Here is a 227,021-nt window from a genome sequence, read left to right as displayed (position 1 = left end):
GCACCGGCATGAAGAACAGCGCCACGCCCAGGCCCTGCCACAGCTGCACCATCGCCACGTGGTAGAAGTCGATGCCGATGAAGAAATCCGAGCGCATGAAGCAGGTCAGGCCCATCACCACGAACGCCGCCGCCGCCAGCAGCCGCAGATCCATGCGCGGCCCGTACTTGCCGACGACGAAGGTCAGCAGCACCGGGATGATGCCCAGCGGTGCGCTGGCGTAGCCGGCCCAGATCGAGGTGTAGCCGAGGTTGCGCTGCAGCCACAGCGGCACCATCAGTGCGATCGCGAAGAACGCCGCGTAACCGAGGATCAGCGCGATCGTGCCGACGGTGAAGTTGCGGTGGCGGAACAGTTTCAGGTCGACGATCGGGTCCTTGTCGGTCAGCTCCCAGATCAGGAACACCGCGATGCCGATTGCCGCGACGATGCTGGTGACGATGATGAAGGTGGAGTTGAACCAGTCCTCGTCGTTGCCCTTGTCCAACACGATCTGCAGCGCGCCCACGCCGATGATCAGGCTGATCAGGCCGACGTAGTCGATCTTCGGCCGCTCGGTCTTCTCCACCTTCCCGCGCAGCTGGTCGGCCACCACCATGCTGGCGAAGATGCCGATCGGCACGTTGATGAAGAAGATCCACGGCCATGAATAGTTGTCGGTGATCCAGCCGCCGAGGATCGGGCCGGCGATCGGCGCCACCACCGTCACCATCGCCAGCAGCGCCAGCGCCATGCCGCGCTTGGCCGGCGGATAGATGCCGATCAGCAGGCTCTGCGTGATCGGGTACATCGGCCCGGCCACCGCGCCCTGCAGCGCGCGGAACAGGATCAGCATGCCCATGCTCTGCGACACGCCGCACAGGAACGAGGCCAGCGCGAACAGCAGCGTGCAGGCGGTGAACAGCCGCACCTCGCCGAAGCGGCGGCTGAGGAAGCCGGTCAGCGGCAGCGCGATCGCCATGCTCACCGCGAACGAGGTGATCACCCAGGTGCTCTGGTTGCTGCTCACGCCGAGGTTGCCGGCGATGGTCGGCAGCGACACGTTGGCGATGGTGGTGTCCAGCACCTGCATGAAGGTGGCCAGCGACAGGCCGATCGTGCTGAGCGCCAGGTTGGGTGGGCGGAATTCGGTGGTCATCGGGATCGGCCGGAGGTGGAAGATCTGCTCCTCCCCCTGCAACGCAGGGGGAGGTCGGGAGGGGGTTGCTCTTCGCCTGAAAGATCAAGAGCACCCCACCCCAACCCTCCCCTGCGCAGCAGGGGAGGGAGCTGCTGGAATTACTTGGTGCGGGCCATGTTGGCGTGGACGATCTGCGTGATCGCCGCGTCGGCTTTGGCCAGTTGCTGCCGATAGACGTCGGTGCTGAAGGCGGGCTTGCTCGGCGAGCGCTGCGACAGCATCGGGCCGCTGCGGTCGTGCAGGCTCACGTCCACGTCCAGCGACATGCCGATGCGCAGCGGGTGCTGGTCGAGCTGGGCCGGATCGTCGAACACGATGCGCACCGGGATGCGCTGCACGATCTTGATCCAGTTGCCGGTGGCGTTCTGCGCCGGCAGCAGCGAGAACGCGCTGCCGGTGCCGACGCCCAGGCTCTGTACCTTGCCCTTGTATTCCACCGCGCCGCCGTAGACGTCGGACCTGATCGTCACCGGCTGGCCGATGCGCATGTCGGTGAGCTGGGTCTCCTTGAAGTTCGCATCCACCCACACGCCATGCAGCGGCACCACCGCCATCAGCGCGGCGCCCGGCTGCACGCGCTGGCCGACCTGCACCGAGCGTTTGGCCACATAGCCATCCACCGGCGCGATCAGGGTGGCGCGCACGTCGTCGAGGAAGGCGGCGCGCAGGCGGGCCGAGGCGGCCTGCACGTCCGGGTGCGAGGCGACCACGGTGTCGTCGACCAGCACCTTGCTGGTCTGGTACTGCTGCTGCGCCGCGGTCAGCGCGCTCTCGGCGCTGGTCAGCGCGTCGCTGGCATGCGCCAGCTCCTCGGCCGAGATCGCGCCGGACTTGGCCAGCGCCACGCGCCGGTGGTAGTCCGCGCGCGCCTTGTCCACCGCAGTCTGGCGCGCGGCCACGTCGGCGCGGGCACCGCTGACGCTGGAGTACAGCCCGCGCACCTTGCGCACGGTGTTGGCCAGGTTGGCCTTCGCCTCGGCCAGCGCCACGTCGGCATCGCTGGGGTCGAGCCGCACCAGCACGTCGCCGGCGTGCACCCGGTCGCCGTCATCGGCGCCGATGCTGACCACGGTGCCGGGCACCTGCGGGGTGATCTGCACCACGTTGCCGTTGACGTAGGCGTCGTCGGTGCCTTCGTACCAGCGCCCGTCGAGGAAATACCACAGCGCCCAGCCGATCACGGCGAGCAGCACCACGACGGCGAGTAGGCGCAGCAGCGGGCCGCGCGGGTTCTTCCGTGCGGGCGGGGCGAGCGGAGCGGGCCCGGGCGCGGTTGGATTCTGGCTGGACATGGGGCTGCCTCAGGAATGTGACGGGGTGGGAGACGGGGTGTCGGCCTGCGGTTGGAAACCGCCGCCGAGGGCCTGGATCAGCTGCACCGACAGATCGATCTGCTGCGCCGCGAGCGCGGCGCTGCCGCGTTCGGCGGCGAGCAGCTGCTGGCGCACGCTGAGCGCTTCCAGGTAGCTGCCGATGCCGGCCCGGTAGCGTTGTTCGGCAAGCTCCCAGGCCTGTTGCGCGGCATCCTGCGCGCGTTGCTGCGCGGCAATCTGCGTCTGCAGCGAGTCGCGCGCGGACAGCTCGTCGGCGACCTGGTTGAGCGCGCCGACCAGGGTCTGGTTGTACTGCGCCACGGCGAGGTCGTATTGCGCATCCTTGCCGGACAGGTTCGCGCGCCGGCGGCCGCCGTCGAAGATCGGCAGGCTGAGCGATGGCCCGACCTGGTAGAACCGTCCGGCCAGGCTGAACGGGTTGGCGCCGCCCATGCTGACCACGCCGGCCATCGCGCCGATGCTGATGTTCGGCAGGAAAGTGGTCTTCGCCGCCTTGATGTCCTTGCCCGCCGCCTCGACGCGCCAGCGCGCGGCGACCAGGTCGGCGCGGTGGCCGAGCAGGTCCAGCGGCAGATTGGACGGCACTGCCAGCACGCCCGGCTGCAGCAATCGCGGCCGGGCGATCTGCAGCCCGCGGTCGGGGCCCTTGCCCAGCAGCACCGACAACGACGAGCGCGCGGCGTCGACCGCGCGGCTGGCCAGCGCCACCTGCTGCTCGGCGCTGGCCACCTCGGCGTCGCCCTGCTTCAGCGCGATCTGGTTGTCGATGCCGGCGGCGACGCGCTGGCGGGTCAGCTCGCGCGACTGCTGCGCGCGCTGCAGCTCGCCGGCGGTCAGGTCCTGCTGGGTGAACGCGTAGCCGAGCTGCGCATAGGCGCGGGCCAGGTTGCCGGAAAGTTCGATGCGTGCGGCGCGGGCGTCGACCTCGGCGGCGCGCGCCTGGCCCACGGCCGCTTCCCACGCGGCGCGCTTGCCGCCCCACAGGTCCAGGTCCCACTGAAAGCTGGCGTAGCCGTACTTGGCCAGCGCGAAGTGCGCCTTGTCGCCGAGCAGCGCGGCCGGCGGCCGGGCGCCGGCGATCGCGGCGCCGCCATTCACGCTGGGCCCGCGTGCGGCACCGGCGATGCCCGCCGCGGCCTGCGCCGCGCGGGCGCGGGCGTCGGCGACGCCGAGGCCGGGGTTGTCCTGCAGCGCCTCGGCGATCAGCGCGTCGAGCTGCGGGTCGCCCAGCCCGCGCCACCAGTCGGTGGTCGGCCACGCGGCCGCGGACAGGTGGGCCAGGCTGCGTCCGGCCTTCAGCGCAGCCGGATCGATCGGCGTGCCGTCGGGGTGCAGGCCGCCGCTGCTGGCGCAGGCGGCCAGCGCAAGGGTCAGGGCGGCCGCAGCCGCAAGTCGATGCAGACGCATGGGAAGGTCCAGGGTGGAAAGGGTCAGTGCTTGTCGCGCAGCGCGTGCAGCACGCGCTCCAGGTAATCGTGCAGCCGCGCCTGCTCGGCTTCGTCCAGCGAGCGCTGGGCTGCCCTGAGCACGCGATCGTTGCAGTCGGTCAGCTCCTGCCACAGCGTGGTGCCGGCCGCGGTCAGCTCGATCCGCAGGGCGCGGCGATCCTGCTCATGCCGGCAGCGGCGCAGGTAGCCCTTGCCCTCGAGATGGTCGAGCTGGCGGGTCATCGCGCCGCCGTCCAGTTCGACCGAACGGGCCAACTCGCTGGCCGACATCGGGCCGAGCCGGGCCAGCCGCTTGAGGATCAGGAACTGGGTGAAGCTCAGGTTCAGGCCCTTCGCCGCCAGTTCGGCTTCCATCGCGCGCACGATCTCGGCGCGGACGAGCCCGAGCAGGATGCCGAGACTTTCCCGGGGGGTGGCGAAAGCTAGCGATTCGGAGTTCATGGCCGCGCATTCTATTGCCTCAAGTATATTTGTCAAGGCAAATATATGCTGAATTGCATTTGCTTCGGCAAGAGGTCAGGCGGCGCGCATCCGCTGGGCCTGCAGCTCGTCGTGCACCAGCGCGCGCAGCGCCGGATCGCGGAGGGTGAACAGCTCGAACACGCCCAGCGCCTGCAGGGTCGGCAGTTGCGCCAGCAGGCGGGGTTCGGCGTCGCGGCGCACCGATTCGGGGGTGGCCGGATCCAGCATCAACTGCGCGTGCACCACGAAGTCGGTGAGCGCGTCGCTGCGTGGGGCGTGCAGCGGGGCGGGGACGGGGACGGGGAGTAACGACATGTCATCTCCTGCATGGATGGACACAAGGACGTCTGCGCGTGGCGCGCCGTGACAGGCTGTTGCCGCACGGGCTGGCGTGGCGAGCGGGGCGGCAGGCCGCAGACCGGGTGGGGCCGCACCGCCGGCGTCACGGTCACGTGCGGGCACATGACTTGGGGGACAGGCGACGGTAGGTCGCTGCCGCTAGCATGGGAAGGCAGTCCCCACTGCTGGTACTCCCACTACCACCCGGGCATGCCCATGCGCACCTCCCTGCAACGCACCGAGCTGAAGGCTTTCCTGCGCGCGCGCCGCGCCGCGCTCGTCCCCGAGGCGGTCGGCCTGCCGCGCGGGCCGCGCCGGCTGACGCCGGGGCTGCGTCGCGAGGAGGTGGCGGCGTTGGCCCAGGTCGGCGTCAGCTGGTACACGTGGCTGGAGCAGGGCCGCGCGATCAACGTGTCGGCCGCGGCGCTGACGCGGATCGCGCGTGCGCTGGCGCTGTCGCCGACCGACGAAGCCTACCTGTTCGCGCTGATGGGGCTGACCCGCACCGACGTGCCGGAGCACCACTTCAGCCTGCCGCCGGTCATGCGCGAGGTGCTGGACCTGTACCAGGCGCCGGCCTTCGTGCTGGACACGGTGTTCAACCTGCTGGCGTGGAACCGCATGGCCGAATGCCTGTACGACTTCGGCGAATTCGGCGGGCCGTTCGCCGACAACCACCTGTGGAACGCGTTCATGAACCCGGCGCGGCGGCGGCTGTACCCGGATTTCGAGAACGGCGCACTGAACCTGCTCGGCATGTTCCGCATGAACCAGGCGGCGCATCCGGAAGACCTGCGCTTCCACCAGCTGATCGAGGCGCTGAATGTGGCCAGCGCGGAGTTCGTCGCGCTGTGGCAGCGCTGCCACACCGCGCCGCTGAGCGCGATCACGGTGCCGTTCTTCCATCCCGAGTTCGGCGACCTCAGCATCCACTCGATGCGCCTGCCGATCCGCGACGGCGACCACGTCGACCGCGCCACCGCGTTTTTCTTCGCGCCGGCGAATGCCGAAACCGCCGCGAGTTTCGCCCGCGTCGCCCGCCGCCTTGCCGCGCAGCAGGCCGCACCGGCACAGGCCTGAGCGTCGCGCCGCCGGCGTGGCGGCGTGACGCTCAGCCCGCGTCGTGGCCGGGCAGGTGGCGGCCGCCGCCGCGGGACAACCAGGCGTAGTACAGCAGCGGAATCACCAGCAGGGTCAGCACGGTCGATACCAGCACGCCGAACACCAGCGACACCGCCAGGCCCTGGAAGATCGGGTCGCCGAGGATGAAGAACGCGCCGAGCATCGCCGCCAGCGCGGTGAGGATGATCGGCTTGGCGCGCACCGCGCCGGCTTCGACCACCGCCTCTTCCAGGCTCAGCCCCGCCGCCAGCGAGTGGTTGATGAAGTCCACCAGCAGGATCGAGTTGCGCACGATGATGCCGGCCAGCGCGATCATGCCGATCATCGAGGTGGCGGTGAACTGCGCGCCGAACAGCCAGTGGCCCGGCATCACGCCGATCACGGTCAGCGGGATCGGCGCCATGATGATCAGCGGCACCAGGTAGCTGCGGAACTGCCCGACCACCAGCAGGTAGATCAGCAGCAGGCCCATCGAGTAGGCGATGCCCATGTCGCGGAACGTCTCCAGGGTGATCTCCCACTCGCCGCTCCAGCGCACCGAGAAGCCGCTGTCGCCGGTCGGCGGCCCGGTGAACTCCTGCGCCAGCTGATGGCCGTGCAGGCGCGTCTGGCCGATCTTGCCGACCAGCCGGAACATGCCGTAGACCGGGCTGTCCTCGCTGCCGGCGTCGTCGCCGGTGACGAAGGCGTAGGGCAGCAAGTCCTTGTGGTAGACCGCGTCGGCCCACGGCCGGGTGACCACCTTCACCACCTCGGAGATCGGCACCAACTGGCCCGCGGCGGAGCGCACGCGCAGCGTGAGCACGCTGTCCAGCGAGCCCAGCGCGGCCGACGGCAGCCGCAGCACGATCGGCACCGCGTACTTGGCGTTCTCGTCCGCCACGTAGCTGGCCGGCATGCCGCCCAGGCTGGCGCGCAGCGCGTCGACGATGTCGGCCTGGCTGATGCCCAGCGCGGCCGCGCGCGCGCGGTCGATCTCGACCAGCCGACGCGTCGCCTGCGGGTTCTCCGTGCTCAGGTTGACGTCGACGATGCCCGGCGTGCGCTCGAACAATTGCGCCAGCGCCAGCGCCACCCCGCGCTGGTCGCGGTAGTCCGGCCCGTAGACCTCGGCCACGATCGGCGCCATCACCGGCGGCCCGGGCGGCACCTCGGCCACCACCAGTCGGGCGTGGAAGCGCTGCGCCACCGCCGCCAGCGCCGGGCGCGCCGCCAGCGCGATCTGGTGGCTCTGCCGCTGGCGCTCGCCCTTATCGACCAGGTTGACCTGGATGTCGCCCTGGTACGGCTGGTTGCGCAGGTAGTACTGGCGCACCAGGCCGTTGAAGTTCATCGGCGCCGAGGTGCCGGCGTAGAGCTGGTAATCCTTCACCTCCGGCACGCCGTCCAGCACGCGGCCGAGCTCGACCAGCACGCGCTGGGTCTGCTCCAGGGTCGAGCCCTCGGGCATGTTCAGCACCACCTGGAACTCGGACTTGTTGTCGAATGGCAGCATCTTCAGCACCACCAGCTTGACCCCGGCCAGGCCGGCGGCCAGCAGCACCAGCACGGTCATGCCGAGGAACAGCCGGCGCCGGTTGCGCGCCGCCTTCGGGTGGCCGAGGAACGGGCGCATCACGCGGGTGAACAGGTTCTGCAGGAAGCCGTCGATGCGCGAGTGCTCCGCCGCGCCGGCCGCTGGCGCGTGGCGGCGCAGCAGCTGGTAGGCCAGCCACGGCGTGACCACGAAGGCCACCGCCAGCGAGATCAGCATGCCGACCGAGGCGTTGATCGGGATCGGCCGCATGTACGGCCCCATCAGCCCGCCGACGAAGGCCATCGGCAGCAGCGCGGCGATCACCGTGAAGGTGGCCAGGATGGTCGGCCCGCCCACTTCGTCCACCGCGGCGGGAATCGCCTGCAGCAGGCTCTTGTCGCCGCGCGCCATGTGCCGGTGGATGTTCTCCACCACCACGATCGCGTCGTCGACCAGGATGCCGATCGAGAAGATCAGCGCGAACAGCGACACCCGGTTGATGGTGAAGCCGATCGCCCACGAGGCGAACAGGGTCGCCGCCAGCGTCACCACCACGGCGGTGCCGACCACCACCGCCTCGCGCCAGCCCAGTGCCAGCAGCACCAGCAGCACCACCGCCAGCGCGGCCAGGCCCAGGTGCAGCAGCAGCTCGTCGGCCTTGTCGTTGGCGGTCTGCCCGTAGTCGCGGGTCACCGTGGCGTGCACGCCGTCGGGGATGTCCACCCCGCGCAAGGCGTCCAGCCGTTCGCGGATGGTGCCGGCGATGGTGTGGGCGTTGCTGCCGGCCTTCTTGGCGATCGCCAGGGTCACCGCGGGGGCCAACCCGGCGAGCGGCCCAGTGCGGCCCGGCGGCGTGCCGAACGAGGCCAGCCGCGTCACGTGGTCGCTGCCCGCCACCACGCGGGCCACGTCCGACAGGTAGAGCGGACGGCCGTCGGCCAGGCCGATCACCAGCTGCGCGACCTCGTCCGCGTTCATCAGCAAGCTGCCGGCCTTGACCGGCAGGTCGCGGTTGCCGCCGATCTCGCTGCCGGCGTCGACCGCCACGTTGGCCGCCTTCAGCGTGCGCACCAGGTCGGCGACACTGAGCTGGTGGGTGGCCAGCTTCGCCGGGTCGAGCTCGACCATCACCGCCCGCTCCGGCGCGCCGATGGTGTAGACGTCGCGCGTGCCGGGCACCCGCTTGAGCTCGGTCTCCAGCGTGTGCGCCACCTTGGCCAGCTGCTCGGGCGTGGCCTCCGGGCGGTCGGACCACAGGGTCACCGCCATCATCGGCACGTCGTCGATCCCGTACGGCTTCACCAGCGGCTGGCCGACGCCGAGCCCGGCCGGCACCCAGTCGGCGTTGGAGTACAGCTTGTTGTACAGGTCGACCAGCGCCTGCTGGCGCGGCACGCCGACGTCGAACTCCACCGTCACCACCGCCATGCCGGCGCGGCTCATCGAGTAGACGTGCTTGACGCCCTTGATCTCGGCGACCTTCTGCTCCAGCGGAAAACTCACCAGATTCTCGACGCTCTGCACGCTGGCGCCCGGATACGGCACCAGCACGTTGGCCATGGTCACCTCGATCTGCGGGTCTTCCTCCTTGGGCGTGATGACCGCCGCGGCGATGCCCAGCAGCAGCCCGGCCAGCGCCAGCAGGGGCGTGATCTGCGAGGCCTGGAACGCGCGCGCGATGCGCCCGGAGATACCCAGTCGGACCGGCTCAGTCATGGGTGGACGCGCCGCTGGAGGACTGGCCGGCGGCGTGCCGCGCGACCAGCCAGGCTCGGGCCGCCTGCGGGTCGCGGGCCACGCGCTCGCCATCGTCGAGCCCGGCCAGGATCTCGACCTGCTCGCCGTCGTGCTCGCCGATGCGCAGCTGGCGCAGGCTCACCCCGCGCGCGTCGATCACGTAGGCGCCGACCAGTTCGCCGCGGCGGACCAGCGCCGAGGCGGGCAGCAGCAGGCGCTTCGCCGCGCCGGTGGCGAACGCCACCTTCACCGTCATGCCCGGATACAGGCCGCCGCTGTCCGCCGGCAGCGGCAGGCGCACGTTGAACGTGTGGGTCTGCGGGTCGGCGTAGGGAAACACCTCGACCGCGCCGGCCGGAATGCGCCGCTCGCCGCTCAGCACCTGCGCCGAGTGGAACTGGCGGATCGCCTCGACCGCGCTCTGCGGCACCTGCACGTTGACCCGCAGCTGGTCCAGCGCCTGCAGCTGGATCAGCGGCTGCGGCGACGGCGGCCCGGCCTGTACCGCCTCGCCCACGTGCACGAAGCGGCGCGTGATGATGCCGGCGAACGGCGCGCGCAGCACGGTGTAGTCCAGCTGCTGGCCGACATTCGCCAGCTGCGCGCGCGCGGCATCGCGCGCCGCCCGGGCCGCATCGCGCGCGGCGCGCTGCTGGTCCATCTGCGCGGCGGACACGTAGCCTTTCGCGTAGACCGCCGCGATGCGCTCGAACGACGCCTGCGCATCCTTGTAGGTCGCCTCGGCCGAAGCCAACTGCGCCTGCGCGGCCTGGCGCGCGGACTGCTGCTCCACGTCGCTGAAGCGCACCAGCACCTCGCCCTTGGCCACCACGTCGTTGACGTCGTGCGGCAGTTCGCGCACGCGCGCATTGGTCTGCGCGGTGATCGTCACCTGCTGCACGGCCTCGACCACGCCGTCCCAGAGCTGCTGCCGCCGCGCGTCCTCCGCGCGCACGACGATCGCCGCCAGGGCCGGCGGTTTCGCCGCGCCGGCGCCGGCGGATGGCTTGCCGCCGCAGCCGGCGAGCAGGCCAAGTGCGAGCAGCGCAACGGGCAGCAGGCGGTGTCGGTGCATGCTCATGCGGCCTCGTCGATCATCCGCATCGTCGCGCCTTCGACCTCCTGCGCGATCGCGGCCAGCGAGGCATCCTGCGAGAGCATGCCGAGCATCGGCACCGGCTTGATCATGCCGATGCGCGTGCGGCCGTGTTCGGTGTACACCGAGATGCGGCAGGGCAGCGCCATGTTCATGCGCAGGTCGGTAGCCAGCACGCTGGCGGCGTGGCGCGGGCTGCACACCTCGAACACCTTGCACTGCTCGGCGAACGCGAAGCCCTTGCTGCGCAAGGTGGCGCCCAGGTCATGCACGTGCAGCACGCCGAACTGGTGGCGTTTGACCGCGGCGTCGAGATCGCCGACCGCGTCCTCGAACGATTTTGCCGATTCCACAATGTAGTACATGGTGCCTGCCTCACTCGCGCGCGGCGCGTTCACGACTTGACCGCGCAGGCCGGCTTCAGGCCGAGCTTGCGCAGGACGGTGGCCAGCGGGCAGAAGCCGCTGAAGGCGGACTGGAACAGGTTCAGTCCGACAAAGGCGGTCAGCCACAACCAGCCGGGCGACACGAAGTGGGCGAGGCCCAGGCTGATCAGGATCACCGCGCCGGCGAAGGCCCGTACCGCGTTTTCGATGGTCATGTTGTTCTCCTGCAGTGGATGGAGGGTGGCGCGGCGCGTCGGCCCTTCATGGGGGCAGCCTCGCTGCGGGCGGTCATGGAGCCGGCGTCTCGTCGGCCTTGACGTCCGGTTTCAGGCGGTCGATGCCGAACGCCTCCATGATGGTTTTCTCGTAGATCGGGTCGGCCTGGCCCTTGCGCATCTTGCGCAGGAAGTACTTCTCGTAGGCGACCTTGGCCAGGTGCACCCATTTGCCGGTCATCGCCTTGGTCACGTTGCGCGGCGGAATCTGCGGCAGGGCGATGAAGGCGAAGCCGCGGTCGCCCATGTCGGCCAGGCACATCGCGTTCCAGGTGGCGCGCGCGTGCGGCGGCCGGCCGGCGATGGCGTCGCGCAGGTTGTGCGCGATGGCGGTGACCATCGACTCGATCATCAGCCCGGTCTTGGGCGCGCCGGTGGGTACCGGCGTGACTTCCACCGGCGGAATCGCCACGCACACGCCGGCGGCGTAGACGTTGGGGTAGCTCGGGTTGCGCTGGAATTCGTCGATCAGCACGAAGCCGCCCGGGTTGACCAGGCCTTCGACCTCCTTCACCGCGTCGACGCCGGCGAACGAGGGCAGCAGCATCGAGAAGGCAAACGGCAGCTCGTGCTGCTGCTGCAGCTGGCCGCGTTCGTCCAGCTGCTCGACATGCATCTTGCCGGATTCGACCGAGGTCACCCGCGCATTGGTGATCCACTTGATGTGGCGCTGGCGCAGTTCCGATTCGAGCAACCCCTTGGAGTCGCCGATGCCGCCCAGGCCCATGTGGCCGATGTACGGTTCGGCGCTGACGTAGGTCATCGGCACCCGGTCGCGCAGCTTGCGCTGGCGCAGGTCGGTGTCCACGATCATGGCGAACTCGTAGGCGGGGCCGAAACAGCTGGCGCCCTGCGCCGCGCCGATCACGATCGGCCCCGGATGCTTCAGGAACTCCTGGTAGGCCAGCCAGGCGCGGTGCGCGTGCGGGCCGGTGCAGATCGACTGCGTGAACCCGTCCGGCCCGCTGCCCGGCACCCGTTCGAACGCCAGGCGCGGCCCGGTGGTGATCACCAGGTAGTCGTAGTCGAGCGTGCGCCCGTCGCCCAGCTCGATCCGGTTATCCGCCGGGCGCACCTTGCTGGCGCTGGCGTCGATGAAATGGATGTCGCGCCGGGCCAGCGGCTGGGCGACGTCCACCCGGATCTCGTCCTGCTTGCGCCAACCCACCGCCACCCAGGGGTTGGACGGCGTGAAGTTGAACTGCGGCCCTTCGCCGACCACGGTGATCGCGTGTTCGCTGCCCACGGTGTCGCGGATCTCGTAGGCCGCCGACATGCCGCCCAGGCCTGCTCCAAGGATGATGATGTTTGCCATGGCTCGACACTCCTCTGGGATGTGTGGAAACGGGACTGCTCATCTCGGCTGAAGCCAGTTGCCACGGTAGGCGCTGGTGCGGTGCGGCGGCTTGACCAGGGTCAACATCCGCTAATAGAAAAATCTACATTAGATATAGCTTATTTAGATGGCTGTGCTAAAGTCAAGCCCTGACATCCCGCGGACCGACCTGCCCGGAGGCGCAGCCATGCCGTTACCGAACCATGCGGACCTGGGCGCCATGCGTGCCTGCGCCGACGATGCGTCGCGGCTGCTCAAGGCGCTCGGCAACGCCCAGCGCCTGCGCGTGTTGTGCCTGCTGGTCGACCACGAAATGTCGGTGGGGCAGATCAATGAGCAGTTGCCCGACCTGGCCCAGTCCGCGCTCTCGCAGCACCTGGCCAGGCTGCGCGAGGAAGGCCTGGTGAGCACGCGGCGCGAGTCGCAGACCATCTGGTACGCGCTCGCGCCGGGGCCGGCCGAACGGATCATCGACGCGCTGTATGGCATCTATTGCGCGCCTGCGGAAAAATCGCGCACACGGAAGTCGCGGGCCTGAGCCGCGCGCGGCCGCGCTTCGATCACCCAACGGGGGAGCCTCCATGCCACAGCCCGACGTGACGGCGTTCTTCCACGCCGCCAGCCACACCTTCAGCTACGTGGTGGCGGACCCGGCCACGCGCCGCGCCGCGGTGATCGACGCGGTGCTCGACTACGACGCGGCGTCCGGGCGCAGCGGGCACCCGTCGGCCGACGCGCTGGTGGCGTTCGTGCAGGCGCAGGGGCTGGCGGTCGACTGGATCATCGAGACGCACGTGCACGCCGACCACCTGTCGGCGGCGCCGTACGTGCAGGCGCAGCTTGGCGGCCGGATCGGCATCGGCGAGCACGTGCGCGCGGTGCAGGCGACCTTCGGCGAGCTGTTCAACGCCGGCGCCGGCTTCGCCCGCGACGGCAGCCAGTTCGACCACCTGTTCGCCGACGGCGAGCGCTACCTGGTCGGCGGCATCGAGGCGCAGGCGCTGCACACGCCCGGCCATACGCCGGCGTGCATGACGCACGTGATCGGCGATGCGGCATTCGTCGGCGACACCCTGTTCATGCCCGACTACGGCACCGCGCGCTGCGACTTTCCCGGCGGCGACGCGGCGACGCTGTACCGCTCGATCCGGCGCCTCTTCGAGCTGCCGGACCGCATGCGGATCTTCCTCTGCCACGACTACAAGGCGCCCGGCCGCGAGACGTTCGCGCACCAGACCACGGTGGCGGCCGAGCGCACCGGCAATGTCCACGTGCACGACGGCATCGGCGAGGCCGAGTTCGTCACCCTGCGCCGCGCGCGCGACGCCACGCTGGCCGTGCCGCCGCTGCTGCTGCCGGCAGTGCAGGTGAACATGCGCGCGGGCCGGCTGCCGCCGGCCGAGGACAACGGCGTGCATTACCTGAAAATCCCGCTGGATGCGTTCTGAGCAACGGCCACGCTGCGGCACAATGGCGGTTTGCCGCGGCCGGAGTGAGGGATGATCTACGTACTGCTCAGCGTGGCGTGCAGCGTGCTGGTGTCGGTGCTGCTGAAGCTGGCGCGGCGCTTCGACGTCGACGTGGGCCAGGCGATCGCCTGGAACTACGTAGTCGCCGCTGCGCTCACCGCGTGGCTGCTGCAGCCGTCGCTGGCCACGCTGTGCGCGCCGGGCGTGCCGAGGCTGGCACTGGCCGCACTGGGCATCCTGCTGCCCACGATCTTCCTGGCGCTGGCCGCGTCCGTGCGCCATGCCGGCATCGTGCGCAGCGACGCGGCGCAGCGCCTGTCGTTGCTGCTGTCGCTGCTGGCTGCGTTCGTGCTGTTCGGCGAACGGCTCACCGCATTCAAGGCGCTGGGCATCGCGCTGGGCCTGCTCGCCCTGCTGGGCATGGTCTGGCGCAGCGGGCACGGCACGGTGACGCGCGGCACGGCGGGGTGGCTGTATCCGTTGGCGGTATTCGCCGGCTTCGGCGTGATCGACATCCTGTTCAAGCGCGTGGCCCAGGCCGGCGTGCCGCTGGGCGCCTCGCTGCAGGCGATGTTCGCGCTGGCCCTGCTGGTCGCCTTCGCGCTGCAGCTGTGGCGGCGCGCGCGGGGGCAGGCCCGCTTCACCGCGCGCAGCGCGCTGGCCGGCGCGCTGCTCGGCCTGGCCAACTTCGGCAACATCCTGTTCTACCTGCGCGGCCACCGCGCGCTGCCGCAGCACCCGGCGCTGGTCTTCGCCAGCATGAACCTCGGCGTGGTCGCGCTGGGCGCGCTGGTCGGCCTGCTGCTGTTCCGCGAGCGGCTGAGCCGGCTCAACCTCGCTGGGGTGGGGCTGGCGTTGCTGGCGATCGGGGTGATCGCGCACGGTTGAGCAGTGACTTCTGGGCTATGAAATCGCGCGGCCGCGGTGCCTATGCTGTGACGCTTCGGGGCGGTGGTGCCCCAGCTATCGGGGATTCCGGCCGTGCGCAAACTCCCTTTCGTCGTTGCGTTATCGGTGCTGTGGCTGAGTTCGGCCGCGGTCGCCGCCCCGGACAAGAAGGACGACAAGGCCCGACCGGAAAAGCCTGACGCAACCCTGGTCGAGCCGCAGTCGTCGGCCAGCGAGGGTTCGGTGTCGGTCGAGGGCCATCGCGTCGACTACAAGGCGGTGGCCGGCACGCTGGTGCTGCACGGCACGGGCGACAAGGAAGACGAGCCGCAGGTCAGCATGTTCTACGTCGCCTACTTCAAGAAAGGCGCGGCGGCGACCAAGCGGCCGATCACCTTCATCTACAACGGCGGCCCCGGTTCGGCCACGGTGTGGCTGCACATGGGCGCGTTCGGCCCGAAGCGCGTGGTCACCAGCGACGACAGCCACACGCCGGCGGCGCCGTACGGGCTGGTCAACAACGACTACAGCTTGCTCGACGCCTCCGACCTGGTGTTCATCGATGCGCCCGGCGCCGGTTTCAGCCGGCTGATCGCCGCCGACACGGACAAGTCCAAGCGCGACGAGCAGATGAAGGAGCGCAAGAAGGCGACCTACGGCGTCGACGGCGACGGGCATGCGTTCGCCCAGTTCGTCACCCGCTTCCTGTCGAAGTACGACCGCTGGAACTCGCCGAAGTACCTGTTCGGCGAAAGCTACGGCACCACCCGCTCGGCAGTGCTGGCCAACATCCTGGAGAACGAGGACAGCGTCGACCTGAACGGGGTGATCCTGCTCTCGCAGATCCTCAGCTTCGACACCAGCATCGACGGGCCGGAGTTCAACCCGGGCATCGACCTGCCGTACGAGCTGGCGCTGCCGACCTTCGCCGCCACCGCGTTCTACCACCACAAGCTGCCGCAGCAGCCGGCCGCGCTGGAGCCGTTCCTGCGCGAGGTGGAGCAGTACGCGCTGGGCGATTACGCGCAGGCGCTGATGGCCGGCTCACGCCTGGACGACGCGCGCAGGCAGGCGGTGGCGCAGAAACTGCACGAGTACACCGGCCTGCCGGTGGCCTACCTGCTGAAGGCGAACCTGCGCGTGACCGGCGGCATGTTCGAGCACGAACTGCAGACCGACGGTGACATCACCACCGGCCGGCTGGACAGCCGCTTCGCGGGGCCGTCGATCGACCCGCTGAGCAAGGATTCCGAGTACGACCCGCAGTCCTCGGCGATCAGCTCGGCCTACGTGGCCGCGTTCAACGACTACGTGCGGCGCGACCTCAAGTTCGGCCAGGGCCGGCAGTACCGGCTGTTCGCCGACATCGACCACTGGGACTTCTCGCACAAGGCGCCCGGCGTGCACGGCGAGGCGCTGCAGTCGTCGACCAACGTGATGCCGGACCTGGCCATGGCGATGAAGACCAACCCCAACCTCAAGGTCTATCTGCACGGCGGCTACTACGACCTGGCCACGCCGTACTTCGCCGCCGACTACGAGATGCACCACCTGCCGATCCCGGCCAGCCTGGAGGCCAACATCAGCTATGCGTGGTATCCGTCCGGGCACATGGTGTACGCGCACGAGACCTCGCTGAAGCTGCTGCACGACAACGTCGGGCGCTTCATCGGGCAGACCGACAACGTCAAGTAGCCGGCTTGCGCCTGGCGCCGCGCCCGGACGGCGCGCTGTGCCGCGGCGCAGTGGAGCCGCGCACCACCAGTTCCGGGCTGAAGCCTTCGTTGCGGCTGTCGATCGGCTCGCCGTTGGCCTCGCGCTGCAGGTCGCCGATCAGCCGCTGCGCGGCGTGCCGCGCGATGTCCTCGGTGGCCTGGCGCGCGGTGGTCAACGCGGGCCAGGACTGCTTGGAGAACGGGCTGTCCTCGAAGCCGGCGATCGACAGTTCGTACGGCACGTTGATGCCGTCCGAGTGCGCGGCGGCGAGCACGCCGGCGGCGATCTCGTCGTTCGAGCCGAAGATCGCGCTGGGGCGGTCCTTCAGCGCCAGCAGTTTGCGCGCGCCGCGGAAGCCGTCGTCGAAGGTGTAGTCGCCGGGCACGATCAGCTTGCGGTCGAGCGCGATGCCGTAGTCCTTCAGCGCGTCGGCGTAGCCCTGGTAGCGTTCCTGGCTGGAGCGGTGTTCGCGGCCGCCCCACAGGAAGCCGATGCGCTGGTGGCCGAGCTGGATCAGGTGCTCGGTGATCGCATAGGCCGCGTCGCGGTCGTCGACGTAGACGCAGGGCGAGCCGTCGGCGGGGTCCTCGCGTGCGGAGATGATGCGGATGAACGGCACCTTGGCCGCGCTCAGCGCGTGGATCAGCGCCGGCTGCTCGGACATCGGCGGCGCCAGCACCAGCCCGGCCAGGCGCGAGCGATGCACCAGCTCGCGCAGTTCCTCGGCCAGCTTCGGCGAGGACGAGTCGCACGGATGGATCTGCAGGCCGAAGCCGCTCGAACGGCACGCCGCCAGCACGCCGCGCTGCAGGTTGATGATGTAGTGCGCGTTCGGGTTGTCGTAGACCAGGCCGATCGCGTAGGCGCGCGTGCTGCGCAGGCTGCGCGCGGACGGGTCGGGCTGGTAGCCGAGCGCGTCGATCTCGCGCTGCACCTTCTCGCGCGTGCGCGCGTGCACCGACGGTTCGTTGTTGATCACCCGCGAGACGGTCTTCAGCGAGACGCCGGCCCGTTCCGCGACATCCTTGATGGTGGCGCTGCGCACCCGCTGAACCTCGTGTATCGAAAGGAATGGTCGCCGGTCGCGCCATCGTGCCGGCAGCGCCGCACGCGTCGGTGCGGCGGCGTGAGCATCCTAGCCTAGAGCCTGGGCCGTAGCGAATCCATGTGCTGGCCGACCCGGTGGCCGGCCAGTCCGTAGTACAGGATGTACAGGTAGCACGGCACCATCAGCAGGGCGAAGGCGAGCTGGAAATCGACGTGCTGCTTCAGGTGCACGAACAGCTGCGGCACCACCGCACCGCCGGCGATCGCCATGATCAGCAGCGCCGAGCCGCGCTCGGTCAGGCTGCCCAGGCCCTTGATCGCCAGCGGGAAGATCGCCGGCCACATCATCGCGTTGGCGAAGCCGAGCGCGGCGACGAAGCCGACCGAGACGTAGCCGCGGCTGAGGTAGGCGCCGATCGAGAACAGCACGCCGAGCACCGCCGAGATCGCCAGGTAGCGCTGCTGCGAGACGAAGCGCGGGATCAGCAGCAGGCCGACGACATAGCCGATCAACATGCCGCTGAGGGTGAACGCGGTGAAGAACTTGGTCTGGTCGAGCGGCAGATGGAAGCTGGCGCCATACGTGCCGATCGCATCGCCGGCCATCACCTCGACGCCGACATAGAGGAACAGGCACAGCACGCCCAGCCACAGGTGCGGGACCTGCAGAATGCCGGTGTGCGCCGCGCCGGCGCGGACGGGGGTGCTATTCGCCGTGGTCGCCTCGATGTCCGGCAGCGAGGAGCGCGCAATCCAGATCGCCAGCAGCGCGAGGATGCCGGCCATCACCAGGTACGGCGCGTGGATCTTCGCGGCAAATTCGTTGAGCAGCAGTTCACGTGCGGTCGGGTCGGCCGCCTTCACCTTCGCATCGAGATCGCCGATACCGTTCAGCACGAGCGTGCCGATCAGCAACGGCGCCAGGATGCCGGCGACCTTGTTGCAGATGCCCATGAACGCGATGCGTTGCGCCGCGCTGTCGATCGGCCCGAGGATGCTGATGTACGGGTTCGAGGCGGTCTGCAGCAGCGACAGCCCGGCGCCGATCACGAACAACCCGGTCAGCGCGCCGGCGAACTCGCGCCAGCTGACGAACTGGCCGAACAGCACCGCGCCGATCGCCATCACGAACAGGCCCAGCGCCATGCCTTTCTTCATGCCGGTGCGGCGCAGGATCAGCGACGCGGGCAGCGAGAACACCAGGTACGACACGTAGAACGCCGACGGCACCAGGAACGCGTAGACGTCCTCGACCTGGAACGCCAGCTTGACGAAGGTAATCAGCGGCCCGTTGAGCCAGGTGACGAAGCCGAAGATGAAGAACAGCAGGCCGATGATCAGCATCGGGCCGAGGTGGGTGCGGTCGGACGGCGCCGCCGCCAGCGTGGTTGCCATGGATGGTGCTCCCCGGAGTCGCCGTGCCGCCCGGCCGGATGGCCGGGGCAGGCAGGAATGTCTCCTTAATTGCCGAAAAGTGCAACGTTGTCAATCCGTCGTCTGGATCGGCCCCCGGCAGGTGGTCGTGGCCGCACCGTTTGGACGGCCATCGCGAGCTGCCCCTGTGGCGGTGCAGCAGGCCGCTGCCTCGTGGCGAAATTACATGCATATGCACTGCAAAAGGCCATTTGTACGATCTCATGACGAGCGGCTGCGGAGTGCCATGACAGCTATGCTGCGTCGCCACATCGAATCTCCGGAAAATTTTTGCCCGCCCGGTTGACAACGTTGTCATTTCGACAGCAGACTCCGCCCGAATCAGGCCGTACCCGGCGCGCGTCCGCGCAGTCGGGTCGGGGAGTCACCGGCCACGGGAGAACGCAGTGGGGGAAGTCGCGAACCAGCGTCATGCGGCGGCGGCGGCGGCGACGGCCGTGGCCGACGCGTCGGCAGCGAACGGGGTCGGTGCGCCAGGGCCGGGTCCGCAGCAGCCGTTCCTGGCTGCCGACGTCGGCGGCACGCATGCGCGCATCGGCCTGGTCGTCGGCAACACGAACGGCCCGTGCCCGGTCAGCGTGCTGCACTACCACCGCTACAGCTGCGCCGAGTGGCCCGGGCTCACCGCGATGCTGCGGGACTTCGTCGCGCAGCTGGCGAACACGCCGCACGCGGCGCTGCGCAGCCAGCTGCACCATGGCGCGGTGGCCTGCGCCGGCTACGTGCTGGACGACGCGATCGTCAACGGCAACCTGCCGTGGCCGGTGTCGATCCGCGAGATCCGCGACGGCCTCGGCATCCGGCGGCTGGCGGTGATCAACGATTTCGAGGCGCTCGCCTACGCCACCCAGTTCATCGCCACCGACGAGACCCGGCCGATCATCGAGACCGCGCAGCCGGCGGCCAGCGGGCCGGTGTTGGTGATGGGGCCGGGCACCGGGCTGGGTTCGGCGGTGCTGCTGCCGGGCCACCCGCGCGCGCAGGTGCTGGCCACCGAGGCGGGCCAGGTATCGCTGGCGCCGGGCAACGAACGCGAGATCGAGATCCTGCGCCTGTTCCGCCGCGAGCGTGCGCACGTGTCGTTCGAGGATGCGCTGTCCGGCCCCGGTCTGCTGAAACTCTACGGCGCGCTGTGCGAACTGCGCGGCAGCCCCTTGCGCCTGCTGACCCCGGCCGAAGTCACCATGGCCGCACTGGCCGGCAGCGATGGCGCCGCGGTGGAGGCGCTGGAGGTGTTCTGCGGCCTGCTCGGCAGCTTCGTCGGCGACCTGGTGCTGCTGTACGGCGCCCGCGGCGGGGTCTACCTGGCCGGCGGCATCCTGCCGCAGATCCAGCCGTTCCTGCTGGCCAGCCGCTTCGCCGAACGCTACTTCAACAAGGGCGTGATGCGCGCCTACCTGCAACAGGTTCCCGTACGACTGATCGAGCACGGCCAGCTTGGTGTCATTGGCGCCGCAGGCTGGTTTCTGGATGAGCGTTCAGGAGAGTGAGATGAACGCCATCCGGCGACACGGCGCCAAGCCAAACCACTACACAACGTCCGCGACCGTCGTCATGCCGGTCTTGATTCAAGCCAGCCTCTGAGGGGAGGAGATCATGAACTACCGCAAGACATTGCTAGCCGCGAGCATCGTCGCCAGCCTGTGTGCATCCGGCGTGCTGTACGCCCAGGACGCCGCGCAGGGCGGCCCCGCCAGCCAGAGTCGCGCCGACAAGGCCAAGGCGAAGGAGCTTGCCACCGTCACCGTCGTCGGCATCCGCGACAGCGAGGCCGAATCGCTGGCGCTGAAGAAGGATGCCGCCTCGCACGTCGAGGTGGTCACCGCCGAAGACATCGGCAAGCTGCCGGCCAAGAACGTGGCCGACACGCTGCAGCGCCTGCCCGGCGTCAACATCAGTTCGTCCAGCGCCAGCGAGGGCGGCTTCGACGAGAGCGACCGCGTCAGCCTGCGCGGCACCGCGCCCAGCCTCACCCAGACCCTGGTCAACGGGCACAGCGTGGGCACCGGCGACTGGTTCGTGCTGAGCCAGGTGCAGACCGTGGGGCGCAGCGTCAGCTACACCCTGCTGCCATCGGAGATCGTCAGCCAGGTGGTGGTGCACAAGACTTCCGAGGCCCGCATCGTCGAAGGCGGCAGCGCCGGCTCGGTCGACATCATCACCCGCAAGCCGCTGGAGTTCGCCAAGCCGGTCACTGCCGAGGCGTCGATCGGCGGCGTGTACTCGGACCTGCCCGGCGACACCAAGCCGCAGTTCAGCGGCCTGTTCAACTGGAAGAACGACGCCAACACCGTCGGCGTGCTGGTGCAGGCCTTCTACGAGAAGCGCAGCCTGCAGCGCAACGGCCAGGAGATCGTGGGCGGCTACAACCAGATCGGCGCCAACGACCCGATCGCCGTCGCCCATCCGGACCTGGCCGGCGTCTACTACCCCAACCTCACCGGCGCGGCGCTGTTCACCCAGCAGCGCGAGCGCAAGGGCGGCGTGATCGACTTCGAGATCAAGCCCACCGACAACCTCACGCTGGACCTGAGCGGTTTCTACTCCAAGCTCAAGGCCGACAACTACAACCGCAACTACCTGATGTGGGCCAGCCAGTTCGTGCCCTCGGGTGCGGGCCTGCAGCCGGGCTACACGGTCAGCAACAACGTGCTGACCAACGCGGTGTTCGCCCCGGTGGCCGGCAGCACCACGCCGTACGGCGTGTACGACCAGATCTCGCGTCCCGGCGCCTCGTCCGAGTCCAAGTACCTCACGCTGGGCGCCGACTGGCGCGTCACCGACCACTTCGACCTGAAGGGCCAGATCGGCACCACCCGCGGCAGCGGCGCCAGCCCGACCCAGGACGTGATCGAGCTGGGCACCGCCGTGGGCGCGGGCGCCAACTGGATGATGCGCGGCATCGGCCAGCCGACCAACTGGAACCTGGGCGGCGACAACAGCTCGCCGTCGGGCATCTACCCGCAGGCCGGCTGGATCTTCGGCGGCCAGCGCATCAAGGTGAAGGACAAGGAGGACTGGGCGCAGTTCGACGGCGAACTCAGCTTCGACGGCGGCGCGCTCACCTCGCTGCAGTTCGGCGGCCGCTACGCCAAGCACGAGCGCAGCAACCCGTTCGAGGTGGCGCAGGGGCCGAACTGGGCCTCCGACTGGCAGAACCCGGCCGCCTATCCGACCAGCCACCAGAACTACCCCGGCGACTTCGGCAGCTCGCTCGGCGGCAGCTTCCCGTCCGGCATCTGGTACTACACGCCGGGCCAGCTGGCGCAGATCGATGCGCAGTTCGCCAACCGCGACCCGGTCAGCCGCTTCTACTTCAACGACATCTACAAGGTGCAGGAGAAGGATTCGGCCGCCTACGTGCAGCTGAACTGGGAGTCGGGCATCGCCAGCGGCAACGTCGGCGTGCGCTACGTGAAGACCGACGAGACCATCGGCTACACCAGTACCGCACCGGACGCGGAAGCCAGCAGCGTCACCGGCCCGATCACCGGCTCGGCGTTCGGCGACTACTACTGGAACGTCTACAAGCACAGCTACGGCAAGCTGCTGCCCAGCGCCAACCTGAAGTTCGACATCAACGACCAGTGGGTGGCACGCTTCGCCGCCTCGCAGACGATGACCCGTCCGGACTACTCCGCGCTGGCCGGCTCGGTGTCGGCCGACGACCTGACCCACACCGGCAGCGGCGGCAACCCCAAGCTGAAGCCGCTGATCTCGACCAACTTCGATGCGGCGGTGGAGTGGTACTTCGCACCGCGCGGCCTGCTGTCGGCCGGCGTGTACGCGATGAACCTGAAGGACTACGTCAGCTTCGGCAACCAGGTGCGCAGCTTCAAGGACCTGCAGGCCACCCAGAACGCCGGCCACGACGTCTACTCGGACTACCTGATCAGCGTGCCGACCAACGTCAACGGCAAGGTGCGCGGCGTGGAGCTGAACTACATCCAGCCGATCGGCGACAACTTCGGCGTGCAGGCCAACTACACCTACGCCGACGGTCATGCCACCGGCGACAAGCCGCTGCAGGGCACCTCGAAGAACACCTACAACGTGTCGGGCTACTTCGAGAACCAGCGCTTCAACGCCCGCATCAGCTACACCTACCGCTCGCAGTTCTACGCCGGCGTGAGCCGCACCGACACCTACTTCCAGCAGGGCATCGGCAACCTCGCCGCCTCGTTCGGCGTGAACATCACCGACTGGATGGCGCTGTCGCTGGACGCGATGAACCTCAACAAGCCGAAGCTGAAGTACTACACGCAGAACGCGGCCTACGGCAAACAGCCGTACGCGTTCTACGACAACGGCCGGCAGTACTACCTCAACCTGCGCTTCAAGCTCTGACGCCGAAGTTCGACCCCGGGCCACGGACGGCCCGCTCCTCCCCAACCGGGCCCGGACCGTGCGTTGCCGGGCCCGCTTTTTTGCTAGCGTGTTCCACTTGCCGCGACGGAGACCGCCGATGACCCGCCGTTTGATCCTGTTCGGCTGCGCGATTCTGGCGCTGGGCGGCGCCGGCTTCGTCCGTGCTGCCGCGCCGCCGGTGCCTGCGCTGTTGCCGCTGCCGGCGCAGCTGCACGTCGACGCCGGCCGCTTCACCGTCGATGCGCGCACGCCGATCGTGCTGGCCGACGATGCCGCCTCGACCCGGCGCACCGGCGCGTGGCTGGCCGGCCTGCTCGCGCACACCCGCGGCCTGCCGCTGCCGCTGCAACGCGGCGCGGCGACCACTGCACGCGCGATCGTGCTGCAACGCGATCCTGCTGCGCCGGTGGCGGACCGCGAGGGCTATGCGCTGGATATCACGCCGCAAGGCATCCGGGTCAGCGCGCGCGACGACGCCGGCCTGTTCTACGGCGCGGTAACCCTGTGGCAACTGCTCACGCCCGATGCGCAGCAGGGCGCGGTCGAGCTGCCGGCGCTGTCGATCCGCGACCAGCCGCGCTTCGCCTGGCGCGGGCTGATGCTGGATTCGGTGCGGCACTTCCAGAGCGTCGCCGAGATCGAGCGGTTGCTGGAGCAGATGGCCCAGCACAAGCTCAACACCTTCCACTGGCACCTCACCGACGACCAGGGCTGGCGCATCCAGATCAAGCGCTACCCCGAGCTCACCCGCATCGGCGCGTGGCGCACCTCGCCTGATGCCGGGCACGACGGCCAGCCGAGCCGCTACGGCGGCTACTACACCCAGGCGCAGATTCGCCGCATCGTCGCCTACGCCGCCGCGCGCCACATCACCGTGGTGCCGGAGATCGACATGCCGGGCCACGCGCAGGCTGCGGTGGCCGCGTATCCGCGGTTCGGCGTCACCGGCGCCCGTCCGCCGGTATCGGTCGACTGGGGTATCAACCCGTACCTGTACAACGTCGACGACGCCACCTTCACCTTCATCGAGAACGTGCTCGACGAAGTGATGGCGCTGTTCCCCTCGACCTACATCCACGTCGGTGGCGACGAGGCGATCAAGGACCAGTGGCAGGCCGCGCCGGCGGTGCAGGCGAAGATGCGCGCGCTCGGTATCGCCAGCGAAGACGCGCTGCAAGGCTGGTTCATCGGCCGCATCGGCCAGTACCTCGACAAGCATGGCCGCAAGCTGGTCGGCTGGGACGAGATCCTCGATGGCGACAACCTGCCGGCTGATGCCACCGTGATGTCCTGGCGCGGTACCGACGGCGCGATCAAGGCGGCGATGATGGGCCACGACGTGGTGCTGTCGCCCGCCCCGCAGCTGTATTTCGATCACGTGCAGGGCGACCTCGCTGACGAGTACGCCGGCCGCCTCGGCGTGGAATCGCTGCAGAGCGTGTACGCCTTCCCGACCGTGCCGGCCGTGCTGGGCGCGGCGCAGGCGAAGCACGTGCTGGGCGTGCAGGCCAACGTGTGGACCGAGCACATGCCCGCGTTCGCCCACGTGGAGCACGCCGTGTTCCCGCGGCTGGATGCGCTCAGCGAGGTGGCCTGGTCGCCAGCGACCGCGCTGAACTGGCCGGGCTTCCTCGCCCGTCTGCCGGTGCAGCTCGGGCGCTACCGCGCGCAGCACGTCAACGTGGCCGACAGCGCCTTCGCCGTGGAGATCGTCACCGAGCGCAACGTGGCGCTGGCCACCGGCCGCGCCACGGTGGCGCTGGCCAACCAGGCCGGCTTCGGCGTGATCCGCTACACCCTGGACGGCAGCGCGCCCACGGCCGACTCGCCGCGCTACGACGCGCCGCTGGTGCTGCAGCTGCCGGTCACCGTGCGGGCCGCCAGCTTCGCCGCCGACGGCAGCGCGCTGGCCGCCCCGCGCGAGCGCGTGCTCGATCGCGCCGGCCTGCTCGGCCTGCCCGGCGGCCTGCTGGCGAACTGCCCCGGCAGCGACTTCCGCCTGCGCCTGCAGCCCATGCCCGACGCGCCGAGCACCCAGCCGGTGTACGCGGTGAACGTGTTCGACGGCTGCCAGCTGTTCCCCGCCACGCGGATGGACGAGGTCGCCGCGATCCGCGTCGACGCGGTGCGGCTGCCGCGCAACTTCGCCCTGGCGCACGAGGCGAAGCTGGTGGTGTCGCGCCCGCGCGCCACGCCGTTCGGCGAGCTGGTGGTGCATGCCGACAGCTGCGCTGGCGTGGTGCTGGCCAGCATGCCGCTGCCCGATCCCGCCCGCGGCGCGCGCCGCTTCACGCTGCAGGCCGAGCTGCCGGCGCAGCAGGGTGAACGCGCGCTGTGCCTGATCTACACCGCGCCCACCGACGGGCCGCTGTACGCGATCGACCGCGTGGCGCTGGAGCCGTGAGTCGCGCCGTGCAGGCGGGCTCGGCTTGCTCCCTCCCCTGCTTGCAGGGGAGGGCCGGGGAGGGGTTCGCTTTTGATCTTTCCGGCGACCCCGAGCAACCCCCTCCCTGCCTCCCCCTTGCAGGGGGAGGTGTTCCCGCTCTTTTGTGCCTACTCGCTGCATGAAACGCCTCGCCTCGCTCGACGCCCTGCGCGGCTGCACCGTGGCGGCGATGCTGCTGGTCAACGATCCCGGCGACTGGGGGCACGTCTACTGGCCGCTGGAGCACGCCGCGTGGCACGGCTGCACGCCGACCGATCTGGTGTTTCCGTTCTTCCTGTTCGTGGTCGGTGTATCGGTGGCGCTGGCGATCCTGCCGCGGCTGGAGCAGGGCGCGGCGCCGTCCGCGCTGACCCGTGCCGCCACGTGGCGCGCACTGCGCATCCTCGCGCTCGGCGTGGCGATCAACCTGCTGGCGGCGTGGCTGTTGCCACAGGCGCACCTGCGCTTCCCCGGCGTGCTGCAGCGGATCGCGCTGTGCTTCGCCGGCGTGGCGCTGTTCGCCATCCATACCAAACCACGTGCGCAGTGGTGGGCGATCGCGGTGTTGCTGCTCGGCTACTGGGGACTGCTGCTGCTCGGCGGTTCGCTGGAGCCGTGGACCAACCTCGTCAGCCGCGTCGACAGCGCGGTGTTCGGCGGCTTCGTCTACCTGATCGACCCGGCGAGCGGCCGCGGCCACGACCCGGAAGGCCTGCTCGGCACCTTGCCGTCACTGGCCAGCACTCTGCTCGGCCTACACGCGGGTTGCTGGCTGCGCCGCGAAAAGCTCCGCGCGCTGCTGCTGGCCGGCATCGCCTGCCTGCTGCTCGGCGCGTTGTGGTCGCCGTGGCTGCCGTTCAACAAGAACCTGTGGACGCCCTCGTTCGTGCTGTGGACCACCGGCTGGGCCACACTGGCGCTGCTTGCCTTCCACGTACTGATCGACCGGCACGGCTGGCCCGCGCTGGGCCGCCGCTTCGGCGTCAACGCGATCGCCGCCTACGCCGGCTCCGAACTGATGCAGATCGCGCTGCCTGCGCTGGGCTGGCAGCAATCGCTCTACCAGCACGGGTTCGCCGGCTGGATGACGCCGCGCTTCGGCCCGTACCTGCCATCGCTGGCGTTCGCGCTGGCCTTCGTGGCGCTGTGGTGGCTGATCGTGTGGGCGATGGACCGGCGCGGCGTCTACCTCAAGCTTTAGGTGCATTGCGCTGACAGCGCGACAAGCTCGTGCTTCGTATAAAACGCGCGCGTGTCAGGTGCCGCCATACGTTACAAGCACGAAATCTTCCTATGGACGGCCATCGCCAGCGCGAGAACAATCGCCGTCGCCCGTCGCCGGCGGCAGTGCGAAGACGCAGCCCCGAGCGACCGATCGTATCGCCAGGGAGCGGATGGGTTTGTCACAGGGACTGTTTCGCCAGGAAGTCATCGACGCCCAACGCGGCGACTGGCTGGGATCGATCATCGTCGCCGCGCCATTGTCGCGCTGGTGGCTAAACCAATCGGGAGTTCCCCCGGCTCTGCCGGGGAGGCAGTAGAAGTTTGACGTTTACTGGAGTCCATCGGTGAAACTCCAATTCGTGAGCCGCCAAGCACACGAGAGGATAATCACCGATGGACGAGTACGAGAGCTTAAACCACACGCAATGGGAGTGCCTGCACCACGTGGTGTTCATACCGAAGTGTCGTCGTCGTACGTTATACGTCGAGCTTCGGAAGTAGCTGGGATAAGTGTTTCGCCGATTGGCCGAGCAGAAGGAGAGCCGGGTCGAAGAAGGCTATTTGATGTCGGATTACGTGCATATGATGCTGCGCATTCCGCCGAAGCATGCGGTGTCGCAGGTGGTGGGTTTCATCAAGGGAAAGAGCAATCCATCTGGCGCGAGTGTATGGGGAGCGCAAGCGCAACTTCGTGGGGCAGAGCTTTTGGGCGCGAGGATATCTCGTCTCGACTGTGGGTCGAGACGAGCAGGTGATCCGGGCGTACATCCGCAATCAAGAGGCAGAGGATCGACGGTTGGAGCAGCTTCAACTACTGAGATAGGCCAGCCGCCGTAAGGTGGCCATACCAGAGGGGCCGCGTCAGCGACCCCGCCCAAGCCGCTTTGAGCGGCTCACATAACTAAAGCCCCCGGCTTTGCCGGGGGATACTTACTTGGTTCTAATAGGCTAGCGGGGCCCGAGGGTACTCCTCGGGCTCTTTGTTGGAGTGCGCCGAGATGAGATTACGTCCCAACGAACTGGATAGGTACGCCTTCGTCATTGGCTTGATATTGACGATGGCAGTAGGTATGGCGTCCGGATGGGTGCGGAGTAGTGGTCATGAGTTGCTGGAGGCATTCGTGTATGTGGGGGCAACCATAGGCGCCTTCATGCTTTATCCGGAGCGAGTCAGGATCACCTCGACGGGTGGCATGTTGGGTGCAGCCGGAGTTGTGCTCGGCGGTTTTTTCTTTTTTTTGATCTACAGGCATGTGCGGCTTGAATACGCTTCTTCCGAGGCTTTGTTTGGTTTCCTGGCGCTAAGCGCGCTGGCGATTCCGGTTTTTGAAGAGAAGGTCGTCAGGCAAATCATGCTCGATGGTGCGCGGAAGCGGATTGGGCCTTACGCAGGATCTTTGCTTTGCTCGTTACTTTTTGCGTGGTCGCACCATGGTGCGAGGCTGGTCTTTCTTGTAGCCTTTTTTATATCTTTGGTACTTTGCGCAATGGCCCTGAAAGGGGTGGATACGATCCAGCGATCCATGTTTCATGGCGCCTATAATTTATCGCTGTTGGCTTTCGAGGCTTTCTATAAATGAGGGATGCATCGAACACCTGGTGCGGGCAGGTCAGTGGTGAGCATCATGGCCAGGCTGAAGTAGGGCGTTGCGCTTCGGAGCTGATCTCGCCGCTTAACTAAACGAGGGTTGCTATGAATCGCATGGTTGCTGGGTTGTCACTTGTGCCGGTGGGGCTGCTGTTAACGGTGCTTGGCCTGCTTTTCTCCAACGACTTGGGACGATACAAATATGTGCTGCTGTCAGGTGCGGTGTTCGTGTTGCTCTGCTCGATATTGCTGATACTCCTGAGTCTGATCAGGAAATCGTGATGGGATACAGAGGGCGCAGCAGGCTTTGCAAGGAGTGGCTCGGGCCATGTGCTGTCCAAGGCTTCCGGGATAGGTGAAGTGGATATGTTGCGGTCATCCAGCGGACCGTCAGGGGGGGGTTATGAATGTTCGAAGGGCCGATGCCATTGCCATGGCGCTCGTGGCAATGAGCCTCATCCTCGTCATGTTTTGCCCGGACGAATCCGGCACCTTGAAGCAGGTGTGCCTGGTAGGCGCGATCGCGCTTCCATTCCTGGCCGTGGCCGTGAGTGTCATTGCTCGAACGAAGTAGATGGCCCGGCGCCGTGCCTCAGCGCGCCGCCGCTCGAACCGGTGGCGGTGCCGGCGGATGTCGCAGCAGGGCGTGTTTCGCCAGCTGCAGGTCGGCGGCGGGGAGTTCGGTCAGGGGCACGAGTCTGCCGGCGACCAGTGCGGCGATCGGCGCGCCGTCGCGGTACAGCATGCGGGCGCCGGGCAGTGCCGGCACCTTGTCGCCAGCCAGCACGGTGCCGACCAGGTTGAGCGGGTCGCTGCCGCTGAGGCAGACCAGTTCGCCGTCGTCCGCGCGCGCGCGTGCCGCGCGCAGCGGCGCGATGGCCTCGGGCAGGGCGAACTGCTCGCCGACCAGGCCTTCGACGAAGCGTCCGCCGCGGATCTCGCCGCGCGCTTCCAGCCGGTGGTACACGCGCAGCAGTTCGCGCCACGGCGGCAGCCACGGCGCCTCGCGTTCCAGCAGTCTCCAGAACACCACGCCGTAGCGGCGCAGCAAGGTGCGGGCGATGTGTTCGATGGCCTCGGGTGCGGCGACCTTGCCGTCGCCCGCCGTGGTGACGCGCGCCAGTGCCCAGCGCCCTGCATCCTCGATGCCGCTGAGCTGGTGCCGGCGCAACCGCCGATGCCGCCCGCCGTCGCGCTTCGCCGCCGGCAGCAGCAGGGCGCGCAGGCCGGCGAAGCTGTCGGCGCTGACGCGGCCGGTGGCGACCAGTTCGCCCAGAGCGTCCTCCAGTTCGGTGCGCAACAGCCGGGTGGTGTCCAGCAGCTCGTCGAAGAACAGCGCGCCGCGTTCTTGCAGCGCGTCGGCGACGGCTTGCGCGCGCGACGACAGCAGGATCTGCTGCGGGTCGTCGGCAGCGACGGACGTCCAGGCGGCCATGTCGCGCCGTGGCAGCAGCACGATCGGCGTGCCGCGCACCGGGCCGCCGCCACCGCCGCTGCCGGTGCGCAGGCGGCTCCAGACGATGCGTCCGGCGCGGCACAGCTCGTCCAGCCAGTTGATCGAGTAATCCGCGATGCGCGCCGGCAGGATCTCCGCTTCCCAGGCGCCGGCGGCCGCCTCGTAGCCTTCCAGCTGCGCCAGCGTGGCGGCCAACGCGTCAGGCCCGCTCAGCTTCGTGGCCGAAGATACGTGTTGCCAGTCGAACAGAAAGCGCATCAGCGCGCGCCGACTCACCGGCTCGATCTCGCGGCGCAGCCGGCCGATGGTGTAGCGGTGGATGCGCGCCAGCAGATGTCGCTCGCACCATTCGGTGTCGACGGCGTCGGCGCTGAAGCGGCCCTGCATCACGTAGCCTTCGGACTGCAGGCGCAGCAGCGCCGGTTCGACCTCGCCTGCCTCGACGGCCAGCGAGGCGGCCAGGGTCTTCGTGGTGACCGGGCCAAGTCCGCCGAGGCGATGGCGCACCAGCTCCTGCAGCGCGCCATCGCGCGTCCATGGCTGCGCGGCGTACTCGGCCGGTGCGGCGATCGGCGGCTGCATCGCGGCGGCGGGATGCAGCGCCTGCCACAGCGGCAACTGCTCGGCCGTGGTCCAGACGTCGCCGAGCCGGGTCGCGCGCTTCGCCTTCGCCAGCGCCTGCAGCCGTTCCTGCCAGCCGCTGTTGGCGGCGGTTTCCTCGGCGGTGACGAAGCCCAGCAGGGTCAGCGCCTCGTGCATCTCGTCGGCGTCGCGCACCTGCGGCCACGCCTCTTCGCGCACCGCGGCGATCGCGTCGGGATCGAGCCGGCCGAGGTCGTCGGCGCTGTCGGCGTTCCAGCGGCGCGTCTGCACGGCCTGGGTGCGGCGTTCCTCCAGCGGCGCGTCGTCGAGGAAGGCGTACGGCGCGGCGTTCAGCACCTCGGCGGCGAGCGGGCTGGGCGCGCTGAGGTCGCGCGCCACGATGGCGATCTCGCCGGCTTCGAGCCGGCGCAGGATGGCCAGCAGGCCGTCCACGTCCATCGCCTCGCGCAGGCAGTCGTGCAGGGTCTGGTTGACCAGAGGGTGGTCGGGCACCTCGCGTTCGCCCACGATGTTTTCCAGGCAGGCGACCTGGTCGGGGAACACCGCGGCGAGCAGGTCCTCGCTCTTCATCCGCTGCAGCGGCGGCGGAGTCTTCTTGCCGCCGGTGAAGCGCGGCAGCGCCAGCGCGGTCACCGCGTTCCAGCGCCAGCGCGCGGGGAACAGCGGCGCGTCGAGCAGGGCCTGCACCAGCACGTGCTCGGCGGTATTGGAGTGCAGGTAGTGCGCCACTTCCTCCAGCGGGAAGCTGTGGCTGGTGGACAGCGACAGCACGATCGCGTCCTCGGTGGCCGCCGCCTGCAGCTCGAAGTTGAACTGACGGCAGAAGCGCTTGCGCAGCGCCAGCCCCCAGGCGCGGTTGATGCGGCTGCCCCACGGCGTGTGGACCACCAGCTGGGTGCCGCCGGACTCGTCGAAGAAGCGCTCCAGCACCAGCGTGTGCTGGCTCGGCAGCACGCCGAGCGCGGCCTTCGCGCGGGCGAGGTAGTCGACGAGTTGCTGCGCGGCGGCTTCGCTGAGACCGAGTTGATCATGCAGCCAGGCGAGCGCACCCGATACGCCGCCGGCGTCGAGCTGTGCGGACAGTTCCTCGCGCAGACGCGACACCCCGAACGACAATTCGTCGCTGCGCCCCGGCGCCTCGCCCAGCCAGAACGGGATGCTCGGCGGCGCGCCGTGCGCGTCCTCCACGCGCAGCCGGTCGCGTTCGACGCGCTGGATGCGGTAGCTGGCGTTGCCGAGCTGGAAGATGTCGCCGGCCATACTCTCGACCGCGAAATCCTCGTTCACGGTGCCCACGATGATCGCCTGCGGTTCCAGCACCACCTTGTAGTCGGCGGTGTCGGGAATGGTGCCGCCGGAGGTCAGCGCGGTGAGCCGCGCGCTGCGCCGCGGGCGCAGCTGGCGGTTCACCGCGTCGCGGTGGATGTAGGCCGCGCGCAGCCCCTGCCGTGTGGTGAAGCCTTCGGCCAGCATGCGCACCACCGCGTCGAAATCGGCGCGCGCGAGCTCGCGGTACGGATACGCGCGGCGTACCAGTGCGTACAGCGCGTCCTCGTCCCATTCGGTGCAGGCCACTTCGGCGACGATCTGCTGCGCCAGCACGTCGAGCGGCTGCGGCGGCATCACCAGCGCGTCCAGCTCGCCGCGGCGCACGCAGTCGAGCAGGGCGGTGCATTCGATCAGGTCGTCGCGGGTGGCCGGGAACAGCCGCGCCTTCGGCGTGCCGTCGATGCTGTGGCCGGAGCGGCCGGCGCGCTGCAGGAACGCGGCGATCGAGCGCGGCGAGCCGAGCTGGCAGACCAGGTCGACCTCGCCGATGTCGATGCCCAGCTCCAGCGACGCGGTGGCCACCAGCACCTTGAGCTCGCCGCGCTTCAGCCGCTGCTCGGCGTCCAGCCGCAGCTCCTTGGCCAGGCTGCCGTGGTGCGCCGCCACGTGCTCCTTGCCCAGCCGCTCGGACAGGTGCCGCGCGGCGCGTTCGGCCATCCGCCGCGTGTTGACGAAGACCAGGGTGGTGCGATGCGCGCGCACCAGCTGGGCGAGGCGGTCGTAGACCGCCTCCCAGGCGTCGTTAGACATCACCGCTTCGAGCGGGACGGGCGGCACTTCGATGGCGAGGTCGCGGGGGCGGGTATGGCCCACGTCGATGATGGTGACCGGGTTCCCTCCCCTGCTTGCCCCAAAGGGACTTCCTTCGGTCGCAGGGGAGGGTTGGGGTGGGGTGCTCTTGCTCTTGAGCTTGAGATCAAGGTCAAGATCAAGAGCCTCACCCCCTCCCAGCCTCCCCCTGCCAGCAGGGAGAGGGGCAAGAGCGGCGAGCGTGGCGTATTCACCGGCCCCCACGAGAAAGTCGGCGACTTTCTCGATCGGCTTCTGTGTTGCCGACAGCCCGATGCGCAACAGGCGCCGCTGGCACAGCGACTGCAGCCGCTCCAGCGACAGCGCCAGGTGCGAGCCGCGCTTGCTGCCGGCGATGGCATGGATCTCGTCGACGATCACCGTGCGCACGCTCGCCAGCATGGAACGCCCCGAGGCCGAGCCCAGCAGCACGTACAGCGATTCGGGCGTGGTCACCAGGATGTGCGGCGGCTGCTTGCGCAGCAGGTTGCGCTCGACCTGCGGGGTGTCGCCGGTGCGCACCGCGGTGCGGATCGCCACGTCGGGCAGGCCGAGTTTCTCGAGTTCCGCGCGGATGCTTTCCAGCGGTGCTTCCAGGTTCACGTGGATATCGTTCGACAGCGCCTTCAGCGGCGACACGTAGAGCACCGTGGTGGCATCGGCCAGCGTGCCGCCGTGCGCCACGCCCTCGCGCACCAGTTCGTCGATCGCGGCGAGGAAGGCGGTCAGCGTCTTGCCCGAGCCGGTCGGCGCGGCGACCAGGGTGTGCCGGCCGGCGCGGATCGACGGCCACGCGGCGGCCTGCGCCGCGGTGGGCGCGGCGAACGCGCCGCGGAACCAGGCGGCGACGGCAGGATGGAAATCGGCGAGCGGGGACGACATGGTGCTCCGAAAGATGGGTACCATCGGCACTGCACGCAAGCGCGAAGCGCCGATTCGTGACGTCAGTGGCTTGCGCTGAAAACGTTACGTTAGCACTCTGCGCGGTGCCGTCAGCCGCCTTCCTTCTTCGCCCGAGGTCGCCCATGTCCCGTCGTCCGCGCCGTCTGTCCGCCTGTGCCTTCGCCCTGGCCGTGGTGGCCACTGCCACTGCGGCCGGAGAGCCGCCGGCGCGACCCTGGATGAACGCTTCGCTGTCCCCCGATGCGCGCGCGGCGCTGGTGGTGCAGGCGATGAGCCAGGACGAGAAGTTCCAGCTGATCACCACCGCCTATGGCAGCGCCTCCGACGGCAAGCCGGCGCCGGCCTGCGCGCTGGGCTCGGCGGCTTGCGCGCCGGCGCTTTCGCGGCTGGGCCTGCCGGCACTGCAGGAGACCGACGCCGGGCTGGGCGTGGCGCGCCCGCTCAACGCGCACAGCCGCGACGTCGCCACGGCCTTGCCCTCCGGCCTGGCCACGGCGGCCAGCTGGGACCCGGCGGTGGCCGAGGCCGGCGGCGCGATGATCGGCCGCGAGGCGCACCGCAAGGGCTTCAACGTGCTGCTGGCCGGCGGCGTCAACCTGCTGCGCGATCCGCGCAACGGCCGCAACTTCGAGTACGCCGGCGAGGACCCGCTGCTCGCCGGCGTCATGGCCGGCCACGCGGTGCGCGGGATCCAGTCGCAGCACGTGGTGTCCACGATCAAGCACTATGCCGTCAACGACCTGGAAACCGGCCGCAACACGATGAACGCGAAGCTCGACCGGGTCGCCGCGCGCGAATCGGACCTGCGTGCGTTCGAGATCGCGCTGGGCATCGGTGCGCCGGGCTCGGTGATGTGCGCGTACAACCGCGTCAACGGCACCTACGCCTGCGAGAACGCATGGCTGCTCGACCAGGTGCTCAAGCGCGACTGGGGCTACCAAGGTTTCGTGATGTCCGACTGGGGCGCGGTGCACAGCGCGGCGAAGTCGGCGCTGGCCGGGCTGGACCAGGAATCGGCCGGCGAGACGTTCGACCCGCAGGTGTTCTTCGCCGCGCCGCTGCGTGAGGCGATCGCCAAGGGCGAGGTGCCGCAGGCGCGGCTGGACGACATGGTGCGGCGCATCCTGCGCAGCCTATTCGCGGTCGGCGCGATCGACCACCCCGCCAAGGCGGCGCCGATCGACTACGCCGCCGACGCGAAGGTGTCGCAGCACGCCGCCGAGGCCGGCGCGGTGCTGCTGCGCAATCAGGACAATCTGCTGCCGTTGGCACGCACGCTGGCCTCGGTGGCGGTGATCGGCGCGCACGCGGACCGGGGCGTGCTGGCCGGCGGCGGCTCGTCGGCGGTGACCGCCCAAGGCGGCAATGCGGTGCCGGGGCTGGCGCCGACCGTGTGGCCGGGCCCGGTGATGTACCACCCGTCCGCGCCGCTGGCGGCGATCGCCCGCCGCGTCGGTGGCAAGGCCAGCTACGCCAGCGGCGAGGACATCGCGGCCGCGGCGAAGCTGGCCGCCTCGTCCGCGGTGGCGGTGGTGTTCGTGCAGCAGTGGGCGGCCGAGTCGTTCGACCGCCCAAGCATGGCGCTGAACGGCCACCAGGATGCGCTGGTCGCCGCCGTCGCCAAGGCCAACCCACGCACCGTGGTGGTGCTGGAGAACAACGGCCCGGTGGCGATGCCATGGCTGGCGCAGACCGCGGCGGTGCTGGAGGCCTGGTACCCCGGCAACGCCGGCGGCGAGGCGATCGCGCGGCTGCTGTTCGGCGAAGTGGCCCCGTCCGGCCGGCTGCCGCTCAGCTGGCCGCGCGACGCGTCGCAGCTGCCGCGCCCGGCCATCGCCGGCGCCGGCCTGGCCGCGATCGGCCTGCCGCCGCAGGGCAAGCCCGCCGATACGGTGGACTACGACATCGAGGGTGCCGACGTCGGCTACCGCTGGTTCCAGCGCCGCGGCAGCGAGCCGCTGTTCCCGTTCGGCTATGGGCTGGGCTACACCACCTTCGGCTACGGCCCGCTGACCGTCACCACCGATGCGGCCGGCGCGGTGACGGCCTCATTCGCGGTCACCAACACCGGATCGCGCGCCGGCGCCGACGTGCCGCAGCTCTACGTGCAGTTGCCCGGCGAGCAGGTGTCGCGGCTGGTCGGCTGGCAGAAGCTGGCGCTGCGGCCGGGCGAGACGAAGCGGGTCCGCCTGGCGCTGCCGGCCGTGCGCTTCGCGCGCTACGACGACCGGGGCCACGGCTGGCGCGTCGCCGCCGGGACGTACCGACTGCTGCTCGGCCGCTCGTCCGCGCAGATCGAACAGCGGGCGGAACTGCGGCTGCCGGCGGTCTTTCCCGCCGGTGCGCAGCGCTGACCCGATCACACTTCCCTTTCACGCGGAAGTCCGCTGTATGACAATACGGCGGCGACGCGTGCCGGCGTGGACCGGCCGCGGCGTCCTCCCTCCGCCATTCAAGGACCGACCATGCACGTCGCCACTTCGTTGCGTCTCGCCGTACTCGCCGCCAGCATCGCCGCCGCGCTGCCGCTGGGCGCCGCCATGGCGCAGCAGGCCGCGCCGGCCAAGCCGCAGCCGGCCAAGACCACCGAACTGCAGACGGTGAACGTCACCGCCTCCAAGCGGGTGGAGAACATGCAGAAGGTGCCGATGGCGCTGACCGTGCTGACGCCGGACAAGCTGGCGGCGTTCGGCCAGTCCGGCGACACCGTGCTGCAGCTCGCCTCGCGCGCGCCCAGCGTATACGCCGAGACCTCCTACGGCCGCGAGTTCCCGCGCTTCTATATCCGCGGCCTGGGCAACAGCGACTTCGACCTCAACGCCTCGCAGCCGGTGTCGATGGTGTACGACGACATCGTGCAGGAGAACCCGATCCTGAAGGGCTTCCCGCTGTTCGACCTGGCCCAGGTCGAAGTGCTGCGCGGCCCGCAGGGCACGCTGTTCGGGCGCAACTCGCCGGCCGGCGTGATCAAGTTCGAGTCGGTGCGCCCGAGCCAGGAAACCAGCGGTTACGCGCGCGTCTCCTATGGCTCGCTCGGCACCGCGAATGCCGAGGCCGCGCTGGGCGGTTCGCTGGGCGGGCACTGGTCCGGCCGCGTCTCCGCGCTGGCGCAGCACCGCGACGACTGGATCGACAACACCTACACCGGCCAGAAGGACGCGCTGGGCGGCTACGACGACCGCGCCGTGCGCTTGCAGGCGCTGTACGAGGACGGCGGCTTCAGCGCGCTGATCAACGGCCACGCGCGCTGGCTGGACGGCAGCGCGATGGTCAACCGCGCCAATGCGATCGAGCTGGGCAGCCCCAGCTTCGTGCCCGGCTTCGACCGCGACAAGGTGGCGCAGGACGGCCGCAACAAGCAGCACCTGTTCAGCTGGGGCAGCAACCTGCATCTGGCATGGAACCTGGGCGACCTGACCTTCACCTCGATCACCGGGCTGGAACGCGCCACCACCTACAGCCTCGGCGACGTCGACGGCGGCTACGGCGCAGTGTTCCACCCGCCGATGGGCCCGGGCTTCATCCCGTTCCCGGTCGAGACCGCCGACGCGCTGCCGCACGACCGCCAGATCACCCAGGAATTCCGCCTCGCCAGCAATGGCCGGGACAAGCTCAACTGGCAGGTCGGCGCCTACTGGTTCGACGAAGACATCGCGATCAGCAACTTCGACTACGCGACCTTCAACGACCACGCGCTGGACGGCTATGCCATGCAGACCCAGCGCACCAAGGCGTGGGCGCTGTTCGGCTCGGCCAACTACCAGCTCGCCGACGACTTCGAGCTGCGCGCCGGCGCGCGCTGGTCGCACGACTCGCGCGACTTCAAGGTGGACCGCGTGCTCTCGCCGATCGGCGGCGGCCCGCTGCAATTGACCGCGCAGCCGCACGACGCGCGCTGGAGCGGCGACCTCACCGGCACCTGGACGCTGAACCCGAACGTCAACGTGTACGCGCGCGTCGCCAACGGCTTCCGCGCGCCCAGCGTGCAGGGCCGCGTGCTGTTCGCCGACTTCATCTCGCAAGCCAAGCCCGAGACGATCACCAGCTACGAGCTGGGCGTGAAGACCACTGGCATGGACAACCACGTGCGCTTCAACGCTGACGTGTACGGCTACAACATGCACAACCAGCAGCTCACCGCAGTGGGCGGCGACATCAACGTCACCCGCCTGATCAACGCGAAGAAGACCGAAGGCTACGGCGCCGAGTTCGACCTGGAGGCCTACCTCACGCCGAACTTCGTGCTCACCGCCGGCGGCAGCTACAACTTCACCCAGCTGCAGGACCCGGGCCTGGCGGTGGCCGTGTGCGGCTCCGGCTGCACCGTGCTCGACCCGCTCAACGCCGCCGGCAATGCGCTGGTCGACGGCAACACCCTGCCGAACGCGCCGAAGTGGATCGGCACGCTCACCGCGCGCTACGGCATCCCCTACGGCGAGAGCGGCGAGTTCTTCGTCTACACCGACTGGAACTACCGCAGCGAAGTGAACTTCTTCCTGTACGACTCGGCCGAGTTCAGGGGCAAGCCGCTGCTCGAGGGCGGCGTGCGGCTCGGCTACAACTGGGACTACGGTCGCCGCGAGGTCGCCCTGTACGGCCGCAACATCACCGACAAGCGGGCGATCACCGGCGCGATCGACTTCAACAACCGCACCGCCTTCGTCAACGACCCGCGCATCATCGGCGTGGAGTTCCGCGCCGAGCTGTAAACCGTATCCCGCCGCGCCGGTGCCCGGCGCGGCGGCGCATCGCACCGCCCGCGCCGTGGCCCGCGCCCGCCATGCAAGCGGCGCGCGGCCATGCCAAGATGCAGGTCGGCCGCTGCCCGCGAGGATGCCGAGGGGAGTCCGCGGGGGGCGCCCGATGCAAGGGATTGAACACATGCGTACATGGTGCGAAGGGGCCATCCGCCGCTGCGGCATGCTGCTGCTGGCCGGCCTGGGGTTGGCGGGAATGTCGGCGGCACGCGCGGCCAGCCTCGATCCGGCGATGCTGCCGAAGATCCAGGCGGCCACCTTCGAGGTGGTGCAGGCCAAGCCGGCCGGCGACCCGCTGAGCTACGAGCGGCCGCTGCCGCTGGAGCAGCTGCCCTACCAGGAGCGTACCGACAAGTACTATTCGATCGGTACCGCGTTCGCGATCGGCCACAACCGCTACGTCACCGCCGGCCACGTGCTGCTGGCCGGCGCGGACAGCCTGTGGGGGCCGCCCGAACTGCGCGACGCCGCCGGCCGGGTGTACCCGATCGGCAAGATCGAGAAGTTCTCGCTGGGCAAGGATTTCGTGGTGTTCACGCTGGCGCAGCCGCCGGCAGGCGACGCGGCGCTGGCGATCGAGACCAGCCCGGCGCTCAACCAGGTGGTCTACGCGGTGGGCAACGCGCTGGGCACCGGTGTGGTGATCCGCGATGGCCTGTACACCTCCGACACGCCGGAACAGGAGAACGGTGCCTGGAAGTGGATGCGCTTCTCCGCCGCCGCCTCGCCCGGCAACAGCGGCGGCCCGCTGCTGGACAAGGACGGCAAGCTGATCGGCGTGGTGCTGATGAAGTCGGCCAACGAGAACCTCAACTACGCGCTGCCGATCCACGAGGTGCTGGACGCACCGGCCGGCCGGGCCGTCATGGAGTCGCGCCTCGCCTACCAGCTCGACCTGTTCGACACGATCCAGAACGGCCAGCTCAAGGCGCAGTTCGCGCTGCCCGCCGGCCTGGGCGATTTCTACCGCGAATTCCAGTCGCGCATGGACGCCAACAGCGACGCGCAGCTGAAGGCGCTGCTGGCCAAGGAGTCCGCCAACCTGTTCCCGAACGGCGCGGGCTCGGCACGCCTGCTGCACCAGCAGACGCAACTGAACGGCTTTCCCACCCTGATCGTGCGTGGCAGCGACGGCGAATGGCGGCGTGTCGGCGAGCAGACGCAGTATTTCGCGCTGGACGGCAACGGCTACGTGGCGACCGGCGGGGTTGCCCGCAACGGGCTGGTCCGTCTGCGCCGGCCCGACGGGATGGCCGCGGCGACGTTCTACGGCGACGCGAAGTCGCGCATGGACCTGCTGGCGCGCACCGGCATGTTCCAGCGCGCGGTCGCCGGCGAAAAGGTGAAGATCACCTCGCTGGGCAAGCCTGTCCGCGAATCGACCCACGTCGACCGCTGGCAGCGATCCTGGCGCATCGGCGTGTGGCCGCTGCCCTACGCAAACGCCTTCGTGGTGACGTATTCGCTGCCGGTGCCGGACGGCAGCGTGATGCTGGTGCGCTTCACGCCGCCCTCCCACGAGCACGACACGATGCTCGACCTGGACGAGATCAGCAGCTTTGTCCACGTCACCTACCAGGGCACCCTGGCGCAGTGGAAGGACTTCCTCGGCAACCCGGCACTGCAGCCGGCCGCGCTCAGGAACATCCGCATCGGCTTCGACTATGACCGTCGTTTCAGCTATGCCTCGCAACGGGTGGCGTTCTCTTACCCGTCCTCGCTGCAGCCGGTCAAGCCGGACAACCTGCTGTGGCTCGGTTTCCGCTTCTTCCTGGACGGCGGCAAGCCGGTGTGGGACGTCGGCGACGTGGACATCTGGAAGGACTCGGCCTCCGACGACCACAACAACGTCAATGTCCAGCGCTACGTCGCGCCGCCGCCCGGGCTGGACGACGACCTGAGCAGCCGCTGGCGCAAGCTGTCGGAGCGGCAGTATCCCTACAATGCCGTGGCGCGCTACGAGAACGACCTGATGATGATCAACGCCGTGGTCGCCCCGGCCGGGCCGCCGTCCACGGTGCTGTACACCGCCTTCTACGGCACCGCGGGCACCCAGCCCCAAGCCGACATGAAAGGCAAGCTCGACCTGCTGACGAAGGACATGCGGGTCACGGAACATTGATGCCAGTCCCGGCCCGGCGCATGCGGCGGCGCCGGGCCACCAAAACGGACGCGGAACCACCCATGCGCGCGGCACTGCAGAACCGTCCTGCGGACGGCACCGAACACACGTCCTGGCTCGCCATGGCCGACGGCCAGCCGCTGTTCCTGCGCGACTGGCCGCTGGCCCGGTCGCGCGGCGCGGTGCTGCTGGTGCACGGGCTGGGCGAGCACGGCGGCCGCTACGAGCGCCTGGCGCAGTGGTTCAACCAGCGCGGCTACGCCGTGCGCGGCTACGACCAGCGCGGCCACGGCCAGACCCCGGGCCGGCGCGGCGGCCTGCGCCACGGCGACGACCTGCTGGAAGACCTCGCCACCGTCTACCACGACTACGCCAACGGCCTGCCGTATCCGCCGCTGCTGCTCGGCCACAGCATGGGTGGGCTGGTTGCCCTGCGCGCGGTGCTGGACGGCCGCGTCGCACCGCCGGCGCTGGTGCTGTCCTCGCCGGCGCTGCGCAGTTGGGAATCGCCGCGGATGATCGCGCTGGCGCGCCTGCTCGCCCGCCTCGCGCCGAGCTTGCCGCTGCGCAGCGGGCTGGATTTCGACCAGCTCTCGCACGACCGCCAGGTGGTCGCCGACTATCGTCGCGACCCGCTGCGGCACGGCTGGATCACGCCGCGGCTGGCCGACTTCATCTTCCGCGACGGCGCCCGCTGCATCGCCGACGCCGCCACGCTTGCGCTGCCGACCCTGCTGCTGGTGGCCGACAGCGACGGCCTGGTCGATCCCGCCGGCAGCCGCGCGTTCGCGCGCAAGGCCGCCTCCAGCGGGCGGCTGACCACCCGCTTCTTCTCCACGCTGTATCACGAGCTGTTCAACGAGGCCGAGCCAGGGCGCGGCCAGGTGCTGATGCAGCTGGGCGACTGGCTGGGCCGGCAGGACGTGTCGACGCCGCGTTGAACGCCGCCCCGCCGCAAGACGCGCGCCCGATCCACGCCTTCAAGGCGCCATGAATTGCGGCGATACTCCCATGCAAACCTACAGGGGGAAGGTTTCATGTCGCGTCGATCGTACGAGTGCCTTTCGCGCCGGGTCTTGTCCCGCGTCCTGATCAGCTTGCTGCTGGGCCTGCTGCTGGCGGCCTGCCATCGCGGACCCGACCACGGCAAGCCGGTCCTGCAGGGCGCGCCGGCCGGCAGCGCTTCCGCGCCGGCGCCGGCAAGAACGGAGTTCGCGCTGGTCTCGGCCAGTTCGCAGGCCAGCGATTCGCGCACCGCGCTGACCTTGCGCTTCAACGCCACGCTGGCCTCGGCGCAGGCGTTCGACACGCTGATCGCGGTGACCGGCCCGAACGGCGAAGCGGTCAGCGGCAGCTGGAGCCTCGACAACGACGGCAAGACGCTGAGCTTCCCGTTCGTGCAGGCGAATACGCGCTATGCGGTGCAGCTGAAGGCCGGCCTGCTTGCTGCCGACGGCCGCACCCTCGGCCACGAGGTGAAGCACGACGTGTACTCCGGCAACCTGCCGGCAGCGGTCGGCTTCGCCTCGCACGGCAGCGTGCTGCCGGCGCGCGGCACCCGCGGCCTGCCGCTGGTGTCGATGAACGTGCACGACGCCGACGTGGAGTTCTTCCGCGTGCGCGACGACGCGCTGTCGGACCTGTTCTGCAGCTACCCGCGCAACGGCCATCGCGACAGCTATGAACTCGACCACGACGTGGCCTACTACAACAGCTGCGGCGAGGGCGACGAGCGGCGCAGCCGGGTGCCGATCACCCAGCTGGCCGACTCGGTCTACGCCAACCACTACACGCTGGGCGGCGAGCCGAACGAGCGCACCGTGACCTACCTGCCGGTGCAGAACATCAAGGAACTGGCTACGCCTGGCGTGTACATGGCGGTGGTCAAGGCCGGCGGCACGTTCAAGGACGGCTACGACACTGCCACCTTCTTCGTCAGCGACCTCGGCCTGCACCTGCGCGTGTACCGCGACAACGTGCTGCTGCACGTGGCCTCGCTGCGCGACGGCACGCCGGTGAATGCGGTGGACATCGAGATCCGCGATGCGGCCGGGCGCAGCAAGCTCAAGGCCACCACCGGCGCCGACGGCAACGCGTTGCTCGCGTACAAGGTCAAGGCCTCCGACGTGCTGGTGGCGCGCCACGGCAAGGACGTCTCGGTGCTGCCGTTCAACCGGCCGGCGCTGGACGTGTCCAACTTCGACATCAGCGGCCGCAGGCAGGCGCCGTTCGAGGTCTACGCCTGGTCCGGCCGCGACCTGTACCGTCCCGGCGAGACGCTGCGCGCCTCGGCGCTGCTGCGCGACGACGACGGCAAGCCGATGAAGGCGCAGTCGCTGTTCGTGCGGGTGAAGCAGCCGGACGGCCGTACCCTGGTGGAAAAGCGGCTGGAGCCGCAGCAGCTCAACTACTTCGAGCTGAGCCAGGCGATCCCGGCCGACGCGCCGACCGGTTTGTGGCAACTGGAATTTCGCCTCGATCCTTCGGCCAAGGAGACCGTGCAGGCGTTCCCGTTCCACGTCGAGGAGTTCCTGCCCGAGCGGCTCAAGGTGGATCTGTCCAGCCCGCAGCAGCGGCTGGCGCCGGGCGAGCCGCTGAAGCTGAAGGTCGCCTCCAGCTACCTGTACGGCGCGCCGGCCGACGGCAACCGTTTCACCGCGAAACTGCTGGTGGCGCCGGACGTGCATCCGGTGGCGGCGATGAAGGACACCTTCTTCGGCAACCCGCTGGTCGAGCTGCCGAAGAGCGCCGACGACGTGGTCGACGCCAAGCTCGACGCGCAAGGCGTGCTGGAGCAGGACGTGGCGCTGCCCGACGACGTGAAACCGGTCGCGCCGCTGGCGGTGACCCTGTCCGGCAGCGTGTACGAGAGCGGCGGCCGCGCGGTGACGCGGCTGCTCAAGCGCACCTACTGGCCGGCCGACGCGCTGGTCGGCGTGCGCCCGCTGTTCGATCCGAAGCAGGGCGCCGAGAGTGAAAGCCCGGTAGGCTTCGAGATCGTGCGCGCGAACGCGGATGGCCAACTGGTCGCCGGCGCGCACCTGAAGGTGCGCCTGCAGCGCGAGCTGCGCGATTTCTACTGGCTGTATGAGCGCAGCGGCGGTTGGCAGTCGAATGCGAACCAGCGCTTGCAGCTGATCGAGGAAAAGGACATCGACGTGGCCGCCGGCAAATCGGCCCACGTCGAATTCCCGGTGCAATGGGGCAGCTACCGCGTCGAGGTGTACGACCCGGCCACGAAGCTCACCACGGTGTTCCCGTTCTTCGCCGGCTACAGCTGGGACGACGAGAACCTGGGCAAGGAGGCACGCCCGGACAAGGTCAAGCTGCAGCTGGACAAGGCGCGCTACCGCGCCGGCGACCGCATGAAGGTCACGGTGACGCCGCCGCACGACGGGCCCGGCGTGCTGCTGGTGGAATCGGACCACCTGCTCTACACGAAGAACATCGACGCGAAAGCCGGTGCCACCTTCGAGATCCCGGTGACCAAGGAGTGGGAGCGCCACGACGTCTACGTGACCGCCCTGGTGTTCCGCGGCGGCGAGGCGGCCGAGCACACCACGCCGGCGCGCGCGATGGGCGTCGAGTACGTGGCGATGGACCGCAACGACCGGCGCGTCCCGCTGAAGCTCGACGCGCCCGCGCTGATGCGCCCGGGCAACCCGCTCGAGGTCGGCGTGCAGGCCACCGGCCTGGCCGGGCAGCAGGCTTTCGTCACGCTGTCCGCGGTCGACCAGGGCGTGCTCAACATCACCAATTACCCGGTGCCCGACGCGTGGGCGTGGCTGTTCGCCAAACGTGCATTGAGCGTCGACGCGTACGACCTGTATAGCCGCCTCATCGAGGCGATGGACGGCGTCGAGGCGAAGCTGCGCTACGGCGGCGACATGAGCGGCGCGGCGTTGCCGAAGGCCACCCGGCTCAACCCGAAGGTGCAGATCGTCGACCTGTTCGCCGGCCCGGTGGCGTTCGACGCGCAGGGCAAGGCCACGCTGCACGTCGACGTACCCGACTTCAACGGCAGCCTGCGCCTGGCTGCGCTGGCGTACACCGACAGCCGCTACGGCAACGCCGACGGCGCGGTCACCGTGCGTGCGCCGCTGGTGGTGGAGCCGAGCACGCCGCGGGTGATGGCGGCCGGCGACAAGGCGATGATCAGCCTCGACCTGAAGAACCTGTCCGGCAAGGACGGCACGGCCAAGGTCAGCGTCAAGGGCGGCGGCCCGATCACGGTGGACAAGGCCGTGCAGAGCGTGCCGCTGAAGGACGGCGCCGGCACCACCGTGCACATGCCGGTGACGGCGCAGGCGGGCGCCGCGGTGGCGGCGGTCGACATCCACGCCGAACTCAACGATTACCAGGTCGACCGCCACTTCGAATTCGCGGTGCGCCCGGCCTGGCCGGAAACGGTGAGCACCGCGCCCATGGCGCTGGAAGCCGGCAAGCCCGAACGCTTCGGCGCCGCCGCGGTCGCCGGCCTGCTGCCGGCCACGGTGAACGCGCGGCTCACCCTGAGCACCTTGCCGCCGCTGCCGTATGCGGCCGCGCTGCGCGACATGCTGCGCTACCCGTACGGCTGCATCGAGCAGACCACCAGCAAGGGCTACGCCGCGCTGATCCTGGACGGCCAGACGGCCAAGGCATTGGGCGCGCAAGTGATGAGCGACGCCGTGCGCAAGGCCGCGGTGGACGGCGCGCTGTCGCGGATCGCCTCGTTCCAGGCCAGCAACGGCCACTTCAGCTTCTGGGGCGGCAGCAGCCCAATCGTCACCTTCACCACGCCGTACGTGGTCGACTTCATGCTGGATGCACGCGACGCCGGCTTCGCGGTGCCGCAGGACGTGCTGCAGAAATCGCTGCAGCGGCTCAACGACGACCTGCTCGCCGGCGGCCATCCGTACTACGAGTACGAACAGCACGACCACCTGCGCATCGCCGACGAGGCGTACTCCGGCTTCGTGCTGGCGCGCGTCAACCGTGCGCCGCTGGGCACGCTGCGCGCGATCTTCGACAACGAACGGCAGAAGCTGGTCGCGCCGCTGCCGCTGGTGCATCTGGGCATCGCGCTGAAGCTGATGGGCGACACCGAGCGCGCGCAGAAGGCCGTCGACGAGGCGTTCGCGTGGAGCAAGGAGCGCCCGTGGTACGTCGGCGACTACGGCTCGGACCTGCGCGACCTGGCGCTGATGGTCGCGCTCACCCACACCTACGGCATGAGCAAGCCCGCCTACGACACCAAGCTGGTCGACTGGGCGCGCAACGCCAGCGCGAACGTTCGGGTGCGCCAGCAGCAGGACAAGGATTACCGCTGGTCGTGGTCGTACCTGAGCACGCAGGAACAGGCAGCGATCGCCCGCGTGGCGGCGGCATTCGATGCGAAAAGCAATGCCCCGCTGGCCGCCACGCTCACGGTGAACGGCAAGACCGAACCGGCACCGGACCAGCGCGTTTGGAGCCGCGCGCTCAGCGTGGCCGAGCTCAGCGCCGGCGTCAGCGTGCAGCCGACCAGCGACGCGGCGATCTTCGCCACGCTCGACGTCGCTGGCATCCCGCAGCAGGCACCGCCGGCCGACGCCAGGCAGATCGACGTGCGGCGCAGCTGGTTCACCACCGACGGCAAGCCGTGGAGCGGCAGCCAGTTGAAGGAAGGCGACACGCTGATCGTCGAACTGAGCATCGAGGCGCGCATGAACGTCCCCGACGCCCTGGTCACCGATCTGCTGCCGGGCGGGCTGGAGGTGGAGAACCTCAACCTCGGTGGCGCGCAGTCGTGGTCCGGCGTGGTGATCGACGGCATCGAGCTGGACCAGCACGCCGCCGCGCAGATCGTGCACGAGGAATACCGCGACGACCGCTACGCCGCCGCCCTCAACCTCAGCCGCGGCGACCAGGCCCGCGTGTTCTACCTGGTGCGCGCGGTGACGCCGGGCACGTACAGCGTGCCGCCGCCGCTGGTGGAGGACATGTACCGCCCGGCCGTGCGCGGCATCGGCAAGGCCGAGCCGGCGAAGCTGACGGTGGTGGAGCCGTGAGTCAGGCTCGATCCCTCGGGTTGAACCGGTGGATGGCTACGGTCATTGCCATGGTGGCTGTGTTCGCTTCGTTTTCCGCCTTGGCTGCGGATTCCAAGGCAGTGCATGTGGCGGATGGTCTCGATTACGCCATCCCACACGGCAGTCCAGTGCGGTTTGTGTCCCTAGGCGAATATGGGGTCGGGCTGTTCCAGGGTCGATTCGTGGTGTCTGGTACCTACCATTACGGATACTTGTCGAATAATCCCGAGGCTGATACCGAGTACGGACTCCTGGAGCTCTATTTCATTCCGGATGAAGAAACGGCCAACCATCTTCCCTACTGGAAGCAAAGAGGGCACGTACATGAAATCCGCTTCCGGAATGACACGGATTTTGTGAAGGCGATTATTTCACCCAAGACGCTACGCGATCTGAAGAAGAGGACCATTCTCTCCATCAGCGGCAAGGCGGTGGTCATTGCTGCGAACTACCGGATTTCTGTTGAATGCGATTACCCGACGTATTCAGCTTCGTTCGTCGCCGCTGAGCGTCCGGAAGCGCTGCTGGTCAGTCATGCACTCATCGAACCGGGTGGATGCTGATTGAAACAACATGCCGCAGCCCGGTGCGAGACGTGAAGACGGAAAAGCATAGACGCACGCGACAGTTCGTAGGCGGCTGCGGCGTCGCGATGATAGCCGTGCTGCTCGTTGCCGTGCTCCTCGACCGCCTGTTCCCGTTGCACTTGCCCGCACCCGACAGCGGCAGCACGGTGGTGCTGGCGCGTGACGGCACGCCGTTGCGCGCGTTTGCCGACAGCGACGGCGTGTGGCGCTACCCGACCACGGCGAAGCAGGTCTCGCCGCTGTACCTGCAGGCGCTGCTGACCTACGAGGACCGCAGGTTCTACCGCCACCGCGGCGTCAATCCCTACGCATTGCTGCGTGGTCTCGCCGGCGGCCTGCGCCACGGCCGCATCGTCTCGGGTGGTTCCACGCTGACCATGCAGGTGGCGCGGATCATCGAACCGATTCCGCACAGCTTCCGCGGCAAGCTGGTGCAGATCCTGCGCGCGCTGCAGCTGGAAGCGCACCTGAGCAAGGCGCAGATCCTCGACCTGTATCTCAACCACGCGCCGTTCGGCGGCCCGATCGAAGGTGTCGAGGCGGCCTCGTGGGCGTACCTGGGCAAGCCGGCCGGCCGGCTGTCGCGCGCCGAGGCGGCGCTGCTCGCGGTATTGCCGCAATCGCCCAGCCGGCTGCGGCCGGATCGCCGTCCCGAGGCGGCGCGCGCCGCGCGCGACAAGGTGCTCAAGCGCATGCGCGACCTCGGCGTGTGGAGCGCGGCGGCGGTGCGCGACGCGGCGATCGAGCCGGTGGTGGCGCGCTCGCTGCGCGCGCCGCTGTCCGCGGCCCTGCTGGCCGAACGCCTGCACCGGCAGCAGCCGCAGGCGCGACGCATCGCCAGCACCATCGACGCGAACCTGCAGCGCGCTGCCGAGGACCGGGTCAGCGCGTACCTGTCGCGCTTGCCGGCACACACGTCGGCGGCGCTGCTGGTGGTCGACAACGCGACGCTGGAGGCGCGCATCTACGTCGGCACCAGCGACTTCGCCGATCCGCAGCGGCACGGCTACATCGACATGGTGAACGCGCCGCGCTCGCCCGGCTCGACGCTGAAGCCGTTCCTGTACGGCCTGGCGCTGGACGACGGCCTGATCCACTCGCAGAGCCTGCTGGTCGACGCGCCGCAGGATTTCGGCGGCTACAAGCCAGGCAATTTCGACGAGGCGTTTTCCGGCCCGGTCAGCGCCGCCGAGGCGCTGCAGCGCTCGCTCAACGTGCCGGCGGTGGATGTGCTGGATAGGGTCGGGCCGAACCGCTTCGTGGCGCGGCTGGCCAACGGCGGCGTCGACCTGGGCCTGCCCGCGGGGGCGCAACCGAACCTGTCGATCATCCTCGGCGGCGCGTCCACCCGATTGGAGAACCTGGTCGGCGCCTACACCGCGTTCGCCAACGGCGGCCTCGCCGGCACGCCGCGCTACACCACGGAACAACCGGCGCGAGCGCGCCGGCTGCTGTCGCCCGGCGCGGCGTGGATCATCCGCGACATCCTCGCCAGCAACCCGGCCGACGTCGAGGGCGGCCCGCTCGCCGGCGCGATCAACCGGCATGCCACGGTGGCGTGGAAGACCGGCACCAGCTACGGCTACCGCGACGCCTGGTCGATCGGCGTCACCGACCGCTGGACCGTCGGCGTGTGGATCGGCCGTCCGGACGGCACGCCGTCGCCCGGCCAGTACGGCGCGGTGACCGCGTTGCCGCTGCTGTTCCAGATCGTCGACATGCTGCCCTCGCGCGGCGGCCACGCGCGGGCGCAACCGGCCAGCGTGAAGTCGGTCGACATCTGCTGGCCGCTCGGCGGCGCGGTCGCCGCCACCGATCCCGCGCTGTGTCGCCAGCGCCGCAGCGCATGGGTGCTCGACGACGCGCTGCCGCCCACGTTTGCCGAACGCGACCTCGGCGCGTGGTCGTCCGGCCTGCTCACCCTGCGCGTGAATACCAAAGGCCAGCGTCTGAGCGGTGCCTGTCACGCCAGCCACGAGCACACCATCCAGCTGGCGCGCTGGCCCGCGCTGGCCACGCCATGGCTGGGCGTGGACGACCGCGCCCGTTCCGCGCTGCCGCCGCTCGCGCCCGGCTGCGCGGCCGACTCGCTCGACCGCGCCACGCCGATCCGCATCGCCGGCCTGGGCAACGCCGTCACCCTGCGGCGGGCGCCGAACAGCGAGCACCCGCTGCGCGTGACGCTGCGCGCGCTGGGTACGCAAACCACCGTGCAGTGGCTGCTCAACGGTCGCCTGCAGGGCAGCAGCGACGCCGATGCCGCGATCGCGATCAGCCTGCCGCAGGCCGGCGATTACCGCATCACCGCGCTGGCCCGCGACGGCGCCTTCGCCACCCTCGCGCTGCGCGTGATGGGGCCGTCACCGTAAGCTGGCAGGCTCCGGTAGGCGGGCACGGCCCGCCGGTTGCTCTTGATCTGGCTCTTCTAAAAGGTACGCGCAGGATTGCGCGTTGCTCTAACCGGGGTCCCCTCTGAAGCGGCGGGCGGGTGGAGGATCAGCCCGCAGGGTGGCCGGCATGGATGCCGGCCAGTTTGGCGTCAGCACAGGATGTGCTGTCGACAAACCCCGGAACCCGGCCGCGGACCTTGCGGGCAGGATGCCCGCAAGGCGCGCAAGCGGGGTGCCCCTCTCTTTGGTTACTTTCTCTCGGGCAAGCGAGAGAAAGTAACTCGCCCTCCGCAGGAGGACGAAAGCTCTTCGCTCCAGCTCAATGTTCTTTGGTCACGCTCGGAACAAAAGCCGGCGAGGTTCGGTTAAGAAAGAACTAAGCGGCAGCTTCCAGAATGGCCGCATGCATGATGCCGGCCACCAGCGACATTCCCCCGCGACGAGATCCGGCCTGCGCCTGACCTGCGTCGTCGCCGTCACGCTGATCGTGTCCGCCTGCGCCCGCTACGCGCCGTTGCCGCTGGGCCGGGGCGCGGGCGCGGCCGGCGTGGCGCAACTCGTCGCACCCAGTGCCGACATGCCGCCGTCGCTGGCGACGCATCGCTTCGATCCCGCCGATGGGCTGGACGCGACCGAGACGGCGATGCTGGCGGTGGCGAACAGCCCGGCGCTGAAGCTCAAGCGCGACGAACTGGGCGTGGCCCGCGCGCAGGCCTTTGCGGCCGGGCTGCTGCCCGATCCGCAGCTGAGCGTCGGCGAGGATTTTCCGCAGCACTCCGGCGGCGGTCTGACCACGGCGTTCAATCTCGGCCTCAGCGAAGACATCGGCGCCTTGCTGACGCGCTCGTCGCGCCAGGCGGCGGCGCGCAGCCAGGCCGGGCAGGTGAACCTCGAGCTGCTGTGGGCGGAGTGGCAGACCGTGGCGCAGGCGCGGCTGCTGTTCGACCAGGTGCTGAACCTGCGCGCGCAACAGGCCCGCCTGGCCAGCGAGCAGGCGGCGCTGGAGCAGGTCACGCCCTACATTCATGCCGCGCTGGCCGCCGGCAACCTCACCTACGACAGCGCCAGCGCCGGTCTCAATGCCGCCGCGGACGTGCGCAAGCAGCGGGCCGACAACGCGGTCGCCCTGCACCAGGCCGACAGCGACCTGCACGTGCTGCTCGGGCTGGCGCCGACCGCACCGCTGGAGCTGGTCGGCGCGCCGTACCGGGTCGCGCCCACGGCGGCGCAGTTGCAGCAGGCGCTGGCCGACCTGCCGCGTCGTCGGCCGGACCTGCTGGCGCTGCAGGCAGGCTATCAATCGCAGGAAGCCAAGCTGCGCGGCGCGGTGCGGGCGCAGTTTCCCGCGTTGAACATCGGCTTCAACAGCGCGCGCGACACCAGCGCCGTCTACACCCACGGCTTCAGCGTCGGCATCACGCTGCCGCTGTTCGACCGCAACCGCGGCAACATCGCGATCGAGCGGGCGACCCGGCAGCAGTTGAAGGACGACTACGCGTCGCGCGTGCTGACCACGCGCAGCGACATGCAGCGGCTCGCCGCCGATCTCGCCACGCTGGATCGGCAACGCGACGCCTTGACCGCCCACGCAAGGCAGCTGGCCGACGCCCGCCGCGCGGCCGAACCGGCGTGGCGGCAAGGCCTGCTGGACTGGCCGACCTGGCTGGCGATCCGCAGCCGGTCGCTGGCCGCCGACCTCGACCTGCTCGCCGTGCAACAGCAGCAGGCCACCCAGTCGATCGCGCTGGAAGCGCTGCTCGGCAACACCGATGTCGACATCGCCACCCATCCCGTTTCCACGCAGGCGCCCACGCCATGAACCGATCGCTGCTCTTGCCGCTGTTGTGCCTGCTGCTGGCCGCGTGCAGCCACGGCGCCGCCGATGACGAGGAAGCGGCCGCGGCGAAGGGCGAGGTGGCGGTGACCACCGCCACGCCGGTGCAGCGGACCTTCCACGACACCGTCGAGGCGTGGGGCAGCGCCGCGGGCGATCCGCAGCACGCACGTGCGATCAGCCTCGCGCATGGCGGCCAGGTCGTGGCGCTGGATGTGGTGGCCGGGCAGAGCGTGCGGCGCGGACAGCCGCTGCTGACGATCGCTCCCGATCCGGCCGCGCGCAGCGCGTACCAGCAGGCGCAGAGTGCGCTGGAGCTGGCCAGCGGCGAACTCCAGCGCACCGAGCAGCTGGCGGCGCAACGGCTGGCCACGCAGTCGCAACTGGCGACCGCGCGCAAGGCGTTGGCCGACGCACAGGCCGCGCTGGCGGCGCAGCGCGCGCTCGGCGGCGGCAGCGCGCAGGAAACCGTCGGCGCGCCGGCCGATGGCGTGGTCAACGCACTCAGCGTGGGATTGGGTGAACGTTTCGCCGCGAACGCGCCGTTGCTGAGCTTCACCCCGGCGCATGCGCTGGTCGCACAGCTCGGCGTGCAGCCGGAAGACGGTGCGAGGCTGCATGCCGGCATGCCGGTGCAGTTGCGCAGCGTGTATGGCGACCAGGCCGCTTTCGTGGGCACGTTGCGCATGATCGGCCAGTCGATCGAGCCGCAGACCCATCTGCTCGGCGCGCAAGTCGAACTGCCGGCCGAAGCCGGCGCCGCGCTGGTCGCCGGTGCGGCACTGGAGGCGCAGATCCGCACCGCCGATTTCAGCGCGTGGGCGGTACCGCGTGCGGCGGTGCTGCACGACGAGCACGCTGATTATCTGTTCCAGATCGAGCACGGCCACGCCAAACGCGTCGACGTGACGCTGCGCAGCCCGGAGGGCGATCCCGTCGGCGTGCAGGGTCCGCTCGATGCGCAGGCGAAGGTGATCGTGCTCGGCGCCTACGAACTGGCGGATGGCGATGCGGTGCGGGAGTCCGCCCGGTGAGCGTCACCGCATGGATGCAGCGGCATCGGCGTTCGCTGCTGTTCCTCGCCCTGATGCTGGCGATCGGCGGCATCGCCAGTGCGCTACTGATGCCGGTGGCGCTGTTTCCCAACGTGGCGTTTCCGCGCGTGCAGGTGTCGCTGGATGCGGGCGACCGCCCGGCCGACCAGATGGCGATCGAGGTGACCACGCCGGTGGAGGAGGCGATCCGCCACGTGCGCGGCGTGCGCGACGTGCGCTCCACCACCAGCCGCGGCAGCGCCGAGGTGGCGGTGACGTTCGACTGGGGCGCGGACATGGCTGCGGCGCTGCAGGAAGTGAATGCGGCGGCCGGGCAGATCCTGCCGCAGCTGCCGGCCGGCACCCAGTTGAGCACGCGGCGGATGGACCCGACCACGTTCCCGGTACTGGCCTACAGCCTGCGCTCGCACACGCAGTCGCCAAGTGCGTTGCACGACCTGGCCGAGTACCAGCTGCGTCCGCTGCTGAGCGGCATCGGCGGCGTGGCCCAGGTCCAGGTGCAGGGCGGCGAGGTGGCCGAGTTCCACGCCGACGTCGATCCGGGCAAGCTGCGCGCGCTGCAGCTGAGCCTGGCCGACGTGGCCACGGCGGTCAGCCGTGCGGCGACGATCCAGGCGATGGGCCGCGTCGCCGATCACTACAAGTTGTACCTGCTGCTGGCCGACAACCAGCCGAAGACGCTCGCCGCGTTGCGCGGCATCGTGCTGCGCGCCGGCCCCGGCGGCGCGGTGCGGCTGGGCGACGTGGCCGCGGTCAGCCTCGATCACGTGCCGCAGTGGATCCGCGTCAACGCCGACGGCCAGGATGCGGTGCTGCTGCAGGTCTACCAGCAGCCCGACGGCAACAGCGTGCAGATCGCCAGGGAAGTGAAGCAGCGGCTGGCCGACTACGCGCCGCAGATGCCGGCCGGCGTGCGCATCGCCAACTGGTACGACCAGACCCAGCTGGTGACCGGCGCGGCGGCCAGCGTGCGCGACGCGATCCTGATCGGCATCGTGCTGGCCGGGCTGGTGCTGTTCGTGTTCCTGCGCAACACGCGGGTGATCCTGGTCGCGCTGATCGTGGTGCCGGCGGTGCTGGCGATCACCGTGCTGCTGCTGTCGGTGCTCGGCATGAGCTTCAACATGATGACGCTGGGCGGCATGGCTGCGGCGGTCGGCTTGATCATCGACGACGTAATCGTGATGCTCGAACACATCATGCGTCGGCTGCATCCCGACGAAGGCGCAGGCGAAGTGCACGAACGCATCGCCGCCGCGGCGTGGGAGTTCACCCGCCCGCTGACCGGCTCCAGCGCCGCCACCGTGGTGATCTTCCTGCCGCTGGCGTTCCTGTCCGGGGTCACCGGTGCGTTCTTCAAGGCGCTGTCGCTGACCATGGCCAGCGCGCTGGTCATTTCGTACCTGCTGACCTGGATCGCGGTGCCGCTGCTGGCCGAGCGTTTCCTCGACGAGCGTCATCGCGCCGAGCATCCGCCGGGCCGTTTCACCCGGCGCATGATGCAGGGTTACCAGGGCATCCTGCAGCGCTGGTTGCGGCGGCCGTTGCTGGTGCTGCTGCTGGTCGTGCCGTTGCTGCTGGGCGGCGGGCTTGCGTATACCCGCGTCGGCACCGGTTTCATGCCGCAGATGGACGAGGGCGGTTTCATCCTCGACTACCTGTCGAAACCCGGCACCTCGCTGCAGGAAACCGACCGGCTGCTGCGCCAGGTCGAGACCATCATCCGCGCGAACCCTTATGTGGACACCTATTCGCGGCGCACCGGGCTGCAGCTCGGCGGCGGCCTCACCGAGGCGAACCAGGGCGACTTCTTCGTGCGCCTGAAAAGCGGCTCGCGCCCGGATACCGAGGCGGTGATGGGGCAGGTACGCGGCGAGGTCGAGAAGCATGTGCCGGGGCTGGACATCGAGCTGTCGCAGCTGATGGAGGACCTGATCGGCGACCTGGTGGCGGTGCCGCAGCCGATCGAGATCCAGCTGTACAGCGACGACCCGGCGCAGCTCTCCGCCACCGCTGGCAAGGTCGCCGCGGCGGTCGGCGGGATCGGCGGGGTGGTCGGCGTGCGCAATGGCATCAACCCGGCCGGCGATGCGCTGACCGTGCAGGTCGATCCGGCCAGGGCCGCGCTGGAGGGTCTCGACCCGGCCGGCGTTACCGACCAGGTCGCCGCGGCGATCGACGGCACCGTGGCCGCGCAGCTTCCCACCGACGGCAAGCGGGTGGGTGTGCGCGTGCGCCTGCCGGCCGCGACGCATCAGCGGCTGGAACAGGTCGCCGCCTTGCCGATCCGCGCCGGCGACGGCCACCTGCTGCCGCTGTCGCGGGTAGCCACCTTGCGAGAGGTGCAGGGCCAGCCGCAGATCACCCGCGACAACCTGAAGCGGATGGTCGCGGTGACCGGGCGCATCAGCGGGCGCAGCCTCGGCGCCACCATCGCCGACGTCAAGCGCGTGCTGGCCCGGCCCGGCCTGCTGCCCAAGGGCATGTACTACCAGCTCGGCGGCCTGTACCAGCAACAGCAGCAGGCGTTCCGCGGCCTCACCATCGTGATGCTCGCGGCGATCGCGCTGGTGTTCACCCTGCTGCTGTTCCTGTACGAGAGTTTCCGCGTCGCGCTGGTGATCCTGGCGATGCCGTTGCTGGCGATCCCGGCCGTGTTCGCCGGGCTGTGGCTGACCGGCATCGAGCTCAACATCTCGGCGATGATGGGCATGACGATGATCGTCGGCATCGTTACCGAAGTGGCGATCTTCTACTTCTCCGAACTCGAACAGGCCGCCGCCGGCATGCCGCTGCACGAGGCGCTGCACGAAGCCGGCCGGCACCGCACGCGGCCGATCCTGATGTCCACGCTGGCCGCGATGCTCACCTTGCTGCCGCTGGCGCTGGCGCTCGGCAGGGGCTCGCAGATGCAGCAGCCGCTGGCGGTGGCGATCATTTCCGGCCTGTTGGTGCAGGTGCCGCTGGTGCTGCTGCTGATGCCGGTGCTGTACACGCTGCTGCGCCGCCGCGATGGGCAAAAGGCGGCTGGCTAAGGCGCGCATAAGCGATCGCGCACATGCTGGCCGCCGTCCCTCTTCATCCAAGGTGCCGACCATGCCACGACCGATCCGCAAGCTGTTGCCCGCTGCGCTGTTGGCGCTGGTGATGCTCCCGCAAGCGGCGCCGGCCGCCACGCCGGCGCCGGCCCCACGCCTGCTTTCGCGACTGGCGCTGGGTGGCCCGGGCGGTTGGGACTATCTGGCGTTCGATGCGCCCAGCCGCCACCTGTTCGTCAGCCGCGGCGACCGCGTGCTGGTGATCGACGTCGATGCCGGCAAGCAGGTCGGCACGATCGCCGGCACCGCGGGCGTGCACGGCATCGCGCTGGCCGATGACCTGCAGCGCGGTTTCGTCAGCGACGGCAAGATCGCCTCGGTGACCGTGTTCGATCTGGCTTCGCTGAAGACGGTGGCGACGATCGCCGGCACCGGCCAGAATCCCGACGCGATCCTGTACGACGGCGCCTCGCACCACGTGCTGACCTTCAACGGCGGGAGCGCCAGCGCCAGCGTGATCGACCCGGCGAAGAACGCGGTGATCGGCAGCATCGCGCTGCCCGGCAAGCCGGAGTTCGCGGTGGCCGATGGCGCCGGCCATGTCTACGTGAACATCGAGGACCAGTCCGAGCTGGTCCAGCTCGATTCGCTCCGCGACAAGGTGCTGCAGGTGTGGCCGCTGGCGCCGTGCGCATCGCCGAGCGGGCTGGCGCTCGACAACCCGCACCATCGGCTGTTCGCGGTGTGCGACAACCGCACGATGGCCGTGCTCGATACGCTCGACGGCCACCGCGTGGCCGAGGTGCCGATCGGCGATGGTCCGGATGGCGTGGTGTTCGATCCGGCCGAGGCGATGATCTACAGCGCCAATGGCGGGAGCGGCACGCTCACCGCGGTGCACGAGGACGATCCGGACCACTACCGCGTGACCGCGACCGTTCCCACCCAGGCCAGCGCGCGCACGCTCGCGCTCGATCCGAAGCTGCACCGGCTGTACCTCTCCGCAGCGCGGCTGGGCGCCACCCGGCAGGCCAACGGCCGCCGCACGATCGAGCCGGACAGCTTCGGCATCCTCATCGTCGGGCGGCCTTGAGCCGGTCTCAGGACCGCAACGGAATCGCCACGCGTACGCGCAGGCCGCTACCGTAAGGCGAGTCGAGCAGTTCGATGGTGGCGTCGTGCAGCTGCGCCGCGCGCTGCACGATCGACAGGCCCAGGCCGTAGCCGTCGCCGTGGCTGACGGCTTCGCGATGGAAGCGGGCGAACACGCTGGCGCGGCGTTCGGCCGGGATGCCCGGGCCGTCGTCGATCACGTCGATCAGCGCGGCGTGTTCGCCCTGTTCGATCGACAGTTGCACCTGGCCGCCGGCCGAGGCGTGACGCAGCGCGTTCTCGAGCAGGTTGCGCAGCAGGGCCGCGAGGGCGGCTTCGTAACCCTGCACGGACACTTGCGGCGTCAGCCGCGCAAAGCTCAGCTCCACGCCGCTGTCGGCGATCAGCGGCGACAGTTCCTCGATCACGCCCATCGCTACGGCGACCAGGTCGACGCGGCTGCGCTGGCTCGACGCCGCGCCCGCTTCCAGCCGGGCCAGCGCCAGCAACTGTTCGATCCGGCGCGCCAGCCCGGCGATGCCGTGCTGCGCGCTGCCCAGGCCGGTCTTCAGCTCGGCCGGATCGGTGGTGGCCATCGCGCTTTCGAGATTGATCATGGCGCTGGCCAGCGGCGTGCGCAGTTCGTGCGCCACGTCCGCGCTGAAGCGGCGTTCGCGTTCCAGCGCATCCTCCAGTCGCGCCAGCTGGCCGTTCAACGCGGCCAGTACCGGCTGCAATTCCAGCGGCGCAGCGGGCAGCTGCACCGGCTCATGGCTGCCCGGCTCGCGGGCCGAGAGGGCGCGGGTCAGCACTTCGAGCGGACGCAATCCGCGCCGTACCGCCCAGCCCACCAGCAGGGCCAGCAGGGGCAGGCCGATCAGCAGCGGCAGGCTGTGCTCCAGCCACACCGCGTGCATGATGTCGTGGCGACTGTCGTAACGTTCGCCGGTGCGGATCACCATGCCGTCGGCGATGTCGCGCAGGGTGAACACGCGCCAGCGGTAGCCGCCCTGCTGCAGGTCCTGGAAGTCCGCGTCGCCGGCCGTCGGCGGCGGCATGGCGGCGAGGTTCGCGGTGGCCAGCAGCGTGCGCCCGGCACCGTCGAATACCTGGAAGCCGACCTCGGACTCGTAGGTGTTCCGGTGCCGCTCCGGCGGGTGGCTGCGGCCGGCTTCGATCGGCACCAGCGTGTCCACGTCGTCGCGTCCCTGCAGTGCCTGCATGTCGGCATGCTCGATCAGCACCTGCAGCGTCCGCGCCGACTGCGCCAGCCGCCCGTCGGACAGCTCGTCCACCTCGGTGATGGTGCGATGGAAGCTGAGCACGCCCAGCGGCAGCAGCACCGCCAGCAGCACCAGGATGATCAGCAGGCGCAACCGGCCATGCAGGCTGGCCGGCTTCAGCAGGCGCGCCAACCTCATTTCGGCTCCCGCGGGATCATGTAGCCGAAGCCGCGCACGGTCTGGATGGTGTCGAAGCTCAGCTTGCGGCGCAGCGTGTGCACCAGCACCTCCAGCGCGCTGGAGCCGACCATGTTGTCGAGGCCGTACAGCGAGTTCTCCAGGTTCTCGCGGCGCACCAGCCGGCCGGCGCGTTCCATCAGGATCTGCAGCAGGGCGAATTCGCGCTTGGTCAGCTCGACCCGCTCGCCGCGGAAGCTCACCTCGGAGGTGCCCAGGTCGAGGCTCAACGCGCCCGCATCGATGCGGTTGGCGGCCAGGCCCTGCGCCCGCCGGGTCAGCGAGCGGATGCGTGCAGCCAGTTCCTCCAGGTGGAAGGGTTTGACCAGGTAATCGTCGGCACCGGCGTCGAGGCCGCGCACGCGGTCGTCCAGCGTATCGCGCGCGGTCATCACCAGCACCGGGGTCCTGACGTGCAGGCGGCGGGCCTCGACCAGCACGTCGAGCCCGTCCTTGCCGGGCAGGCCGAGGTCGAGCAGGATCAGGTCGGCGGTCTGGTCGCGCAGCGCGAGCAGCGCCTCGCGGCCGTCGCGCAGCCAGCTGACGGTATAGGCGAGGCGCTCCAGCGCGCGCTGGATCGCCGCGCCGAGCTGGGGATCGTCCTCGACCAGGATGATGTGCACGGACAACTCCTTCGATCGCGGGAACCGCGGGGCGGCGCGACTCGTGGGGAGATTATCCGTGCATCCGCTTACGAAGTGCTTAAACCCGCTGGCCGCCCTTGCGCCGTGCGTTTGCCGACCGGTCGGGCCGGCCTATAGAATCGAACGAAGCGGTGTGAGGTCATTCGGGCGATCGCAATGATTGCCCGCGCCAGGGTACGCACAGGCGTTGCATCCGCCGAGGCGTGCGAACGCTCATGAAGTGCCGGGGTGTCCGCCCCGGTTGCCGGAGACACCGACAACCTTTCGACCGAGCGCAGTGACTGATGCCTGACAACGCCCTGCCAAGCGCCATCATCTGCCTTCCGTTCGCGGCCAGCGTCGTGGTGTTCCTGCTGCGCGGCCGCGGTCGCGGCCACAACCTGGCGGCGTGGCTGATGACCGCCACGGCGCTGCTCGGTCTGCTGCTTTCCCTGTGGCTGTACCCGGCGATTGCCGCCGGCCACGTGCTGCGCCAGGTGATCCCGTGGGTGCCGGGGCTGGGGCTGGACCTGGTGTTCCGGGTGGACGGCTTCAGCTGGCTGTTCATGCTGCTGATCTGCGGCATCGGCACGCTGGTGGGCCTGTACGCCCGCTACTACATGTCGCCGGACGATCCGCTGGCGCGCTTCTTCGCGCTGCTGCTGGCGTTCATGGGTTCGATGCTGGGCATCGTGATGTCCGGCAACGTGATCCAGCTGGTGTTCTTCTGGGAGCTGACCAGCCTGTTCTCGTTCCTGCTGATCGGCTACTGGCACCACGGCGCGTCGGCGCGCGACGGCGCGCGGATGGCGTTGATCGTCACCTCCGGCGGCGGCCTGTGCCTGTTCGCCGGCGTGCTGCTGCTGGGGCACGTGGTGGGCAGCTACGACCTCGATGCGATCCTCGCCGCGGGCAACGCGGTGCGCGCGCATGCGCTGTACACGCCGACGCTGCTGCTGATCCTGCTCGGCGCGTTCACCAAGAGCGCGCAGTTCCCGTTCCATTTCTGGCTGCCGCAGGCGATGTCGGCGCCGACGCCGGTGTCCGCGTATCTGCATTCGGCGACGATGGTGAAGGCCGGCGTATTCCTGCTGGTGCGTTTCTGGCCGGTGCTGGGCGGCACCGACCAATGGTTCTGGATCGTCGGCGGGGTGGGCCTGGTGACGCTGATCCTGGGCGCGTACTCGGCGATGTTCGAGCAGGACCTGAAAGGCGTGCTGGCCTATTCGACGATCAGCCACCTGGGCCTGATCACCATGCTGGTCGGCCTGGGCAGCGCGCTCGGCGTGGTCGCCGCGATCTTCCACATCGTCAACCACGCCACCTTCAAGGCCTCGCTGTTCATGGCCGCCGGCGCGGTCGACCACGAGGCCGGCACGCGCGACCTGCGCAAGCTCGGCGGGCTGCGCCGCTTCATGCCGGTCACCGCGACGCTGGCGCTGATCGCCGGCGCGGCGATGGCCGGCGTGCCGCTGCTGAACGGTTTCCTGTCGAAGGAGATGTTCTTCGCCGAGACGCTGGCCACCCGCCAGGGCCCGTTGCTCGACCTGGTGTCGGTGGTGATCGCGGTGGCCGCCAGTGCGTTCGGCGTGACCTATTCGATCCGCTTCGTGCGCGGCGTGTTCTTCGGCCGCGTGCCCGCCGACCTGCCGCGCCAGCCGCACGAGCCGCCGCTGTGGATGCGCTTCCCGATCGGCTTCCTCGCGCTGGCCTGCCTGCTGGTGGGCATGCTGCCGGGGCGGGTGATCGGGCCGTCGTTGCGCGCGGCCGCGAGCGCGGTGCTGGGCGCCGCCCACGTGCCGGATTACAGCCTGGCGGTGTGGCACGGGCTGACCGCGCCGCTGCTGATGAGCGTGTTTGCGTTCGTGGCCGGCTGCCTGCTGTTCGTCAGCCTGCGTCGCCGTTTCGATGCCATCGAGGCGGCGCCGCTGACCAGCCGCGTCAGTGGCAAGCGCCTCTTCGAGCGCGCGCTGGCGGTGTTCGCCGCGGACATCCCGCAGCGGATCGAGCGCCGCTACCCGAGCCGTCGGCTGCAGTCGCAGTTGCTGTGGATCGTGCTGCTGGCGCTGGTCGCCGGCACGCTGGCCGCGACCAGCGCGCCGTTCGGCTTCCGGCCGCGCTGGTCCAGCGTCGACCCGGCGTTCGCGCTGCTGTGGCTGCTCGGCGCGGCCTGCGCGATCGGCGCGGCGAGCCAGGCCAAGTTCCATCGCCTCGCCGCGCTGGTGCTCACCGGCGGCGCCGGGCTGGTGTCGTGCGTGAGCTTCGTGTGGCTGTCGGCGCCGGATCTGGCGGCGACCCAGCTGCTGGTCGAGGTGGTCACCACCATCCTGATCCTGCTCGGCCTGCGCTGGCTGCCCAAGCGCATCGAGGGGCTGGCGGCGGAGAGCCGCGCGCACCGCTTCCGGCGCCGGCGCGACGTGTTCATCGCGGTCGTGGTCGGCCTCGGCGTGGCCAGCCTCGCCTATGCGGCGATGATGCATCCGGTCGCCGACTCGATCTCGCACTTCTTCCTCGAACGCGCGTACACCGAGGGCGGCGGCCGCAACGTGGTCAACGTGATCCTGGTCGACTTCCGCGGCTTCGACACGCTGGGCGAGATCAGCGTACTGGCGATCGTGGCGCTGACCGTGTTCGCCCTGCTGCGCCGCTTCCGCCCGGCCGCCGAGAGCATCCACGCGCCGCTGCAGCAACAGCGGCAGGCTGCGCCCGACGCGGACCAGCCCAGCCGGGCGGTCGACCATTCGCTGACCGATTACCTGATGATCCCGGGCCTGATCATCCAGCTGATGTTCCCGGTGATCCTGCTGTTCGGGCTGCACCTGTTCCTGCGCGGGCACGACCTGCCGGGCGGCGGCTTCGTCGCCGGCATCACTGTGGCGGTGGCGCTGATCCTGCTGTACATGGCGCGCGGCGCGCGCTGGGTGGAGGCGCAGCTGCGCGTGCTGCCGCTGCGCTGGATCGGCGCCGGCCTGCTGCTGGCGGTGGGCACCGGGCTGGGCTCGCTGGCGTTTGGCCGTCCATTCATGACCAGCCATTTCCAGTACCTGGAGCTGCCGTGGCTGGGCCGCGTGCCGCTGGCCACGGCGCTGCTGTTCGACCTGGGCGTGTTCGCCGTGGTGGTCGGCGCCACCGTGCTGCTGCTGATCGCGCTGGCGCACCAGTCCTTGCGCCGGCCACGCCAGCTGTCGGCGGCCGAGACGGGAGGGCCGCGCTGATGGAACTGGTGCTGGCCGCCGCGATCGGTATCCTCGCCGCCTCCGGCGTGTGGCTGCTGCTGCGCCCGCGCACGTTCCAGGTGATCATCGGGCTGACCCTGATCTCCTACGCGGTGAATCTGTTCATCTTCTCGATCGGCGGCCTGCGCACCGGCGCCGACCCGGTGCTGCACGGCGGCGACATCGCGCAGTACGCCGACCCGCTGCCACAGGCGCTGGTGCTCACCGCGATCGTCATTGGTTTTGCCACCACCGCGCTATTCCTGGTGGTGCTGCTGACTTCGCGCGGGTTGACCGGCAACGACCACGTCGACGGCGAGGACGGCACGCCGTGAGCAACCAGCTGATCATCGCGCCGATCGTGCTGCCGCTGCTGGTCGCCGCGCTGCAGTTGCTGGTCGGCGAGAGGCACCGGCGCACGGTGCTGGCGCTGAGCATCGGCGCGTGCGTGGCGCTGGTGCTGCTGGCCGCCGCGCTGATGCGGACGGTGTCCGCCGACGGCGCGCTGGCGGCGGTGTACCGCATCGGCGACTGGCCGGCGCGCTTCGGCATCGTGCTGGTGGCCGACCGGCTCTCCGCGCTGATGGTGCTGCTGACCACCGTGCTGGCGCTGGCCGTGCTGCCCTACGCGCTGGGCCGCTGGCAGCATCGCGGCGGCCACTTCCAGCCGCTGCTGCAGTTCCTGCTGATGGGCCTGAACGGCGCGTTCCTCACCGGCGACCTGTTCAACCTGTTCGTGTTCTTCGAGGTACTGCTGGCGGCATCCTACGGACTCGCCCTGCATGGCTCGGGCGCGCGCCGGGTCAGCGCGGGGCTGCACTACATCGCGGTCAACCTGACCGCCTCGATGCTGTTCCTGCTCGGGGTCAGCCTGATTTTCGGCGTCACCGGCACACTGAACATGGCGGCGCTGGCCGAGCTGATTCCGCACGTGCCCGCGCGCACCCGCGCGCTGCTGCACGCGGGCGCGGCGCTGCTCGGCGTGGCGTTCCTGATCAAGACCGCGATGTGGCCGCTGGGCTTCTGGCTGCCGCGTACCTACGCCGCCGCGTCGCCGGCGGTGGCGGCGATGTTCGCGCTGATGACCAAGGTCGGCGTCTACGTGCTGCTGCGGCTGGGCCTGCTGCTGTTCGGCGACGGCGCCGGGCCGGCCTCGGCCCACTTCGGCAGCGGCTGGATGCTGTGGGGCGGGGTGGCCACGGTGGTCGCCGGCACCATCGGCATGCTCGGCGCGCGCGACCTGGCCAAGCTGGCCGGCTACAACGTGCTGATCTCCTCCGGCACCCTGCTCGGCGCGATCGGCCTGCAGCAGCCGGCAGTGACCGCCGGCGCGCTGGCCTACCTGGTGATCTCCACGCTGGCGATCGCCGCATTGTTCCTGGTCGTCGGCCTGCTCGCCTCCGACGGTGATGACGAGACCGACGACACGCTGAGCCTGGAGCCGTACGAGCAGGCGGGCGAAACCGCGGCGAACGAGGGCCTGTACGTGCAGGAGGACGAGCGCCGGGTGGTGATCGCCGCGCCGATCGCGATGCTGGGCGTGAGCTTCCTTGCCTGCGCGCTGCTGCTGGCGGGGCTGCCGCCGCTGTCCGGCTTCCTGGCCAAGTTCGCGCTGCTGGCGCCGATGCTCGACGGCGGCGCGCGGTCCGGCGCGGGCGTGCTGTTCGCGCTGGTCGTCGTGGCCGGTTTCTGCACGGTGATCGCGTTGTGCCGCGCCGGCATCCAGATCTTCTGGGTCGAGCCGGAGCGGATCTTCCCCAAGGTGCGCCTGGTCGAGAGCGCCTCCATCGCGATCCTGCTCGGCCTGTGCCTGCTGCTCACCGTGCTGGCCGAGCGGCCGCTGCGCTACCTGCGCGACACCGCCGGCCAGCTGCATGCGCCGGCCGGCTACATCCACGCGGTGCTGCCGCCGGCGGAGGCCGCACCATGATCCGGCGCTGGCTGCCGTACCCGATCCTGTCCGCGCTGCTGCTGGCGGTCTGGCTGCTGCTGCAGCAGAGCGTGGCGCCGGGCACGATCCTGCTCGGCGCGCTGCTGGGCGTCGCGCTGGCGAAGGTGTTCGGCCTGCTGCGCCCGCCGAAGGCGCGGCTGCGCCACTATCCGCTGCTCGGCCGGTTGTTCCTGCGCGTGGTGCTGGACATCTTCCGCTCGAACCTCGCGGTGGCCCGGCTCATCCTGCGCCGCGACAGCCGCACGCGCTCCGGCTTCGTGGCGATCCCGCTGGCCCTCACCGACCATTACGGCCTCGCCGTGCTGGCGTGCATCATCACCTCCACGCCGGGCACGATCTGGGTCAGCTACGACTCCAGCGCGAACATCCTGCTGATCCACGTGCTGGACCTGGTCGACGAGGCGATCTGGATCGACTCGATCAAGCAGCGCTACGAGCGCCCCCTGCTGGAGATCTTCCAATGAGCCACAGCCTGCTCGGTGCCGCCATCGTCCTCGCGCAGATCCTGCTGCTGCTGGCGATGAGCTTCTCGATCATCCGCATGGTGCGCGGGCCGCGCGCGCAGGACCGCGTGCTGGCCCTGGACGCGCTGTACGTCAACGCGATGATCCTGCTGCTCACCATCGGCATCCGCAGCGGCAGCCTGCTCTACGTCGAGGCCGGCCTGATCATCGCGCTGCTCGGCTTCGCCGGCACGGTGGCGCTGTCGAAATTCCTGATGCGCGGGCAGGTGATCGAATGAGCCATCTCGACGCTCTGCCGCCGTGGGCGGCGATCCTGGTCGCGGTCCTCATGCTGCTCGGCGCGCTGCTCGCCTTCGTCGGCTCGCTCGGCCTGCTGCGCCTGAAGAATTTCTACCAGCGCGTGCACGCGCCGACCCTGGGCACCACGCTGGGCACGTTCTTCATGCTGGCCGGCTCGATCACCTGCTTCTCGGTGCTGCACGGCCGGCCGATCGTCTACGAGATCCTGATCGGCGTGTTCCTCGCCCTGACCACGCCGATCACCCTGATGCTGCTGGTGCGCGCCGCGCTGTACCGCGACCGCGAGGAAGGCTCGCAGGAGGTGCCGCAGCTGACGTCGCGGGACTGATTGGGCGAGAGCGCTTACGGAGCCGGACCGAGGCGAACGGGCCGGCCCGGCGATCCGATGCCACGGCGAACCGCCTGCCGTATCCGCTAGAACACCCTGTCGCCTGGCCTCGTCACGCGCGATCCCGCGTGTGATGAGGCCAAGCCGTGGTCATGCATGCAATCGTTTTTCGAGATCGGGCACCGGAACGAACACGAAGGCCTTCCCTTCGCGGGATTGGCGCAGGAACCCTTCGGCCACCAGGGCAAGCAGGTCGGCCCTGGCGGTCTGGTATGACGTGCCGTGGCTTCTGCGGTGCATTTCGATGGTGAAGACCTTTCCCGGGTTCTTGAGGGCGTTCAGAAGGAGCGCTCTTTGCCTGTGATTGATCTGGTGAGCCCACGGGCTGCCGGGTTTGAGCAGCGCCGCGGCGGCTGCCTGTTCATTCTGTTTTCGCGTGATGTAGCGATGAACGCCGTCGATGGCTTCGAGAATGGCGGTCAGCTGGTGAGCCACGAAATAGGTGGTGTCCCCCTCGTCAGTCTCCGTATACAGGTATGACCGCATGTATTGAGCGGGGGCTCGCTTCAGTATGCTCGATATCGATAGATACTCGGCCATCCAGAAACCCGATCTCAGCAGCGACCAGTAAAACAACGTCCTGGCGGTCCTGCCGTTTCCGTCGACGAACGGATGGTCGTAGCCGATCTGGAAGTGGATCAGGATCGCCCTGACCACCGGATGCACGAAGTGCTCGCTGTCGTCCGACTGGTTGGCGAAGTCGCAAAGGGACTGCAGGCGCTGCTCGAGTTCCCGTGCCGGTGGAGGCACGCGGAGAACGCGACCGGTCTCGTCCTCGATGACGATGTCTTCCGAGGGCAACCGGAACCTTCCCGCGCATCCCTCGTCGTCGAGCGTTCCATCGGTCAGCTCGCGGTGGATCTCGAACACCGCCGCAGGAGTCAGCGGCCGCTGACTCCATGCTTTCAGTTCGCGCATGGCCAGGTAGTTGTTGTAGATCATGCGTTCGCCGTAATCCCGCGGCTCTCGCCCGCTGCGAAGCATGTCTTTTGCGACTTGGGTGGTCGTGGCAGCTCCTTCAAGCTGCGACGAAGTCATCGCTTCTTCCATCAGGGATCGAACGAGGTAGTGTTCGCGGGTGACTTCCGATTGGGAGGCCTCCTGGCCACGAAGCGCGCCGGCGGCATCACGGCCGATCAGGAACAGGTTTCGCTGGATGCTGTCGCTCAGAACGACGGTAAACGGGTTGCCTGCCTTGTCCTTCAACGGCATTTCCTGGCGCAGCCCGCGGCGCGCCATCTTGATTCCCAGCCACCATTCTTCCGGCGTCAGGTTCTCGGGTGGCGTGAGATGGCGTAGCTGATCCCAGTGCTCGTATCGTCCCTTGACCTCGGGGCCAAGCTTGCCGAGAAGTATCTTGCGGACGTCGGAACGCTCGAACAGGTCGCCGAGCGCCGGGGGTGGCATGGGGAGTTTCATGGGGCACCTGTCAATTTGCTACTAATTAATAGCGGAATTAGTAGCAAATTGACAGTGCCACGCGCCGGCTCCGCGGCGCCCGCGCCGTCCCGCGACTGCGAACGCTAAGAAGGCTCGCAGGGTGCCGCTGCTGACGCGAAAAGACTGAACGCGGCAGGGCCGAGACGAGGCTGCCGGCCCTATGCGATCGGGCGCGGCACTTACAGCGTGCGTTCGAACTCCATCACCTGGCGCTGCGCCCCGTCGCGCGCGATGCCGTAACGCTCCTGCACCTTGCCGACCAGGTATTCGGTATTGCCCTCGGCCCGGGTCAGGTCGTCGTCGGTCAGGTCGCCCACTTGGCCTTGATCTTGCCGGTCAGCTGCTTCCAGTTGCCCTGGATACGGTCGTCGTTCATATCGTGTCACTCCGTTGCGAATAGGGATGCAAGGCGTGCCGTTGCAACCCGTCGCGGACCACTATCCGCATGGCGGCCTTAACCATTGAGCTGTAGGCCCGCGAGCGTGGGAGTTTATCGTAGGGCGCGGCGCGCCCACGAGATCGGACCTTCGCCGGAACCAAGAAGCCCTGCGTCGGCGGGGGTCCCTGGCGGGCGCGGCGGGTTGTTCGGTCATTGCCGGGCTTGCTGGGGTACCTTGCGCACCTTGTTCATCGGATAGCCCAGCGCCTGCACCCGGGCCAGCAACGCGTCGTAGTCGGCCTGCGGAATGGTGGGCGTGCGCGCCATCACCCAGGTGTAGTCGCGCGCATCGCGGGCCACGATGACCTGGCTGTAGTCGTCCTTGAGCCAGGCCACGATGTACTGCGCCTTCAGCGGCCAGAACACCTGCACGCCCCATACCGCATTGCCGCTGCCGGGCTTGACGATGCCGGTGGAGTGGATGTCCTTCTTCTCGCCGTCGAAGCTGCCTTCGCGGAAATGGAACGAAGTGGCGACGTCGCCATCGGGCTTGAGTGTGTAGACCTCCAGCGCGTCGTAGGCGTTTTTCTCGAAGCGGGTGGGGATGCTGGCGATCACGTACCAGTTGCCCATGAAGCGGGGCAGGTCGACGTGGGCCACCGGGGTGATCGGCGGCAGCTCGCTGGCGCAGGCGCCGGCGCTCAGCAGCACGGAACAGGCCATCAGCAGGCTCTTCGAAAGTTTCATGGTCACTCCGGGCGAAGGTGGTGAGGGGCGTGGAGTCACGGCCGCGCGAAGCGGTAGTGCGCCACCAGCCATTCCTGGCCGTCCGCGTAGCCGAACAGTTCGGCGCAGGACATCCAGAACATGCGCCAGCGCTGGAACCACAGCGGCGCCGCCTGGCGTCCGTAGGCTTCGGCGAGTACTTCCATCACCCGCTCGCGGTGGGCGTCCTGGTTGGCCAGCCAGTGGTTGGCGGTGCGCCGGTAGTGCGTGCCGTCGACGTGCCAGCGCTGCTCGAGGTGCAGCGCGGACTGGAACCACAGCAAGGTGTCCGATGCCGGCATCAGCCCGCCGGTGAAGAAATGCCGGCCCATCCAGTTGTCGTCGCCCGCGGTCTCGAACGGGTACATCGCGGTCTTGTGCGCGAAGAGGTGGACGAACAGCTTGCCGCCGGGCCGCAGCCAGCCGGCGATGCGCTGCAGCAGGGTCTCGTAGTTGCGCATGTGCTCGAACATCTCGATCGACACGCAGCGGTCGAACCGGGCTGCTTCCAGCTCCAGCCGGTTCACGTCGCAGGTGAGCACGCGCACGTTGAACAACCCGCGGCTGTGGCACTGCGCCTCGATGTATTCCCGTTGCTGGTTGGAATTGGAGACGGCCTTGATCCGCGCATTCGGATAGCGCTCGGCCATCCACAGGGTCAGCGAACCCCAGCCGCAGCCCAGCTCCAGGATCGTCTGCCCATCGGCCAGTTCGGCGCGTTCGCCGTACAGGGCCAGCATGGCCTCCTCGGCTTCGTCCAGCGACTCGTCGCCGCGCGGGTAGTGGCAGCCGGAGTATTTCAGTCGCTTGCCCAGGCACAGCTCGAAGAACGCCGGCGGCAGTTCGTAGTGCTGCGCGTTGGCCTTGTCGGCATGGATCGCCACCGGGCTGTGCCGCAGCATCGCGATGCGCTCGGCGTAGCGTGCGGCCTGGGCGTCGAGGCCGCCGGCCTGCTCTTCGCGCAGGCGCTGCGCGCACAGCCGGCGGATGCCCCGGCGCAGCAGGGCATCGGGAATGTGGCCACGTTCGGCCATGCCCAGCAGGCCCGGCGCCGGGCGCTCGCCCGGCAGTTCGGTGATGGCGGGGGCGGTGGTATTCATCGGTCGTTCCTCCTGGGAAACCAGGGAATGAGCATCGGGGTGGTGCGCTGGTATTCGCGGTAGTCCTCGCCGCGGCTGCGCAGGGCCTGTGCCTCGGTGTACGGCACGCCGCTGATCCAGCGCAGGAACACGTACATCACCAGCGGACCGGACCAAGCCAGCCAGGCGATCGGCGACCCGATGGCGAGGCCGACGTAGGCGAACCAGTGCAGCCACTCGAAGAAGTAGTTCGGATGGCGCGAGTAACGCCAGAAACCCTGGCGGCAGGTATGGCCCTGGTTGCCCGGGTCGCTGCGAAAACGCGCCAGCTGCGCGTCGGCGATCGCCTCGCCGACCACGCCGAGCAGCCAGATCGCGGCGGCGACGAGCAGCCACGGGCCGGAGGCTGCCGGGTTGCGCGACACTGCCACGAACGGCAGTGCGAACAACACGATCAGCACGGCCTGGAACTGGAAGAAGGCGAAGAACTTCCACTGGCTGCCGTGCCAGTGCGCGCGCAGGCTGCGGTAGCGGCCGTCCTCCGGCTCGCCGCGCACCCGTCGCCACAAATGGACGGCCAGACGGCTGCCCCACAGGCCGCCGAGCACGGCCAGCAGCAGTCGCGTCCACGGTGCGCCGCTGCCGAGGATGGCCAGCAGCACGGCGCTGCCGCCCACGCCGGCGGCCCACAGCACGTCGACGATGCCCGCATTGGCGCGGGTGCGCTGCCAGCGCCAGCCCAGACTCATCATGGCCGCCGCGAGCGTCCACACGATCAGCAGTTGCCAGCAGGCAATCATGCGGCATGTCCTCGTGCCGGGTGGGACGGAGTGGTCGTGCGCGACGACGCCGAGACGCGCCGCGCCAGCCAGGCCAGCGCGGGGGTCGCCAGCGCCCAGCCGGCGGCAAGCGCCAGCAGGCCGCGCCAGGCCGGCTCGGCGAAGCTCACCACCTGCCAGCCGCGCGCTGCGCCCAGATAGGCCAGCGGGCCGCCGACCAGCCCCAGCAGCGCGGCCAGCCACAGCCGCGTCTGCAGGTATCGCAGCGATTGGGTGAAGGTCAGCGCGAAGGTGATCCACAACGCCAGAATCCACGCTGGCGCCAGCGCCGGGTTCGGCCAGCCGGCGGCATAGCGGGTCAGACCGCTGCGGATCAGCCCGCCGTCGAGCAGGAAACCGAGCACCAGTGCGGCCGCCATCAGACTGAGATCGACGCGGATATTCCGCGCCAGGGCCAACTGCGCCAACGCGTAGACCAGCATGCCGAGCACGCCCGGCCAGGCCGTGCCGTGGCCGGCACCGATCACCGCGGCAAACCACACCGCCTGGTAGCCGATCAGGCTGGGCCAGAAACTCATGCCGGCAACTCCGCGCCGGCGGTCAGCCCGGGCAGCACGGCGGCGCGGCGGTGGCCGGGCTTGGCCAGCAGCAGATGCGCCACGCCGATCGAGCGCTCGCGGAAGCCGCCCTCGCAATACGCCAGGTAGAACTCCCACATCCGGATGAAGCGCTCGTCGAAGCCTTGCGCGCGCACCTGCGGCAGTTTCGCCATGAAGCGTTCGCGCCAGGCTTGCAGGGTCAGCGCGTAGGAGCTGCCGAAGTCCTCCAGCCGGGTCAGCGCCAGGTCGCTGGCGCGGGTCTTCGCCGCCAGCAGCGCGTTGATCGAGGGGATGAAGCTGCCGGGAAACACGTGGCGCTTGATGAAGTCGACCGATTTCAAGGCCTGCGCGTAGCGGTGATCCTCGATGGTGATCGCCTGCAGCAGGGCCAGGCCGTCCGGTTTCAGCAGGCGGCCCAGCTTTTCGAAATAGACGTCCAGGTAGGCCGCGCCGATCGCCTCGACCATCTCGATCGAGACCAGCTTGTCGTACTGGCCGTCGAGGTCGCGGTAGTCCTTGAGCAGCAAGGTGACGCGATCACCCAGGCCCGCGGCCGCGATGCGCGCGCTGGCCAGCGCATGCTGCTCGCGCGAGATCGTGGTGGTGGTGACATGGCAACCGTAATGGGTGGCCGCGTACAGCGCGAAGCCGCCCCAGCCGGTGCCGATCTCGATCACCCGGTCGGTCGGCTGCAGGTCCAGCTTGCGGCAGATCCGCTCGAGCTTGCGTGCCGAAGCGGTCTCCAGCGTGTCGGTCGGGTCGGTCCAGAGCGCCGACGAATACATCAGGTCGCGCGACAGGAACAGGCCGAAGAAGTCGTTGCCGAGGTCGTAGTGCGCCGCGATGTTGCGCCGGCTGCCGTCGCGGGTGTTCCGGCGCAGCGCGTGCCAGGCGCGCATCGCCATGCCGCCGAGGCGGGCCAGCCCGCTTTCCATCCCGTCGAGCAGGTCGCGGTTGTGCAGCAGCAGCTGGATCAGCCCCACCAGATCGTCGCACCGCCAGTGGCCGTCCATGTACGACTCGCCGGCGCCGACGCTGCCGTTGCGCGCCACCGCGCGATAGAACTCGGCGTCCAGCACCCGCAGCTGGATCTGCAGGTCGGGATGCGCACTGGCCGGGTCGCCCAGCTCGACCGTGCCGCAGGCGTCCTGGAGCACCAGCCGGCCGTGGCGCAGGCCGTTCAGCCGGTCGAGCAGTCGCTGGCGCAGGAAGCTGTCGATGGCGCCGAAGGGTGCGTTTTCACCCGCAAGGGTGGTGGCGATGTCGTTCATGTCAGGTCTCGGGAATGTCTTCACACAGAATCACGGGAATGCAGCGAAGGGTGGTCATGCACCGGATTGCGCTTCAGCCACAGCCGCAGCGCCTGCCAGTGGATGGCGCCGACCACCTGCGCGGTCATCAGCGGGTAACGCCACAGCACGCGCGCCAGCGACGCGCCGCCGAGCGGCCGGCGCGTGAGGTTCAGCGTGGCGTCGAACGTGCGTGCGCCTTCGCGCAGCACGTTCATGTGCACGCGCAGGTCGTCGCCGGGCACGGTGAAACGCCAGTCATAGGTGCAATCCATCGGCATGAACGGCGACACATGGAAGGTCTTGGCGAATGCCCAGTGCAGCGCGCGGCCGTGGATGCGCGCGTGCTCGATCGGCAGCACGTAGGCGTGGCGTTCCTTCCATGGCGTGTTGGTGATCTCGGCCAGCACCGCCACCAGGGTTTCGCCGTCCGGGGCGTAGCAGTAGTAGAAGCTGACCGGGTTGAACACCAGGCCGAAGTAGCGCAGGTGGGTGAGCAGGCGCACCGGTCCGACCGGGCGCTGGCCGGTGGCCTGCTCCACGCGGCGGCGCACCGCTTCGGCCAGCGGCACGTCGGCGGGGCCGAGATAGTCGCTGCGGCGGAACTGCGCCACGTTGCCGTGCGTGGTCGACCATAGCCAGCGCCGGGTGAACACCTGTTCGACCTCGTCCAGATCCAGATACAGCTGGGCCATGCGATAGGTGAACGCGTGCGGGTGCGGCGCGTGGCGGCGATGGCGCACCACGCCTTCATACACCGCGCTGCACGGCTGCCACTTCGTGCTGGCGGTTTGCGCCGTCACGCCACCAGCTCCGTTTCGCGCGCCGTCGTTGCCGGCATCGGTTCGGCGTGCGGCGGCCAGTGCGCGCCAAGCGCGGCGGCAACTTCGACCGCGCTACGCATGCCGTCCTCGTGGAAGCCCCAGCCCCAGTACGCGCCGGCAAACCAGGTGCGGCGCCAGCCCTGGATCTCGGCCTTGCGCGCCTGCGCGTTGACCGCGGCCTGGGTGTAGACCGGATGCTGGTAGCGCATGCGCGCCAGCAGCTTGTCCGGGTCGATCGCGTCGGCACGATTGAGCGTGACCACGAACGGTTCGGGTGAGTCGATGCCCTGCAGCAGGTTCATGCAGTAGCTGACCGTGCAGGGGGCTTCGGGATCGCGCGGCAGCCAGGCGTTCCACGCCGCCCACGCCTTGCGCCGGCGCGGCAGCACGCGGGCGTCGGTGTGCAGCACGGTGTCGTTGGCCTGGTAGGTCATCGCGCCGAGGATCGACCGCTCGCGCTCGCTGGGGTCGTCCAGCAGACGCAATGCCTGGTCGCTGTGGCAGGCCAGCACGACCTGGTCGAAATGCCCGATGCCGGCGACGCTGTCCACTTCGACCCGGTCGTAGTGGCGGCGAATCGAGAATACCGGGCAGTTCAGCCGCTCGCGCACCGGCCAGTGCGCGCGCAGCGCCGCCACGTAGGTCGACGAGCCGCCCTTCACCACGCGCCACTGCGGACGGTCGCCGAGCTGCAGCATCTGGTGGTTGGCCATGAACTGCACCAGGTAGCGCGCCGGGAACTGCAGGATCTGCGTGGGCGGCGACGACCACAGCGCCGACGCCATCGGGATCAGGTGCTCGTCGCGGAACGCCGCGCCGTAGCGGTGCTGCTCCAGATAGGCGCCCAGCGTGGTCGTGTCATCACGCTGCGACAGCAGCGCCGGCGCCTCGCGATAGAAGCGGGCCAGGTCGCGCACCATGCCTAGGAAACGCGGCGACAGCAGGTTGCGGCGCTGGCAGAACAGCGTGTCCAGCGTGGCCGCGTTGTACTCCAGCCCGCTCGCCTCGCTGTGCACCGAGAAGCTCATCGTGGTCGGCTGCGAGGCCACGCCCAGCTGCGCGAACATCTGCGTCAGCAGCGGGTAGTGCGCCGGGTTGTGCACGATGAAGCCGCTGTCGATGCGGTAGCGCTGGCCGGCCTGTTGCACCTCATGCGTATGCGTGTGCCCGCCGAGATAGTCGTTCGCCTCGAACAGGGTCACCTCATGCTTGCGCGACAGCAGCCACGCGGAGGCCAGCCCCGCGATGCCCGATCCCACCACGGCGATGCGCATGGCCTAGCTCCTCGCCCTGGCCAGCACCCAGGCGGGTACCGGCTTCAGTCCACGCACCAGGCCCAGCATCGCCATCAGTTTCAGGCCGTACCAGGTCAGGTCCACTTCCCACCAGCGGAAACCCTGGCGGCTGGAGCCGGGGAAGAAGTGATGGTTGTTGTGCCAGCCCTCGCCGAACGTAAGCAGGGCCAGCCACAGGTTGTTGCGGCTGTCGTCCTTCGTCTCGAAACGGCGCCTGCCGTAGCGATGCGCCAGCGAGTTGATCGTCACGGTGGCGTGGAACAGCACGATGGTGGAGACGAAGAACCCCCACACCAGCATCTGCCCGCCCGAGGTACCCAGCTGCGGCGCCACATGCTGCAGCAGCGCGCCCAGCGCATACATGCCGATGGCGAGCAGCAACGGGATCACGATGTCGAAGCGGTCCAGCCAGCGCAGCTCGGGATACTTCGCCAGATCCGGCACCCGCGCCAGGTCGGTGCGGAAATTGCGCGGGGTGAGGAACCAGCCGACGTGGCTCCACAGGAAGCCGTGCACGCCCGGCGAATGCGGATCGGCCGGCGTGTCGGTGACGCGATGATGATGGCGATGATGCGCCGCCCACCACAGCGGCCCGCGCTGCACGCAGGAGGCGCCGATGGTGGCGAATACGAACTGCACCGCGCGCGAGGTCTGGAACGTGCGATGCGAGAAGTAGCGGTGATAGAAGCCGGTGAGCGCGAACATGCGCAGCGCGTACAGCGCCACCGCCACGGCCAGCGCCACCGGCGACACGCCGACCCAGATCACGCCGAGGCAAGCGAGGTGCATCGCCACGAACGGCGCCGCGCGCAGCCAGTCGATGCGATCCTCGCGCGCCTCGTCCACTTCCACCACCGCGCTGGTATCGAACCAGCGCCTTGCGGTGCGCACCGGCCAGGACCAACGGAGGCGGGTGCGACCGGCCCCGCCAACAGTCGAGGCATCGACCCGGTCAGGCGGTGCAATCACGAGTGGATCGGGGTTGACCATGGAAACATACCTGTCAGCGGTTCAATGAAAGATACGCAGGAACCCCCGCGGCGGATGCATGCGCCGGCAAGATCGCCGGGCTTCACGTGGCCTCTCCCCGGCGCGTGCGAAGAAACGGATCCGGCAGGCCACCGCTTGCGTATCCGACCACATCACCGGGAGACATCATGTCAGGCATGAAACAGATCATCGGACTGATCGGCTGGCTGCTGCTCAGCTTCTCCGCCGCCACGATCGGCTCGATCGCCTCGATACAGGCGGCCGCCTTCTACCGGCAGCTGGCGCAACCAACCTGGGCGCCACCCTCGGCGGTGTTCGGCCCGGTGTGGTCGCTGCTGTACGCGCTGATGGGTATCGCCGCCTGGCTGGTCTGGCGCGAAGGCGACGGGCGCCGCCAGCGCGACGTGCTCGCACTGTTCGTGCTCCAGCTGGCGATCAATGCGCTGTGGAGCTGGCTGTTCTTCGGCTGGCACCGCGGCGCCTTGGCGTTCGCCGACATCGTGCTGCTGTGGCTGCTGATCGGTGCCACCGTGATCGGCTTCTGGCGCGTGCGCCCCCTGGCCGGCGCCTTGCTGCTGCCGTACCTGGGCTGGGTCAGCTTCGCTTCGGCGCTGAACTACGCCGTGTGGCAGTTGAATCCGCAGATCCTCGGCTGAGTCACCGTTGCCTTTGGCGGATCGGCACAGTTGCGGTGGGCTTGCCTTCGATGGCCTCGAGCTTCGCTTTGGCGGCAGCTGGCGGGGCATCGTCGGTGCCCCGCGCGCCGTGCTCGGGAACACTTCGTCCCGTCGCACCCCCGCCAGCACGGCGGCGAACAGCAGAAGGGCCGAACCCGCCGCCATTCCATCGACGGCAGATCGACATGTCATCTGCCCGGCAGGCTCTGAAAGTTACCTCGGCCCTGCCATCGGGGTTTCAGCGTGCGAGCGCGGCGTAGGCATCCAGCGCTTGCTGGCGCGACTGCCCCAGCTCCACCATCGGCGCCGGATACCTACTGCGCTCGAGCAGACCAGCATCCCGCCACGGCTCATGCAGCAATGCCAACGGCGCCTCCGCCAGCTCCGGCAACCAGCGCCGCAGATAGATGCCATCCGGATCGAACTTCTTCGCCTGCGTTACCGGATTGAACACGCGGAAGTACGGCGCGGCATCCGCGCCGCAGCCGGCCACCCATTGCCAGCCCAGCGTATTGTTGGCGAGGTCCGCGTCGACCAGGGTGTCCCAGAACCAGCGCGCGCCGTGCTGCCAGTGCTGGCGCAGGTGCTTGGTCAGGAAGCTGGCCACGATCATGCGCACGCGGTTGTGCATCCAGCCGGTGCGCCACAGCTCGCGCATGCCGGCGTCGACCAGCGGGATGCCGGTGCGGCCGCGCCGCCAGCGTTCCAGCAGGGCCTGATCCGCCGGCGCCCACCTGAAATCGTTGAAACGCGGATTGAAGTTGTCGGTCGGCGTGTGTGGAAAGTGATACAGCAGGTGATGGGCGAACTCGCGCCAGCCGAGTTCGCGCAGATAGGGCTCGAGGTCGGGGCGGCGTCTGGCGTCGGTGGCGCGGGCGCGGCGATCGAGTTCGAAATGGATCTGCCGCGGCGAGATTTCGCCGAAGTGCAGGTGCGGCGACAGGCGCGAGGTGCCGTGGCGTGCGGGCAGGTCGCGTGCGTGCGCGTAGTCGCCGATGGCGTCGTCGGCGAAGAGCTCCAGCAACTCGCACGCACCGGCTTCGCCCGGTTGCCAGCGGGCGGCCAGCCCGCCGGCCCAGGCGATCCGCGGCAGCAGTTCGAGCGCGGCCAGCGGCAGGCCGTCGGGTAACTCGTGCCAGCCCGGCACGTGCGGCGCGGGCAGCGGTTCGACCGGCTGCAGCCGCGGGCGCAGGTTGCGCCAGTACGGCGTGAACACCTTGTACGGCGCAGCCTGCTGCGTGGCGATCGCCCACGGCTCGCACCACAGCGCGGCGTTGTGGCTGTGCACCGCGATGCCGTCGGCCCGCAGCGCGCTCTTGATCCGCGTGTCGCGGGCGATCGCGGCCGGTTCGTACAGCCGGTTCCAGTACACCGCGCGGGCGCCGCTGCTTGCGATCAGCGCCCGCAGAATATCCAGCGGTTCGCCACGACGCAGGTGCAGGCCGGCGCCTGCGTCGTGCAGCTGCCGGGCGAGGGCGGCCAGTGAATGGTGCAGCCACCAGCGACTGGCGGCACCGGCCGACCACAGGCCTTCGTCGCCACTGTGGATGAAAACCGGCAGCACCTGCGCGTGTTCCGCGCAGGCCGCACTCCACGCCGGGTTGTCGGCCAGGCGCAGGTCGCGCCGGAACAGCACCAGCGCCGTGCTCATCGCCCTGCGTTCCGGCAGAACCGCACGGCCACGCTCAAAAACCGAGCAATGGCTGCAGCGTGCGGGCGAACCAGCCGGAGAACACCAGCGGTGCGTCGGTGGCCGCCACGCAGATGCACGGCACGCCGGGCGAGGTCACCGGCTGATGGTTGATCTGGCCGTCGAGATCGGCCACGTCACCGGGGCCGAAATGGCCGAGCATGTCGTCGTAGGCGCCGTCCAGGATCATCGTCAACTCGCTGCCACCATGGCTGTGCAGCGGCAGCTTGCTGCCCGGCGCGATGCGCAGCAGCATCAGGTTTCCGCCGCCGATGCCGCTGGCGCGGATGCGCTGCACGCCGGGCGCCACGCGTTTCCAGCGCAGCGCGCGCAGCGAGTGGCCGAACCACGGCTGCAGCGCGCCCGGCAGTCGATCGTGGTCGGCTTCCTCCACCAGGTCGAACGGCGGCGGCACGGGCTCGACCGGTGGCTCGTCGTCGAGCCGGGCCAGCATCGCGACGCGTGCGTCGTCGGTAGGCGCGTCGACGCGCTGCTGCTGCATCAACACGCCGCCGATCCGGTCGGCGGCGTGCAGGCTTTCGCGGCACTGCGCGCAGCGCTCCAGGTGGGCGGAAGCGACCACGGCGAGCGCCGACGGCAGCGCGCCGGCGGAGTAGCTGAGCAGGGTGGTGTCGTCGAGATGGTGATGCGGTTTCATCGCGGCGCCCTCATGCTGCCCTGCAGTTTCGCGAACGCCCGCCGCAGCGAGGATTTGACCGAGCCCAGCGGCATGGCCAGTTCACCGGAGATCTCGCTGTGGCTTTTGCTTTCGAGGTAACACATGCGCACCAGCTTGGCCTGCATGGGCGGCAGGCGATCGATCGCCTGTTTCAGAAGGTCCTGGTCGAAGGACGACTCCGGTTGCGAGTCGAGCCGGGCGGACTCGAGGTGATCGAGCCGGTCCAGGCCTTCCTGGATCGGCAGCCAGTGCGGCTCCTTGCGCACGTGGTCGATGTACAGGTTGCGTGCCACGCGATACAGCCAGGTGGCGAGGCTGGCGCGCGCCGGGTCGAACAGGGCCGCCTTGCGCCACAGCGTCAACAGCACCTCCTGCACCAGTTCGTCGGCGGTCGACTCGGCCACGCCGAGGTTGCGCAGGTAGCGCTGCAAGCGCGGTGCGAAATGGTCGTAGATGCGCATGAAGCTGGCGCGGTCACGCTGGGTCGACACGGCGGCCATCAGGAGCGACCAGTCGTGCGCATCGGGGGTGGCGTTGCTCGCGGGAGGGGCCACGTCTCGTTTCGCCCGGAAGGGCGCTACCTCGGCAGCGGCTTGGTCGGAATCCATCATACGCAACTTCCCGCCTGCGACGACCGCCGGACGATCCGGCCGCCTCGCGTGCTTCATGCCCATGGCATACGACGGGAACGGGAAATCGGATGCAGCGGGCGGCGGCCTGCGCGCCACGGCTGCACCGGCCGCGCTTGCCGGTCGGGCACGGGAGCGGTGAGCGGCACGAGGCGCAGCAGGCGCCGCGGCTAGTCGCCGGTCTCCGCTGCCGGGTCTTTCGCGGCGTCCAGCTGGTCGCGGTTGGACCACCCCCCGTACCAGGCGAGCGCCATCGTGGAGCCATGCGCGTAAGGGCACTTTTCCCGCGGTTCGCCGCAGTCGCGTGCGTAGTGGCCTTCGATCCAGGCCTGAAGCGGATACTGCATCGGGCTTTCCTTGACCATGCTGGCGTCCCCGGTGGGCGTCGTGCAGGCTTGGGTGAGGCCGGCAGGCCGAAGTTTCAAGCATGAAAAAGCCCGCCAGAGCGGGCTTGGATCCATCTATGCCGGGGGATGGCCGGGATGATCGCCTCACGGCGAGAGAGTGGCTGCACAGAGTGAAGCCGTTCACATTTTTTCATTTACCGACCGGGCAGGTCGTGATCTGTATCACGTTTAGGTGCCGCGGATGCCGGCCGCCTGCGGTCGGACGCGGTGCCGGCGGGCGGGTCGCCGGTTTCGCTGCGACGGATGCGGTGCACGTGTGCCGGAAACCACAAAATGGCCGCGGCTATAAGGCATGACTTGTCCGCCAGCCGGCACGTCCAGGAAATGGCCGCCTGCAGGCGAAGATCCTCAGCGGGCCCGGCTTTGCAACAGCCGCACCGCCTCACGCTTGAACTCGCTGCCGGATGTTCTTCTCGTGGCCATGCTTACGCACTCGCGTGGCGATTGTGCCGATGAATCTTCTGTAGGGAGAATCGCCGCGACCAAGCCAAAGAGGCCAGCGTAGCGCTGGCGACGTCACATTTGCCTATGCAGATGTGGCTCGCCCGCAGCGGCGGCACCGCGGCTGTCACGCATGCTGTTGCGCCATGCCGCCGCCGGGGCAGTCCTGACGCGTCCACCGTCGCCGAGGTGATTGGCTCGCGTGAGCCTCGATGCACACAAGCGCTCGTCGACCTTGATCCAGGGCAGCGTCGCGCGGGACGGTTATGGATACAGTGGCACCGGTTGTTGAACCGGGTGGGGAACGCGATGGCCGTCAGGCCGCAATTGCATCGGGTAGTGGTAGTGGGGGGCGGTGTGGCGGGTCTTGAGATTGCCACCGCCTTGGGACGCCGTTTCCGCGGCGAACGGCAGCGGCACGGCGAGGGGCCGTCGGTCACGCTTGTCGATCACGACACCGCGCACGTGTGGAAGCCGATGTTGCACACCATTGCGGCCGGTACCAGCGATATTTCGCAGCAGCAGACCCCGTATCAGGCACAGGCGCATGCGGCCGGTTTTGCCTTTCAGATGGGCGAGTTTGCCGAGCTGGATCGCACGGCCCGGGAATTGCGCTTGTTGCCGCTACGCGATCGTCACGGTCGCGTGGTGATTCCGGAGCGGCGCGTTCGCTACGACACGCTCATCATTGCGGTCGGCAGCCTTGTCAATGATTTTGGCACGCCGGGCGTGGCCGAGTATTGCCGAGTGATCGACTCGCGCCGCCAGGCCAATGCCTTCAACCGCGAAATTCGTGTGCGCGTGGCCCAGTGCCTTACGCAGGGCAAGGACTTGTCCATCGGCATTGTGGGAGGCGGCGCCACCGGCGTGGAGCTGGCGGCCGAGTTGATTCGCTTGAAGGATGCGGTGGTGGCCTATGGCGGTGAGGAGTTGCCGACGTGCCTGTCCGTCACCTTGCTGGAGGCCGGGCCACGTTTGCTGCCGGCGTTTCCGACAAACATTTCGACGTCGGTGCAAGGGCAACTGGAAGCGTTGGGCGTTCGGGTGTTGACGCACACGGCCGTGAACTCGGTGACGGAGGATGCCTTCATCCTCAATACCAAGGACCGCATTCCAGCCTCGCTCAAAGTCTGGGCGGCCGGCGTGAAAGCGCCGGAGTTCCTGGCCGCGCTGGATGGGCTGGAGACCACGCGCGGCAATCAATTGGTGGTGACGGCGTCGTTGTGCACCACCAATGATCCGCATATTTTTGCCGTGGGCGATTGTTCCAGCTTGCGGCTCGCGGGGGCCGAACGGCCACTGCCGCCAACCGCGCAGGTGGCGCACCAGCAGGCCCAGCACCTGATTCGCTACTTGCCCGATGCGGTGCTCCACGGCAGGTCAGTACCACCGTTCCGCTATCACGATTTCGGCGCGCTGGTATCGCTGGCCGATTACGACGCGTTCGGCTCGCTCGGGGACTACGGTCTGATGAAGAGTGTCACGTTTCGCGGTCGCCTGGCGCACTTCAGCCACGTGTTGCTCTATCGCCGCCATCAGATGCAATTGCATGGCGTGTTGCGCGGCTGGCTGCTATGGCTGATCGACCGCTTGAACGCCAGCGCACGGCCCACGATACGGATGGATTAGATCGAACTGGCCGGTGACGGGGCCCGGTGCTTGGCCGGTTGGTCCGATCATGGACAATGGTTCGGCGCGCAAGCAGACACGCCGGAATGAGGCTTTGAACGAGGTGGTGCATGAGCGACAGCACGGCGATGGAATATGACGTGATCGTGGTGGGCGGCGGCCCGGGCGGGCTGGCTGCAGCCATTCGCCTGAAGCAGTTGGCCCGTGAACGCCAGCACGATATCAACGTGTGCGTACTGGAAAAGGCGCCGGAGATTGGCGCGCAGATCCTCTCCGGTTGCATCATGGATCCGCGCGCGCTCACCGAGTTGATTCCCGACTGGGCCGAGCGCGGAGCGCCGCTGACGCTGCCGGTGGCACAAGATCGCTTCGTGTTTCTCACCCAGACCGGCACACGCGCAACGCCGCATTGGCTGCTGCCGCCCTGTTTCCGCAATGCGGGCAACTACGTGGTGCAGCTGGGGCACGTGGTGCACTGGCTGGGCGTGCAGGCCGAAGCGCTGGGCGTGGATGTCTTTCCGGGGTTTGCCGCCGCCAAGGTGCTGTACGACGAGCATGGCGCGGTGTGCGGCGTGGAAACCGGCGAAACCGGCGTAGCCAAGGGCGGCACGCATACCGATGCCTACGAGTCCGGCACGCAGCTCGTGGCGCGCTACACGGTTTTTGCCGAGGGCTCGCGCGGGCATCTGGGCCGCCAGTTGATCGAGCGCTTTCATCTTGATGCCGATTGCGATCCGCAGAGCTATGCCATTGGCGTGAAGGAATTGTGGGAGGTCGATCCGGCAAAGGCGCATCCGGGTCTGGTCATGCACACGGCCGGTTGGCCACTCGACGCGCAGACCTATGGCGGTTCGTTCCTGTATCACCTGGAGCGCAATCTGGTGGCCGTCGGTTTCGTGATTGGCACCGACTACCGCAACCCCACGCTGTCGCCCTTCGAAGAGATGCAGCGTTACAAGACGCACCCGGCCATCCGCACGGTATTCGAGGGCGGCAAACGGGTTGCCTACGGTGCGCGCTCGCTGACGGCTGGCGGCCTGGCGTCGCTGCCCAAAATGGTATTTCCGGGCGGCGCGTTGATCGGCTGTGAAGCCGGTGTGCTGAACGCGTCGCGCATCAAAGGCAGCCATGCGGCCATCAAAACCGGCATGCTGGCGGCCGATGCGGTGTTCGATGCGGTGGTGGCCGGACGCAGCCATGACGAACTCACGCGCTATCCCGAGGCGTTGCGTGCCTCGTGGCTGTATCGGGAGCTGCGCAAATCGCGCAACTTCAAGCAGTGGTTCCACTACGGCCGGCGCGTGGCCACGGTGATGACCGGAGTGGAGCAATGGCTGCTGCGCGGGCACATCCCGTGGAACCTGCATCACCACACGCCCGATCATGCCCGGCTGCGGCCGCTCTCGGAGTGCGTGAAGATCGAGTATCCGAAACCCGACGGCAAGCTCACGTTCGACCGCGCGAGCTCGGTGTTCTTGTCCAATACGCACCACGACGAGAACCAGCCGGCGCACCTCACGTTGAAGGATCCGGCGGTGCCGGTGCAAGTGAACCTGGCAAAATACGGCGGCCCGGAGGCCTTTTACTGCCCGGCGGGCGTGTACGAATTCGTGCATGGACCGGACGGCGCGGTGCGGTTGCAGATCAACGCCGCCAACTGCGTTCACTGCAAATTGTGCGATATCAAGGACCCGAAGCAAAACATCGTCTGGACGACGCCGCACGGTGGCGAAGGGCCGATCTACAACGGCATGTGAGCCGCTCGTGGCGTTGGACAGCCACACCGATACCCGGCAGGCGCAGAGCGCCAGTGGTGCTGGCATCTCGCCCGGGGTTTGCCGCATGTAGCCGTACGGGACGTCGGAGCGCGGCAACGGATGCGCCAGCCCGGCAAAGGTGCCGGCCAGTGCCAGCGCGCCAACGCGCACCACCGCCCACGCCAACAGTGCGTTCAGGCCATACGGTGCGAGTGACGCGGCAGCACGAGGCGCCAACTCCGATCATGTTGCCGATGACCCGCGCCATGGCCGTCCACGGGCCAAACGGTCGCGCTGCCGTGCTGGGCGCGTTCATGGGGCGGTACGGTGCCGGCAGGCGTGGTTTCCGACCCGCGCCCCGCGCCCTCAGATGGTGCGTTCGGCAATCAGGCGCTTGATTTTGGCAATCGCCTTGGCTGGGTTCAGGCCCTTCGGGCAAGTGTTGGTGCCATTCAGAATGGCGTGGCAGCGGTACAGTTTGAAGGGGTCGTTGAGCTCGTCCAGACGGTCACCGGTGGCCTCGTCGCGCGAGTCGGAAATCCAGCGGTAGGCCTGCAGCAAGACGGCCGGGCCGAGGAAACGATCCGGATTCCACCAGTAGCTTGGGCACGAGGCCGTGCAGCAGGCGCACAGAATGCACTCGTAGAGGCCATCCAGCTTTTTGCGATCCTTGGGCGACTGCAGGCGCTCGCGTGAGCCCACCGGGCTGTCGGTCTTGAGCCAGGGCTGAATGGAGGCGTATTGCGCGTAGAAGTGGGTGAAGTCCGGCACCAGATCGCGGATGACCGGCATGTGCGGCAGCGGGTAGATATTCACCTGGCCCTCGCGCAAATCGTCCAGCGATTTGGTGCATGCCAGCGTGTTCTCGCCGTTGATGTTCATCGAGCACGAACCGCACACGCCTTCGCGGCATGAACGGCGCAGCGTCAACGTGGGTTCGATGGTGTTCTTGATTTTAAGCAGCACGTCCAAAACCATCGCGCAGTCGCTCACGTCGACCTCGTAGGTGTCGGTGCGCGGATTGCCCCCGACCTCCGGGTCCCAGCGGTAGACCTTGAACTTGCGGACTTTCTTGGCGCCCGGTTCGGCGGCAAAGTAGTTGCCCTTCTGTACCCGGGACATCTGCGGCAATCGAAACTGGGCCATGAAATTCTCCCTTGAACGAAACAGTTTGTCTGCCCGCGGCGGGTGCCGCGGTGCATCCGTCAGTACACGCGTTTGGCCGGCGGGATGGTTTCCACCTCGTCGTCGAGCGGCTGCATGTGTACCGGCCGGTAGTCGAGCGTGCATCGGCCCTTGTCATCGACTTTGACGAGGGTGTGCTTCATCCAGTTGACGTCGTCGCGCTCGGGAAAGTCGTCACGCGCGTGGGCGCCGCGGGTTTCCGGCCGCGCCGCCGCTGAATGCATGGTGCCTACGGCTTGCACCAGCAGGTTGTCGAGCTCGAAGCTTTCAATGAGGTCGGAGTTCCAGATCAGGGACGGATCGGACACGTGCACGTCCTCGAACTGGGCGTAGATCGCGTCAATCCGCTCGCAACCCTGCTGGAGCGTTTCGGCCGTGCGGAAGACCGCCGCGTCGTTTTGCATGGTGCGCTGCATTTTTTCGCGCAGCTGTGCCGTGGGCGTACCGCCTTTGGCGTGACGCACCTTGTCAAGCCGGGCCAGCGCCGGATCCAACGCGTCGGTCGGCAATCCGGCAAAGGGCGTGTTCGGCTTGATGAGCTCGGCGCAGCGCTGCGCGGCAGCGCGGCCAAACACGATCAAATCGAGCAGCGAGTTCGTGCCCAGGCGGTTGGCGCCGTGTACCGATACACACGCCGCTTCGCCGATGGCGAACAGGCCCGGCATGATGTGGTCGTTGTCCGAACCCACTTTTTGCACCACCTGGCCGTACATGTTGGTGGGTATGCCGCCCATGCAGTAATGCGCGGTCGGTAGCACCGGAATGGGCTCCTTGGTCACATCCACGCCGGCGAAAATGCGCGCGGTTTCGGAAATGCCCGGCAGACGTTCGTGCAGCGTGTCGCTGCCCAGATGCGCCAGGTTCAGCAGCACGTGATCCTTGTGTTCGCCCACGCCGCGGCCTTCCCGGATTTCGACCGTGATGGCGCGGCTGACGACGTCGCGTGAAGCCAGATCCTTCACGTGCGGCGCGTAGCGCTCCATGAACCGCTCGCCGTCGGCGTTGGTGAGATAACCACCTTCGCCACGCACGCCTTCGGTAATCAGGCAGCCGGAACCGTAAATGCCGGTAGGGTGGAATTGCACGAATTCCAGATCCTGCAGGGCCACTCCGGCACGTAGCGCCATGCCGCCGCCATCGCCCGTGCAGGTATGTGCCGAGGTGGAGGAAAAGTACGTGCGTCCGTAGCCGCCAGTTGCCAGGATGACCGCATGGCCGCGGAAAAAGTGCACGCTGCCTTCGGTGAGGTTGATGGCCAGCGCACCGGCAACGTCGCCGGTGCGCGGATCGGTCACCAGATCGGTAACAAAATATTCGACAAAGAATTTGACTTTGTGCTTCAACGCCTGCGTGTACAGGGTGTGCAAAATGGCGTGGCCGGTACGGTCGGCCGCTGCGCAGCTGCGTTGCGCCAGCGCTTCGCCGTGGCGAACCGTGTGACCGCCAAACGGGCGCTGGTAAATGTGCCCGTCTTCGGTGCGCGAGAACGGCACGCCAAAGTGTTCCAACTCGATGACGGCAGGAATCGCTTCGCGGCACATGTACTCGATGGCGTCCTGATCGCCCAGCCAATCGCCGCCCTTGACGGTGTCGTAGAAGTGATAGCGCCAATCATCTTCGCCCATGTTGCCGAGGGCCGCGGCAATGCCGCCCTGGGCAGCCACCGTATGTGAACGGGTGGGAAACACCTTGGTTACGCAGGCTACCGACAGCCCGGCCGCAGCCAGGCCCAGCGCTACGCGCAGGCCGGCGCCGCCCGCGCCGACAATCACCACGTCGTATTGATGCTTTTCAACCTTGTACGCTTCGGCAGGCATGTTGAACGTTGTCCTTTCAAATCAAAGTGGAATCAATGCAGGCGCGTGAACCAGACGGCGAGTACCGCCAGGATCGTGGCCAACGCACCGAGCAACGCACCGAAGCGCAAGGCAATCTGCAACGTGACTTCCTGCCCGCGCGCATGCACGTAGTCGCCAATGATTACGTCCAGCCCCAGCATGCCGTGCCAGTAGCTGCACACGGTCAGCACGATCAGCAGGAACGCGTGAACGGGTTGCCCGATCGACGCCAGCACGGCGTCATAGTCGGCGTGTAGCAGGCCGGCGACAAAAAACAAAAACCAGAGAGTCAGCGGAATCAGCGCCACCGCCGTCAGGCGCTGCACCCACCAGTGCTGAACGCCGGTGCGCGATGGCCCCCAGTGGCGGGCTGTCTTGAGCGGATCGCGCATGCCTGATTGGCCCGGAAACTCGCTCATGCCGCACCTCCCGTCAACTTGATGATCAACAACACCCAAGTCAGTACGGTCAATGCCATGCTCACGCCCACCACCACCCAGCCGGTGGCCCAGTACGAGGGGTTGCGCGTGCGGTCACGCGTGTGCTGCGGGCCGTAATCCCAAGTCAGGCTGTGAAACAAATGCTGGATGCCGTTGCAAAGGTGGAACAGCAGTGCCCAGATCCACGCGAACCACACGATGAGGCCGATCCAGCTGCCGGAAAAATCCGCAAACAGTTGCCACGCATGGTGGCCGGCGGCGGCGGCGATCAGGCCCCACGTCAATACTGCGGCCCCGATGGAAAGAAACAGCCCGGTCAGGCGGTGCAAGGAAGACTGCACCATGTTGATGCGCCAGCGGTAGATGCCGAGGTGCGGTGAAAGGGGGCGTGGATTGTGCACGGCAAAAACCTCCTGAAGCTGTCCGGTCAGCCCGGCAATAACTCCGCCGACGCGGCTGCAGTCGGCGGCCGCTGAGCGTTTTGCAGGTGAGTGCGGGATCCGGCGTTTCATCACCCGGAGGCGAGCGGCGCCGCGCGGCCCATTCGTCCTGACACGGGAACGTGCGTGTGAGAATGACGAACTCGACGTACACCGCAGCCACACCCGATCGGCACCGCCCATCGCACGCTCGCGCTGGTTGCTCGATGGTAGCGAGTGCCACCGGCGACGCCCTGACCTCCATCAAGCTCTTTCGTGCGCAACGTGGCGTACACCGTAATTTGCGCTGCAAACGCGCGATTCGAACCGGCTAACGACGCCATTTGGTGGCAATCGCGGCCAGCTCGTCGCGGATCGTGGGATCCAGCAATTCCGGGCATTCGGATACGCGCGCAATCAGGCCGAAAACCGTCACGGTGTCACGAATCACGGTCGGGTCGCACGCCCAGATGTCGGTGGGGTCGTAGGCACCAAAGCTGTCGGCATCCGCCCAGGCGAGCAGAAAGTTGGCGCAGCGGCTGGCCTGGCCCGAGTTGCCGAGTGCCACTTCCGCCAAGTGATGCATGGCGGCAAGTTCCTCCGGCGTGGGTTGGGTCGGGTCGTGTTCGGCGGGCGCGCAGATGGTGACGGACAAGTCAGGTAGGGCCATGGGCGGTTCCGGGGCGGGGCGGGGTGGTAGGCCGGCGTTCTGCGCTTGCCGATGACAAACCCGCGAAGAGTTGGTGCACGGCGTGCGTTACTGCGGCACAGCCGGAGTCGTGCTCGTGGAACGGCACCCGGCGCACGAGGGCCAGCGCGATTTCGGCCGACTCGACCAGGTACTGGCAGGCGGCCTCGATGGCCCAGGTGCGGGCGCGCTGCATGGCGTCACCGGCGCTGGCGCAACCTTGCGCCAGCAGCATGACGGTGGCGTCCGCGGTGCCGCGAACGATGCTTTCGCTGCGTATCGCCAGATGACCGATACGCCCGGTAAGCAGCCAGAGTTCACCGGCCGGTGCCTGGGTGGCCGGATGATGTGCGCGGTCCACGCCGATGGCATCGAGAAAACAGCCAAGGCGTTGATGGAAGCGGGCCGTAATCCTGCGGGTCGGTTGCCATTGCCAGGTATCGGATCCGTGCGCGACAAGCTCCATCCCGACGGCATGGACGGCTTCGTCCGTGACGGGATCGTCGTCGGCCGCCGCTGCCACGTCCGTAGCGGTGGCCACGCAACCGAGCGCGTTGCGCAGTCGTGCGACATCCACGGCAAGACCGGTTGCCGTGGGCAGCCGCATGGCAATGTCCTGGGTGGACCACGCGATAGCGCGGCTGGTGGCCGGCCCGAACTGGGCACCATCGCTGATGCGCACACAGTGGCCAGTAACCGGATCGATCGACCAGCCGCTCGGGAGCGGCGTGCTCGGTAGGAGAAGCGGAAGCGACACGGGCACCTTCGCGCATGACAAGCCACTGCACGGTAGCGGGTGGGCGCACCGGCGCCATGACCTGAATCAGCTTCGGCGCTGGAACGGCCGCCGGGCGTGCAGAGCCAGCCGCTCGGCACGACTGCGATGGCGGGGCTTGTGCCAGGTCATGGAAGAATTTGTACAACGTCGCATAGTTGTCCCATGCAGTCGATTGGGCAGGCCGGCATGACAACAACGAGTGGCGCCGAAAGCGATCCCATCTTGCGCGCGCGCGGCGAGGTGATGGTGCACCGCGCGCAGGCGGCGGAAGCGCTGTACCGCAAGGCGCTCGAAACGCAGCCGGACAACGCGGAAGCGCTGAACTTCGTTGCGATGTGCGAGCTGGGTCGGGGCGAGTTTGACAGCGCCCGCGAGCACCTCGAAAAGGCCGTGCACATCGACCCGGAGGAAGCCAATTTCCGCAAGAACCTCGGCATCCTGCAGCTGGCACTGGGCCATGCGCAGGATGCCATCGACACCTTCGATCAAGTGATCGCGATGGATCCGAAGGAGCTCTCGGCGCCGCTGCATCGGGCGGCCGCGCTGGAACAGCTGGGCAGCACCTACGACGCTACGGCGGCGTACTACCACGCCATTGCTACCGCGCAGGCGGCGTTTAGCTGGCGTAACCGCAACACCACGCCACCGGTGCTGCAGCCGGTGGTGCGGCACGCCATCGATTACATTCAGCGCAACCAGCAGCAGATTTTCATGGAACTCATGCAACCGGTGCGCGCGCAGTACGGAGCCGCAGCACTTGCGCGCGTGGAGCAGGGCCTTGCCATTTACCTCAAGCACGCAGCGGCGCAATACCCCGATCCGCGGCAAAGTTGCGCGTTTTTCTACATACCGGGCCTGTCCGCCGAACCGATGCTGGATGCCGCGCACATGCCAGGCATGGCGGCGCTGGCGACCGCCGGCGACACCTGGCTGGCCGAGCTGGATACAGCTGCCGCCGAGCAGTTGGGTGAGCCCTATTTCGGCACGCATGACCCGGCGCTGTTGCGTGAACAGGGCGTGCTCGACGGCGACACCGGTGCGCGGCTCACCGCGTGGTTCCTTTATCGTAATGGCGACCGGGAGCCGGCTGCGCGCCAACATTTGCCACGCTCGTTGGCGGCGGTGGAATCGCTGCCGCAACGCGTACAGGTGGAAAACCTCGGCCCCAACGTGTATTTCGCCACGCTTGCCCCCGGTACGCATATCTTGCCAAGCTGCGGCATCACCAACGCCCGGGTCAACGTGGAGATTCCTCTGCAAGTGGACGGCCGTTGCGTGCGCAGCGTTGCCGGTCATGAGGAAACCTGGCGCATGGCGGCGTGCGTGGCGTACGACGGCAGCTTTGCGCATGAATTGTGGAACCACGGCCCCGGTCCGTGCACGGCCCTGGTGCTGGACGCCTGGCACCCGGAGCTGAGTGCGGCCGAACGCGCGGCGTTGCCCCTGCTGTTCGAGGGCATCAGTCAGTTTCATATGGCAGCGGGTGTGGAGCCGCCGTTTGGCAATTAGCGGGCGGCTGCCCAGCGCCACGCCACGAAACCACCATGAGCGCCAACCAACCTTCGCACGTGAAACTTGATCCGCAACCCCCGTGGGCGCGCTTTCAGGACATCATCGTGCAACTGGATACCGATGCACTGATCGCCGTGGGGATCGAAACCATGGCCGAGCTGACCGGTGCCACCCATGTCAACGCGCGCGCCCGGGCCGTGGATGCCGATGGCAACACGCTGCGCGACGCGGCCGGCTTGCCTGTCGCTACGCAGGTCAGCCATCCCTACGAGACGTCCGACCTCACTGCGAACGGTCTACGTGTGGTCGATTTGCAGCGTGATTGTGTACGCGTGGTGCTGGGCGAGCCGACCGTACATTTCTTCATCGGCGCCGATACGGCCGAATGCCGGGCGAGGGCATCGATCCGCATGCGTCTCGCGCGGGCACAGGATGCGTAAGGCGGGCAGCTGCAGGCCGCGCCGCGCGTCGAGACGGGATGCATGCGCAACCTCGATCGACCCCGGCGGGACGGATCCAGCGTTTGCGTGGCTGGACCATGCGGTGCAGCCCGCCGCCCCGAGCCTGCCCTTGATGCAGCTAGATCCGCTGCTCGACAAACTCCACGCCGACCCACCCTGGGTGCGTCGGCTCCGACAGGCGCGAGCACCGAAACGCAGTTCGGTTCACTGAAGGTGGAGCGGCTGCATGGGCAGCGCTTCACCACCCGCCGCCACTCGCCACTCGGCTACCTCAGCCCGATGCAGTTCGAGCAGCAGAGGCAATAAGCTTAGGATGGTGTCTACGGAACCGGCAGCAGTCCGCCATCTGGTTGCTCTACGCAACGGACGGCCACTTTATGGTTTCCCGCACACCAGCCTGGTGCGCGATCCATCATAGTTTGTCCGCGTCCGTCCGGCATAGTTTGTCCGCAATCCCAACGGGTTTGGCTTGGCATACAAAATTATGCACACGCCCTTCCCATACATAGATGGGATTTTTGGCCCAAGGCAGCTCCGATCACGCGACATCACTCATCCGTGGCAGGAGCAAATGCAAGTTGGTGCAACACGAGCAGGCCTCCTGCCGACCTCGCGCTTGCCGCATCAGCGGGGTCGGGGATTTAAACAGGTGCTGGCTCCAGCCTTCGCTGACCGATGAGCTCTCCGGCGCCCGTAGAAAGAACATGAAGCCGCTGACGCCTGCGAACAGAGACGCAAACGCGAAGGGCACATCGACCGGTGCGGCGCTGTCCGGGAGAGCCAAGCGTCCGGTAGCGCAAAGGGCGGGGAGCACCGAACGAAGCGGTTCCCCTACCAAGCTCTCGACCCGCACGTGCTGATGCGCTGTAATAACTTGTGCCTCCGCTGTCGACAGGCCTGCAGCCGTGTCCAGCAGCCGGCGCACCACGCCGGGCAACAAACCGGTCTGCTGCGCTACCCGAGCGGTCTCATCCATCCGCTCCCCTTTGGGCTCCAGGTAATCGCGCCCCAGACATGCCCGCTTGTTAGGTGGGGCTATAGAGGGCACCGCCGACCCGCTTCCCTTCGGTCCACATGTTCACAGTACGGATAGGGAGCTTGAGTGCGACGTGCCGGCGTGCTTCCGGTGAGTCCAAGCCGACCACGGCCAAAGCGATGCGTTCGGTATATCCGCGAGCCTGGCAATACGCATTGAGATCATGCGGATACGGGGTGACCGTCAGTCCCGGATGCCTCTGAGCTAGCGCGCCGCGGCTGCGGACGCATGTGCGTGGCGGGCGTGGCCGTCATCGTTCGGTTTGGACGCCCAAATCCGCATGCCGGTTGGCCGCTTGAGATGGTGGACCAAACGCTTGATGTGCGGAGTGGCCCATCGGCTGCCGCTGCCGCCGCCGGTCCGCGTCATCCGCGAACGGCATCGATGGCACTCTGCCCCGGACAACCAATGCACAGGTCGACTTGCGCCGACTGCGGTTTGCTGCGGAGCCACGGAGGTTTGCTGCGGAGCCCGTACTGCGGGGTCGATTAAGACAGCGCGCACGGCTGTGCAAGATGAAAGAGCAATCTTTCATTCTGAAACAAAGGGATTGTGCGAAATCCGTGTGAACGCCGTAAGTGATTAATTCTTAACGGTGTCACCGCATGGCATGCGAATTGCTCACTTAACCCTGCTCGAAGCTCGGGCCATCTGCGCCACGCCTGCTGCACTGCAGCGTTCATGGTGCACCGCACAAACGGGGAAGTCAAGCATGACGCAGCGAGTGAAAATCATCATCCCGATTCCGATGGGTGCCGAGGGCGTCGCGGCCCGCGCCGCGCAGTTGCCACAGCACATGGTGTTGCCGGGCTTTGAGCCAGAATTCGTGGCAGTCGCGAAAGGGGCGGCCCTCGGCGACAGCGCCTATGACGCCTTGCTGATGGATTTTTCCGTGGTCGAGGCCGGCCTGCGTGCGCAGGAAGAGGGCTACGCCGCCGTGTGCATCGACACGGTCAGCGACTCAGGCCTGGACGCCTTGCGTTCGCGGTTGGATATCCCGGTGATTGCCCCGGGCGCCGCGGCGTTTCACGTCGCCTGCATGCTCGGTAAGAAATTCACCGTCCTGACAATGTGGGACGAGTGGTTCGCGCTCTACCAGAAAACCCTGACCGCGTATCACCTCTGGCCGCGCGTGGCTTCGTTGCGTTCGATCAACACCCGCCCGGATCTCGAGGAGTTGCTGGCCGGCAAGGAAGAGGTGGTCTTCAGGAAACTGGAAGCCACCGCCCTGCAGGCGATCGAGGAAGACGGCGCGGACGTGATCGTGCTGGGCTCGACCACGATGCATCAGTCACATGCCTTTCTGGCCGAGCGACTTCCGGTGCCGGTAATCAATCCCGGCCAGATCGCCTGGAAATTGTGTGAAGTGCTTTTGTCTCTTGGCCTTTCGCATAGCCGGAAAGCCTACCCGGCGCCGCAGGCGCCAAACGATGCCGTGTATCACGGCTTCGCCCATTGATTCACTGGAGGAACCGCATGTCCAAGCTCAGCCGGCAACAACTGATTGATCTCGCAGTCCACAGCTATTTCGGCAACGTCGACAAAAAGAATATGGACGAGGTACTCGCATGCATGCACGAGGACATCGTGGTGACCATTCAAACCGATCACCTCAGCCACTCCCGGATAGATGGTGTGCGCAAGATGTTTGAAACCCTGTTCTCCACTTACAAAAAGACCTGGCATGGCGATTTTGAGGTCACCGCCGACGAAGAGAATCAGACCGTGGCGACCCGCTTCAACGTGACGCTGGAGAAACCGGACGGGACTTTCGATCCGCCGATGAAGAACTGCAATTTCTTTTACGTCGAGAACGGCAAGTTCCGCCGCTATTACGTCTTCATGGATGGCGTGAGCGTTCTGCCCTGAGCCGCAACAACTCCATTGGCCTGGGCGCCATGGAAAATCGGAGAAATTGATGAGCAAGGCACTCGACGGAATACGGATACTTGACTTGACGCATATGCTTTCTGGTCCGTACGCGAGCATGATCATGACGGACCTTGGCGCGGATACGGTCAAAATCGAGCCGCTCGGCGGCGAAGGAACGCGTGCCTTGCTGGCCCGCAGTGCCAAGTTCTCGCGTAACGGCATGGGCGCGTATTTCATTACGCTCAACCGTGGCAAAAAGAGTATCTGTATTGATCTCAAGCAAGCGGAAGGTCGTGCCATTTTTCATGACCTTGTGCGTACTGCCGATGTCGTGATCGACAATTTCAGCGCCGGTGTCACGACCAAGCTGGGTATCGACCATGCGTCGCTGAGCGCCGTCAACAGCCGGATCATTACCTGTTCGATCACGGGTTTCGGACAGGATGGCCCCAGCTACCAGCGTCCCGCGTTTGACCAAGTCGTGCAGGGCATCGGCGGCGGCATGTCGATCACCGGCGAGAGTGGCGAACGCCCCATGCGCTCGGGCATTCCCATTGGGGATCTGGGCGGCGGCATGTTTGCCGTAATGGGCGTACTCGCCGCATTACAGGCACGCTCCCGCCACGGCCACGGCCAGCATGTCGACATCAGCATGCTCGACTGTCAGGTGAGCATGCTCAATTACATGGCAACGATGTTCCTCATGAGTGGAGAAAATCCGTTGCCGTTGGGGAATGCGCATTTTGTGCATGTGCCGTACAACACGTATCACACCAGCGACGGTTTCATCATCGTTGCGGTCATTTACGACAGCTTCTGGGAGCGGTTGGTCAATCTGCTGGATATAGAAGAATTACGCATTGACAAATACCGCATGCAACCGGGCCGCCTGGCCGATCGGGCGATTATCGACGAAAAGCTGAACACGGTCTTCAGAACCAGGCCAACGGCCCATTGGATGGAACAATTGAGCTCCGCGCGCATTCCATGCGCGCCAGTCAATCATTTCAGCGACACGTTGGCTGACCCACAGGTTCTTCACCGGCACATGGTCGTGAAGGTCAAGCAGGCTGGCGGCGACGTGGTTGCAGTGCCCGGAAATCCCGTCAAGTTGTCGCTGGACGGTGATGATCTGTTTGGATCGCCGCCGCTGCTGGGCGAGCATACGGATCAGGTACTTGCCGAAATCCTTGGCTACGCACCGGAAAAAATCTCGGCATTGCGCAACGACAAGGTGGTTGCCTGACATGACTGGCGTGGATGTAGTCATCAATGAAGTGGCGCCTCGCGACGGCCTGCAGAGCCAGTCGCGGGTACTCGATGTCGAACAGCGACTGGCCATGATCCAGGCGTTGGTGAAAACCGGGGTGCGCAGTATCGAAGCGGGCAGCTTTGTTTCGGCCAAGGCAGTACCGCAAATGGCGCACACCGCCGAGTTGTTCGGCGATTTGCCGAACCCCGAGCAGGTGCATTATTCGGCGCTGGTACCGAATGCGCGGGGCTACGAATTGGCGCTTGCAGCTGGCGCGCGCACGGTCTCGGTGGTGTTGTCGGCCACTGAGACCATGAACCGGCGGAACATCAATCTGGGGCTGGAGGAAACGACGGCGGTTTGCGCCCGACTGATGGAGCGTGCCCGGGAGGATGACGTCCAGGGCTGGGCCTATCTGTCCGTGGCGTACGCGTGCCCATACGAAGGCCCGGTGGCGCCCGCCGGGATCGAGCGTCTCGCCGCCCGGATGATGGAGTCGGGTGCAGCCAGACTGATCATTGCCGACACCATCGGTGCCGCGAATCCGGCGCAAGTCCGCCCGCTGATTTCGCGACTGGTCGGCAGTTTCGGTGCCGAGCACATTGCCTGTCATTTTCACGATACCCGCGGCATGGCGCTGGCCAATATACTGGCCGCGCTCGACCAGGGCGTGCGCCACTTCGACAGCTCCATCGGCGGCCTTGGCGGGTGCCCGTTTTCGCCCGGTGCGAGCGGCAACGTCGCCACGGAAGACGTGGTGCTGATGCTGGAATCCATGGGCTTGCGTACCGGTATCGACGTGCTCGCACTGGTCGAGGCCGTCGGCTTTTGCGCCGATCTTTTGCAGAACCCACTCGGCGGACACGCGTTCCGCTGGCTCGAGCGCGAAGCGGCGAAGGCTACCGCGGGAGCGGCGTCATGAAGCGCGGGTGGAGTTCGCTGGCGCGGTTGTCGCCATGGATCCTGATTTCCGGGCTCGGTTATGCCGCCATCTACGTCAAGGTCGCGGTCAAGCCGGTACCCATGACGCAACCCTTGATTGAACAGCGCGACCAGTTTCTCGGTGGGGTGAACGATGGCGGGCGCTACTGGTTCGTCGGGCAGGATGGTGGCGTGCTGTCGATGGATGAGAAAACCCGACGCTGGCAGCGTGAGGAGTTGACGCCTCGCTCCAACCTGCAGGGGATCGCCGCCGGTGAGAACGGCGTCCTCGTGGCGGCCGGCAATGACGGTCGGTTGTGGGTGCGTGACCACGGGGGCCAGTGGGTGAGCCAGGTGTTGCCGGTGGGTGATGTGGCCCGAAAGCTCATCGACGTGGCGTTTCTGCACGGCAACTTCTGGGTGGTCGGCGAAATGGGCGCCCTGTTCCGTGGCGGCGCTGACGGGAAGACCTGGACGCGGATGCGCGAGCCGGAAGATGTCGCGTTCAACCGCGTCCGTCCGGGGCCTGACGGCTCGTTGTGGATCGCTGCCGAGTCGGGACGGTTGTTGCACAGCGCCGATGACGGCGCCACCTGGGACAGCATCGAGCTGGACAGCGAAAGCCTGCAGTCGATCGCCTTCGTGGGTGATGCCGCCCTGGTCGTGGGCAATCGCGGGCACGTCTACCGCAGCGACAACAAGGGGGCCGACTGGAAGCTGGTGCCCGCCTTTACCAGCGACAACCTCTTTGATGTCGCCGGTAGCCCCAATGGCTGGACGGTGGTCGGCGATCACGGCGCGGTGTTCACCGCTGGCCCGGCACATCAGCAATGGCAAAGGGCCACGGCCCGGACACTCGGCAAAAGCTATTACATGCGCGTCCTGGCCAGTGCGAACGAATCCGTGCTGATCGGCCACACCATCGGGCGGCTTGCCGGCGATGGCAGCTACGAACCCTGGCCGCAGGGAGTGCAGCCATGAGACGCGTATTGGACCTGGGCGCCATCATTTCCGCGTTCGCAATTCGCCATCGCGTCAAGGTGTGCGTGGTGATTGCCCTGATCACCGTGATTTTCGCGGCGTGCCTGACCCGCCTGGATGTGCATACGCGCTTCGGCGACATGGTTCCGCGCAATCATCCGTATGTGCAGGTGTACGAGAAATACCAGGACACCTTTGCCGCCGCCAATCGGGTGACCGTATTGGTGCGCGCGACCCATGGCGATATTTTCAATTTGCCGATCCTGGGCGAGATCCAGCGCATCACCAATGAGTTGCAAAAAGTCAGTGGTGTCAATCAGTCGCAGATAACTTCGCTGGCATCCAGCAAGCTGAAGCGGGTCGATGCGTCCAGTGAGGAAATCGAAAGCAAGCCGTTGATGTGGCCAGGACTGCCGCAGAATCAAGCTGAAATAGACACCCTGCGCAAGGCGGTCCTGGATAACCCGATGGTCTACGGTCTGTACGTGGACCGCGACCTGGAGTCGGCACTGATCCATGTCGATTTCTACAACCATCTGGTGGATTACCAGAAGATATTTCCGCAGATCCAGAACATCCTGGATGCCTCACCGATCCACGATAAAGTCGAATTGCAGATGATCGGCGAGCCCATTCTGTACGGCTGGGTCGCGCATTATCTCGGCGAGACCGTTTCCATCGCGTTGCTGTCGCTGATGGCCATGCTGGTGCTGTTGTTCATGATCACGCGGACCTGGCGCGGCACGCTGCTGCCACTCATCGCCGGGCTGGTATCGGCGATCTGGGCGCTCGGCATAGGGTCGATTCTCGGCTACAACTTCGATCCGCTGATCATTGTGGTCGCCTTCATCATCACCGCGCGCGCGTTCTCGCATTCAGTCCAACTGATCACGCGGTTTGACGATCTTGCGGTAGGGGAAAAAATCAACCCGCGCTACGCCGCCCAGGATTCCATGCGCGAACTGTTCCGTCCCGGCATGCTGGGCTTGTGGGCGGATGCCGGGGCGATCCTGTGCGTGATCCTCACCCCGATCCCGTTGATGCACAAGGTGGCCATCATCGGTTCGATCTGGGTGCTCACGATCTCCATTTCGGCCGTGATCCTGACCCCCGTTTTGCTGTCCTGGATCAAGACCCCGGATCGTTACATCCATCCGCTGCGGCTGGGTGGCATCCTCAGCGTTTTCACCCGCTCCGCCACGTGGGCGGTCACCAGCCGCGCACGATACGCAGTTGCGCCACTGACCGGGTTGCTGCTGGTCGGCTTGCTGCTGGAAACCACGCACCTGACGGTGGGCGATGCTAGCGCGGGCTCCCCGATTCTCTGGCAGGACTCCGCATTCAATGTGGCGAGTACCCAGGTAAACAATCGCTACCCCGGCTCGGAGCAGATGTTCATCGCCATCGAAGGCGACCAGCCCGACGCGCTCAAGCGGACGGAGGTGCTGAACTGGATGATGCAGTTCCAGCGCTACATGGAACGGCAGCCGGAAATTGGCGGCACCGTGTCCCTCGCGGACGTGGTCACCGAAGTGCGCCGCAACCTGCATGAGGGCAATCCGCGTTACCGCGAACTCGGTGGCAGTGCGTTGGAAAACGGCGAGCTGCTGAATTTCTATTTACAGGGCTCAAGTCCGGGCGACCTCAACCAATACACTGACGTGCAGTTCCAGAACGGCGCAGTGACCATGTTCTTTCATGATCACAAGGGCGAGACGCTGCGTCAGGCCATCTATAACGCCGGTCGCTTCATTGGCGAAAATGAACTGCCGCACGCCAAGGCATTGTTGGCCGGCGGGGTGCTCGGGAATATCGCCGCGGTAAACGAAATTCTGTTGCGTGATCAGGTGGAGGCCATAGCGCTGGCATTCCTGGTCGTGGTGCTGTGCTGCCTGGTGGGCTATCGGTCTTCGGTCAGCGGCATTTTCTTCATTATCCCGGTATTTATTTCCAACGTCGTGACGTTTGCGTTCATGGCGTGGCACGGCATTGGCATGAGCATCAGTACGCTGCCGGTCGTGGCTTTGGGAATTGGGCTGGGTGTCGATTACGCGTTCTACATCGTGGATGGCATCAAGGAACATCTGGAAAACAACCCGTTGGCAACCCCCGAAGATGCGGTGCGGCAGTCACTCGGATCGGCAGGTAGGGGCGTGATTCTTACCGCATTGGTACTCGCGGCAGGAGTTCTGTTGTGGTCCTGGTCTTCGCTGCGCTTTCAAGCGGAGATGGGGATATTGATTGGCATCTGGTTACTGACTTCCGCGTTCACGGCCTTGTACGTGATGCCATCACTTGCACTTGTATTCAAACCCGATTTCATTTTCAAGAAGGCCGAGCTGGTGGCGTTGGCACACTCAACCTAATGCTGTCACACAGGATCAGGAAGCATCATGAATATTGAGCAAAGCAAACCACGTTCCCTGCGACCATTGCTCCACCGCTTGTCCGCTGCCTGTGCTCTGGCGCTGTGTGCCATGGCCATTCCCGGCGTGGCGTCTGCCGATGAGGGCACATCCGGTGGCTGGGAGGTGAGCGGCTATTTACGCACGCAGCTTTCCATGAATCTGCAAAATCCCTATTTGGCGGATCCGGCCAAGGGCGGCGAGCCACGCGGGGATTACCGGTACGATTTGTCGATGGTGCGCGGCACCGGCCGCTTGAACTTGTTTCGCGATTTCGGCAAGTCGCAGGTGAGTGTCGTGATCCGCGGTTCGCAGGAATATGAAACCAGCTACCTCAAGGCACTGCAGAAAACCGCGGACGAATATGCCGCGACCGACCTCTTCAGTAATCGCGGGCGCTCGAATGTGCGCCTGATGAATGATGTGTACAACGAGATCGATCTGCGCGAGTTGTGGTGGCAATACGAGTTCACGCCGGGTACCACGATGAAGCTCGGCAAGCAACAGGTGGTATGGGGGGAGACGGACTTCTTCCAGTCGATGGATGTCATCCACGGCTACGATTTTCGCTGGCGCTCGTTCCTTGAGGCCGAAAACGAAGAGCTGCGCAAACCGCTGTGGATGGCGAACTTCAACACCCGCATCGACAAATTGAACGGCAGTCTGCAGTTTCTTTACATCCCCGGCCGGCCGAACCCGGGTGACACGCGTGGCAACAACTATGACGTGGAAGGCGGGCGCTGGGCGAATACGCCGAATCGCGGCATTACCTTCGCCGCCGCCCCGTTCGGGGCCGACGTGCCGTACAACTACAAGCTCGCTGGCGCCGATCGAAGCGACGATTCATACGGGTTGCATTGGTCGGGCACGGCGGGGGAATGGGGCTACTCGCTCGGCGCGTATCGCGGCCCGTCGCAGGTGCCGGTCATCAACCCGAACCCGAACAGCCCCCTGGGCGTGCAGGATTCTGTTTCGGGCCGGACCTTCCTTGGTGCCTGGAAGGGCCACTATGGCTCGGACCCCGGATCGACCGTCGGTGAGCTGATCTTCCCGCGCATCAGTGTCTTCGGCGGTTCCGTCAACCGCTACCTGGCCGGTCCGGACGTGGTGTTTTCGGCCGAGGCATCCTACATCCCGAACATGACTTACAACGTCGGGACGCTCGCCGGCGAGGCCGGCGGCTGTGCATTCTTCCCGGGCTTTTGCGGCATCGTCGAACGGCATGCGGTCAAGACCATGTTGCGTTTCGACAAGCAGGTCGATCTGAGCTCGTTGTTGCACACCAGTCGACCATCGTTCTTTTCCGTGCAGTTGTTCAATACCTGGGTGACCAACTACGACCGCGCGGACGAGCTGGTGAACCTGGCCGGTTTCGGAGGCCCAACCAAGCGCAACTCGGCGCTGATCACCGGCATCCTGGCGCTCAATTACCACAACGACCGCATCAATCCGACGCTGGCTGTCGGCAGCGATCTCAGCTACGGCGGGGGCTTTGTCGTGCCGAGTGTCGAGTTCGCGTACGGCAACCATTGGCGCATCAAGGCAGAGGCCGATCTGTTCTTCAATCGGCGCAGTCAAAGGCGGGCACTGACGGGTTTCAATAACACAAACCTGTTTGGCTATTTTGCGGGTAATGACCAATTGGTCGCCCGCATCACGTATCAATTCTAACGGAGAATATATTCATGAAGACCTTGACGTCCGTCATCGTTCTCCTTTGCGCCGGGATTGCCAGTGCCGCCAATGCCGCTGCCCTGAAGCCGGGTGACACCATACAGGCATCCAATCTTGATGCGCGGCAGACAGATACCTTTGAAGGCCATGCCATCCATGATCTGCTGACCGACCGGATGCAGGAACTGATCCGCAAGGAAGGGTTGGTCATTACCCTGGCCGCATCCAAACCGATGGTTCTCGGCAAGGATTTCACGGCAGCCACCAAGGAGAATGCCGGCAAGGCAAAATATAATCCGGATACCCGCTTGGTCGAGGGCTGGGTGGCGGGTATTCCCTTTCCGGATGTGACGGCGGATGACCCGAATGCCGCAGCCAAGCTTGTGTGGAACGGATATTACGCACAACCGATAAAGAACATTCAGGATTACCCGAGCTACGCCTATCTGTTCATCAGCGAGAAAAGCGGGCTCGAGCGTCGGCAGGTATGGAGATTCTTGCGCTATTACATGAAGGGCCGCTTGGGCGCCGACAAGGTGGTCGAGGGCGACGGCAGCATCCTGTCCAAGACCCTGATGTATGCGACTTATCCCAACGATATCCGCGGCCTTGGCCTGTTCGTCCAACGTTACGACTCACCCAAGCTCGAGGATTCGTGGGTGTATCTGAAGTCGGTACGCCGCACCCGACGCCTGTCCGGAGGCGCGTGGATGGATCCCATCGGCGGCAGCGATCAGCTCAACGATGACATCGAGATTTTCAACGCCCACCCGACCTGGTATGCCAGTTACAAGCTGCTGGGCAAGCGCTGGTTGCTGGTGACCGCCAATTCGACGGCCGTAACCTGGGACAAGAAGGCGAGTGGCGACGCTGAATTCCCCGTCATAGATCTGGCGCATGCACCGCATTGGAACCCAAAAGACACTTGGGAGCCGCGCGAGGTGTGGGTCATCGAGGCCGTGACACCACCCGAGCATCCTTACAGCAAAAAGGTGCTGTATATGGATACGCAGTTTCCGCGTTCGTATATCGCCGAGGCATATGACAAGAAGGGCGATTTCTGGAAATGGATGTATTACGGCCTGAAAACCATCCGTACCGGGGATGGCGACCATGGCATGATTTCGGCAACGGGTTTCACCATCGATTATCAGCGTCGGCATGCGACAGTGTTCATTCTTGGTGACGATGCCAGGTTGAATACGCCGGGAATCAAGGCCGAAGACGTGAACCTGCAACAATTGGAAAAGGTATCGCACTGATCGCCGAATGCCATCGGCGGGTTTGCACACGGCGCAAAATATTTTCTACGGAGTGGTCATGACTTTTCGATTGGGTGTCGATGTTGGCGGCACGTTCACCGATCTGTTGCTGGTGAACGAAGAGAGTGGTGAGGCGTTCACCGCCAAGGTGTCGTCGACGCCGCACGATTCGTCGGTCGCGGTGCTGGAGGGCATTGAAAAAATCTGCAGGGCGTCTGGCATCGAGCCGGCGCAGATCCGTTCGGTGATGCACGGCACCACCGTGGCGACCAATGCGATTCTCACCCGGCGCGGCGCACGCGTCGGGCTGGTCACCACGCGGGGGTACAAGCAGGTGCTGCATATCGCACGGTCGTTCGTGCCGGGCGGGCTTGGCGGCTGGGTCACCTTCAACAAGGGGGAACTGCTGGCGCCGCTGGAGCTGACCATCGAGGCGGATGAGCGTATCGACGCCGGCGGCCGGGTCGTGCGCGAACTCGACGTCGCCGGGATCCGCGCCGGACTGGAGAAGCTGCGCGCTGCCGGGGTCGAGGCCTTGACTGTCAGCCTCACGAATGCCTACGCGAACGGCGAGAACGAGCAGCGCATCGGACAAATTGCTGCTGAGGTCATGCCCGGGGTACCGGTGTCGCTGTCTTCCCTGGTGGTGCCGGAGATGCAGGAGTACGAACGCACCGAAACCACGGTGGTGAACAGTTACGTGCGGCCGCAGATGGAGAGCTATGTACAGCATCTCCAGGCCGAGCTGGAGAAACGGCTGCGACCGGACGTCAAGTTGGCGATCCTGCGTTCTGACGGCGGCCTGGCGACGTGCCAGTCCGCCTCCCAGGCGCCGGTCAACATGCTGCTGTCCGGTCCGGCCGGTGGCGTGGCGGGGGCGATCTGGTTCTGCTCCCGTGCCGGCTTTCCGCGGGTGCTGACCTGCGATGTCGGCGGTACCTCGACCGACGTCGCGCTGATCGATGACAACCGCGCCCGTCTGCGCCGCGAAACCCGCATTGGCGACATCGCGGTGCGGGCGCCATCCGTCGACGTGCGCAGCATCGGCGCCGGCGGTGGCTCGATCGCCTTTGTGCCGGAGCTGACCCGGGCGCTCCGGGTGGGTCCGGAGAGTGCGGGCGCGGTGCCCGGCCCGGCGGCATACAACCTGGGTGGCACCGAAGCCACGGTAACTGACGCGAACATCGTGCTTGGCTATCTGCCGGAAGTGCAGAAGCTCGGTGGGGATTTTGCCATCCGCCGTGACCTGGCCGAAGCCGCCGTGCAGAAGGTGGCCGATGCGATGGGGATATCACTGTACGAGGCGGCCGAAGGCATTGCTCGGGTTGCCAACGAGCACATGTATGGTGCGCTGCGTCTGATCAGCGTGGAGCAGGGTTACGACCCGCGCGAGTTTGCCTTGTGCGTGTTTGGCGGTGCGGGGCCGCTGCATGGCAACGCCCTGGGCATCCTGATGAACTCGTGGCCGGTCATCGTCCCGCCCGGACCCGGAGTGCTGTGCGCCTACGGTGACGCCACCACGCGGGTCAAGGATGAGGCGTCGCGTTCGGTGATCCGGAACCTGGCGGAAATGAGTGCGGATGAGGTCATCGGGATTCTCGATGGCCTCAGCGACAGCGTGCGCCATTCGCTGGCCGAACAGGATGTGCCGGTCGCGCAGCAGCAACTGAACTGGCAGGCCGACGTGCGCTACCAAGGCCAAGCGTTGCTGCTGACGCTGGAGGTCGACCCGATACAGTTGCGCCGGGATGGGCTGGCCAGCCTGACGGCGGCGTTTGATGAGGAGCATGAGCGCCAGTTCACCTTTGCCCTCAGCGAGGCGCACGAACTGGTCAATCTGCGCGCCATTGCGCGTGCACCACGTCCGGACATCGCGGACCGGAAGCTGGAAGCAGTGGGGGGCGATCTGGCCAAGGCCAGCGTCGGCCAGCAGGTGATTTACTACGCCGGCGCGCAGCACGCCGCGACGATCTACGACCGGACGCAGCTGTGCCGCGGGCAGCGGGTACCCGGCCCGGCCATTGCCTTCGAGATCGATTCGACGACGGTGATCCTGCCCGGCTACCGCGCCACAGTCGATGATTTCGGCAACTTGTTGATTCGCCCGCAGCATGGTCAGGAGCAAGCGTCATGAGTGCCCGCATCATCCAGTCCAACGCAGAGCCCCTGCGTCGCGTCGAAGTCGACGGCGTCACGGTGGACATCATCGAGAATGCACTGGCCAACGCCCGCAGCGAGATGGACGCGGTGCTGTTCCGCACGGCGATGAGTCCCGGCATTCGCGAGCAGGGCGATGCGTTTCCGATCATTGCCGGCGGTGACGGCCGGATGCTGGTTGGCCAGTTCGGCTCGTTCATCGCTGGCTTCCTGCAGGCCTACGATGGCACCGTCGAGGAAGGGGACGTGTTCCTCACCAACGATCCGTACATGTGCAACGGGGCGGTCAGCCATTTGCCGGATTGGCTGGTGCTGTTGCCGATCTTCAAGGATGGCCGGCTGATCAATTACGCCGCGATGTTCGGCCACATGACCGATGTGGGCGGCAAGGTACCGGGCAGCCTGCCCACCGACGCGCGCACGATCTGGGAAGAGGGCGTGCGCATCCCGCCGGTCAAGCTGTATCGCGCCGGCAAGCTCAACAGCGACATGCTCGACGTGATCCTGCACAACGTCCGGGTGCCGCGCTGGAACCGCTCTGATCTCAACGCGCTGGTTGCCGCGTGCCGCAGCGCGGGGCGCCGCTGCGTGGAGCTGGCCAGCCGGTTCGGCGACGACGAATTCCACAGCGCGCAACAGCTGATGCTGGAACGCACCCGACGCGCTATGAAGGAAGTCATCCAGCGCGTGGTGTCGGAACAGCGCCAGACCTTCGAAGACTATATCTGCGACGATGGTGCCGGCCACGGTCCGTATACGCTGCGCTGCGCGCTGTGGCGCGAGGGTGAGAAGGCGATCTTCGATTTCGCGGGTACGGACCCACAGGCACCATCCTCGGTCAACTTCTATCTGAACGAGGAGATGTTCAAGATCTTCTTCGGCGCGCTCACCATCAGCCTGTTCGATCCGGCGATCCTGCTCAATGACGGGTTCTACGATCTGGTGGAGGTGCGCGTGCCAAGCGGCTCGATCCTCAAGCCTACATTTCCGGCGGCGGTATCGTGCCGGACCCATCTGCTCGGGCGCATCTTCGACATCATGGGTGGCCTGCTCGGCCAGGGCTCGCCGCAAGCCATGAATGCCGCGGGTTTTTCCGATTCACCGCATCTGATGTACTCGGGTTACGACGCGGACGGGAAATGGTTCCAGCTGTTCCAGATCGGCTTCGGTGGCATTCCCGGGCGGCCGGCTGGCGACGGCCCGGACGGGCACTCGTTGTGGCCCGGTTTCACCAACGTCCCCAACGAATTCGTGGAGGCGTATTTCCCTCTGCGCATTGAAACCTACGAAACCATTTCCGACTCGGGAGGCGCCGGGCTGCATCGCGGCGGCAATGGTCTGCGCGTCACGTATTGCCTGCTCTCGGATGGCGAAATATCGATCCACGACGACCGCTGGCTGACCTACCCGTGGGGCGTCAACGGTGGCGAGCCGGGTCAGCGCAGTCGCAAGGAACTGGTCCGCGTCGACGGCAGTCGGCAGATATTGCCGTCCAAATGCGACCGGGTGCAGGTCAAGTCCGGTGATCTGCTGTTCTTCGATACCTGGGGTGCCGGCGGCTGGGGCGATCCATTGCAACGCGACCCGGCCAAGGTGCTGCTCGATGTCCGTCGGGGTCTGGTTAGTGTGCAAGGCGCGCGGCGTTACGGCGTGGTGCTGGACACGGCGGCCGTCGACCTGGCAGCCACGACTGCGCTGCGCACGGAAATGGCGGCGAGCCGTCCGCCGATCGGGTTGTTCAATCGTGGTGGCACGTTGGCTGAGCTCAAGGCGCGCTGTCAGGCCGAGACCGGCTTGCCGGTGCCAGTGACGCCGGTATGGAACTGAGGGGAGCGGTGCATCGTGCTTGAATCCAGAGCCCTAACACCCGCGCGGCGTTACGCGTTGATCCTAGTTGATCTCTCGGTTGGCTTTACCGACCCCGGGCGCAGCCAGCTCGGCTTCGACTGTCCGCAGGTGATCGCCGCCAATCAACGGCTGCTGGCGAGTTTCCGCGCGCGCGGCGCGCCGGTGTTCTACACCACCGTCGCGTACGACGACGCGGCGCAGGCGCGCGTGTTCCGCGAGAAGCTGCCGGTGCTCAACTGTCTGGTGGCGGGGTCTGCACTGGTGGCGATTGATGCGCGGGTGCAACCGGCGCCTGGCGAGATCGTCATCGTCAAGCGTGGCGCCAGCGGATTCTTCGGTACCGATCTGGGTGAGCGCCTGCGCGCGGCTGGCGTGGATGGCGTGGTCGTAGGTGGGTTGACCACCAGCGGATGCGTGCGGGCGACGGCGCTCGACGCACTGCAAAGTGACCTGCGGGTGCTGATTCCGCGCCAGGCCGTGGGTGACCGGGATGCCGCCGCGCATGAGTCGAACCTGCACGACTTGCATCTCAAATATGCCGATGTCGGGGAGCTCGATGACTGTCTGGCGATACTTGACGCTTAGCGCCGCACTCACTCTGTTGGCTGCTTGCGCCGCAGTGCCGGACTCGCGCCACGCCGTGACTGCGCAGGTGCAGACGGGCGGGAGATGTCAGGCCTACGTGCAAGCCTGGGTGACCCATTTCCGCGCCCGTGTGTCCGGTACCGACGTGGCCGTTGCGGAATCCGGGTTGCGCCGGGCGCGGGCACAGTTGGCCGCCGGGGAAATGGCCGAGGATGCGTGCGAGCGGCCTTATTGCATGGTGGTGCCGCTCGCTGGCGGGCGGCTGGACAGCTATTGCGGCTATCGCCGATCGGACCCGAGTGGCCGCGAACTGTACCGCTGGGTTGCCTACCGGTAGCGCACGATGAACAGCCTGACGCTCTATGACAAATTGTGGAACAGTCATCACGTGGCGGATCTGGCGGACGGGTCGAGCCTGCTGTACATCGACCTGCATCTGCTGCATGAGGTGACTTCACCGCAGGGGTTCTCCAACCTGCGCCGCACCGGGCGCAAGCCATGGCGCAGCGGCTCGAGCATGGCCACGCCCGATCACAATGTGCCGACGACGCAGCGCGATGCGGGTGTGACGGAGTTTGCCGACCCGCTGGCGGGCCGACAGGTCGCGGCGCTGGCAAAAAACTGTGACGACTTCGGCGTGCCGCTGTTTGCGTTGGATGACCTGCGCCAGGGCATCGTGCACATCATCGGCCCGGAGCAGGGGCTGACGCTGCCGGGCATGACCGTGGTGTGCGGCGATTCGCACACGGCCACGAACGGGGCGCTGGCCACGCTTGCGTATGGAGTGGGCAGCAGCGAGGTGGAGCACGTACTGGCCACGCAGACGTTGCGCAGCCGCAAGCTCAGGAACATGGCCGTCGAGGTGGTCGGGCGCCTGGGGCCAGGCGTCAGTGCGAAAGACTTGGCGCTGCACGTCATCGGCCTGATCGGCACGGCGGGTGGCATTGGCCACGCGCTGGAATTTCGCGGCACGACGATTGCCGCGCTGTCGATGGAGGCGCGCATGACCCTGTGCAACATGAGCGTCGAGGCCGGCGCGCGCACAGGCCTGATTGGCTACGACGCGGTAACTGAAGCCTATGTTCGCAATCGGCCGTTTGCGCCGATCGGTGAGATGTGGGAGCGTGCGACCAGCTACTGGGAGACGTTGCACACTGATCCGGGCGCCCACTTCCACCGGCGGGTGACCATCGCGGCCGGCGACGTGGCTCCATGCGTCACCTGGGGTACGTCGCCGGAAATGGTCACGCCGATCGATGGATACATTCCGTCGCTGGAGAGCGCCGCCAACGACATCCAGCGCAATGGCTGGCGGCGCGCGCTGGACTACATGGGACTCGAGGCCGGCCAGCCGGTCGCGGGCACGCCACTCGACAAAGTCTTCATCGGTTCGTGTACCAACGCGCGCATTGAGGACCTGCGTGAAGCCGCGGCGGTGCTGCGCGGACGCCGCGTCCATGCCCGCATCAAGCAGGCGCTGGTCGTGCCCGGTTCGGGCCTGGTCAAGCTGCAGGCCGAACGCGAGGGCCTCGACCAGTTGTTTCTCGACGCCGGTTTCGAATGGCGTGCGCCCGGTTGTTCGATGTGCCTGGGTATGAATCCGGACCGGCTGCAGCCGGGGGAGCGTTGTGCTTCGACGTCGAATCGCAATTTTGAAGGACGCCAGGGGCTGGCTGGTCGCACTCATCTGCTGTCGCCGGCGATGGCGGCCGCGGCGGCGATTGTCGGCGCCCTGGTCGACGTACGGAGCATGTGACATGCAACCATTGATTCAGCATGAAGGCGTCATCGTTCCCCTGGATCGCGTCAACATCGACACCGACGCCTTGCTGCCCAAGCAATATCTCAAGAGCCTCGAAGCGCGTGGTTTCGGCGGGTTCTTGCTCGACAACGAGCGTTACCTGGACCCCGGCGAACTCGACACGCCGCCTGGCAGCCGGCGCGAAAATCCGCAATGCATTCTCAATGCGCCACCCTATCGGCATGCCACGGTGGTGTTGGCGCAGGCCAACTTCGGGTGCGGTTCCAGTCGCGAACATGCGGTCTGGGCGCTGCGGGATTTCGGTATTCGGGTGTTGCTGGCGCCGAGTTTCGGCGACATCTTCTACAACAACTGTTTCGGCAACGGACTGCTGCCTATCCGGCTGGAGCAGCCGGTGGTGGATCGGTTGTTTGCCCGGTGCCTGGCCAGCCCAGGGCTGCGTGCCGGGGTAGATGTCGCGCGTCGGGAACTGGTCGTGGGTGACCTGCGGCTGGAGTTTGCACTCGACACGGGCCGGCAGCACAACCTGCTGCAGGGGTTGGATGACATTGCCCAGACCCTGGCTCTGGCGCCGGCGATCCGCGCCTATGAAGTGGCACGGCAGCGCAGCGAACCTTGGGTCTTCAGATAGCGGCGGATGCAACCACAGGTGATGCCGGCGGGCAGCGGATTGCGGCGCTGGTCACCGCGCTGGCGCCGCCGTCCGACCTTCAGTTGACGCGGTTCTGCTTCAGGCGCCGCCACAGCGTGGTCGGGCTGATGCCGAGATAATCCGCAGACTCGTTGCGCCGGCCGCCGAACATTTTCAGGACACGGCTGATTTCTTCCAGCTCCAGCGCCTTCAGGTGGCCACGGGCCGCGTCGTCGTTGTCGGCGTGGGCATAGATTTCCGGTGCCAGTCGCGGCAGCGCGGCCACGATAGCCGCGCTGCCATGGTGCAGATTGCTGGCCACGACCAGCCGGTCAACGATGTTCTCGAGCTGACGTACGTTGCCGGGCCAGTGGTAGCCCTTGAATCTGGGCACGAGGCCGTTGACCAGAACGTCAATGTCGATATTGGCCCGGTAGCGGGCGACGGCGCGGTGCACCATGTACGAGGTCAGCGCCACGATGTCTTCCGGGCGTTCGCGCAGCGCGGGCATGCGCACGGCGAACGTGTTGATGCGGTAGTAGAGGTCCTCGCGGAACCGGCCCGCGCGCGTTTCCTCCGCAAGGTCGACATTGCATGCCGCGATGAACTTGATGTCCAGCGCGACCGGCTTGCGCGCGCCAACCGGGGTCATTTCCTTTTCCTGCAATACGCGCAGCAGCTTGGCCTGGTGGGCCAACGTCAAGGCGTTGATCTCGTCCAGGAAAAACGAACCACCGTTGGCCGTTTCGAGCAGCCCCGTACGGCCGCCGCTCCTGGCGCCGGTGAAGGCACCGTCCATGTAGCCGAACAACTCCGACTCGAACAGATCGACCGGAATCGCCGAACAGTTCACCGCAATGAACGGACCGCTGGCGTGGTCGCTGGCGGCGTGCACGGTGCGTGCGGCCAGTTCCTTGCCCGTGCCGGTTTCGCCATACAGCAGCACGATGTCGACGTTGACACCGTAGACCGACAGGAGGTTCTGCACCTCGGCCATGCACTGCGAGCTGGACACCAAGCGCCGGCCGTCGCTGCGCAATTCCCCGGCCCGGCTGAATTGAAAGCGGTAGACGGCGGCCGGTGTGCCGTCGGAAAGATCGAACGGTTCCTTGTTGAGCGTGCACGGATGTCCGTCGATGAGCAGCTGCTCGGCCTGAAGGCGCAGCGCGTTGCAGGCGTGCTTGTCGAGCAGGCCGTTCAGCCGGCGGCGCTGGGCGAAGTGCGGAATCTGCGTCAACGCCGCGCTGTTCCACGCCACCACTTCGTTGCCTTGCGTGGTGATCACGGTTGGGCACGGGTTGCTGTCCAGCGCAAACTGCAGCAGGGAATCCTTTTGCAGCTGGCGCGCATTCTGTCCGGCAAGTAGCGTGGCCTTGCGCAGCAGATTGCGGCAGGAGCTGCGCGAGTAGATAAGCACCGAGCCGATGCCCCATTGGTCGGCCAGGTCGCAGGCGTAGCTTGAGCCGATCACCACGCCGTAACCTTCGCTGCGATGCTGGTGGAAGACTTCCTTGATTTCCTCGGCCGTCGTGTAGGTGCAGTGCAGGACTTCGATGTCGTCGAATATTTTCAGCAAATCCAGGTTGGTCTCCTGGCGCTCGTAGGTCAGCAACAGGATGCGCCGCGAGATGAGCCGCGCGGTCAGCACGGCGCGGATCAAATCCTCCGAGCTGACCCGCAAACCCAGGACCGGCACGGACAGCGTGTCCTTCAGATAGAACGCGTTGGCGCCGGCGCTGACGAAGAAATCGACTTGCTGGGTATCGATCAACTCGCGCGCCGCGCGCACCGCGTCATTGAAGACGTTGTCGATGACGGTGATCTGGGCAACGTTCTTGAATTCGTCGACCAGACTGTGGATGACCTGGGTGAACTTGGAGTTGCCCACGACGCATATGCGCGGCTGGTTCCGGCTGGCAGTGACAAAGTTCATTGAGTGGCTCGTCCCCCGACGTCACACACGTACTCTTATACTGCCTCAACCGGCGGCGCCGCGCCATCGACGCATCTTTACCGGGCGCGCCGGCGGGTCCATGTGCCGCGGGCGAATCCATGCTGCCGCGCGCGCTGCCCGGTCACTGCCAGGTACAGCCCACCGCGGCGCCGGCAGCCCGTTCAGGGGAAAGCGCGGGGCTTGCGCAAATTCGTGGTGGGCCCACCAGGACTCGAACCTGGAACCAAAGGATTATGAGTCCTCTGCTCTAACCATTGAGCTATAGGCCCGTGCAAGGGCGGCAGTTTACCGTAGGCGCGGATGGCGTAGCGGCGATTGGGCGGTGCCGGAGGAGGCGCGGGGCGGACTGCATGCCGGTCGGCGGTGAGTTTCGAGTCGGCCGCCGGACCTCGCCCGGACGAGCAGGATCGGCGCGTACCGTGTGGACGGCGGCAGGATCGCGCGGGAGCAATCGTTCGACGACGTGGATCGGGACGGCCACGACGAAGAAGCTCCGCCTTGGTGGAACGCTTAGTCGCGGGGTCCGGCGCGGGGACGGCGGCAACGACGTTCGTCGCTGCCGCCGTCCCGGTCACGGTGGCAGCGTCTTCTGTACGCTGAGCAGGATGCTCTGGTTGTCGCGGCTCGTGTTGTCCAGCTGGTTCTGGTATTCCGCGCGCAGCGACCAGCCCTTGAGCGTCTGCAGCGCGATGCCTGCGCCGAGCAAGGTATGGTTGCGGGATTGGCGGGCCAGCGTGGCCTGGTACAGCGGACCGGACGGCAGGTCCGCATAGCGCATCGCCGCCTGGCTGGAGCCTTGCATGTCGTGGCCGAACTCCGCGCGCAGCTGCGGCGCCCATACGCCGTAGTCGCGCTGGACCGTCCATCGCGCCAGCAGGCCCACGGTGGCGGTGCTGGTCTTGACGGTCTGGTCCCGGTAGCTCAGTGCGAACACGGCGTCGCCGGTTTCGGTGTAGCCGTCGAGCGTCGCGCGGGCGATGTCCAGCCTGCCGTAGGGCGTGAGCAGCATGTCGTCCGCCTGGTGCCGGTAGCCCACCGAGAACGAGGCGAACCACTGCTTGCCGTCGCGGCTGCCGCGCACCGTGTTGCCGTTGTCGGTGACGAAGCGGCGCGCGTCGAACTGCAGCCACTGGTAGCCGACCAGCGCGTCCATGTAGGCCGATTCACCGGGCCGGTAACTGCCGTAGGCGGCGACGTTGTAGCTGTCCACGGTGCTGCGGCTGCCATGCTGGCCGATGTCGGAAGCATCGTGGCCGTAGCCGACGCCCAGGCCCAGCGCGAGCGACTGGGTCAGCTGCTTGTCCGCGCCCAAACTGAGGCCCGAGGTGGTGAAGTCGACGCCGTTGTAGCTGGCGCCGGGCTTCAGCTTGCCGAAGTTCATCGCGCCACCGGCCCAGAAGGCAAGGCCGTCCGGCGCGCCGCCACTGGAGGCTGCAGGAACGGTTGCCGGGGCGTCTGCGGGCGCCAGGAAGGGATCGCCGCCGCCGCCCATCACCTGCTGCTGCAGGCCGGCCAGCGTGTCGCTGCGCCGCTGGCTGCTGGCGGAACTCATGGTGATGCCGTTGCTGAAGCCGGCGCGGCTGCCGCTGTCGTGCAGGCTTTCCAGGCGGCGCTGGAAGTTGCCGATCTGGCCCATCGCCATGCGGCGTGCCGCCTCGGCCTGGGCTTCCAGCACGCCCAGCACTTCGGCGTTCTTCGACGGATCGCTGCGCAGCATGACGGTAACGTCGACCGTGCCCGGTGCGGAGGTAGCGAACGCGTTGCTCAGCGTATAGGCGATCTGCGCCACGCCATCGAAGCTGGCGGCGGAGGTGAACGCCAGCGCGTAGCCACCGCCGCCGGTGGATACGATGGTGGCCGAACCGGCGTTCGCCGGCGAAATGGACACCACATTCGCAGCCGTGAACGGACCGCCGTGCGCTTGCGCGACAAGGTCGACCTGTACCGTGGTGCCGGCGTTCGCCGTTGCCGTCAGCGCGGCTGCCACCGGACGCGGGTTGACCGTCACCGTGACGTGGGCCGGTGGCGAGGTGCCGAAGACGTTGCTCAGCGTGTAGTCGAAGCCGAACGTGCCCGAGGCGTTCGCGGCGGCGGTGTAGACGATGTCGGTGCCCTGTGCCGTCGCCGTACCCGAGGCTGGCGTGTTCACCACCGCAGCGGCAGTGAATGGGCCGTTGCTTGCACCCGTGGCCGCATGGATCGTGACTGACGCGCCGGCCAGTACTGAGACGCTCTGCGCCGCCGCGACCGGCACGGCCAGCGGCGTCACCGAGACGCTGACCGTGGCCGGCGACGAAATCCCACCAGGGCCAGTGGCGGTGTAGGTGAAGCTGTCGCTGCCGAAGAAGCTGGCCGACGGCGTGTACACCACATGCAGGCCGCTGACCGCCGCCGTGCCGTGCGCAGGCGCCTGCGCCACCGCGATGCTGGTGATCGGGCCGGCGTCATTGGCCGTGACCGCGATGGTGACCGGCGAGTTGGCCGGTGTCGTGGCGGTGTCGTTCACCGTGACCGGCACGGGCTGGTCGATGCCCAGCGAGTAGGCCTGGCTGCCGGTGAAGCCGAAGCCGTCGGTTGCGCTGACGGTGAAGTTGTAGCTGCCAGCCGTGGTCGGCGTACCGGACACCGTGCCCGAGTTGCTCAAGGCGATGCCGGGCGGCAGCGCGCCGGAGGCGAGGCTGTAGGTGTAGCTGCCGTTGCCGCCGCCGCCGCTCGCGCCCAGCGCCTGACTGTAGGCGAGGTTGGCCTGGCCGTTCGGCAGCGTGGCCGGGGTGATGGCGATGGTCGGTGCGGCCACGGTGAAGGTATAGGCCTGGCTGCCGCTGAAGCCGAGGCCGTCGGTCGCGGTGACGGTGAAACTGTAGTTGCCCACCGTGGTCGGCGTGCCGGACACCGTGCCCGAGCTGCTCAAGGCGATGCCGGGCGGCAGCGCGCCGGAGGCGAGGCTGTAGGTGTAGCCGCCGCTGCCGCCGCTGGCGCTCAACGCCTGGCTGTAGGCGACGCCGCCGACGCCCGCCGGCAGCGTCGCCGGCGTGATCGCGATGGTCGGCGCGGCCACGGTGAGCGTGTAGATCCGGCTGCCCGAGAACGGTGCGCTGGTGCCGGTGCTGCTGTCAGTGGCCCTGAGCGTGAAGTTGAAGCTGCCCGCTGCCGTCGGCGTGCCGGACAACGTGCCTGTGGACGACAGTGCCAGACCCGACGGCAACGTGCCGGCGACGACGGAATAGGTATACGGTGCCGTGCCGCCGGTGGCGGTGAAGGCATGCGTGTAGGGGGTTTCCGCTGTGGCGTTGGCCAGCGCGCCTGGGTCGAGCACCACCGTGCCCGCGCCGACCGTGACGCTGTAGGCCTGGCTGCCGGTGAAGCCACTGCCGTCCGTTGCGGTGATGGTGAAGTTATAGGTTCCCGCGGCTGTGGGCGTGCCGCTCATGACGCCGGAGTTGACGTCCAGCGACAGGCCTATCGGCAGTGCGCCGGAGCTCACATTGTAGGTAAAGGTGGCTGGTTGGCCTTCCGATGCGGTGATGGTCTGGTTGTACGCGACGCCGACCGCCGGTGCCGGCAGGATGCCCGGCGACAGCGTGATGGTCGGCACGGCCACGGTGAACGTGTAGGCTTGGCTGCCGGTGAAGCCGAAGCCGTCGGTCGCGCTGACGGTGAAGTTGTAGCTGCCGGCCGTGGTCGGCCTACCGGACACGGTGCCGGCGCTGCTCAAGGCGATGCCGGGTGGCAGCGCGCCGGAGGCGAGGCTGTAGATGTAGCTGCCGTTGCCGCCGCTCGCGCCCAGCGCCTGACTGTAGGCGAGGTTGGCCTGGCCGTTCGGCAATGTGGCTGGGGTGATGGTGATGGTCGGCGCGGCCACGGTGAACGTGTAGGCCCGGCTGCCGGTGAAGCCGAAGCCGTCGGTCGCGCTGACGGTGAAGTTGTAGTTGCCGGCCGTGGTCGGCGTGCCGGACACGGTGCCGGCGCTGCTCAAGGTGATGCCGGGCGGCAGCGCGCCGGAGGCGAGGCTGTAGGTGTAGCTGCCGTTGCCGTTGCCGCCGCTCGCGCCCAGCGCCTGACTGTAGGCGACGTTGGCCTGGCCGTTCGGCAACGTGGCCGGGGTGATGGTGATAGTCGGTGCGGCCACGATGAAGGTATAAGCCCGGCTGCCGGTGAAGCCGAAGCCGTCGGTCGCGCTGACGGTGAAGTTGTAGTTGCCCACCGTGGTCAGCGTGCCGGACACCGTGCCCGAGCTGCTCAAGGTGATGCCGGGCGGCAGCGCGCCGGAGGCGAGGCTGAAGGTGTAGCCGCCGCTGCCGCCGGCGGCACTCAAGCTCTGGCTATAGGCAGCGCCACCGGTGCCCGCCGGCAGTGTGGTCGGCGTGATCGCGATGGTCGGTGCGGCCACGGTGAGGGCGTAGCTCTGGCTGGCCGTGAATGGCGCGCCGGTGCCGGTCGAGCTGTCCGTGGCCTGCACGGTGAAGTTGAAGCTGCCGGCGGCGGTGGGCGTGCCGGACAGCACGCCGCCGGAGGATAGCGCCAGGCCCGCCGGCAGCGCGCCCGCCGTCAGCGTGTAGGCATACGGCGCGGTGCCGCCGTTGGCGGTGAAGGTGTGCGTGTAGGGCGTTTCCGCCGTGGCGTTGGCCAGCGCCGCCGGGGCCAGCACCACCGTGCCGGCGCCGACCGTGACGCTGTAGGCCTGGCTGCCGGTGAAGCCGCCGCTGTCAGTCGCGGTGAGCGTGAAGTTGAAACTGCCCCCCGCGGTCGGCGTGCCGCTGATCACTCCCGAGTTGACGTTGAGCGACAGGCCCGTCGGCAGCAGGCCGGAGCTCACGTTGTAGGTGAAGGTGGATGGGCTGGCTTCGGATGCGGTGATCGCCTGGCTGTACGCGTTACCGACCGCCGGCGCCGGCAGGGTGCCCGGCGACAGCGTGATGGTCGGCGCGGCCACGGCGAGGGTGTAGTTGCCCGACATGGTGAAGGGCGCGCCGGTGCCGGTCGAGCTGTCCGTGGCCCGCACGGTGAAGTTGAAGTTGCCTGCCGCGGTCGGCGTGCCGGACAGCGCGCCCGCGGACGACAGCGTCACGCCCGGCGGCAGAGCGCCCGCGACGATCGCATAGCTGTATGGCGCGGTACCGTTGGCGGCGGCGAACGTGGCGCTTGCCGGTGAGCCGGCGGTGCCGTTGATGGTCGTCCCGGATGCGGGCGCCAGCGTCAGCGTGGGTGCGCCCACCGTGATGCTGTAGGCGCGGCTGCCCGTGTAGGGGCCGGTGCCGGTACTGCTGTCGGTCGCGGTAATGACGAAATTGAAGCTGCCGGCGGCCGTCGGCGTGCCGGTGATCGCGCCGGTGCTGCTGACGGTCAGGCCAGGCGGCAGCGCGCCGGCGGTGACGGCATAGGCATACGGAGCGGCGCCGCCGGAGGCCGTCACGTTCTGCGAATACGCCGCGGCCACGCCAGGGTTGGTCAGCGAGGCAGGCGCAATCGAAATAGTCGGGGCGTTCACCGTCAGCGCCAGCGAGCCGCTGGTGGCGCTGAACGGACCGGTGCCGGTGCTGCTGTCGGTGGCGGTCAGGGTGAAATTGAAGCTTCCACCCGCGGTGGCCGTACCCGACAGCGTGCCGTTGCTGGCCAGCGTGATGCCCGCCGGCAGGCTGCCGGAGGCGATGGCGTAGGTGTACGGCGCCGTGCCGCCGCTCGCGCTGGCGAGCGACTGGCTGTAGGCCGCGCCGACGGTGGCCGGCGGCGGACTGGCCGGCGTGTAGCTGATGGTCGGCGGCGGTACGGTGATGGTCACCGTGGCCGGTGACGACGTGCCGCTGGCGTTGGTGCCGGTATAGGTGAAGCTGTCCGGGCCGGCGTAGCCGGCGGCGGGCGTGTAGGTGATCGAGGTGCCGCTGGCGGTGGCGGTGCCGTGCGCAGCCTGTGTAGCGACGGCGACCGAGGCCGGCGCACCGCCGGTGAAGTTGAGGGTGATCGGGTTGCTGGTACTGCCGTAGGCCACCGTGGCACTCACCGGGTTGGCGACCGGGGGCGGCAGGTTCTGCACGGTGATGGACAGGTTGTTGGCCGAGAAGTACGGCCCGGGGGCGCCGCTGCTGTCCGTGACGCGCACGGTGAAGTTGGTAGTGCCGCTCGCAGTGGGCGTGCCGCTGATGGTGCCGTTGCTGGCCAGGGTCAGGCCGGCTGGCAGCGTGGTGCCGCCGTCCAGCGTGTAGGTGTACGGCGGCGTGCCGCCGGCGGCGGTCAGCGTGAAACTGTAGGGTCGGTTGATGACCGCCGCCGTGGGCGTGTTGGTGACGGCGACGCTCGGCGCACCGATGGAGACCGAATAGCTCGCCGTACCGGTGATGCTGGCGCTGTCGGTGGCCGTGATCGAGAACGCATAGCTGCCCTGCGTGGTCGGCGTGCCGGAGATCGTGTTGCCGCTGAGCGTCAGACCCGGCGGCAGGGAAGAACCGCTGGTGACGGCGAAGGTGTACGGCGCGGTGCCGCCGGTGGCGCTCAGGGTCTGGGTGGCGTAGCTGACGGCTACGGTGCCCGAGGGCATCGTCGCCGGCGAGAGCGTGATGGGCGAGGTCTTCGGGGCGATGTGTACCGTCACCGTGACGAAATTGATGCCCGAGCCATCGTCGTACCGGAAGGTATCCGTCGTGGCGCCGTCGTTGTTGTTGGAGTAGCTGATCTGCGAGGCCGCGTTGCTGGTGACTGTCGCCGTGCCGTGGTTTGCCGGCGACGTGATGTTGCCGATGCCGAAACCGGGGCTGGCGCTGCACGCCGTGACGTCCATGCTGATCGTCGTGCCGGGCGCCATCGGCGATCCGGAGGAGGCATTGGACGGCGTATAGGCCGTGCAGACCGCACGCGACAGGCCCGGCAGCGCCAGCATGCCGCACACCAGCAGGAAACTTGTCCACCGGCCGAATACGCTACGGCCGAGTCCATGGCGCATCGCGTCGCGATGCTTCGACTCCGGATGCCACATGACTTGTCCCCTGTTTGCCCGTGTTCCGTTGGGCGGACGCCTGGCGGCGCGTTGTGAAAGCTGCCGTGGCTCGCGAACGAGCAGCCACGGTACCGGACCTCTTCGCCGGACGGTCGTGAGCCCTGCCTGGCGGTTCTGTCTTTTCCTTTCAGTGCCCCTCGAGGGCGGCCGCGGCATATTGTGGCTTTGTGCACGAAGAGCTTGTCAAGCCGTCGGGTATGCGCAAGAGTGCACGGGCCGGCCGGGGACCTGTCGCCGGAACCATCCAAGGGGAGAATCACTCATGTCGCAACCCTTTCTCGGGCAGGTGATGCCGGTGGCGTTCAACTTTGCGCCCAAGGGATTCGCTTTCTGCAACGGCCAGTTGCTGCCGATCAACCAGTACCAGGCGCTGTTCTCGCTGCTGGGTACCCAGTTCGGCGGCAACGGCACGACGAACTTTGCCTTGCCCGACCTGCGCAGCCGCACCCCGCTGGGTTCCAGCAACGGCACGGACGTCGGCCAGGTCGGCGGCGTCGAGAACGTCGCGCTGTCGAGCGGGCAGATTCCTGCGCACAATCACGCCTTCAACGCGAACACCGCCGCGGGCACCACGCGCATTCCCGGCAACGGCGTGCTGGGTGCCGCCGGCTCGCTCAGCATCTACGGCAGCTCCGGTGGCCCGCAGATTCCGCTGAACGTGCTCGACGACGCTGGGCAGACGCTGCCGCATTCGAACCTGCAGCCATACACGGTGCTGAACTTCTGCATCGCGCTCAATGGCATCTTCCCCTCGCGCAGCTGACCGGAGCTCCCGCCATGTCCACACCTTACGTTGGCGAGATCCGCCTGTTTCCCTACAACTTCGCACCGAATGGCTGGTTCGACTGCGACGGCCGCCTGCTGCCCATCTCGGAATACGATGTCCTGTTCAGCCTGGTCGGCACCGTTTACGGTGGCGACGGCGTGAATACCTTTGCGCTGCCCGACCTGCGCGGCCGCGTGCCGATCCACCAGGGTGCGGGGCCGGGCATGGGAACCTACGTGCTGGGCCAGCTGGCCGGCACCGAGACGGTCACGCTGCTGCCGAACCAGCTGCCGGCCCACAGCCATGTCTTCTACGCGGCGGATTCGGCGGCAAGCTCCGCCGCGCCGTCCGCCACACTCCAGCTGGGGGCCGTCAGCGGAGACACGCTGTACACGAACAGCACCGCAGGCATCGCCAGCGGCGACCTGGCCGCGACGGCCGTCGGTTCCGTGGGGGGCAGTCAGCCGCACGACAACACCATGCCCACGCTGACCGCGCGTTTCTGCATCGCCTGGGCCGGCGTCTACCCGTCGCAGGGTTGAGCGCCGTCGACCGACTACAAGGACATCATTCATGAGCGATCCCTTCATTGGCGAGATCCAGATCTACGGCTTCAACTTCGCGCCCCAGAACTGGGCCCTGTGCCAGGGCCAGTTGATGCCGATCCAGCAGAACACGGCGCTGTTCTCGCTGCTCGGTATCCAGTTCGGCGGCAACGGCACCACCAATTACCAGTTGCCGAACTTCACCGGCAACGTGGCGTGTGGCCAGGGCCAGGGCGCCGGGCTGACGCCACGCATGGTCGGCGAAACCTTCGGCTCGGACAGCGTCACCCTGCTGCTCAATGAGATGCCGGCACATGCCCACGGCGCGCGCGTCTACAACCAGCCGACGGCCGCCAATCGCGCCGGCGTTCCGGCCAGCGGCGATGCCGTCATCACGCCGCAGTCGGTGGCGATGCTGACCAATACCAACGCGGTCAACACCACCTTGCCGATCCAGACGGTCGGCATGACCGGTGGCGGCCAGCCGCACGAAAACCGGCAGCCGTACCTGACGCTGAATTTCTGCATCGCGCTGTCAGGGGTGTTTCCTCAGCGCCCGTGAGCGCAGCCGGGACGTTGAACTTTCCCCCGAGCCGGGCGGCCTGGCTGCCCGCCTCGGGGGAAAGCCTTCCGGCAGGGGTGGGCTGGCGCGACGCGCATGAGCAGGATCTGCCGTTCCTCCGCCGCCTCTACGGCGAGGTGCGCGCCGCCGAACTGGCCGCGGTGCCGTGGCCAGACGCTGTGCGGCAGGCTTTTCTGGACAGCCAGTTCGCACTGCAGCACCTGCACTACACCACGCATTTCCAGCCGGCGGATTACCTGGTGATCGAGGATGCGGGGAGGCCCATCGGCCGCCTGTACCTGTACCGCGACCCGCGGGAGGCCCATGTCATCGACATCGCGCTGCTCGCCGCAGCGCGAGGACGCGGCATCGGTTCGGCGCTGCTGCAGCAAGTGCAGCAAAGTACGCTGCGCGATGGCCTGGGCAGCGTCATGCTGCATGTCGAGCAGCGCAATGCCGCGGCGCGCAGGCTCTACGAACGCCTGGGATTCGCCGTCGAGGAGGACGTCGGCGGCCACCTGCGCATGCGCTGGATCGCCGCCATGCTCAGTTGAACAGCGCCTGGTAGATGAAGCCATCGCGGTCGCGCGCGATCGGCACCAGGAAGATGCCGAACTCGCCCACGCCGTCGTGGCGCATGGTGTAGGTGCGCTGCGGGAAAAGCACCGCCGATTCGTGGCGGAACAGCAGGGAGAACGGCTCGCGCACCATGCCGGCGACCGGCTGGTACGGCAGTGGCCGCGCCTCGACCAGGACGAAGGGCGTGCTTATCTGGTCGATCTCGACCCTGAAGGTCTCGTTGAGATGGCCCGCGAAGTGGTCCAACCGAAAAAATTGCATGACGTTCCCCCTGGCCGTCGAGCATGCCCAAGCCGGGCCGGGCTTTCAACATGTGTCCGGTGCGCGCCGTCGCTGAAGGACGAGCCGCGCCTTCCTGGCGAGCCGGTCGTGCGTTCCCGGGGCGACAACAAGAAGCCCCGCGTCGGCGGGGCTTCTTCGTCATGCCGGCGTCGCCGCTTACTCGACGTCGAGGAACGAGCGCAGCTGTTCCGAACGGCTGGGGTGGCGCAGCTTGCGCAGCGCCTTGGCTTCGATCTGGCGGATCCGCTCACGGGTGACGTCGAACTGCTTGCCGACTTCCTCCAGCGTGTGGTCGGTGTTCATGTCGATGCCGAAGCGCATGCGCAGCACCTTCGCTTCGCGCGGAGTCAGGCCGGCGAGCACGTCGCGCACGGTTTCCATCAGGCCGGTCTCGGTGGCCGAGTCGATCGGCGAGCTGGCGTTGCCGTCCTCGATGAAATCGCCCAGGTGGGAATCCTCGTCGTCGCCGATCGGGGTTTCCATCGAGATCGGTTCCTTGGCGATCTTCAGCACCTTGCGGATCTTGTCCTCGGGCATCTCCATTTCCTTGGCCAGTTCCTCCGGCGTCGCCTCGCGGCCGAACTGCTGCAGCATCTGGCGGGAAATGCGGTTCAACTTGTTGATCGTCTCGATCATGTGCACCGGGATGCGGATGGTGCGCGCCTGGTCGGCGATCGAGCGGGTGATCGCCTGGCGGATCCACCAGGTGGCGTAGGTCGAGAACTTGTAGCCGCGGCGGTATTCGAACTTGTCGACCGCCTTCATCAGGCCGATGTTGCCTTCCTGGATCAGGTCGAGGAACTGCAGGCCGCGGTTGGTGTACTTCTTGGCGATCGAGATCACCAGGCGCAGGTTCGCCTCGACCATTTCCTTCTTGGCGCGGCGCGCCTTGGCCTCGCCCGAAGCCATGGCGCGGTTGATGTCCTTGATGTCGATCAGCGGCAGGAACAGCTTGCGCTCGATCGCGGCGAGCTTCTCCTGCTCGGCGTCGATCGCCTCGCGGTGGACCTTGATGTTCGGCGACCACTTCTGCCGCTTGCGGCTCAGCTCGGCGACCCACTCGAGGTTGCCCTCGTTGCTGGGGAACGCCTTGATGAACTCGGCCTTGGGCATCTTCACCTGCTTGACGAAGATGTCCATCAGCACGCGCTCGTGGTGACGGATGTCGTTGACCACCTCGCGCAGCTTGCGCACGAAGCCGTCGATCAGCGCGCTGGGCAGCTTGAGCTTGAGGAACTCCTCGGCCATCAGGTCGCGCAGCTTGACGATCTTCCTGTCGGTGATGCTGGCGGCTTTCGGCGCGGCCTTCTGGAACTTGGCGTAGTGCTCGCGCAGCAGTTCCATGCGGCGCTTGACCTCTTCCGGGTCGGGGCCGCTGGGGCCGGCTTCTTCCTCGTCCTCGGTGGCGGTGTCGTCGTCGTCGGTGTCGGCATCGTCGTCACCGACCTCGGGCTCGGGCGCCAGCAGCGCGGCGGCTTCCTTTTCCTTGCGCGCGAGGTCGGCGGCTTCCTCCAGGTCGAGGAAGCCGGCCAGGATCTCGCTGAGGCGGCGCTTGCCGTCCAGATGCTGGTCGTATTCCTCCAGCAGCAGCTCGATGGTCAGCGGGAAGCTGGCCAGCGCGGTCTGCACCTGGCCCAGGCCTTCCTCGATGCGCTTGGCGATGGCGATCTCGCCCTCGCGGGTCAGCAGCTCGACGGTGCCCATTTCGCGCATGTACATGCGCACAGGGTCGGTGGTGCGGCCCACTTCGGAATCCACTGCGGACAGCAGCGCGACGGCTTCTTCGGCGGCGGCCTCGTCGTCGGTGCTGCTGCCGGCCTTGTCGGCCAGCGGGTCGGTGTCCGGCGCGGCGTCGTGCACTTCGATGCCGACGCCCTTGAGCACCGCCATGATGTCTTCGATCTGCTCGGGGTCGACGATGTCGTCGGGCAGGTGGTCGTTGATCTCGGCGTAGGTCAGGTAACCCTGCTCCAGGCCCTTGGAGATGAGCGCCTTGATCTCAGACTGTTGCTCGTGGGGAGCTTTGCTATTCATTCACCGACCGCCGCAGGGTTCAAGAACCGGACATTATAGCGATGTGCTGCTTTTTTGACCAGTTTTCAAGTGGAAAAAGATCGCTGGAGGACACGCAAAAATCGCGCCAGACCGCCGTATTGCCGTGCATCGCCGGGCTCGATCCGGCGAGGCGTCGCACCCGCCGTTCAGCCGGTGTCGAGCCGGAAGGTCACCGGGCCGTCGTTCACCAGCCGGATCACCATATGGGCGCCGAAGCGCCCGGTTTCCACCCCCGGGTGTGCGGCGCGGGCCAGTTCCAGCAGCCGCTCGAACCAGCGCCGGCCGTGCTCGGGCGACGCCGCGCCGGTGAAACTGGGGCGCATGCCGGAGCGGGTGTCGGCGGCGAGGGTGAACTGGCTGACCAGCAGCAGGTCGCCGCCGGTGTCGGTGAGCGAGCGGTTCATCTTGCCGTCCGCATCGGCGAACACGCGGTAACCGAGCAGGCGCTCCAGCATGCGCTTCGCCTGCGCCTCGCCGTCGTCGGGTTGCACCGCCACCAGGGCCAGCAGGCCGGGGCCGATCGCGCCGACCGTTTCGTCGCCGACACTGACGCTGGCGGACAGGACGCGCTGGATCAGGGCGATCATTCTCTGGCGGCGGGGCGAGGCGAAGGACCGGCAAAGCATACGAGGTTGCCGGTTCGGCGCAAGTCGGCGGGTCGCAGCGCGCCGCCCGCTACACTGGCGACCCTATGCGTATCGACATGTACCTCGTCTACCTGCTGCTGCGCCTGCTGGCGCTGCTGCCGCTGCGCACGCTGCATGGCCTGGGCGCAGCGCTGGGCCGGCTGCTGCTGTGGCGTGGCGGCCGCACGGTGCAAAACACCGCGGCAAACCTGGCGATCGCGCGCCCGCAGCTGGATGACAGGGCGCAGGTCGCGCTGTTGCGCGAGGTGATGGCCGAGAGCGGCAAGTCGGCCAGCGAGATCGTCAAGGTCTGGGGCGCCGGCGCCGAACGCGCGCTGGGGCTGGTACGCGAAGTGCGCGGCGAGGCGCTGCTGAATGCCGCGCTGGCCGCGGGCAAGGGCGTGATCGTCGCCGCGCCACACCTGGGCTGCTGGGAGCTGCTGAACTACTGGCTGTGCCGCAAGACGCCGATGGCGATCCTGTACCGGCCGCCGCGGATTGCCGCGATCGAGGGCCTGCTGCGCAAGGTGCGCGGCGCGCTGGCGCCAGAGCAGGTGCGTGCCGACGGTGCCGGCGTGCGCACGCTGTACAAGCGGCTGGCCGCCGGCGGCACGGTCGGCATCCTGCCGGACCAGAAGCCGCGCGCGGGCGAAGGCCAGATCGCGCCGTTCTTCGGCCGCGACGCGCTGACCATGGTGCTGCTGCCGCGGCTGGCCGCGCGCACCGGGGCGACCGTGCTGTTCGCATTCGCCGAACGGCTGCCGCGTGGCGCCGGCTACCGCATCCACCTGCTGCCGGCGCCGGCGGGGCTGACCGAGCCCAGTCTGGACACGGCTTGCGCGGCTCTCAACCGCGGTGTGCAGGCATGCGTGGAGCTGGCTTTCACGCAGTACCAGTGGCAATACAAACGCTATTCGGCGGACGGCCTGGTCAGTCCGTACGACCGCCAGGACGGCTAGCCGCGTTCCGAAGGGCGGCAGCGTCGGGCCGCGGTGGAACGTGCCGCACCACTCACACCGACAGGGTGCGTCCGCCGTCCACGCGGATGACCTGCCCGGTGACGTACGGCGCATCGCGCAACAGCCACAGCACGGCGCCGGCGACGTCCTCGGGCGTGCCGGCGCGCTGCAGCGGCGTGCGCGCCAGCATCGCCTGCTGGTCGGCGTACGGCTTGCCGTCGCTGGGCCACAGCACCGCGCCGGGCGCCACGCCGTTGACGCGTATGTGCGGGGCCAGCTCCAGCGCCAGCGAGCGGGTCATCGCGGCCAGCGCGGCCTTCGCCATGCAGTACACGGTGTGCTGCGCCAGCGGCCGCTCGGCGTAGATGTCGACCAGGTTGACGATGCCGCCGCGCGCCTCGCGCAGCGCCGGGATCGCCGCCTGGCTGAGAAAGAATGGCGCCTGCGCGTTGGAGGCGAACAGCGTGTTCCACTGCGCCGGCGTCGCCGTGCCCAGCGGGGTGGGGAAGAACGCCGAGGCGTTGTTGACCAGCGCGTCGAGCCGGCCGTAGCGCGCCAGCAGTTGTTCGAGCAACGCCGGCAGGGCCGGCAAGTCGGCCAGCTCGGCCTGCAGCAGCAAGGTGCTGCCGCCACGGCGGCGTTCGAGTTCGTCGGCCAGCGCGCGGGCGTCGTCGCCGGAACAGCGGTAGTGCAGCGCCAGGTCGTACCCGGCCGCGTGCAGCGTGCGCGCCGTCACTGCACCGACGCGGCGGCTGGCGCCGGTGATCAGCGCGACGGGACGATCGTGGCGTGGCGGCATCGGGCGGCTCCGGCGATTGCACAAGTCCCAGCTTGCCGCAAAGCCGGCAGCGCGTCATCCGCGACGGTGCTCAGCTGTCATCCTCGAGGGCGATCTCGCCTTCGAACAACGCGATCGCGGTGGCGGCGACCTGCCCGGTGTCGTAGTACGCATACGCACCGACGCCGAGCGCGCCGACCACCGGCAACCAGCGCGAGACGCCCTTGCCGAGCGTGCGCCGCGTCAGCTTGATGCCGATCTGCTTCGCCACGCGCTCGACCACCGCGTAGGACATGCGCCGGAACACCAGCCGGTCGCCCATGCGCACCACCAGGTCGCGGAACGCCTGCGCTGCGGTGTGGCGGAACAGGCACCACAGCATCTGCTCGCGGCCCAGCGTGGCGTGGTGGCCATAGGCGGCGGCAATGTCGCTGACCATCTGCGCCTGGAGCTTCCAGATCGCGATCAGCTCCGGCAGCAGGGTCAGCCAGCCCAGCGGCCCCGGCGGCAAGGCCAGCGAGCCGGCGGCGAGTGCGGCGCGCCGGGCCGCGTGGTTGGCCAGGCGGCGTGCCTCGCCGGCGGGATCCTGGCTGTTGCCGACCCTGCTGTCGGGCACCTGGCTCACGAAATCCAGGATCGCCTCGGCGATCCGGCCGTGCTCAGCCGGCGCAATGACGGCGGGTACCTGCTGGCTGCGCTGGGGCATGCGTGGTTCCGTGGGAGTCGCTGTTGGCGGCATGTGCCCTTGCCAGTCTAGGGGTGTTGCATGAAGCGGGGATCAACCGATTCGCCGGCAGGCGTGACTTGTGGCGCAGGCGGGGCGGGAAATTATTCAGTAATGTTATAACATTACCGAATAAACCAATCGTCTATCTCTGCCGGAACTGCCGATGAAGCCTTCCCTGCTCGCCGCGAGCCTCGCCATCGCCCTGGGCACGAGCGCCGTCCATGCCACCGACGTGCCGCCGCCAACCAGTGCCGCCACCCCCGTCGCCGCCGCGAACGCAGACGACCCGACCGACGGCGGCAACCGCAACAGGCAGCCGGTCAAGGTGCAGGACCTGGGCGCGGTCTCGGTCTCGGCCGCGCTGGACCAGGCGCGCAATGGGCTGTCGCCGGATACCGGCTCCAGCCAGTACGTGATCGACCAAAAGGCGATCGCGCAGTTGCCGCTGGGCGCCTCCACGCCGGTGAACCAGGTGCTGCTGCAGGCGCCGGGCGTGGTGCAGGATTCCTACGGCGGCGTGCACGTGCGCGGCGACCACGCGAACCTGCAGTACCGCATCAACGGCGTGATCATCCCCGAGTCGATCGGCGGCTTCGGCCAGAGCCTCGACGCGCGCACCATCCGCACCGTCAAGCTGCTCGACGGCGCGCTGCCGGCGCAGTACGGCCTGCGCACCGCGGCCGTGGTCGACATCACCACCAAGAGCGGCAGCGAGCTGGGCAACGGCGGCAGCGTGGGCATCACCGGCGGCAGCAACGGCACGCTCAACCCGAACGCATCGGTGTGGGGCAGCAACGAGCGCTGGAGCTGGTTCCTCACCGGCAACTACCTGGAGAACGACGCCGGCATCGAGAACCCCACGCCGGGCAAAAAGCCGATCCACGACCATACCAACCAGGCCAAGGGCTTCGGCGACATCAGCTACCTGATCGACAACGACACCCGTCTGAGCTTCCTGTTCGGGGTGGCCAACAACCGCTTCCAGATCCCCAACCAGCCGGGGCTGCAGCCGCAGTTCGGCTACCTCGGCCAGGTGGGCTTCGACTCCGCGCAGCTCGACGGCCGCCAGCGCGAGAACACCCGCTTCGGCGTGCTGGCGCTGCAGGGCAAGCTGGGCGCGACCGACTACCAGGTGTCGGTGGGCCAGCGCTACAGCAGCCTCGCCTACAGCCCGGACCGGATCGGCGAGCTGATGTTCAACGGCGTCGCCTCCGCCGTCAGCCGCAGCAACCGCGCCAGCACCCTGCAGGCCGATTTCTCCACCCCGCTGGGCGACCGCCATACCCTGCGCTACGGCATCTACGGCAGCTTCGAGCGCGCCATCAGCGGCAACAATGCCTGGGTGTTCCCCGCCGACGCCGGCGGCAACCAGACCAGCACCACGCCGATCAACATTCTCGACGGCAGCCGCCTCGTGGCGAAGACCTGGTCGGCCTACGTGCAGGACGAATGGAGCATCGGCGACGACTGGACGCTGAACTACGGCCTGCGCGGCGACCGCTACCAGCTGGTGCGCAGCGAGAGCCAGCTGAGCCCGCGCCTGGGCCTGGTCTGGCAGGCCACCGGCAGCACCACCGTGCACGCCGGCTACTCGCGCTACTTCACTCCGCCGGCGACCGAGATGATCGCCAGCTCGAACATCGCCAAGTTCGACGGCACCACCAATGCCGTGTCGGACATGGGCAACAACACGCCGCTGGCCGAGCGCTCGGATTATTTCGACGCCGGCATCTCGCAGAACATCGGTTCGGCCTGGACCGTCGGCGTGGACGCCTATTACCGCAAGGTGCGGCGCCTGCAGGACGAAGGCCAGTTCGGCTCCGCGCTGGTCTACTCCACCTTCAACTACGAAGCGGGCCGGGTGAAGGGCGTGGAGTTCACCGCCAACTACGAGCAGGGGCCGCTGTCCGCCTGGTTCAACGCATCGCTCGGCAAGGCCATCGGCAAGCGCATCGTCACCAGCCAGTACAACTTCGCGCCGGACGACCTGGCCTGGGTCAACAACCACTGGATCTTCCTCGACCACGATCAGAAGCTCACTTCGTCCGGCGGAATCCATTACGCGTTGAACGACAGCACCGGGGTCGGCGCCGACTATCTGTTCGGCAGCGGTCTGCGCAAGGACGGCGACGTGCCGAACGGCGCCTCGCTGCCGGCGTACTTCCAGTTGAACCTCAACCTGTCGCACGACTTCGCCTTCGACCGCTTCGGCAAGCTGCACACCCAGCTGGCCGTGCTCAACGTGCTGGACCGCACCTACGAGCTGCGCGACGGCAGCGGCATCGGCGTCGGCGCGCCGCAGTTCGGCCCGCGCCGCGGCGTGTACCTGAGCCTGCAGAAGGATTTCTGAAGGACGGGAATGGGAAATGGAACCGGCAAGAGCGGCGAGTTGCGTCCATGCATCCCGGGCGTTAGATCCCGCTCCTGCAGGTGGAGACGAGGGCTGCGGTCCATCCGTTATGCTTGCCGCGTTTTCATGACCGGCAACCGCCATGCCCTCCCGCCTGCCCGAACCGAGCGCCGACGAACGCGCCCATGCCGACCGTCTGCTGCAGCTGCTGCGCGAACAGATCGCCTCGCACGGGCCGATGCCGTTCTCGCAGTACATGGAGCGCTGCCTGTACGCGCCGGGGCTGGGCTACTACAGCGCCGGGCGCACCAAGTTCGGCGCTGCCGGCGACTTCGTCACCGCGCCGGAGCTGGGTGACCTGTTCGCCGGCTGCGTGGTGAATGCGGTGCAGCCGGTGCTGGCGATGCTCGGCGACGAGGCGGATTTCCTCGAACTGGGCGGCGGCAGCGGCGCGTTCGCCGAGGCGGCGCTGAAGGCGCTGGCGGCCGGCGGCACGCTGCCGCGGCAATACCTGATCCTGGAGCCCAGCGCCGACTTGCGCGAACGCCAGCGCGAGCGGCTGGCCGCGAACCTGCCGGCCGATCTGCATGCCCGCGTGCAATGGCTGGATCGCCCGCCCGAGCAGGACTGGCGTGGCGTGCTGTTCGCCAACGAAGTGATCGACGCGCTGCCGGCCACCCGCTTCGCGATACGCCAGGGCGAGGTCTACGAGGAATACGTGGCGCTCGACGGCGAAGGCCGGCTGATCCGCGTCGACCGCCCGGCCGACGCGCTGGTGACCGGTGCGGTGCGCCACGTCGAGCGCGACCTCGGCATCGAGTTCGCCAATGGCTACCGCTCGGAGATCCTGCCGCAGCTGCCGTACTGGATCCAGGCGGTGGCTGGTGCGCTCACCGCCGGGCTGATGCTGTTCATCGACTACGGCTACGTGCGCCGCGAGTACTACCTGCCCGAGCGTGACGACGGTACGCTGATGGCGCATTACCGCCACCATGCGCACGCCGATCCGCTGTACCTGCCGGGGCTGAACGACCTCACCGCCTCGGTCGATTTCACCGCGCTGGCCGAGGCCGGCAACAGCGCCGGCTTCGGCGTCGTGGGCTACCTGCCGCAGGCGCAGCTCCTGATCGGTGCCGGCTTGCAGGACGTGTTCGAGCGCGAGCACGCGGCGATCGCCGACGAGCACGGCCGCTACCGGCTGGCGCAGCAGGCGAAGCGGCTGATGCTGCCCGAGCAGATGGGCGAGCGCTTCCAGGCCATGCTGCTGGCGCGTGGCCTCGATGCCCTGCCGCTGCCGGCCGAACTGCTCGCCGCCGACCAGGGTGGGCGGCTCTGACCGGCGCCATGGACGTCCAGACGTCCGCACGGCTGCGCTGGCATCGCGCCTGGGTCGCGCTGGGCGGCGCGATCATGCTGTGGACGCTGTGGATGGCGCTGACGCCGGATCCGGACATCACGCTGGCGTTTCCGTACGGCGACAAGCTGCTGCACGCCACCACCTTCACCTGCCTGATGGGCTGGTGGGGCAATGTCTACCGCGCGCGCCGCCCGCGCGGCTGGGCCACGCTGGGCTGCCTGGCGTTTGGCGTCTTCATCGAGTTCGCGCAGTGGCTGGACCCGCCGCGCGACGCCGATGCGCTGGACGTGCTCGCCGATGGCGCCGGCATCGTCATCGCGCTGCTGCTGCTGCGCACACCGCTCGCCAACGTGCTGGCGAGCGTGGAAGCGTGGTCAGTGCGCCGGCGCGGGGGCTGAGCCGGGCGCTGCCGGCGCCACCGTCGAGCCGGCGGACGCAGGCACCGAACCGGGCGCTGCCGGCAGCGGTTCCACCGGCGTCGCATCGGTTGGCCGGCGCAGCAGCTGGCCGCGCTTGAACAGCTCGCTGGCGACCTGGTAGTAGGCGATCGTCTGTGCGATCTGCTCCTCGTTCTGCGGCACCAGCGGCACGGCGTCGCCGCTGGCATAGTCCGGCTTCATCTGCTCCAGCTTGCGCCCGGGTTCCAGCACGGTGAGCACGTCCTCGTGCAGGTAGCCGAGCTTCTCGTAGGTGGCCGGAAACGCGCGTTCACGGCCGGGTTCCAGCTGGAACAGGTCGTAGCCGAAGAAGCGCGAGCGGTAGCTGAAGTTGAGCAGGCCGAGCAGGGTCGGCGCGATGTCGACCTGGCCCATCAGGCGGTCCACCCGCCGCGGCTGGATGTGCTTCGGCGCGTAGATCCACAGCGGCACGTGGTAGCGGTTCACCGGCACGCTGGTCTTGCCTGCGCTGGAGGCGCAGTGGTCGGCGGTGATCACGAACACGGTATCGTCGAAGTACGGCTTCGCGCGCGCGCGCCGAATGAAGTCGCCGATCGCCCAGTCGGTATAGGCCACCGCGCCCTGGCGGGTGCCGTTGGCCTGCTTCACGCGGCCTTCCGGGAAGGTGAACGGCCGGTGGTTGGAGGTGGTCATGATGTGCAGGAAGAACGGCTTGCCGGAGGCCGCGATCTGGTCCATCTGGCCCATCGCCAGCGTGTACAGGTCCTCGTCGGCGACGCCCCATACGTTCTCGCGGTGGATCGTGGCGGTCTTCGGGATGTCGCGCCGGTCGACCGCGCGATAGCCGTTGTGGCTGAAGAAATAGTTCATGTTGTCGAACTCGCCGTAGCCGCCGTAGACGAAGTCCGACTGGTAGCCGCGGTCGTTGAACACGCTGGCCAGCGAGAACAGGTTCTCGTTGCCGCGCTCCTTCAGCAGCGAATCGCCGGGCGTGGGCGGCACCGACAGCGCCAGTGCTTCCAGCCCGCGCACGGTGCGCGTGCCGTTCGCGTAGAGATTGTCGAAGAACAGGCTTTGCCCGGCCAGCGCATCCAGGTACGGCGTGATCTTTTCCTGGTTGCCGAACGTGCCCAGATAGTCGCCAGACAGGCTCTCCACGCTGATCAGCACCACGTTGAGGCGCTTCTCCGGGCCGGCGTGGCGGATCGCGCGGGTGAGGTCGCGCGGGTCGTCGCTGACGTAGCTCGCCTCGGGCGTCTTCAGCATCTCGCGCACGCGGCGGAACGCCTCGTCGTCCGGCAGCGTGCGGTAGAACTTCGCGTAGTCGAGGTGGCTGCTGCGGAACGCATTGAAGAACTGGTAGATGCCGTTGCCGGCCAGCTCGTTGACGTAGTTGTTGCCGGTGCGGTCCTTCATGCCGCCGTTCACCGCGGCGACCGAAACCACCGTCAACACCAGCCACAGCAGCGCCACCTTGCCGCGCTGCCAGAAGCGGCTGCCGTCGTCGCGCACGCGCAGGGCGCGCCGGCCGAGCGCGAACAACACCAGCGCCAGCGCCGCCAGCAGCGTCAGCCAGCGGCCGATCGGATAGGACTCGCGGATGTTGCCGATCACCTCGGTGGTGTAGACGAGGTAGTCCACCGCGATGAAGTTGAAGCGCACGCTGAACTCGTTCCAGAACACCAGCTCGGACGCCGCCACGAACAGCAGTCCGTACAGCAGCAGCAGAGCGAAGCCGTACAGCACCCACTGGCCGGCGCGCGAGGTGTAGGTGAACGCGGTCAACGGCAGCACGAACAGGAACGGCAGCAGCGCCGGCCAGGTGGTCTTGAGCGTGGCGTGGTACATCAGGTGCAGCACGCCCAGGCAGATCGCGCAGGCCAGCACCAGGCCGGCGGCGGACAACAGCCAGCGCCACAGTCCCGGCATGCGCCCGGAGCGCGTCGGCACGATCCACAGCAACAGCACCAGCGGCCACGCCACGTAGATGCAGGTGACCAGGTCGTAGCCCAGCCCCACGCCGAACGCGTACAGCAGGTTCAGTGCCGTGTGCGGCACCTCGCTGCCGGACATCACCAGCAGCACCACGCGGGTGGCGAACGAGATCGCCAGGTAGGTGATCGCCAGCCACCACAGCGGGCGGAAACGCTGACGCAAGGGAGAGGTCGGGGTGAACGCACTCGACACGGGCAACTCCAGCAGGAAGGGATCGACGGATGCCCGCAGCGGGCGTCGTCATCCGGGCTTTATACCGCGGATCCGCTTGGCGAAGGCTGAGTTTTCAGACTGGCGATGGCGTGGATCCGCGCCGTCTGCATCGCCTGGCCGATCGCCGGGCCGGCCAGGCCGCGGGCGACGAAGTCGGCGGACTCGACCGCCGCGGCGGTGGCGCGGGCCGCGCGCAGGTAGTCCGCCTGCGGGTAGGCGTCGTGCTCGCGGCCCAGCCGGCCGCGCTGGTCTGCCTCGCAGGCGGCGAGGAAAAGCTCCAGTCGCGCCGGCCGGCGCAGGGCATCCAGCGCGCCCAGCAGCTTCAGCACGGTGGCCGGCTTCAGCTCGAACGCGCGGTGCACGTTCAGATGCTCGCGGCAGACCAGCGCGGCCAGCGTCGCGTGCTCGGTCGGCACCTTCAGCCGCGCGGCCAGCGCGAGCAGCGGCGCTACGCCGCGATGCTCGTGGCCGATGTGGCGCGGCAGCTCGGCGGCCGGGGTCAGCGCCTTGCCGAGATCGTGGGTCAGTGCGCAGAAGCCCACCACGTCGTTGCCCGGCGCCAGCCGCGCCGCCGCGTCCAGCACCAGCTCCACGTGCACGCCGGTGTCGATCTCCGGGTGGAACTCGGCGCGCTGCGGCACACCGTACAGCGCGTCGACCTCGGGAAACAGCACGGCCAGCGCGCCGCACTCGCGCAGCACGCGCAGAAAGCTCGACGGCTGCGGCTCGCCCAAGGCCTTGCGCGTCTCCGCCCATACGCGCTCGGGCACCAGGTGGTCGACTTCGCCGTTCGCCACCATCTGCCGCATCAGCGCCATGGTTTCCGCCGCCACCGTGAAACCCAGCGGCGCAAAGCGCGCGGCGAAACGCGCCACCCGCAGCACCCGCACCGGGTCCTCGACGAATGCCGGCGAGGCGTGGCGCAGCACGCGCGCCTCGATGTCGCGCACGCCGCCGAACGGGTCGGTCAGCGCGCCGTGCTCGTCCTCGGCGATCGCGTTGATGGTGAGGTCGCGCCGGGCCAGGTCCTGTTCCAGCGTGATGGTCGGGTCGGCCTGGAATACGAAGCCGTGGTAGCCGCGCCCGCTCTTGCGCTCGGTGCGTGCCAGCGCGTACTCCTCGCCGGTGTCCGGATGCAGGAATACCGGGAAGTCCTTGCCCACCGGCTTGTAGCCCCGCGCCAGCAGCTCCTCCGGCGTCGCCCCGACCACCACGTGGTCGTGGTCGACCACCCGGCGCTTCAACAGCTTGTCGCGGACCGCGCCGCCGACCAGGAAGATTTGCATGCGGGGATTCTGCCATGCGTAGTGCGGTGGTGTCGGGCGCGATGGAGAGCTATCGGAGGTCACCGACGAGTGCCCTTCGCCACCTCGGTGGCGAATAACGGAGCGTGGCCAATGAAGTCTCGTGGTGAGCCGGAACCGTCGCGTGGGGGCGGCAAACCTCAGGCGCGCTGGCGCAGGAAGACGTGGCAGGCGCGCTCGCCCATCTGCTGGCGCTCGCAGACGTAGCCGAGCGCGGGCAGGTCGAGGCCGCCCAGCAGGTGCTCGCCCGTACCCAGCAGCACCGGGGACAGCGCCAGGTGCAACTCGTCGATCAGGCCCCCGCGCAGGTACTCGCGCACCGTGGCCACGCCGCCGCCGAGGCGCACGTCCAGATCGCCTGCCGCCGCCCTGGCCTGGCGCAGGGCGGATTCGATGCCGTCGGTGATGAAGTGGAACTCGGTGCCGCCGGCCATGCGCAGGCTGGGGCGCGGGTGGTGGGTGAGCACGAATACCGGTGTGTGGTAGGGCGGCTCCTCGCCCCACCAGCCCTGCCAGCTTTCATCCGGCCATGGGCCGCGCACCGGGCCGAACATGTTGCGTCCGAGGATCCACGCGCCGATGCCGGCGAAGCCCTGTTCGGCCAGCTCGTTGTCGACGCCGGTCTCGCCGCCGTCCTGGCCCTGCATGCGCCGCCACAGCCGGGTGGGAAAGAACCATTGCATCAGCGCGGGGCCGCCGATGCCCAGCGGGTGCTCGAGATCCTGGCGCGGGCCGGCGCCGTAGCCGTCGAGGGAAACCGAAAAGCTGTGCACGCGAAGTTTCGTCATGTCGTGGCCCGCCGTGTCGTCCGATGAGGTCGAAGTCTAGCCGTCAGACCAGCCGCAAGTCCTTCGGCCGCGCCTGCGGGAACACCGTCTGCAGCTGGCCGGTGCCCAGGCCCCACAGCCGCGCGAACAGCCCGCCCAGCACGTCGCGGCAGTCGTTGAGCACGCGGTAGTCGCGGTCCTGCAGCAGGTTCTGCCGGTTCACCGCGAGCTGCTCGCCGGCGATGCGACCGCCGGCGAGCCGGCCACCCAGCACCCAGTGCACGCTGCCGTGGCCGTGGTCGGTGCCCTTGTCGCCGTTCTCGCGGAAGGTGCGGCCGAACTCGGACAGCACCACCACGGTGGTGTCGTTCCATGCGCTGCCCAGCGCGTCGGCGTAGGCGGCCAGGCCCTCGCCGAGGTTCTTCAGATTGTTGGCGAGGCCGCCGCTGGTGCTGCCCTGGTTGACGTGGGTGTCCCAGCCGCCCACGTCGACGAAGCCGAGCCGGTATTCGTCGCGCATCAGGGCGGCGATGCGCCGCGTCTCGGCGGCGAAGCTGCGCGCGCCGGGCGCGCCGCGGCTGGCCGCCAGCATCTCCTCGCGCAGGTCGGCGGAGATGCTGCGCGGCAGGGCCAGGCCGTCGGCGCTGGCCCGGGCCAGCGGGGTGTCCCGGTACATGCCGGAGAGGATCGCCGCCTGGCGTTCGTCGAAGTGCGCCTTGGGCTCGGCCTTCAGCGAGATGTTGGGGATGTCGCGCCCGGCGCCCTGGAAGGCGAGCGGCAGGTTGCTGGTGAAGGCGATCGGCGGCACCCCGGCGAGCAGGCCGGACAGCCGCGCGAGGAAGCCGGAGCGGTAGTCGCCGGCGTGGCCCTGCGGCTGGCCGCGCTCGATGTGGTCCTGGGTCTCGAAGTGGCTGCGCGAGAGGTCGTCGGTGCCGGCGAACGGGATGAAAGCGAGCTGCTTCTTCTGCCACAGCGGCAGCAGTGTGTCGTGCAGCACCGGGTTGAGGCCCCAGTCCGCGTCCAGCGCCACCGCGCTGTCGGGATTGTTGGCGTCGGGTTTGGCGATGGCGAGCGTGGGGCGGGACTCGTAGTAGAAATCGCTGGCGCAGGGCACCAGCAGGTTGTTGCAGTCGTAGCCGCCGCGCAGGAACACCAGCAGGAAGCGCGGTGAGTCCGCGGGCGCGGCGAACAGCCGGCCGGAGCACGACAGCGTGGCCGCGGCGGTGGCGCCGGCGGCGGCGAGCAGGAATTCGCGGCGGTTCATGGCAGGCCTCAGCGGTAGTTGAAGTCGGGCGAGGACAACAGGAAGGTGTTCCATTCCGCTGGCGACTTCGCCTGGGCCAGCGCGTGGCGGGTGGCCTCGGACAGTCGCGGCGCGATGGCGTCGCGGTACAGCGCCGAGTCGCGCAGCGCGGGCGGGTCGGCCGGCGCGCCGCCGCCGTCGTCGGCGAACAGCCGGTTGCGCCCGCTGCCGATCACACCGGCGAAGTCGAAGCGCTTGCCCAGCTGGCCCGAGCCGGTCCAGCTGGCCGAGTCCAGCGGCCAGCCGTCCGGGGTGACGCGGCCGTACAGCGGCTCGCCCATCTGCTGCAGCCAGTTCGCCAGCGGCACGGTGTTCGGCACCGGCTGGCCGTCGTAGGCCAGGCGCAGCGACGAGACCACGAAGCGCATCGGGTCCTTGAACTTGCGCGGGTCCGGCGCGGCGGCCTCCGTCGACAGCAGCATGGTGCGCAGCACTGCCGCGATGTCGCCGTCGCTGCGCCGGAAGGTGTCGGCCATCGCGTCCACCAGCGCAGGCGGAGGCCGGTCGGCGACGAAGTACTCGGCCAGCCGCTGCGAGATGAAGTGCGCGCAGGCGGGCTGGCGCACGATCAGGTCCACCGCCTGGCCGATCTCGGCGTAGCCGCGGCCTTCGATGGTGTGGCCGAGGAAGGTCTTGTCGCCGAAGTCGTGCCGATTCGGATTGAACACGAACAGGCCGCCGCGCACCACGCCGGGCCGCTCGCGGCCGCGGCGCGCAAGGCGCCGCGGCGGCTGCAGTTGCAGGCCGGCGCCGGTGAGCACGCGCATCAGCTGCTGCACGTCGGCCTGGCTGTAACCGGCGCCCACGCCCAGCGTGTGCAGCTCCATCAGCTCGCGCGCGTAGTTCTCGTTGGTCCGGTCGCGGGCGTTGCGCGCGTTGTCGAGGAACGCCAGCATGGCCGGACTCTGCAGCGTGGCCATCACCAGGTCGCGGAACTTGCCCAGCGCGTGCGGGCGGATCACGTTCTCCTCATAGTCGGCGGCAAACACGCGCACCGGGCCCTTGCCGGCGTACACGCTGAAGTGGTTGAGCCAGAACCACACCAGCTGCTCCTTCAGCTGGTTGCCGCCGCGGATCGCGTGCAGCAGCTCGGCCTGCGCGGCCTGCTGCACCAGTTCGCGACGGTACTGGCCGAGTGCCTGCTTGGCCGCGTCCTTGGCCGGGCCGGCCGGGGTGTCCTTGTACTGCTGCTGCCGTGCGCGGAGGTCGGCCAGCAGCTCGGGCGGCGGCGTGGCCAGCACCGGCAGCGCCCGGATCTGCGCGGCGACCGCGGGCGGCAGGCGGTCGTCGCCGGCCAGCTGCTCGTCGAGGAAGCGCACGCGGCCCAGCTGGCGGTAGCGCGCCAGGGTGGCGCTGTCCAGGCCGAAGCCGTCGCGGCGCAACCAGGCGATGTCGCCGGGGGCGAGTTCGCCCGCGATGGCGCGGGAGGCGGGCAGCCGGTCCGGTGGCGTCTGTCCGGCGCCGGCCAGCGCGGGCGGCATGGTCAACAACAGGCCAAGCATGGGTGCGAGGCGGCAAAGCGTGTTGGGCACGTGGCGATTCCGGCAGGGCAATGCAGGAAGCAACGCCAGACGCATTCGCCGGATGACCCTCTTGCGGTGGTGGCCGGGCGGCTGTTTTCGTTGCGTTCAGATGGAAGGGTCCGCAGCTTTATGCCGCCGCCCCGCTCACGTAAGCTGGCAAGCCGAGACCGGCGGCAGGCAAGGGGCCCATCGACGATGGTGGCAAGTCAGGTTCATCCGCTGCTGCGCGACCGCGTCGCGGGCCTGTCGCCGGAGGTGGTGCGGCTGCTTGGCGAGGCCGGTGATGCGATGACCGGCGGCGAGCTGGAGCGCGCCGCGGCGGCGCTGGCCGCGGCGCTGGCGCTGGCGCCGGACAGCACGGAGGCGTTGCGCCTGTCGGCCCAGCTGCAGCAGTTGCGCGGCGAGCACGCGCAGGCGGTGGCGATCCTGCGCGAGGCGCTGGCGAAGGATCCGCGCGATGCCGTGCTGCATATCAGCCTGGGTGTTGCGCTGCAGTCCAGCGGCGAGAACGAGGCAGCGTTGTCGGCGCTGCAGCGGGCCTGTGAACTGGCGCCCGACTTCGCCCCGGCATGGTTCAACCGGGGCCGGATGTTCCAGCTGCTGGGCCGCCCGGCCGGGGCAATCACCGCGCTGCACCGCGCACTGGATGTCGACCCGGGGCACCTGGCGGCGCGGCTGCTGCTGGCTTCGGCGCAGGCCGACCTCGGTGCCGAGGTGCAGGCGGCCGCGAACTATCGCGAGGTGCTGCGGCGTGAGCCCGGCCAGCCGGAGGCCTGGAGCGGCCTGGCCGCGCTGGGCACCGAGCGCTTCGGCAGCGACGACGTGGCCCGTCTGCAGCAGGTGCTGCAGGCGCCGCAGCCGACGCCGCGCGCGCATCCAGCTCGGCTTCGCGCTGGCCCGCGCGCTGGAAGACCAGGCCGATTACCGCGCGGCCTTCCGCGCCTTGCGCAAGGCCAACGGGTGGCGGCACCGGCAGCTGAACTGGAACGCAGCAAGCATGCGCGCGCACGTCGACGCCATGCTCGCCGCATTCGCCGAACCGCTGGCCGGGGCCGCGGATGCCGCACTCGGCGAACAGGTGATCTTCCTCATGGCGCTGCCGCACGCCGGCGCCGCATTGACCGGGCAGATCCTTGCCGCCCACCCGTACGTGGGCGGCGTCGACGAGTCGCCCGACCTGCAGCGGGTGATCGGCGAGGAGTCGGCGCGGCGCGGACGACCGCTGCTGCAGTGGATCGGTGCGGCCACGCCGGCGGACTGGGCGCGGCTGGGCCGGGACTACCTGGCGCGTACCGGGCCCGTGTGCCGCGGCCGGCCGCGCTTCGTCGACGCATACCGGCTGAACTGGCGCGTGGCCGGCGTGGCGCTGGCGATGCTGCCCGGCGCGCGGGTGGTGCATTGCCGGCGCGATGCGCTGGAAACCTGCTTCGCCTGTTACCGCCAACTGTTCGCCAGCGGCCACGATTTCAGCTACGACCTGGACGACATCGCCAGCTACTGGCGCGACCACGAGCGGCTCGGCCGGCATTGGCAGCGGCTGTTCCCGCAGCGCTACCTCGAGCACGCCTACGAGGCGCTGCTGGCCGAGCCCGAGGCGCAGGTGCAGCGGTTGCTGGCGTTCTGCGAGCTGGAGGTCGCCCCGGCCTGCCTGGCGGGCTTCCGGCACGGGCCGGCGCAGGCGCGCACGGCACTGCGCGGGCGCCAGCCCTGGTCGCGCGAGCCGGCGCTGGCCGCGCGCTACGGCGCCGAGCTGGATCGCCTGCGGCTGTTGCTGGGCGCGCGCTGATCCGCGCGCTGTTCAACGTTGCGGCGAACGCGCCGCGGCCAGCCGGCGTTGCCGCGGCGGTTCGCCGAGCAGCACCGGCAGCCACGGCGTGAACGGCTGCGGCACGATGCCGAGCGCGGCGTAGCCGTCCACATTGCCGACCGAATCGGTGCGCAGCGAGCGGAAGTTGTCCAGCGAAAACGGCTTGCCGGGCAGCAGCTCGGCGAACTGCGCCTGCAGCCGGCCGAGGCTGTCGGGCAGTGCCACGACCGGCGTGCGCAGGCCGGCGGCAGCGCGGATCTTGCGCACGATCTCGCCCAGCGTGAGCACCTCGGGACCGTACAGCTCGAAGCTGCGCCGTTGACCCAGCTTCGCGTGGTCGACGCAGCGGGCGATCGCCTCGGCCACGTCGCCGACCCAGGTGGGCGCCATCCGTGCCTTCGCGCGTGCCAGCGGCAGCATCGGCATCTGTCGCAGCAGCTTGGCGAAGCGGCTGACCAGGCCGTCGCCGGGGCCGAAGATCACGCTGGGCTGGTAGATCGTCCAGTCCAGCGCGGAGGCCTTGACCAGCGCCTCGGCCTCGCCGCGACTCTTCAGGTACTGCGACAGGCCCTGGCCGGCCTTCAGCGAGCTCATCTGGTGCAGGCGGCCCACGCCGCTGGCGTGGCAGGCGGCGATCAGCCGGCGGGCAAGTTCCACGTGCACCCGCTGGAAGCCGTCGCGGCCGTGCGGGTTGAGGATGCCGACCAGGTTGATCACCGCGTCGGCGCCGGCCAGCTGCCGGCGCAGCACGTCGTCGTCGTGGATGTCGGCGTTGCGCACGCTGACCGTGGGCAGCACGCCGAGTTCGCGGTGCTGCTCGCGGTTGCGGCTGAGCAGCACGATGCGGTGGCCGTCGGCGGCCAGTCGCGGCACCAGGCGGCTGCCGACGAAACCGGTGCCGCCGAGGATGACGAGTTGCTGTGCGGCCATGGGATTTCCTCGATGGAGCTTCAGGGCGAGACGCTGCCGGCGACGGCCGCTGCCGACGCCGCCTCGGCGGGACAGTCGACTGCCCGGCGCGCTGTCGCGGCAGTCGGCACGGCATACGGCTGGCCGATCGGACTCATGCGGGTGGCCAGCGGCACCACCGTGTCGCCGCTCAGGCGCCAATCGTAGATCACGCTGAAAGCCATCACCCGCGCCACGTACTCGCGGGTTTCCCGGTACGGGATGGTGGCGACGAACAGGTCCGGCGCCAGCATGCCGCGCGTGGCCAGCCACTGCTCGACCTTGTTCGGGCCGGCGTTGTAGGCGGCGCTGGCCAGCCACGGCGAGCCGTTGAAGCGTGCGGCCATCTGCGCCAGGTAGCGCGTGCCCAGCGCGATGTTGGTGGCCGGGTCGTACAGCGTGTCGCCGCCGCCCCAGTCGAGCCCGTTGCGCTTCGCCACCAGCGCGGCGGTGGCCGGCAGCAGCTGCATCAGGCCGCGCGCGTCGGCACCGGATTGGGCATCGCTCATCCAGGCGCTTTCCGCGCGCAGGATGCCGTAGGCCCAGGCCGGCTCGATCCCGGCTTGCCCGGCCTGCGGCACCAGGCCGTCCTGGCTGGCCAGCGGGAAGCGCAGGTCGTACAGCCGCAGGGCGTCGCCGCTGCTCAGGGTGAACACGGCGCGGTCGTACCAGCCGCGGCGGTTGGCCATGTCGGCGGCGACCCGCTGGGTATCCGGGTCGGCGTCCTGCAAGGCGCGCGCCCACTCGCGCCGGGCGAACTTGGGCAGATCCACCGCATACAACTCGAACGCACGCAACAGGCCGGGGTTGGCCAGCAGGGCCTGTTCGCGTTGCGGGTCGTCGGCCAGGGTCAACGGACAGATCGCGTACGGCCGGTCGAGCCGGTCGGCGGACAGGAAGCCGAAGAAGGTGGGCTTGTCGGCCTGGGCCTCGAACAGCGGGCGGGCTTCGTCGTCACGGCCCAGCGCGGCCAGCGCGCGGCCGCGGAAATACTGCCATTCGCTGTCCTGCCGCTGGTCGGCGGGCATCGCGTCGAGGCCGGCCAGCACCGCACTCCAGTCCTGCTGCGCCAGCGCCACGCGCACCCGCCATTCGCGGGTGCCGTCGGTCTGCGCGGCGGCAGGCAGGGCGATCAGCCGGGCCAGCGCGCCGTCGTCGAAATCGGTGGCGTGGTACAGCGCCAGCGCCTGCAGGATCTGGTTGCGCTGCGCCTCGCTGAAGCCGAAGCGGGACTGCAGTTGCTGCCAGGCGGCGTCGGCGGCGTCGACATCGCGCCGGGCCTGGCGGGTCAGCGCCAGCGTGGCGGCCTGGCGCTGGCGCGGCTGGTTGGGCCAGCTGCGCGCGGCGTCCAGCGCGGCGGCCGGATCGCGCAGTGCCAGCGCCAGCTGCAGCGCGCTGGCGCGGCCGGGTTCGGCGAGCCAACCGGCCAGGCTGGCGATGGTGCCGGCCTGGCCGGCGTCGGCGGCGCGGTCGATCCGCGTCCACAGTCGCGCCTCGGTCAACAGGCCCTGCGTGTGCGCGGCGGCGAGCACCGGGTCGCAGGCGTCGGGCAGGCTTGGCTTGGCCCACAGCGCGGCGAGGTCGCGCTCGAACTCCAGCGTGCCGCCGCCGGCCAGCCGCGCCTGCAGCGCGTCGCAGGCGAGCGTGTCGCCGAGGCCGCTCTGGTACAGCGCGAGGAACGTGCTCCAGTCCTGCCGCCGCGCCAGCTCCCGCAGGAACGCGCGGCGCAGGTCGGCGGCGGGGATCCAGTCCGGGTATTGCGCCAGGTACGCCTCCACGCTGGCGCGGTCGAGCTGCTGGATGTCGTGCTGCAGGGCCGCCGCCGGCAGGTACGGGTACAGCGGGTAGTCGTGCAGGTTGGCCGCCAGCTGCCGCCAGCCATCGCCGCCTTGCTGGGCGGCGGCATAGGCCTGCCGGAAGGCCGCGCGCTGGGCGGCGTCGGGGGCGGCGGCTCGCGCCGGCACGCTCGTCAGCAGCCAGCCGGCGAGCAGCAGCCCGGTGAGCAGGATGCGCCGCGGCGAGAGGAAGACGGACATGGAGGCTCCTGCGGTGGATCACGGGCAGTGTAGTCGATGCGCCTGAACCGCTTGTCGCGCGGCGGTGAGGGTGTGCCGGCGCGCCTGCTAAGCTGACACGCTTGGTTTCCACACCTTCACGGGATCGGCATGTCGCCAGCAGCTCCGCCTGACTTTCGTCGTGTCTGGCCGGCGTGGCTGGCGCTGCTGCTGGCGGCGTTGGCCGGGGCGGCCTGGTGGTGGGCGATCGGCCGGCCGGTGGCGTTGCCGGAGGCGCCATCGGCACGGATCGCCTGCGTCTCCTACGCGCCGTTTCGCCAGGCCGGCGAGACGCCGCTGGATGCGAACGCCTACATCAGCCCCGAGCGCATCGACGCGGACCTGCGCGCGTTGTCGCAGCGCTTCGACTGCGTGCGCACGTACTCGCAGGGGCAAGGCCTCAGCGCGGTGCCCGCGATCGCCGGGCGCTACGGCATGAAAGTGTTGCTGGGCATCTGGCTGAGCGGCGACGCAAAGGCGAACGCGCAGCAGGTCGCACTGGGCATCGCCACCGCGAACAAGTACCCGCAGGTGCTGCGCGGAGTGATCGTGGGCAACGAGGTACTGCTGCGCGGCGAGCTGTCGTCGGCGCAACTGGCCGGCTACCTGCGCGAGGTGCGCGCGGCGGTCCACGTGCCGGTGACCTATGCCGACGTGTGGGAATTCTGGCTGCGCCATCCCGAGCTGGCCGGCTCGGTGGACTACCTCACCATCCACATCCTGCCGTACTGGGAAGACCAGCCGGTGCCGCCCGAGCGCGCGGTGCAGCATGTGGCGACGGTGTACGCGAAAGTGCAGCAGGCGTTTCCCGGCCGTCGCGTGATGATCGGCGAGACCGGCTGGCCCAGCGCCGGACGGCCGCGCCAGGCGGCCAGCGCCAGCGTGGTCAACGAGGCGCGTTACCTGCGCGAGTTCCTGCGCTACGCGGCCACCGTGCACATGCCGTACAACGTGATCGAGGCGTTCGACCAGCCGTGGAAACGCGCGCAGGAAGGCACCGCCGGCGGTTACTGGGGTATCTTCGACGCGCAGGCGCGGCCGAAGTTCGCCATGCAGGGGCCGGTGATCGAGGAGCCGCGCTGGTGGCTCGGCTGGCTCGCCGGCGCGGCCGGCGTCGCGCTGTTCGTGCTGGCCGGCGGCCGCCAGCGACGCCGGCGCGGCTCTCTGGCGCTGGCGCTGGCCGGCATGGCCAGCGGCGGCGCGCTGGCGTGGCAGGTCCGGCAGATGCTGTACGCCTGCCGCGACGGCTGGGAGTGGGCGGTATCGCTCGCTGCCTGCGCACTGGCCCTGTTCACCGCGTTGCGGCTGGCGCGCCGGATCGCCGCGCGGCTGGCCGGCACGACCACGTCCGCCGCACCGCCGCGCTGGCTGCGCGCCGGCTGGCTGTTCGCGCTGGCCTATTACGGCCTGCTGCTGGCGGTCGACGGCCGCTACCGGGATTTCCCGCTGGGCCTGTTCTGGCTGCCGTGCCTGGGCTACGCGCTGCTCGGCTGGCTGGGCGAGCGTCACGCGCCGGCGCTGCCGCTGCCGGAGGAGCGCTTCCTCGCGCCGTGGCTGCCCTTGCTGGCCGCGGTCGTGCTGCTGCAGGAAGCCGGGCTCACCGCGGTGGCGTGGCTATGGCTGGGGATGAACCTGCTGCTGGCCTTGCCGGTGCTGGTCGAGTGGCACCGCGCGCGGCGCCTGCAGCCGCAGCAGACGCAGGCTGCCGGCCAGTAGCGCCAGCGCGCCGCTCTCGAAGCAGTACAGCTGCAGCGCGAGAATGCCGAGCGCGGCGGCCAGCCAGGCCAGCCAGGCATGCCGGCGCAGCAGCGCCAGCGCGGTGGCGGCGAGCGCCGCGATGCCGTAGACGTCGTGCAGAAACCCGAGCACCAGCGCTTGCCGCCAGCGGCACCACCACGGGCCATCGGCGCTGCACAGCTGGCCGATCGCGCTGGATTCGACCACGCCATAGCGCAGCCATGTCGCCAGCAGCGCCACCAGCAGCAGGGCCAGCCACGGCCAGGCCCTTCGCCATGCCGGCGCGGTCATTGTGCGCGGCCCGGGGGGGCCTTGCCGCCGACGGTCGCCGGCAGGCTGATTTCGGCCGCCAGCGGCAGGTGGTCGGAGAACGCCTGCGGCAGCGCCCAGGTCTTCTCCAGCCGGATCGCCGGCGAGGTGAGGATGTGGTCCAGCGCGCGCCGCGGCTTCCAGCTGGGGAAGGTCGGCGTCGGTTGCGCCGGCGGCTGCAGGGTGGACTTGGCGAACAGCTGCTGCATCTCGCTGCTGCCGGGCTCGGCGTTGAGGTCGCCCATCAGCACCGCGTGCGGGAAATCCTGCAGCAGTTCGGCGATGAAGCCGAGCTGGCGCGCGCGCGCCGGTGCGCTCAGCGAGAGGTGCGCGATCATCACCGCCAGCGCGTTGTCGCCTTCGCCGAACTGGGCCAGCAGCGCGCCGCGGCCGGGGATCCGGCTGGGCAGCGGGTAATCCAGCACCGTGTGCGGCTCCAGCCGGCTGATCAGGCCGTTCGCCGAGTGCGCCAGCCGGGCCATCGCGCGGTTCGGCTGGTGGCTCCAGAACGGCAGGCCGGCGGTCTCGGCGAGGTAGCGGGTCTGGTTGAGGAAGCCCGAACGCAGGCTGCCGGCATCGGCCTCCTGCAGGCCGATCACGTCGAACTGCGCCAGCACCTCGGCCAGGCGGTCGAGGTTGTCCATCTTGCTGCGCCCCGGCAGCAGCGCGTTGAGGCTGCGGGTGACGTACTGGCGGTAGCGCTGCACGCTGGCGCCGGCCAGGATATTGCAGCTCAGCAGACGCAGGCGGCGCTCGACGGGGGCGGCTTGGGGAGTGGCGGCGCGGCTCATGGCAACACACTACACGGGAAGGGGATGCCGGCGGCCATGTTCATGGGTCATGCTCACGCGCCGGGTACGCCGCCCAGCATGATCCACCGCAGATGAACAGCGCGCCAGTCGGGTCGCCCGGCGCCGCGGCCGTCGCCTACTTGCCGGCCAGCTCGCGCTTGACCAGCCATTGCGTCACCGCAACCATCTCGTCGAACGAGTGCATGGTGATCACGCGGTACTTGCCGTTGACCACGATGGTCGGGGTGCCGTCCACCTGCCAGCGCTGGATCAGCGCGAGATCTTCCTTCAGCTTCGCGGTGGCCTCCGCCGAGGTGGCCAGGCGCATGAAGGCGGCGCGGTCGACGCCTTCGTGGGCGTAGAAGTCGGCCAGTTCGTCCAGCGAGTTGACCGGGTAATGCTGGGCGAACTTGGCGTCGAACAGCTTCAGATGAGTGCGCTCGACCACGCCCAGCTGCTTTGCCGCGTAGTACGCACGCGCATACGGCAGCCACTCGGCGCTGAACGGCGCCGGCACCAGCTTGAATGCCACGCCGGCCGGCAGCTGCTGGCGCAGCTTCTCGGCAGTCGGCGCGAACTGCGCGCAATGGATGCAGCCGTAGGAGAACACCTCAACCACTTCCACCTTGCCCTCGCTGCTGTAGCGCTGGTGCGGAGCGGGCAGGGTGACGTACTCGGTACCCTCGGTATACGGTGCCGGCGCGCCGGACTGCGCGGTGCAGGCACTGGCCAGCAACAGGCCGACGAGCAGGGTGAGCAGGCGCGGGTGGGCGAATCGCTTGAACATGGGGTCTCTCTTCGCGGGTTGGCGGTGGGGCCGCCGTACGGGTCAGATTAACCGAACCGCCTACTTGCCGGCGGCTTCCTTGGCGACCAGCCACTGGGTCAGCTCGATCGACTGCGCGTAGCCACCGGCGGAACTGGCCGTGAAGCGGTACTTGCCGTTGACGATCATGGTCGGCGTGCTGTCCACCCCGTAGGCCTTCATCAGGTCGTCGGCACGCTTCATCCGGGTGTTGACCGTGAACGAGTTGGCGACGCCGACGAACTCCTTCGGATCGACGCCGTACTTGGCATAGAACTTCGCCGCGTCCTCGATCGTCGGCCACGCCTCGTGCGGCTTCAGCCCGCTGGCCTTCAGGTTGTAGGTGGACAGCTCGCCGCTCTTCCATACCGCGTCGAACATCGCGTCGTGGGTCTTGCCGACCAGGTCCAGCGCCTGCGCCGCGTAGAACGCGCGCTGGTACATCGGCCAGTTCTCGTCCGGGCGGAACGAGGCGGCCAGGTAGTTCATCACCGCGTTCGGCGGCAGGCTCTTGGCGATCTGGTCGACGGTGGCATGGAAGCCATTGCAGGCCGGGCAGCCGTAGGAGAACACCTCGGTCACCTCGATCTTGCCGGGGTGGCTGGTCGGCTGCGCCGGATCGATCAGGAAGTAGTGCTTGCCCTCGACCCACTTGCCGTTGTCGACGAACGGCACCGCGGCCACGGCCGGGGCGCTCGCGGCCGGCGCGGGTTCGCCGGGGGTGAGCGCGGCGGCCGTGCCGGTGCTGGCGGGCGCCGCGCTGCCGGCCGCTGCCGGTGCGGTGCTGGTGGCGGGGCTGGCCGGCGCGGCGGCTTCGGCGCTGCTGCTGGCGACCGGCGCCGTCGCCGTGCTGCCGCTGTCGCGGTCATGGCTGCAGGCGGCGAGCGCGAGCAGGGCGGCACACAGGAATGGCAGACGCTTCAGCATGGCGGACCTCGAAAAGGCGGGACGCAAGACGACTGCGCCGACACTTCGGTCGGCGCGGGTTCGATCAGGGCGCGCTGGCCGGCTGGCTGTCGGCGCTGTGCAAGCCCTCGATGTAGCTGGCCAGCGCGGCGATGTCGTCGGCGCTCAGCTGCTTGGCGATCGCGGGCATGACCTGTGCGCGGGCGTCGTCGCCCCAGGTGGTGCCGTCGTGCCAGGCCTTCAGCGTGGCCTCGATGTACTGCGCGTGCTGGCTGGCCAGCTGCGGGTACATCGCGCCCGGATTGCCGCGGCCGTCGATGCTGTGGCAGGCCATGCAGGCCGGGATGCCGCGCGCGGCGTCGCCCTGGCGGAACAGCGTCTGGCCGCGTTCCACCAGCGCCTGGTCGGCCACGCCGGGCAGCGCGGTCTTGCTGGCGAAGTAGGCACCGAGGTCGTGCATGTCCTGCTCGGACAGCGGCGCGGCCATGCCCATCATGATCGGGTTCTGCCGCTTGGCCGCCTTGAAGCTGGTCAGCTGGCGCACGATGTACTGCTCGCTCTGGCCGGCCAGCTTCGGGAACTGCGCGTTCGTCGAATTGCCGTCCATGCCGTGGCAGGCGCCGCAGACGGCGGCCTTGGCTTGGCCGGCGGTGGCGTCACCCGGCTTGGCCGCAGCTGCGGTGGCCGCCGGTGCAGGCGCGGCGGCAGTGGCTGCGCCTGCAGGCGTTGCCGCGGTGCTGACGGCGGCTGGCGTGGCAGTCTCCGGTTTGGCGTCTTGTGCCATCACGGCGCTGGCGGACAGTGCCAGCACGAGGGCCAGGGCAGACCCGAGAACCGTGGGTCGAAAACCAGCAGACCGAAAACTCATACACTTGACTCCCGAGAGACTTGCGAACACTGCCAGGGATGGCGGCCATGCGGCCAGCCACAGGCAGAAACCTCGGAATTATCCCTGTGCCACCATAGCTTGGTCAAACCATCCCCATGTCCAATCCCCTGCAAGGCAGGTCCAATCCCCTGCAAGGCGCGCAATTCGTGCTCGCCGCCCACCGCGTCGATCAGCTTCCCGCCGACCGCGGCGCCGAGGTGGCGTTCGCAGGGCGCTCGAATGCCGGCAAGTCCAGCGCACTGAATGCGCTGACCGGGCACAAGGGCCTGGCGCGCACCTCGAAGACGCCTGGCCGCACCCAGCAGATGGTGGCGTTCAGCCTGCCGCCGCTGCGGGACGTGCCGGCGCGAGCATCCGTCACCGTCGACGGCCAGCACGTATCCGACTGGCGGCTGATCGACCTGCCGGGCTACGGCTACGCCAAGGTGCCGCTGGAGATGCGCGAGCACTGGAAGCAGGAAATCGACCGCTACCTGCACCAGCGGCGCAGCCTGCGCGGCGTGGTGCTGATCGCCGACATCCGCCATCCGCTGAAGGAGTTCGACCGGATGATGCTGGACTTCTGCTTCGCCAGCGGCCTGCCCTGCCACCTGCTGCTGACCAAGGCCGACAAGCTCTCGCGCAACCAGGCCGCGCAGGCACTGGCGGCGATGCGCAAGAGCTTTCCCGACGGCCTGCACGCCACCGCGCAGGTGTTCTCCTCCACCGCCGGCACCGGCGTGGACGAGGCGCGGCAGGCGGTGGCGGCGCTGCTGCGGCAGCCGCGTGAAGCGTGAGTCCCGGCCGGGTGGTCGCGGGCTGGCGGCTGCACCGAAGTCACGCCGACCGTAGCGGACAGGGCGCGTGCGCCGTGGCGCATCGCACGAACAAACGGGCCGACAGTGTTGCTGCCGGCCCGTGCGCCGCTATGAAACTCGCCCTGTGGTTATTCCTGGCGTGGGGGTGAGATAACCTTCATGCAGTTGTCGTAGGCATCTTTTGCTTTGCCGTATTCGCCCACGGCGATAGCGCACATCAAGCCACCGCCCCCAGAGCATGCCGCTACTGCAGCGTCGGCAGCATCCAGCAAGCGCTGCAGTTCTGTAGAACAAGTGCCGCCGAGTGCTGCCATCAGCGGCGCATGGGTGGACTTTCTGTGCTGCATCAACCACGTCCGCGCATTTTGGATCTTGAGTGCCAGATCAGGATGCGACTTCAGCCAAGCAGTGTTGGCGTCGAGATCGACGACCTTGGTCGTCGTCGAAATGCCGTCATCAGTCTGGATAATCGCTGCGTGCCCAACCACCCGAATGGTGATGTGGGTGGTCAGACCGGGTTCCGCGTTCTGTGCTTCGATCGTTCCGTCGCTGCGTACCGCAACTTGCTGAGTCCCGGTAGTGGACGTGGTGGTGAACTGTTTGGGGAGTGATGATTGCTCGGCGGCAATAACACCGGATGCCAAGCCGATGAACGCCACGCCCATGACTACCTTGCAAAGCTTATGCATGTCGTGCTCCCTGCTGATATTGAGGTGCCAGTGAAGCAGTACTTCCCCTCGTGTCCGCCAAGGGAAAATCAGTCACTACCTGTCCATATCCCACGAATGATCGTGGGTCAAGGTTCCTTGGCCCGAGGCCATCGATTCGTCTCGCGTCAGCCGTCCACCGACGCCATGAACACCGCGCACAGCGCTTCCATGCCAGCGCGGTCGTCGTCGTCGAAGCGGTCGGTGACCGGGCTGTCCACGTCCCACACGCCGAGCAGGCTGCCGTCGGCCTTCACCAGCGGCACCACGATTTCCGATTGCGAGGCGGCGTCGCAGGCGATGTGCCCGGCGAACGCGTTGACGTTGCGCACCAGCTGGGTTTCACGCGTCTGCGCGGCGGTGCCGCAGACGCCGCGGCCGAGCGCGATGCGGATGCACGCCGGCTTGCCCTGGAACGGGCCGACCACCAGCTCGGTGCCGTCGTACAGGTAGAAGCCAGCCCAGTTCACCTGCGGCAGGCTGTGGTAGACCAGCGCGCCGAAGTTCGCCGCATTCGCGATCAGGTCGCGCTCGCCGGCGAGGATGCCGCGCGCCTGCCGCACCAGGTCGTCGTAGTGCTCGCGCTTGCTGGCGTAGGCGTGGGTTTTCAGTTCGAACATGCGGCGTGTCCTGCAGCAAAGCCCGTATTATGCGCGCACCGATGCAGGGGAGAGCCGGATGGGTCCGACCGGGCAAGGCGAGGCGATCGAGGCGGGGCGGCTGGGCATCTGCGCGGGCGGCGTCTTCGTGCCGGCCCCGCGGTGGCGGATCGTGCCGCCCGGCGCGCGCTTGCGGCGCCGTGGCCGGACGGCCTGAGGACAGCGCATGCCGGCCCACCCGCCCACTGTAGTGCTCGATGCCGAACACGTCCGCTTCGTCGAGGGCGCGGCGTCGATCATCGTGGCTTCGCGCAACGCCGCCAACATGCCGGAGCTGGTGCGCGCGCAGGGCTGCCGGGTCAGCCGCGATCGCCGCCGGGTGCAGCTGTTCGTGCAGGCCAGCCAGGCGCAGGCGCTGTTCGACGACCTGCGCCGCAACGGGCGCCTCGCGGTGGTGTTCACCAGCCCCAGCACGCACCGCTCGCTGCAGCTCAAGGGCGACGACGCCAGCATCGCGCGGGCGCGCCCGGCGGATGCCGCGCGGGTGGCGGCGTACCGCGCGGCGTTGGTGGCCGAGCTGGGCGGCATCGGCATCAGCGAGGCGCTGGCGCGGGCGCTGCTGGCCGGCGACGACGACACGCTGAGCGTGGTGGCGTTCACTCCCGTGGCGGCGTTCGTGCAGACGCCCGGCCCCGACGCCGGCCGCCCGCTGGAGCCGGCGCCATGAACCTGGACGCGATCCGCGAATGCTTCGACGGCAGCATCCCCGGCGTGATGGCCACCTGCGCGCCGGACGGCACGCCAAACGTGGCCTACCTGTCGCAGATCGAGTACCTCGACGGCAGCCACCTGGCGCTGTCGTTCCAGTTCTTCAACAAGACCCGGCAGAACATCCTGGCCAACCCGCAGGCGCGGCTGCTGCTGATCCACCCGCAGACCGCGACGATGTACCGGCTGTCGCTGCACTACCTGCGCACCGAGACCGAGGGACCGCTGTTCGAACGCATGCGCGCCAAGCTGGCGGGGATCGCCTCGCACGTCGGCATGGGCGGAGTGTTCCGCCTGAAGGGTTCGGACGTCTATCGCGTGCAGGCGATCGAGCAGGTGCCGGGCCGGCCGCTGCCGCCCGCGCCGCCGCGGCGCAACCTGCTGGCGGCGACGCGGCACGCCGCGCAGCGGCTGGCCGCGGCGGCCGACCTGGAAAGCCTGCTGGAGGCCATGCTCGCCTCGCTGCGCGAGGACTTCGACGTGCGCCATGCGATGGTGCTGCTGCTCGACGGCGGCGGGCGCAAGCTGTTCACGCTGGCCAGTTGCGGCTACGAGCAGTCCGGCGTCGGCTCGGAGATCCCGCTGGGCGAGGGCGTGATCGGCGTGGCGGCGCGCGAGGGCACGCCGATCCGCATCGCGCACATGACCAGCGAGTACGCCTACGGCCGCGCGATCCGCGAGGCGGTGGCGCAGGGCGGCGAGGCCGACCGGCTGGAAACCGAAATCCCGCCGCCGGGCCTGGCCGAATCGCGCAGCCAGCTGGCGGTGCCGATCGGCGCCGGCCGCCGCCTGCTCGGCGTGCTGTATGTGGAAAGCCCGCAGGACCTGCGCTTCGGCTACGACGACGAGGACGCGCTGGTCACCCTGGCCGCGCAGCTCGGCCTGGCGATCAACCTGTTCCGCGACGCCGCCGAGGGCGCGGCCGAGCCGTTGCCGGCGCAGGAGCGTCGCCGCCGCGTCGCCGGGCCGCCGGTGACGGTGCGCCACTACGCCGAGAACGACAGCGTGTTCTTCGGCGACGACTACCTGATCAAGGGCGTGGCCGGCGCGATCCTGTGGACCCTGCTGCGCGACCACGAGGCCGGCCGCAGCAGCTTCGCCAACCGCGAGCTGCGGCTCGACCCGCGCATCCGCCTGCCGGACATCAGCGACAACCTGGAGGCGCGGCTGATCCTGCTGCAGCGGCGGCTGCTCGAACGCGGGGCCTGCGTGCGCATCGAGAAGACCGGGCGCGGCCGCTTCCGCCTGTGCGTGGAGCGGCCGCTGCAGCTGGTCGACGTGCCCGCCGGCTAGGCCGCCTGCGCCGCCGGCAGCGCCAGCGCCGTGGACAGCTTGCGCCAGTCGTGCTCGTCCAGGTGGGCGCGGGCCAGCGCCAGCGCGCCGCCGAACACGTGGTCGGGGGCGTTGGCGCGGATGCCGCCCAGCAGCTGCAGGCGCTCGGCGTGGCTGAGCGAGGGCAGCATCCAGCGCAACCCGAGCGCACTGGCCTGCGGCGGCAACGAGGCGACCAGCGCGCCTTCGATCGCCAGCAGCTCGGCGTCGCTGTAGTGCGCCCACAGCACCGCGTTGTGCTCGCGCTCCTCGTAGTCCATGTGCTGGAAGTTCTCGCCGACGAACAGCGCGAACCAGCGGTAGAGGTTGTTGGCGGCCTCGCCGGCGGCGGCGTCCACGCGCCGCTGCTCCAGCGCGTCGACCTGCTCGAGCAGCAGCGCAATGTCTCCCTCGTGATGCACGTGCTCGCCGGCGATGCGTGCCGCCGAGCCCGGCTCGCACGCTTCCAGCGCCGGGTGCACGAAGCGGTTCTCGTCGTCCAGGTGCACCCGGCAGAAGCCGAGCAGCTCGCGCGCCTGCCGCAGCGTGGCGTCGACCTCGCGCTCGTCGGCGAGGTCCATGCGGCCCAGCCGCAGCAGGGTATCGGCCATGAAGGCGCGCAGCGCCTTGTGGATGAAGCCGTACATGTTGTAGCGCACGGGCGCGGACGTGGCCGCGACGGATCGGGGGGATAAGTGGTGCATGATGGCCTGCCGTGATGGGATGGGGGGAACGACGGCGCTGCACGATGCAACGCGTCGGGGATGGTCAGTCTAGGCAGGCGCGCCGCGCGCGTTTCCTAAAACTTCGCTGCGGATTTCCTAAGAAATTCCTAAGTGCCGCTTCGGCGTATGCCATACGTCATGCTTGCCACGCCGGCGCAGCGGCGCCGACCATCGCGCCCGGCTCGACCACGGAGGAAACACGGATGCACAACGTAGAAACGGGCTGGCGGACAACGAAGGAGCGCCGCGCATGAGCCGCGCGGTGTTCATCGCCGGCACCGACACCGGCATCGGCAAGACCCACGCGGCCTGCACCCTGCTGCACGCGTTGCGCGCGGCCGGCCACGACGCCTGCGGCATGAAGCCGGTGGCCAGCGGTTGCGCGGAAACGCCCGACGGCCTGCGCAACGACGACGCGCTGGCGCTGCTGGCCGCCGGCGGCGTGGAACTGCCGTACGCGCAGCTCAACCCGGTGGCGCTGCGCGAGCCGCTGTCGCCGCACCTGGCGGCGGCGCACGACGGCGTGACGATCACCCTGGCGCCGTTGCGCGAGGCGTTCGGGCGGCTGCAGGCGGCGCACGGCACGGTGGTGGTCGAGGGCGTCGGCGGCTGGCTGGTGCCGCTGGCGCCGGGGCTGTTCGCCGCGGACATCGCGAAACAGTGGCAGCTGCCGGTGATCCTGGTGGTGGGCCTGCGGCTGGGCTGCCTCAACCATGCCCTGCTCAGCGCGCGCGCGATCGTGGCCGACGGCTGCCGCCTGCTCGGCTGGATCGGCAACCGCGTCGACCCGGCGATGGACGCGCCGGAGGAGAACCTGGCCACGCTGTGCGAACTGCTGCCGGCGCCGTGCCTGGGCGTGCTGCCGCACGGCGTGGCGCCGGTGCGGGCCGCCGGCTATCTGCGCGCGGCGGTAGCGGCGTTGGACTGAACTTCACGTGCGGCGTGCTGGGATAAGTACCTGCCCGAAGTCCGGAGACGTCATGGCCCGCAACCACTATTACCTCTCGATCGCCGACCTGGCCCATGCGCGCGGTGACGATCCGCGTTTCGCCTGGGATGGCGCCGGCCCGAACGACTTTGCCGCGGCGCTGCAGCAGGCGCTGCGCGACGACACCCTGTTCCGGCGCTGGCGCGCGGCGCAGCCCGACCCCGACGCGGTCGACGCCAGTCTCGGTGCGACCGATCCGGCGGCGCAGGTGCAGGCGCAGGTCGCCGACCTGCGCACCGACGTGGACCTCATCACCGACCTGCCGATGAGCGTGGTGCGCCACCGCTTGTACCTGCTGATCGGCGCGGCGTGGCAACTGCGCGACCTGCGCGCGGCCTGAAGCCGATTCCCCGCGCGGTTTGGAAAACTGCCCGCGCTGCCGCTACAGTCGGCGGCCATGACTTGCCGTACCCGCTGACGGGTACCTCTCAACCTGGGGAAACCGGATGCTTCGTCTGCGCACGATTGTGATTGCCACCACGATGGCCCTGGCTGCCTGCTCGCAGCAGCCGCACGAGGCCGCCAACCCACCCGCCCCGACCGCCGCCAGCAGCACCGCCACCGCCATGACCAGCAACCCGTTCTACAGCGCCAGCACGCTGCCGTTCCAGGCGCCGCCGTTCGACAAGATCCACGACACCGATTACCAACCGGCCATCGAGGAAGGCATGCGCCAGCAACTGGCCGAGATCGAGAAGATCGCCAACGACCCGGCCGCGCCCACGTTCGAGAACACCTTCGTGGCGATGGAGAAATCCGGTGCGATGCTGCACCGGGTGATGGCGGCATTCAACGCCGTCACCGGCGCTAACACCAACGACACGCTGCAGAAGGTGCAGGAACAGGAAGCGCCGAAGCTGGCCGCGCACGAGGACGCGATCCACCTTGACGGCAAGCTGTTCCAGCGCGTGCAGACGATTTACGACCAGCGCGACACGCTCAAGCTCGATCCGGAATCCGCGCGCCTGGTCGAGGTGGTCTACAAGAACTTCGTGCACGCCGGCGCCAAGCTCTCCGATGCCGACAAGGCGAAGCTGAAAGACCTCAACAAGGAAGAGTCCACGCTGAGCACCGCCTTCACCAACAAGCTGCTGGCCGCCACCAAGGACGCCGCGCCGGTGATCGCCGACAAGGCGCAGCTGGCCGGCCTGTCCGACGCCGAGCTGGCCGCCGCCGCGCAGGCCGGCAAGGAGCGCAAGCAGGACGGCAAGTACGTGCTGACCTTGCAGAACACCACCCAGCAGCCGGAGCTGCAGGATCTCACCGACCGCGCCACCCGCCAGGCGCTGTTCGAGGCCTCGTGGACCCGTGCCGAGCGGGGCGACGCGAACGACACCCGCAAGACCATCGAGCGGCTGGCGCAGATCCGCGCCGAGCAGGCCAAGCTGCTCGGCTATCCGGACTACGCGGCGTGGAAGCTGGACGACCAGATGGCGAAGACGCCGGAAACGGCGCTGAAGTTCATGCAGGATCTGGTGCCCGCAGTCACCGCGCGCGCGAAGACCGAGGCAGGCGACATCCAGGCCGTGATCGACCAGCAGCACGGCGATTTCAAGCTTGAGCCGTGGGACTGGAACTTCTACGCCGAGCAGGTGCGCAAGGCGAAGTTCGACCTCGACGAGAACCAGATCAAGCCGTACTTCGAGCTGGACGACGTGCTGCAGAACGGCGTGTTCTACGCCGCCAACCAGCTGTACGGGCTGACCTTCAAGGAGCGCCACGACATCCCGGTGTACCAGCCGGACATGCGCGTATTCGAGGTGTTCGACCAGGACGGCAAGTCGCTGGCGCTGTTCTACACCGACTACTTCAAGCGCGACAACAAGGGCGGCGGCGCCTGGATGGACAACCTGGTCACGCAGTCGAAACTGCTCGGCAGCAAGCCGGTGATCTTCAACGTGTGCAACTTCAGCAAGCCGGCCGCGGGTCAGCCGGCGCTGCTGTCGTTCGACGACGTGACCACCATGTTCCACGAGTTCGGCCACGCGCTGCACGGCATCTTCGCCGACGAGCAGTACCCGACCCTGTCCGGCACCAACACCGCGCGCGACTTCGTCGAGTTCCCCTCGCAGTTCAACGAGCACTGGGCCACCGACCCGAAGGTGTTCGCCCACTACGCGAAAAATTACCAGACCGGTGCGCCGATGCCGCAGGCGCTGGTCGACAAGATGAAGAAGGCCGGCAAGTTCAACAAGGGCTACGACATGACCGAGCTGGTCGCCGCCGCCCTGCTCGACATGAACTGGCACATGCTCGGCGCCGACGCGCCGCTGCAGGACGCCGACCAGTTCGAGGCCGCTGCGCTGAAGAAGGACGGCATCGACCTGTCCTACGTGCCGCCGCGCTACCGCTCCAGCTACTTCCAGCACATCTGGGGCAACGGCTACGCGGCCGGCTACTACGCCTACCTGTGGACGCAGATGCTGGCCGACGACGCGTTCATCGGCTTCAAGGAACACGGCGGCCTGACCCGCGAGAACGGCGACCGCTTCCGCGCGATGGTGCTCTCGCGCGGCAACACCGAGGAGCTGGCGAAGATGTACCGCGACTGGCGCGGCCACGACCCCGAGATCGAGCCGATGCTGGAAAACCGGGGCCTGAAGGACGCGCCGAAGAAGTAGGGTGGCACCACAGCATTGATGCACAAGGGTCGGCGCAAGCCGGCCCTTCGATTTTCAAATAGCCTTTGTTTAACTAGCAAATAAGGCGGCATAACTTTAGAATCTGGACATGGCCCGCCCCAGTCGCTCCCCCGAGATCGATACCGCCTTGCTTCAGGCAGTGGCCACGCATCCGCGTGACTTGGTGGGCATGGTAGCCGCGCAGTTGGGCCTGTCGAGTGCGCGGGTCAGCATCCAGGTCCGCCAACTCGCGGCCGACGGCTATCTGCACAAGGTGGGGACGACGCGCCCCACTTACACGTTGGGCCGCAATCGCCGGTTCCAGCGGCGTTACCAGCGCGCAGGCCTGGCCGAGGACAGTCCCTGGTCAGGGCAATTGTCACCGTTGTTGCGCGATGTGCCGCGCAATGTCCTGGATATTGCCCATCATGGCGCAACGGAAATGATCAACAACGCCATCGATCATTCTGAAGCCTTGCATGTCGAGGTGCACCTTGATCTGCATGATGGACAGCTGTCCATCGCGGTTGCCGATGATGGAATAGGTATTTTCCGTAAGATCGCGCGCGCGCTGGATCTGCCGGACGAGCGTCTGGCGCTGTTGGAACTCTCCAAGGGCAAGTTCACTACGGACCCGCAGAGCCACTCGGGCGAGGGCGTGTTTTTCACCTCGCGCATGTTCGACAGCTTCCACATCGCATCCGGTGGGCTGGTGTTCTCCCACGACGAGGAGCAGGACAGGGATGTCCTGTTCGATTTCGATGGCATGCCGCAAAGAGGCACGACCGTCGTCATGGGCATATCAACGACGTCCATGCGGACGGCCAAGCAGGTGTTCGACGAATACTCCAGTGGTCCGGATGAGTACACCTTCGCCAAGACCGTGGTCCCCGTGCGCTTGGCCCAGGTGGGTGACGAAAACCTGATCTCGCGCTCGCAGGCCAAGCGCCTGATGCAGCGCGTGGACAGGTTCCGTCACGCGGTGCTCGATTTCAGCGGCGTCAACGCCATAGGGCAGGCGTTTGCCGACGAAATCTTCCGCGTGTTTGCCCGGGCGCACCCGGAGGTTGAACTGGTTCCCATTCATGCCGTGCCGGACGTGCAGCAGATGATCCGGCGTGCCGAAGTGGCGCGTGATCGCGATGGCGGGCAGTTGCCCCTGCTTTGAATGGCTCCCTGGCAGCGTGTGCTCACCGAGCGCCCGATCGATGCTGCAGCAGCTGCAAGCCATGGAACGGCACCGGCCCGCGTTCGAGCGGAGTCTGGCCCGGCCCTGATGATTTCGACCCACGAATGTGCTCGCCGGCGTAGCACATTCAGCCTGCCGTTGTGGGGGAGGCCGGAAGCAGCAATCTTCCGGGCGACGGCCTGCTGCGCATCGTGATCGCGCCGTGCGCACGGCTGCCGACCCCGTGGAATAATCCAAGCTCCCCCACCGGAGTCGCCAGCGCTTGGACAGCCATCATTTCCTGCAGACCGCGGTGGTGTTCCTGCTCGCCGCGGTGATCGCGGTGCCGCTGACCAAGCGCTTTCGTCTGGGTGCGGTGCTCGGCTACCTGATCGCCGGCGTGGCGATCGGGCCGCAGTTGCTGGGTCTGGTCAACGACACCGAAGGGGTCGCCACGATCTCCGAGTTCGGCGTCGAGCTGATGCTGTTCGTGATCGGCCTGGAATTGTCGCCGCAGCGTCTGTGGGTGATGCGCCGCTCGGTGTTCGGCACCGGCCTGCTGCAGGTGCTCTCGACCAGCGTGGCGATCGCGGCGGCCGGGTATTTCCTGTTCGGCCTCACCGGCAAGGGCGCGGCGATCGTGGGCGGCTGCCTGGCGCTGTCGTCCACCGCGTTCGGCCTGCAGATCCTGGCCGAGCGCAAGGAGGCCGGTTCCGCCTACGGCCGCCAGGTGTTCTCGATCCTGCTGTTCCAGGATCTGGCGGCGATCCCGCTGATCGCCGCGGTGCCGCTGCTGGCTTCCTCCACCGCGCAGGATTTCAACCTGCTCGCGGTGCTGCGCACGGTCGGCGTGATCGTGGCGGTGATCGTCGGCGGCCGCTACCTGCTGCGCCCGGTGTTCCGCTTCGTGGCGAAGGCCGATTCGGTGGAGGTGTTCACCGCCACCGCGCTACTGGTGGTGATGGGCGTGGCGCTGCTGATGGAGATGGCCGGCGTGTCGGCCACCCTGGGCGCGTTCCTGGCCGGCATGCTGCTGGCCGATTCGGAATACCGGCACGAACTGGAATCGAACATCGAGCCGTTCAAGGGCCTGTTGCTGGGGTTGTTCTTCATCAGCGTCGGCATGTCGATGGACCTGTCGCTGCTGTTGCACCGACCCGGGCTGATGTTCGGTCTGGTCGGCGCCTTGCTGCTGCTGAAGAGCGTGCTGCTGTGGCCGCTGGGGCGGCTGCTGGGCGGGCTCAACCGCTCCGACACGCTGCGCCTGGTGGTGCTGCTGGCCTGCGGCGGCGAGTTCGCCTTCGTGGTGCTGCGCCAGGCCGCCGAACAACGGCTGATCGGCGTGGTCCAGCGCGATGCGCTGGTGCTGGCGATCACCTTGTCGATGGCGCTGACCCCGCTGCTGGTGGTGCTGGCGGCGAAGGCGCTGAACGTGAGGCCGAACAAGCCGTCGCGCGAGTTCGATGCGATCGAGGCCGGCACGCCGCGGGTGATCATTGCCGGCTTCGGCCGGGTCGGCCAGATCATCGCCCGCGTGCTGCGCGCGCAGAACATCCCGTTCGTGGCGCTGGAGCATTCGGCCGACCAGGTGGACCAGTCGCGCCGCTTCGGCAGCGTCAACCTGTTCTTCGGCGATCCGGCGCGGCCGGAACTGCTGCGCGCGGCGCGGGCCGACAAGGCCGAAGTGTTCGTGCTGGCCACCGACGACCCGGAGGCGAACCTGCGCACCGCGCGGCTGGTGCGGCGGCAGTACCCGCACCTGAAGATCATCGCCCGCGCGCGCAACCGCCAGCACGTGTTCCGGCTGATGGACATGGGCGTCGAGGAACCGGTCCGCGAGACCTTCCACTCCAGCCTCAAGATGACCCGCAAGACGCTGGAGGCGCTCGGCCTGCCGCACGAGCTGGCGGCCGACCGGGTCGAGCGCTTCCGCCGCTACGACGAGGACCTGCTGAAGAAGCAGGCGCTGGTCTACGACGACGAGACCAAGCTGATCCAGAGCACGCGCGAGGCAATGATCGACCTGCAACGATTGTTCGAGGCGGATGCCGAGCGCAGCGCGGAACGCGAACGCCAGCGCGATGCGGGCACGCCGCTGACCAGCGAGGAAGAGGAATAGACCGGCGCTTCTGGGGCGTCCCTAATCCGACGGCTGCGCCGGCTGGCGCAGGGTCTGCCGCACGCTGGGGATCGCGCTGCTGCGTGCGGCCAGTTCGTGGGCGATGTCGACGTAGCCCAGCTGCCGCGCCACGTCGGCGGCGGTGCGCCCGAACGCATCGGCCGCGTTGCGGTCGGCGCCGCGCGACAGCAGCACGCGCGCCGGCGGCAGCAGTGCGTGCATGGCGCAGGCATGCAGCGCGGTGACGCCGCGCTGGTCGGCGTGTTCCGCCCTGGCGCCGGCCTCCAGCAGCAGCGGCACCAGTGCGCCGATATGGGTGGCGTCGCATTCGCTGCCCGGGCGCAGCTGTGCACCGAGCAGCAGCAGTAGCGGCGTCTTGCCTTCGTTGTCCGCATGGTTGATGTCGGCGCCGCGCTTGAGCAGGCCATCGAACAGGCGCCGCGCGCGCAGGCTGTCGTTGTGTTCGAAGCCGAACTGGGCGGCCGCGTGCAGCGCGCTGCGGCCGGCGTCGTCGACTGCGTTGACGTCGGCGCCGGCGTCCAGCAGTTGTTCGGCGATGTCCGGATAACCCATGGCCGCGGCCACCATCAAGGCGGTGGCCTGGTTCGGCAGGCGCTGGTCGACCGCGACTTCATGTTGCAGCAGCAGCGCAACCAGGGTCTCGCGGCGCGCGGCGACGGCGGCGGCCAGCGGGGTCACGCCGCTGCGTGCGGCCAGCGACGGATCGGCACCGGCGTCGAGCAGGCAGGCGGCGATGTCGCGATGGCCGGCACCGCACGCATGCAGCAGCGCGGTGGCATCCTGGCTGTCGCGGGTGTCCACCGCGAAGCCCAGTTCCAGCAGGCGCTGCACGCTGGCCAGCGCGCCGGCCCTGGCGACGGCGGGCAGGTCGTCGGCGCGCAGCGCGCGGTTCGGCCGCGGCCAGTCGCGCCAGTCCAGCCAGCGTTCCACCGCCGGGTGCTCCAGTGCCAGGCCCAGCGGGGTCTCGCCGTTGGCGTCGGTCGCCTCGGGATTCGCGCCGTGCGCAATCAGCGCGCGCACCAGCGGCAGCGCCTGCGCGCCGTGTTCCAGTGCGGCGAACAGCGGCGTGCGGCCGTCGCGGTCGCGCGTGTTCGGATCGCCGCCGCGTGCCAGCAGGGCCTGCAGCAGCGGCAACTGCCCGTTGACCACGGCCAGCTGCAGCGGGGTGCGCCCGTGGGCGTCCGCGCCGAACGGGTCGGCGCCGCGTTCGAGCAGGCTGAGCGGCAGTGCGGCGCCCTCGGCGGCCCCGTTCGAATGCGCCAGCGCCTGCGCCAGCAGGCCGGCACCGGCCGGGCTGGCGCCGGCCTGCAGCAGGTCGTCCAGCGCCTCGGTGGCATCCGGCAACTGCGGCAGCAAGGCGTCGAACAGACGCTGGCCCAGCGTCGGCAGGCTCGGCGCGTCGGCAGTTTCGGCGTCGTCGATGCGCGGCGCTTCCAGCCGCGCCTCGGCATCCAGGCCGTGGTCGAGCAGCCAGCGGCGCGCCGCGCCCAGGCCCGGCGCGGCCAGTTCCAGATATAGCCGGGCCAGCTCCGTCTGCGGCCAGTCGCGCACGCGCTCGACGAAGCCGGAGACGATCGCCCAGTGGCCGAAGCGCAGCGCGTCCAGCAGATGCGCGGGGGTGTCGCTGCCTTCGCCCAGCACGTCCTGGCTGAGGCTGGCCGGCAGCGGCGTGTCGGGGTCGAGTAGGGCAACCAGGTCCCAGCGCCCGGCGCCGGCGGCATGATCGAGCGCACTGCGGCCGTCGCCGCCGGCGGCCTTCGGTTCGGCGCCCAGCGCCAGCAGTGCGCGCACGGTGTCGGCGTGCGCACGCGGCGACTGGCAGGCCAGGGTCAGCGCGTCGCGGCCGTGGCCGTCGCGCAGGCCGGCATCGGCCTGCGCCTCGGCCAGCCGTTGCACGATGCCGCCGGCGCCGGCGCGCGCGGCTTCCATCAGGGCGCTGCTGCCATGACGGTCGACCAGGTTGACGTCGGCGCCGGCGGCGCACAGCGCACGGGCGATCTGTTCGTGGCCTTCGGCCGCGGCGGCGAGCAGTGCATGCCGGTGCCGCGCATCGACCGCGTTGACCGCGGCGCGATGCTTGAGCAGCAGCTTCACCCCTTCGGCATCGTCATCCGCGATGCCGGCGGCGGCCACCAGCGCCGGCTCGCCGTCGGCCGGGGCCGGCTTGGCACCGCGTTCCAGCAGGAATTTCACCAGCGGCCAGTTGGCGGCGCGGCAGGCGGTGGCCAGCGGGCTGACGCCGGCCTTGTTCAAGGCGTTGATCGGTGCGGCCGCGTCCAGCAGCATCGCGGCGACGCCGGCGTCGGCACTGAGCACGGCGCCGTGCAGCGGCGTGTTGCCCTCGGCGTCGGTGACCAGCGGGCTGGCGCCGTTGGCAAGCAGGGTCAGCACCGCCTCGGCGCGGCCGTGCCAGCTGTCGCGGGTGGCGGCCAGCAGCGCGGTGATGCCGCCGCTGGCGCGGTTGACGTCGGCGCCCTTGGCGATCAGCGCGCGCAGCAGGCGGGTGTCGGGCAGCAGGGCGGCCAGCATCAGCACCGGACGCTGGTCGCGGTCGTCGCCGGGCGGCGCGGTGTCGGGATCGGCGCCGGCCTCGACCAGCGCCAGCGCGCGCTCGATGTCGCCGTCGCGGGTGGCGGCCAGCAGCGCGGCAGCCTGCTCCGGCGTGCCGGCGGTGCGTTCCTGCTCGCTCAGCACCGGGCGCGGCGCGGTGGCGGCGTGCGGGTCGTGGTCGCCGCGGCGGCGCGGCTGCTGGCGTTCGCACAGCAGCGCGCGCAGCGTGCGGTTGGCGATCACCAGGCAGCCCAGCGGCAGCAGCAGCACGCCGTAGATCGCCAGCGCGGCGACGCGCGGCTCCGGCGGCAGCACGCCGTACAGGCCGGTCAGCGCGATCGCGCCGAACGCCAGCACCAGCAGCGCGAACGCGGCCGGCAGGAAGTGGCTGAAGAAGCGCTCTTCGCGCGACAGGTGGCGGCCGAACGCGATGCTGCGCAGGGTGGCGGTGAAGATCCACGAGCCGTCGCGCTGGCTCGGGTAGGCGTCGTCCCACACGAACACCAGGCCGAACGCCGGCCACAGCCGCCACAGCGCGACCAGCGCCAGCACCAGCGCCGCGGCCAGCACCAGCGCGGCGCTGAGGCTGGGTTGGTGGGTCAGCTGCAGCATCGGCCAGGCGACCAGCACGAACACCAGCACGGTGTAGCCGGTGAACATCACCAGGTGTGCGGCGCCACGGCGCAGCACGGTGCGACCGAAGCGCGGCTCGGGGTCGAAGCCGATCGCATGGCAGATCGCCGCCATGGTCAGCGCGTTCGCCAGCAGCAGCGGAACCAGGGTCAGCGGGTGGGTGACCAGCCCGGCGACGGCCACCGCGAACCAACCGGGGATGAACCAGGCCAGGGCGTGCAGGAGGGGCGGACGGCGGCGCGATTTGGGCTGGGTCATGGAGACAGTATAGAAATCGTTGGCGGTGCAGGCGGTAACCAAGTGTTAACGCGAGCCCGATGATGCGCGATTCACTCGTCCCGATCATCCCGCGGCGAATGGGTATAGGCGGGGTGATTGGCGGCAGCCAGGGTTTCCTGCGGCGGCAACTGCAGGTGCCAGCCTTGTGCGCGCAGGTGTTCGAGCACCTGCGCGGCATCCTCGATCGGCAGCTTGCGCTGCTCGTCCAGCTGCACCTCCATCACGAAACGCAGTTCGCCCAGCAGCAATACCAGCGGCTCGGGCAGCGTCTCGAACGCATCACGCTGCGCCAGCCACAGGTAGCTGTCGATCTTGCGCAGGCTGGCATAGACGAAACATTGCATGGCAGCACCGTGTGGGCAGAGGGGGCGCGGGGGAGGCGAGCGTAACAGCGCCTGCCGGTGAACCGGCTTCCGAGTGTGCCGGTTCGAGTGAAATGCGGTCGTTAGTTATTTGTTGCGACCGCACTTGCAACACCTTGTGCAAGAGGGCAAAGTTCAGCGCAGGAAGTTCAAACGCACGTATGAATCTGTTCTTCCGCCCGGCATACCGAAGATTACCCCGAGCTGCACCAACAACATGCAGGAGCTAGCGATGCACACGTCTTTCCGTTCCCTCACGGGCACCGCCCGTCCACTGGCGCTCGCCGCGCTGAGCATTGCGGTTGTGGGCGCCCTGGTCGCGCCTGCGAGCGCGGATGCCAGTGCGTTCCAGCTCAAGGAGAACAGCGCCAAAGGCCTGGGCCGCGCCTATGCGGGCTCCGCCACCGCCGGCGGCGACGCCTCGGTGGTGGTCAACAACCCGGCCGCGATGTCCGAGTTGAAGGGCACCTACCTGCAGGCCGATGTCACCGCCATCAATTTCAGCGCCAAGTTCGATGGCAGCGCGCATGACGTGCTGGGCCGCCCGATCAGTGGCGGCAACGGCGGCGACGCCGGCACCACCTTGCCGGTGCCGGCACTGTTCTTCGCCACCCAGGTCAGCGACCGCGTGCATGTGGGCGCCGGCTTCTCGGTGCCGTTCGGCTTCCAGACCGAATACGACAGGGACTGGGTCGGCCGCTACCACGGCATCAAGTCCAAGTTCCAGTCGCTCGATGCCACGCTGTCGGCGTCGTTCGACGTCACCGACAACTTCAGTCTCGGCGCCAGCTTCATCGCGCAGAAGACCAGCGCCGAGCTGACCAGTGCGATCAACTTCAATGCCGTGGGCCTGGGCATCCAGCGGGGCATCGGGGCGCAGACCGCCGCCGGCGTCGCACAGATCCAGGCCGCGGCGGCCGCCGGCCAGATCTCGCCGGCCCAGGCTGCCGCCATGATCCAGGCAGCCGTGCAGCAGGGCCAGGCCGCCGCCGCCGGCGTGGCAGCGGTGACGCCGCCGGGTGTGGACGGCTATGCCCGCATCAAGGGCGACGACTGGGGCTACGGCTGGCAGCTGGGCGGTTACTGGAAGCTGACCGCGAACGACAAGCTGGCGCTGAACTACCGCTCCAAGATCAGCCACCGGCTGGAAGGTACCGGCAACTTCACCACCACGCCTGGCTACGACCTGCTGCTCGCCAACCCGGCGCTGGCCAGCTCGATTCCGCCGTTCTCCCACACCACCGGTACCGCCGACTTCACCACCCCCGCGGTGGTCAGCGCGAGCTACTGGCACCAGGCGGAGAAGTTCGGCTTCGGCGCCGACGTGGCCTGGACCAAGTGGGATGTGTTCAAGAACCTGACCGTGAACTACGGCAACGCGCAGCCTTCGACCAGCGAGAAGTACAACTGGCGCAACACCATCTACGCCTCGATCGGCGGCGACTACTACCTCAACGACAAGCTGACCCTGCGTGGCGGCATCGCGGTCGACAGCAGCCCGACCTACCTGGCTACGCGCAGCCCGCGCGTGCCGGACTCGACCCGCAAGATGGCCACCGTCGGCATCGGCTACAAGGCCAGCGAGCACTTCGAGGTCAACGCCTCGTATGCGCACATCTTCGTCAACAACGCGCACGTCAACATCACCAGTAGCACCGGCGACACGCTGACCGGCAACTTCGACGACTACGGCAACCTGCTGAGCCTGTCGGCGATGTACAAGTTCTGACGCCCGACATGCGGTAACCGTGCAGATGAAACCTCCCCGCCGCGGCGGGGAGGTTTTTTTGTGTGCGGGGGAAGGTCAGCCGCGGCGCAGCAGCAGGTCGAGCATGTGCCGGAAGCGCGCGCCGTACGGCGGGTTGAGCAGCCCGGTGCCATTCCAGCGCGCCTGGCGGAATACCGGCTTCAAATGCGAGAACGTACGGAAGCCGGCCTCGCCATGGTAGCCGCCCATGCCGGAGGCGCCGACACCGCCGAACGGCAGGCCGTGCTGCGCGATGTGGTACAGCGTGTCGTTGAGCGTGACGCCGCCGGCGTGGGTCTGCGCCAGCACGCGCTCGATCAGGGCGCGATCCGTCTCGAACAGGTACAGCGCCAGTGGATGCGGGCGGGCGGCGATGCGGGCGATCGCCTCGTCCAGCGTGTCGTAGGGCAGCAGCGGCAGCAGCGGGCCGAAGATCTCCTCGCGCATCACCGCCATGCCGTCGTCGACCTCGGTCAGCAGCTGCGGCGGCAGCAGCCGGCGCGCGGGATCTTCCGCCGCCTCGCCCAGCGCGTACGCACTTGCGCCGGCCGCCAGCGCGCTGTCGCGCAGCGCCGTGAGGCGCTGGTACTGGCGGTCAGAGACGATGCTGGCGTACTGCGTGCTTCGCTCCAGCTGCGGGTACATCCGCGCCACCGCCTTGCCGGCCAGCGCGATGAACTCCGCCACGCGCGCGCGCGGCAGCAGCACGTAGTCCGGCGCGATGCAGGTCTGCCCGGCATTGACCAGCTTGCCGAACACGATGCGCTCCACCGCGTGCTCGAAGCGTGCGCCCGGGCCGATGATCGCCGGCGACTTGCCGCCCAGCTCCAGCGTCACCGGGGTGAGGTTGGCCGCGGCCGCGCGCATTACGTGGTGGCCGACCGCGGTGGAGCCAGTGAACAGCAGGTGGTCGAACGGCAGCGCGGCGAACGCCTGCGCCACGTTGGCGTCGCCGTTCACCACCACCACTTCGTCGGGCTGGAAGTACTTCGTCGCCTGTTCGGCGAACAGCGCCGAGAAGCGCGGCGTGAACTCGCTCATCTTCAGCATCGCGCGGTTGCCGGCGGCCAGCGCGTCGACCAGCGGGCCGACCGCCAGGTACAGCGGGTAGTTCCACGGCACGATGATGCCGACCACGCCGCGTGGCTGCGGCCGCAGCTCGGTGCGTGCGGGCAGGAACAGCCAGTCGGCCAGGCGCCGCCGCGGCTTCATCCAGCGCCGGCCATGCGCGAGCGCGTGGCGGACCGCCGACAGACTGGGGAAGATCTCCAGCAGATCGGTTTCTTCCTGCGGGCGCTGGCCGAAGTCGGCGTCGATCGCCGTGGCGAACGCCGCGCGCTGCTCCAGCAGCATCTTCTCCAGTTGGCGCAGGCGTTGCGCGCGGCGGGGCCAGTCAGGCATCGGCTCGCGCGCCTGCGCATCGCGCAGGCGCTGCAGCATGCCGGCAAGATCGGTGTGCGTGGCGTCGTGCATGGCGTTTCGCTCAGGAGTCGTCCATCCGGCGAGTAAATCCGGTCAGTTCTCTTTAACGTGCGGCATGCCAACGCTCCGCGCAATGGCATGCAACGTACTCGCTGCATCGGCACCATGGCAATGCCGGAGCGCCCACGCACGCCACCTTCGCCCAAACCGGGCTTGGGGGCGAGGGGGAAGGTGCGGGTTTTCCGAGCCCCGGCGCCTACTCCCCGATGGTCAGCAGCGACGCGTTGCCGCCGGCGGCGGTGGTGTTGATGGTGAGCGTGCGTTCGCCGGCGAAGCGCAAGAGGTAGTGCGGGCCGCCGGCCTTGGGGCCGGTGCCGGAGAGGCTTTCGCCGCCGAACGGCTGCACGCCGACCACCGCGCCGATCTGATTGCGGTTGACGTAGCAGTTGCCGACGCGGGCGTGGCTGCGGATGTATTCCACGGTGTCGTCGATGCGGCTGTGCACGCCGAGGGTGAGGCCGTAGCCGGTGGCGTTGATCTGCTCGACCACCTGGGCCAGTTCGCTGCCCTTCCAGCGCACGATGTGCAGCACCGGGCCGAACACTTCGCGGGTCAGCGTGGCCAGCGCGGGGATTTCGTAGGCGCGCGGGGCGAAGAAGGTGCCGTGGGCGGCGACCTCGGCGTCGAGCTTCGCTTCGGCGATCTTCTTCGCCTCCTTGTCCATGCGCGCGGCGTGCTCGACCAGGATCTGCTTCGCGTCTTCGTCGATCACCGGGCCCACGTCGGTGGACAGCTGGCCGGGGTCGCCGACCTTCAGCTCGGCCATCGCGCCGGCGAGCATGCCGATCACCTTGTCGGCGATGTCCTCCTGCACGAACAGCACGCGCGCGGCCGAGCAGCGCTGGCCGGCGGACTGGAAGGCGGAGGCGATCACGTCCTTGACGATCTGCTCGGGCAGCGCGGAGGAGTCGGCGATCATCGCATTCTGCCCGCCGGTCTCGGCCACCAGCGCGGCGATCGGCGCATTGCGTGCGGCGAGCGTACGGTTGATCGCCCAGGCGGTTTCGGTGGAACCGGTGAAGGCCACGCCGGCCACGCGCGGATCGCGAGTGAGCGCGGCGCCGACCACGGCGCCGTCGCCGGGCAGGTACTGCAGCACGTCGAGCGGCACGCCGGCCTCGTGCAGCAGCTTCACCGCGGCGTAGCCGATCAGGCTGGTCTGCTCGGCCGGCTTGGCGATCACGCTGTTGCCGGCGGCCAGCGCAGCGCTGACCTGGCCCAGGAAGATCGCCAGCGGGAAGTTCCACGGGCTGATGCAGACGAACACGCCGCGGCCGTTGAGGAACAATTGATTGCTCTCGCCGGTGGGGCCGGGCAGCTGCTCGGGCTGGCTGAACAGGCGGCGCGCCATCGTCGCGTAGTAGCGCAGGAAGTCGGCGGCCTCGCGGACCTCGGCGATCGCGTCGGGCAGGCTCTTGCCGGCCTCGCGCACGCACAGCGCGATGAACTCGGCGCGGCGTGCTTCGAGCTGCTCCGCCGCGTGTTCGAGAATCGCGGCGCGGCTGGCCGCGGGCAGGCGATCCCAGCCGGGCTGGGCGGCGACGGCGTTGGCCAGCGCCTGGTCCACCAGCGCGGCGTCGGCGCTGACGTAGCTGCCCACGGCCTGGCGGCGGTCGGCCGGGTTGGTCACCGGCACGGTCGGGCCGTTGCCCTTGGCGCCGGGCACCAGCGGTTCGGCGGTCCACGGGCCGGCCTTGGTGGCGACCGCCTCGGCGAGGGCCTTCAGTTCGTTGTCGTTGGAGAAGTTGATGCCCATGGAATTCTTCCGCAGTTCGCCATAGAGGTTGACCGGCAAGGGGATGCGCGGGTGGGGAATGGATGCGAAGCGGCGCACCGTTTCGCACGGGTCGGCGACCAGCTCGCGCACCGGCAGGGTCTCGTCCACCACGCGGTTGACGAAGCTGGTGTTGGCGCCGTTCTCGAGCAGGCGGCGCACCAGGTACGGCAGCAGGTCCTCGTGGGTGCCGACCGGCGCGTACACGCGGCACGGCACGTTCAGGTTCTGCGGGCCGATCACCTCGGCGTACAGGTCGGTGCCCATGCCGTGCAGGCGCTGGAACTCGAACGGGCGGCCGCGCGCGATGTGGTGCACGGCGGCGATCGAGTGTGCGTTGTGGGTGGCGAACTGCGGATAGATCAGCTCGACCCCGGCGTCGAACAGCTTGCGCGCGCAGGCCAGGTAGGACACGTCGGTGTTCGGCTTGCGCGTGTACAGCGGGTAGCCGGCCAGGCCCTGTTCCTGCGCGCGCTTGATCTCGGCATCCCAGTAGGCACCCTTGACCAGGCGCACGTACCAGCGGCGGCCGGCAGCGCGCGCGGTCTCGACCAGCCAGTCGATCACGAACGGGGTGCGCTTGGAGTACGCCTGCACCACGATGCCGAGGCCGTTCCAGCCTTCCAGCGAGGGGTGCGCGAAGACGTCGCCGAGGATGTCCAGCGAGAGTTCGAGCCGGTCGGCTTCCTCGGCATCGACCGACAGCGCAATGCCCTGCTGCATCGCCAGCTGCGACAGCTCCAGCAGTTTCGCGGTCAGCATGCGGCGTGCGTCTTCGCGCTTGGCCACCTCGTAGCGTGGGTGCAGCGCGGACAGCTTGACCGAGATCGAGGGCGCATCGGTGTGGTTGGCGAACGGGCCGCGCGCGCCGATGCGGGCGATCGCGCGGCGGTAGTCTTCCTGGTAGCGCTCGGCGGTCTCGGCGGTGAGCGCGGACTCGCCCAGCATGTCGTAGGAGTAGCGGTAGACCGCGTATTCCTTCTTCGCGCAGCGGTCCAGCGCCTCGTCGATGCTGCGGCCCATCACGAACTGGTGGCCCATGATGCGCATCGCCTGGCGCACCGCCAGGCGGATCGCCGGCTCGCCGGCGCGGCCGACCAGCCGCTTCAGCGCGCCGGTGAAATCATGGCGGGTGTCCTCGGCGAGGTTCACCAGGCGGCCGGTGAGCATCAACCCCCAGGTCGAGGCGTTGACGAACAGCGATTCGCTCTGGCCCAGATGCTTCTTCCAGTCCGCCTCGCCGAGCTTGTCGCGGATCAGCTTGTCGGCGGTGGCCTTGTCCGGGATGCGCAGCAGCGCCTCGGCCACGCACATCAGCAGCACGCCTTCCTCGGAAGACAGGTCGTACTGGCGCATGAAGGACTCGACCGCGCTCTGGTCCTTCGCACGTGCCCGCACGCGGGTGACCAGGCCGGCGGCGACGTCGATCACCTGCTCGCGCTCGGCTGGCGGCAGGGTGGCCTGGGCCAGCAGGTCGTTGACCGCTTCGGTCTCGTCGCGCAGCCAGGCGGCGGTGATGCGCGCGCGGGCCGGCGTGCCGTCGGCGGGGAGTTCGGGGTGGAGAATGGCTTGGGTCACGGGCTTGTCGCTGGGATGCGCGGAGGCGGAGGAGAACGCGGAATTGTACGCGTGCCGTGCAATGCGCGGGAGCCGAAGCCGTCGCCGGGGTGCAACCCTTCAACGCAACACGATTCCTTGATCCAGGTCAAGCCGGTGCGACATTGTTGCCCGTTGCGCCGCCGCGGCCTATCATTCCGGCGTTCCAGGCACGCCGGATCTCCATGATCGTGCTTCGACCAGCTACCGCCGGCTTGCCCCGCGTGACGATGTGGCTCAAGCCCAACCGCACGCTCAGCCGGCGCGGTCTGCGTCGGCTGATCGTGGTTCTGGCGGCGCTGGTGCTGATGACGGCTGGACTGGTGGCGTGGCAGGGGAATGTGTTCGCTCCGCTGTTTGCCCTGATGGAATCCGTTGCCATGGCCATTGCCTTGCGCGTGGCCTGGCGGGCCGGCGATCGCAGCGAGCGCATCACCCTCGACGCCGAGTCGCTGGAGGTGCAATCCCTGCCGGGCCGGCGCTGCACGCGTTTCCCGTCGTACTGGGTGCGCGTGCTGCTGGAGCCGGGCAGCGGGCGTCAGCGGTTGTTGCTGTCGTCGCATGGACGCGAGCTGGAGATCGGCGCTTTCCTGGCGGAACAGGAACGCACCGCGCTGTCGAAGAAACTCATGGTGTTGCTGGCCGACTTCAACGGACAGCCACGCAAGTAGGTTCAACAAAGGTGCAAGACATGACATCTGGCGGCATCAGGCGATCATTCACGGCAGCGGCGGCTCTGGCCCTTGCCTCGTTCGGCAGCGTGGCGCTGGCCGCCCCCGGTCCGTGGCAGCTGAACCTGCAGCGCGGCGCGAGTACCTGGTCGTCGGTGCCGTACCACCTGAACAACGTGGCGCTGGCCGTGTGCACGGTGATCGGCGTGCTGGTGTTCGGCGCGATGTTCATCGCCATGTTCCGCTTCCGCAAATCGCGCGGCGCGGTGGCCGAGAAGTGGTCGCACAACACCACCGTGGAGGTGGTCTGGACCACCATCCCGGTGCTGATCCTGATCACCCTGGCCTATCTGGCCACCAGCGGCCTGACCACCTGGGCCGACACCACCGGTTCGCAGATGACCGTCAAGGTCACCGGCTACCAGTGGAAGTGGCGCTACGACTATGTCGACTACCTGGGCAAGTCGATCGACAAGGTCGGCTTCATGTCCAAACTGGATACGCGCAGCGACCAGACCCGCCAGCTCGGTTCGGGCATGGATCCGTACGCGGTCAAGGTCGGCGACGAGAACACCTACCTGCTCGACGTCGACAAGCCGCTGGTGGTGCCGGTGGACACCAAGATCCGCTTCGTGATCACCAGCGGCGACGTGATCCACTCCTGGTGGGTGCCGGCGACGGGCTGGAAGATCGACGCGATCCCCGGAATCATCAATGCGGCGTGGGCCAACTTCACCACGCCGGGCACCTATCGCGGGCAGTGCGCCGAATTGTGCGGCCAGGACCACGGCTTCATGCCGATCGTGGTGGTGGTGAAGTCGAAGGCCGATTTCGCCAAGTGGCTGGCCGGGCAGGAGGCGCAGTCCGCCGCGCCCGCCGCCGCGCCGCAAACCGCGCAGGTCGCCGCCCCGGTCACCGGCAAGCAGGGCTGAGGCCGTTTGCCGCCCGTCCGGCACAGGTTTTTTTGCAGTCGCATTCCATTTTCAGGTTAGAGGTGCAAGGCCATGTCCTACGCAGCCACCCATGATCAGCACGACGATCACCACGGCGCGCCGAAAGGTTTCTTCCAGCGCTGGTGCATGTCCACCAACCACAAGGACATCGGCACGCTGTATCTGATTTTCTCGCTGACGATGCTGTTCATCGGCGGCAGTTTCGCCATGCTGATCCGCGCCGAGCTGTTCAAGCCGGGCATGCAGCTGATGCAGCCGTATTTCTTCAACGAAATGACGGCGATGCACGCGCTGGTGATGATTTTCGGCGCGATCATGCCGGCCTTCGTGGGCCTCGGCAACTGGATGATCCCGCTGATGGTCGGCGCGCCGGACATGGCGCTGCCGCGCATGAACAACCTGTCGTTCTGGATCCTGCCGTTCGCGTTCGTGCTGCTGTTGTCCACGCTGTTCCTGCCCGGTGGCGGCCCGGCCGGCGGCTGGACGATGTACCCGCCGCTGTCGTTGCAGAGCGGTTCGCTGGCCTATGCGGTGTTCGCGATCCACCTGATGGGCATCAGCTCGATCATGGGTGCGATCAACATCATCGCGACCATCCTCAACATGCGCGCGCCCGGCATGGACCTGATGAAGATGCCGGTGTTCGTGTGGAGCTGGCTGATCACCGCGTTCCTGCTGATCGCGGTGATGCCGGCGCTGGCCGGTGCGGTGACCATGCTGCTCACCGACAAGTACTTCGGCACCAACTTCTTCAACCCCGGCGGCGGCGGCGACCCGGTGCTGTACCAGCACATCTTCTGGTTCTTCGGTCACCCCGAGGTCTACATCATGATCCTGCCCGCGTTCGGGATCATCTCGGAGATCGTGCCGACCTTCGCGCGCAAGCCGATCTTCGGCTACAAGGCGATGGTATTCGCGATTGCCTGCATCGCGTTCCTGTCGTTCATCGTGTGGGCGCACCACATGTTCGCGGTGGGCCTGCCGCTGGGCGCCGAAGTCTTCTTCATGTACGCCACCATGCTGATCTCGGTGCCGACCGGCGTGAAGGTGTTCAACTGGGTGGCCACCATGTGGGGCGGCTCGATGACGTTCGAGACGCCGATGCTGTTCGCCATCGCGTTCATCATCCTGTTCACCATCGGCGGCTTCTCCGGCCTGATGATGGCGCTGGTGCCGGCCGACTTCCAGTATCACGACACCTACTTCATCGTGGCGCATTTCCACTACGTGCTGGTCACCGGTGCGCTGTTCGCGATCATCGGCGCCGCGTACTACTGGATGCCGAAGTGGACCGGCAACATGTACAACGAGTTCTGGGGCAAGGTGCACTTCTGGAACAGCGTGATCTGGGTCAACGTGCTGTTCTTCCCGCAGCACTTCCTGGGCCTGGCCGGCATGCCGCGCCGCATCCCCGACTACAACGTGGCGTTCGCCAACTTCAACATGATCAGCTCGATCGGCGGCTTCCTGTTCGGCGCCACCCAGCTGATCTTCGTGGGCGTGTTGATCCACTGCGTGTTCTTCTCGAAGAAGAAGGCCACCGACCGCGTATGGGAAGGGGCCAAGGGCCTGGAGTGGACCATCCCCTCGCCGGCGCCGCACCATACCTTCGAAGTGCCGCCGGTGATCAACGACGATGAACTGGCCCACGGGCACGTCAACGATTGACCGTCCATCCGGCATGCCGGCCGCGCAGCCGGCATGCTCTCGGGAGCAAACTGACATGGCGCAGCAGACGATTCATGCGGCAACGGCCCAGCCGGACGGGAAAGCCCGTCGCGGCGTGCGGCGCACGGTCACGATACTTGCCGTGGTCGCACTGGCGGTCTACCTGTCGACGTTCCTGCAGATTCTGCTGATGAAATAGCATTCCGCGCGTTCCACGTGTCCTTCCACCGGCCGGGTTCGACGACCGGCGTGCAGTTCCCCGGTCGCTGCGACGGGGCAAAGTCATCAAGAGACATCCACGGGGTTACACCATGGGTCAGCAACACGACGCTTATTTCGTTCCGACCAAGAGCTACTGGCCGTTCGTGGCCGCAGTGGTCATGTTCACCACCGTGTTCGGTGCCGCGCACTGGTTGAACGCGGATCCCGGCGAGAGCGGCTTCGGCAAGTCCGTACTGACCATCGGCGTGCTCGGCGTGCTCGGCATGTTCTTCGGCTGGTTCCGCTCGGTGATCAACGAGTCGCTGGCCGGCAGCTACAACCACCAGGTGGACACCTCGTTCCGCATGGGCATGATGTGGTTCATCTTCTCCGAGGTGATGTTCTTCGGCGCGTTCTTCGGTGCGTTGTTCTACGTGCGCATGTTCTCGGTGCCGTGGCTCGGCGGCCACGGCCACGGCGTGCTGACCCACGAGTTCCTGTGGAGCGACTACACCGCGGCCTGGGGCGCCAATGGCGGCAACGGCCCGGAACAGGCCGGCGGTGCGTTCCGCACCGTGCCGGCGTGGGGGCTGCCGTTGCTGAACACGCTGATCCTGCTCACCTCCAGCGTCACCGTGACCATCGCGCACCATGCGCTGCGCGCCGGCCACCGCGGCAAGATCCTGCTGTTCCTGGGCCTGACCGTGCTGCTCGGTGCCACCTTCCTGTACTTCCAGGCACACGAGTACATTGAGGCGTACAAGGAACTGAACCTGACCCTGCACAGCGGCGTCTACGGCTCGACCTTCTTCCTGCTCACCGGTTTCCACGGCCTGCATGTGACGCTGGGCACGATCATGCTGGCGGTGATCTGGCTGCGCGTGCTGAAGGGTCACTTCAACAAGGAGCACCACTTCGGCTTCGAGGCCGTGGCGTGGTACTGGCACTTCGTCGACGTGGTCTGGCTGGGCCTGTTCATGTTCGTGTATATACTTTGACTGTACGCGACGTCCTGTCGCGAAGGGCGAAGGTCAAGAAACCGGCCATCCTTGGCCGGACTATTCAAAAAGGCAGGACTTCACGCGACGTCCTGTCGCGGAGAGCGAAGGTCAAGAACCGGCCATCCGTGGCCGGACTCTTCAAAAAAGCGTCGCTCCGGTGAAGTTCAGATGCGAAGAAGCCCGCCGGATGGCGGGCTTCTTCTTTTGGCGGCGAACAGTCAGTGTGTCGTGGCGGTTACAATCACTGGCCGACGTCGTGCGGGTGCAGCCAGCCCATCCAGATGCCGAATGCGACCATGGCGATGAACAGCAGCGACAGGCCGATGCGACGGGTCAGCGCCCACACGGTGCGCTTGTCGTCGTCCTTGTCGGTCATCATGAAGTACAGCGCCTGGCCGAGGCTGAAGATCACCACCAGCAGCACCACGACCAGCGCAATTTTATAGATGGTTTCCACGTGATTGATCCGATCCAGTTCGACATGACGAGTATAGCGGCCGCCGGCAGGCGCCCGGCGTGAGCGGATTCCGTCGTCCGTCATGGTGGGCGCTGCTGCTGACCGTGGCCGGAGCGCTGCTGTTCGTGCGCCTGGGCGTCTGGCAGCTGCATCGCGCCGACTTCAAGGACGACCTTCTGCGACGGTATGCCGCGGCCGCCGCGGCGCCGCTGCAGGACTTTGCCGGGGTCGCCGACACGCCGCCGGCGGACGGCTTTCCGCGGGTGAAGGTCGACGGCCACTACCTGGCCGACCGCGTATACCTGCTGGACAACCCGAAGCACGACCGCCGCGGCGGCGTGCAGGTGTACGCGCCGCTGGCGCTGGATGGCCACTCGCCGTTGCTGCTGGTCGACCTTGGGTTCCTGCCCGGCAACGGCAGCGACAAGCCGCCTCAGGTGCCGCCGCTGCCGACCGGCAAGGTGAGCCTGCAGGGGCTGTACGTGCCGCCGCCGCCGGTCGGTTTCGAGATGGGCGGCAATGCGCTGGCGCGGCAGACGCAGTGGCCGAAGAGCTCGATCTTCCTGGACCCCGCGCAGGTCGCTGCCGACCTCGGGCGGGGGCTGTATCCGCGCGTGCTGGCGCTGGATCCCGATCCGGCGGCGATCTACGAGCGCGAGCGCAACCTCGATTTTTCCTCGATGCCGCCAGCGCGGCACCGCGCCTACGCGTTCCAGTGGTTCACCTTTGCGCTGGCGGCGGTGGTGATCCTGCTGGTCGTGCATCGCAAGCGCAAACCACGCAAATCCGATTCCGCGAAGGTTGATGACGTCCCATGAAAGCTGCCGATCCCGCCGCCGTGCGCAAGAGCCGAATCTTCCTGCTGATGATCGTGTTGGCGTTCGTCGCGCCGATGATCGCCGCCGGCCTGCTCAGCTGGAGCGGCTGGCAGCCCGGCACCAAGGGCAACGGCGAACCAATCCTGCCGCAGCGCAATTTCGTCGACGAGCAGTTGCGCGTGCAGCTGGCGAATGGCCAGCCCTACGCCTGGCGCGACAGCCAGCCGCGGCTGACCCTGGTGGCGCTGGCCGGCCCCGGCTGCGCCGCGCGCTGCCTGGCCACGCTGACCAGCATGGCCGCGGCGCGGGTCACGCTGAACCGCAACCAGTCGCGCCTGCGCCTGCTCTACCTGGGCACGCCGCCCGCGGACGACACGCGCGACGGCATGCGCAACTACTGGCAGCTCGGCGCCGACGTCGACGGCAAGCTGGCCGGGTTTCGGCCGGACGCGCCGGACAGCGTGAGCGCGCTGCTGGTGGAGTCCAACGGCACCGCGTTGTCGCTGTATCGCGCCGGCTTCGATCCGAACGGTTTGCGCAAGGACCTGCAGAAGGTGGTCAAGTGATGTCGTCGCATGCGCCGCGGGTGTTGCGCTGGCTGGCCCTGTTCGCGGCGGTGTTCGCGTTCGGGCTGGTGATGTTCGGCGCGTTCGTGCGGCTGTCCAACGCCGGCCTGTCCTGCCCGGACTGGCCGACCTGCTACGGCCAGGTGACCTGGCCGCAGCATGCGCAGGCGGTGGCGCATGCCGACGCGGCGTTCCCGGATCGCCCGTACGAGGCGCACAAGGCCTGGCGCGAGCAGGTGCACCGCTTCCTCGCCGGCACGCTCGGCGTGCTGGTGCTGCTGCTGGCGCTGATCGCCGGCTGGCGCCGGCGCGGCACGTTGCTGGCGGTGGTCGGCGGCGCCGTGTTCGCGGCGCTCGGGGTGGGCCTGTACATGCGCGGCGAACACTTGTGGTCGTCGCTGCTGGCGGCCTGTGCGATCGTGCTGCCGCTGCTCGCCGCGCTCCGGCTGCCGCGGCCCGGCGCGTGGAAGATCTGCGTGCTGGCGCTGGCGGTGATCATCTTCCAGGCGATGCTCGGCATGTGGACGGTGACCTTGCTGCTCAAGCCGGTGGTGGTGATGGGCCACCTGCTCGGTGGCATGAGCACGTTCGCGCTGCTGGCCTACGCCGCGCTGCGTTTCGCCGGCGTGGCGGCGCCGGACGACGGTCTTGCCGACCTGCGCCGGCTGGTGGCGATCGGCATCATGTTGCTGCTGTGCCAGATCGCGCTGGGCGGCTGGACCTCGGCGAACTACGCCGCGCTGGCCTGCGGCTACGGCCCGGGCTCGTTCCCCGAGTGTCTCGGCCAGTGGGCGCCGCCCACCGATTTTCGCGAGGGCTTCGTGCTGTGGCGCGGGATCGGCGTGAACTACGAGGGCGGCGTGCTCGACATGGCCGCGCGCAGCGCGATCCAGATCGCGCACCGCATCGGCGCGCTGGTGGTGTTCTGCTACCTCGGCTGGCTGGCGGTCCGCACGGCGCGGCATGGCCTGCGCGCGCTGGGCCTGGCGATCGCGCTGGCGCTGGCGGGCCAGGTGCTGCTGGGTATCAGCAACGTGTACTTCGGTCTGCCGCTGGCGGTGGCGACCGCGCACAATGGTGTGGCGGCGCTGCTGCTGACCACCCTGCTGGCCACGCTGGCGCGCACGCAGCGGCGGCATGACGAATCGATGTTCCTGTCGTTGGGGCGGCACTGAAATGAGCGTTCTTCACGAGTACCTGCTGTTGACCAAACCGCGCATCGTCGCCTTGCTGGTGTTCTGCGCGGTGATCGGCATGTTCCTCGCTGTGCCCGGCATGCCGCCGTGGCGCGCGCTGGTGTTCGGCACGCTGGGCATCTGGCTGGCCTCGTCCTCGGCGGCCGCGTTCAACCAGCTGATCGACCAGCGCATCGACAAGGTGATGGTGCGCACGGCGCACCGGCCGCTGGCCACCGGGCATCTCAACGCGCGCCAGGTGTTCGTGTTCGCGCTGGCGCTAGGCATCGCCTCGATGCTGGTGCTGGTGCTGTGGGTCAACACGCTGACCGCGGTGCTGACCTTTGCCGGGCTGATCGGTTATGCGGTGATCTATACCGCGTTCCTCAAGCGCGCCTCGCCGCAGAACATCGTGATCGGCGGCCTCGCGGGCGCGATCCCGCCGGTGCTGGGCTGGACCGCGGTCACCGGCGCGCTGCACCCGTACGCGCTGCAGCTGTGCCTGATCATCTTCGTGTGGACGCCGCCGCACTTCTGGGCGCTGGCGATCTTCCGCCGCGACGACTACTCGCGCGCGCAGGTGCCGATGCTGCCGGTGACCCACGGCGTGGTGTTCACCCGCTGGCACATCCTGTTCTACACCGTGCTGCTGGTGCTGGTGACCCTGCTGCCGGTGCTGACCGGGATGAGCGGCCTGGTCTACCTGGGTGGCGCCGCGGTGCTGGGCGGCGCGTTCCTGTATTACGCGGTGCGCCTGCTTAACCCGCCGGATGAGCTGTACGCGATGAAGGTGTTCAGCTACTCCATCGTCTACCTGATGGCACTGTTCGCGTTCCTGCTGGTCGACCACTGGCTGCTGCCGCCGCTGGTGCCTTCCGGCCCGCCGCCGGTGCCGTTCGGCTGAGCAGCGATCGTGCGAACTTTCGTCGCCGCAGGCATTGACAGCACGCTGCTGCAGCACAACAATGCGCGCGCCATCCGGCGCGCTCGCGCCGGCCGGCTCCCTGTCCTGACTAACCAAGGCATATGGACGTTTACCCTAGTCGCAACGTCGACATCCGCTCGCATCGGGTGCCGGCATTGCATAACAAGCTGATGATCTGCGGCGACCGCCTGCGGTCGGCCGGCGCTTTCCTCGACTAGGGAAGACCGGCCCACCTCCTCCGGCGCCGCGGGCGCCGTAACGAGGAGATGGGCTATGAAGCTCCTTCGCGATTCCGTTTTGCTGCGCATGCTGCGCCGGCTGCTGGCTGGCCGCCGCGAGGCCGTGCGCGCCACCTACACCATCACCGTGCCCGCCCCGCTGGAGCGGTCGGCCGGCAGCAACGTGGTCGAACTGCACCGCCGCGCCGACGCCGGCGGCCGCACGTCGGCGGCAACCAAGGCCCGCGGCGACGCGCTGCCATCCTCCGGCCATCTCGCACTGGTATCCAGTCGCTGATGGTCGCCATGACGTCATGCAAGGGATGGCCTCCGCCAGTGGCGGAACCGTTCCGGCCGCATGCGCGGCCAGGCACACCGGCGCCGGCGAAGTTGGCGGATTGATTCCGCGGACTCGCATCGGCGGCAGGCATCGGCGAATTCACGGAAGCGGGTCATGATCAAGCAATCCATCCAGGGTGCCCTGCCGAGGGCGGCCGACAGGGGTGCGTCGGCACCCTTGCACGTGGCGGTGGCGCAGGAGGCATTCCGCGCGAACAGCGAACTGCTGGCGTCGCTGGAGACCACCCCGGCCGGTCTCGACGAGGAACAGATCGAGGCGCGGCTGCATCGCGACGGCATCAACGAGGTTTCGTACGAGAAGCCGCCGCACTGGTCGCGGCAATTGCTGCGTGCGTTCAAGAACCCGTTCATCATCGTGCTGCTGGTGCTGGCGGTGGTGCAGATGTTCGCCACGCCGGATGACCTGTCCGGGCCGATCATCATTGCGGCGATGGTGGGCATCAGCGTGCTGCTGAGCTTCACTCAGGAGTACCGCTCCTCGAAGGCGGCGGAGAAGCTGAAGGCGATGGTGCGCAACACCGCCACGGTGACGCGGCGCGCCTCCGACGGCCACAGCGAGCGCATCGAGGTGCCGGTGGGCGAGCTGGTCGCCGGCGACATCGTGCACCTGGCCGCGGGCGACATGGTGCCCGCCGACCTGCGCCTGCTGCATGCGAAGGACCTGTTCATCAGCCAGGCGATCCTCACCGGCGAGTCGTTGCCGGTGGAGAAGGCCGCGCCGGGAGCGCACGGCGCGGCCGAGGCGGACCACGCCAATCCGCTGGACCTGCCGACGATCTGCTACATGGGCACCAACGTGGTCAGCGGCACCGCCACCGCGGTGGCGGTGGCGACCGGCCCGCGCAGCTATCTCGGCTCGCTGGCGCACAGCATCGTGGGCCAGCGCGTGCAGACCAGCTTCGACCGCGGCGTGAACAGCGTCAGCTGGCTGCTGATCCGCTTCATGGCGGTGATGGTGCCGGTGGTGTTCCTGATCAACGGCTTCGACAAGCACGACTGGCTGCAGGCGTTCATGTTCGCGCTGTCGGTGGCGGTCGGCCTCACCCCGGAGATGCTGCCGCTGATCGTCACCGCGAACCTGGCCAAGGGCGCGCTGGCGATGTCCCGGCGCAAGGTGGTGGTGAAGCGGCTCAACGCGATCCAGAACTTCGGCGCGATGGACGTGCTGTGCACCGACAAGACCGGCACCTTGACGCTGGACAAGATCGTGCTGGAGCGGCATCTCGACCTGCACGGCGAGGAGTCCGACGAGGCGCTGGAATACGGCTACCTCAACAGCCGCTTCCAGACCGGCCTGAAGAACCTGATGGACAAGGCGGTGCTGGCGCATCGCGACCTGGAGCCGGCCGCGGCGCACTACCGCATCGTCGACGAGATCCCGTTCGACTTCCAGCGCCGGCGCATGTCCGTCGTGCTCGGCAACGGCGACGGCCACGACCTGATCGTGTGCAAGGGCGCGGTGGAGGAGATGCTGTCGATCTGCACCTGGGCGAAGACCGGCGACCAGATCGTGCCGATGACCGACGCGCAGCGCGACGAGATCAAGGAGATGACGCGCGGGCTCAATGAGGACGGCCTGCGCGTGCTGGTGGTGGCGGTGAAGCAGCAGCCGCCGGCCGGGCGTCCGTACGGCGTCGCCGACGAGAGCGGGCTGACCGCGGTGGGTTGCCTGGCCTTCCTCGATCCGCCGAAGGATTCGGCGGCCACCGCGATCGCCGCGCTGCATCACCATGGCGTGCAGGTGAAGGTGATCACCGGCGACAACGAGGCGGTGACGCGCAAGATCTGCCGCGAAGTGGGGCTGGACGTGGAGCATTCGGCGCAGGGCCGGCAGATCGAGCCGCTGGACGATGCGGCGCTGGACGAGCTGGTCAAGCGCACCACCGTGTTCGCCAAGATGTCGCCGCTGCAGAAGGCGCGCGTGGTGAAGTCGCTGCAGCGCCAGGGCCACACGGTGGGCTTCCTCGGCGACGGCATCAACGACGCGCCGGCGCTGCGCGAGGCGGACGTGGGCATCTCGGTGGATACCGCCACCGACATCGCCAAAGAATCGGCCGACATCATCCTGCTCGAAAAGAACCTGATGGTGCTGGAGGAGGGCGTGATCGAGGGCCGCATCACCTTCGGCAACATCATCAAGTACATCAAGATGACCGCCAGCTCGAACTTCGGCAACATGTTCTCGGTGCTGGTGGCGAGCGCGTTCCTGCCGTTCCTGCCGATGCTGCCGCTGCAGATCCTGGTGCTGAACCTGCTGTACGACATCTCGCAGCTGTCGATCCCGTTCGACCGCATGGACGACGAGTACCTGCGCAAGCCGCGCAAGTGGGACGCCAGCGATATCGGCCGCTTCATGGTGTGGATCGGCCCGGTCAGCTCGATCTTCGACATCACCACGTTCCTGCTGCTGTGGCACGTGTTCGGCGCGAACTCGATGGCGCACCAGCCGTTCTTCCAGTCCGGCTGGTTCATCGAGAGCCTGCTGACGCAGACGCTGATCGTGCACATGATCCGCACGCGCCGGATCCCGTTCCTGCAGAGCATCGCCTCGGCCCCGGTGCTGGCGCTGACCACCGCGGTCATCCTGATCGGCCTGTTTGTGCCGTTCACCGGGCTGGGCGCCAAGATCGGCATGGTAGCGCTGCCGCCGGCGTTCTTCGGCTGGGTGGCGCTGACCGTGCTCACCTACGGCGTGCTGACCCAGCTGATGAAGCTGGTGTACATCCGCCGCTACGGCCGCTGGCTGTGACCATGGCCGGGAGCAGCGACCATGCGCCGCCTTGCCGTGTCATTCGTGGTGGCTGCCATGCTGCTGTCGCCGTGTGCGGCGCGGGCGGGAACCAGTCTGCTGGTAGATGACGCCGGCACCCTGCCGGATGGCCGCTGCCAGCTCGAATCCTGGCTGCGCTTGCGCGGCGGTGGCGAGGCCACGGCCGTGCCGGCCTGCGGCCTGGGCGGGGTGGAGTACAGCCTGGGCGGCAGCGCCAACGCCGGGGCGCCGTCGGGGCCGTGGCTGAGCGCTGGCCTCAAGCGCACGCTGCGCGACATGGACGAAGCCACCCCGGGCGTCGCCGTTTCGCTGGGCGGCAGCTGGCGCCGCTCCGATCACCGCCTGGCGGCGGGCACGGCCAACCTCGTCGTCAGCCTGCCGCTGGATCCGTCCTGGACCGTGCACGTCAACATGAGCTGGAACACCGCACGCGGCGGGCCGCCGTGGCCGGGCGGCGGCGTGGGCATGCAGTACGCACTGGGAGCGCACTGGAGCGGCCTCGCCGAGCTCTATGCCGCGCGCGGCGCCGGTGGCACGGCTCAGGCCGGGCTGCGGCGGTCGTTTGCGCGCGGTCTCAGCTTCGAGCTGCTCGCCGGCCACGACCGCGACGGGCACTGGCTCACCTTCGGCTTCAACTACGCGCCGGGCGACTCCTGACGGCCGGGCGAGCGGCGCCGGCGTCAGTCCGCTTCCAGCGTGTCATCCGTCACCGCCGCCCGCGTGGCGTAGCGCTGCGCCACCACCGCGCACACCATCAGCTGCAACTGGTGGAAGATCATCAGCGGCAGCACCAGCGCGCCGAGGCCGCCGAGCTGGCCGGCGAACAGGATTTTCGCCATCGGGATGCCGCTGGCCATGCTCTTCTTGGAGCCGCAGAACACGATGGTGATCTCGTCCTCGCGCGAAAAGCCGAGCCGGCGCGCGGCCCAGCTCAGCGTCGGCATCACCAGCGCCAGCAGCAGCGCGCACATCGCCAGGGTGGCGAGCAGCGCCGAGACCGGCGTGTCGCGCCACAGGCCGCCGACCACAGCGGCGCTGAACGCGGTGTACACCACCAGCAGGATCGTGCCCTGGTCGGTGTAGCCGAGCAGCGGCTTGTGGCGGTCGACCCAGCCGCCGATCCAGCGTCGCGCGGCATGGCCGAGCGCAAACGGCAGCAGCAGTTGCAGCATGATGTCCAGCACGCCCCGCCACGAGGCGCCGCCGCCGTGGCTGGCCAGCAGCAGGCCGACCAGCAGCGGGGTCAGCACGATGCCGATGAGGTTCGACATCGACGCGCTGACCACCGCGGCGGAGACGTTGCCGCCGGCGATCGAGGTGAACGCGATCGACGACTGCACGGTGGACGGCAGCGTGCAGACGAACAGCACGCCGAGGTACAGCTCCGGCGTCAGCAGCACCTGTCCGAGCGGCCGCAGCGCCAGCCCCAGCAGCGGGAACAGTACGAAGGTGCCGGCGAATACGGTCAGGTGCAGTCGCCAGTGGGTCAGCCCCTGCATGATCGCCGCGCGCGGCAGCTTGGCGCCGTGCAGGAAGAACAGCAACGCGATCGCCGCATCGGTGATCGCGTCGAAGACCTGCGCGGTGCCGTCGCGGCAGGGCAGCAGCGAGGCCAGCGCCACGGTGGCGAGCAAGGCGAGGGTGAACTTGTCCGGACGGACGCGGCGCGGCGACATGTGGAACCGCTCAATCCAGCCCGCAGCGCGTGCGCCGCCGATGCTTCCACCACAGCACCAGTACGGTCAGCAGCAGCAGCCCGATCAGCACCCACAGGCTGCTCTGGCCACGGTGCATCCATTTCACCAGCCACTCGTGGTTGTTGGCGCCGAAGTAGCCCAGGTAGACCCAGAACGGCACGCTGATCAGCGCCGCCATGGTGTCGATCAGCAGAAAGCGCAGGAACGACACCCGGTGGGTGGTGCCGGCGGTGAGGTAGACGGTGGTGCGCATGCCGGGCAGGAAGCGCGCGAAGAACAACATGCGGTTGCCGTAGTGGTCGAACTTCTCCTGCACCTTGACGTAGCGCGACGGGGTCAGCACGCGCGCCACGAAGCGCCATTGCAGGATGCGTGCGCCGTAGTGGTGGCCGAGCAGGAAGATGGCGCAGTCGCCCAGCAGCACGCCGAACATGGTCAGTGCGAACATCACGTGCACGTTCGCGTAGCCGAGCCCGGCGATCACGCCGCCGGCGACCAGGGTGATGTCTTCCGGCAGCGGCAGGCCGGCACCGCAGATCATCAGCGCGATGAACACGGCCACGTAGCCGTTCTCGGCGAAGATCGTCACCAGTTGCTGCAGCAGATCCATCAGTGTCCTTGCGCTTGGTGCGGATCCTGCCCGGCCGCAGCCCGGCAGGATCCCGCAGCCGGATGGAATCCGGCGGCCGGTGCAGGGCGGGCGGGCAGGCGGCACATCATCGCGGTCAGGCCGAGGCCACCGGCGGCCGCACGCGGGCAGCCAGCAGCTCGCGCAACTCCGTCTTCTCGGCGGGGTCCAGCGCCGCCTCGCGGCTCTTCGCGGTGAGTGCATCGCGGCGCTGGGTGATGGCCTGGTCTTCCATCCGCGCCAGCGCATCGAAGAATTCGCTGCGCTGCGCCTCCAGCTCGCCCACCGCCAGCGCCGCCATCAGCTTCTGCAGCGAAGGGTATTCCGGCCGCTCGGCGAAGTGCTCCACCAGCATCGCGGAGTTGATGCCGGGACGCGCGCGTGCGAGGTCGAGCAGTTCGGCCAGCAGTTCCACGCCGGGCTTGTCCAGGCGCAGGAAGCGGTAGGGCTTCTCCACCTGGTCGGCCATGCCCGGCTGCGCCAGCAGCAGCGAGATCGCGCTGCGCACCAGGCTGCGCTGCACTGCCGTGGGTCGCTGCATGGCGCGGTGGGCGGCGGGGTCGGCCTGCAGCACCGCGCGGGCACCGCTGCGCTTCTCCAGCTCCTGCGCCATCAGGTCGCGGAACGCGCCGTCGGGCAGTTTCGCGATCAGCGGGCGCGCGCGCTCGGCCAGCCGGGCGCGGCCGTCGAGGCTGGCCATGTCGACGTCGTGCGACAGTTCATTGAAGAAATAGTCCGACAGCGGCATCGCGTCCCTGATGCGTTGCTCGAAGCCGGCCTTGCCTTCCTTGCGCACCAGCGAATCCGGATCCTCGCCGTCGGGCAGGAACAGGAAGTACGCCTGGCGGCCGTCGCGCAGCCGCGGCAGCGCGGATTCCAGTGCCTTCCACGCCGCCGCGCGGCCGGCGCGGTCGCCATCGAAGCAGAACACCACGTCCGGCGCGGCGCGGAACAGCACCTCGGTGTGCTCGGGCGTGGTCGCCGTGCCCAGCGTGGCTACCGCAATCGGCAGCCCGGCCTGGTGCAGTGCGATCACGTCCATATAGCCCTCGACCACCACGATGCGAGCCAGCGTCGGGTTGGCCTGCTTCACCTGCCACAGCGCGAACAGCTCGCGGCCCTTGTGGAACAGCGGGGTTTCCGGCGAGTTGAGGTACTTGGGGCCGTCGCTTTTGCGCGCGTCCTGCGTGCGAGCATCAGGCGCCGGCGATCCCTCGCCGGACCGTTCGATAATCCGCCCGCCGAACGCGATGACGCGGCCGCGGCGATCGAGGATCGGAAACATCAGCCGTTCGCGGAAACGGTCGTACTTGCTGCCGCGCTCGCTCGAGGCGACCATGCCGGCCTCGTTCAGCAGCTCCATCCGCCGCGGCGTGTTGCCCAGCGCCTTGATCACACCGTCGTAGCCGGCCGGCGCCCAGCCGAGGCGGAAGCGCCGGATCGTCTCCGCGTCCAGCCCGCGCTTCCTGCAGTACGCCTGGGCGTCGGCATTGCGCGGCAGCTCGCCCTCGTACCAGGCCGCGGCGGCGTCGAGCAGCGCGTAAAGGTCGGTCTTGTCCTCGCGCGGCGCCGCCTCGCGGCCGCCCTCGCGCGGCACGGTCAGGCCCACCGTCTGCGCCAGTTCCTCCACCGCGTCCGGAAACTCCAGCCGCTCGTAGTCCATCAGGAACTTCACCGCGCTGCCGTGTGCACCGCAGCCGAAGCAGTGGAAGAACTGCTTGGCCGGGCTGACATAGAACGACGGCGTACGCTCGTTGTGGAACGGGCAGCACGCGGTCCACTCGCGCCCGGCCTTCTTCAGCGGCACGCGCCGCTCGATCACGTCGACGATGTCGACGCGGGCAAGCAGTTCGTCGATGAAGCTGTCGGGAATCAGGCCGCGCATAGACCGCCTAGTCTAGTCGGTCGCCGCCGGGGAGGCTCGGGCGGATTGCGCTGGGCTGAGGCGAAATGTCGCAGGCAGGGCGGCGAGCAAGCCTAGAACAGGCTGATCACGCCGATCAGCGCCAGCACGGCCAGCAGGAACAGGATCACGAAGCACGCGAACAGCACCTTGGCGATGGTGGCGGTCACGCCGGCGACACCGCCGAAACCGAGCCAGCCGGTGACCAGCGAAATGATGGCGAAGATGATGGCCCACTTCAGCATGCGTTTCTCCTGCAGCGACGATCGCCCGTGCGGCGGGAGCCGCGAGTCAGGCTGTTGTAGCGGGACGGGCGTGAACGCGATGCATGGCGCCTTGCCAGTGCGGGCGCGGCGCGGCAAGCTTCCAGGCCGGCGCCGGGAGTGACGAATCATGGTGATCAGTACGGTGATGATGCTGAGGCAGCGCGCGATTGTGCGCGCGTTCGAGCGGGCCGCCGCCACTACCGCGGCAACCGCCTGCACGGCGCAGCAGCTGGAACTGAAACCGGGCATGGCCTGGCACCGGCTGGTCGTCCTTGCGGTGCTGCGTTGCCCGGGCGAGGGCCGCTATTTCCTCGACGTGGCGAACTGGCAGCGGTTGCGCCGGCGTCGCCATTGCATCGCGCTGGCGGTGGTCGCCGGCGTGCTGGTGCTGCTGGGGTTGCTGCTGGTGGCCGGCACGCTCAGCCGGCCAGGCGCGCCTTGATCTTGCCCGAGACCACGCCCATGTCGGCGCGGCCGGCGGCCTTTTCCTTCACCGCGGCCACCACCTTGCCCATGTCGCGCGGCGAGCTGGCGCCGGTGTCGGCGATCGCGGCGCTGATCAGGGCATCGATCTCGGCGTCGCCGAGCTTGGCCGGCAGATAGCCCTCGATCACCGTCATCTCGGCGCGTTCCACGTCGGCCAGGTCCTCGCGGCCGGCGGCGGCGTACTGGCTGACCGAGTCCTTGCGCTGCTTCAGCATCTTCTCCAGCACGCCGAGCAGCTGCGCGTCGTCCAGCTCGATGCGCTCGTCCACTTCGCGCTGCTTGATCGCCGCCAGCATCAGCCGGATCACGCCCAGCCGCTGCTTGTCGCCGCCGCGCATGGCGGTCTTCATGTCTTCGGTGATCTGCTGCTTGAGCGTCATGGCGGGAGCCTCGGGATCGGGTGGGTCATTCTACGGAAACGACAAAGCCGGCGTTGTCCTGGGGACAACACCGGCCGAGGTCGAATCCGGAGTGCTTGCGGCGGCTGCGAGAACCCGCGCCGACCGTGTTTCCTGCATGCGCCGCGTGAAGACGCGGGCGGCCCGCCGATGAACGGCGAGCGGAAACTCAGTACAGGCGGACCTTGCGCGAGACGTCGCGCGACAGCCGGCGCAGGTGGCGCTTCACCGCGGCGGCACGCTTGCGCTTGCGCTCCTGGGTCGGCTTTTCGTAGAACTCGCGCTTGCGCGTTTCAGCCAGCACGCCGGCCTTCTCGCAGGTACGCTTGAAACGACGCAGTGCGATCTCGAACGGCTCGTTCTCGCGAACTTTTACGTTGGGCATGGAAACTCCGAGTGGTAATCTGCCCCGATGACGGGACTGTTGAACAGGGCGAGCCGCGAAGTATACCGTGGAAACTGACGAACTTTCAAAGCCCGTGCTGGGCATCGAGACCTCCTGCGACGAGAGCGGGGTGGCGCTGCTGCGCTGGGAGCCGGACGCGCCGGGCCGCGGCCTGCTGGCGCACACCCTGTACAGCCAGATCAAGCTGCACGCCGACTACGGCGGGGTGGTGCCGGAACTGGCCAGCCGCGACCACGTGCGCAAGCTGCTGCCGCTGATCCGCGAGGCGCTGGCCCAGGCCGGCTTGGGCGTGCGCGACCTGGGCGGGGTGGCCTACACCGCCGGCCCCGGCCTGGTCGGCGCCCTGCTGGTGGGGGCCTCGGTCGGGCGCGCGCTGGCCTGGGCGCTGGGCGTGCCGGCGATCGGGGTGCACCACATGGAAGGCCACCTGCTGGCGCCGCTGCTGGAGGCCGATCCGCCGGAGCCGCCGTTCGTGGCCCTGCTGGTTTCCGGCGGTCACTCGATGCTGGTCGAGGTCAAGGCGATCGGCCGCTACACGATCCTGGGCGACACCCTGGACGACGCCGCCGGCGAGGCGTTCGACAAGACCGCCAAGCTGATGGGTCTGCCCTACCCCGGCGGCCCGGCGCTGGCGAAGCTGGCCGCGCAGGGCATGGCCGGCGCGTTCCGCTTCTCCCGCCCGATGACCGACCGGCCGGGGCTGGATTTCAGCTTCTCCGGCCTGAAGACCCAGGTGCTGCTGGCCTGGCAGAAGTCGGATCAAGGCGAGCAGACCCGCGCCGACGTCGCCCGCGCATTCGAGGAGGCGATCGTCGACACGCTGGTCATCAAGTGCCGTCGCGCGCTGGAGGCCACCGGCACGCAGCGGCTGGTGATTGCCGGCGGCGTGGGCGCGAACCGCCACCTGCGCAGCGAGCTGGCCAAAGCCGGCGAAAAGGATGGTTTCCGGGTGTATTTCCCGCGGCTGGACTTCTGCACCGACAACGGCGCGATGATCGCGCTGGCCGGCGCGATCCGCCTGGCCAGCGGCCAGCGTCAGGACGAGACCGTGCAAGTGCGGCCGCGCTGGGATTTGCAGAGCCTGCCCGCCGCCTGAGGCTTGCCGGTGCCACTCCCTCCCCTGCTTGCAGGGGAGGGTTGGGGTGGGGTGATTTGCAGCAAGAGCCTCACCCCCTCCCAGCCTCCCCCTGCAAGCAGGGGGAGGCGAGAATCACCATTGAGTGCGCCCGGGCAACAGCCCCTTCAACTCGGCCTCGGTGAGGTTGCGCCACTGGCCGACCTTGAGGTGGCCGAGCTTCACGTTGACGATGCGCACGCGGCGCAATTGCGTGACCCGGTAGCCGAACGCGGCAGCCATCAGGCGGATCTGCCGGTTCAGGCCCTGGGTCAGCACGATCGAGAAGCCGAACCTGGCGATGCGGCGGGTGCGGCAGGGTCGGGTCATCTGGCCGTGGATGCGCACGCCCTTGGCCATGCCGGCCAGGAATTCGTCGGTGACCGCCTTGTTTACGCCGACCAGGTATTCCTTCTCGTGGTGGTTTTCCGCGCGCAGGATCTCGTTGACGATGTCGCCGTTGCTGGTCAGCAGGATCAGCCCTTCGGAATCCTTGTCGAGCCGGCCGACCGGGAAGATTCGCTGCGGGTGGTCGATGAAGTCCACGATGTTGCCGGACACGCCCGGATCGGTGGTGCAGGTGATCCCGACCGGCTTGTTCAGCGCGATGTAGACGGCCTTCTTCGCCGCCGGCGTGGCGGCCAGCATGCGCGCCTTGACGATCTCGCCGTCCACGCGCACCTCGTCGCCGTCCAGCGCCTTGGCACCGGTGGTGACTACCGCGCCGTTGATGCTGACGCGCCCGGCCAGCAGCAGCTCGTCCGCCTCGCGGCGCGAGCACAGGCCGGTTTCGCTGATGTATTTGTTGACGCGCATTTCCACCTTCGATGCAGGGGTGCACCCTGTGCGCGATGGCTCTTCGTCACGTCATGCAAGAGCGTCGCGCACAGGGTGCGCCCCTGCAGCTTTTTCAGGAGCGCAGCCCCACGCCGCGCTTGAGCAGCTGCAGCGCGAACACGGTAAGCGCCGCCACGAAGCCGAGCATCACCACGAAGGCCCAGCCCACGTGCACGTCGCTGATGCCGAGCACGCCGTAGCGGAACGCGTTGACCATGTACAGGATCGGGTTGGCGCGCGAGATCGCCTGCCACGGCTCGCCCAGCATCGTGACGGAATAGAACACGCCGCCGAGGTAGGTCAGCGGAGTGAGGATGAAGGTAGGCACCAGCGCGATGTCGTCGAACTTCTTCGCGTACACCGCGTTGACGAAGCCGGCCAGCGAAAAGATGGTGGCGCCCAGCAGTACCGAGGCGAACGTGATCAGCGGGTGCATCACGTGCAGGTCGGTGAAGAACAGCGCGATGACCAGCACCAGCACGCCGACCACCAGGCCGCGCACCACCGCGCCGGCCACGTAGCCGGTGAGGATCACCCAGTTCGGCATCGGCGACACCAGCATTTCTTCCACCGCGCGGCTGAACTTGGCGCCGAAGAACGAGCTGGAGATGTTGCCGTAGCTGTTGGTGATGATGCTCATCATCACCAGTCCCGGCACGATGTACTGCATGTAGCTGAAACCGCCCTGGATGCTGCCGATGCGGCTGCCGATCAGCTTGCCGAAGATCACGAAGTACAGCGTCATGGTGATCGCCGGCGGGATCAGCGTCTGCGTCCAGATGCGCATGATGCGCACGATCTCGCGGCGCACGAGGGTGTTGAGGGCGACCAGGTTGGCGGCGGCGTTGCGGCTCATGCGGCGCGCTCCCGGCCCGGTTCGTGCCGGCCGTTCTCCACCAGCCGCACGAACAGCTCCTCCAGCCGGTTGGTCTTGTTGCGCATCGAGGTCACTGCGATGCCGTGCGCGGACAGCGTCGCGAACAGCGAATTGAGGTCGTGCGAGCGGGCCATCTCGGCCTCCAGCGTGTGGTCGTCGCGGCGGCGCAGGGTGACGTTGGGAATGCTCGGCAGCTCGGCCGGGATGGTGGTCACGTCCAGCACGAAGGTTTCCACGTCCAGCGTCGCCAGCAGGCGCTTCATGCTGGTGTTCTCGATGATCGTGCCGTGGTCGATGATCGCGATGTTGCGGCACAACGACTCGGCCTCCTCCAGGTAATGCGTGGTCAGGATCACCGTGGTGCCGGCCGCGTTGATGGCGCTGACGAACTGCCACATCGAGCGGCGGATCTCGATGTCGACGCCAGCGGTGGGCTCGTCGAGGATCAGCAGCCTGGGCTCGTTCATCATCGCGCGGGCGATCATCAGCCGCCGCTTCATGCCGCCGGACAGCGTACGTGCCTGCATCTGCGCCTTGTCCCACAGGCGCAGCTCCTTCAGGTATTTCTCCGCGCGCTCGGCGGCGATCTTGCGCGGGATGCCGTAGAAGCCCGCCTCGTTCACGCAGATGTCGAACGGCTTCTCGAACTGGTTGAAGTTGATCTCCTGCGGCACCAGTCCGATCAGCCGCATCGCCTCGCTGCGCTGCCGGTTCACCGAGATGCCGAATACCCGCGCGTCGCCGGAAGTGGCATTCACCAGCGAGGACAGGATGCCGATCAGGGTGGACTTGCCGGCGCCGTTGGGGCCGAGCAGGGCGAAAAAGTCGCCGGGCTGCACGGTCAGGCTGATGCCCTTCAGCGCCTCGACGCCGTTGCCGTAGGTCTTGCGCAGGTTGTCGACGACAAGCGCCGGGGCCTTATCTTGAGACTGCGGGGACATGGGCTGCACCGAGGGGGTTAGCCCTTATTATAGCGGGCTACGTCCCGTCGTCCGGCCCTGCCGGACGGCACACACCGTTTCCGGAACCCGCCCCATGGCCAACCACTTCCAGCTCCGTCTCGTCGACAGCCGCATGCTCGCGCCCGCGGTGCGCCACATGGTGTTCGAGCGCGTCGACGGCCAGCCATTGGTGTTCCAGCCCGGGCAGTTCCTGCAGGTGCATTTCCACTACGACGACGGCACGGCAACCAAGCGCAGCTATTCGATCGCCACCACCGGTGACGGCAGCTCGCCGGGCGCGTCCGTGACCGTCGGGCGCATCGAGATCGCGGTGAGCTACGTCGACGGCGGCGCCGCCACCAAGCTGCTCGGCGAGCTGCCGGTCGGCGGGGTGATCGATGCCAGCGGCCCTTACGGCCGCTTCTGCCTGCAGGAGGCCGACACTCACCCGCGCTACCTGCTGCTGGCCACCGGCACCGGCGTCACCCCCTACCGCGCCATGCTGCCGCAGATCGAGAAGCTGCTGGCGCAGGGCGGCCGCGACGTGGTGCTGCTGTACGGCGCGCGCAACGAGGGCGAGCTGCTCTACGGCGAGGAGTTCGAGGCGTTCGCCAGCACCCACCCCGGCTTCGCCTTCCATGCCTGCCTCAGCCGCGAGGCCCGCGCGCTGCCCCGCCCCACCGATCGCTACGGCTACGTGCAGAACGTGCTGACCGAACTGGCCCCGCATGCCGAGCGCGACATCGCCTACCTGTGCGGCAACCCCAACATGGTCGACGCCGCCTTCAACACGTTGAAGGAGTTCGGCCTGCCGGTGCCGCAGATCCGCCGCGAGAAGTACGTTTCCTCGCGCTGATAAAGCTGGCCGCTTTCACGCCGATATGACATCTGGCCACGCCTCACGCCATGAGGGGCGGGCCGATGACGGTGTTTCCCGCGCGCGTCATCTCACGCGCAGCTCACGCGGGTAGGGGTAAATCGACGGTTCGACAGGTGGCTGCGGCGAAGTTCGGCCCCGACCCGCCATTAACGTGACGTTCGTCACGTTTTCCGGCATCGGCGGGCTCAAGCCGGTAAAGCTCGGGCGGAGCGCGCCGAAAGCCACTCAAGGAACCCCGTCATGGCCGGGGCACCTGGAGAGGTGAACGGAATGAAATGGTCAGTCGGTTTGTGGGCGGGGCGTCGCCTTTGCCGGGAAGCCATCCATCGCGCATTCGGTCGCGGAGGACAGGCTGGCGGGTTGGCGCTGGTCCCGATGCTGCTTTCCGCTTTTATGGCAGTCATCGCCCTGGTCTCGTTTCCTTCCGTCGCTGGTCAAGCTACGGCCAGTTTCCGGATCTCGGTGACCGTGGTGGCCTCGTGCAGCGTGCAAACCCAGCCGCTGACCCTGGCGCCCTACACCACTGGCGGTGCGGCCACGGGCACGGCATCGCCTGGCTCCATTGATGTGACGTGTGCGCGGGGTACGCCCGCAGCCGTCTATCTCGAGGGCGACCGCACCATGCGCAGCCAGTCCGGCGTCCGCATGGCTTACGAACTGCGCGCCAACGGCAACCTCTGGCCGGCTGGCGAGGCGATTCATGTCAAGGGGCTTGGCCCCACGGCAATTCACTTGGCCGTTTCGGGCTCGGTGCCCGCTGGGCAGAAGGTCCCGTTGGGCGATTACGAGGATACGGCGGTGGTACGCGTGGTCTATTGATAAGCGCGAATGAGATTTGCCGAGTATCCGTCAGTAGTAAACGTACACTGTGACGGCGTCGAAATAGTCGCCAGGCGTCGCCGAGCCTTGACCTGGCGGAATCTTGCCGCACACTGTAAACATCTGCGACGGCTGGGTGCCGGTTTGCGTATCGGTGCCGTCGGTATTACCCCACTTCGTACTGCAGTTTCCGCGGTACAGCTGGTACGGAACGTAGTCGCTGTGCGTGGGGCCACCGCGCATGCGTCGGGTGGTGCCATCCCAATTCTTGCCATTGTCCAGGCCGACACGATAGCCGGTCTCGTTCACGCAACTGACCGTAAGCGTGGTGGTGGCGGTTGCATTGCTGGGGTCACCGTCGAGTCCGCCGAAGTCCAGGGGATTGGTGGCGACTTGGCAAGTCGGAACCAAGTTGGCCAATACCTGAAAACCGCTGATAGTGCCTCCACCCGAAGCGTTGTTGCAGCCAGTGTTCGCCGGTCCCGTGTCGAAGGCTACGTCGCCGTTGCCGTAAGTAGCGCTGTATGGGCCGGTCTTGTTCGTTGTCCAGCTGATACCTTGGCTACTGTCGATGGCGGCGTAGATCGGTAGCGTGATGGGAGCTGATGTGCCATTGGCAGGCACTGCCACGGTGCCGATGTAAGGCGTGCCCCATTTGCCTGGCGTGTTGTACTTGCTGCCCCAGGCTTGGGTATTGCCGGCATCTTTGTAGAGTTGATAATCGAGCGAGCCGTTTTTCGGTCCGCCCATGGATCGCTGACTGGAACCCCCGGGATTGCCGATACTTATGCACACGTCGATGTTTTGCGGAGCCGATGAGGTGTTCGTGCAGTAGTAGGTCAGGAAACCCGTGGTATTCAGGTTGACGTCGCTGTTGAAGTTACGAAAGTAGGTAAGTCCGGCGGTCGGGTCGGCGTTGCCGAAATTGATGCTGGTCGTGATCGCAGTGCAAGTGATGCCGGGCACGCTGGCCTGTGCGGTGCGCAATGGCGCCATGCTGGCGGGAGCCAGCCACTGGCAGGCGACGAACAGCGCGCCCAACCACAGGTAGATATGGATGCGACGGTTCATGGCGCCCCCTTTTTGGCGCAGGTAAGCGGCCCGATCTGCGGGATGCCATCACCCTGCCTGCGATAGTCGAATCCGGTGTTGCAGGTGCCGCCTTCGGGCAAGCTGACCTCCAGCACGTTGTGCTTGTCCAGCGTGTCCAGGTATACCGCGCCATCGAAGCCGACCAGCGCCGGGTCGCCGGGCTGGCCGCGCAGGCGCACCTGGCTGCCCAGCGGCAGCGGCTTGCCCGCGTCGTCGCGCAGCAGCACCGAGGCAGCGCGCACCGGGGTGATGCCGAAGCTCACCAGGGTGCCGGCGCGGTCGACGGGCGTGGCGTTGGTGTCCACGTGGCCGATGCGCACGTCGGCCGGCAACTGCATCGGGTCGATGCTGAGTTTGTTGTTCTGGTACGCATTGAGCGGTGTCACCAGCAGCAGGCCATGCCGGTCGGTATGGCCGACCAGATTGTTCTCCAGCTTCACTGGCACGTCGGGGATGCCATCGGTGGAGACCAGCGCGAAGCCGTTGTAGATGCTGCGCGCAGCGAACGCGTGGCCGTCCATCAGCACCAGCGCGCCGCTGGCGCCGGCGTAGGCGCTGCTGTTCCCGCCGAAGTTCACGAGACCGACCTGCGTCTGACCGTAGCGGCCCAGGTAATCCAGTTCGGCCAGGCCGCTATGGCTGCCGTCGCCCTGTTGCGTTTGTGTGCGCCAGCCGAACCCGTCGTCGGTGGGCAGCGAGCGGGAAATGCTGGCATCGAACAGGTTGCGGTTGCCTTGACGCTGCACGCCGGCGCTCATGTAGGTCCGCGCATCGAAGGTCAGGCTGAAGCTCAGGAAGACGCTGCGGTCGCGCGACACGTCCAGGTTCTGGTTGAGGTTCAGGCTGATCGAAGCGCTGCGACCGAGCGACTTGTACCAGTAGCCGCTGGCGTAGCGGCTGGTCTGTTCCAGGTAGCGCAGGTGCACATAGCTGACGCCGAAGTTGCCGAAACCATCGGTGCTCATGCCGGCCTGCGCGCTGGCGCTCAACCGCGGCGACGGACTGCCGTACAGCGCGGCCACGTCGCGGTAGCCGCTGCTGCTGCGGGTACCCTGCACGCCGAAGTTGAAGCGGCTGTTGATCCACTGATAGCCGAGACTCAGCTGCGAGCCGTCGAGCCCGTCATGCTGGCTGCGTGCCATCGAGCCGGACACGATGCCTGCATGGCCGAGCAGCCAATCGCCGCCGACACCGGCGTTGGCCAAGCCTTGCGTGACCTCGGCGTGGGCGCTGGCGGTGAACTGGTCGGTGAGGCCGAGGCGCCAGCTGCCGCTGGCCATCGGGTCGCGGCTGTACGAGAACGACCGCAGGCCGTAATCCTCGCGCACGAAGCCAAACCCGGCCGACCAGTCGGTCAGCCCTTTCTGCAGCAGCTGCTGGGTGTTGTACAGCGAGAAGTCCACCGTGGAGACGCGGCCCAGCGCGTCAGTCAACACCAGCTGGGCATTGCCGGCGCCGCTGATGCCCGGTACCGCGTTGAGCTGGAACGGGCCGACCGGCACCTGGCCGCTGTACTGCTTCATGCCGTTGATGTAGAGCTCCACTTGCGAGGGCAGCGTGGCCTGGCCGAGGAATTGCGGCAGCGGCGCGGTGACGCGATAGGGCTGCAGCGCGAAGTTGGTGCCGAACTGCACGCCGCCGATGCGAGTCGGACGCGACCACGCGGTGGCGCCGGTCAGCGTGTCGCCCACATCCATGGTGAGCATCCGTTCGGGGAACGACATGCTCCAGGTCGTATCCAGGCGAACCGAGCGGCCATGCCAGTCGCCACTCGTACGGCTGGTCTGCGAAAGCCCGGTGCTGCTCAGCGTGCCGGGGCCGCCGAACACACGCAGTTCCGTGTACGCGCTCGCGCTGGCGCCTCCCCGGGTGTCGCGCGTGGCGTAGATGTCGTAGTTGAGCAGCGCGCCGGGCGAGGCGTTGGCGTGGGGAACCGAGGCGCTCTGTGCGTTGAGCACGCTGGTGGACAGATGCAACAGCTTCAGCGGCACGGTCAAGGTCGCAGACTGCTGTTCAGCGTCGTAGCGCACCTGTACGCCCGGCAAGCTGTCCAGGCGGACGGGATCGGGGCTGTCCGTCGGCAGCATGAAACCCAGCTGCTGCAGCGTCGCCCGCGTGGCCCACAGCGTGCCGTCGCGGTAGCCGAGATGCACCAGCCCCCGCTCGGTGCCGTTGATGATCAGGTCGAGGTACAGATCGGTGGCGTCGATGGTGGCCATCGCACCTACCGCATCGGCCGCCAGGGCCGAGCCGTCCACGCTGTCGGGGCTGCGGACCGCGTCTGCCGCCGTCGCGCGCGTGGCGATGGCCAGCAGGCAGGGCAGCAGTAGCGACTCAGCGAGCGCGATCGGCCAGCGAGAGCGTTTGCGTGGCCTGCGCGCCATTGATCGCTGCCTCCAACGTGCCGTTTTCAGCGAAGACCGAAGCCGGCTGCTTGAGCGGCCAGCGCATGGTGGCGCCGGGAAGGACATAGCCCAGCAGGCCGCCGGCGATGGTCGTGCGCTTGCCCTTGTCACTTACGTAGATGAGTTCGGCCAGCTGCGCGTGGCCGGTGCCGGCGTTGGACACCACCAGTGTCATGCGGTCGCCATCACGCTGCAGCTGCCAGTGCAAGTTGACCGTTGCGGCCGCCTCGCCCTGGGGCTCGACGAACACCGGCACCGAATAATGCAACACGAACTGCAAGCCGCGCTTGCCCGGTGTGTGCACCGGCAGTTCATCGATGGCCAGACGATAGGCAGCTTCCACGGCGCCGTTGCCGGAGGGCGGCGCACCGATCCGGATCACCCGGATCAGCTGCCGGCCGCCCGGCTGAATACCAAGCATCGGTGGGCTGATCACCAGCTCCTGCGAGGGCGTCAGCTGGTCCGCACCATTGACCTGTGTCCAGCGATACACGCGCACCTGCGCGTGTATCTGGTCGGTGCCGGTATTGCTGAGCCACAGTCCGTCGGCATGCTGCGCGGGCTGCAAGGTCAGCGAAACCGGCGCAACTTGCAGGCCACTGGCCCACGCGCCAGCACCGACCAAGGCCAGGCCGGCGCACAGCAGCAGCCTGCACAGCGGGCGATTGATCATCGACTCAGTAAGCCACGCTGACAGTGACGGTGTCGGTGTAGGTATCGGGCTGGACGTTCAGGTTGGTGCCCAGCACCTTGCCGTAAACGGTGTAGTTCTGCGCCGTGCCGTTGCCGACGACGAGGCCGTTGGTGGCGCTCAGCGTGTTGGCGCCGTTGCCCCAGGCGGTGGTGTCGCCGCTGTCCTGATACAGCGCGTAGGCGATGGTGTCGGCGTTGCCAACGATGCCGCCCTTCATGGAACCTGTGCCGTCAGCGCTGTTGGAAGTCGGCGTCAGGTCGACGCTGTAGGCGGTCTTCTTCGAGCAGGTGACGTTGATATTGCTGGCGGACGTGGTGAGGTTGCCGGTCGAGTTGGCGTCGGTGCTGCCGAAGTCCAGCGCGGCGCCCGTGGAAACGGTGCAGGCCTTGTTGATCTTCAGCTTGACCTGGAAGGTGCTGGTGGCCGGATTGGTGGCGGCACCGGCGGGGAAGACAAAACCGCCCAGAGCGAATACGGCGGCGGCAAGCAGGGTTTTCTTGAACATCATGACGATTCTCTCCGGGTGGATTTGAGGAACTGGCGCAGGGCCATAAGCAAACGGCATGCCAATATCAACATGTAAACGGTTACGTCAGACACCAGGCCGCTCGCGAGAAGGCGGGATTTGAGGCTGGGCAAGGATTTCCTGTGTTTTGTCAGTCTTCCGTGACAAAAATCGGCACTTCAAACTGCGAACTATGTCACTTATTCAATACGCAGTCATCATCCCGTTTTCACATTTCGCGACCGTTTGCGCACCGGCCGAGGCCGTCTTGTAAAGCGTCCTTGACATTTGCCGGGAAGGTTGTCTAACCTGCAATTGTCAAGCTCGCTTGACATGACAGCGAGGGATCGCCATGCGCGCAGGGGCGCCGGCGGTCATCTGGAATCACTGGAGAGGACGGCGGCATGACGCGTTTTACCGAAGGGCGTTACCGGAGCCGGGTGGCACTGGCGATGGTGCTGTATGTCGTGGTGCTGCTGCTGGCGTGGCCGCTCGTTCGCGGCGCCGCCAGCCTGCCGCTGCGGGTCGTGCTGGCACTGCTGCCGACGCTGCCGGTGTTCTACGTGATCTGGCAGATGGCGCAGCGGGTGCGGCACGGCGACGAGCTGGAGCAGCGCACGCACCTGATCGCGCTGGGGGCATCCACGGCCGTCGTGGGCGTGGCCAGCCTGGTCGGCGGCTTCCTGGCGGCGGCGGGCGTCGTGCCGCTGGATGGCTCGATCCTGCTCTGGGTATTTCCGCTCATGGTGGTCGGCTATCAAGTGGCGCGATGGTGGGTGGTGCGCCACTACGGCAATGAGCCGGCCTGCGCCGGCGACGAGGCTGGCATCGCGCTGCGCTGGCGCATCCTGCTGGTGGCCGGGCTGATCGCCGTGGTGGGCTGGCTCGCCTGGCGCCGCCACGATGCCTTCGACACCGGATTGTTCGTGGGCATGGCGGCAGCGGCGGTGCTGGTCGTGCTGGTGCAGGGTGCCCTCCATCGGCGGCGGCGCCGCGCCGCCGGCGGGCAGCCCCATGACGCCTGAGCCCTTGTCAGCCGCCACCACGGGAACCCCCCATGCGCGCCGTCCATAAGCGCTACCTGCGCGAATTCCTCCCGGCGATGCTGGCCTACGTGGTGTTGATCGTGTTGTCGGGCCTGCTGCTGTTGGCGGATGTCGGTTCGCAGGTGCGCGGTGGGGCAGTGGCGATCTGGGTGATGCCGTGCCTGTTCGCCACGTTTGGCCTCGCCAGGCTGCTGGTCGTCCGGCGCTACCGCCGCCATGGATAACCACGTACGCGAGCTGCGCGGCGAGCACGGCTGGTCGCAGGCCGATCTGGCCGAGCAACTGGATGTGTCGCGGCAGACCGTCAACGCGATCGAGACCGGCAAGTACGACCCCAGCCTGCCGCTGGCGTTCAGGATCGCGAAATTGTTTGGACGTCCGATTGAATCGATTTTTGACCCAGGGAGCAGCAGGTGAGCATGAAACCCGGAGCACGCATCGGTGCGGCGGTCGCCATCGCGGTGGCGATCTTCGTGGCCAGCCAGAGCGCTCGGCATCGCGAACAGAACAAGGATCAGGGGCCGCCGGCAGCCGCGAGCGCGGCTTCGCCGGCTGTCGCCGTGAAGGTGACGTCGGCCAGGCCGGCCACCTGGCAACTGGGCGCCGTCACCCTGGCCGCATGCGAACTGGCGCAGCCGAACAGCGGGCTCAGCACGGCGGCGTGGTGCGCCGAGTTTCCGGTGCCGGAGAACCGCGCCGATCCGCACAGCCGCACGATCAGGCTGAAGCTGGCGGTGCTGCGCTCGCGCGCGCAGGTGGCCAGCCCGGACATGCTGGCCTTCCTCGCCGGCGGCCCCGGCCAGGCGGCGACCGACTCGGCCGGCCTGGTGGCGTCGGTGCTCAAGCCGCTGCTGGCGCATCGCCACGTGCTGCTGCTGGACCAGCGCGGCACCGGCGGCTCGAATGCGCTGGACTGCAAGGCGTCCGCCGAGGCGGCGACGCCCGCCGACGACAGCACGTTCGACGCCGGCAAGCTGCGCGCCGCCGCCGCCGAGTGCCTGAAGCAGCTGGCCGGTCACGCCGATCCGCGCTACTACACCACCACGGTCGCCGCGCAGGACCTGGAGGACGTGCGCCAGGCGCTCGGCGCGCCGCCGCTCGACCTGCTCGGCGTGTCGTACGGCACGCGGATGGCGCAGCAGTACCTCAGGCGCTTCCCGGACGCGGTGCGCAGCGCGGTGCTGGACAGCGCGGTGCCGAACGCGCTGGCGCTGGGCGAGGATTTCGCGCGCAACCTGGACGATGCACTGAAGGCGCAGTTCGCCCGCTGCACCGCCGAGCCGGCCTGCAAGAAGCAGTTCGGCGATCCGGACCAGACCTTGTACCAGTTGCGCGATGCGCTGCGCGCGAACCCGCACCAGGTCAGCTTCCGCGACCCGCAGAGCTACCAGACGGTGAAGCGGATGCTGGACGAGGACTCGCTGGCCAGCGTCGTGCGCATGTTCGCCTATACGCCGGCCACCGCCGCCTTGCTGCCGCTGTCGATCGACGCGGCCGCCCGCGGCGACGTCGGCCCGCTGCTGGGCCAGGCCAAGCTGCTGTCCGGCGAGCTGTCCGAACTGATGGGCAGCGGCATGCAGTACTCGGTCATCTGCAGCGAGGATGCCGACCTGCTGACGACGCGCCCGCAGGATGCGCAGACCATCCTGGGCACGCGCATGGTCGATGCGCTGAAGGCGGTCTGCTCGGTGTGGCCCAAGGGCACGCGGCCGGCCGATTTCCATGCGCCGCTGAAGACCGCCAAGCCGGTGCTGCTGCTGGCCGGCCAGTACGACCCGGTGACCCCGCCGCGCTACGCCGAGGCGGTGGCGAAAGGCCTGCCGAACGCGCGCGTGCTGACGCTCAAGGGCCAGGCGCACAGCGTGATGGCGGCCGGCTGCACGCCGCAGCTGATCCAGCGTTTCGTCGAGAAACTCGAGCCGAAGACGCTGGACGCGAGCTGCCTGGACCGGCTGCAGCCCACGCCGATCTTCATCGACTTCAATGGAGCCACCCCATGAAAAGACGCTACGTGCTGGCGAACTCCGTGCTGTGGGCTGCGGCCATTCTCGCTGCCGCCCTGCTCAAGGCGCCGAATTTCTATTCCCTTGTCCTGCTTCCGACGCTGGCCACACTGTCGCTGTTCACCGTCGGCCGGGATGCATGTCTCAACCGGAGTGACGTCTCGTGATCGAAGTCAGGGATCTGCACAAGGCCTTCGGCACGGTGAAAGCCGTCGACGGCGTCAGCTTCAGCGCCCGCGACGGCGAGATCACCGGCCTGCTCGGCCCCAACGGCGCCGGCAAGACCACCACGCTGCGCATGCTCTATACGCTGATGACGCCCGACCGCGGCCAGGTGCTGGTGGACGGCATCGACGCGGCCGTCGATCCGCTGGGCGTGCGCCGTCGGCTCGGCGTGCTGCCGGATGCGCGCGGCCTGTACAAGCGGCTCAGCGCACGCGAGAACATCGACTACTTCGGCCGCCTGCACGGCCTGCCGGAGGAGCTGCTGGCGAGCCGGCGCGAGGCGCTGGTGAAGGCACTGGAGATGGACGACATCGCCGACCGCCGCACCGAGGGCTTCTCGCAGGGCCAGCGGGTGAAGACCGCGATCGCCCGCGCGCTGGTGCACGACCCGCGCAACGTGATCCTCGACGAGCCGACCAACGGCCTCGACGTGATGGCCACCCGCGCGCTGCGCCAGTTCATGCGGCGGCTGAAGGACGAGGGTCGCTGCGTGCTGTTCTCCAGCCACATCATGCAGGAGGTCGCCGCGCTGTGCGACCGCATCGTGGTGATCGCGCACGGCCGCGTGGTGGCCGACGAATCGCCCGACGCGCTGCGCGCACAAACCGGCGAGAGCAATCTCGAAGATGCTTTCGTGAAGATCATCGGCAGCGAAGAGGGACTGGCGGCATGAGCACGAACCCATCGAAAACCCGGCGTGGCGGCGCCTTCCTCAGCGTGTTCCTCAAGGAAGTGACCGAGAACCTGCGCGACCGCCGCACCCTGATGAGCGCGTTCCTCACCGGCCCGCTGCTGGGGCCGCTGCTGTTCGTGATGCTGATCAACCTCACCCTGAACCGCGAACTGGACAAGGCCGAGAAGCCGTTGTCGGTGCCGGTGATCGGCGCCGAGTACGCACCGAACCTGCTCGACGCGCTGAAGGCCGGCGGCGTGGTGCCGGGCGCGCCGGTGGCCGACCCCGCCCGGACCGTGCGCCAGCAGGACGCCGACGTGGTGCTGCGCATCGGCGCCGACTACGGCAAGGCCTGGCGCCGCGGCGAGCCGGTACAGGTGGAGCTGTTCTACGACTCCTCGCAGCGCGAGGCGAACAGCTCGGTGGAACGGGTCAGCCAGCTGGTCGAAAGCTACGCGCGCCAGCAGGGCGCGATGCGGCTGGTCGCGCGCGGCATGTCGCCGGGCACGGCGTGGCCGCTGCAGGTGGCCCGGCGCGACCAGGCCACGCCGCAGTCGCGCGCAGTGCTGATGTTCGCGATGCTGCCGTACTTCTTCGTCATCACCATCTTCATGGGCGGCATGTATCTGGCGATCGACCTGACCGCCGGCGAACGCGAGCGGCAGTCGCTGGAGCCGCTGTTCGCCAACCCGGTGCCACGCTGGAAGATCCTGTGCGGCAAGCTGGCGGCGATCTGCGCATTCTCCGTCGCCAGCCTGCTGATCACCCTGCTGGCATTCGCCGTGGTGGGGCAGTTCATTCCCGCCGGCAAGATCGGCATGGAGCTGGACCTGGGCCTGCGCTTCGCCACCTACGTGCTGCTGCTGATGCTGCCGCTGGTGCTGCTGCTGGCGGCGCTGCAGTCGATGGTGGCGGCGTTCGCCAAGAGCTACCGCGAGGCGCAGACCTACATCTCGCTGCTGATGCTGGTGCCGATCATCCCCAGCCTGCTGCTGTCGTTCATGCCGATCAAGGCTCAGGCGTGGATGTACGCGGTGCCGCTCTTGGGCCAGAACCTCGGCATCATGCAGCTGCTGCGCGGCGATGGCGTCAGCGCCGCGCAACTCGGCCTGTGCTTCGCCGGCACGCTGGCGGCGGCACTGCTCGCGGTGCTGGCGACTGCGCAGCTGTACCGCTCGGAGAAGCTGGCGATTTCGGCCTGACGCGCAGCTTGTCCCCCGGCCAGAGGCCTGTGCAGGAGCGCACCCTGTGCGCGGTGCTTTCCGTCACGTGATGAAGCACATCGCGTACAGGGTACGCTCCTGCGTCTTTTCCAGGGGTGTCAACGTGGCGGCGCGGTCAGTTCGCGGGCGTCGAGGAAGCCGTCGCGTTTGCGGTCGAGCTGGTGGAACTGCCGGCGCAGGTTGTCCTGGTATTCCATGAGCGTGATCGGCGGGCCGCGGCCACCCGGCAATTCGTCGGTTTCGAGAATGCCGTCGCCGTTGCGGTCCATCGCCTGGAAGCCGCGGCCCATGTACGCCAGGTACTCGGCTTCGCTGACCCGGCCATCGCCGTCGCGGTCGAACATCTGCAGATAGGCCGCCCGGGTGTCCTGGGCCAGCGCCGCCATCGATGCCAGCAGCAGGGCCGCGGCAGCAGCCAGCCGCACGTTCAGCGGTGGCCGCCGTGGATGCCGATGAACTGCAGGAACTCGGCGCGGGTGCGCGCGTCGTCGCGGAAGGTGCCGAGCATCTGGCTGGTCACCATCGACACGCCGCGCTTGTGCACGCCGCGGGTGGTCATGCATTCGTGGCTGGCGTCCACCACCACCGCCACGCCGGCCGGCTGCAGGGTTTCCTGGATGCACTGCGCGATCTGCGCAGTGAGCTTTTCCTGCACCTGGAAGCGACGTGCGAAGCCGTCCACCACGCGGGCCAGCTTGCTGATGCCGACCACGCGATTGGTCGGCAGGTAGCCGACGTGGGCGCGGCCGATGATCGGCGCCATGTGGTGCTCGCAGTGGCTCTCGAACTCGATGTCGCGCAGCACCACCATCTCGTCATAGCCGTTCACCTCCTTGAAGGTGCGGCGCAGGTAGTCGCCCGGATCGGAGTCGTAGCCGGCGAACCAGTCGCGGTACGCCTTCACCACCCGCTTGGGCGTGTCCAGCAGGCCTTCGCGCGAAGGGTCCTCGCCGGCCCAGCGCAGCAGCGTGCGCACGGCTTCCTCGGCCTGTTCCTGGCTGACGTCGTTCGGGTGGCGCTGCTCGCTCATAAGGGGATCTCGGGTGGCGGGTGGGCCAGTTTAGCGCCCGCGTCGAGGCGGCGCAGGTGCAGGCGGGACGGGGGAATCACGCTTCCGCGTCGTCGTTTTCGTCCGGCGCGGGCACGTCGTCGTCCAGCAACTGCCGAGAGACTTCGCCCGGCGCGGTCTCCACGCCGCGCAACCTGCGTTCGATCGCGCGGGTGCGCGCGCCGGTCGCATCGATCTGGTTGCTGGCCTGGTCGAGATTCTTCTTGACCTTGTCCAGTACCGCGCCGAACTTGCCGAACTCGGTCTTGACCGCCCCCAGCAGCTGCCATACCTCGCTGCTGCGTTTCTCGATCGCCAGCGTGCGGAAGCCGGCCTTGAGGCTGGTCAGGATTGCCGCCAGCGTGGTCGGCCCGGCGATCGTGATGTGGTGGTCGCGCTGCAGCGACTCGAACAGGCCCGGCCGCCGCAGCACTTCGGCGAACAGGCCTTCGGTCGGCAGGAACAGGATGGCGAAGTCCACCGTGTGCGGCGGCACCACGTATTTGCTGCGGATGCGCTTGGCCTCCTCGCGCACGCGCCGCTCCAGCGCGTTGGCGGCGTCCGTGGCGGCGGTGGCGTTGGCGTTCTCGTGGGCTTCCTGCAGGCGCTGGTAGTCCTCCAGCGGAAACTTCGCGTCGATCGGCAGCCACAGTGCGGCGCCGTCGATGCCGTTGGGCATGTGGATGGCGTATTCCACCCGCGCGTCGGAGTTGGGCACCACGGCCACGTTGGCGGCGTACTGGTCGGGCGTCAGCAACTGTTCGAGCAGCGCGCCGAGCTGGGTTTCGCCCAGTACGCCGCGCGTCTTCACGTTGCCGAGCACGCGCTTGAGGTCGCCCACGCCGGTGGCCAGGCTCTGCATCTCGCCCAGGCCGCGCTGCACCGCTTCCAGCCGTTCGGAGACCAGCTGGAACGACTGGCCCAACCGCACCTCCAGTGTGCTCTGCAGCTTTTCGTCGACGGTGGCGCGCATCTGTTCCAACTTGGCTGCGTTGTCCTGCTGGATTGCGCCGAGCTTGGCCTCCAGCGTGGCGCGCACCTCGCCCATGCGCTTCTCGTGCTCGGCGCTGAGCGCGCTGAAGCGCTGCTGCTGCTGCTCGCCGAAACGGTTGAGCGCAAGCGTGGTTTCCTCGCGGCTCTTGCGCGCGTCCTCGGCCAGTTGCTGCGCCAGCATCTGCAGGCCCTGGCTGGTGCCGTCGGTGAGCGCGGCGAGGCGCTGGCCGAAGCCGTCGATGCGCTCGGCCTGCTGCTGCGACATGCCGCCGAGCTGCTCGCCCACGTGGCCGCGGAAACGGTCGAAGCCTTGCTGCAGTTCCTCGCGTCCGGCGCGCTGTTCCTCGCGCAGGGTGCGCTCGACGCGGGCGCTGTCGTCCTTCAGGGCGTCCAGCTTCGCGCCCAGGCCAGGGTCGCCGCGGCCGCGCAGCAGCGATGCGACCTGCGACAGCAGCATCAGCGCGGCCAGGATGACCAGGGTGATCAGCAGGATTTCGGCAAGCGACATGGAACGTTTCCCCGGGATGATGCGTCCAGTGTACGTCCAGCCGTCTCACCGGCTGCGCCCCTTTCACGCTATCGCTGCCGCAGCGGTGCATCATGGGCCGATCCGTCGGCCCGGGAGAGAAGACATGGAACACATCCACGATTACCTGATCATCGGTGGCGGCATGGCCGCCGATGCGGCCGCCAAGGCGATCCGCGAGGTCGATGCGGCGGCGAACGTCGGCCTCGTCGGCGCCGAGGCGCCGCCGCCGTACCAGCGGCCGCCGCTGTCGAAGGCGCTGTGGAAGGGCGACAAATCGCCCGCTGACATCGACCTGGCCACCGCGCAAAGCGGCGCGACCTTGCACCTGGGTCGCCGCATCGAATCGCTGGACCGGGTGGCGCGCATCGCGCGCGATGACCACGGCGATACCTACCGCTACCGCCGCCTGTTGCTGGCCACCGGTGCGACCCCGCGGCGGCTGCCGTTCGACGGCGGCGAGCGGGTGATCCATTTCCGCACGCTGGACGATTACCAGGCGCTGCGCCGCTATGCCAAACCCGGTGCCTACATCGCCGTGATCGGCGGCGGCTTCATCGGCAGCGAGCTGGCGGCGTCGTTGAGCAGCGTGGGTTGCAAGGTGACGATGCTGTTTCCCGGCCCGGCGATCGGTGCCGGGCGTTATCCGGACGGGCTGACCGGATACCTCGACGACTACTACCGCAGCCACGGCGTGGATGTGCGCAGCGGCATCAAGGTGATCGGCGGCAACAAGACCGACGGCGGCGTGGAATTGGAACTGTCCGACGGCGAGGTGTTGCGGGTGGAAGCGGTGGTGGCCGGCCTCGGCGTGACGCCCGACACCGCGCTGGCCGAGCAGGCCGGGCTCACGGTCGACGACGGCATCGTGGTCGACGCCCACCTGCGCAGCAGCGATGCGGACATCTGGGCCGCCGGCGACGTGGCCAACTTCCACAGCCCGGCACTGGGCCGGCGCCTGCGGGTGGAGCACGAGGACGCGGCGGTCAGCATGGGCCGCCATGCCGGCCGCGCGATGGCCGGCGTGGCCGGCGACTACACCACGCTGCCGTTCTTCTATTCCGACCTGTTCGACCTCGGCTACGAGGCGGTCGGCCTGCTCGACACGCGGCTACAGGTGGTCGAGGACTGGCGCGAGCCGAACCGCGAGGGCGTGGTGTATTACCTCGAAGCCGGCCGCGTGCGCGGCGTGCTGTTGTGGAACGTGTGGGACCAGGTCGACGCCGCGCGCGCGCTGATCGCCGAGCCCGGCCCGTTCGATGCCGCCTCGCTGCGAGGGCGTTTGCCGCGCACCACCTGAAACATGCGGTGTGCCGCAGGCGCATCCACTTGATTGCGTCAGGTGTGTTCTGTCTGAAACATGGCTAAGGTCGTTTGTACGATCCGATCCCGTGCCAGAAGGTCTGTGGTTGAGTGCACCCCGCCTGGAACCACGACAAGTCGCAGGTTGCCGAGCACACCCGCAGCTCGCAAAGCCGAGAGCGGAGTCTCGCTATCCGCTGTCCCCTGGAATATGACGGCCGGCATATCGTGCGTGCTCGACAGTGCCTCAGCGAGCGAGTAGTCATGCGCAACGAGCTTTGATACCGGCAACCGAGCCAAGGGCGCCAGATACCACCGTGCGTTTAACCTGAGGCGTATCGCCGACGAGAACGAGGGTGCAGTGCTCTCGAGGATGAGCCCGGTGGGATGAGATTTTCCGGCGGCATAAGCGGCGACCATGGAACCCAGGGAGCGGCCATAGACCACGACTCGGTGATGCGGGCAAGTGGCTTTGGCATAAGCAATTACCCGAGTGGCGAGTTCCATAATCTCGGGCAGATGAGGTTTGCCGGGAGCGCCATTCTGCCCCGGGTAGGCGACGGCCAGAACGCCGATACCTTGGGCAGAAAACGCAGGGAAAAGATTCTGCTCGTATACGGGAATGATGCCGTGCTGGCCGGGAAAGAAAACGACGCAACCCACCCTTGCGGCTCCGTAGCGTCGGACCAACATGGCATTGCCGTCGTCACCGCTGATGCGCAGGAACTGTGGTGCATTCGGCTGCGCTGAGGAATCAAAGTGTTGCAGCACCAATGGCTCAAGTCCGAACCGCAACAAACTTGCCCCCGCACCGAAGTAGACAGGTATGCATGCTGCAACCGTGATGAGAAGCGTGCGGATCCACATGGCCTGGCGTGTATCTGATCCCTCGATGAAACTGTTGGGATATCTGCCGCGGTGCGGATTCACTCCACCCGGCAGAACACCGCCTTCAGGTAACGCCCTTCCGGCACGTCGGTGCGGAACGGGTGGTCGGCGCCGGCGCCGCGCACTTCCAGCACCTGGATTTCGCGGCCGGCGTTGAGCGCCACCCGGCGCAGCATCTCCAGGAATTCGCCTTCGCCGACCAGGCCGGTGCACGAGCAGGTCAGCAGCAGGCCGCCGGGCGGGATGATGTCCAGCGCCATGCGGTTCATCGCGAAGTATTTCTTCAGCGCGTCCATCACCTTGCTGCGGTCGCGGGTGAGCTTGGCCGGGTCGAGGATCACCGCGTCGTAGCGCTCGCCGCCCGCCACTGCTGCGCGCACCCAGTCGAAGATGTCGGACTGCTCGAAGCTGACCTCGACGCCGTTGGCGGCGGCGTTGGCACGGGCGACTTCCAGGATGCCCGCATCCAGATCCACGCCGACCGCTTCGCGCGCGCCGGCCGCCATCGCGTGCACGGCAAAGCCACCGGCGTTGCAGCACAGGTCGAGCACGCGGCGCCCCTTGGCCAGTTCGGCGAAGCGCCTGCGGTTGTCGCGCTGGTCGGCGAAGAAGCCGGTCTTGTGGCCCAGTCCGGGCGCGGCGTGGAAGCGCAGCCCGTGCTCATGCACCTCGAACGGCGCGGGCACCTCGGGGCTGCGGCAGTCGAACGACTCCTGCTTCTGCACGTGCGATTCGGCGAACCAGTACAGCTGCGCGCCGGGGAAGTGGGTGAGCAGGGCGGCGTGGATCGCCTCGCGGAAACGCCACATGCCGGCGGCGAAGTATTCGATGACGAGGACGTCGGCGTAGCGGTCCACGATCAGGCCGGAGAGATCGTCGCCCTCGCTGTGCACCACGCGCCAGGCGTCGCTGACGGCGTCGAGCTGCAGCCAGTCGCGGCGCAGCTGCACCGCGCGGGCGATCCGCGCGGCGATCCAGTCGGCGTCGATGCTGGCGTCCGGGTGCGTGTCGAGCAGCCGCAACGCGATGCGCGCGTGGCCGTTCCAGAATGCGCGGCCGACGAAGCGGCCCCTCGCGTCGTGCGCCTCGACCAGGCTGCCCGGCGGCAACTTCGCCTCCGGCTTGTGCACTTGTGCCGACCACACCCACGGATGACCGGGGCTGCGATCGGATTTCAGGCGGACGATGGGCAGCGCGGCAGGCGTATTCATCCGTGCATGATAGCTGCTGCCCTGCGCCTCCCCCGCGAGGCAGGGGGCGGGAAGGGCGGCTCGGGCTGGCGGAGAAGATCAGGAGCCCTCCGCCCCGACCCTCTCCTGCGTTGCCCCAAAGGGACTTCCTTCAGTCGCAGGGGAGGGAGCAGATAGCGTCAGCGCAGGCGCAGGACCAGCCAGGAGAGCAGCGCGAGCAGGTTGATGCCCAGGCGCGACACGGAGGGGCCGGCGACCGCGAGCACGAAACCCTGGCTGCCGAAGTGCCAGTCCAGGCCCAGCCGCGGGGCGGCCTGCAAGGTGGCGAACACGTTGACGAAGGCGCCACAGTGCAGGCCGTAGCTGAACACCGGCAGCGCGATCAGCGGCAGCTGCAGCAGCTGTGCCCAGCGCGACAGGCGCACGCCGTGCTCGCTGCCGGCGACCAGCTGGATGCCGGCGGCCAGCACGAAACCGTACAGCGCCAGGCCGAGCAGCGCGACCAGGCTGTCGTGCGCGCCGAACGGCAGCAGGCGGCGCAGCATCGCCGCCACGCCGTAGAAGCCGCCGGCGATTTCGAGGACGCCGATCAGGCGGAACAGGATGGTGCGCATGCGAGGCCTTGTGCGGGAAAAGACGCAAGCTTAGCCGAGCCGTGCCGGAGCGGTTTGCGCGGAGTCGCGGTTTTCCGCGCAGGCGTGCGGCTCAGGCGATCAGCACGCCGCGCGCTTCCTCAACGATCGCATGCGGCACGAAGCGGGCGCTGTCCTGGGTGATCAGCGAGCGGTCCTCGCGGATGCCGATGCCGCATGCGCGGTCGCCGACCAGCCAGCTGCCGACCAGCGGATGGTGGCCGTCGAAATCGGGCAGCGGATGGCAGGCCTGGCGGATGCACGGGCCGTGGTAGGGGCCGTCGGTGGCAAGCTCGCGGCCGTCGGCCAGATGCATCGCGATGTTGGCGCCCTCGCGCGAGTGCAGCGGTTTGCGCACCCAGCCGCGCGGCAACTCACCGCCGGTGTCGAACTCGGCCGGCAGCAGGTTCGGGTGGCCTGGGTGCGCTTCCCACAACAGCGGCAGGATGCCCTTGTTGCTCAGCAGCGCCTTCCACGGCGGCTCGATCAGCTGCAACCCGGCACGCGGCAGGTAACTGCCGAACGATTCGCGGAACAGGTCTTCCAGCGGGTACAGCTTGAACAGGCAGCCGATCACCTGGTCGTCGAGGTCGGTGAAGCGGCCGTCTTCGGAAATGCCGATGTCCTCGATCGCCAACAGCCCGCAGTCGATGCCGGCCTGCAGCGCGCAGTCGCGCAAGTAGGCGACTGTGCCCTGGTCTTCCGTCGAGTCGCGCACCGCGGCGAAATGGAACGGCCGCGCGATGCCGCGCGCGATCGTGCCGAACGCTTCCACCAGGGATTCGTAGATCGAGTTGAACTGGTCGCTGCCGGCCGGCAGCACGCCGCGGGCGAGCTGGTCCTCCAGCCACTGCCACTGGAAGAACGCGGCCTCGAACAGCGAGGTCGGCGTGTCGTAGTTCAATTCGTAGAGCTTGGCCGGGCCGCTGCCGTCGTAGGCGAAGTCCATGCGACCGTACAGGTGCGGCTGGCGCTCGCGCCAGCTCTGCGCGATCCAGTCGCGGTACGGCTCCGGGATCGCCAACTGCTGCATGTGCCGTTCGCTGCCGACGATGCGATCGACCATCTCCAGCGCCATCGCGTGCAGCTCTTCGCTGGGCGCCTCGAGGTCCTGCTCGATCTCGCGCAGGGTGAACGCGTAGTACGCCGACTCGTCCCAGTACGGCGCATCGTCGATGGTGTGGAAGCCGAAGCCGCACTCGGCGGCCTTGGCGCGCCAGTCGGGGCGCGCGGCCGTGGCGACGCGGCGCATCAGCCGCCGAAACTGCGGCTGCTGCCGGACGTGCCGAAGCCGGAACGGCTGACCGTGACCGCGCGGTTCGGTGTGGCGTTGACCGGCACCGTCGCGGTACCGGCGCCGCCGCGGTAGACGCCGCCGGTGCCGGTGGCCGGGCGCTGCCAGCCGCCGTTGCTGTCGCGGAACGCCGGTGCGCTGTTGAAGCCGTTCGCGGCCACGCCGTTGCGCATCATCTGCGACAGGAAGAAGCCGGTCATCAGCGGGCCGAAGAACGAATGGCTGGCGCCGTCATTGCGTTCGGCGCACTTTTCCTTGCCGTAGCTGGCTTCGCATGCCTCGCGGTTGGCGAAGCGCGGCGCGGTGGCCACCGCGTCCTGCTGCGCCTTGGCGAATGCCTGCTGGCAGGTGTTGCTGTCGTTGGTCTGCGCCACGCAGGCCTCGACCGAGGTGTACAGGCCTTCGCGCGACTGGTTGCGGTCGCAGGCGGTCAGCAGCAGCGGGGCCGTGCTCATCAGCAGCAGGGCGGCGGTCTTGGATCGCTTCATGGAATGCTCGGTCGAGGGTATCCGGCCAAGCATGCCTGCTTGCGTGCGCGGAAGAAAGTTCTTGCGGCCGCCTGCCGCGGCGGGTCTTCAGGCCAGCGCGTCGGCCAGTTCGTGCAGGTCGGCGACGTGCTGTTCCCACCAGCGCGGTTCGGCGGCGAACGGGAACGCGGCGGGGAAGGCCGGGTCGTGCCAGCGCGCGGCGATCCAGCCGGCGTAGTGCAGCTGGCGCATCGCGCGCAGTGCCGGGATCAGCGCCAGCTCGCCGTCGTCGAAATCGCGGAACTGCCGGTAGCCCTCGAGCACGGCGTCCAGCGCGCGCTCGTCGTTGGCGAGCATCCACAGATCCTGCACGGCGGGGCCGCTGCGCGCATCATCGAAATCGACGAAGTGCGGGCCGGCGTCGGTCCACAGCACGTTGCCCGGATGGCAGTCGCCGTGCAGGCGCAGCTGGCGCAGCGGGCCGAGCGCTTCCAGCCGGGCAGCGATCGCTTCGTCCAGCCGCGTCGCGGCGGCGCGGTAGTTCGTCTGCAGCGCGGTCGGCAACAGCGACGAGGCGAGCACCGCAAGCATCGGCTGCTGCACCATCGTGTCGCGGTCGAGCCTGCCGCGATGGACGAACGGCGCACGCGCGCCGATCAGGTGCAGGCGCGCGATCAGCCGGCCCAGCCACTGCAGTTGATCAATCGCTTCCAGCTCCGGCGCGCGGCCGCCGCGACGCGGCGTCAACGCGTAGCGGAAGCCGCCGTGGTGCAGCAGGGTGCGGCCATCGAAGGCGAGCGGCGCCACCACCGGCAGCTCGGCGTCGGCCAGTTCCTGGGTGAACGCGTGCTCCTCGACGATCGCCGCATCGCTCCAGCGGCAGGGCCGGTAGAACTTCGCGATCACCGGCGCAGCGTCTTCGATCCCCACCTGCCACACCCGGTTCTCGTAGCTGTTCAGCGCCAGCAGCCGGCCGTCCGGCCACAGGCCGCAGGCGCTCACCGCGTCGAGCACCAGGTCGGGGCTGAGGCTGGCGTACGGCGCGGCGTTCAACGCACGCCCATGCCGCGCGCCTGGATCACCGCCATGGTCAGGCGTGCGATGCACACCAGCGCGCCCTGCTCGCTCTCGATGCGGATCTCCCACACCTGGGTGGTGCGGCCGAGATGCAGCGCCTTCGCGGTGCCGGTGACGCTGCCCTCGCGCACGCCGCGCACATGGTTGGCGTTGATGTCCAGGCCCACCGCCAGTTCCTTCGCCGGGTCCAGCGTGAGCATCGCTGCGGTGCTGCCCAGGGTCTCGGCCAGTGCCACCGAGGCGCCGCCATGCAGCAGGCCGTAGGGCTGGTGGGTGCGCGCGTCCACCGGCATGCTGCCGGCCAGCCAGTCGTCGCCGACCGCGGTGATGCGGATGCCCAGCGCCTCCATCAGCGTGTTGGCGCTCCAGCCGTTGAGGCGGGCCAGGTCGGTGGGTTGTTTCCAGAGGCTCATCGTTGATTCCCGTAAAGCGGGTCCGCATTGTTGTCTGCCGCGTTCGCCGCGACAATGCACCCGGTGCCCATCGTTACCCTGAAATCCTCCGGCCGCCAGTTCCCCGTGGCCATCGGCGAGACCGTGCTGGAAGCGGCGCAGCGCGCGGGCGTGGCATTGCCGTATTCCTGTCGCGCCGGCGTCTGCGGCAGCTGCAAGGCGACCCTGCTGGAAGGGCGCTGCGAGTATCCGCGCAATCCGCCGCTGGCGCTGGATGCCGGCGCGCTGGCGCATCACGCGGTGCTGCCGTGCCAGGCGGTGCCGTGCGGCGACCTGCTGCTGGAGGCGCGTGAGGTGGCCTCGGTGGAGGACATCGCGCGGCGCCAGCTCGGCGTGGTGGTGGCCGACAAGTGGCGGCTGGCGGCGGACGTGATCGGCCTGCGCCTGCAGCCGGATCGCGGCGAACGCCGACTGCGGCGACTGCCGGGGCAGTACCTGGACGTGCTGCTGGAGGACGGGCGGCGCCGGCCGTTCTCGATCGCCAACGGCCCGCAGCGGGACGGTTCGATCGAACTGCACGTGCGCCACGTCGCCGGTGGCGGCTTCACCTCGTGGGTCAACGACGTGCTCGGGGTCGGCGACCGCCTGCGCGTGGAGGGGCCGTTGGGCACCTTCGTGCCGCGCGAGGATTCCGAGCGGCCGATGATCTTCATGGCCGGTGGCACCGGCTTCGCCCCGGTCAAGGCGATCGTCGAGCACTTCATCGCGCTGGGCACACGCCGGCCGATGCGGCTGTACTGGGGCGCGCGCAGCGCGGCCGACCTGTACCTGCGCGCACTGGCCGAGCAATGGGCGCGCGAGGTGCCGAACCTGGCGTTCCACGCCGTGGTCTCCCACCCCGCACTGGCCGAAGGCCTGCGCACGGGGCTGGTGCACGAGGCGGTGCTGGCGGACCAGCCCGACCTCGCCGGCCACGACCTCTACATGAGCGGCCCGCCGGCGATGATCGACGCCGCGCATCCTGGGTTCCTCGCCGCCGGGCTGCCGGAGGAGCGGCTGTACTACGACTCGTTCGAGTACGCGCCGGACGTGCTGGCGGCGATCATCGCCGGGCGCGCCGGCATCCACGACCTGCCACTGTAGGAGCCCACTTTGTGGGCGATGCTTTCGAGCCGGGAATCGGGAATCGGGAGAGCATCGCGCGCCAGCGCGCTCCTACCGGTTGCCCTTGGCCACCGGCAATTGCGCCGCGTGCCAGGCCAGCACGCCGCCACCCAGCATGTAGACTTTGCCGAAGCCGGCCTTGACCAGGCGCTGCGACGCCTTCAGCGAATGGCCGCGGCCGTCCTTGTCCATCACCACCACCGGCAGTTCCTTCGCCTTGGCCAGGTCCTTGTGTTCGGGGTCGAACTGGCTCATTGCCACGTGGCGGGCGCCGGGCACGTGCATCTTCTCGAACTCGGCGATCGCCGACAGGTCGATCAGCAGCGGGTTCTCGCGGTTGATCAGCAGGGTCAGCCCGGCCGGGCTGAGCTCCTTGATCTTGCTGAACAGCGTGCTCACCTGGATCACGATCAGCGCCAGCAGCAGGATCACGAACAGGGCCGACAAGGCGGCATGGTTGCCGACAAATTCGGGCAGCTTGTGCAGGAAATCGTTCATCGTCAGTCCACAGGTGCCTTGGCCGCACCAGTTCGGGTAAACCGGCGATTATACGGATATGTCGCGGTGTGCGCGGCTCAGTCCTGGGTGATGTCCGGCAGGCCGCTGGTCAGCCACCAGCGCTTGGTCTTCTCGTCGTAGTGCCAGCTCTGGTGATCGACCACGCTGCGCTCGGACTGGGTGTGGACATTGACCAGGTTAATCAGCACGGTCTGCTGCACGTCGAAGTCGCCGCTCGGCACCGGGCCGGCGCCGTCGTCGTACTCGCTCACCCGCACCTGCCGGTAGCGCGCCAGCTGCAGCGGGGTCAACGGGTGGGCGGCGCGCACCGCCGGATCGATGAATTGCGCCGCGCTCTGGAAATCGCCCCAGCGCAGCGTGCTGCCGTAGGCCTTCAGCGTGGTGGTCAACGCGTCGCTGCGGGCCTTGGTGGCGCAGCCGGTCAGCAGCAGCACGGACAGCACGACGAGAATGCTCAGGATACGGCGCATGGATGACTTCTCCCCGATGGATACCTGCCCATTCTGCCTCAAGCGGGCGCGCGCCACTTCAGCCGCGGCGCTTGGCGACGAAGCGCGCGCTCAGGGTGCAGGCCGGCGCGCCGTGCTGGTCGGGGACCACGCAATCGACGCCGATGCGCGCCTTGCCGCGAGCCTCGAGTGTGCTGAAGAACGTGGCCCAGTCGGCCTCGGCGGCCAGTCGTGCCTCGCTGCGGAAGTCCTGCCACAGCGGAACCAGGTAGCGCACGCTCGACTCGGCGACGAACACGTCGCAGTCGAGGCTGCGCCGGCGCAGCGCCAGCTCCACCAGCGCCCAGCCGCTCAGCGTCATCAGGCTGACCAGGCTGCCGCCGAACGCGCAGCCCTTGTCGTTGACGTTCGGCGCCAAGGGCGCGCGCAGACTCAGGCGGTCGTCGCTGCAATCGGCCAGCTGCAGGTCCATCGCCCGGGCCAGCGGGATTTCGTCGCGGATGAAGCGGATCAGCTGCTGCGCGTGCAGCGTGGCGTCGTCGGTGGTGCTCACGTGGTCGGCGGTTGCTGGGGAAGGAAAGCCAGACAGTGTAGGGCCGCCGCTACACTGGGGCCATGACAGTGGCCGGACGCGGTGCGCAGATGCAGCGACAACCCTCCCGAGACCAGCCGAACCTGCGCGGCCGCACCGTGGTGATCACCCGCCCGGCCGGCACCGCGTCGGCGCTGGCGCGCCGGGTGCGCGCGCTCGGCGGGGCGCCGCTGCTGCTGCCAGGCCTGAGCCTGCGCAGCGTGGCGGATACCGTGGCCGCGCGCCGTGACCTGCGCGTGGCGCTGGCGGCGGAGCTGATCGTCTTCACCAGTCCGGCCGCGGTGCGCCACGCCGCCGCCTTGTTGCCGCTGCGGACCAAGGCCGCGGTGCTGGCGGTGGGCCAGGGCACCGCGCGGGCCTTGCGCCGGCACGGCATCGCCACGCCGCTGGCGCCGCAGCGGCAGGACAGCGAGGGCCTGCTCGACCATCCCGGATTGCGCGAACTGCACGGTCGCCGGGTGGCGCTGATCGGCGCGCCCGGCGGCCGCGGCGTGCTGCGCGAACAGCTCGCCGCACGCGGTGCGCAATTGCAGGAAGTGCATGTCTACCGGCGGCTGCCGCCGCGGCTGGACCGGCGTCATGTCGAGGCGTTGCTGCGGTTGCCGAGTTCGGCGCGGGTGCTGCTGTCCAGCGCCGAGGCGCTGCACCACCTGCAGCAGTCGCTGCCGGCGGCGGCGTGGACGCGGCTGTGCGCGGCGATCGCGGTGGCCAGCAGCGAGCGGCTGGCGACGGCGGCGCGCGCGGCCGGCTTCGCCCGCATCGTGCCGGCTGCGTCGGCGCTTTCCGCCGACCTGCTCGATGCGGCGGCCCGCGCGGGCTGAGCCGTTCACGCCGGCGTGCTACGAACGCGCCGGTACGGGCTGCTAGCATGCGCGCATGAGCAACGTCGACCAGCCGAACGCGTCCGCCGCGCCCGAGGGCGCCCGTCCCGATCCCGCCGCCACCGGCGCGCTGCCGGTCGATCCACCCATGCGCGCCTCCCGTGCGGCTCCGGCGCAACCCGCGCCGCGTCGCGGCGGCGGCAGCGTGGCGCTGGCGGTGCTGCTGGCGCTGCTCGCGGTGGCAGCCGCCGGCTACGTCGGCTGGCGCCAGTGGCAGCAGGCGCAGGGCGGCGCCGCCGAGCAGCGGAACGTCGCCAGCCTGCAGCAGCGCGTGGCCACGCTGGAAACCACGCTGACCGCGCTGGATGACCAGCGCGGCAGCCTGAACCAGCGGCTGGACGACGCGGCCCAGGTCAACCGTTCGCTGCGTGAGGAGCTGCTCGGCCAGGCCGAGCGCACGCGTCATCTCGAGGACGCGGTGGCCAAGCTCGCCGAGAAGAGCCTGAGCGGCCGCGACGGCATGCTGCTGGGCGAGGCCGAATCGCTGCTGCGCATGGCCGGCGAACGCTACACGCTGTTCCATGACGCGCAGGGTGCCGCCGCGGCGTATGCGCTGGCCGATCAGACCCTGGCCGCGGTCAACGACGGCGCGTTCAGCAGCCTGCGCCAGAGCGTCAACGCCGAGCGCGAGGCGCTGGTGAAGAGCCAGCCGGCCAGCCAGGCCGGTGCGCTGCAGCAGCTGGTGGCGCTGCGCGGGGCACTCGCCACGCTGCCGCTGAAGCCGCTCGACAGCGGCGCGACCGAGGCCACCGACGCCTGGTCGCGCATCCGCCGCGCGCTCACCGGCGTGGTCAGCGTGCAGCGCGACGACGGCGCGCCGCTGGCGGTCGCCGATGCGCGCTTCGCGCGCGAACTGGCCGCGCTCGACCTGGCGCAGGCGCAGGCCGCGTTGCTGGCTCATGACGCCAAGGGCTATGCGGCCGCGTTGCAGCGCGTCGATGCCGCGCTGGCCAGCCAGTTCGACGGCCACGCGCCAGCGGTGCAGCAGGCACGTGAGGCCTTGCGGCAGCTCGCCAGCCAGTTGCCGGCGAACGCGCCGGTGCAACTGGGCGCCGCGCTGGGCGAACTGCGCAACCTGCGCGCGGTGCACGCGCTCAGTCCCGCCCCGGGCGGCTCCGCGCCGAGCGGCGGAGCCCGGCCATGAGGCTGTGGTACGCCATCGGCCTGCTGGTCGTCGCCGCCGCGCTGGCCGCGTTCGGCTGGCACTGGGTGGCCGAGGATCCGGGCTACGTGCTGCTGCGCCTGCGCGGCTGGCGGGTGGAGACCACGGTGGTCGCGGCGCTGGTCATCCTGCTGCTGGCGTGGGCGTTGATCACGGTATTGTGGCGACTGGCACGCTGGCCGTTCGGCGCGTTCTCGCGGCGGCATCGGCGGCTGAGCCAGCAGCGTCTGGGCGCCGGCCTGATCGCCCTGATGGAAGGCCGCCATGGCGACGCCGAGCGCGACCTCAACCGCGCCGCGCGGCTGGACAGCCTGCGCGGCCCGGCCCTGCTGGCCGCGGCCGAGGCCGCCGCGCGCCGCGGCGAGCATGGCCGCGCGCTGGAAGCCTTGAACCAGGCCGCGCAATCCGCACCGCAGGCGGCCCGCGTGCTGCGTGCCCGCGTGCTGCGCCGCGAGGGCCGGCCGGCCGAGGCGTTGGCGCTGCTCGCGCCTGAATCGGACAAGGGCACGCTGACCCCGGGCGGCTGGCGCGAGTTGGTGCAGGCGGCGCTGGCGAGCGGCGATGTCCGGCGCGCGCGCGAGGGCCTGGCGCCCCTGCAGAAGAGCGGTGCGCTGGGCAACCGCGCCTATGCCGCGCTGGAAGTGCAGGTGCTGGTTGCCACCCTCAACGCCGCTGCGGATGGCGCCGGCCTCAACACCTTGTGGTCGCAACTGCCGAAGACGCAGCGCCGCGTGCCCGCGGTGATCGACGCCTACGCCCGTCGCGCCGCCACGTTCGGCCTGACCCTGCCGGCGATGGACGAAGTGGAATCCGCGCTGCGCCGGGAATGGTCGCCGCTCTTGATCGAAACCTACGGCACCCTGGCCGGCGACGACGTCGAGGCGCGCCTGCGCCGTGCCGAAGGCTGGCTCGACGCGCACCCGAACGACGCCACCCTGCTGCTCACGCTCGGCCGCATGTGCGTGCGGCTGAAGCTGTGGGGCAAGGCGCGGCAGTACCTGCAGCGCTCGCTCGCCCTGGCGCCGAGTGCCGGTGCGTGGGAAACACTCGGCGACGCCTCGGCCGGACAAGGCGATGCCGAACAGTCGCAGCGCTGCTATCGCAACGCGTTTGCCATGATGCGCGGTGAAACCGTGCGCCCACCGTCAGGCCAGGCCAGTGGCGTGATCGACACCACTGCCATCGCGTTGGAGGAGCGCGACGAGCATGGGGTGCCGCGGATGCGTGAGTAAGCGAGATGCTTGGTTTCGCGTGATTCCCATGAGGGATGCCGACCCTTGCTCGGCTGTCGGGAGCTCGAACCGTCGCGGGCCGCAGGCAGCACTGCCGCCGTAAGGACCGCGAACTTCCATCCGCCATGCCGGTCCCATGCCCGACCTCCACCGGAGCAGCGCATGGAACACGTACGGATCGGACGCCTGGGCACGGTCTTCCTGGCCGGCCTGTTGATAGCTACTTCCGCCATGGCCGAGTCGTCCGCGCCGCCGACCACGCCAGACAACTACGCCAGGCCGGGCCAGCGTGTCGCCATCGGCCAGAAACGCCATCTCGACCTGCGCTGCAGCGGCAGCGGGCCGGTGACGGTATTGCTGGAGTCCGGCTCGCATGCCGACTCGCAGAGCTGGTTCCGCGTACAGCCGCTGCTGGCGGCGCACGCGCGGGTGTGTTCCTACGACCGCGCGGGTTACGGTTTCAGCGACGCTGGCCCGCTGCCGCGCGGTCTCGACGCCGACGTGGCCGACCTGCACGCGCTGATCCGCGCGGTAGGCCTGCAGGCGCCGCTGGTGCTGGTGGGGCATTCGCTGGGCAGCAACATCGTGCGCCGCTACGCCAGCGAGTATGCCGGCGAGGTCGCCGGCATGGTGCTGGTCGATCCGCCCGCGCAGGACCTGGGCCGTTTCATGCCGGCGCCGTGGCTGAAGGATGATGCGACGCTGAACCGGCAGCGCGATGCGTTCATCGCCAGCTGCGAGCAGGGCGCCGAGCGGGGCGCCCTGGCCAAACCGGTACCGGCGCTGGCGCCGTGCATCGGCGCGCCGGCGCCATGGGAAAGCCCCGCCGTGGCGGCGGCCAATCACGCGCACAAGCTGCAGCCGGCGTTCTGGCACACCCTGCGTTCGGAGCTGGCGCAGAACGTGTCGGTGTTCGCGCCGCCGGTGCCGGCGAGCGAATCGCACGGCGACATCCCGCTGGTGGTGCTGCAGGCCGCGGGCACCTATGCCGACGCGCCGGCGGGCATGCGCAAGTCGCTGGAGGCAGCGCGCGATGCGACCCAGCAGCGCATCGTGGCGAGTTCGACCCGCGGTGAACTGCGCAAGGTGGCCGATACCTCGCACGACATCGAGCTGGACCGGCCGCAAGCGGTGGCCGATGCGGTCGTGCGGGTGCTGCAGCAGCTCGCGGCGAAGCGCGGCTGACGGCTACAGCGGCGTGAGGTTCGCGTAGGCGGCCACCAGCCACTTGCTGCCGGCGCCTTCGAAGTTCACCTGCAGCCGCGTGTGCGCGCCGCTGCCTTCGGCGCTGATCACCACGCCTTCGCCGAAGCTGGGGTGGCTGACGCGCTGGCCGAGTTTCACCGGCAGCGCTTCCTCCAGCGACGGCGCGACCTCGTGCGGCCGGCCGGTGTACAGCGGGCGGGTGACGTGCACGCGCGGGCGCACCTCGTCGATCAGCTCGGCGGGCATTTCGCCGAGGAAGCGCGATGGCCGCGCCAGCATCTCGGTGCCGTGCATGCGGCGCGATTCGGCGTGGGTGACGATGAGTTTCTCGCGGGCGCGGGTGATGCCGACGTAGGCGAGCCGGCGTTCCTCTTCCAGCCGGCCTTCGTCGTCGACCGAGCGCTGGCTGGGGAACAGGCCTTCCTCCATGCCGACCAGGAACACCACCGGAAATTCCAGCCCCTTGGCCGAGTGCAGCGTCATCAGCTGCACGCAGTCATCCCACGCCTCGCCCTGGTTCTCGCCCGCTTCCAGGGTGGCATGCGACAGGAACGCGGAGAGTTCGCCGAGCCCCGCGTCGATGTCCTCGGCGGTGCGCTCAAAGCGGCTGGCCACGTTGATCAGCTCGTCCAGGTTCTCCACCCGCGACTCGGCGTTGCCGCGCGAATCTTTCTCATAGAAATCGCGCAGGCCGGTGTGGGTGATCGCGTGGTCGATCTGTTCGGCCAGGGTGAGCGCGTCCTTTTCGCCATTGGGCGTGGACGGCTGGAAAGCATGGGCCATGGCGTCGATCATGCCGAGGAACGCCTTCACCGCGTTCTTCGCGCGGCCGGCCAGCTCGCTGCCGCCGGCCAGTTCGCCGAGTGCCGCTTCCCACAGCGAGGTGTTCTCGCCGCGGGCGCGGCGGCGCAGCACGTCCAGCGTGCGCTCGCCGATGCCGCGCGGCGGCGTGTTCACCGCGCGCTCGAACGCGGTGTCGTCGTGGCGATTGGCGGTGAGCCGCAGGTAGGCCAGCGCGTCCTTGACTTCGGCGCGCTCGAAGAAGCGCTGGCCGCCGTAGACGCGGTAGCCGATGTTGCGCTGGGCCAGCTGCTCCTCGAAGTTGCGTGACTGCGCGTTGGAGCGGTACAGGATCGCGCAGTCCTTCGCCGAGCCCTGCTCGTCGATGTACTCGCGGATGCGCTCCACCACGAAGCGCGCCTCGTCCTGCTCGTTGTAGGCGGCGTACAGCGCGATGCGCTCGCCGTCGTCGCCGGCCGTCCACAACTGCTTGCCGAGGCGGCTGCCGTTGCGCTGGATCACGCTGTTGGCGGCCTTCAGGATAGTCGAGGTGGAGCGGTAGTTCTGTTCCAGCTTGATCGTGTGCGCGCCGGGGAAGTCGCGCAGGAACTGGGCCATGTTCTCGACCTTGGCGCCGCGCCAGCCGTAGATCGACTGGTCGTCGTCGCCGACCGCGAAGACTTTCCCGGTGGCGCCGGCGAGCACGCGGATCCACGCGTACTGCAGCGTGTTGGTGTCCTGGAATTCGTCGATCAGCAGGTGCCGCCAGCGCTGCTGGTAGTGCTCCAGCACGGCCGGATGCTTCAGCCACAGCTCGTGCGCGCGCAGCAGCAGCTCGCCGAAGTCGACCAGGCCGGCGCGGCGGCAGGCGTCCTCGTAGGCCTGGTAGATGCGCACGAAAGTGTGCGTGACCGGATGGTCGCGGTGCTCGATGCTGTCCGGCCGCTTGCCCTCGTCCTTCCACTGGTTGATCTGCCAGCAGGCCTGGCGCGGCGGATACTTCGCGTCGTCCAGGCCCAGTCCGGCGATCACGCGCTTGACCAGTCGCAGCTGGTCGTCGGCGTCGAGGATCTGGAACGCCTCCGGCAAGCCGGCCTCGCGCCAGTGTCGCCGCAGCAGCCGGTGCGCGATGCCGTGGAAGGTGCCGACGGTGAGGCCCTGGGTACCGCCGGGAATCAGCGCCTCCAGCCGCGCACGCATCTCGCCGGCGGCCTTGTTGGTGAAGGTGACGGCGAGGATCGCCCACGGCGGTACCCGCTCGGCCTGGGTCAGCCAGCCGATGCGGTGGGTGAGCACGCGGGTCTTGCCGGAGCCGGCGCCGGCCAGTACCAGGTAATGGCCGGGCGGGGCGCAGACGGCTTCGCGTTGGGCGGCGTTGAGCGGGTCGATCAGGTACGAGACATCCATCGCGCCCATTGTAGTGGGCGCCAACAAAAACCGCCGCGGCGGCGGCGGTTTTCGGGGTGGCAGCGGTGCGGCTCAGCGCTTCTGCAGGAAGCCGCCGACCGCCAGCAGCGCGCCGACCACGATGCCGGCGATGCCGATCCATTGCGGTACGCCCTTCTCGTGGGTGGCGGTGATCCTGGCCGAGCCGACCTGCAGCAGGGTGTCGGTATCCTGGTAGGAGGCATGGCCCGCCACCACCCAGATGCCGGCGGCGACGAGGATGATGCCAACAATGATCAGGCCTGCGCGCATGGTGTTCCCCGTGATGGATGTGGGGCGAGTATGCCCGGTGCCGCCGTGCATGGGATGTACAAGCCGCACGGATCGCGGGCAAAAAAAGCCCCGGAGGCTAGGGGGAGCCTCCGGGGCGGGGGCAGGCGCGAAGACCCAGGGGAGAGGTTCGCGCCTGTGGCGGCCCAGGGAGGTGGGCTCGCCGCGGATGCCGTTGCGTGCATCCGTGGAGTTAGTGCGTGATTTGCCGAAAAAGTTGCAGGGTTTCCGAAGAAATTCATAAGCGGTTCATGCTCATGAAACCTTAACGGCCAAGTCGTTGTTGCGTATGAAGGCGACCGTCGGCCGACGATCTCAATGCGCCTCGTCCCAGTTCGCACCCACGCCCACGTCGACCAGCAGCGGCACCGCCAGTTCCGCCGCGCCGGACATTCGCGCGACCACCGCCGTGCGCACCGTGTCGACCGCGTCGGCGCGCACCTCGAACACCAGTTCGTCGTGCACCTGCATCAGCATGTGGGCATCGTCGCGGTCTTTCAGCCACGCCGCCACGGCGATCATCGCGCGCTTGATGATGTCGGCGGCGCTGCCCTGCATCGGCGCGTTCACCGCGGCGCGTTCGGCGCCCTGGCGCAGTGCCTGGTTGCGCGCGTTGAGGTTCTCCAGGTACAGCCGGCGGCCGAAGATGGTCTCCACGTAGCCGTCGTGGTGGGCGCGTTCACGGGTCGCTTCCATGAACGCGTGCACGCCGGGGTAACGGGCGAAGTAGCGCGCCATGTAGTCGCCGGCCTCGGCGCGGTCCACGCCGAGCTGGCGCGCCAGGCCGAATGCGCTCATGCCGTACATCAGGCCGAAGTTGATCGCCTTGGCGGCGCGGCGCTGGTTGGCGCTGACCTCTTCCGGTTTCAGGCCGAACACCTCGGCGGCGGTGGCGCGGTGCACGTCGCCGCCCTCGCGGAAGGCCTTGAGCAGGCCCTCGTCGCCGGACAGGTGGGCCATGATGCGCAGCTCGATCTGTGAGTAATCCGCCGCCATCACCCGCCATCCCGGCGGCGCGATGAAGGCCTGGCGGATGCGCCGACCTTCCTCGGTGCGCACCGGGATGTTCTGCAGGTTCGGATCGGACGAAGAAATCCGCCCGGTGGCCACCGAACCCTGGTGGTAGCTGGTGTGCACGCGGCCGGTGCGCGGGTTGACGATGGCGGAGAGCTTGTCGGTGTACGTGCTGCGCAGCTTGGCCAGGCCGCGGTAGTCGAGGATCAGCCGCGGCAGTTCGTGGGTGTCGGCGATCGCTTCCAGCGCTTCCTCGTTGGTGGACGGCTGGCCGGTCGGCGTCTTCAGTTTCGCTTCGAGGTGCAGTTCGTCGAACAGCACCGCCTGCAGCTGCTTGGGCGAATCGAGGTTGAACTCGCGCCCGGCCAGCGCATACGACTGCTGCTGCAGTTCCAGCATGCGCCTGCCCAGCTGCTGGCTCTGCCGGCGCAGCTCGTCGCCGTCGATCAGCACGCCGCGGCGTTCCATCTCGGCCAGCACCGGCACCAGCGGGATCTCGATCTCCTCGTACACGCGGCGCAGCGCGGGCACGCTCTCCAGCTTCGGCCACAGCGCGTGGTGCAGGCGCAGGGTGACGTCGGCGTCCTCGGCGGCGTAGCGGCAGGCGGTGTCCAGCTCCACCTGCGAGAACGAGATCTGCCGGGCGCCCTTGCCGGCGACGTCCTCGTACTTCACCGTGTCGTAGCCGAGGTACTTCTTCGCCAGCGAGTCCATGTCGTGGCGCGTGGCGGTGGCGTTCCACACGTAGGATTCCAGCATCGAGTCGTGCTTCAGCCCCTGCACCGCGATGCCGTAATGCGACAGGATGTTGATGTCGTACTTCGCGTGCTGGCCCAGCTTGGGCCGCGTGGCGTCCTCGAAGATCGGTTTGAGCGCACGCAGCACGTCGTCGCGGTCGAGCTGCGGTGGCACGCCGGGATAGTCGTGGCCGAGCGGGAGGTAGCAGGCCCGGCCCAGCTCCACCGCGAAGCTCAGGCCCACGATGTCCGCGCGCATCGCATCGAGGCTGGTGGTCTCGGTGTCGAACGCGATCAGCTCGGCGCCGCGCAATTCTTCCAGCCAGGCGTCGAACCGTGCCTGCGTGGTGACCAGCTCGTATTCGCCGGGGCCGGAAAATTCCGTCTGCAGGAGCGCACCCTGTACGCGATGGCTCTGATGCTGTTCGGCGCGAAGAGCGTCGTGCACAGGGTGCGCTCCTGCAGGTTCCGCCGCGGAATCCAGCTCCTTCAGCGCCGCCTTGAACTCGTAGCGGGTGTACAGCTCGCGCAGCTGTTCGACGTCGGCCTCGCGCCGGGCCAGGTCGGTGGGGCCGAACTCCAGCGGTACGTCGGTCTTGATCGTCGCCAGCTGGCGCGACAGCGGCAGCTGCGGCAGCGTGGCGCGCAGGCTTTCGCCGATCTTGCCGCCGATGCGGTCGGCATGTGCGATTACGCCGTCCAGCGAGCCGTATTCGCCCAGCCACCTGGCGGCGGTCTTCGGGCCGCACTTGGGCACGCCGGGGATGTTGTCGATGGCGTCGCCGGTGAGTGCGAGGAAGTCGATGATCTGCGCCGGCATCACGCCGAATTTTTCCATCACGCCGGCGCTGTCCAGCACCGTGTTGCTCATGGTGTTGACCAAGGTGACGTGCGAACCGACCAGCTGGGCCATGTCCTTGTCGCTGGTGGAAACCTCCACTTCGATGCCCTGCGCCTGTGCCTGCAGGGCCAGCGTGCCGATCACGTCGTCGGCTTCGACCCCCCCCACGCGCAGGATCGGGAAACCCAGCGCGGCCACGATCGCCAGCATCGGCTCGACCTGGGAGCGCAGGTCGTCCGGCATCGGCGGGCGGTTCGCCTTGTACTGGGCGTACAGCGCGTCGCGGAAGGTGGGGCCCGGGGCATCGCTGACGAAGGCCAGGTAGTCCGGCTTCGCCTTCAGCGTGGCGCGCAGCATGTTGACCACGCCGAACAGCGCACCGGTGGCCTCGCCGCGGGCGTTGGAAAGCGGCGGCAGCGCGTGGAACGCGCGGTACAGGTAGGAGGAGCCGTCGATCAGGATGAGTTTGGGCATGCGGCATTCTCGCATGCACGGCGAAACGCCGCGCTTCACGAACGGCCGGCGAGGGCGCTGTTATGCTGCGTTCCCCGAACGAGGTTGCCGCCATGAAAACCGCTGCCTTGCTGGTTGCCGCCAGCGTCCTGTTCACGTCGAGCGCACTGGCGCAGTCCGCCCCATCGGCGAGCGTGCCGCCGCCGCCCGGGATCGACGACCCGGGCGTGCGGACCGTGGAGTCGCCGGCGCGACCACCCGCCAAGCCGGCGGCCGGACATCGCGCGACCCGTGCGGCGACGTCGCCGTCCGCCCAGTCGCTGAACCTGAAGCCGCAGACGCTGCCGGCGATGCACGACGAAGGCAGCGTGCAGGCTGGCCGGGACCAGGCGCCGCCGGAAGTACGGATCCGCCAGGAAGGCGACAACAGCATCCAGGAATACCGCCGCAACGGCCGCGTCTACATGGTGGTGATCACCCCCAAGAGCGGCATCGCGCAGACCTACATGGTCGATCCGCAGGGCCGGCTGGTCGACGAGCACGGCATGAAGCCGGTAGGGCCGGTGATGTACAAGGTGCTGGAGTGGGGCAAGAGCCGGCCGCCGGCGGAGGGTTCGAGCGGGACGCCTCCGGCCGACGGCGGCCACTGAGCCATCGCCGCGCGACCCCGGCCCCGTCTACGCCGGGTCGTCCAGTTCCGGATAGTGGCGGAAGATGCCGTTTTCGTTGAACGGCACCCGTCGCGGCGACGCCAGGTAGGCCGCCAGGCGTGGCCGCCCGGCCACCCGCTGTTTCAACGCCTGCAGCAGCGGCAGCTTGTGCGCGAGGCGTTGCATGGCGCGCGGGTACGCATATTCCAGCCCGCTGATCAGCTGGAACAGCGAAAGGTCGACGTAGGAGTGCCCATGCAGGGCATGCTCGCCGCCGCCGCGTTCCAGCACCTGCTCGAAATAGTCCAGGTATTTCGGCAGCCGTGTTTCGCGCAGGTCAGCCGCGCGACGGCGCGCCTCGACGCGCTGGTCCTCGTAGTACAGGCTGCTGGCGATCGGGTGATGCGAGTCGTGCACCTCGGCGACCAGGTCGGCGATGGTCAGCTGCAGCTGGTGGGCGTACAGCCGCCGACTCTCGCTTTCCGGCACCAGGCCGAGCGGCGGGCCAAGATACTGCAGGATGTTTGCGGTCTGCGCGATCAGCAGGCGGCCGGCCTTGAGGAACGGCGGCGCGAACGGCAGCGCACCCTCGTGCACGCCGTCGAGGTAGCGCACGATGGCGTCGTCGCCCTCCTCGCGGGCCACATCGACGTAGCTGGCGCCGGCGTCTTCCAGCGCCAGCCGCACGAACTCGCCGCGGCCCTGGATGCCGGTCCAGTAGTAGAGCTCGTAGCGCATGGCCGTTTCCCCGGACTGGATCCGATGCTGGCACGCACGACTTCTACGGGGCGTGTAGGAGTCCGCTCGTGGGCGATGCCCTGAAAGCCGGGATCCGCAAAAGCAACGGCATCGCCCGCGGGCGGGCTCCTGCATTGGGGGCGCGCGATATCAGTGGCGGAAGTGGCGCATGCCGGTGAACACCATCGCCATGCCGTGCTCGTCAGCGGCGGCGATCACCTCGGCGTCGCGCATCGAGCCGCCGGGCTGGATCACCGCGCTGATGCCCGCCGCGGCGGCGGCGTCGATGCCGTCGCGGAACGGGAAGAACGCGTCGCTGGCCATCACCGAGCCGCGCACGTCGAGCTTCTCGTCGGCGGCCTTGATGCCGGCGATCTTCGCGCTGTAGACGCGGCTCATCTGGCCGGCGCCGATGCCGATGGTCTGGCGATCCTTCGCGTAGACGATCGCGTTGGACTTGACGAATTTGGCCACCTTCCAGGCGAAGATCAGGTCGTGGATCTGCGCCTCGGTGGGCGCCTTGCGGGTGACGACCTTCAGGTCCGCCGCGGCGATCATGCCGGTGTCGGCGCTCTGCAGCAGCAGGCCCGAACCCACGCGCTTGGAGTGCATGCCGGGGTGGGCGGTGCGCAGGTCGCCGTCGGCCGGCAGCGGGATCGCCAGCACGCGCACGTTGCCCTTCTTGTGGAACGCCTTCAGCGCGTCGTCCGCGTAGGCCGGCGCCAGCACCACCTCGACGAACTGGCGCTCGACGATCGCTTTCGCGGTGGCACCGTCCACCTCGCGGTTGAACGCGATGATGCCGCCGAAGGCGGAGGTGGGATCGGTCTGGAAGGCGAGCTCATACGCCTTGCCGATGCCGTCCATGCTCACCGCCACGCCGCAGGGGTTGGCGTGCTTGACGATCACGCAGGCCGGCTTGACGAAGCTGCGCACGCACTCCCATGCCGCATCGGCATCGGCGATGTTGTTGAACGACAGCTCCTTGCCCTGCAGCTGGCGGAAGGTGGCCAGCGTGCCCGGCGCCGGATACAGGTCGCGATAGAACGCGGCCTGCTGGTGCGGGTTCTCGCCGTAGCGCAGGTCTAGCAGCTTCACGAAGCGGCCGTTGACCTGGCCGGGGAACGCGGCATGGCCGGCGATGGCGTCCTGCGCATCGTTGAGTTCCAACCCGGACAGGTAGTCGCTGATCGCGCCGTCGTAGCTGGACACGTTGTTGAATGCGGCCACCGCCAGCTTGAAGCGGGTGGCGCGGGTGAGGCCGCCCTGGCTTTCGATCTCGGCCAGGGCGTTCTCGTACTGATCCGGCGAGGTCAGCACGCCCACATCGTTCCAGTTCTTCGCCGCCGAGCGCAGCATCGCCGGGCCACCGATGTCGATGTTCTCGATCGCCTGCTCCAGCGTGCAATCGGGCATGGCCACGGTCGCCTCGAACGGGTACAGGTTCAGCACCAGCAGATCGATCGGCACGATGCCGAGTCCGGCCATCACCTGGTCGTCGGTGCCGCGGCGGCCGAGCAGGCCGCCATGCACCTTCGGGTGCAGCGTCTTCACGCGGCCGTCCATGATCTCGGGAAAACCGGTGAGGTCGCTGACCTCGGTGACCGCGATGCCGGCTTCGCGCAACGCCTTCGCGCTGCCGCCGGTGGAAAGCAGCTCGATGCCCTTCGCGGCGAGGCGTCGGCCCAGCTCGATCAGCCCGGTCTTGTCGGAGACACTGAGCAGGGCGCGACGAACCGGGACGAGCTGGGGGGCGGACATGAGCGGGTTACCAGGAGGGGAAAGCCGCTCATTATAGC

At 68.3% G+C, this 227,021-nt stretch carries 189 protein-coding genes, 1 tRNA gene and 3 pseudogenes (1 of these 193 only partly in view); 98 read left to right on the top strand and 95 right to left on the bottom strand.

Annotation, left to right across the window (positions count from 1 at the left end; all coding sequences use genetic code 11):
* From RHOOR92_RS0104265 to RHOOR92_RS0104245, 5 genes are all read right to left on the bottom strand, one after another.
* On the bottom strand, nt 1–1,138 hold the 5' portion of the coding sequence (locus RHOOR92_RS0104265; RefSeq protein WP_027489686.1) for a DHA2 family efflux MFS transporter permease subunit. It extends 389 nt beyond the left edge of the window; the window shows 1,138 of its 1,527 coding nt (coding positions 1–1,138); its start codon is at nt 1,136–1,138; the stop codon falls past the left edge of the window.
* 140 nt (nt 1,139–1,278) lie between these two features.
* On the bottom strand, nt 1,279–2,472 hold the full coding sequence (locus tag RHOOR92_RS0104260) for an HlyD family efflux transporter periplasmic adaptor subunit (protein WP_027489685.1): 1,194 nt from the start codon (nt 2,470–2,472) through the stop codon (nt 1,279–1,281).
* A 9-nt stretch (nt 2,473–2,481) separates the two neighbouring features.
* Complete coding sequence (locus tag RHOOR92_RS0104255; RefSeq protein ID WP_027489684.1) at nt 2,482–3,921, bottom strand: efflux transporter outer membrane subunit; 1,440 nt, start codon at nt 3,919–3,921, stop codon at nt 2,482–2,484.
* A 23-nt stretch (nt 3,922–3,944) separates the two neighbouring features.
* Nucleotides 3,945–4,403: a MarR family transcriptional regulator gene (locus RHOOR92_RS0104250; protein ID WP_007510318.1), complete on the bottom strand. Its 459-nt coding sequence runs from the start codon at nt 4,401–4,403 to the stop codon at nt 3,945–3,947.
* A 75-nt stretch (nt 4,404–4,478) separates the two neighbouring features.
* Nucleotides 4,479–4,739 (bottom strand): hypothetical protein, encoded by a 261-nt coding sequence (locus RHOOR92_RS0104245; RefSeq protein ID WP_027489683.1) that lies wholly within the window; start codon nt 4,737–4,739, stop codon nt 4,479–4,481.
* A gap of 240 nt (nt 4,740–4,979) precedes the next feature.
* Here RHOOR92_RS0104245 and RHOOR92_RS0104240 point away from each other — a divergent pair, with 240 nt between their 5' ends.
* Complete coding sequence (locus RHOOR92_RS0104240; RefSeq protein WP_037114853.1) at nt 4,980–5,843, top strand: helix-turn-helix transcriptional regulator; 864 nt, start codon at nt 4,980–4,982, stop codon at nt 5,841–5,843.
* Nucleotides 5,844–5,874: 31 nt separating this feature from the next.
* On the opposite strand, the gene RHOOR92_RS0104235 is transcribed toward RHOOR92_RS0104240, so the two are convergent.
* The 5 genes from RHOOR92_RS0104235 to RHOOR92_RS0104215 form a co-directional block, all read right to left on the bottom strand.
* Nucleotides 5,875–9,117, bottom strand: coding sequence for an efflux RND transporter permease subunit (locus RHOOR92_RS0104235; RefSeq protein WP_027489681.1), 3,243 nt, complete (start codon nt 9,115–9,117; stop codon nt 5,875–5,877).
* Complete coding sequence (locus RHOOR92_RS0104230) at nt 9,110–10,219, bottom strand: efflux RND transporter periplasmic adaptor subunit (RefSeq protein WP_027489680.1); 1,110 nt, start codon at nt 10,217–10,219, stop codon at nt 9,110–9,112. Before RHOOR92_RS0104230 ends, RHOOR92_RS0104235 begins: the two co-directional genes overlap by 8 nt.
* Nucleotides 10,216–10,599: a DUF302 domain-containing protein gene (locus RHOOR92_RS0104225; protein WP_027489679.1), complete on the bottom strand. Its 384-nt coding sequence runs from the start codon at nt 10,597–10,599 to the stop codon at nt 10,216–10,218. Before RHOOR92_RS0104225 ends, RHOOR92_RS0104230 begins: the two co-directional genes overlap by 4 nt.
* A 29-nt stretch (nt 10,600–10,628) precedes the next feature.
* Complete coding sequence (locus RHOOR92_RS0104220; protein ID WP_007510330.1) at nt 10,629–10,835, bottom strand: DUF2892 domain-containing protein; 207 nt, start codon at nt 10,833–10,835, stop codon at nt 10,629–10,631.
* Between the two features lie 73 nt (nt 10,836–10,908).
* Nucleotides 10,909–12,210: an FAD/NAD(P)-binding oxidoreductase gene (locus RHOOR92_RS0104215; protein WP_027489678.1), complete on the bottom strand. Its 1,302-nt coding sequence runs from the start codon at nt 12,208–12,210 to the stop codon at nt 10,909–10,911.
* A gap of 208 nt (nt 12,211–12,418) precedes the next feature.
* On the opposite strand from RHOOR92_RS0104215, the gene RHOOR92_RS0104210 reads away from it, so the two are divergent.
* The 4 genes from RHOOR92_RS0104210 (at nt 12,419) to RHOOR92_RS0104195 (ending at nt 16,283) form a co-directional block, all read left to right on the top strand.
* A complete protein-coding gene (locus tag RHOOR92_RS0104210; RefSeq protein ID WP_027489677.1) occupies nt 12,419–12,769 on the top strand; it encodes a metalloregulator ArsR/SmtB family transcription factor in 351 nt (116 codons plus the stop codon).
* Between the two features lie 43 nt (nt 12,770–12,812).
* Nucleotides 12,813–13,679, top strand: a complete 867-nt coding sequence (locus tag RHOOR92_RS0104205; protein ID WP_015446470.1) for an MBL fold metallo-hydrolase — start codon at nt 12,813–12,815, stop codon at nt 13,677–13,679.
* A 51-nt stretch (nt 13,680–13,730) separates the two neighbouring features.
* Complete coding sequence (locus RHOOR92_RS0104200; RefSeq protein WP_015446471.1) at nt 13,731–14,588, top strand: membrane protein; 858 nt, start codon at nt 13,731–13,733, stop codon at nt 14,586–14,588.
* Nucleotides 14,589–14,681: 93 nt separating this feature from the next.
* Nucleotides 14,682–16,283 (top strand): peptidase S10, encoded by a 1,602-nt coding sequence (locus RHOOR92_RS0104195; protein ID WP_027489676.1) that lies wholly within the window; start codon nt 14,682–14,684, stop codon nt 16,281–16,283.
* On the opposite strand, the gene RHOOR92_RS0104190 is transcribed toward RHOOR92_RS0104195, so the two are convergent.
* Both RHOOR92_RS0104190 and RHOOR92_RS0104185 read right to left on the bottom strand, forming a co-directional pair.
* On the bottom strand, nt 16,276–17,349 hold the full coding sequence (locus tag RHOOR92_RS0104190) for a LacI family DNA-binding transcriptional regulator (protein WP_007510343.1): 1,074 nt from the start codon (nt 17,347–17,349) through the stop codon (nt 16,276–16,278). The two genes, RHOOR92_RS0104195 and RHOOR92_RS0104190, sit on opposite strands and share 8 nt — an antisense overlap.
* Before the next feature lie 95 nt (nt 17,350–17,444).
* Nucleotides 17,445–18,746: a sugar MFS transporter gene (locus RHOOR92_RS0104185; RefSeq protein WP_027489675.1), complete on the bottom strand. Its 1,302-nt coding sequence runs from the start codon at nt 18,744–18,746 to the stop codon at nt 17,445–17,447.
* A 425-nt stretch (nt 18,747–19,171) separates the two neighbouring features.
* Here RHOOR92_RS0104185 and glk point away from each other — a divergent pair, with 425 nt between their 5' ends.
* The 7 genes and pseudogenes from glk (at nt 19,172) to RHOOR92_RS19550 (ending at nt 28,672) form a co-directional block, all read left to right on the top strand.
* Nucleotides 19,172–20,275, top strand: coding sequence for a glucokinase (gene glk, locus RHOOR92_RS0104180; protein WP_027489674.1), 1,104 nt, complete (start codon nt 19,172–19,174; stop codon nt 20,273–20,275).
* Nucleotides 20,276–20,381: 106 nt separating this feature from the next.
* Nucleotides 20,382–23,132 carry a TonB-dependent receptor gene (locus tag RHOOR92_RS0104175; protein ID WP_027489673.1) on the top strand — a complete coding sequence of 917 codons (2,751 nt, stop codon included), beginning with the start codon at nt 20,382–20,384 and terminating at the stop codon, nt 23,130–23,132.
* A 118-nt stretch (nt 23,133–23,250) separates the two neighbouring features.
* Nucleotides 23,251–25,557 (top strand): family 20 glycosylhydrolase, encoded by a 2,307-nt coding sequence (locus tag RHOOR92_RS0104170; protein ID WP_015446473.1) that lies wholly within the window; start codon nt 23,251–23,253, stop codon nt 25,555–25,557.
* A 160-nt stretch (nt 25,558–25,717) separates the two neighbouring features.
* On the top strand, nt 25,718–26,779 hold the full coding sequence (locus RHOOR92_RS0104165) for a heparan-alpha-glucosaminide N-acetyltransferase domain-containing protein (RefSeq protein ID WP_027485851.1): 1,062 nt from the start codon (nt 25,718–25,720) through the stop codon (nt 26,777–26,779).
* A 416-nt stretch (nt 26,780–27,195) separates the two neighbouring features.
* A pseudogene (gene tnpA, locus RHOOR92_RS19185) lies at nt 27,196–27,625 on the top strand (IS200/IS605 family transposase).
* 175 nt (nt 27,626–27,800) lie between these two features.
* Nucleotides 27,801–28,382 carry a CPBP family intramembrane glutamic endopeptidase gene (locus tag RHOOR92_RS0104160; RefSeq protein ID WP_007514303.1) on the top strand — a complete coding sequence of 194 codons (582 nt, stop codon included), beginning with the start codon at nt 27,801–27,803 and terminating at the stop codon, nt 28,380–28,382.
* Nucleotides 28,383–28,495: 113 nt separating this feature from the next.
* Nucleotides 28,496–28,672: a hypothetical protein gene (locus RHOOR92_RS19550; protein ID WP_015446475.1), complete on the top strand. Its 177-nt coding sequence runs from the start codon at nt 28,496–28,498 to the stop codon at nt 28,670–28,672.
* 310 nt (nt 28,673–28,982) lie between these two features.
* Here RHOOR92_RS19550 and RHOOR92_RS0104145 read toward each other — a convergent pair whose 3' ends face one another.
* Entirely contained in the window at nt 28,983–33,449 is a 4,467-nt protein-coding gene (locus RHOOR92_RS0104145) for a DEAD/DEAH box helicase (RefSeq protein WP_027489672.1), read from the bottom strand.
* Between the two features lie 143 nt (nt 33,450–33,592).
* On the opposite strand from RHOOR92_RS0104145, the gene RHOOR92_RS0104140 reads away from it, so the two are divergent.
* The 11 genes from RHOOR92_RS0104140 (at nt 33,593) to RHOOR92_RS0104090 (ending at nt 56,399) form a co-directional block, all read left to right on the top strand.
* Nucleotides 33,593–35,824, top strand: coding sequence for a glycoside hydrolase family 3 C-terminal domain-containing protein (locus tag RHOOR92_RS0104140; protein ID WP_027489671.1), 2,232 nt, complete (start codon nt 33,593–33,595; stop codon nt 35,822–35,824).
* 111 nt (nt 35,825–35,935) lie between these two features.
* A complete protein-coding gene (locus RHOOR92_RS0104135; protein WP_007508772.1) occupies nt 35,936–38,179 on the top strand; it encodes a TonB-dependent receptor in 2,244 nt (747 codons plus the stop codon).
* Between the two features lie 172 nt (nt 38,180–38,351).
* Nucleotides 38,352–40,349 (top strand): serine protease, encoded by a 1,998-nt coding sequence (locus RHOOR92_RS0104130; RefSeq protein ID WP_007508776.1) that lies wholly within the window; start codon nt 38,352–38,354, stop codon nt 40,347–40,349.
* A 62-nt stretch (nt 40,350–40,411) separates the two neighbouring features.
* The gene (locus RHOOR92_RS0104125) at nt 40,412–41,290 is read left to right on the top strand and encodes an alpha/beta hydrolase (protein ID WP_007508779.1); all 879 of its coding nucleotides are present in this window, start codon (nt 40,412–40,414) and stop codon (nt 41,288–41,290) included.
* 96 nt (nt 41,291–41,386) lie between these two features.
* Complete coding sequence (locus tag RHOOR92_RS0104120) at nt 41,387–46,381, top strand: alpha-2-macroglobulin (protein WP_007508781.1); 4,995 nt, start codon at nt 41,387–41,389, stop codon at nt 46,379–46,381.
* A 32-nt stretch (nt 46,382–46,413) separates the two neighbouring features.
* On the top strand, nt 46,414–46,965 hold the full coding sequence (locus RHOOR92_RS0104115) for a hypothetical protein (protein ID WP_007508783.1): 552 nt from the start codon (nt 46,414–46,416) through the stop codon (nt 46,963–46,965).
* An 89-nt stretch (nt 46,966–47,054) separates the two neighbouring features.
* On the top strand, nt 47,055–49,358 hold the full coding sequence (gene pbpC, locus RHOOR92_RS0104110; protein ID WP_081491624.1) for a penicillin-binding protein 1C: 2,304 nt from the start codon (nt 47,055–47,057) through the stop codon (nt 49,356–49,358).
* A 424-nt stretch (nt 49,359–49,782) separates the two neighbouring features.
* Complete coding sequence (locus RHOOR92_RS0104105; protein WP_027489669.1) at nt 49,783–51,198, top strand: TolC family protein; 1,416 nt, start codon at nt 49,783–49,785, stop codon at nt 51,196–51,198.
* Nucleotides 51,195–52,247, top strand: coding sequence for an efflux RND transporter periplasmic adaptor subunit (locus RHOOR92_RS0104100; protein ID WP_027489668.1), 1,053 nt, complete (start codon nt 51,195–51,197; stop codon nt 52,245–52,247). Before RHOOR92_RS0104105 ends, RHOOR92_RS0104100 begins: the two co-directional genes overlap by 4 nt.
* Nucleotides 52,244–55,303: an efflux RND transporter permease subunit gene (locus RHOOR92_RS0104095; RefSeq protein WP_027489667.1), complete on the top strand. Its 3,060-nt coding sequence runs from the start codon at nt 52,244–52,246 to the stop codon at nt 55,301–55,303. Before RHOOR92_RS0104100 ends, RHOOR92_RS0104095 begins: the two co-directional genes overlap by 4 nt.
* Before the next feature lie 61 nt (nt 55,304–55,364).
* Nucleotides 55,365–56,399, top strand: coding sequence for a YncE family protein (locus RHOOR92_RS0104090; protein WP_015446486.1), 1,035 nt, complete (start codon nt 55,365–55,367; stop codon nt 56,397–56,399).
* Nucleotides 56,400–56,406: 7 nt separating this feature from the next.
* Here the strand turns inward: RHOOR92_RS0104090 and RHOOR92_RS0104085 are convergent, their stop codons facing one another.
* Both RHOOR92_RS0104085 and RHOOR92_RS0104080 read right to left on the bottom strand, forming a co-directional pair.
* A complete protein-coding gene (locus RHOOR92_RS0104085) occupies nt 56,407–57,819 on the bottom strand; it encodes an ATP-binding protein (RefSeq protein WP_015446487.1) in 1,413 nt (470 codons plus the stop codon).
* On the bottom strand, nt 57,816–58,481 hold the full coding sequence (locus RHOOR92_RS0104080) for a response regulator (protein WP_007508797.1): 666 nt from the start codon (nt 58,479–58,481) through the stop codon (nt 57,816–57,818). Before RHOOR92_RS0104080 ends, RHOOR92_RS0104085 begins: the two co-directional genes overlap by 4 nt.
* A 305-nt stretch (nt 58,482–58,786) precedes the next feature.
* Between RHOOR92_RS0104080 and RHOOR92_RS0104075 the strand changes: the two genes are divergently transcribed.
* The 6 genes from RHOOR92_RS0104075 to mnhG are packed head-to-tail and all read left to right on the top strand — an operon-like array spanning nt 58,787 to nt 64,739.
* On the top strand, nt 58,787–61,696 hold the full coding sequence (locus tag RHOOR92_RS0104075) for a monovalent cation/H+ antiporter subunit A (RefSeq protein WP_027489666.1): 2,910 nt from the start codon (nt 58,787–58,789) through the stop codon (nt 61,694–61,696).
* The gene (locus RHOOR92_RS0104070; protein WP_015446488.1) at nt 61,696–62,031 is read left to right on the top strand and encodes a Na+/H+ antiporter subunit C; all 336 of its coding nucleotides are present in this window, start codon (nt 61,696–61,698) and stop codon (nt 62,029–62,031) included. The genes RHOOR92_RS0104075 and RHOOR92_RS0104070 overlap by 1 nt, the downstream gene beginning before the upstream one ends.
* Nucleotides 62,028–63,626 carry a monovalent cation/H+ antiporter subunit D gene (locus RHOOR92_RS0104065; protein WP_027489665.1) on the top strand — a complete coding sequence of 533 codons (1,599 nt, stop codon included), beginning with the start codon at nt 62,028–62,030 and terminating at the stop codon, nt 63,624–63,626. The genes RHOOR92_RS0104070 and RHOOR92_RS0104065 overlap by 4 nt, the downstream gene beginning before the upstream one ends.
* Nucleotides 63,623–64,111, top strand: a complete 489-nt coding sequence (locus tag RHOOR92_RS0104060; protein WP_027489664.1) for a Na+/H+ antiporter subunit E — start codon at nt 63,623–63,625, stop codon at nt 64,109–64,111. Before RHOOR92_RS0104065 ends, RHOOR92_RS0104060 begins: the two co-directional genes overlap by 4 nt.
* Nucleotides 64,108–64,389, top strand: coding sequence for a K+/H+ antiporter subunit F (locus tag RHOOR92_RS0104055; protein ID WP_027489663.1), 282 nt, complete (start codon nt 64,108–64,110; stop codon nt 64,387–64,389). The genes RHOOR92_RS0104060 and RHOOR92_RS0104055 overlap by 4 nt, the downstream gene beginning before the upstream one ends.
* Nucleotides 64,386–64,739 (top strand): monovalent cation/H(+) antiporter subunit G, encoded by a 354-nt coding sequence (mnhG, locus tag RHOOR92_RS0104050; RefSeq protein WP_027489662.1) that lies wholly within the window; start codon nt 64,386–64,388, stop codon nt 64,737–64,739. The genes RHOOR92_RS0104055 and mnhG overlap by 4 nt, the downstream gene beginning before the upstream one ends.
* 150 nt (nt 64,740–64,889) lie before the next feature.
* Here mnhG and RHOOR92_RS0104045 read toward each other — a convergent pair whose 3' ends face one another.
* The 10 genes and pseudogenes from RHOOR92_RS0104045 to RHOOR92_RS0104000 form a co-directional block, all read right to left on the bottom strand.
* Nucleotides 64,890–66,218: a Fic family protein gene (locus tag RHOOR92_RS0104045; protein WP_027489661.1), complete on the bottom strand. Its 1,329-nt coding sequence runs from the start codon at nt 66,216–66,218 to the stop codon at nt 64,890–64,892.
* 200 nt (nt 66,219–66,418) lie between these two features.
* Nucleotides 66,419–66,615: pseudogene (locus RHOOR92_RS18510) on the bottom strand (CsbD family protein).
* Nucleotides 66,616–66,828: 213 nt separating this feature from the next.
* Nucleotides 66,829–67,365: a lipocalin family protein gene (locus RHOOR92_RS0104035; RefSeq protein WP_007508814.1), complete on the bottom strand. Its 537-nt coding sequence runs from the start codon at nt 67,363–67,365 to the stop codon at nt 66,829–66,831.
* Between the two features lie 35 nt (nt 67,366–67,400).
* A complete protein-coding gene (locus RHOOR92_RS0104030; RefSeq protein WP_007508816.1) occupies nt 67,401–68,483 on the bottom strand; it encodes a cyclopropane-fatty-acyl-phospholipid synthase family protein in 1,083 nt (360 codons plus the stop codon).
* Nucleotides 68,480–69,262 carry a DUF1295 domain-containing protein gene (locus tag RHOOR92_RS0104025; protein ID WP_007508818.1) on the bottom strand — a complete coding sequence of 261 codons (783 nt, stop codon included), beginning with the start codon at nt 69,260–69,262 and terminating at the stop codon, nt 68,480–68,482. Before RHOOR92_RS0104025 ends, RHOOR92_RS0104030 begins: the two co-directional genes overlap by 4 nt.
* A complete protein-coding gene (locus RHOOR92_RS18505; RefSeq protein ID WP_037114847.1) occupies nt 69,259–69,819 on the bottom strand; it encodes a DUF2878 domain-containing protein in 561 nt (186 codons plus the stop codon). Before RHOOR92_RS18505 ends, RHOOR92_RS0104025 begins: the two co-directional genes overlap by 4 nt.
* The gene (locus RHOOR92_RS0104015) at nt 69,816–71,111 is read right to left on the bottom strand and encodes a cyclopropane-fatty-acyl-phospholipid synthase family protein (RefSeq protein WP_027489659.1); all 1,296 of its coding nucleotides are present in this window, start codon (nt 71,109–71,111) and stop codon (nt 69,816–69,818) included. The genes RHOOR92_RS18505 and RHOOR92_RS0104015 overlap by 4 nt, the downstream gene beginning before the upstream one ends.
* 20 nt (nt 71,112–71,131) lie before the next feature.
* Entirely contained in the window at nt 71,132–71,932 is an 801-nt protein-coding gene (locus RHOOR92_RS0104010) for a DUF1365 domain-containing protein (protein ID WP_051281139.1), read from the bottom strand.
* A complete protein-coding gene (locus RHOOR92_RS0104005) occupies nt 71,929–73,227 on the bottom strand; it encodes an FAD-dependent oxidoreductase (protein WP_027489657.1) in 1,299 nt (432 codons plus the stop codon). Before RHOOR92_RS0104005 ends, RHOOR92_RS0104010 begins: the two co-directional genes overlap by 4 nt.
* A gap of 3 nt (nt 73,228–73,230) precedes the next feature.
* Nucleotides 73,231–74,139 carry a fatty acid desaturase gene (locus tag RHOOR92_RS0104000; protein WP_027489656.1) on the bottom strand — a complete coding sequence of 303 codons (909 nt, stop codon included), beginning with the start codon at nt 74,137–74,139 and terminating at the stop codon, nt 73,231–73,233.
* Between the two features lie 266 nt (nt 74,140–74,405).
* On the opposite strand from RHOOR92_RS0104000, the gene RHOOR92_RS0103995 reads away from it, so the two are divergent.
* Nucleotides 74,406–74,894 (top strand): TspO/MBR family protein, encoded by a 489-nt coding sequence (locus tag RHOOR92_RS0103995; protein ID WP_027489655.1) that lies wholly within the window; start codon nt 74,406–74,408, stop codon nt 74,892–74,894.
* Nucleotides 74,895–75,153: 259 nt separating this feature from the next.
* Here the strand turns inward: RHOOR92_RS0103995 and RHOOR92_RS0103990 are convergent, their stop codons facing one another.
* The 4 genes from RHOOR92_RS0103990 to RHOOR92_RS0103975 all read right to left on the bottom strand — a co-directional run bounded on the left by RHOOR92_RS0103990 (nt 75,154) and on the right by RHOOR92_RS0103975 (nt 78,278).
* Nucleotides 75,154–76,566, bottom strand: coding sequence for a deoxyribodipyrimidine photo-lyase (locus tag RHOOR92_RS0103990; RefSeq protein ID WP_027489654.1), 1,413 nt, complete (start codon nt 76,564–76,566; stop codon nt 75,154–75,156).
* A 34-nt stretch (nt 76,567–76,600) separates the two neighbouring features.
* Nucleotides 76,601–77,263: a ChrR family anti-sigma-E factor gene (locus RHOOR92_RS0103985; protein ID WP_027489653.1), complete on the bottom strand. Its 663-nt coding sequence runs from the start codon at nt 77,261–77,263 to the stop codon at nt 76,601–76,603.
* The gene (locus RHOOR92_RS0103980; RefSeq protein ID WP_231378319.1) at nt 77,260–77,838 is read right to left on the bottom strand and encodes a sigma-70 family RNA polymerase sigma factor; all 579 of its coding nucleotides are present in this window, start codon (nt 77,836–77,838) and stop codon (nt 77,260–77,262) included. The genes RHOOR92_RS0103985 and RHOOR92_RS0103980 overlap by 4 nt, the downstream gene beginning before the upstream one ends.
* Before the next feature lie 245 nt (nt 77,839–78,083).
* Entirely contained in the window at nt 78,084–78,278 is a 195-nt protein-coding gene (locus tag RHOOR92_RS0103975; RefSeq protein WP_015446507.1) for a hypothetical protein, read from the bottom strand.
* Between the two features lie 792 nt (nt 78,279–79,070).
* Between RHOOR92_RS0103975 and RHOOR92_RS0103970 the strand changes: the two genes are divergently transcribed.
* Together RHOOR92_RS0103970 and RHOOR92_RS0103965 are read left to right on the top strand one after the other, a co-directional pair.
* Nucleotides 79,071–80,390 (top strand): NAD(P)/FAD-dependent oxidoreductase, encoded by a 1,320-nt coding sequence (locus RHOOR92_RS0103970; RefSeq protein ID WP_015446508.1) that lies wholly within the window; start codon nt 79,071–79,073, stop codon nt 80,388–80,390.
* A 110-nt stretch (nt 80,391–80,500) separates the two neighbouring features.
* Nucleotides 80,501–82,147, top strand: a complete 1,647-nt coding sequence (locus tag RHOOR92_RS0103965; RefSeq protein ID WP_007508839.1) for an electron transfer flavoprotein-ubiquinone oxidoreductase — start codon at nt 80,501–80,503, stop codon at nt 82,145–82,147.
* 366 nt (nt 82,148–82,513) lie between these two features.
* Here RHOOR92_RS0103965 and RHOOR92_RS0103960 read toward each other — a convergent pair whose 3' ends face one another.
* From RHOOR92_RS0103960 to RHOOR92_RS0103935, 6 genes are all read right to left on the bottom strand, one after another.
* Entirely contained in the window at nt 82,514–83,293 is a 780-nt protein-coding gene (locus RHOOR92_RS0103960; RefSeq protein WP_007508841.1) for a succinate dehydrogenase iron-sulfur subunit, read from the bottom strand.
* Between the two features lie 59 nt (nt 83,294–83,352).
* Nucleotides 83,353–85,149: a succinate dehydrogenase flavoprotein subunit gene (gene sdhA, locus RHOOR92_RS0103955; protein WP_015446511.1), complete on the bottom strand. Its 1,797-nt coding sequence runs from the start codon at nt 85,147–85,149 to the stop codon at nt 83,353–83,355.
* 32 nt (nt 85,150–85,181) lie between these two features.
* On the bottom strand, nt 85,182–85,589 hold the full coding sequence (gene sdhD / locus RHOOR92_RS0103950; protein WP_007508846.1) for a succinate dehydrogenase, hydrophobic membrane anchor protein: 408 nt from the start codon (nt 85,587–85,589) through the stop codon (nt 85,182–85,184).
* Nucleotides 85,586–86,122: a succinate dehydrogenase, cytochrome b556 subunit gene (sdhC, locus tag RHOOR92_RS0103945; protein WP_231378318.1), complete on the bottom strand. Its 537-nt coding sequence runs from the start codon at nt 86,120–86,122 to the stop codon at nt 85,586–85,588. The genes sdhD and sdhC overlap by 4 nt, the downstream gene beginning before the upstream one ends.
* A gap of 238 nt (nt 86,123–86,360) precedes the next feature.
* A complete protein-coding gene (locus tag RHOOR92_RS0103940) occupies nt 86,361–86,699 on the bottom strand; it encodes a hypothetical protein (RefSeq protein ID WP_050980809.1) in 339 nt (112 codons plus the stop codon).
* Entirely contained in the window at nt 86,686–87,474 is a 789-nt protein-coding gene (locus RHOOR92_RS0103935; RefSeq protein WP_231378317.1) for a hypothetical protein, read from the bottom strand. The genes RHOOR92_RS0103940 and RHOOR92_RS0103935 overlap by 14 nt, the downstream gene beginning before the upstream one ends.
* A gap of 243 nt (nt 87,475–87,717) precedes the next feature.
* Between RHOOR92_RS0103935 and RHOOR92_RS0103930 the strand changes: the two genes are divergently transcribed.
* Together RHOOR92_RS0103930 and RHOOR92_RS0103925 are read left to right on the top strand one after the other, a co-directional pair.
* Nucleotides 87,718–89,004, top strand: coding sequence for an aspartyl/asparaginyl beta-hydroxylase domain-containing protein (locus tag RHOOR92_RS0103930; protein ID WP_027489650.1), 1,287 nt, complete (start codon nt 87,718–87,720; stop codon nt 89,002–89,004).
* Nucleotides 89,005–89,039: 35 nt separating this feature from the next.
* Nucleotides 89,040–89,447: a hypothetical protein gene (locus RHOOR92_RS0103925; RefSeq protein WP_027489649.1), complete on the top strand. Its 408-nt coding sequence runs from the start codon at nt 89,040–89,042 to the stop codon at nt 89,445–89,447.
* A 559-nt stretch (nt 89,448–90,006) separates the two neighbouring features.
* Here the strand turns inward: RHOOR92_RS0103925 and RHOOR92_RS0103920 are convergent.
* Complete coding sequence (locus RHOOR92_RS0103920) at nt 90,007–90,444, bottom strand: hypothetical protein (protein ID WP_027489648.1); 438 nt, start codon at nt 90,442–90,444, stop codon at nt 90,007–90,009.
* Nucleotides 90,445–91,216: 772 nt separating this feature from the next.
* Here RHOOR92_RS0103920 and RHOOR92_RS0103915 point away from each other — a divergent pair.
* The 14 genes from RHOOR92_RS0103915 to leuD are packed head-to-tail and all read left to right on the top strand — an operon-like array spanning nt 91,217 to nt 107,854.
* A complete protein-coding gene (locus RHOOR92_RS0103915) occupies nt 91,217–91,963 on the top strand; it encodes an aspartate/glutamate racemase family protein (protein WP_037114844.1) in 747 nt (248 codons plus the stop codon).
* 17 nt (nt 91,964–91,980) lie between these two features.
* Nucleotides 91,981–92,373, top strand: a complete 393-nt coding sequence (locus RHOOR92_RS0103910) for a nuclear transport factor 2 family protein (RefSeq protein WP_037114841.1) — start codon at nt 91,981–91,983, stop codon at nt 92,371–92,373.
* Nucleotides 92,374–92,422: 49 nt separating this feature from the next.
* Entirely contained in the window at nt 92,423–93,622 is a 1,200-nt protein-coding gene (locus RHOOR92_RS0103905) for a CaiB/BaiF CoA-transferase family protein (protein WP_027489645.1), read from the top strand.
* Between the two features lies 1 nt (nt 93,623).
* Nucleotides 93,624–94,550 carry a hydroxymethylglutaryl-CoA lyase gene (locus tag RHOOR92_RS0103900; RefSeq protein ID WP_027489644.1) on the top strand — a complete coding sequence of 309 codons (927 nt, stop codon included), beginning with the start codon at nt 93,624–93,626 and terminating at the stop codon, nt 94,548–94,550.
* A complete protein-coding gene (locus tag RHOOR92_RS0103895) occupies nt 94,547–95,530 on the top strand; it encodes a YCF48-related protein (RefSeq protein WP_027489643.1) in 984 nt (327 codons plus the stop codon). The genes RHOOR92_RS0103900 and RHOOR92_RS0103895 overlap by 4 nt, the downstream gene beginning before the upstream one ends.
* Nucleotides 95,527–97,896: an efflux RND transporter permease subunit gene (locus RHOOR92_RS0103890; RefSeq protein WP_027489642.1), complete on the top strand. Its 2,370-nt coding sequence runs from the start codon at nt 95,527–95,529 to the stop codon at nt 97,894–97,896. Before RHOOR92_RS0103895 ends, RHOOR92_RS0103890 begins: the two co-directional genes overlap by 4 nt.
* Before the next feature lie 27 nt (nt 97,897–97,923).
* Nucleotides 97,924–99,606 carry a DUF1302 family protein gene (locus RHOOR92_RS0103885; RefSeq protein ID WP_196802001.1) on the top strand — a complete coding sequence of 561 codons (1,683 nt, stop codon included), beginning with the start codon at nt 97,924–97,926 and terminating at the stop codon, nt 99,604–99,606.
* 14 nt (nt 99,607–99,620) lie between these two features.
* Nucleotides 99,621–100,871 (top strand): DUF1329 domain-containing protein, encoded by a 1,251-nt coding sequence (locus RHOOR92_RS0103880; RefSeq protein WP_027489640.1) that lies wholly within the window; start codon nt 99,621–99,623, stop codon nt 100,869–100,871.
* Between the two features lie 58 nt (nt 100,872–100,929).
* Nucleotides 100,930–103,005: a hydantoinase/oxoprolinase family protein gene (locus tag RHOOR92_RS0103875; protein ID WP_027489639.1), complete on the top strand. Its 2,076-nt coding sequence runs from the start codon at nt 100,930–100,932 to the stop codon at nt 103,003–103,005.
* Nucleotides 103,002–104,855: a hydantoinase B/oxoprolinase family protein gene (locus tag RHOOR92_RS0103870; protein WP_027489638.1), complete on the top strand. Its 1,854-nt coding sequence runs from the start codon at nt 103,002–103,004 to the stop codon at nt 104,853–104,855. Before RHOOR92_RS0103875 ends, RHOOR92_RS0103870 begins: the two co-directional genes overlap by 4 nt.
* 15 nt (nt 104,856–104,870) lie before the next feature.
* Nucleotides 104,871–105,461: an isochorismatase family protein gene (locus RHOOR92_RS0103865; RefSeq protein ID WP_231378316.1), complete on the top strand. Its 591-nt coding sequence runs from the start codon at nt 104,871–104,873 to the stop codon at nt 105,459–105,461.
* A 55-nt stretch (nt 105,462–105,516) separates the two neighbouring features.
* Nucleotides 105,517–105,798 (top strand): hypothetical protein, encoded by a 282-nt coding sequence (locus RHOOR92_RS0103860; protein ID WP_155950205.1) that lies wholly within the window; start codon nt 105,517–105,519, stop codon nt 105,796–105,798.
* Between the two features lie 6 nt (nt 105,799–105,804).
* Nucleotides 105,805–107,217 carry a 3-isopropylmalate dehydratase large subunit gene (gene leuC, locus RHOOR92_RS0103855; RefSeq protein ID WP_027489635.1) on the top strand — a complete coding sequence of 471 codons (1,413 nt, stop codon included), beginning with the start codon at nt 105,805–105,807 and terminating at the stop codon, nt 107,215–107,217.
* 1 nt (nt 107,218) lies between these two features.
* Nucleotides 107,219–107,854, top strand: a complete 636-nt coding sequence (gene leuD / locus RHOOR92_RS0103850; protein ID WP_027489634.1) for a 3-isopropylmalate dehydratase small subunit — start codon at nt 107,219–107,221, stop codon at nt 107,852–107,854.
* Nucleotides 107,855–107,933: 79 nt separating this feature from the next.
* Here the strand turns inward: leuD and RHOOR92_RS0103845 are convergent, their stop codons facing one another.
* From RHOOR92_RS0103845 to RHOOR92_RS0103835, 3 genes are all read right to left on the bottom strand, one after another.
* Nucleotides 107,934–109,787, bottom strand: a complete 1,854-nt coding sequence (locus RHOOR92_RS0103845; protein ID WP_027489633.1) for a sigma 54-interacting transcriptional regulator — start codon at nt 109,785–109,787, stop codon at nt 107,934–107,936.
* Between the two features lie 214 nt (nt 109,788–110,001).
* Nucleotides 110,002–110,077: transfer RNA gene (locus tag RHOOR92_RS0103840), tRNA-Ile, on the bottom strand.
* A 302-nt stretch (nt 110,078–110,379) separates the two neighbouring features.
* On the bottom strand, nt 110,380–116,775 hold the full coding sequence (locus RHOOR92_RS0103835) for a putative Ig domain-containing protein (protein WP_027489632.1): 6,396 nt from the start codon (nt 116,773–116,775) through the stop codon (nt 110,380–110,382).
* A gap of 283 nt (nt 116,776–117,058) precedes the next feature.
* On the opposite strand from RHOOR92_RS0103835, the gene RHOOR92_RS0103830 reads away from it, so the two are divergent.
* Genes RHOOR92_RS0103830 through RHOOR92_RS0103815 form a run of 4 tightly spaced genes read left to right on the top strand, consistent with a single transcriptional unit; the run spans nt 117,059 to nt 119,223 of the window.
* The gene (locus RHOOR92_RS0103830; RefSeq protein WP_007508861.1) at nt 117,059–117,559 is read left to right on the top strand and encodes a tail fiber protein; all 501 of its coding nucleotides are present in this window, start codon (nt 117,059–117,061) and stop codon (nt 117,557–117,559) included.
* 14 nt (nt 117,560–117,573) lie between these two features.
* A complete protein-coding gene (locus RHOOR92_RS0103825) occupies nt 117,574–118,104 on the top strand; it encodes a tail fiber protein (protein WP_015446521.1) in 531 nt (176 codons plus the stop codon).
* Nucleotides 118,105–118,135: 31 nt separating this feature from the next.
* Nucleotides 118,136–118,669: a tail fiber protein gene (locus RHOOR92_RS0103820; protein ID WP_007508865.1), complete on the top strand. Its 534-nt coding sequence runs from the start codon at nt 118,136–118,138 to the stop codon at nt 118,667–118,669.
* A gap of 14 nt (nt 118,670–118,683) precedes the next feature.
* On the top strand, nt 118,684–119,223 hold the full coding sequence (locus RHOOR92_RS0103815) for a GNAT family N-acetyltransferase (RefSeq protein ID WP_231378315.1): 540 nt from the start codon (nt 118,684–118,686) through the stop codon (nt 119,221–119,223).
* Here RHOOR92_RS0103815 and RHOOR92_RS0103810 read toward each other — a convergent pair.
* The 3 genes from RHOOR92_RS0103810 to dtd all read right to left on the bottom strand — a co-directional run bounded on the left by RHOOR92_RS0103810 (nt 119,216) and on the right by dtd (nt 122,172).
* Nucleotides 119,216–119,509 carry a hypothetical protein gene (locus RHOOR92_RS0103810; RefSeq protein ID WP_027489630.1) on the bottom strand — a complete coding sequence of 98 codons (294 nt, stop codon included), beginning with the start codon at nt 119,507–119,509 and terminating at the stop codon, nt 119,216–119,218. The two genes, RHOOR92_RS0103815 and RHOOR92_RS0103810, sit on opposite strands and share 8 nt — an antisense overlap.
* Before the next feature lie 177 nt (nt 119,510–119,686).
* Nucleotides 119,687–121,564 carry an RNA polymerase sigma factor RpoD gene (rpoD, locus tag RHOOR92_RS0103805; protein WP_007508871.1) on the bottom strand — a complete coding sequence of 626 codons (1,878 nt, stop codon included), beginning with the start codon at nt 121,562–121,564 and terminating at the stop codon, nt 119,687–119,689.
* Between the two features lie 167 nt (nt 121,565–121,731).
* A complete protein-coding gene (gene dtd, locus RHOOR92_RS0103800) occupies nt 121,732–122,172 on the bottom strand; it encodes a D-aminoacyl-tRNA deacylase (RefSeq protein ID WP_007508873.1) in 441 nt (146 codons plus the stop codon).
* A gap of 104 nt (nt 122,173–122,276) precedes the next feature.
* Between dtd and RHOOR92_RS0103795 the strand changes: the two genes are divergently transcribed.
* Nucleotides 122,277–123,170: a lipid A biosynthesis acyltransferase gene (locus RHOOR92_RS0103795; RefSeq protein WP_027489629.1), complete on the top strand. Its 894-nt coding sequence runs from the start codon at nt 122,277–122,279 to the stop codon at nt 123,168–123,170.
* A gap of 52 nt (nt 123,171–123,222) precedes the next feature.
* On the opposite strand, the gene RHOOR92_RS0103790 is transcribed toward RHOOR92_RS0103795, so the two are convergent.
* Both RHOOR92_RS0103790 and RHOOR92_RS0103785 read right to left on the bottom strand, forming a co-directional pair.
* Nucleotides 123,223–123,969 (bottom strand): pteridine reductase, encoded by a 747-nt coding sequence (locus RHOOR92_RS0103790; RefSeq protein ID WP_027489628.1) that lies wholly within the window; start codon nt 123,967–123,969, stop codon nt 123,223–123,225.
* A gap of 70 nt (nt 123,970–124,039) precedes the next feature.
* Nucleotides 124,040–124,654, bottom strand: coding sequence for a hypothetical protein (locus RHOOR92_RS0103785; RefSeq protein WP_015446525.1), 615 nt, complete (start codon nt 124,652–124,654; stop codon nt 124,040–124,042).
* Nucleotides 124,655–124,838: 184 nt separating this feature from the next.
* Here RHOOR92_RS0103785 and RHOOR92_RS0103780 point away from each other — a divergent pair, with 184 nt between their 5' ends.
* The 3 genes from RHOOR92_RS0103780 to RHOOR92_RS0103770 all read left to right on the top strand — a co-directional run bounded on the left by RHOOR92_RS0103780 (nt 124,839) and on the right by RHOOR92_RS0103770 (nt 128,780).
* Nucleotides 124,839–127,025, top strand: coding sequence for a TonB-dependent receptor (locus RHOOR92_RS0103780; RefSeq protein ID WP_027489627.1), 2,187 nt, complete (start codon nt 124,839–124,841; stop codon nt 127,023–127,025).
* 142 nt (nt 127,026–127,167) lie between these two features.
* The gene (locus tag RHOOR92_RS0103775; RefSeq protein WP_015446527.1) at nt 127,168–128,361 is read left to right on the top strand and encodes an SAM-dependent methyltransferase; all 1,194 of its coding nucleotides are present in this window, start codon (nt 127,168–127,170) and stop codon (nt 128,359–128,361) included.
* An 8-nt stretch (nt 128,362–128,369) separates the two neighbouring features.
* Nucleotides 128,370–128,780 carry a VanZ family protein gene (locus tag RHOOR92_RS0103770; protein ID WP_007508886.1) on the top strand — a complete coding sequence of 137 codons (411 nt, stop codon included), beginning with the start codon at nt 128,370–128,372 and terminating at the stop codon, nt 128,778–128,780.
* Here the strand turns inward: RHOOR92_RS0103770 and RHOOR92_RS0103765 are convergent.
* From RHOOR92_RS0103765 to RHOOR92_RS0103745, 5 genes are all read right to left on the bottom strand, one after another.
* Entirely contained in the window at nt 128,757–130,967 is a 2,211-nt protein-coding gene (locus tag RHOOR92_RS0103765; RefSeq protein ID WP_015446528.1) for an LTA synthase family protein, read from the bottom strand. The genes RHOOR92_RS0103770 and RHOOR92_RS0103765 overlap by 24 nt on opposite strands.
* Before the next feature lie 59 nt (nt 130,968–131,026).
* Complete coding sequence (locus tag RHOOR92_RS0103760; protein ID WP_027489625.1) at nt 131,027–132,274, bottom strand: multifunctional CCA addition/repair protein; 1,248 nt, start codon at nt 132,272–132,274, stop codon at nt 131,027–131,029.
* 158 nt (nt 132,275–132,432) lie between these two features.
* Nucleotides 132,433–133,080: a dihydrofolate reductase family protein gene (locus RHOOR92_RS0103755; RefSeq protein WP_027489624.1), complete on the bottom strand. Its 648-nt coding sequence runs from the start codon at nt 133,078–133,080 to the stop codon at nt 132,433–132,435.
* 43 nt (nt 133,081–133,123) lie between these two features.
* A complete protein-coding gene (locus RHOOR92_RS0103750) occupies nt 133,124–134,323 on the bottom strand; it encodes a DUF1501 domain-containing protein (RefSeq protein ID WP_027489623.1) in 1,200 nt (399 codons plus the stop codon).
* An 8-nt stretch (nt 134,324–134,331) separates the two neighbouring features.
* On the bottom strand, nt 134,332–135,864 hold the full coding sequence (locus RHOOR92_RS0103745) for a DUF1800 domain-containing protein (RefSeq protein ID WP_027489622.1): 1,533 nt from the start codon (nt 135,862–135,864) through the stop codon (nt 134,332–134,334).
* 150 nt (nt 135,865–136,014) lie between these two features.
* On the opposite strand from RHOOR92_RS0103745, the pseudogene RHOOR92_RS19915 reads away from it, so the two are divergent.
* Both RHOOR92_RS19915 and RHOOR92_RS19910 read left to right on the top strand, forming a co-directional pair.
* Nucleotides 136,015–136,620, top strand: a pseudogene (locus RHOOR92_RS19915) (tetratricopeptide repeat protein); the annotation flags it as partial.
* 262 nt (nt 136,621–136,882) lie between these two features.
* A complete protein-coding gene (locus tag RHOOR92_RS19910; RefSeq protein WP_231378314.1) occupies nt 136,883–137,671 on the top strand; it encodes a sulfotransferase in 789 nt (262 codons plus the stop codon).
* Nucleotides 137,672–137,683: 12 nt separating this feature from the next.
* On the opposite strand, the gene RHOOR92_RS0103735 is transcribed toward RHOOR92_RS19910, so the two are convergent.
* Nucleotides 137,684–138,622 carry a complex I NDUFA9 subunit family protein gene (locus tag RHOOR92_RS0103735; RefSeq protein ID WP_027489621.1) on the bottom strand — a complete coding sequence of 313 codons (939 nt, stop codon included), beginning with the start codon at nt 138,620–138,622 and terminating at the stop codon, nt 137,684–137,686.
* Between the two features lie 20 nt (nt 138,623–138,642).
* Nucleotides 138,643–140,676 (bottom strand): transglycosylase SLT domain-containing protein, encoded by a 2,034-nt coding sequence (locus tag RHOOR92_RS0103730; protein WP_027489620.1) that lies wholly within the window; start codon nt 140,674–140,676, stop codon nt 138,643–138,645.
* Nucleotides 140,677–140,805: 129 nt separating this feature from the next.
* Between RHOOR92_RS0103730 and RHOOR92_RS0103725 the strand changes: the two genes are divergently transcribed.
* Complete coding sequence (locus tag RHOOR92_RS0103725; protein WP_027489619.1) at nt 140,806–142,410, top strand: glycoside hydrolase family 17; 1,605 nt, start codon at nt 140,806–140,808, stop codon at nt 142,408–142,410.
* On the opposite strand, the gene RHOOR92_RS0103720 is transcribed toward RHOOR92_RS0103725, so the two are convergent.
* The 5 genes from RHOOR92_RS0103720 to RHOOR92_RS0103700 form a co-directional block, all read right to left on the bottom strand.
* Nucleotides 142,309–142,722 (bottom strand): hypothetical protein, encoded by a 414-nt coding sequence (locus RHOOR92_RS0103720; RefSeq protein WP_027489618.1) that lies wholly within the window; start codon nt 142,720–142,722, stop codon nt 142,309–142,311. The two genes, RHOOR92_RS0103725 and RHOOR92_RS0103720, sit on opposite strands and share 102 nt — an antisense overlap.
* Entirely contained in the window at nt 142,719–143,531 is an 813-nt protein-coding gene (locus RHOOR92_RS0103715; RefSeq protein ID WP_007515090.1) for an endonuclease/exonuclease/phosphatase family protein, read from the bottom strand. The genes RHOOR92_RS0103720 and RHOOR92_RS0103715 overlap by 4 nt, the downstream gene beginning before the upstream one ends.
* 136 nt (nt 143,532–143,667) lie before the next feature.
* Nucleotides 143,668–144,318 carry a thiol:disulfide interchange protein DsbA/DsbL gene (locus RHOOR92_RS0103710; protein WP_007515092.1) on the bottom strand — a complete coding sequence of 217 codons (651 nt, stop codon included), beginning with the start codon at nt 144,316–144,318 and terminating at the stop codon, nt 143,668–143,670.
* A 60-nt stretch (nt 144,319–144,378) separates the two neighbouring features.
* Entirely contained in the window at nt 144,379–145,263 is an 885-nt protein-coding gene (locus RHOOR92_RS0103705; protein ID WP_027484837.1) for a thiol:disulfide interchange protein DsbA/DsbL, read from the bottom strand.
* Between the two features lie 64 nt (nt 145,264–145,327).
* Nucleotides 145,328–146,110: a c-type cytochrome gene (locus tag RHOOR92_RS0103700; RefSeq protein WP_027489617.1), complete on the bottom strand. Its 783-nt coding sequence runs from the start codon at nt 146,108–146,110 to the stop codon at nt 145,328–145,330.
* A gap of 116 nt (nt 146,111–146,226) precedes the next feature.
* On the opposite strand from RHOOR92_RS0103700, the gene yihA reads away from it, so the two are divergent.
* Nucleotides 146,227–146,907 carry a ribosome biogenesis GTP-binding protein YihA/YsxC gene (yihA, locus tag RHOOR92_RS0103695; protein WP_007511020.1) on the top strand — a complete coding sequence of 227 codons (681 nt, stop codon included), beginning with the start codon at nt 146,227–146,229 and terminating at the stop codon, nt 146,905–146,907.
* A gap of 149 nt (nt 146,908–147,056) precedes the next feature.
* Here the strand turns inward: yihA and RHOOR92_RS0103690 are convergent, their stop codons facing one another.
* On the bottom strand, nt 147,057–147,617 hold the full coding sequence (locus RHOOR92_RS0103690; protein WP_027489616.1) for a hypothetical protein: 561 nt from the start codon (nt 147,615–147,617) through the stop codon (nt 147,057–147,059).
* Nucleotides 147,618–147,763: 146 nt separating this feature from the next.
* Nucleotides 147,764–148,255 carry a GAF domain-containing protein gene (locus RHOOR92_RS0103685; protein ID WP_027489615.1) on the bottom strand — a complete coding sequence of 164 codons (492 nt, stop codon included), beginning with the start codon at nt 148,253–148,255 and terminating at the stop codon, nt 147,764–147,766.
* Between the two features lie 205 nt (nt 148,256–148,460).
* Here RHOOR92_RS0103685 and RHOOR92_RS0103675 point away from each other — a divergent pair, with 205 nt between their 5' ends.
* Both RHOOR92_RS0103675 and RHOOR92_RS0103670 read left to right on the top strand, forming a co-directional pair.
* Nucleotides 148,461–148,961: a hypothetical protein gene (locus RHOOR92_RS0103675; RefSeq protein ID WP_015446546.1), complete on the top strand. Its 501-nt coding sequence runs from the start codon at nt 148,461–148,463 to the stop codon at nt 148,959–148,961.
* On the top strand, nt 148,958–150,295 hold the full coding sequence (locus RHOOR92_RS0103670; protein ID WP_027489613.1) for a GAF domain-containing protein: 1,338 nt from the start codon (nt 148,958–148,960) through the stop codon (nt 150,293–150,295). The genes RHOOR92_RS0103675 and RHOOR92_RS0103670 overlap by 4 nt, the downstream gene beginning before the upstream one ends.
* Here the strand turns inward: RHOOR92_RS0103670 and RHOOR92_RS0103665 are convergent.
* Nucleotides 150,292–150,972, bottom strand: coding sequence for a hemerythrin domain-containing protein (locus tag RHOOR92_RS0103665; protein WP_231378313.1), 681 nt, complete (start codon nt 150,970–150,972; stop codon nt 150,292–150,294). The two genes, RHOOR92_RS0103670 and RHOOR92_RS0103665, sit on opposite strands and share 4 nt — an antisense overlap.
* A 316-nt stretch (nt 150,973–151,288) precedes the next feature.
* On the opposite strand from RHOOR92_RS0103665, the gene bioD reads away from it, so the two are divergent.
* From bioD to RHOOR92_RS0103640, 5 genes are all read left to right on the top strand, one after another.
* Nucleotides 151,289–151,966 carry a dethiobiotin synthase gene (gene bioD / locus RHOOR92_RS0103660; RefSeq protein WP_027489611.1) on the top strand — a complete coding sequence of 226 codons (678 nt, stop codon included), beginning with the start codon at nt 151,289–151,291 and terminating at the stop codon, nt 151,964–151,966.
* Between the two features lie 52 nt (nt 151,967–152,018).
* Complete coding sequence (locus RHOOR92_RS0103655) at nt 152,019–152,366, top strand: hypothetical protein (RefSeq protein WP_027484844.1); 348 nt, start codon at nt 152,019–152,021, stop codon at nt 152,364–152,366.
* A 106-nt stretch (nt 152,367–152,472) separates the two neighbouring features.
* Complete coding sequence (gene dcp / locus RHOOR92_RS0103650) at nt 152,473–154,647, top strand: peptidyl-dipeptidase Dcp (protein ID WP_027489610.1); 2,175 nt, start codon at nt 152,473–152,475, stop codon at nt 154,645–154,647.
* A 109-nt stretch (nt 154,648–154,756) separates the two neighbouring features.
* Nucleotides 154,757–155,815, top strand: coding sequence for a DUF4325 domain-containing protein (locus RHOOR92_RS0103645; protein ID WP_027489609.1), 1,059 nt, complete (start codon nt 154,757–154,759; stop codon nt 155,813–155,815).
* A gap of 283 nt (nt 155,816–156,098) precedes the next feature.
* Nucleotides 156,099–157,934, top strand: a complete 1,836-nt coding sequence (locus tag RHOOR92_RS0103640) for a monovalent cation:proton antiporter-2 (CPA2) family protein (RefSeq protein WP_027489608.1) — start codon at nt 156,099–156,101, stop codon at nt 157,932–157,934.
* 21 nt (nt 157,935–157,955) lie between these two features.
* On the opposite strand, the gene RHOOR92_RS0103635 is transcribed toward RHOOR92_RS0103640, so the two are convergent.
* Nucleotides 157,956–161,396 (bottom strand): ankyrin repeat domain-containing protein, encoded by a 3,441-nt coding sequence (locus RHOOR92_RS0103635; RefSeq protein WP_027489607.1) that lies wholly within the window; start codon nt 161,394–161,396, stop codon nt 157,956–157,958.
* Nucleotides 161,397–161,467: 71 nt separating this feature from the next.
* Nucleotides 161,468–161,761, bottom strand: coding sequence for a YcgL domain-containing protein (locus RHOOR92_RS0103630; RefSeq protein ID WP_027484848.1), 294 nt, complete (start codon nt 161,759–161,761; stop codon nt 161,468–161,470).
* Nucleotides 161,762–162,011: 250 nt separating this feature from the next.
* On the opposite strand from RHOOR92_RS0103630, the gene RHOOR92_RS0103625 reads away from it, so the two are divergent.
* A complete protein-coding gene (locus tag RHOOR92_RS0103625; protein ID WP_027489606.1) occupies nt 162,012–163,508 on the top strand; it encodes an outer membrane protein transport protein in 1,497 nt (498 codons plus the stop codon).
* A 75-nt stretch (nt 163,509–163,583) separates the two neighbouring features.
* Here RHOOR92_RS0103625 and RHOOR92_RS0103620 read toward each other — a convergent pair whose 3' ends face one another.
* Entirely contained in the window at nt 163,584–164,999 is a 1,416-nt protein-coding gene (locus RHOOR92_RS0103620) for a coniferyl aldehyde dehydrogenase (protein ID WP_027489605.1), read from the bottom strand.
* 205 nt (nt 165,000–165,204) lie between these two features.
* Nucleotides 165,205–168,360 carry a bifunctional proline dehydrogenase/L-glutamate gamma-semialdehyde dehydrogenase PutA gene (gene putA, locus RHOOR92_RS0103615; protein WP_027489604.1) on the bottom strand — a complete coding sequence of 1,052 codons (3,156 nt, stop codon included), beginning with the start codon at nt 168,358–168,360 and terminating at the stop codon, nt 165,205–165,207.
* Nucleotides 168,361–168,608: 248 nt separating this feature from the next.
* Between putA and RHOOR92_RS0103610 the strand changes: the two genes are divergently transcribed.
* The 5 genes from RHOOR92_RS0103610 (at nt 168,609) to RHOOR92_RS0103590 (ending at nt 172,869) form a co-directional block, all read left to right on the top strand.
* On the top strand, nt 168,609–169,049 hold the full coding sequence (locus tag RHOOR92_RS0103610; protein ID WP_007514071.1) for a DUF2244 domain-containing protein: 441 nt from the start codon (nt 168,609–168,611) through the stop codon (nt 169,047–169,049).
* A gap of 20 nt (nt 169,050–169,069) precedes the next feature.
* The gene (gene coxB, locus RHOOR92_RS0103605) at nt 169,070–169,981 is read left to right on the top strand and encodes a cytochrome c oxidase subunit II (protein ID WP_015446558.1); all 912 of its coding nucleotides are present in this window, start codon (nt 169,070–169,072) and stop codon (nt 169,979–169,981) included.
* A gap of 72 nt (nt 169,982–170,053) precedes the next feature.
* A complete protein-coding gene (gene ctaD / locus RHOOR92_RS0103600) occupies nt 170,054–171,670 on the top strand; it encodes a cytochrome c oxidase subunit I (protein ID WP_007514065.1) in 1,617 nt (538 codons plus the stop codon).
* Nucleotides 171,671–171,725: 55 nt separating this feature from the next.
* Nucleotides 171,726–171,869, top strand: coding sequence for a hypothetical protein (locus tag RHOOR92_RS18495; protein WP_015446559.1), 144 nt, complete (start codon nt 171,726–171,728; stop codon nt 171,867–171,869).
* 112 nt (nt 171,870–171,981) lie between these two features.
* The gene (locus RHOOR92_RS0103590; RefSeq protein WP_015446560.1) at nt 171,982–172,869 is read left to right on the top strand and encodes a cytochrome c oxidase subunit 3; all 888 of its coding nucleotides are present in this window, start codon (nt 171,982–171,984) and stop codon (nt 172,867–172,869) included.
* Nucleotides 172,870–173,113: 244 nt separating this feature from the next.
* Here the strand turns inward: RHOOR92_RS0103590 and RHOOR92_RS0103585 are convergent, their stop codons facing one another.
* Nucleotides 173,114–173,329, bottom strand: coding sequence for a twin transmembrane helix small protein (locus tag RHOOR92_RS0103585; RefSeq protein ID WP_007514059.1), 216 nt, complete (start codon nt 173,327–173,329; stop codon nt 173,114–173,116).
* A 59-nt stretch (nt 173,330–173,388) separates the two neighbouring features.
* Here RHOOR92_RS0103585 and RHOOR92_RS0103580 point away from each other — a divergent pair, with 59 nt between their 5' ends.
* From RHOOR92_RS0103580 to RHOOR92_RS0103550, 7 genes are all read left to right on the top strand, one after another.
* Nucleotides 173,389–174,147 carry an SURF1 family protein gene (locus RHOOR92_RS0103580; protein ID WP_007514057.1) on the top strand — a complete coding sequence of 253 codons (759 nt, stop codon included), beginning with the start codon at nt 173,389–173,391 and terminating at the stop codon, nt 174,145–174,147.
* Entirely contained in the window at nt 174,144–174,713 is a 570-nt protein-coding gene (locus RHOOR92_RS0103575) for a hypothetical protein (RefSeq protein ID WP_027489603.1), read from the top strand. Before RHOOR92_RS0103580 ends, RHOOR92_RS0103575 begins: the two co-directional genes overlap by 4 nt.
* A complete protein-coding gene (locus RHOOR92_RS0103570; RefSeq protein WP_015446564.1) occupies nt 174,713–175,888 on the top strand; it encodes a COX15/CtaA family protein in 1,176 nt (391 codons plus the stop codon). Before RHOOR92_RS0103575 ends, RHOOR92_RS0103570 begins: the two co-directional genes overlap by 1 nt.
* Nucleotide 175,889: 1 nt before the next feature.
* A complete protein-coding gene (gene cyoE / locus RHOOR92_RS0103565) occupies nt 175,890–176,792 on the top strand; it encodes a heme o synthase (RefSeq protein ID WP_015446565.1) in 903 nt (300 codons plus the stop codon).
* Between the two features lie 294 nt (nt 176,793–177,086).
* Nucleotides 177,087–177,329 (top strand): hypothetical protein, encoded by a 243-nt coding sequence (locus tag RHOOR92_RS0103560; protein ID WP_007514053.1) that lies wholly within the window; start codon nt 177,087–177,089, stop codon nt 177,327–177,329.
* 156 nt (nt 177,330–177,485) lie between these two features.
* Nucleotides 177,486–180,140 (top strand): magnesium-translocating P-type ATPase, encoded by a 2,655-nt coding sequence (mgtA, locus tag RHOOR92_RS0103555; RefSeq protein ID WP_015446566.1) that lies wholly within the window; start codon nt 177,486–177,488, stop codon nt 180,138–180,140.
* A 21-nt stretch (nt 180,141–180,161) separates the two neighbouring features.
* Nucleotides 180,162–180,818 carry a hypothetical protein gene (locus tag RHOOR92_RS0103550; protein WP_007514051.1) on the top strand — a complete coding sequence of 219 codons (657 nt, stop codon included), beginning with the start codon at nt 180,162–180,164 and terminating at the stop codon, nt 180,816–180,818.
* Between the two features lie 23 nt (nt 180,819–180,841).
* On the opposite strand, the gene RHOOR92_RS0103545 is transcribed toward RHOOR92_RS0103550, so the two are convergent.
* From RHOOR92_RS0103545 to RHOOR92_RS19180, 4 genes are all read right to left on the bottom strand, one after another.
* Nucleotides 180,842–181,837 carry a bile acid:sodium symporter family protein gene (locus RHOOR92_RS0103545; RefSeq protein ID WP_007514050.1) on the bottom strand — a complete coding sequence of 332 codons (996 nt, stop codon included), beginning with the start codon at nt 181,835–181,837 and terminating at the stop codon, nt 180,842–180,844.
* A gap of 10 nt (nt 181,838–181,847) precedes the next feature.
* Entirely contained in the window at nt 181,848–182,468 is a 621-nt protein-coding gene (locus RHOOR92_RS0103540) for a DedA family protein (protein ID WP_007514049.1), read from the bottom strand.
* A 115-nt stretch (nt 182,469–182,583) separates the two neighbouring features.
* Entirely contained in the window at nt 182,584–184,371 is a 1,788-nt protein-coding gene (dnaG, locus tag RHOOR92_RS0103535; RefSeq protein ID WP_027489602.1) for a DNA primase, read from the bottom strand.
* A 92-nt stretch (nt 184,372–184,463) separates the two neighbouring features.
* On the bottom strand, nt 184,464–184,634 hold the full coding sequence (locus RHOOR92_RS19180; RefSeq protein WP_007514046.1) for a DUF1328 domain-containing protein: 171 nt from the start codon (nt 184,632–184,634) through the stop codon (nt 184,464–184,466).
* 148 nt (nt 184,635–184,782) lie between these two features.
* Here RHOOR92_RS19180 and RHOOR92_RS0103525 point away from each other — a divergent pair, with 148 nt between their 5' ends.
* On the top strand, nt 184,783–185,097 hold the full coding sequence (locus tag RHOOR92_RS0103525; RefSeq protein ID WP_007514044.1) for a hypothetical protein: 315 nt from the start codon (nt 184,783–184,785) through the stop codon (nt 185,095–185,097).
* Here the strand turns inward: RHOOR92_RS0103525 and RHOOR92_RS0103520 are convergent.
* Nucleotides 185,075–185,521 (bottom strand): GatB/YqeY domain-containing protein, encoded by a 447-nt coding sequence (locus RHOOR92_RS0103520; RefSeq protein ID WP_015446568.1) that lies wholly within the window; start codon nt 185,519–185,521, stop codon nt 185,075–185,077. The two genes, RHOOR92_RS0103525 and RHOOR92_RS0103520, sit on opposite strands and share 23 nt — an antisense overlap.
* Before the next feature lie 187 nt (nt 185,522–185,708).
* Complete coding sequence (rpsU, locus tag RHOOR92_RS0103515; protein ID WP_007081639.1) at nt 185,709–185,924, bottom strand: 30S ribosomal protein S21; 216 nt, start codon at nt 185,922–185,924, stop codon at nt 185,709–185,711.
* Between the two features lie 67 nt (nt 185,925–185,991).
* On the opposite strand from rpsU, the gene tsaD reads away from it, so the two are divergent.
* On the top strand, nt 185,992–187,041 hold the full coding sequence (gene tsaD / locus RHOOR92_RS0103510) for a tRNA (adenosine(37)-N6)-threonylcarbamoyltransferase complex transferase subunit TsaD (RefSeq protein ID WP_027489601.1): 1,050 nt from the start codon (nt 185,992–185,994) through the stop codon (nt 187,039–187,041).
* A gap of 114 nt (nt 187,042–187,155) precedes the next feature.
* On the opposite strand, the gene RHOOR92_RS0103505 is transcribed toward tsaD, so the two are convergent.
* The 3 genes from RHOOR92_RS0103505 to RHOOR92_RS0103495 all read right to left on the bottom strand — a co-directional run bounded on the left by RHOOR92_RS0103505 (nt 187,156) and on the right by RHOOR92_RS0103495 (nt 189,714).
* Complete coding sequence (locus RHOOR92_RS0103505; RefSeq protein WP_027489600.1) at nt 187,156–187,875, bottom strand: pseudouridine synthase; 720 nt, start codon at nt 187,873–187,875, stop codon at nt 187,156–187,158.
* Between the two features lie 94 nt (nt 187,876–187,969).
* Nucleotides 187,970–188,752 (bottom strand): ABC transporter permease, encoded by a 783-nt coding sequence (locus RHOOR92_RS0103500; protein WP_015446571.1) that lies wholly within the window; start codon nt 188,750–188,752, stop codon nt 187,970–187,972.
* Nucleotides 188,749–189,714 (bottom strand): ABC transporter ATP-binding protein, encoded by a 966-nt coding sequence (locus RHOOR92_RS0103495; RefSeq protein ID WP_027489599.1) that lies wholly within the window; start codon nt 189,712–189,714, stop codon nt 188,749–188,751. Before RHOOR92_RS0103495 ends, RHOOR92_RS0103500 begins: the two co-directional genes overlap by 4 nt.
* Before the next feature lie 94 nt (nt 189,715–189,808).
* Between RHOOR92_RS0103495 and RHOOR92_RS0103490 the strand changes: the two genes are divergently transcribed.
* Both RHOOR92_RS0103490 and RHOOR92_RS0103485 read left to right on the top strand, forming a co-directional pair.
* The gene (locus tag RHOOR92_RS0103490; protein ID WP_027489598.1) at nt 189,809–190,570 is read left to right on the top strand and encodes an FAD-binding oxidoreductase; all 762 of its coding nucleotides are present in this window, start codon (nt 189,809–189,811) and stop codon (nt 190,568–190,570) included.
* Nucleotides 190,571–190,864: 294 nt separating this feature from the next.
* Complete coding sequence (locus RHOOR92_RS0103485; RefSeq protein ID WP_015446574.1) at nt 190,865–191,413, top strand: spore coat protein U domain-containing protein; 549 nt, start codon at nt 190,865–190,867, stop codon at nt 191,411–191,413.
* A 30-nt stretch (nt 191,414–191,443) separates the two neighbouring features.
* On the opposite strand, the gene RHOOR92_RS0103480 is transcribed toward RHOOR92_RS0103485, so the two are convergent.
* The 4 genes from RHOOR92_RS0103480 to RHOOR92_RS0103465 are packed head-to-tail and all read right to left on the bottom strand — an operon-like array spanning nt 191,444 to nt 196,169.
* The gene (locus RHOOR92_RS0103480) at nt 191,444–192,484 is read right to left on the bottom strand and encodes a spore coat U domain-containing protein (protein WP_027489597.1); all 1,041 of its coding nucleotides are present in this window, start codon (nt 192,482–192,484) and stop codon (nt 191,444–191,446) included.
* A complete protein-coding gene (locus RHOOR92_RS0103475; RefSeq protein ID WP_027489596.1) occupies nt 192,481–194,889 on the bottom strand; it encodes a fimbria/pilus outer membrane usher protein in 2,409 nt (802 codons plus the stop codon). The genes RHOOR92_RS0103480 and RHOOR92_RS0103475 overlap by 4 nt, the downstream gene beginning before the upstream one ends.
* Complete coding sequence (locus RHOOR92_RS0103470; protein WP_027489595.1) at nt 194,840–195,583, bottom strand: molecular chaperone; 744 nt, start codon at nt 195,581–195,583, stop codon at nt 194,840–194,842. The genes RHOOR92_RS0103475 and RHOOR92_RS0103470 overlap by 50 nt, the downstream gene beginning before the upstream one ends.
* A 4-nt stretch (nt 195,584–195,587) precedes the next feature.
* A complete protein-coding gene (locus RHOOR92_RS0103465; protein ID WP_231378312.1) occupies nt 195,588–196,169 on the bottom strand; it encodes a spore coat U domain-containing protein in 582 nt (193 codons plus the stop codon).
* A 344-nt stretch (nt 196,170–196,513) separates the two neighbouring features.
* Between RHOOR92_RS0103465 and RHOOR92_RS0103460 the strand changes: the two genes are divergently transcribed.
* The 7 genes from RHOOR92_RS0103460 to RHOOR92_RS0103430 are packed head-to-tail and all read left to right on the top strand — an operon-like array spanning nt 196,514 to nt 201,258.
* Nucleotides 196,514–197,134, top strand: coding sequence for a hypothetical protein (locus RHOOR92_RS0103460; RefSeq protein WP_027489594.1), 621 nt, complete (start codon nt 196,514–196,516; stop codon nt 197,132–197,134).
* Between the two features lie 32 nt (nt 197,135–197,166).
* Nucleotides 197,167–197,379, top strand: coding sequence for a hypothetical protein (locus RHOOR92_RS0103455; protein WP_015446580.1), 213 nt, complete (start codon nt 197,167–197,169; stop codon nt 197,377–197,379).
* Complete coding sequence (locus RHOOR92_RS0103450; protein WP_027489593.1) at nt 197,372–197,572, top strand: helix-turn-helix transcriptional regulator; 201 nt, start codon at nt 197,372–197,374, stop codon at nt 197,570–197,572. Before RHOOR92_RS0103455 ends, RHOOR92_RS0103450 begins: the two co-directional genes overlap by 8 nt.
* Before the next feature lie 2 nt (nt 197,573–197,574).
* A complete protein-coding gene (locus RHOOR92_RS0103445) occupies nt 197,575–199,155 on the top strand; it encodes an alpha/beta hydrolase (RefSeq protein WP_027489592.1) in 1,581 nt (526 codons plus the stop codon).
* Nucleotides 199,152–199,325 (top strand): hypothetical protein, encoded by a 174-nt coding sequence (locus RHOOR92_RS19540; protein ID WP_015446583.1) that lies wholly within the window; start codon nt 199,152–199,154, stop codon nt 199,323–199,325. Before RHOOR92_RS0103445 ends, RHOOR92_RS19540 begins: the two co-directional genes overlap by 4 nt.
* Complete coding sequence (locus tag RHOOR92_RS0103435; RefSeq protein WP_007514002.1) at nt 199,322–200,056, top strand: ATP-binding cassette domain-containing protein; 735 nt, start codon at nt 199,322–199,324, stop codon at nt 200,054–200,056. The genes RHOOR92_RS19540 and RHOOR92_RS0103435 overlap by 4 nt, the downstream gene beginning before the upstream one ends.
* Nucleotides 200,053–201,258, top strand: coding sequence for an ABC transporter permease (locus RHOOR92_RS0103430; protein WP_027489591.1), 1,206 nt, complete (start codon nt 200,053–200,055; stop codon nt 201,256–201,258). The genes RHOOR92_RS0103435 and RHOOR92_RS0103430 overlap by 4 nt, the downstream gene beginning before the upstream one ends.
* 119 nt (nt 201,259–201,377) lie before the next feature.
* Here the strand turns inward: RHOOR92_RS0103430 and RHOOR92_RS0103425 are convergent, their stop codons facing one another.
* The 3 genes from RHOOR92_RS0103425 to rmuC all read right to left on the bottom strand — a co-directional run bounded on the left by RHOOR92_RS0103425 (nt 201,378) and on the right by rmuC (nt 203,828).
* On the bottom strand, nt 201,378–201,704 hold the full coding sequence (locus RHOOR92_RS0103425; protein ID WP_027489590.1) for an EF-hand domain-containing protein: 327 nt from the start codon (nt 201,702–201,704) through the stop codon (nt 201,378–201,380).
* Nucleotides 201,705–201,706: 2 nt separating this feature from the next.
* A complete protein-coding gene (gene folE / locus RHOOR92_RS0103420; RefSeq protein WP_015446586.1) occupies nt 201,707–202,309 on the bottom strand; it encodes a GTP cyclohydrolase I FolE in 603 nt (200 codons plus the stop codon).
* 76 nt (nt 202,310–202,385) lie between these two features.
* A complete protein-coding gene (gene rmuC, locus RHOOR92_RS0103415) occupies nt 202,386–203,828 on the bottom strand; it encodes a DNA recombination protein RmuC (protein WP_027489589.1) in 1,443 nt (480 codons plus the stop codon).
* Between the two features lie 124 nt (nt 203,829–203,952).
* On the opposite strand from rmuC, the gene RHOOR92_RS0103410 reads away from it, so the two are divergent.
* Nucleotides 203,953–205,146 carry an FAD-dependent oxidoreductase gene (locus RHOOR92_RS0103410; RefSeq protein WP_027489588.1) on the top strand — a complete coding sequence of 398 codons (1,194 nt, stop codon included), beginning with the start codon at nt 203,953–203,955 and terminating at the stop codon, nt 205,144–205,146.
* Between the two features lie 38 nt (nt 205,147–205,184).
* Here the strand turns inward: RHOOR92_RS0103410 and RHOOR92_RS19175 are convergent, their stop codons facing one another.
* From RHOOR92_RS19175 to RHOOR92_RS0103375, 7 genes are all read right to left on the bottom strand, one after another.
* Nucleotides 205,185–206,015, bottom strand: a complete 831-nt coding sequence (locus tag RHOOR92_RS19175) for an alpha/beta hydrolase (protein ID WP_063107742.1) — start codon at nt 206,013–206,015, stop codon at nt 205,185–205,187.
* Between the two features lie 59 nt (nt 206,016–206,074).
* Nucleotides 206,075–207,247 carry a class I SAM-dependent rRNA methyltransferase gene (locus RHOOR92_RS0103400; RefSeq protein ID WP_027489587.1) on the bottom strand — a complete coding sequence of 391 codons (1,173 nt, stop codon included), beginning with the start codon at nt 207,245–207,247 and terminating at the stop codon, nt 206,075–206,077.
* A gap of 158 nt (nt 207,248–207,405) precedes the next feature.
* The gene (locus tag RHOOR92_RS0103395; RefSeq protein WP_027489586.1) at nt 207,406–207,840 is read right to left on the bottom strand and encodes a hypothetical protein; all 435 of its coding nucleotides are present in this window, start codon (nt 207,838–207,840) and stop codon (nt 207,406–207,408) included.
* Between the two features lie 91 nt (nt 207,841–207,931).
* Complete coding sequence (locus RHOOR92_RS0103390) at nt 207,932–209,110, bottom strand: glutathionylspermidine synthase family protein (protein ID WP_027489585.1); 1,179 nt, start codon at nt 209,108–209,110, stop codon at nt 207,932–207,934.
* Nucleotides 209,110–209,640, bottom strand: a complete 531-nt coding sequence (locus tag RHOOR92_RS0103385; protein WP_027489584.1) for a DUF1190 domain-containing protein — start codon at nt 209,638–209,640, stop codon at nt 209,110–209,112. Before RHOOR92_RS0103385 ends, RHOOR92_RS0103390 begins: the two co-directional genes overlap by 1 nt.
* Nucleotides 209,641–209,727: 87 nt before the next feature.
* A complete protein-coding gene (locus RHOOR92_RS0103380) occupies nt 209,728–210,672 on the bottom strand; it encodes a serine/threonine protein kinase (RefSeq protein WP_027489583.1) in 945 nt (314 codons plus the stop codon).
* The gene (locus RHOOR92_RS0103375) at nt 210,669–211,109 is read right to left on the bottom strand and encodes a hotdog fold thioesterase (protein ID WP_027489582.1); all 441 of its coding nucleotides are present in this window, start codon (nt 211,107–211,109) and stop codon (nt 210,669–210,671) included. Before RHOOR92_RS0103375 ends, RHOOR92_RS0103380 begins: the two co-directional genes overlap by 4 nt.
* Before the next feature lie 54 nt (nt 211,110–211,163).
* Between RHOOR92_RS0103375 and RHOOR92_RS0103370 the strand changes: the two genes are divergently transcribed.
* A complete protein-coding gene (locus RHOOR92_RS0103370) occupies nt 211,164–212,231 on the top strand; it encodes a 2Fe-2S iron-sulfur cluster-binding protein (protein WP_027489581.1) in 1,068 nt (355 codons plus the stop codon).
* 72 nt (nt 212,232–212,303) lie between these two features.
* Here RHOOR92_RS0103370 and RHOOR92_RS0103365 read toward each other — a convergent pair whose 3' ends face one another.
* The 3 genes from RHOOR92_RS0103365 to RHOOR92_RS0103355 all read right to left on the bottom strand — a co-directional run bounded on the left by RHOOR92_RS0103365 (nt 212,304) and on the right by RHOOR92_RS0103355 (nt 213,773).
* Entirely contained in the window at nt 212,304–212,750 is a 447-nt protein-coding gene (locus tag RHOOR92_RS0103365) for a rhodanese-like domain-containing protein (RefSeq protein WP_027489580.1), read from the bottom strand.
* Between the two features lie 77 nt (nt 212,751–212,827).
* Nucleotides 212,828–213,241 (bottom strand): hypothetical protein, encoded by a 414-nt coding sequence (locus tag RHOOR92_RS0103360; RefSeq protein WP_015446598.1) that lies wholly within the window; start codon nt 213,239–213,241, stop codon nt 212,828–212,830.
* Between the two features lie 58 nt (nt 213,242–213,299).
* A complete protein-coding gene (locus RHOOR92_RS0103355; RefSeq protein WP_007513966.1) occupies nt 213,300–213,773 on the bottom strand; it encodes a YiiD C-terminal domain-containing protein in 474 nt (157 codons plus the stop codon).
* Nucleotides 213,774–213,862: 89 nt separating this feature from the next.
* On the opposite strand from RHOOR92_RS0103355, the gene RHOOR92_RS0103350 reads away from it, so the two are divergent.
* From RHOOR92_RS0103350 to RHOOR92_RS0103335, 4 genes are all read left to right on the top strand, one after another.
* Complete coding sequence (locus RHOOR92_RS0103350) at nt 213,863–214,633, top strand: uroporphyrinogen-III synthase (protein WP_027489579.1); 771 nt, start codon at nt 213,863–213,865, stop codon at nt 214,631–214,633.
* Nucleotides 214,634–214,688: 55 nt separating this feature from the next.
* Nucleotides 214,689–215,837, top strand: coding sequence for a uroporphyrinogen-III C-methyltransferase (locus RHOOR92_RS0103345; protein ID WP_027489578.1), 1,149 nt, complete (start codon nt 214,689–214,691; stop codon nt 215,835–215,837).
* Nucleotides 215,834–217,087, top strand: coding sequence for a heme biosynthesis HemY N-terminal domain-containing protein (locus RHOOR92_RS0103340; RefSeq protein ID WP_027484871.1), 1,254 nt, complete (start codon nt 215,834–215,836; stop codon nt 217,085–217,087). Before RHOOR92_RS0103345 ends, RHOOR92_RS0103340 begins: the two co-directional genes overlap by 4 nt.
* Before the next feature lie 162 nt (nt 217,088–217,249).
* Nucleotides 217,250–218,272 (top strand): alpha/beta hydrolase, encoded by a 1,023-nt coding sequence (locus RHOOR92_RS0103335; protein WP_007514115.1) that lies wholly within the window; start codon nt 217,250–217,252, stop codon nt 218,270–218,272.
* Between the two features lie 3 nt (nt 218,273–218,275).
* Here the strand turns inward: RHOOR92_RS0103335 and uvrD are convergent, their stop codons facing one another.
* From uvrD to polA, 3 genes are all read right to left on the bottom strand, one after another.
* The gene (uvrD, locus tag RHOOR92_RS0103330) at nt 218,276–220,480 is read right to left on the bottom strand and encodes a DNA helicase II (protein WP_007514118.1); all 2,205 of its coding nucleotides are present in this window, start codon (nt 220,478–220,480) and stop codon (nt 218,276–218,278) included.
* A gap of 72 nt (nt 220,481–220,552) precedes the next feature.
* Entirely contained in the window at nt 220,553–220,771 is a 219-nt protein-coding gene (locus tag RHOOR92_RS0103325; protein ID WP_007514121.1) for a hypothetical protein, read from the bottom strand.
* A 333-nt stretch (nt 220,772–221,104) separates the two neighbouring features.
* Nucleotides 221,105–223,855, bottom strand: a complete 2,751-nt coding sequence (gene polA, locus RHOOR92_RS0103320; protein ID WP_007514124.1) for a DNA polymerase I — start codon at nt 223,853–223,855, stop codon at nt 221,105–221,107.
* 92 nt (nt 223,856–223,947) lie between these two features.
* Between polA and RHOOR92_RS19830 the strand changes: the two genes are divergently transcribed.
* A complete protein-coding gene (locus RHOOR92_RS19830; protein WP_015446606.1) occupies nt 223,948–224,484 on the top strand; it encodes a DUF2782 domain-containing protein in 537 nt (178 codons plus the stop codon).
* Nucleotides 224,485–224,511: 27 nt separating this feature from the next.
* On the opposite strand, the gene RHOOR92_RS0103310 is transcribed toward RHOOR92_RS19830, so the two are convergent.
* Together RHOOR92_RS0103310 and purH are read right to left on the bottom strand one after the other, a co-directional pair.
* Complete coding sequence (locus RHOOR92_RS0103310) at nt 224,512–225,222, bottom strand: glutathione S-transferase (RefSeq protein WP_007514129.1); 711 nt, start codon at nt 225,220–225,222, stop codon at nt 224,512–224,514.
* Between the two features lie 150 nt (nt 225,223–225,372).
* Nucleotides 225,373–226,983 (bottom strand): bifunctional phosphoribosylaminoimidazolecarboxamide formyltransferase/IMP cyclohydrolase, encoded by a 1,611-nt coding sequence (purH, locus tag RHOOR92_RS0103305; protein ID WP_007514131.1) that lies wholly within the window; start codon nt 226,981–226,983, stop codon nt 225,373–225,375.
* Nucleotides 226,984–227,021: the final 38 nt, after the last annotated feature.

Origin of the sequence: Rhodanobacter sp. OR92 (assembly GCF_000427545.1) — a bacterium.
GTDB lineage: Bacteria > Pseudomonadota > Gammaproteobacteria > Xanthomonadales > Rhodanobacteraceae > Rhodanobacter > Rhodanobacter denitrificans.
Note: the sequence above shows the minus strand (reverse complement) of the source record. Positions and strands in the feature narration are given on the sequence as shown.

What these genes read in the sequence shown, in the direction of transcription:
- RHOOR92_RS0103625 (WP_027489606.1), top strand. Translation starts at nt 162,012, where the DNA reads ATGCACACGTCTTTCCGTTCCCTCACGGGCACCGCCCGTCCACTGGCG.
- RHOOR92_RS0104255 (WP_027489684.1), bottom strand. Translation starts at nt 3,921, where the DNA reads ATGCGTCTGCATCGACTTGCGGCTGCGGCCGCCCTGACCCTTGCGCTG.
- RHOOR92_RS0103500 (WP_015446571.1), bottom strand. Translation starts at nt 188,752, where the DNA reads ATGAGCCGCAACGCCGCCGCCAACCTGGTCGCCCTCAACACCCTCGTG.
- RHOOR92_RS0103720 (WP_027489618.1), bottom strand. Translation starts at nt 142,722, where the DNA reads ATGACCGCGCCGGCATGGCGAAGGGCCTGGCCGTGGCTGGCCCTGCTG.
- RHOOR92_RS0103350 (WP_027489579.1), top strand. Translation starts at nt 213,863, where the DNA reads ATGCAGCGACAACCCTCCCGAGACCAGCCGAACCTGCGCGGCCGCACC.
- RHOOR92_RS0103915 (WP_037114844.1), top strand. Translation starts at nt 91,217, where the DNA reads ATGACGCAGCGAGTGAAAATCATCATCCCGATTCCGATGGGTGCCGAG.
- RHOOR92_RS0103430 (WP_027489591.1), top strand. Translation starts at nt 200,053, where the DNA reads ATGAGCACGAACCCATCGAAAACCCGGCGTGGCGGCGCCTTCCTCAGC.
- folE (WP_015446586.1), bottom strand. Translation starts at nt 202,309, where the DNA reads ATGAGCGAGCAGCGCCACCCGAACGACGTCAGCCAGGAACAGGCCGAG.
- RHOOR92_RS0103525 (WP_007514044.1), top strand. Translation starts at nt 184,783, where the DNA reads ATGGTGATCAGTACGGTGATGATGCTGAGGCAGCGCGCGATTGTGCGC.
- RHOOR92_RS0103940 (WP_050980809.1), bottom strand. Translation starts at nt 86,699, where the DNA reads ATGGCCCTACCTGACTTGTCCGTCACCATCTGCGCGCCCGCCGAACAC.
- RHOOR92_RS0103880 (WP_027489640.1), top strand. Translation starts at nt 99,621, where the DNA reads ATGAAGACCTTGACGTCCGTCATCGTTCTCCTTTGCGCCGGGATTGCC.
- RHOOR92_RS0103835 (WP_027489632.1), bottom strand. Translation starts at nt 116,775, where the DNA reads ATGTGGCATCCGGAGTCGAAGCATCGCGACGCGATGCGCCATGGACTC.
- RHOOR92_RS0103990 (WP_027489654.1), bottom strand. Translation starts at nt 76,566, where the DNA reads ATGAGCACGGCGCTGGTGCTGTTCCGGCGCGACCTGCGCCTGGCCGAC.
- RHOOR92_RS0104090 (WP_015446486.1), top strand. Translation starts at nt 55,365, where the DNA reads ATGCCACGACCGATCCGCAAGCTGTTGCCCGCTGCGCTGTTGGCGCTG.
- dnaG (WP_027489602.1), bottom strand. Translation starts at nt 184,371, where the DNA reads ATGCGCGGCCTGATTCCCGACAGCTTCATCGACGAACTGCTTGCCCGC.
- RHOOR92_RS0103375 (WP_027489582.1), bottom strand. Translation starts at nt 211,109, where the DNA reads ATGAGCCTCTGGAAACAACCCACCGACCTGGCCCGCCTCAACGGCTGG.
- RHOOR92_RS0103360 (WP_015446598.1), bottom strand. Translation starts at nt 213,241, where the DNA reads ATGCGCCGTATCCTGAGCATTCTCGTCGTGCTGTCCGTGCTGCTGCTG.
- RHOOR92_RS0103730 (WP_027489620.1), bottom strand. Translation starts at nt 140,676, where the DNA reads ATGTCCGTCTTCCTCTCGCCGCGGCGCATCCTGCTCACCGGGCTGCTG.
- RHOOR92_RS0103775 (WP_015446527.1), top strand. Translation starts at nt 127,168, where the DNA reads ATGCCCTCCCGCCTGCCCGAACCGAGCGCCGACGAACGCGCCCATGCC.
- RHOOR92_RS0103710 (WP_007515092.1), bottom strand. Translation starts at nt 144,318, where the DNA reads ATGTTCAAGCGATTCGCCCACCCGCGCCTGCTCACCCTGCTCGTCGGC.
- RHOOR92_RS0103335 (WP_007514115.1), top strand. Translation starts at nt 217,250, where the DNA reads ATGGAACACGTACGGATCGGACGCCTGGGCACGGTCTTCCTGGCCGGC.
- RHOOR92_RS0103760 (WP_027489625.1), bottom strand. Translation starts at nt 132,274, where the DNA reads ATGCAAATCTTCCTGGTCGGCGGCGCGGTCCGCGACAAGCTGTTGAAG.
- RHOOR92_RS0103965 (WP_007508839.1), top strand. Translation starts at nt 80,501, where the DNA reads ATGAGCGACAGCACGGCGATGGAATATGACGTGATCGTGGTGGGCGGC.
- RHOOR92_RS0103490 (WP_027489598.1), top strand. Translation starts at nt 189,809, where the DNA reads ATGGCCAACCACTTCCAGCTCCGTCTCGTCGACAGCCGCATGCTCGCG.
- RHOOR92_RS0104055 (WP_027489663.1), top strand. Translation starts at nt 64,108, where the DNA reads ATGAGCCACAGCCTGCTCGGTGCCGCCATCGTCCTCGCGCAGATCCTG.
- RHOOR92_RS0103785 (WP_015446525.1), bottom strand. Translation starts at nt 124,654, where the DNA reads ATGCCCCAGCGCAGCCAGCAGGTACCCGCCGTCATTGCGCCGGCTGAG.
- RHOOR92_RS0103920 (WP_027489648.1), bottom strand. Translation starts at nt 90,444, where the DNA reads ATGGATGAGACCGCTCGGGTAGCGCAGCAGACCGGTTTGTTGCCCGGC.
- RHOOR92_RS0103715 (WP_007515090.1), bottom strand. Translation starts at nt 143,531, where the DNA reads ATGAGCCGCGCCGCCACTCCCCAAGCCGCCCCCGTCGAGCGCCGCCTG.
- RHOOR92_RS0103905 (WP_027489645.1), top strand. Translation starts at nt 92,423, where the DNA reads ATGAGCAAGGCACTCGACGGAATACGGATACTTGACTTGACGCATATG.
- pbpC (WP_081491624.1), top strand. Translation starts at nt 47,055, where the DNA reads ATGATAGCCGTGCTGCTCGTTGCCGTGCTCCTCGACCGCCTGTTCCCG.
- rpoD (WP_007508871.1), bottom strand. Translation starts at nt 121,564, where the DNA reads ATGAATAGCAAAGCTCCCCACGAGCAACAGTCTGAGATCAAGGCGCTC.
- RHOOR92_RS0103655 (WP_027484844.1), top strand. Translation starts at nt 152,019, where the DNA reads ATGGCCCGCAACCACTATTACCTCTCGATCGCCGACCTGGCCCATGCG.
- rpsU (WP_007081639.1), bottom strand. Translation starts at nt 185,924, where the DNA reads ATGCCCAACGTAAAAGTTCGCGAGAACGAGCCGTTCGAGATCGCACTG.
- RHOOR92_RS0103870 (WP_027489638.1), top strand. Translation starts at nt 103,002, where the DNA reads ATGAGTGCCCGCATCATCCAGTCCAACGCAGAGCCCCTGCGTCGCGTC.
- RHOOR92_RS0104165 (WP_027485851.1), top strand. Translation starts at nt 25,718, where the DNA reads ATGAAACGCCTCGCCTCGCTCGACGCCCTGCGCGGCTGCACCGTGGCG.
- RHOOR92_RS0103520 (WP_015446568.1), bottom strand. Translation starts at nt 185,521, where the DNA reads ATGACGCTCAAGCAGCAGATCACCGAAGACATGAAGACCGCCATGCGC.
- rmuC (WP_027489589.1), bottom strand. Translation starts at nt 203,828, where the DNA reads ATGTCGCTTGCCGAAATCCTGCTGATCACCCTGGTCATCCTGGCCGCG.
- RHOOR92_RS0104250 (WP_007510318.1), bottom strand. Translation starts at nt 4,403, where the DNA reads ATGAACTCCGAATCGCTAGCTTTCGCCACCCCCCGGGAAAGTCTCGGC.
- RHOOR92_RS19910 (WP_231378314.1), top strand. Translation starts at nt 136,883, where the DNA reads ATGCGCGCGCACGTCGACGCCATGCTCGCCGCATTCGCCGAACCGCTG.
- RHOOR92_RS0103570 (WP_015446564.1), top strand. Translation starts at nt 174,713, where the DNA reads ATGTCGTCGCATGCGCCGCGGGTGTTGCGCTGGCTGGCCCTGTTCGCG.
- RHOOR92_RS0103485 (WP_015446574.1), top strand. Translation starts at nt 190,865, where the DNA reads ATGAAATGGTCAGTCGGTTTGTGGGCGGGGCGTCGCCTTTGCCGGGAA.
- RHOOR92_RS0103410 (WP_027489588.1), top strand. Translation starts at nt 203,953, where the DNA reads ATGGAACACATCCACGATTACCTGATCATCGGTGGCGGCATGGCCGCC.
- RHOOR92_RS19175 (WP_063107742.1), bottom strand. Translation starts at nt 206,015, where the DNA reads ATGTGGATCCGCACGCTTCTCATCACGGTTGCAGCATGCATACCTGTC.
- RHOOR92_RS0103985 (WP_027489653.1), bottom strand. Translation starts at nt 77,263, where the DNA reads ATGAAACCGCATCACCATCTCGACGACACCACCCTGCTCAGCTACTCC.
- RHOOR92_RS0103325 (WP_007514121.1), bottom strand. Translation starts at nt 220,771, where the DNA reads ATGCGCGCAGGCCTGATCATTGTTGGCATCATCCTCGTCGCCGCCGGC.
- RHOOR92_RS0103705 (WP_027484837.1), bottom strand. Translation starts at nt 145,263, where the DNA reads ATGCTGAAGCGTCTGCCATTCCTGTGTGCCGCCCTGCTCGCGCTCGCC.
- RHOOR92_RS0103780 (WP_027489627.1), top strand. Translation starts at nt 124,839, where the DNA reads ATGAAGCCTTCCCTGCTCGCCGCGAGCCTCGCCATCGCCCTGGGCACG.
- RHOOR92_RS0103910 (WP_037114841.1), top strand. Translation starts at nt 91,981, where the DNA reads ATGTCCAAGCTCAGCCGGCAACAACTGATTGATCTCGCAGTCCACAGC.
- RHOOR92_RS0103675 (WP_015446546.1), top strand. Translation starts at nt 148,461, where the DNA reads ATGCCGGCCCACCCGCCCACTGTAGTGCTCGATGCCGAACACGTCCGC.
- RHOOR92_RS0103830 (WP_007508861.1), top strand. Translation starts at nt 117,059, where the DNA reads ATGTCGCAACCCTTTCTCGGGCAGGTGATGCCGGTGGCGTTCAACTTT.
- RHOOR92_RS0104210 (WP_027489677.1), top strand. Translation starts at nt 12,419, where the DNA reads ATGCCGTTACCGAACCATGCGGACCTGGGCGCCATGCGTGCCTGCGCC.
- RHOOR92_RS0103925 (WP_027489649.1), top strand. Translation starts at nt 89,040, where the DNA reads ATGAGCGCCAACCAACCTTCGCACGTGAAACTTGATCCGCAACCCCCG.
- RHOOR92_RS0103505 (WP_027489600.1), bottom strand. Translation starts at nt 187,875, where the DNA reads ATGCGCGTCAACAAATACATCAGCGAAACCGGCCTGTGCTCGCGCCGC.
- RHOOR92_RS0103390 (WP_027489585.1), bottom strand. Translation starts at nt 209,110, where the DNA reads ATGCGCCGCGTCGCCACGGCCGCGCGCCCCGACTGGCGCGCCAAGGCC.
- RHOOR92_RS0103825 (WP_015446521.1), top strand. Translation starts at nt 117,574, where the DNA reads ATGTCCACACCTTACGTTGGCGAGATCCGCCTGTTTCCCTACAACTTC.
- RHOOR92_RS0103620 (WP_027489605.1), bottom strand. Translation starts at nt 164,999, where the DNA reads ATGCACGACGCCACGCACACCGATCTTGCCGGCATGCTGCAGCGCCTG.
- RHOOR92_RS0103645 (WP_027489609.1), top strand. Translation starts at nt 154,757, where the DNA reads ATGGCCCGCCCCAGTCGCTCCCCCGAGATCGATACCGCCTTGCTTCAG.
- RHOOR92_RS0103975 (WP_015446507.1), bottom strand. Translation starts at nt 78,278, where the DNA reads ATGGTCAAGGAAAGCCCGATGCAGTATCCGCTTCAGGCCTGGATCGAA.
- RHOOR92_RS0103995 (WP_027489655.1), top strand. Translation starts at nt 74,406, where the DNA reads ATGTCAGGCATGAAACAGATCATCGGACTGATCGGCTGGCTGCTGCTC.
- RHOOR92_RS0103610 (WP_007514071.1), top strand. Translation starts at nt 168,609, where the DNA reads ATGTGGCTCAAGCCCAACCGCACGCTCAGCCGGCGCGGTCTGCGTCGG.
- RHOOR92_RS0103635 (WP_027489607.1), bottom strand. Translation starts at nt 161,396, where the DNA reads ATGACCCAGCCCAAATCGCGCCGCCGTCCGCCCCTCCTGCACGCCCTG.
- RHOOR92_RS0103670 (WP_027489613.1), top strand. Translation starts at nt 148,958, where the DNA reads ATGAACCTGGACGCGATCCGCGAATGCTTCGACGGCAGCATCCCCGGC.
- RHOOR92_RS0103370 (WP_027489581.1), top strand. Translation starts at nt 211,164, where the DNA reads ATGCACCCGGTGCCCATCGTTACCCTGAAATCCTCCGGCCGCCAGTTC.
- RHOOR92_RS19180 (WP_007514046.1), bottom strand. Translation starts at nt 184,634, where the DNA reads ATGCTGAAGTGGGCCATCATCTTCGCCATCATTTCGCTGGTCACCGGC.
- cyoE (WP_015446565.1), top strand. Translation starts at nt 175,890, where the DNA reads ATGAGCGTTCTTCACGAGTACCTGCTGTTGACCAAACCGCGCATCGTC.
- RHOOR92_RS0103475 (WP_027489596.1), bottom strand. Translation starts at nt 194,889, where the DNA reads ATGGCGCGCAGGCCACGCAAACGCTCTCGCTGGCCGATCGCGCTCGCT.
- RHOOR92_RS0103685 (WP_027489615.1), bottom strand. Translation starts at nt 148,255, where the DNA reads ATGTTCGAACTGAAAACCCACGCCTACGCCAGCAAGCGCGAGCACTAC.
- yihA (WP_007511020.1), top strand. Translation starts at nt 146,227, where the DNA reads ATGTCCAATCCCCTGCAAGGCAGGTCCAATCCCCTGCAAGGCGCGCAA.
- RHOOR92_RS0104115 (WP_007508783.1), top strand. Translation starts at nt 46,414, where the DNA reads ATGGCTACGGTCATTGCCATGGTGGCTGTGTTCGCTTCGTTTTCCGCC.
- RHOOR92_RS0103385 (WP_027489584.1), bottom strand. Translation starts at nt 209,640, where the DNA reads ATGAAGCGATCCAAGACCGCCGCCCTGCTGCTGATGAGCACGGCCCCG.
- RHOOR92_RS0103465 (WP_231378312.1), bottom strand. Translation starts at nt 196,169, where the DNA reads ATGCCGTTTGCTTATGGCCCTGCGCCAGTTCCTCAAATCCACCCGGAG.
- RHOOR92_RS0103340 (WP_027484871.1), top strand. Translation starts at nt 215,834, where the DNA reads ATGAGGCTGTGGTACGCCATCGGCCTGCTGGTCGTCGCCGCCGCGCTG.
- RHOOR92_RS0103810 (WP_027489630.1), bottom strand. Translation starts at nt 119,509, where the DNA reads ATGCAATTTTTTCGGTTGGACCACTTCGCGGGCCATCTCAACGAGACC.
- RHOOR92_RS0103575 (WP_027489603.1), top strand. Translation starts at nt 174,144, where the DNA reads ATGAAAGCTGCCGATCCCGCCGCCGTGCGCAAGAGCCGAATCTTCCTG.
- RHOOR92_RS0103890 (WP_027489642.1), top strand. Translation starts at nt 95,527, where the DNA reads ATGAGACGCGTATTGGACCTGGGCGCCATCATTTCCGCGTTCGCAATT.
- coxB (WP_015446558.1), top strand. Translation starts at nt 169,070, where the DNA reads ATGACATCTGGCGGCATCAGGCGATCATTCACGGCAGCGGCGGCTCTG.
- RHOOR92_RS0103395 (WP_027489586.1), bottom strand. Translation starts at nt 207,840, where the DNA reads ATGCGCACCATCCTGTTCCGCCTGATCGGCGTCCTCGAAATCGCCGGC.
- ctaD (WP_007514065.1), top strand. Translation starts at nt 170,054, where the DNA reads ATGTCCTACGCAGCCACCCATGATCAGCACGACGATCACCACGGCGCG.
- RHOOR92_RS0103885 (WP_196802001.1), top strand. Translation starts at nt 97,924, where the DNA reads ATGAATATTGAGCAAAGCAAACCACGTTCCCTGCGACCATTGCTCCAC.
- RHOOR92_RS0104145 (WP_027489672.1), bottom strand. Translation starts at nt 33,449, where the DNA reads ATGTCGTCCCCGCTCGCCGATTTCCATCCTGCCGTCGCCGCCTGGTTC.
- RHOOR92_RS0103970 (WP_015446508.1), top strand. Translation starts at nt 79,071, where the DNA reads ATGGCCGTCAGGCCGCAATTGCATCGGGTAGTGGTAGTGGGGGGCGGT.
- RHOOR92_RS0104185 (WP_027489675.1), bottom strand. Translation starts at nt 18,746, where the DNA reads ATGGCAACCACGCTGGCGGCGGCGCCGTCCGACCGCACCCACCTCGGC.
- RHOOR92_RS0103450 (WP_027489593.1), top strand. Translation starts at nt 197,372, where the DNA reads ATGGATAACCACGTACGCGAGCTGCGCGGCGAGCACGGCTGGTCGCAG.
- RHOOR92_RS0104240 (WP_037114853.1), top strand. Translation starts at nt 4,980, where the DNA reads ATGCGCACCTCCCTGCAACGCACCGAGCTGAAGGCTTTCCTGCGCGCG.
- RHOOR92_RS0103495 (WP_027489599.1), bottom strand. Translation starts at nt 189,714, where the DNA reads ATGTCCCCGCAGTCTCAAGATAAGGCCCCGGCGCTTGTCGTCGACAAC.
- RHOOR92_RS0103900 (WP_027489644.1), top strand. Translation starts at nt 93,624, where the DNA reads ATGACTGGCGTGGATGTAGTCATCAATGAAGTGGCGCCTCGCGACGGC.
- RHOOR92_RS18495 (WP_015446559.1), top strand. Translation starts at nt 171,726, where the DNA reads ATGGCGCAGCAGACGATTCATGCGGCAACGGCCCAGCCGGACGGGAAA.
- RHOOR92_RS0103400 (WP_027489587.1), bottom strand. Translation starts at nt 207,247, where the DNA reads ATGAATACGCCTGCCGCGCTGCCCATCGTCCGCCTGAAATCCGATCGC.
- RHOOR92_RS0104230 (WP_027489680.1), bottom strand. Translation starts at nt 10,219, where the DNA reads ATGAGCATGCACCGACACCGCCTGCTGCCCGTTGCGCTGCTCGCACTT.
- RHOOR92_RS0103875 (WP_027489639.1), top strand. Translation starts at nt 100,930, where the DNA reads ATGACTTTTCGATTGGGTGTCGATGTTGGCGGCACGTTCACCGATCTG.
- RHOOR92_RS0104135 (WP_007508772.1), top strand. Translation starts at nt 35,936, where the DNA reads ATGCACGTCGCCACTTCGTTGCGTCTCGCCGTACTCGCCGCCAGCATC.
- mnhG (WP_027489662.1), top strand. Translation starts at nt 64,386, where the DNA reads ATGAGCCATCTCGACGCTCTGCCGCCGTGGGCGGCGATCCTGGTCGCG.
- RHOOR92_RS0103550 (WP_007514051.1), top strand. Translation starts at nt 180,162, where the DNA reads ATGCGCCGCCTTGCCGTGTCATTCGTGGTGGCTGCCATGCTGCTGTCG.
- RHOOR92_RS0103725 (WP_027489619.1), top strand. Translation starts at nt 140,806, where the DNA reads ATGTCGCCAGCAGCTCCGCCTGACTTTCGTCGTGTCTGGCCGGCGTGG.
- RHOOR92_RS0103345 (WP_027489578.1), top strand. Translation starts at nt 214,689, where the DNA reads ATGAGCAACGTCGACCAGCCGAACGCGTCCGCCGCGCCCGAGGGCGCC.
- leuC (WP_027489635.1), top strand. Translation starts at nt 105,805, where the DNA reads ATGAACAGCCTGACGCTCTATGACAAATTGTGGAACAGTCATCACGTG.
- RHOOR92_RS19550 (WP_015446475.1), top strand. Translation starts at nt 28,496, where the DNA reads ATGAATCGCATGGTTGCTGGGTTGTCACTTGTGCCGGTGGGGCTGCTG.
- RHOOR92_RS0103960 (WP_007508841.1), bottom strand. Translation starts at nt 83,293, where the DNA reads ATGGCCCAGTTTCGATTGCCGCAGATGTCCCGGGTACAGAAGGGCAAC.
- uvrD (WP_007514118.1), bottom strand. Translation starts at nt 220,480, where the DNA reads ATGGATGTCTCGTACCTGATCGACCCGCTCAACGCCGCCCAACGCGAA.
- sdhD (WP_007508846.1), bottom strand. Translation starts at nt 85,589, where the DNA reads ATGAGCGAGTTTCCGGGCCAATCAGGCATGCGCGATCCGCTCAAGACA.
- leuD (WP_027489634.1), top strand. Translation starts at nt 107,219, where the DNA reads ATGCAACCATTGATTCAGCATGAAGGCGTCATCGTTCCCCTGGATCGC.
- sdhC (WP_231378318.1), bottom strand. Translation starts at nt 86,122, where the DNA reads ATGAAACGCCGGATCCCGCACTCACCTGCAAAACGCTCAGCGGCCGCC.
- RHOOR92_RS0104170 (WP_015446473.1), top strand. Translation starts at nt 23,251, where the DNA reads ATGACCCGCCGTTTGATCCTGTTCGGCTGCGCGATTCTGGCGCTGGGC.
- RHOOR92_RS0104085 (WP_015446487.1), bottom strand. Translation starts at nt 57,819, where the DNA reads ATGAGGTTGGCGCGCCTGCTGAAGCCGGCCAGCCTGCATGGCCGGTTG.
- RHOOR92_RS18505 (WP_037114847.1), bottom strand. Translation starts at nt 69,819, where the DNA reads ATGAGTTTCTGGCCCAGCCTGATCGGCTACCAGGCGGTGTGGTTTGCC.
- RHOOR92_RS0104130 (WP_007508776.1), top strand. Translation starts at nt 38,352, where the DNA reads ATGCGTACATGGTGCGAAGGGGCCATCCGCCGCTGCGGCATGCTGCTG.
- RHOOR92_RS0103770 (WP_007508886.1), top strand. Translation starts at nt 128,370, where the DNA reads ATGGACGTCCAGACGTCCGCACGGCTGCGCTGGCATCGCGCCTGGGTC.
- RHOOR92_RS0104060 (WP_027489664.1), top strand. Translation starts at nt 63,623, where the DNA reads ATGATCCGGCGCTGGCTGCCGTACCCGATCCTGTCCGCGCTGCTGCTG.
- RHOOR92_RS0103735 (WP_027489621.1), bottom strand. Translation starts at nt 138,622, where the DNA reads ATGGCCGCACAGCAACTCGTCATCCTCGGCGGCACCGGTTTCGTCGGC.
- RHOOR92_RS0104205 (WP_015446470.1), top strand. Translation starts at nt 12,813, where the DNA reads ATGCCACAGCCCGACGTGACGGCGTTCTTCCACGCCGCCAGCCACACC.
- mgtA (WP_015446566.1), top strand. Translation starts at nt 177,486, where the DNA reads ATGATCAAGCAATCCATCCAGGGTGCCCTGCCGAGGGCGGCCGACAGG.
- RHOOR92_RS0103790 (WP_027489628.1), bottom strand. Translation starts at nt 123,969, where the DNA reads ATGCCGCCACGCCACGATCGTCCCGTCGCGCTGATCACCGGCGCCAGC.
- polA (WP_007514124.1), bottom strand. Translation starts at nt 223,855, where the DNA reads ATGCCCAAACTCATCCTGATCGACGGCTCCTCCTACCTGTACCGCGCG.
- RHOOR92_RS0103630 (WP_027484848.1), bottom strand. Translation starts at nt 161,761, where the DNA reads ATGCAATGTTTCGTCTATGCCAGCCTGCGCAAGATCGACAGCTACCTG.
- RHOOR92_RS0104035 (WP_007508814.1), bottom strand. Translation starts at nt 67,365, where the DNA reads ATGAAACTTTCGAAGAGCCTGCTGATGGCCTGTTCCGTGCTGCTGAGC.
- dcp (WP_027489610.1), top strand. Translation starts at nt 152,473, where the DNA reads ATGCTTCGTCTGCGCACGATTGTGATTGCCACCACGATGGCCCTGGCT.
- RHOOR92_RS0103470 (WP_027489595.1), bottom strand. Translation starts at nt 195,583, where the DNA reads ATGATCAATCGCCCGCTGTGCAGGCTGCTGCTGTGCGCCGGCCTGGCC.
- RHOOR92_RS0104245 (WP_027489683.1), bottom strand. Translation starts at nt 4,739, where the DNA reads ATGTCGTTACTCCCCGTCCCCGTCCCCGCCCCGCTGCACGCCCCACGC.
- RHOOR92_RS0103480 (WP_027489597.1), bottom strand. Translation starts at nt 192,484, where the DNA reads ATGAACCGTCGCATCCATATCTACCTGTGGTTGGGCGCGCTGTTCGTC.
- RHOOR92_RS0104100 (WP_027489668.1), top strand. Translation starts at nt 51,195, where the DNA reads ATGAACCGATCGCTGCTCTTGCCGCTGTTGTGCCTGCTGCTGGCCGCG.
- RHOOR92_RS0104075 (WP_027489666.1), top strand. Translation starts at nt 58,787, where the DNA reads ATGCCTGACAACGCCCTGCCAAGCGCCATCATCTGCCTTCCGTTCGCG.
- RHOOR92_RS0104105 (WP_027489669.1), top strand. Translation starts at nt 49,783, where the DNA reads ATGCATGATGCCGGCCACCAGCGACATTCCCCCGCGACGAGATCCGGC.
- purH (WP_007514131.1), bottom strand. Translation starts at nt 226,983, where the DNA reads ATGTCCGCCCCCCAGCTCGTCCCGGTTCGTCGCGCCCTGCTCAGTGTC.
- RHOOR92_RS0104045 (WP_027489661.1), bottom strand. Translation starts at nt 66,218, where the DNA reads ATGAAACTCCCCATGCCACCCCCGGCGCTCGGCGACCTGTTCGAGCGT.
- RHOOR92_RS0103745 (WP_027489622.1), bottom strand. Translation starts at nt 135,864, where the DNA reads ATGCTTGGCCTGTTGTTGACCATGCCGCCCGCGCTGGCCGGCGCCGGA.
- RHOOR92_RS0104220 (WP_007510330.1), bottom strand. Translation starts at nt 10,835, where the DNA reads ATGACCATCGAAAACGCGGTACGGGCCTTCGCCGGCGCGGTGATCCTG.
- RHOOR92_RS0104025 (WP_007508818.1), bottom strand. Translation starts at nt 69,262, where the DNA reads ATGATTGCCTGCTGGCAACTGCTGATCGTGTGGACGCTCGCGGCGGCC.
- RHOOR92_RS0103590 (WP_015446560.1), top strand. Translation starts at nt 171,982, where the DNA reads ATGGGTCAGCAACACGACGCTTATTTCGTTCCGACCAAGAGCTACTGG.
- RHOOR92_RS19540 (WP_015446583.1), top strand. Translation starts at nt 199,152, where the DNA reads ATGAAAAGACGCTACGTGCTGGCGAACTCCGTGCTGTGGGCTGCGGCC.
- RHOOR92_RS0103895 (WP_027489643.1), top strand. Translation starts at nt 94,547, where the DNA reads ATGAAGCGCGGGTGGAGTTCGCTGGCGCGGTTGTCGCCATGGATCCTG.
- bioD (WP_027489611.1), top strand. Translation starts at nt 151,289, where the DNA reads ATGAGCCGCGCGGTGTTCATCGCCGGCACCGACACCGGCATCGGCAAG.
- sdhA (WP_015446511.1), bottom strand. Translation starts at nt 85,149, where the DNA reads ATGCCTGCCGAAGCGTACAAGGTTGAAAAGCATCAATACGACGTGGTG.
- RHOOR92_RS0103540 (WP_007514049.1), bottom strand. Translation starts at nt 182,468, where the DNA reads ATGGATCTGCTGCAGCAACTGGTGACGATCTTCGCCGAGAACGGCTAC.
- RHOOR92_RS0103820 (WP_007508865.1), top strand. Translation starts at nt 118,136, where the DNA reads ATGAGCGATCCCTTCATTGGCGAGATCCAGATCTACGGCTTCAACTTC.
- RHOOR92_RS0103690 (WP_027489616.1), bottom strand. Translation starts at nt 147,617, where the DNA reads ATGCATAAGCTTTGCAAGGTAGTCATGGGCGTGGCGTTCATCGGCTTG.
- dtd (WP_007508873.1), bottom strand. Translation starts at nt 122,172, where the DNA reads ATGATCGCCCTGATCCAGCGCGTCCTGTCCGCCAGCGTCAGTGTCGGC.
- RHOOR92_RS19830 (WP_015446606.1), top strand. Translation starts at nt 223,948, where the DNA reads ATGAAAACCGCTGCCTTGCTGGTTGCCGCCAGCGTCCTGTTCACGTCG.
- RHOOR92_RS0104260 (WP_027489685.1), bottom strand. Translation starts at nt 2,472, where the DNA reads ATGTCCAGCCAGAATCCAACCGCGCCCGGGCCCGCTCCGCTCGCCCCG.
- RHOOR92_RS0104070 (WP_015446488.1), top strand. Translation starts at nt 61,696, where the DNA reads ATGGAACTGGTGCTGGCCGCCGCGATCGGTATCCTCGCCGCCTCCGGC.
- RHOOR92_RS0104120 (WP_007508781.1), top strand. Translation starts at nt 41,387, where the DNA reads ATGTCGCGTCGATCGTACGAGTGCCTTTCGCGCCGGGTCTTGTCCCGC.
- RHOOR92_RS0104015 (WP_027489659.1), bottom strand. Translation starts at nt 71,111, where the DNA reads ATGAACGACATCGCCACCACCCTTGCGGGTGAAAACGCACCCTTCGGC.
- RHOOR92_RS0104005 (WP_027489657.1), bottom strand. Translation starts at nt 73,227, where the DNA reads ATGCGCATCGCCGTGGTGGGATCGGGCATCGCGGGGCTGGCCTCCGCG.
- RHOOR92_RS0103365 (WP_027489580.1), bottom strand. Translation starts at nt 212,750, where the DNA reads ATGAACGATTTCCTGCACAAGCTGCCCGAATTTGTCGGCAACCATGCC.
- RHOOR92_RS0104235 (WP_027489681.1), bottom strand. Translation starts at nt 9,117, where the DNA reads ATGACTGAGCCGGTCCGACTGGGTATCTCCGGGCGCATCGCGCGCGCG.
- RHOOR92_RS0103460 (WP_027489594.1), top strand. Translation starts at nt 196,514, where the DNA reads ATGACGCGTTTTACCGAAGGGCGTTACCGGAGCCGGGTGGCACTGGCG.
- RHOOR92_RS0103700 (WP_027489617.1), bottom strand. Translation starts at nt 146,110, where the DNA reads ATGAGTTTTCGGTCTGCTGGTTTTCGACCCACGGTTCTCGGGTCTGCC.
- RHOOR92_RS0104125 (WP_007508779.1), top strand. Translation starts at nt 40,412, where the DNA reads ATGCGCGCGGCACTGCAGAACCGTCCTGCGGACGGCACCGAACACACG.
- RHOOR92_RS0103560 (WP_007514053.1), top strand. Translation starts at nt 177,087, where the DNA reads ATGAAGCTCCTTCGCGATTCCGTTTTGCTGCGCATGCTGCGCCGGCTG.
- RHOOR92_RS0103455 (WP_015446580.1), top strand. Translation starts at nt 197,167, where the DNA reads ATGCGCGCCGTCCATAAGCGCTACCTGCGCGAATTCCTCCCGGCGATG.
- RHOOR92_RS0104200 (WP_015446471.1), top strand. Translation starts at nt 13,731, where the DNA reads ATGATCTACGTACTGCTCAGCGTGGCGTGCAGCGTGCTGGTGTCGGTG.
- RHOOR92_RS0104030 (WP_007508816.1), bottom strand. Translation starts at nt 68,483, where the DNA reads ATGAATACCACCGCCCCCGCCATCACCGAACTGCCGGGCGAGCGCCCG.
- RHOOR92_RS0103545 (WP_007514050.1), bottom strand. Translation starts at nt 181,837, where the DNA reads ATGTCGCCGCGCCGCGTCCGTCCGGACAAGTTCACCCTCGCCTTGCTC.
- RHOOR92_RS0103310 (WP_007514129.1), bottom strand. Translation starts at nt 225,222, where the DNA reads ATGCGCTACGAGCTCTACTACTGGACCGGCATCCAGGGCCGCGGCGAG.
- RHOOR92_RS0103755 (WP_027489624.1), bottom strand. Translation starts at nt 133,080, where the DNA reads ATGACGAAACTTCGCGTGCACAGCTTTTCGGTTTCCCTCGACGGCTAC.
- RHOOR92_RS0104175 (WP_027489673.1), top strand. Translation starts at nt 20,382, where the DNA reads ATGAACTACCGCAAGACATTGCTAGCCGCGAGCATCGTCGCCAGCCTG.
- RHOOR92_RS0104225 (WP_027489679.1), bottom strand. Translation starts at nt 10,599, where the DNA reads ATGTACTACATTGTGGAATCGGCAAAATCGTTCGAGGACGCGGTCGGC.
- RHOOR92_RS0104140 (WP_027489671.1), top strand. Translation starts at nt 33,593, where the DNA reads ATGTCCCGTCGTCCGCGCCGTCTGTCCGCCTGTGCCTTCGCCCTGGCC.
- RHOOR92_RS0103795 (WP_027489629.1), top strand. Translation starts at nt 122,277, where the DNA reads ATGCGTATCGACATGTACCTCGTCTACCTGCTGCTGCGCCTGCTGGCG.
- RHOOR92_RS0103845 (WP_027489633.1), bottom strand. Translation starts at nt 109,787, where the DNA reads ATGAACTTTGTCACTGCCAGCCGGAACCAGCCGCGCATATGCGTCGTG.
- RHOOR92_RS0104215 (WP_027489678.1), bottom strand. Translation starts at nt 12,210, where the DNA reads ATGGCAAACATCATCATCCTTGGAGCAGGCCTGGGCGGCATGTCGGCG.
- RHOOR92_RS0103445 (WP_027489592.1), top strand. Translation starts at nt 197,575, where the DNA reads ATGAAACCCGGAGCACGCATCGGTGCGGCGGTCGCCATCGCGGTGGCG.
- RHOOR92_RS0103750 (WP_027489623.1), bottom strand. Translation starts at nt 134,323, where the DNA reads ATGAACCGCCGCGAATTCCTGCTCGCCGCCGCCGGCGCCACCGCCGCG.
- RHOOR92_RS0104160 (WP_007514303.1), top strand. Translation starts at nt 27,801, where the DNA reads ATGAGATTACGTCCCAACGAACTGGATAGGTACGCCTTCGTCATTGGC.